This is a genomic window from Bacteroides faecalis (genome assembly GCF_003865075.1).
Taxonomy (GTDB): domain Bacteria; phylum Bacteroidota; class Bacteroidia; order Bacteroidales; family Bacteroidaceae; genus Bacteroides; species Bacteroides faecalis.
The window spans coordinates 1-230,686 of sequence record NZ_BHWB01000006.1 but is presented as its reverse complement, the minus strand read 5'-3'; the positions used below and the strand labels follow the sequence as shown (position 1 = coordinate 230,686).

Here is a 230,686-nt window from a genome sequence, read left to right as displayed (position 1 = left end):
TAATTTTAGTGTGGGTATTGTTTAAGATTTGTTCAAGCAGATAATCACCTAATTCTTCATATTGTTTCCATCCGCTTTTACGGGCGTACTGATACATAAACCATGTAATTCCCATTCGCCCATCCTGTAATCCAATGGATTCTACTTGGTAATGATTTAAATATAATGTATTAGCAACTTGGCATAGTAGATCTGTTTTCATCATTTTTTTATTGATTGTTTCTTATAGTGGATGACTTCTCTGAAAAATTGTATCAATGGTACGACATATGTATCGAATGCAAAATCCATACGACTCATCAACACATTTTGCTGTAATTGTTTTAAACGCTCATTATCATATAACTGATCCGCTAAATCTTCATATGATTTGAAAAAGATTCCTATGTCTCGTTTTTTTACATGTGACTGCATTGCCACAATGTGCTTGGAGTTATCCTTTTGTATCATAGGAAGTCCTGTTGCTGCTAATGTATTCATACGTGCTGGCATGTTTAAATCGTCCCATGAAGCTTTTCGTAATGAGCCATGATTTGTGCTGTCAAAACAATGTAACCACCCGGCATCATACTGGGAAAATTCTTTTACCCATTCTTTGGGTGAGCAGCGCGTATGTAGATGGAAATGATCGGGGGTAGCGTTGAATGCTCCTTCTATGAAACCTTTTTTATGTTCCAGGTAATTCTCTACATATAGATGTACATGTACTTTACGACTTGCCAATATAGCTAGATCTTTAAATCCAACCCCCACTAATCGTCCTGGAGCTACAGTATGAATTTCTCCGTCAGTTTCAGATAATCGGGGCGAAAAATCATCTGTAAAATAATCGGCTTTGGGTAAATCACCGTCCATTACAAATGATAAACCTCTGGGAGACACAAACTGTTCGTACCATTCTTTTATTTCTGGATTAAGATAAATATTTCCATCTGCCAAATGATATAGAGAAAGTAGTTTGTCCCATGTACCGTAACGTTGGGCAACCATTGGGCCTTCTTTAAAATGCCATACTAATGGGATTTCAGGGAATTTTTGGGCTACAAGATAAGTCCATTCTATGGCTTGATAATTCAACAAACCATAAATAATATCGGGCTTAATTTGTCTGATTTCTTCTTCCCAGTACTCTCGTGATATATCGGTTATATGTCCGAAAGGTAAAGGACCTACTGTGAAGAAATTTGCATTTGGTTTAGGAATCCATAATCCATATAATTTATGCCCAGCTTGTTCTAATGCATAAATACGTTCAGGATTATATGCTAATTCACCCACAATCAATATTTTTAGAGCATCTTCTTTCACGGGATAGATAGCTCTGAACGATTGGTATATTTCTTCTTCATTCACAAAGTTAATGGCAGATACCCGCATTTTTAGAGGTTCTTTCACTTGATAATAACTGCGATAAATATTCAAGCCGCCGTTGTGTTTATCATCTATTTGTTTATGTCGCTGGGTAAGATGGATTGTCCACGAACAGGTTTCTTGGTCTATATGTAAAAAACTTCCATATCCGGTTAGTTTATGCCAGAACATCTGAAACAAATCTTTCGTTACCCATTGGCTTCGTTCTATCCATCTGTCTACCGTTTTTTTATGGGCAACTTGTACCAATTGTAATCCTAATCCGGCGAACAATCCCGCTATTGTATGATTTTTATTATACTGATACGAATCTATAATTTGTGACGAAGCATTTGTATAGAGCAATATCTGATCTTCTGATTGTTTGAAGCGTTCTTTTATTATTTGCAAATGTTCTTCATAATAATAATCGTCAGAAGGTAAATAGGCTATGTAGTTGTTTTTAGCTTTATCTAATGCCTGATTCAAAGCATACCCCAATCCTTGATTGGGGGTATATTTTATATAGGACACTCGTTCATCTTGTAGATAATCTTGAATAAAATCTTCAGTAAGATCAGTACAGCCATCATTCACAATAATCAATTCCCAATTTGCGTATGTTTGAGCAAACAGGCTGTTGATGGCTCTACGAATATACATACATTGATTGTATGTAGGCATGATAACGGTAAATGAGATTTCTTTCTTTTCCATAATATTCTATATTTAATTCGGCAAGGAATTCTATACTTATTTGTGGAATGCTTACATTTATTCCATTCCAAAATTATATCGAACTCAGTTTTTTAAGACTATTCCTGTATAAATCAAATAGATGAACTCAATCGAGAATCTTATTCTCATGTAATCCATATTCAAGTGAGAGTAACTAAGGTTTGCCTGATTTTGTTTGGTTCACCATATTGAACCTTGATTCTAATGTGTATTTTTTTAATGCATTCCAAAAGTTTATGTTTAACTTTTGGAGTGCATGTCAAATATCCTGAGACAGTTATTTATAATTCATTTCATAAATATAGATTATCTTGCAGCATAAGATTACAAGGATTAAATCAATAATATTTCTTTTATTGCTTTATATGGCAAAGATTCTGTTTTCCTATTTCAAATTCATAACATGATGGAGAAGGACAAATCCATTTATATCTGCAAGTGTTACAAGCGCCCTGTTCTCTAAGTCGTAACCATGACTTACCATATTTTATTTCCTTACTAGCTAACTCCCTTAGATCCGCATTCATTATATTTCCCCAAGTTGGAAGATATGGATTCCCTTTTATGTCTCCATTAGGGAAAATGATGATTTTTCCAAAATCATAAGAATTAAATATTTGATGTTGGAAAATATCGTCTTTCGATATACAACTTTCCAATAAACTTTCTGGAGTATTAAATACAAACTTTTCAAAAAACTGAATATTATTGTTATAAATAGGAATTAATTCATAACTGAAAATGTGAAGTTCATTGATTATTGCATTTGCAATTTCATAGTCATCCTCGTTAAAAACTAAAAAGATGTATGTAAATGTTGATGATAGTTTGTTAGAACTTTTGATAATATTTTTTAGTATTTCTTTTTGGATTGGAAATGTTATGACAATCTTAAAATCGAAAATTTGAAAATTTGTATTCCATGCAAATTTTAGATAATCAACACAAATTGTGGCCCTTGGTAGATTGGGTATTAAAGAAAATACATTATGTAATGAAAAATATGACATGATATCAGTGCCTAAAAAAGTTAGGTGGCATTTCGATGGTAGTATTGACAATATTTTATTTAGGATTTCTATTGAAAGTTCAGATATAAGCTCATCGCTAACCAAAAGTTGTGTCTGATTAAAAATCTTCTTGTATAAATAAACATTTGAAGATGGAGATATGTCAGTAACTATCTTCACCTCATTTAAATAAGAAAAAGCGTTATGAGCATCTACTTCTTTATCTTTTTGAAAATTGCATATAGGTGGAATTATAACTGGCATTTCTGTTAATAATTCTTTGTCTATTAAATCCCCCAAAACAGTTCTCTCACTTTTTCAATGAAGTAATATACACTTTGGTCTTCCATGATTTCTTTAGAAAGTTTTATACGTCTCATATTAGATGGATCATCTAATTTCAGAATAAACTTTAATAGTGGTTGGGTGGTTGGAAATTCGACAGAATCGTATGTAATAGAATTATATAGTAGTACATTAGTGTTGTCATGAAAAATAAACACAAATGATTCTAGGTAAAATATATTATTTGTAGTCATGAGAGTTTTATTTTTAAAATATTATTATAGATAGATGGAGTATGCTCTAATATACCGAGTAATTTACCAAAGGTATAGTAGAAATCTTTTAGATCCATATAAGCATTACATTTAGGATGGTTACTATCAATTTGATCGATAAAGAAAAAACATTTTCCACAAAACATTTTCCCATGGCATCGATTACATTGGTGATTAAGAATCTCAAATATTTGGTTATACTTTTCTGCAATTAGTTCTGGATTGATATTGACACATTTATCAGTGACTTCTCCTAATGCATATTTATGAGATACTTTTTCACAAGGAAGAATTTTTCCATCACATGATATATATATTTTTTTGTGAAAGGAGGGCAAGTTCCTGTTTGCATAAGTATTTTCTTTTGTAGATGTTTCAACAAAAAAAAGTAATAATCTTTGTAAATAACGCCAGAATAGTAATAAAGAAATGAAAATATGTTACGGATAATAGGAGAATTCTCAAAATAAACTTCATTGTTGCTTATATTTATTTCTTTAGACATGTTTTTATACATTCGATTAAATTTATCCATTTTACTTTTATCTATTTCTGAAGATGTTAGTTCTCCTATAGAAGGCTTTTTATTAAATTGTTGTTTAAAAAAAGAGTAGATTTCATTAACCGAATTCTTATTGTGCAAAACAGAATTAAATGAAACATTTCTTTCGAAATATTCTGGATACTTTTTTCTTAGTTTATTGATGTTATTAAGTACAATATTATAACTAGATAAATTATTTTTTAATACTCTATACCCATTGTTAAATTCATTTCCATCCAAACTTATCAATAAATTGAAATCATGTTTTACTAAGAAATCCATATATTTATCTAATAATATGGCATTGGTTGTCATGGAATATTTGAAGATAATATTAGATTTTGCTGCTTTACTATCCACATAATAAATAATATCTTCTATTAATTTTATGTTTAAAAGTGCCTCTCCACCATAAAAACCAATATTTTGTCTTTTGTTAAATGAAACATAGTTTTTAGAATTCCATATGTTAAATAAATAATCTATAATATTTTTAGCTTTGGCAAAAGTGAGTGTATTATTAGGAGAATATTCTAAGTTGTCATAACATTCACCATATGCACAGTAAGCGCATTTCATATTGCATTTTGTTGTAACTTCAAATACAAGTTGAGATGAATTAACAAGATTCTGTATTATGTCATTTGGTGTATATCTCTTGAATTCTGTCTCTATTGGTTCGTTCTCTTGGAATATATATTTCTTCATATATACATATTTTCTTTGATAATATTCAATATTTTCAATTGAAACTAATGGGAATTCTTTTGCCAAAGTTTTAATATCGATTGGATTCCCTGAGTTTTTAGTTCTGATTATAGAGTATAGAATTGGATGTATATATACTAGAACTTTACTATTATTATTATAATAATAAATATTATTGTAATTTGTAAAAAATAATGGTTCCATTATCGTTCTTTTTTTATAATTATAATCGGATTATCTTCTTCTCTTATTTTTTTTCCACTTTTGGAAGTAATCATATTTATTTGCTCCTTATCCAAATCACCAGGCCAGATATATGATCCCTCCCCACAAATACCATCGATATCTTTTTGAATATTATCTAAAACAAATGTGGATTTATTCGTTTTATTGTATACAATAGTTTTATGTTCCATGTTATATGTGATATTGAGTTTTAGATACTTCTTATATTCATGAATTGTTATTATTTTCATGTACATTCCCCTTTTATAATCAGCAGGCAATGTGTTTTTGATCTCTTTAAAATCTTTATACTTACCAAAATCAACAATATAACGCGGATAATCAATGCGTCCTTTTTTTAATGCGTATATAGTATCTCGGATACCATCATAATAACTCATTGTATCATTATAAGTCCAAAACGCATCAAATGGTACTCCAGAGATATGTTTTATTTCTTTTAATTCTGATAAACTAATAGATGTATGTTTATAAAGAGTATCCCCTTTTTCCACTCCTATTATTATATAACTATACTCGCAGCTTTCTGGAGTTCTACTGAGTAAGCCTCTCCTATTTGTAATAAGCAATTGATCTTTATCAATTAAGAAGAAGTTATTTCTAAACGTGGGCACTGGAATAGATCTTAAATAATGGTTATTTATATCATACACATGGATATAGTTTGTATAATTATCAAGCGCATAAAATTCCTTACGATCCTCATTAAAAAGCTCGTCTTTTACTGATATAAATTCGCCCGGTCCTTGTCCTGTCTTTCCCAATTTTACAACAAAATCTCCTTTTTTATTGAAAAGAAATCCTCCCATGAAAATAAAGTTATCAGTAATATGGTAATTGGGAATTTTATCTACCAGATATTTATTATTAGTTTCAAGGGGAATATATTCAACATTGGAAAATAATTCACTTGCATTAATAACTTTCTTGTTATTATTATCCCATGCTTCAGCAATATCTATAACAGGGATTTCAGGGCTTAAGTCGTTTCGACTATTAGAATGACATGATATAAATAAGCATGTAAACAATATAATTATATAGTGTGTTTTCATTTCGCTATATTGAAAGTTTGTTTAATAATAGCTCACTAAGTAGTATCAGACTACTTAGTGAGTTTTCATTTACTAGCCTCTACTTCCTGTGTCCTCAGATACATATTTATCTAAATCATAGTCCCAATGCATGAGCCAGCACATACCAGGACGATCACCAGTTATACTACCATACCAATCCCCTGGAGTGTCTAAAAGATAAACAGAATTGGCTGCAAGATTGTCTTCTGTTGAAGACGGTCCCAAGCATCCGCAACCACAGCTACCTTGTCCGTTACCATAATACACACCTCCTTGCAGGAGGAGCATCTCATTTTTACTTAAGCTCATTTTTTCTAAGCGGCTTAAGTGGATTTTACTTAATTTTTTCATTACTTAATTTTTTAATTAGCTTACACGCTTAAGGCCTTTCAGCATTCACCCTTACTATATTTTTATTTATTATAGTATCTATATTTATTGTATTCCTATTTCAAACAAAGACAGTTTCTAAATAGTTAACATTATAAATTTCCTCTATATATGCTTCCAATATTTTTACTTTTATAATAATTTGAGTAACTAAAGTTAATCATTAAAGTGACACACTTAGTCTGGGTTAAGAGCCTATTTAATTTTATTCAATTGTGCATACAAAATACGATAATTGTGAAAGCGTTAACTGAATATTATTGGTAAAGACATAAGAAAATGACTTTTTACATATTATTGGCATATAGTCGGCTGCGAAAGTCAAACTTCTCGATAAAGATTCAACATTTTTTCTCGGAAAATCATCAGATCATATTTCTTCAGGAATCTTTTTCGAGCGTTCTCTGCCAAAATTTCCGCATAGCCGGGTTGTTTAATCAGTTGTATCATTTTGGCTGATAATGCTTCAGCATCAATTACTTGTTGTTTACCATCGTTCATTACAGGTATTTTCAATCCTGAAATGTCATTTTCTACAATCTCCGATAAGCCTCCTGTATCTGATACAATAATAGGTAACTGGTTCATCATCATCTCAATAGCAACAAATCCGAACTCTTCATGGAGGGAACTCACAATCCCCATATCTGCTATATGATAAAGTTCATATAATACATCTTTCTCTAGCCTTCCGGTAAAAGTTATTTGTGACCAGATATCTTTTGCTTCTTTCAACCATCGGTTGAAGTTTCCATCGCCTGCAATCAGTAATCTGGCATTTTTATATGTTTCTAATACTTTCCTGAATGCCTGAATGAGGTAAGCGATACCTTTCACCTCATCCAGACGTCCTGCAAAAATTAAGAGAGGAACTCCTTCCTGAATGTAATATTTATGCCTAAGGATTCGTTTTTGCTCTTCGTTTACAGGTATATAACAATCTTTTAGTGCGTTGTTTATTAATACGATTTTCTTTGCATCTATCCGGCAGATACTTGTAAATGATTCCATAGAATGGCGGGCGATGCAAACAAATTTGTCACATTTAGTAATCATTTTGGTATCTTCTTTTATGTCTTTAACGATATTCTGTTCGCTATAATTGCGTTTTTTAGGCCTTTTTTTCAGAATTTGTTGAAGCTTAAGATTATCTCCCAACAGAGTAAAGCTCCAATTAGAATAATGTGCAACTAATATGACTTTACATTTGAACATCTTTCTCAGGTTGCTGACCAGTGTCGGATTATTCATAAAATTCAGATGGAAAATATATTCTACCCCTTTCTCTACTGGAATGAATTCTTTCAGCAAATAAGCAATATTTCGTGTATAATACTCACGACCGCGGGAATTACAGGAGTTCGTACTCGGAATAGATATTAATTGATATCCTTCTTTTTCTGTAACTGTAACTTCCTCTCCTGCTGCATGAATATAAATGAGCCCAAATTCAATCTCTTCCTTTTTTAGACAATCAATCAATTGTGCAATATACGTTCCAATTCCATATATAGCAGCACGCGAATTATTGTTGAATATATAAATCTTCTTTTTCGTCATACACTTTCCTCCTGCATCATTTTAAGTCCTATTCCTGCATGTCCTTCTTTGATTCCTAAGTTTCTATTTACAATAAAATTAAGGGGATCGTTTACATGAATTTGAGCAATGAAATTATCAAGGAAATCCATTTCACAGGATGTTTCCTTTTTGTTGATAATATCCTGTAGGATACCGATAAGGCGTAAGCATTCTGTGTCATCGGGTATATTGGTTTGTAAAGAGTGTACTAAATCAATGATATAATCTTTGAAAATGGAAGAATACTCTCTGCCTGCGCAGCGGCTAATTACATAAATAGCAATTCCTTTCAGTCCATTTTCTATTGAAAAGTCTTTCACTCTCCTGACATCTCTTTCTAAAATTCGATAGTCCAATTCTCTCAGAACCTCATCCGGATCCGCTTTTACAAAGTTATTTCTTATTAAATACTCCATTCCCCAGGCAATACCTGCCAAGCCATTTCCGAAGTTTGGTGAGCAATCGATATGTATTTCTGCATAAATCTCGTCAATGAGCTCTCCTGCAAACTTTTCATATCTTTTGCAACCTGTATACTTGGAATAATTCATGAAAAACAGGATAATTCCCATTTTTCCTTCAAACAGCCCGATTTTGTCCATAAAGCTACTGTGTAGCATCAAATATCTGGCGATACGTTGTAGCATTTCTTGTTTATTATTCATAAGTTCTCAGTTAATATTTTTTTTATCGGTAATAAAATACGTTCCAACAAAGACATATCATCAGTGATGATATCTGCCTGACCCTCCATTTCCGAAATAAAAGGCAGTTCTTTACCATAAGTAGTAGTAAGCCCATCCGGCAGATCGATTTCAACTACATAATGATTTTTAGTCTCCACCTTGATCGCGATAAGAGAGATATTTCGTACCTTTCCTTTTACTAGACCGAATTCGTTATCCGGGTAATTGCTAAATCTTATATTCACCTTTTGCCCAACTTTTACCTTCCCTGAACGTTCGGCAGGAAGTAAGGCTTTTCCAATCAAATGATTGTTAGATGAAGGAATCACATTAAATGCGATATCACCTGAAATGATATTTTGGTTCTCAATCCAATAATTAGTGAATGTAACTTTTCCGGGTATGGGCGCAATCAATGCATAGCTTATTTCCCATGCTTGTATTTCTGTTAATAGCTGAATGGTTAACGACTTCAGTTGAGTAGTCAGTGTACTTTCTTTATCGATGTACTGATATTCTGTATCGAGCAAATTTTCTTTCATTTCAGCCAGTTGAATATGCAGGTTCTCAAGCGTAGAATGCATATTCTCCATAGAAAGCTGTCCTCCAATATATTGATTGTAAGTCGTTTCCAAAGCTTTGCCCGAGACTGCTCCCTTTATGTGTAAAGTCGAATCTCTTTGATATTGTTTATATGCGATTACCAGTTGTTGGCTCACCAGTTCTTCCTGATACAACATATCTTGGTAGCGTTTTTCATTTCTGCTAATCCGATCTTTCATCATATCTATCTTGTCCTGATAGTACCCTAGTTTTCTGAACTGAATATATTGGGATAATGCCAGATAATAGGATGAATAAAGTGCTTGACAGAGTCCCAGATTCATATCTTTTAGTGGCAATGAAACGATTGAATCGGGGTATGACATATATTTATGCAAGAATTTCTTCAGATAAAGAATGTCTGCTGTTTTAGCCGGATTCTCTATGACTGCAAGATAATCTCCTGTCTGTACAAGTTGATTGTCCTGTACAAATAACTCTTGTAGCTTACCTGATGACTTTGCTACGATATTTGCAGCAGGCTTGCTTCCGGTGAGCGTAATGGCAGATGTGATGGTATCCGGGTATTTGAATATGCTACTGCCGATTAATAAAATAACGACGATGATAGCAACAGTGGTAATACCCCAGCGTAGTATCCATGGGGGGATACCACTCAGAACTTCTTGGAATTCTTCACTTCTGAGTTCTATTATATCTTCTTCTTTTTTTTCTTGCTCTTTCATCATATTATACTCCCAACTCTAACTGGTTTCTCACTAAGGTATAATAAGCTCCTTTCTTCTCAGTCAGTTCTTTATGTGTTCCTTCTTCGATTACTTTACCTTCATCCAGTACAATAATATTATCTGCATTCTGCACAGTACTAAGCCTGTGTGCTACAATCACTACCGTTCGTCCTTTATAGAATTCCTTTAAATTATCTAATATGATTCGTTCATTATTGGCATCCAGTGCATTGGTCGCTTCGTCAAAGAATATAAACATCGGATTTTTATAAATAGTCCGCGCAATCAATAGACGCTGTTTTTGTCCTTGACTGACACCGTTTCCTTCCATACCTATTTTACTATTGTATTTTAAAGGAAGTGATTCAATAAACTCTTTGATATTGGCTGTTTCTACGGCATACAATAGTTTCTTTTGGTCAACAGTTTCTTCACTCAGTGCAATGTTGTTTGCAATGGTATCGGAGAAAAGGAATCCTTCTTGCATCACAGCACCTGTATTCTGCCTCCACAAGTGGGGATTGATGTCTGTAAGCGAGTAGTTGCCTACTTTTATTTTACCTTTTACCGGTTCGTAAAAGCCTAATAATAACTTTATGATAGTTGTTTTTCCACTACCACTGGCTCCTACAATCGCTGTTACTTTATTTTGGGGAATAGTTAGGTTCAGGTTTTCCAGTACATATTCTCTTTCTGCACCATCATAGCTGAAGTTTACATTTTCCAGTTTGAGTGTTTTATCTTCCGGAAGTGTGTTTATTTTGCTTTCCACGACAGCAACCTCGTCTTCCTTATTATTAATCTCGTTCAGTCGCTCCAAGCTGATTTTAGCATCTTGTAGAGATTGGCTGAAACCAATCACCTGACCGATCGGACCGGATAGCTGACCAATGATATAACTGATAGACATCATCATACCCAATGTGATTTCTCCGTCTACAACAGCTTTAGCTGCCAAAAATGAAATGAGTAATGAGGTTGTCCGGCTGAAAAAGAGAGAACCGACTTGCTGAATCTGTCCCAAAGCAGTTCCTTGGATACTGATTTTAAACAGCTTCACTTGGATAGATTCCCATTTCCAGCGTTGTTGCTTCTCACAATTATTCAGTTTAATTTCCTGCATACCGGTGATAAGTTGTACCATATTGCTTTGATTGGCGGAAGCTTGCGCGAATCGGGCATTATCTAATTTACGGCGATAACGCATAAAGGATAAAATCCAGGTCACATATAACGCATTTCCTACCAAAAAGACAACTAATATGGTCAGGTTATAATAGGCCATTATAAAGGCAAAAATAAAAAAGTTGAAGAATGAGAATATAGTGGTTAAGGTCGTTCCTGTCATGAATGACTGAATACGCCCGTGATCTCCAATGCGTTGCAGAATATCTCCTATATTCTTCGCGTCGAAAAAACGAATGGGTAACCTCATCAGTTTGGCAAGAAAATCAGAGATTAGAGTAATACTTATTCGGGTGTTCATGTGCAGACTGATCCAGCTTTGGATGAAACCGACCCCCATCTGAGTGACTGATAAAACCAACTGGGCAATAAGTATCAGAGTGATAAAGTTAAGATTACGGTTTCCGATACCTTGATCAACCATTGCTTGTGTAAGAAAAGGGAGAATAAGTGAGAAAACACTTCCCAATAGCATTCCGACTACAAGTTGGCAAAGCTGTGACCTGTAAGGAAATAAATAACGAAGATAAAAGGATAAATTCCTTTTCTGTTGCTCCTGATCATCGATTTGCTCGTAGAAATCGGGGGTTGGAGATAATACCAAAGCTGTGCCGGAATCTTTTCCTTCTTTTCGAGTGCTTATCCAGCATTTTTCGAATCCGGTAGTGTTCATATCATATTTTCCTTTACCAGGATCGGAAATTTTGAAAATATCTCCTGATTTTCTCTTTTTAATAGCATACAGCACCACAAAATGACTCTGGTTCCAGTGGAGGATACAAGGTAAAGGTACATCCTCGATAAGTTGTTCCAAGCTAATTCGTACTCCTTGCGTTCTAAAACCAATGCTTTCAGCAGCATCGCTAATACCCAACATGGAAACTCCTTGCCGGGTAATAAAGCTCCTTTCCCTCAAATTCTGTAGGGAATAACTACGACCATAGTATTTGGCAATCATGCGTAAACAAGATGGACCACAGTCCATAGAGTCGAGTTGCTGATAATGAGGAAAAGGTTTAATCATCACTTTTTCTGTTATTGGCTATTTTAAAATAGTTTAACGCTAAATGTTTTTATCATTATACCCAAGCATTGAAGAAATAATGAATAGAATATGCTTCTTCCAATTTGTTTTCTAGCTCCTCGGATTCATATCCCTGCCGTATTAGTGAAATTTCATTAGCAGTGTAAGGAGACACATATTTGGAAGGAATTAGGTGGATAGTGTCTTTATCAGTATATTCTTCATATAGTTTTATTATTTGAAGAGGACCAGTGGTATGAAAGATTTCTAATACTCTATTTCTTCGTGACAAATCATTCGGATCTGGTTTCTTATATTGAAAAACAGTATCTACAATTTTCTTCATAAAAGGATGTCCTGGTACACATGCCATCATAGCATTATTAAAGAAGAGTTCACGCCCAAACCGTTTGCCATGTTCTTTAGGTTCCATTGAGAAACAACAGGTTTTATCTTTAAGTAAGTCGTTATGAGAAGCTAGACATTCTGTGTCAAAATCAACGTACATTCCCCCTATCTTATCTAGAATAAGATAACGTATAGCGTCCCATCGCTGTATATTATATTGAAAACTATAATATACATCCCAATAGTTGGGATAATACTGTTTAATAAAAGATTTGATTCGATTATTGTCCCAGAATTCATAACTCCAGTCAGGATGATATTCTTTCCAAGTCTCACTTAATATTTTAAGATCTTCAGGTAAGGGCTTTTCTTCTCCTGACCATAACTGGTGGATTATTTTCGGAATGTTGTTCATAGTATTAAGTTTTTCATATTAACAAAGTGTTTTGTAAAATAAAGTGTATCCTATTGCTTATATAGAATGATCCATAAATTGAATCATCTAAATGTTCAAGGACTCTTGTGCTTTTCTGAAATGCAAGGTAGGAAGTTTGGGTTATCGAAGCAAATAAAACGGCTGACCATTTCGGACCAATATCTTTTTTGTTAAAAATATTCCATTTCATCGGGGATTTTCTTGTTGATAATTCCTATTAATATTTGGCTAATTTCAAATTCGATGAGTATTTGTTATGATCGTCATTGACATATTTGGCTTTGAATTTCATTTATTGAGGTGAAAAAATGTCTAGGAAGACAAATCGACTGAATAGTTTAGGTCAAAGATGAGTCTAATTTCTTATGGTGGGAAGGGAGGGGAGGAGGCTTGAAAAAATAATAGTCGGCTTACATTGTAAATATTTTACGCTGTAAGCCGACTTTTTATATAAGTCTTAGATTTCTTCTATTATACGTTCTTTACTTTAATCAGATACTCAGCAATCTGTACCGCATTCAGTGCAGCACCTTTCTTAATCTGATCACCTACAATCCAGAAAGTCAATCCGTTTTCGTTAGTCAGGTCTTTGCGGATACGTCCTACATAAACAGGATCTTTACCGGCAAGAAACAAAGGCATCGGATATTCTTTTTCAGCCGGATTATCTTGGAGAACCAAACCATCACCTTTGGCGAATGCTTCGCGAGCTTCTTCTACAGAGATTGGACGTTCAGTTTCTACCCAGATACTTTCAGAGTGAGCACGTAATGCAGGAACGCGAACGCAAGTTGCACTGACTTTGATGTCAGAATGCATAATCTTACGTGTCTCGTTGAACATCTTCATCTCTTCTTTGGTATAACCGTTTTCAGTAAACACATCAATCTGAGGAATCAGGTTGAATGCCAACTGATAAGCAAACTTTTCTACAGTAACAGGTTCGTTAGTCAATACCTGACGATATTGTTCGTACAGTTCGTCCATGGCAGCAGCACCTGCACCGCTGGCAGCCTGGTAAGTAGAAACATGTACCGTTTTTATATGAGAAAGCTGTTCGATGGCTTTCAGTGCAACTACCATCTGGATAGTTGTACAGTTCGGGTTGGCAATGACGCTACGTGGACGCTTCAATGCGTCAGCGGCATTCACTTCAGGTACTACCAAAGGTACATCAGCGTCCATACGGAAAGCACTAGAGTTATCAATCATCACAGCACCATATTGGGTGATGGTCTTTTCGAACTCTTTAGATGTTCCTGCACCAGCGGAAGTGAAAGCAATGTCTACACCTTTAAAGTCATCGTTGTGTTGTAAGAGTTTAACCTCGATCTGTTTACCGCGGAAAGTATAAGTTGTTCCGGCACTACGTTTAGAACCGAACAAAACTAACTCGTCCATCGGGAAGTTTCTTTCATCGAGCACGCGCAGGAACTCCTGTCCTACGGCTCCGCTTACGCCAACAATAGCTACTTTCATCTTTTTCTTTTGTTAAATGTGAATAAATTGATTATCTACCTATTCTACCGAATAGTAAAGAATTGGCTGCAAAATTATAACATTTTGCCATATAATCCGCATTTTATTCGAAGAATTATTATGTATTCTCTTTCTGTACGAATTGGAGGTGTGCGAACTTTTTTGTTCCTTTGCAGTGAAATCCTAAAACCATGGACGTATGAATCTGTTTGATTTTGATTTAACTATACCAATCACTGACCCGACCTGGGTGTTTTTTCTTGTATTAATAATCATCCTTTTTGCGCCAATGATTCTGGGACGTCTGCATATTCCTCATATTATCGGAATGATCTTGGCTGGTGTCCTGATTGGAGAACATGGTTTTCATATCCTGGATCGTGATAGTAGTTTTGAACTATTTGGAAAAGTGGGACTCTATTATATCATGTTTCTTGCCGGATTGGAAATGGATATGGAGGATTTCAAGAAAAACCGGACGAAAGGTATTGTTTTCGGTTTGTTTACTTTTGTTATCCCGATGGCGCTTGGTGTATGGAGTAGCATGAGTTTTCTCGGTTATGGTTTTACTACGGCTGTTTTATTGGCTAGTATGTATGCTTCCCATACGTTGATTGCTTATCCTATTATTAGTAGATACGGACTTTCCCGACTTCGCTGTGTCAATATAACAATTGGTGGTACTGCTGTAACCGTTACCCTTGCATTGATAATTCTTGCTGTGATTGGTGGAATGTATAAAGGTACGATTGACAGCATGTTCTGGGTCCTGTTGGTAGTGAAAGTTGCCTTCCTGGGTTTCCTGATTATATTTTTCTTCCCACGTATCGGTCGCTGGTTTTTCCGAAAATATGATGACAGTGTGATGCAGTTTGTGTTTGTGCTGGCAATGGTCTTTCTGGGAGGTGGTCTGATGGAGTTTGTGGGAATGGAAGGGATTCTCGGAGCTTTCTTGGCCGGTCTTGTCCTGAACCGCTTGATTCCACATGTCTCGCCACTGATGAACCGGCTAGAGTTTGTAGGAAACGCCTTGTTTATTCCTTATTTCCTGATTGGAGTGGGAATGATTATCGATATCCGAAGCCTTTTTATGGGTGGGGAAGCATTGAAAGTAGCTTTAGTTATGACAATAGTCGCTACCTTTAGTAAATGGTTGGCTGCATGGCTTACTCAGAAGATTTATCATATGCAACCTAACGAACGGAGCATGATGTTCGGATTAAGTAACGCACAGGCAGCGGCTACTTTGGCGGCAGTGCTGATTGGACATGAAATCATTATGGAGAACGGGCAACGTTTGCTGAATGATGATGTGCTGAACGGTACGGTTGTTATGATACTTTTTACGTGCATCATCAGTTCTCTGGTGACCGAACGTGCCGCCCGTCGTTTTGCCATTAACGAAAGTGTTCAGGAAGAAGAAGGCGAAAAGAAATTGCAGGAACAGATTCTTATTCCAGTTGCCAATCCTGAAACGATTGAGGACTTGATAAACTTGGCTTTAGTCATAAAAGACGCCAAACAAAAAAATGGATTGATAGCGTTGAATGTGATTAATGACAATAACAGTTCCGAGAATAAAGAATTGCAAGGAAAACGTAATCTTGAGAAAGCGGCTATGATTGCTGCAGCAGCAGACGTGCCGGTGACGATGGTGAGCCGCTATGATTTAAATATTGCTTCGGGAATTATACATACTATAAAAGAATATGAAGCTACGGATGTTGTTATCGGTCTGCACCGGAAAGCTAATATAGTCGATTCCTTCTTTGGAAATCTGGCGGAAAATCTGTTGAAAGGTACGCATCGGGAAGTGATGATTGCAAAGTTCTTGATGCCGGTGAATACACTTCGCCGTATCAATATTGCAGTACCGCCGAAAGCGGAGTATGAAACCGGATTTCAGAAATGGGTGGAACATTTCTGCCGGATGGGAAGTATGCTGGGATGTCGGGTACATTTCTTCGCCAATGAACATACTTTAATGCGTTTGCAGCAATTGGTGAAAAAGAGACATAGCAGTACACCGACTGAATTTTCGATATTGGAAGAATGGGATGACCTGCTGTTATTGACAGGGCAGGTGAATTATGATCATTTGCTGGTTGTGATTAGCGCTCGTCGCGGTTCCATTTCTTATGATCCTTCTTTTGAGCGTCTGCCGGGACAACTTGGGAAATATTTTGCCAATAATAGTTTGATTATCTTGTATCCGGATCAGTTTGGAGAACCGCAGGAGATTGTTTCGTTCTCCGATCCGCGCGGATATAATGAATCACAACATTATGATAAGGTAGGCAAATGGTTTTATAAATGGTTAAAGAAAAGTTGATGGAAGAGAATTGGCAACAACGGACAGAGCTCCTGTTGGGAGAGGATAAAATGAAACGCATCCGGGAGTCGCACGTGTTAGTCGTAGGTTTGGGTGGTGTAGGGGCTTATGCTGCTGAAATGCTTTGTCGTGCGGGAATGGGACGGATAACGATTGTGGATGCTGATACCGTACAGCCAACTAATATGAATCGCCAGTTGCCCGCCATGCACTCTACATTGGGCATGTCGAAAGCGGAGGTGCTTGCAACAAGGTATAAAGATATTAATCCGGAAATAGAGTTGGTAGTAATGCCTGTATATCTGAAAGATGAAAATATTCCGGAACTGTTGGATTCTACCAAGTTTGATTTTATTGTTGATGCGATCGATACCATTAGTCCGAAATGTTTTCTAATTTTTGAGGCAATGAAACGTCATATTAAAATTGTTTCGAGCATGGGTGCAGGGGCAAAAAGCGATATTACACAAGTTCGTTTTGCCGATCTTTGGGAGACTTATCATTGTGGATTGAGTAAAGCCGTTCGGAAAAGATTGCAGAAAATGGGAATGAAACGGAAATTACCAGTGGTATTCAGTACGGAACAGGCGGACCCGAAGGCTGTATTGCTGACGGATGACGAACGGAATAAAAAGTCCACTTGCGGGACGGTGAGTTATATGCCGGCGGTGTTTGGGTGCTATCTGGCGGAATATGTTATTAAACGATTATAGAAGGTTATTATGATAAGATTAGAAGGAATAACCAAAAGTTTTGGTTCGTTACAAGTATTAAAAGGAATCGACCTTGAGATTAATAAAGGGGAGATTGTCAGTATTGTAGGACCTAGTGGAGCCGGTAAGACGACTTTATTGCAAATTATGGGAACGCTGGATGAGCCGGATGCGGGGACTGTTGAATTTGATGGTACGGTTGTGAGCTGGATGAAAGAGAAGGAACTTTCTGCTTTCCGTAATAAGAATATCGGTTTTGTATTTCAGTTCCATCAGTTATTGCCGGAGTTTACGGCTTTGGAGAATGTGATGATTCCGGCTTTCATAGCAGGTGTTTCGTCCAAAGAGGCCAATGAACGTGCTTTGGAAATATTAGAGTTCATGGGGCTGACTGAGCGTGCTTCTCATAAACCGAATGAATTGTCCGGTGGAGAGAAACAACGGGTGGCTGTGGCAAGGGCTTTGATTAATCATCCTGCGGTGATTTTGGCCGATGAACCTTCGGGAAGTCTGGATACTCACAATAAAGAAGAATTACACCAGTTGTTCTTCGACTTGAGGGAACGTTTAGGACAAACCTTTGTGATTGTCACTCATGATGACAACCTGTCGAAGATAACCGACAGAACGGTCAATATGGTGGACGGTATGATTAAAAAAGTTTAATAAAAGGACCAAACTTCTAAAAAGCAATACCAAATGGCGAGAGGATGATGGCTGTTTTATCTTTTAGCTATATCTTTATATCGCTTCTCTACGGAAGTCTGTGAAGATGATAGTAGAGTGTTTGTTTTGTTTGTGTGTGATGCATTCTTATCTGGTGTGATGGGAATGCATCTTTTTTTTATTAATTCAGACAAATATAAGGGGAAATTCGCTCAAAATCTGCCGGAGTGAACTCTTCATATAAAGTCAGTTCTTTCAGACTTTTTAAAGATCCTTTCTTTTTCTATGTTCATTGATGACTTTGGCTTGATAGTAATTGATGTATGGATGGCGCATCATCTGTTCTGTACTCGCTTTATTGATGTTGATTCGGTGTATAAGGGCTGTATCGATGGAGAACCACGGGCGGAGCCTGTCTACTTTCAGATGAATATCCTGCAATTGCTCTATCCGGTAGAAAAAACCTAAACGATTGCGATAGTTTACAATCATCCGGGCAATACCGCTTCCAATTCCCGGAATTTTCTTGAGTTCGGTGGTGTCTGCCTGATTAAGATCGATAATTGTACCTGACTGGTATTTGAATAATGTGTCTCTTTGTACCTTTTGTATCGTGAGTAGTTGAGTCGTATCTTTGGGAATCACCTTTTCAGTAATCTGGATATAAGGAAGAAGTGTTTGATACTGTTCTTCTGTCAGTCCATATATTTTCCGAAAATCTTCGGGATGACGGAACTTGCCTTGCCTTTCCCGATAATGTAAAATGTTCTTAGCCATCCACGAAGGTAGACCGAGAGTTAAAAAAGTGATAGAGTCTGCGGTATTGGGATCAAATACCGAGAGTTTAATTTCTCTTTTGGGATAGGGAAGAGTGGGCTTTTTAGTGTACTTACTACTGCGCTTTACTTCTTTGAGCGAAGCCATAAATTTATCATATTCCTTTTCAAATTTTTCTTCTTCCGGATTGTTCTCTTCAGCGGGAAAAAATAACTGAAAGAGTTGGGGGACAGAAAATGTTCCAATAACAAGAACGACAAGGACGATAATGCCTTGTCGTTCTGTTTTAGTAAAATAAAATAAGTCTTTCCACATTATTATAGTTTGATCAATCCCAATTCATTGATGAATATCAGTGATATGGCGATCGGAGCAATATATTTAAGTATAAAGATAATCAATTTATAGATTGGGACTTTAAGGGTACCATCGTTTGTAATCTCCGACCAGACGATTTTCTTGTCCAGATACCAACCGGTAAAGAGAGAGATGAAGAAACCACCGAGAGGTAACATGATCTTAGCTGTAACAAAGTCGAAGAGGTTGAACATATTTAATCCGAAGATGGTAAATCCTTTCATGACTCCGAGCGATAACGAACAGATAACTCCGAGACAGATACATCCTCCGGTCACAAATCTGGCTGCTTTTCCGCGACTAAATTTGAATTCCTCATGCAGATAGGCAGTTGCTACTTCATGCAAAGAGATTGTAGAGGTCAGTGCTGCCATGGCAAGTAATACATAGAACATGACAGAGAATATATAAGCTAGTACCGGTACTCCGCTAAATGCCTGCTGGAATACATTAGGAAGTGTAATAAAGATGAGGCTCGGACCTGAGTCGGGTTGTATACCAACAGAAAAAGCGGCAGGGAAAATAATGAATCCGGCTAATATGGCTATAAATGTATCAATGATTCCGACGCTGAAAGCTGTTTTCGTAAGGTTTGTTTCTTTACTGAAATAGGAAGCATAAGTACAAAGACAACCCATTCCCAGGCTGAGGGAGAAGAAAGCCTGTCCCATGGCTCCTAGAAATACATTTCCATTTACCTTACTAAAATCGGGTTTCAACAGGAATTCTATACCTGCACCTGCTCCCGGAAGAGTTACTGAACAGATCACTAATATTAAGATAATGATGAATAGGGTAGGCATCATAATTTTAGATGATTTCTCAATCCCTTTTTCCACGCCTTTTACAATGATAAAATGAGTTGCCAATAAAAAGAGAACCAACCATAAAACAGGTCTCCATGGATTACTGGAAAACTGCTCGAACGAAGAGATAAATTCACTCGACGTTTTTCCGGAGAATCCGTTGGTTACGGCTTCGAAGATATATTCAAGCGTCCATCCGGCTACTACAGAATAATAACTAAGAATCAGAAACCCTGCCAGAACTCCCATACGACCCACCCAACGCCAACGGGTTCCGGGTGCTAATTTTTGATAGGCTCGGGCTGTATTGGCTCTTGAACGTCTTCCGATAAGGAACTCGGCAATCATGATGGGAAGTCCCAGAAGCAGGATACATCCCAGATAGATCAGAATAAAAGCAGCTCCCCCATGATTTCCTGTTTCGTAAGGGAATCGCCAGATATTACCTAATCCTACTGCTGATCCGGCGGAGGCGAGTATAACACCTAATTTACTGCCGAAGCTCGCTCTATCATTTTTCGTCATAAATCTTGTTTTATCTTACAAATCGTTATAAAATACACATCATAAAATGCAAATATAGAAAATGATGCTTATATTTGCACGAAATCTGTAATTTTATTTAGATATGCTATCTTATATTAAGAAATATCCAATTTCTCTTTTTATTATTCTGGCAGTAATTTATCTGTCTTTCTTTAAACCTCCTCAGACGGATTTGAGCGAGATTCCTAATCTTGATAAGCTAGTGCATCTTTGTATGTACTTCGGTATGTCCGGGATGTTGTGGCTAGAGTTTCTGCGTGCACATCGTAGGGATAATACTCCATTGTGGCACGCATGGGTGGGCGCATTCCTGTGTCCTATACTTTTTAGTGGTTGTGTAGAATTGCTTCAGGAATATTGTACCGATTATAGGGGAGGGGATTGGTTGGATTTTGCAGCTAATACCACTGGAGCTGTGTTGGCCAGTTTGATTGCGTATTTTATAATCAGACCGAGGATGATGAAAAAATAAAATGGTGGATTATAAATAATCCACCACTGTACTAAGTTTAATTCCATTAGATCCTTTGATTAGGATGGTATATCCATTAGGTTCCTTATTTTTTATTTCTTCTATTACTTCTCCTGCATTTGCATAAGTTTTAAAAGAGTGTTGTGCAGCTGCAAACTGATCTCCTACAAGCCATACTTTTTCAAAATTACATTCTTTGATGTAATCCACCATCCTTTGGTGTTCTGCCGGACCTTCAGCACCCAATTCACGCATATCTCCCAATATAAGCATTTTATGAGAGACAGTCATGTTCCGGAAATTTTCCAAAGCAGCCATCATACTGGTTGGATTGGCATTGTAGGCATCTATAATAAGGATGTTATTTCCCGTTTTCTTTAGTTGCGACCGATTGTTTTGAGGTGTATATTCGGTTAAGGCTTTGTCAATCTTCTCAGGATTTACCCCAAAAAAATGACCGATGGTAATAGCAGCTAACGCATTGGCGAAGTTATATTCGCCGATAAGTTGGGTTTCTACTTCGTGCCGTACACCTTCTTTCCCGGCTTTCCATTCAAAAGCAAGATACGGAGAATTTCCGGTCACATGTCCATTCACATATAAATCTTCCTGACTGCCGTAAGATATTTGCTTTAATCCGTAAGCAATCTTCATTAAATAAGGATTATCATGATGAATGAAAATAGTAGAATCTTCTTTTTCACGTAAGAAATCATATAATTCGCCTTTGGTTTTAATGACTCCTTCGAAAGAACCGAATCCTTCCAGATGGGCTTTCCCGACATTGGTGATGATACCATAATCCGGTTCCGCAATATCAACTAACTCCTTGACATCTCCGGGATGGCTCGCCCCCATTTCAATGACAGCGAGGTCATGTTCGGCTTTCAGACGAAGCAATGTAAGGGGGACGCCGATGTGGTTGTTCAGATTACCTAGCGTATAAAGTATCTTGTATGATTGAGACAGTACCGCAGAAATTAATTCTTTGGTAGTGGTCTTGCCGTTGGTCCCGGTAATTCCGATTACCCGCGTGCCTAATTGGCGGCGGTGGTAATTGGCGAGTTGTTGCAGCATTTGTAAACAGTCATCTACAAGTATATATCGTTGATCATCTTTCACGACATATTCGGCTTCGTCGATAACGGCAAATGCACATCCGGTTTCCAACGCTTTTCCGGCAAAAGCGTTTCCGTTGAATGATTCACCTTTCAAGGCGATAAACAATGACCCTTTCGGACAGTTTCGGCTGTCGGTGGTCACTGATTGACAATCCAGAAAAATCTGGTAAAGAGCAGAAAGTTTCATAACCTGATCCTTTTTAAAACGGTGCAAAGATAGACTATTCTTTCGGATTTATTTCTCAATTTTAATGTGAATACTTGCTTTTTTTCTATACATTTGCAACGATCTAATTGGAATACAATCGATGATGAATCCTACTTCTCCTATTTATATAAATGTAAATGGACATTTGCTAGACCTGGCTACCCCGCAAGTGATGGGGATTTTGAATGTGACTCCCGATTCTTTTTATTCCGGGAGCCGGATGCAAACAGAAGAAGAAATAGCGACCAGAGCTCGTCAGATCATTGATGAAGGTGCTTCTATTATTGATATTGGAGCCTATTCTTCGCGTCCCAAAGCCGAACATATTTCGGCAGAAGAAGAAATGAGACGGCTTCGCACCGGGTTGGAAATTATTAACCGAATTTATCCGGATGCAATAATCTCTGTAGATACTTTCCGTGCTGATGTTGCAGAACAATGTGTGAAAGAATTTGGCGTGGCTATTGTAAATGATATATCTGCCGGTGAGTTGGACGAGCGAATGTTTGAGACAGTAGCCCGTCTGGGAGTTCCTTATGTGATGATGCATATGCAGGGTACTCCGCAAAATATGCAGAAGGAGCCTCATTATGAGAATCTGATTAAAGATGTTTTTATGTATTTTGCCCGTAAAGTTCAGCAACTACGGGATTTGGGTATGAAAGATATCATACTTGATCCGGGATTCGGTTTCGGAAAAACATTGGAGCATAATTATGAATTGATGGCACATCTCGAAGAATTCCGTATTTTTGAGTTACCTTTGTTGGTCGGAATTTCCCGGAAGTCGATGATATACAAATTATTGGGGGGGACTCCTCAGGATTCATTGAATGGTACTACCGTATTGGATACGGTTGCATTGATGAAAGGAGCAAACATTTTGCGGGTGCATGATGTTCGTGAAGCAGTAGAGACTGTCCGGATTGTGGGAAAGTTGAAGAATTGGTAATTTATAATACTTGTAGTTATAGTGTTAGAGTTTAGTATAAAAGATTTTATTGATATTTTTCTGGTTGCTCTCTTGTTGTATTATACATACAAATTGATGAAAGCGTCCGGTTCTATTAAGATTTTTACCGGTATTCTGGTTTTTATCTTGATTTGGTTGGTAGTGACTCAGGTCTTGGAGATGAAACTACTGGGCTCTATTTTCGATACGTTAATGAACGTGGGGGTAATCGCTCTGATTGTTCTCTTTCAAGATGAAATACGTCGATTCTTATTAACTTTAGGTTCTCATCGGCATGTCAGTGCCTTAGCTCGTTTTTTCAGTGGTTCTAAAAAGGAGTCGTTACAACATGATGATATTATGCCTGTGGTGATGGCTTGTCTCAGTATGGGAAAACAAAAAGAGGGCGCATTGATTGTGATTGAACATAATACTCCTTTAGATGAGGTTATTCGTACGGGTGAAATTATTGATGCAGCAGTTAATCAACGTTTGATTGAAAATATATTCTTCAAGAATAGCCCTTTGCATGATGGGGCAATGGTGATAAGTAAAAAACGCATTAAAGCAGCCGGATGTATTCTTCCGGTATCCCATGATTTGAATATTCCTAAAGAATTAGGGTTACGCCATCGTGCGGCTATGGGGATTTCTCAGCAATCGGATGCACATGCTATTATTGTTTCTGAAGAAACAGGGGCTATTTCCGTTGCTTATCGGGGACAGTTCTATCTCCGTTTGAATGCAGAGGAATTGGAGAGTCTGCTAACAAAAGAAAGTTGAAGTTACTTTTACCTGAATAGATCCAGTGAATGTGAAAAGGTTCTTTATTGATATAGTGAAATATCTTCTGATAGTAGTATTTGTTTATTTCTATATAGGGAACACTGCCTTTATTCACACGCATATTGTTCATGCTTATCTCATCGCTCACTCGCATCCCTTTTTTATCCGGAATGCATCATTCACACAGTCAAATCGAATTTGAAACGTTGTCCTTATTCAATGCTCTGTGCATGGATATGTCGACAGCTTTATCGATAGTTCCCTTTATCCAATTCTTTTTAGGATTTATTTATTCACAAAGCAAGGTAAGGACTGCCGCCCGGCCGTCTTTCTTTGTTTCATCTCCGTTCTCCTCCTCTGAATAACTGATAGAATTGACTATCATTTCACTCAAAACTACTTTGGAAATGACAGAAATACAATCGGGAAAATTAATTTGATCCGGTATTTGCTCTTACTGTAAACGGACCGGCAATCCTAGGTAAGTTTTACTTTAACTAAGGATACTTTTATTGATAACCCTTTATGTTCTTTCTATTAGTATCCTTTGTTTGTGAATAGCTCACAGCAGTGAGCCTATTAGCTTACAATTGTAAATAAATAGGCTTATTATAGTGAATAAATAAGCTAACAATAGTAGACGTTTGTATATGATTAGTTATTAGTATTTTATGTACCTATGGTTTTACTAATAGGAAGCTAGCTTTGGTATCAGATATGCTAATCGTTTCCTCGATTTGTCTTGAGTGAGGGCAAACGGTTGCTCTCACTCTGCCCTAACAGTTGCTCTCACTGCTGAAATGCCGATCAATAGGCGGATACAAGCATAGAGTGGGGACGTGAGAGCAAAACTGCTGCAAATCTTTTATTGTATAGCATGTTACGGTTGATTCAAAACGGTGCAGAAATAAGCTTTTTAACTAAATTGAAAGAGAACAAACCAATTTAGATTATACATAATAACGACAAAAATGAAATATATAAGTATATTGTGCTTGATCTGTATGATGATGTACAGGCACAATATATTGAGACGCTTTTCAATTATAATGCTGCATTGGTAGAATTGGAACGAAGTAGTGGTATCTGGAATATGCAGTGATAAGATGATAAATATCATTGCTGTCCCATTAAAATCTAAAATAGCTCTTTGAAATATTTGAAATTTAGTTAGTTACAGCGTTTTTTCGATTAAACGGATTTCAATTTGCATTTTTGCATCTCTGAAAGGAGATTTGCAAATGCATAAAGAAAAATACGTTTTCTCTCAACTAGTGTCATTCTTAGATAGGAATAAGTTCAACTACATTGTGCGCAAGTATGATGGCGACAAATATGTGAAGCACTTCACCTGCTGGAATCAGCTACTTGCTTTGATGTTTGGTCAACTTTCTAATCGTGAAAGTTTGCGAGATTTGATAGTTGCTCTTGAAGCTCATCATTCCAAATGTTATCATTTAGGGATGGGTAAAAACGTATCAAAGTCATCGTTGGCAAGAGCAAATCAAGATAGAGACTATCATATCTTTGAAGAATACGCTTACTACCTGGTTAGCGAAGCACGGCAAAAGCGTGTTAATCATATTTTCAAACTTGGCGGTAACGTTTATGCTTTTGATTCGACAACTATCGATCTGTGTCTTTCAGTCTTTTGGTGGGCTAAATTCCGCAAGAAGAAAGGAGGTATCAAAGTGCATACATTATATGATGTAGAAACACAGATCCCTGCGTTTTTTCATATCACGGAAGCATCCGTACATGATTCTAAAGCTATGATTGAAATACCTTATGAACCAGGTTCTTATTACATCTTTGACCGCGGATACAACAACTTCAAGATGCTGAATAGGATTCATCTGATTGAAGCCAACTTCGTTGTCAGAGCAAAAAAGAACCTTCAATGCAAATTCATCAAATGGAAACGCAGACTGCCTAAGAATGTGCTTTCAGATGCGAGTGTTCTTCTGACTGGATTCTATCCTAAACAATACTATCCAAAGCCTATTAGACTTGTTAAATATTGGGATGAGGAACAAGAAAGAGAGTTCATATTCATAACCAATGCCATGCATATATCTGCGCTTCAAGTGGCTGAACTTTATAAAAACCGCTGGCAGGTAGAGCTGTTTTTCAAATGGCTCAAGCAACATCTTAGAATCAAAAGATTTTGGGGTACTACAGAGAATGCAGTTCGAATACAGATATATGCTGCAATATGCACTTACTGTTTGGTGGCAATCATTCAACACGATATGCAACTGGATAGAAGTACATATGAAGTGCTACAAATATTGAGCATCTCATTGACTGATAAAACTCATCTGAAAGACCTTTTTGACAAAACTAAATTTCAAAATGACAAAGAACGATTCGGACCAAATGGGCCAAGTTTATTTAATTTTTAATTTGTCCCAATTTTAATGGGACACTAGTGGATAAATATATAGAGTCAATTGCTAAATTCTATTTTTAGCGAATGACTCTATATTATTTACGGGCATTCTTGAGAAGTATTATAGTATGTGATATTCATTCCAAAAACATTGTCTCCACAATTCACCGCACAATGGTCCGTTTAATTTGGAATTGACATATACGCTATCGGACAATCAGATTAGAGAAATCAATCCCAGCTTGAACGGCACATTCGTTTAGAGAAGGAATTAATTCGAAGCCCTGACCAAGTTTCCGCTTCACCGTACCCTCAAGTTTTATATCTTTAATTGCCCCTGTACGTGTATCAGTGATTTTCCAAAGAGCGGTGTATCTCATAATAATATTTCCCAACGAACTTCCATACACACCTCCTGACTCATAGGCAGCATTAGTCATAACCACAAAGGACTATTATATGCCGAACCTCCCGATTGTCTTTCTCCGGATACCTGAATCGAAAAAGCACTCAAATCAAACCATACATCGGGATGATAGTCATTCGTTATTTGTTGAATATTCAAAGTGTTATCAGGGTTACGATATTCATCGCTTCCAATATAAACTTTCCCTTTTCTGGTATCTCCCTTCTTATAGGCAGTTTGTAGAGTAGAAGTTACCAGGTATTGAGACTGGATGAGTGTATCCACTTTAGCAACACTGGAAGAAGAACCGGATAACTTCAAATCTCTATCCAAATGAACGAAATCAGCCGATTTTTTCTTTTGCAGAATATTCATATCAGGAAGGATGTAATCGTAAGAGGAACTAGTTATATAGAGGGTCTGTCCTTCCGGGAGTAGGTAACTCTTTGGTACAATAGAATCTAAAGTTGCCATATCGACAGCTCTACATATAATCGTGTTTTTACTGGAATGACAAGCACAACATAAAAACAGTAATAGCGTTATAGAGGTTGGTTTCATAATTCTATTTTTTAGCAGTTTATTGGTTGAGGTTTAATGGCTTCTTATTAAATTAAAGTAAGGAAAGGTTGGGTTATCCTTTCAAAATAAGTTGCATACAAGTAATGCCTATAATTATTTTCACAAGTGCTACTATAAAACCTAATTTCATAGTGACAGCCTGCGTTATAGGAATAATTTATAACCGTAACATCTGGGGCTACTGACCCGGACTGAACCAGTTCCAACTCTGAATAAGATTTTTGTTTGTATATTTTGTAACTATCTACTTTCATGTAGTTTTTCTTGTCCGCTAATATAGATCCAGAACTTTCTGTTTTTAGAATTATGCTGGAATAATTACACTGCATGGAATATGATAAATAATTCCTTTGACAATCTCCTAATGGACCGAGAGCTCCGGAGTCTTCCTTTACAACTAAATAGTAAGTTTTCTTACATCTAGAACAACTATAAAAGGTCGGTTCTCCACAGGAAAAAGTACAAGTAAAAGTATAGTTTGTCGAGTTATTTGATAAAAAAAGACTACCACTCGGACGAATACTTTGGGAAGTATCATAACCAGATTCCAACTTATATGAAAATATAAGATTTTGATGAGTATTGTATTCATCATTCCATGTAACCATGGTTCCAGGAGTCGATGAATATTTATTCAGATGTGTGACTGTAACTACAGGCAAACACTCCCCATTTCCATTACAAGAGTATCCGGCAGACAACTCTTTCAAGTCTTTTTTAGATTCCTTTTCTGATGTTAATTCATCATACTCATTAGTGCAACTAAACAGAAGCAAACTAAAAGTAAATAACCTACAGTAAGATGAGATTTTTTTCATAATAGTTCAATTTAATATTAGAAATATAAATAATATCTAGTATATGGTATTAATCATTTATAATAGCAAATGAATATAGCTTAAATTCTTCCATTTGTAATTTTACAAAAAATAATTGATATATCCTCTTTTTTTTAAGAAAAAAAAGGCTTATTCTATAATCTGAGCGAAAGTAAGGAGGTTGTGTCAAAACGTTGGCACAACCTTTTTCTAAAATTTATAGTCCTGTTATCTTTTCTTTTGGCTATGCCGCTTTTTTCTCATTCATTTGGTAACAAGTTACTATATTCCCGTTGTATCGAGTTATAAATAGCCCAATAAATATAGATTTAGCAAGTGTAATGAACTCCTTTCCTGCCTTTCTCAGTTTTGCACACATCTTTTTGATATTAAAAGCTATGGCAAAGAAGGCAAAGTCCATTGTCACCTTGTCTTCTCCCATATGCCGGAACCTTCTGTATGCCATGTTGTATTTCATTTGTCCAAAAACGGCTTCCGGTTCTATACACCGCCTGCCCCTATGCCTGATTCCTTCTTCTGAGAGCAACCTTTCCCGTGCCTGCCTTTTGTATTGGTTTAACCGGTGGTTGACTTCTATAATACGGTTCCCCCGGCTTTAAAGCAACTGCCACGCAAAGGACAGCCTTCGCATCTTTGTGCTTTATACCGGGCACTTTCGGAGATGTATCCGCTCGCTGTTTTGTCACGTCTGGTTCCTATACGGTTCATGTGCTGCCCCATAGGACAAACGTAGTAATCCTCCCCCGCATTGTAATGGAGACTCTCCGCATGGAATGGGTTGGGGGTATAACGGGGACGCTGTTCTTTATGGAAGTAGTTGTACTTGACAAAGGCTTCTATCCCATTATCTTGCATGAACCGGTAATTTTCTTCCGAGCCGTAACCGGAGTCTGCCACACCGATACCCGGTAAGCGGTTATAGCGGTGCTGGAAGGAGTGGAAGAAAGGGATCAGGGTCAGCGTATCGGTGGGGTTGGGAAACAGCCGGAAGTCTATGATGAACTGGTTTTCAGTACCTGTTTGTAAATTATACCCGGGCTTGGTCTGCCCGTTCTTCATGGCGTCTTCTTTCATACGCATGAATGTAGCATCAGGATCGGTCTTAGAATAGGAATTACGTTCTCCAAGGACTTCAAGGTGATTGTCGTATTCCATCAGCTTGTCACGGTACTCCTCAAGTTCCCGGACCTGTTTCTTCTTTTCCCGGATGACTTTCTTTTGTTCCTTGTCCTTTGTTACAGGCTGGTGTTCCAGCACCTCTTTAAGTTCATTCACTATATCTGAGAGCATGGCAGGAGTGAACTCTACGGATGTGTCTTTGGAGGAGTTCTCTTGGGCTATGGCTTCATCTACCTGCTCCAGGAGAATGCGGATCTTATCCATCAGCTTTGTACGGTTCTTTTCGACTGTCTTGCGCCAGACAAAAGTATATTTGTTGGCCATGGACTCAATCTTGGTACCGTCGATATACTCTACGTCAAGGCTGATAAAACCTTTGTCGGCAAGGACAAGAACCAACTGCGTAAATACGGTATTTATTTCTTCTTTTACACGGTTTCGAAAACGGTTGATGGTAATAAAATCCGGATGTTCATTACCGGAAAGCCAGATATAATGGATGTCACGTAGGAGAAGCTTCTCTATCTTGCGGCACGAATAGATATTGTTCATGTAGGCGTAGATAATTACCTTGAGCATCATTTTAGGATGATAAGGACAACGACCGGTTGCTTTATAAAGCTTCTTGAAATTGTCAAGATTGAGATTATCAACAACTGTATTAACGATGCGAACCGGATCGTTCGATGCTATGTTCTCATCAATTCTTCCGGGAAAAAGAACTGTTTGGTTGGGAATGTAAGGACGAAAATGTAACTTTGCCATAACGAAAAACTTTATGCCTAAAGTTACAAAAATTTTGGGTAATAACAAAGCCCGGGCTTGCGAAAGTCTGGGCTTTGCGCATAAAAAAAGGTTGTGCCAGCATTTTGACACAACCTCTAGGTTTGTTTAATACCTCCTTAGGCAATACCTTGTATCTTGTAGTCAATTCGCTATGTTTTATTTTATAAGTGGTACATCATAATTAATTAATACTATAGTTGATGTTACGAAGATTTATAGTTCTTCGAACTAAATTGTGTAGAGAAGAAATATATTTATAGAGTAGTTTCAGATTAACTATAGCATGAGGATTTATAAGAATCTACATGGACCGGATTTGAGGTGGTAGTGTATACTTTATAATGTTTCGCTGGTTTTATCAGTTCTGGTATTTCACTAATAAAATGGATAAAAACTGATTGCCAAACATTGTTTGAATGACTAATCCAACATCAAGCTCATAATTGGGTGTAACGGTTGAAGAATCTTATTTGTTAATTCACTTATGTTCATTTGAATGGATGTGCCGGGCAAAGGTTCATTGCTATATTCGCATTTCCCTTTATGTATGAGATAGTAACCATTGTTCATAGATAATTGCTCGTCTGTTAGTTCAATTTGCATTTCTTCTTTTGGAAAAGCTGAAGCATATAATTGTAGGATCTTTTTTGGATTGATTATCCTTGCCATACCGAATGATTGCTGAGGCTGTTCATTATTGGGAGGCAGTAACCTGATTATCTGACTATGTACGCAATGTTGTTGCAAATAATATAATAGGCTGTTTTCTATATCCTTTGTTTCGGCAAAAAGTTCATTAATAATCAGACTCTCATCCGCATTATAGGCAATAGCTAGTCCATTGATTACGTTCTCCTGTTTGGCAATAACTAGAATTCCATCGCTAATGCCCAAATCGGTCATAATCACTCGAAAATCATCAGAGATATGCTGTATACAGCAAGACTGTTCAGACAGTTTTCTATTTAGGTATTGATATACTTCTTCCTGATAGTCAGATATGAAGTTTATTTCTATTTCAGAAGAAGGGATAATTGAAGGCAATGTGATTTCTTCTACCGAATGTTGGAAAACAGGAGCATATCCCATTTGTGAATAATAACTGAATAACCAAGGCTCGGCAGGTATTAGTGTACTGAAAGAAATGCCATTTTGAAACATTCGGTCGAAAGCTAGTTTGAGAAGTTCTCGCATTGTGCCTTTCCCACGAAAATCCGGATGGGTGCAAGCACCTGAAATATAAGAGGTTTGCACAATATGTCCACAAAAAGTCATCGGGTAAGGAAGCATTTGCAGAGCCGAGATTACCTCTGTATCTTTTTGAATGGCAACATTTACTTCATCGGTATAACGTAGTTGAAAGTACATATCAATAAATGCTGTACTATCATTGAAACATCGTTTCCATAATGCTTTTACTTTTTCTCTCATAATGCTCAGTTTTACTGTTTAAACAAACAAAGATAAATATTCGTTTTCATGTTGCCTAAATAATTTGTGATCAATAAGTAATTATGTAACGTTTATATTTTTATTACTGATATTAAATTGTTATATTTGTGATACTTGAAACATTCATTGTGAAACAACTTGCTAAAATAAATATATTATGAAAATGAAATTATTTTGCCTGATTTTAATTCTATGTGGTTGTTTGCCCGTTTCTGCACAACAGCATAGAAGATTTATGCCGAAGGTTGATGAGAACGGAGTTTACTTCGTAGCCGAGAAAATGCCAGAATTTCCGGGTGGACAAGAAGCGCTGATGAAATATTTGAGTATGAATGTACGGTATCCTACTGAAGCTCAAAAGAACAGAATCGGTGGTCGTGTTATTGTCCAGTTCGTAATAACGGAAGATGGGAGTATAACTCAGGAGAAGATAGTAAGAGGGGTAGAAGCGTCATTAGATACCGAAGCGCTTCGTGTAGTGAGGCAAATGCCTAAATGGTCACCGGGAATGGAAAAAGGAGAACCGGTGAAAGTACGTTATAATATTCCTATCTTCTTTCGTATGCCAGATGAGTGGGTTGCTCCTAAACCAAAACTAGAATTGGTATTTCCTGTGGGACAGGAAGTGAAAAATACAGCGTTGGAGGGAGTGTGGCAGTCATGTTCGCTGAAAATGGTAGATGATAAATATCATGTAAGACTGGAGCCCGTATTGAAAATATTGTCCTCTGATGGTACATTCATGAATATCTTTACAGGTGATAATAAAGTGGGTGCAATGATTTCAGCTCAAGGAACTTATAGCAAGGAATCGGATGATACTTATGTGGAATTGTTAGAGAAGTCAGCGATAGACCTTTTTAAAGAAGGCTCAAAAAATGCAATTACTTTTAATTTTCTGAATGATAATCTGGTGAAATTCACGTTTGTAATTCCCAGAAGGGATGCGTTGTGGGAGGAGTACTGGTTCAGGGTTTCTCTTCCTGAAATAAAGCTGATGGCAGAATAGTTTAAATATAAATCGGGAAAAATAAAATGCACATGCTGAGTCGTCTCACATGTGCATTTTGTATTATAAAGTATTTACCACTTCACCATATCCATTGGATGTTCTTTCAGGCAAGCCATGTATTTTTCAAGAATAGCAACTGGCTGATAAGAAAGCTTTGCTTTGCGTAATCCTTCAATTCCTAAATCTTCTTCCCGATTTATATAAGTATATTGTTCGGGAATATGATTGGCAAATTCATAATTGATCATTGCATAAGCACCATCAATATTTGTATCAGCTTTTTCTACATGTACTCCGAATGTTTCGTGATTGATCGGCATACCAAAGGTGAAGGCAACTATTTTTCCATCCACATGTAGAATGCCACCAGTCAGGCCTAAGGCTTCAAAATTATGGAGTGCATAGATAAGCGCCCGACGTTCGTTGCCGGTTCCTTCCTGTTGGTCACAATTATTCATTTTACACCATTCGGCTTCCAAATCGAGACATTCTTGAATACGGTCTGGAGTGATTGGCGTATATTCATAGTTGGGATAAGTATTGCGGAATCGGTTGATGTGATTTCTTTTAGCCTGGAACTTCTTGCCTTTCAGTGTGGCAAGATCACTTCTCAAATAGATATAATCGGCATAGTCCCGATCTTCCGTAAAGATGAACTGTCCGGGTAGGATTTCCTCAAGATCAGCTCGCATACAACTGCAAACTCCCAACATGCAGTACTGTTGTTTTTCCTTCTGTGCATCCTCTATTAATTTCCGAAGAACAGCTTTCAAATCTCCTGTTCCTACAGGCATCATATAAGCCAGTTGCCCTTCGACCCAGAATTTAAAAACCAGAAAGTTATTCACTACTGCAAATTGGGTGTCATATAAGAATCTCCAACTACAAAGATTGGAGAAAGAGAGATCGCAGTTCCGGCGATTGCTGTTCATCGTGAATGCGGTAATTGTGTTTTTATCAGCTAGCGTGATGTCTTTAAATGCAATCATGAGGTCATTTTTTGAGTTTAACTTTAATATAACGGAAAATGGAACGATTTTGTTTTACAAGATTCCTAATAAATGAAGAATCGTTGGTGTTAATAAAGCTGTAAATATTCCATTTAATGTGAGTCCTAAACTCGCATAAGCTCCATATTTGCTACTGATATCCATAGCCGTGGAAGTTCCGACGGCATGAGCGGCTGTTCCCATTGATAGCCCTTGAGCAATCGGGCTGCCAACATGCATAATTTTCATTGTTTTGAAACCGCATATGGCTCCTAGCAATCCCACTGCTACTACGACGGCAGCAGTTAATGAAGGAATACCACCAATTGTTTTGGTAACTTCCATTGCAATAGGAGTGGTTACGGATTTGGGAGCTAAGGAAAGAATAACCTCTTGAGAAGCTCCCATTAATTGGGCAATTGATACAACAGAAATTACTCCCACAATACAACCTGACAGTTGGGAGAGGAGAATGGGTAATAATTGCTTTTTTATCATTTCTAATTGAAGATATAAAGGAACACCTAAAGCTACAACGGCAGGGCGTAACCAAAACTCAATGAGATGTCCCCCTTTGTTGTATGTATCATAAGATACATTCGTCATCTTTAGAAAGATGATAAGAATCGCAATAGTAAGTAATATAGGGTTTAATAGTAATATTCCTGTTTTCTTCTGAAGTATTTTGGCTAAGAAGAATATTCCGAAGGTAATAGCCAACAGGAAAAACTCATTTTCTAAAAAGCTCATTGATTTTTATGTGTTAAGTGGTTTTTTGATTTCCTAACAATCTGATGAACCCATCCTGTGACGGAAAGAACAAGAATCGTGCTAACGATAGTGGCTACCACTATCGGCCAAAACTCTGCTGCAATCACATCAAAATACAACATTAATGCAACTCCGGGGGGAACGAAGAAGAATCCTAAGTTTGCGACTAGGAAGTCGGATAATCCCTGTACCCATTGCAACTTAATCCAACCTAATTTTAAAAAGAGGGTGAGCAGCAGCATACCTATGATGCTGGAAGGGAGTTTAATGCCCGTAAAATAAACGATTAACTCACCCAAAGCCAAACAGCCAAATAAAATGGCGCACTGACGTATCATACTAATTACCTATTGATTATTGAAAACGGTGCAAAGGTAGGAAAAATAGAAGTACAGTGTTAAATATTATAATAATTTAGACTTGGGGGTGAAAATAAGGCTGAATTGTAATGTGGATGTTGCAAAATTGAGTACTTTTGCGGCGCTAAAGGCAAACAACTCGAAAGTTCAAAACATATTTAGATTATATAGATGCTTAATTTAATCAACCAAATTGTGGCGCGTGCGAAAGCCAACCGCCAACGTATCGTACTTCCGGAAGGAACAGAAGAACGTACACTAAAAGCTGCCAATCAGATTTTGACAGATGAAGTTGCTGATCTTATTTTATTGGGCAAGCCAGACGAAATCAATGAGTTGGCTGTAAAATGGGGATTGGGAAATATCAATAAAGCTACCATTATTGATCCGGAGACTTCTCCAAAACATGAAGAATATGCACAATTGCTGTGCGAACTTCGCAAGAAGAAAGGGATGACTATCGAAGAGGCTCGTAAATTGACGAGTGATCCTTTGTTTTATGGATGTTTGATGATTAAAAATGGTGATGCAGATGGTCAATTAGCAGGTGCACGTAACACAACTGGTAATGTATTGCGTCCGGCTTTGCAGATTATTAAGACAGCTCCGGGCATTACTTGTGTTTCGGGTGCTATGTTGCTCCTGACTCATGCTCCTGAATGTGGAAAGAACGGTATTTTGGTAATGGGGGACGTTGCTGTGACTCCAGTTCCTGATGCAAATCAATTGGCTCAGATTGCTATCTGTACGGCTGAGACTGCTAAAGCGGTGGCTGGTATAGAAATTCCTAAAGTAGCTTTGTTAAGCTTCTCTACTAAGGGGTCTGCGAAACATGAAGTGGTAGATAAAGTGATAGAAGCAACCAGGCTTGCTAAGGAAATGGCTCCTACATTAGAATTGGATGGTGAGATGCAGGCAGATGCTGCTTTAGTGCCGGAAGTTGCTGCAAGCAAAGCTTCCGGATCACCGGTTGCCGGAGAGGCAAATGTGTTAATAGTGCCTAGTTTGGAAGTCGGTAATATTTCGTATAAGTTGGTTCAACGTTTGGGACATGCTGATGCTATCGGACCAATTCTTCAGGGTATTGCTCGTCCGGTGAACGATTTGTCTCGTGGTTGCTCCATCGAGGATGTATATCGTATGATTGCAATTACAGCTAATCAGGCTATTGCTGCAAAAGCTAACAAATAATCTTAATCATAAATCAACGAAAAAATGAAAATTCTGGTATTGAACTGTGGTAGTTCATCTATTAAATACAAGTTATTTGATATGACCACTAAAGAAGTAATCGCTCAGGGTGGTATCGAAAAAATAGGTTTGAAAGGATCTTTCCTGAAATTGACTTTACCGAATGGTGAAAAGAAAATTCTGGAGAAGGACATTCCGGAACATACTATAGGCGTAGAGTTTATCCTAAATACGTTGATTAATCCTGAATATGGTGCTATCAAATCTTTAGATGAAATCAATGCAGTAGGTCACCGTATGGTACATGGAGGTGAACGTTTTAGTGAGTCTGTGTTATTGACAAAAGAAGTGCTGGATGCATTCGCTGCTTGTAATGATTTGGCTCCATTACATAATCCTGCCAATCTGAAGGGTGTGAATGCTGTGGCTGCTATCCTGCCGAATATACCGCAAATTGGTGTATTCGATACAGCTTTCCACCAGACAATGCCTGACTATGCTTATATGTATGCGATTCCTTATGAACTATATGAGAAATATGGTGTACGCCGTTATGGTTTCCACGGAACTTCTCACCGTTACGTTTCTCAACGGGTATGTGAATTCTTGGGAGTTAAACCGGATGGACTGAAAATCATTACTTGCCACATTGGTAATGGTGGTTCTATCGCTGCAATAAAAGACGGAAAATGTATAGACACTACGATGGGATTAACTCCGTTGGAAGGTTTGATGATGGGTACTCGTAGCGGTGATATTGATGCGGGTGCTGTTACTTTCATTATGGATAAGGAAGGACTGAATACAACTGGTATTTCAAACTTGTTGAACAAGAAAAGCGGTGTATTAGGGATATCCGGAGTGTCAAGTGATATGCGTGAATTGGATGCTGCTTGTAAAGCAGGAAATCAGAGAGCCCTTTTGGCAGAGAAGATGTACTATTACCGTATTAAGAAATATATTGGTGCTTATGCTGCTGCATTAGGTGGTGTAGATATCGTATTGTTTACAGGCGGTGTGGGTGAAAATCAGTGCTCATGTCGTGAAACTGTTTGTGAGAACTTGCAATTTATGGGTATTGAAATAGATAAGGCTGTGAACTCTAAGATCCGTGGTGAAGAAGCTGTTATTTCTACTTCCGGTTCTAAAGTAAAGGTCGTAGTTATCCCGACAGACGAAGAATTGTTGATAGCGTCAGATACAGTTGCTATTCTGAATAGATAACTGATAAATACTGTTTGTCATAAAGAAAGGGATGGACTCATTGTGAGCTCATCCCCTTTTCTCATCACTTAACTCAATAATCACATGAAATTGTAATTCATGTATTTGTTTTATCCTTGCATCGTTTATCTCAGTCATAAAATGTTTTCTCGATGAAAGGAGCATGAATGAGGTTGAGGTAAAAGAAACTTAGACTAATTTTTTTGATATTCAGGCGGATGTAGTTGGGGTAATGATCCGAAAGTACATTCGTTGTCTTTTCACGAAGTACATCCGAATAGGTACAATCATTCGCCAGATTCTTGTTCAACATAATATAATCATATCTGCATCCCTTATTTTCGGGGAACTCAGTGGTGCTGACCGGAATACTTTGTTTGAAGTGACCATTGCTGTACAATGTAAAGGCATCCTTGAATCCATTGTCCAGTAAGAAATCCGTTACTTCATAGCTGAAAGTAACAGTTGGAGAGAATTTCAGTCTTTCCGTTTCAAACTTCGGACCATAGGCCTTTGCATCATAAGCATTATAAGAGTTAAAGTCTCCTGCTACCAAAACTTTCGCGTCTGCTGGTAGCTGCTTGATCTTTTTATCCACTATGTTTGTGATTTCTGTAATACGATCTTTTAGCTCAAATGGTGAGAGATGGATAACGAATATGTCTATACCCTGACATTTGGCATGGATAAATCCATGATAGGTATATATGTTGGGATCGCTGCCTCTAAGAACCTTTTCAACATCAGTAATAGGATATCTGGATGTTAATCCTGTTGGGTATCCTGTCTCTTTAGTGATATAAGCATACTCGTGTCCATATTGTTTGGCAAACTCCAATAGACTCGCTTCAGTGAAATTGTTCAATTCCTGAAAGAGCATGATGTCCGGATCATAAGTCTGTATCCATTCGAGGAAACGTTGCTTTTTATTCACTTTATTATCAAATCCGTTTAATACATTGTAAGAAAGAACACTTATAGACTCTGTAGATTTCAATGTTATTTCCAGTTTCGTTTCATATTTACCGTCGTATGAAAAACGTTCTTTACATGGTTCGTATTTGGGAGAAACTACTGAGATATAACCATCTACACTTCCTTTATAGTATGGAAGCCATTTTCCGTTCACGTCAGAAAGACCTTCTCCCATAGTGATCACCCGGTTCTTTTCCAGACCGGACATTACAACGAAAGCATCTTTGACAGGTTTTCCTTCCGTATCTTTCAGATAAACGGATAGCTTTCCTAAGGTTGCATTATCATTGCCATCGTCACTATCAGAGCATGAATAGCATATAATGCACAGTAAAATAACGAATAATTTATTTATATTTTTCATAATTGACTGAATTAAAATTCTTATTAAAAATGGTGGCTATAATAAATACTAATACCTATTTTAAACTTCTTATTTTGAATTCACCTATTGCTTGCTTATTTTGGCAGTGTATCCTCCACCCGGATACATCTTAATTTTTATTTTCTTGTTATTCGGTAAAATCTTCGTTTCTTTTTTATAATCTTCCGCGTTACGATCCGCATTTACTCCGTCACGGAAAACTTCCATTTGATACTTGCCATCCGACAGGAATGATAAGTCTATTTCCAGTTCGCGTGTTTTCCAATCATTCATAGCTCCTATATACCAGGTGTCTTTGCTACGGCGTGCCATGGTAATGTATTGGGCGATTTTACTGTCTAAAGTGACGGTTTCATCCCAAATAGTAGGAATGGAGGTGATGAAGTCGGTACATTCTTGTTCATCCATGTAGTTAATAGGAGTATCACATAGCATGTTGAAAGGAGACTCAAAGATCACATATTCAGCTAATTGACGGCAGCGTGTCCCCTGACTCATAGGCTCGCTATAATTAGGAGCGTAACCTTTCTTTGTAGCGTTACGCATAGCTCCTTGTGTGTAGTCTACAGGACCAGCCAGCATACGGATGAATGGGAAGGTCAAATCATAAGTTACTTGGTCATAACCTTGTGGTTTCCATTTAAGTTGTTCCAGTCCATTGACTCCTTCGAAGTTGATAACGTTCGGATAAGTACGTTGTAATCCGAAAGGTTTGCAGGTTCCGTGATAGTCAAGTAGCATTTTGTGGTTAGCACAAACTTCGGCAGCTTCCCACATGAAATCAACCATCTTCTGATCATCACGATCCATAAAATCTACCTTAAAGCCTTTGATACCCATATCGGCATAGTGTTTCACTACTTTCTCCATATCACGATGGAAAGCCCAGTAACCGGCCCACAGGATCAAATCAACATTCTTGGATTTTGCGTATGCACTTAGTTCCTCCAGATTGATTTGGGGGATAATTTGAAGCATATCTGCTTGTTTATTGATGGCCCATCCTTCATCCAGAATAACATATTCGATATTGTTTTTGGCTGCGAAATCAATGTAGAATTTATAGGTGTCATTATTGACTCCAGCGCGGAAATCCACTCCTTTGAGATTCCAGTTGTTCCACCAATCCCAAGCTACTTTGCCCGGTTTGATCCATGAGAGGTCTGTCATCGTGGAAGGTCTTCCTAATAAGAATACCAGGTCGTTATCCAAAAGTTCCTTATCATTTTCAGCAATAGCGAATATTCTCCAAGGGAAAGAACGTTTGCCATCTGTTTTGGCAATATAATCTTCTCGTTCCTTCACCATTTTCTGTAACATATTATGTCCACCTTGTTCGGTTACTTTCGGAACTGTGGCATATACTCCATTCATTGTAAAAGTATTGGCTTCACTGCGTAGGAACATACCCGGATAGTCATATAAATCACTTTCAGTGATACATACTTTTTTGTTATTGACAGGTAACTCAACCAGGAAAGGGAGAATAACCAACCGTTTGTCGTTCAATGATGAAAGTGACTGATAATCGTAGGTGTTCTCAAACGAGTTCAGAAACTGGCTGTCGATATTATCGTCTTTACCACGGTTACTATAAGCAGCATATCCTTTACTTTGATCGGGGAACTTGTATTCTGCTTTCTCGTTAATTACGGTGAGTGGAGTTTTGCCAAAATCTGTTTTAAATTGGTAAGCGACTCCTTGATCGTAACAACGGAATACGACAGAGTATTTGCCTTTGAATTGAACAGTCAGTTCATTATAATTCTCCTCAACTTCACTTTTTTTGTAAATAGGTGATACAATTTTCTGACCGGAAACAGACCGTTGGCTGACTTTCGTCACTTTGGGTTGTATACCTATCTCACCGATTTCCCGAATATTTATGCCAATAGGAGAGGACTTTAATAGGGTAGTTCCGTTTTGCAAAATACTAATAGTTAATTCGTCCCCGGCCGTAACCTGAAGTTCGATTTGTTGGTTAGGTGACTCTAATTGCATCACTTTCTGGCTCCATCCCATAATGGAATGGAGCGCTAAAAAGAAAAGGATTGTTGTTTTTTTATTCATAAAATAAGGGTGTATAGTTCAATGGCTATTTACTTAATTGTCCGTATGCTCTCAGCTCTTGAACAGAAACATTTGCACCACGGTTACTTTCAGTGATCACCATCTTAATGTATTTTCCTGTCACTACTATCGGGCAATAGAATGAAACATATCCCAAACGTTTCTCTGTTCCAAAATCGAATGTAGTAGCTTTTGTCCAGTTTGTTCCATCTTCGCTGATCTCAAAATATCCGCCTTTTAAGTCTGTATTATATGTATCACCGCGTCTCAATATCTCAAATTCGGAAATCGCATAGTTTGTATTCAGCTTAAAGACAAATGTTTGTGGAAGTCCCATAGTACCTACTCCGGAATTATTGTATTTAACATGCCATCTGGTATTATCATTGTTATCAATCATATTTTCCGGTTTTTCAGATCCTTGATAACTTGTATATGATTCTACTGACCATTGTGTATAAGGAATTTGTTCCATACGGTTTAGCACAGTGACTACACAAGTACTTTGTTCTTCTTTGATTTCAAACTTAGAAGGATTACTCAAACGAATAGGAATTGCAAACCAACCGTAGCCTAATTTCTCTTTATCGAGAATCAGTTTCAGAGTCTGAGTATTTTTTCCTGCAACCAATTTCTGTTCCCCAACCAATTCAAAACTTCCGCTGATAGGCTGAGTATATTCCAGTTCATTCTTTTTGTTCCATTCATCCAATAATGTCTGATCGATGGATGCAGTGAAGTCAATATCCCACTGATTAGAAAATGGGGCTTCTATCGGTAACGCTATTTCTATTTTTCCAGAAGCGGTGGTTGGAATAACCTCTTGCAAGGTATTAGCACAAGTAAAGCCAAAAGTGGCAGGTTTCACTACCGGGGAAACGATAACAGAACCTTTGTTTGAGTTAATTTGTACTTCTCCTTTGCTACTCAGTGATAAAGGCAGGATATAGTTATCCCGATTCGGATTCTCGCTTAACAGTGAAGTTTTGAATACTACTTGCATATTCCCTTTCTGTTGTGAAGCTCCCATCGTTTGTTTACTGTTTACTATCTGATAATATTCAGCAGGTAGTAACTTGGCAGAAGTATTATTTTCCTGATTATACAGTTCTATCAGACTTTCATCTACTTCTAATTCAATATTGGCTTCTTTTTCAATCAGACCGCTTTTGAAAATAGGCATAGTGTACGTGTGGTTTTCTCCTGTATTATACAGATCCAAGGTGGTTTCTCCATCATTAATGAAATAAACCAATGGTTCGGATAAGTTATTATCGCGATTGCTGATATCACATCCGGCGAGTAGCAACAATCCACTTATCATCCATCCGACGTTATATATTCGTTTCATAGTTTTTGAATTTGATTTGTTGTTTACCATAAATAGTTCTGAGTGATTTTCTTGTTTCTATCCAATGCTTCCTGAGAGATAGGGAACAAATAATGTTTTTTGTTGAATATTCTTTTTTCGGCTATTGTACGTTGCCAGAATGCACCTCCAGGCTTATGATCAGTAGTCATTACGTTCATACCGTATACCGGACCTCTTTCTGTTTCTTCGGCGATTCTCCAAGTACGCGTATCAAAGAAACGATATCCTTCGAATGCAAGCTCTACCTGACGTTCATGGCGTATTAACTCACGCATCTTATCTTGGTCTTTTACCTCTTCTGGATATACTTCCTCCAGATTCGGTACACCTGCTCTTTCACGGATTAGATTGATATATTTCAGAATATCCGCATTGCCGGGATCACATTCGTTCAATGCTTCTGCATAGTTTAGATAGATTTCACCTAAACGGCAGATTGGCCAAGAGAAACGTCCATATTCTTTGTTTGCATGATTAAGAGAATGGTCGCTCATCTTACTGATTAGATAACCGGTTTTTGAATAGTTGTGTGATGATCCCGGACCACTATTTCCTCCATAATAGAACTCTACGTCGATAGTCTTAGAACCGGCTTTCCATTTTTCACCGCTCCAACATACACTTACATAGAATCTAGGTTCACGATTCATATACATCGTATTTGTATTGCTGTATGTTATACCGTCCGCAGGGTTTTTCACATTCTGGAATTTTCCTTCTGTATAGTTTGCCTCCGGGTCAAAAACCGGATTTGCACCATTGTCGGTATATCCAATGATTGGATAACGTCCATTGTCCATTGCATAGGCATCTACCATTTTTTGTGTAGCTGCTACTCCACCATACGAAAGATCTCCAATACCTCGTGGGGTAGTAACGTATCTCCATTCTTTAGCGTTGAGCGCACGTCCGAAGATAACTTCGTTATTCCAAAGTGACAGATAAATACCCGCATAGGATTTGTATGGATCTAAATTTCCGTTCGTGTATTCTTTGTATAGATCATAGATACCCAGATCGATAACGGCTTTATTCGCTTCGGCAGCCCATTCCCATTTCTTTGCATTATATGCTTGTGGAAACAAATGTTTTCCTTCTGTGGAGACGATGTTTTTGTAAAATGAGTCGTCACTATTATATAGTTTTCTGGCTGAGTAAAGTAACATACGGGCTTTGAGTGCCAATGCAGCTCCTATGGTCGGTTTACCATACCAGTTGGTTTCCTGTTTCTCAGGTAATATCTCGGCTACTTCATCAAATTCCTTGCAGATGTAATCCATACATTCCTCCCAAGTAGAACGTTCTTTGCCTAAGTCCAAATCTGCCGAAGTAATATCTGCTACTTCATCACCAAGTAGAATGACCGGGCCATACATACGCATCATCATGGCATAGTAGTAAGCACGTAGAAAACGTGCCTCAGTTTTCCATTGCAACTTCTCTTCAAAATTGATTTCAGGACATTTATCTACGTTCTGCATAAAGAAGTTTGCTTCACGGATTCCCTGATAATATGACTTCCAGAATGCCTGATAAGGGGGGCTGTCCGGAGACCATGAGCCATTGTTCATATAACAATAACCTCTTTGAAGATAAGTGATACAAGCTTCGTCTGATGCTCCCAACCACGGTGTGTTCTTAGCGGTATGTGATTCATCAATCATATAACTGTATACATTGAATAAGTACTGCTGGGTAGTCGCACGTTTCTGGAAAATCATTTCGATAGTCAGAGCATCGTCAGGCTGTCTGTCCAGATATGAATCACATGAATTCAGCATCAGGGCAAAAGCAGAAATTCCTATATATTTTATAATGTTCTTCATTTTTATATCTAATTTATAGTGTTAAAAGTTTACGTTAATACCGAAGTTAAAGACTCGGTTTGCCGGATAATTAGAACCTTGTCCTTGCAGTACTTCCGGATCCCAAAGTTTAAACTTGCTGAAAGTCAGTAGATTTACTCCGGACAGGTAGAGACGCAGACCACTAATGTGCATAGGCTCAATCCATTTAGTAGGGAAGTTATATCCAATTTCAGCTGTTTTCAAACGGAGATAGCTCATATCTTTTTGCCAAAATGAGGAACTACGAAAGTTATTCTCATTAGAACCAAGAGATAAACGAGGATATTTTGCATCTGTGTCCGGATTACTTTCCGACCAGTGATTGTAGTAAATATCTTCATATACACCACTTTCTACCATGTTGCGGCCTTTGAATGCTTGGATGGCCGAACCACTTTGCATTAAACTTACATGACCTGCTCCCTGGAAGAATACAGAGATGTCGAAACCTTTCCATGCAGCTGACAAACCGAAGCCATAAACGATTTCCGGTACGCCGGCCCAACCAAGCGCTTTCTCGTCATTTTTGTCAATCTGACCGTCACCATTGATATCGATGTATTTGATATCACCCGGTTTCACATCTCCGAAAGTCTGTTTAGGCCAAGAGTCAATATCTTCCTGAGACTCGAATAATCCGGCTGCTACTAGTCCGTATTGTGGCCATAATGTTTGTCCTCTGCGGTTTAAGTACGGATATTTCCAATCCGGTTCGTCGTTGTCTACTATTTCATTGTGAGCGTAAGTGAAATTGGCTTTTCCAGACAAGCGTACTTGACCTACTCGTTGATTGTATTCCAGAGAAGTATCAAAACCTTTGTTTTTCATTTTACCTACATTTACATATGGTTTGGTTGTGATACCCATATATAAAGGTAATGAATTACGTTCCAAGAAAATGCCTTCACGTCTTTCTGTGAAGTAGTCGGCTTGAATTTTTAAAGCATTGAAAAAAGATACTTCTACACCTACATTCATTTTCTTAGCACGTTCCCATCCTACATTCGGATTGGCCCAGTCTCCTACACGTATTCCTTTTTCAGTATGTGAGTTTAAACCGAAGTCATAGCTTCCACTATCTACTACTGTTGCATTATAGATGAAACGTCTGCCACCACCAATCTGGTCATTTCCGACTTCACCGTATGAACCTTTAATTTTAAACATATCAATAGTACTTGCCAAAGGTTCCCAGAACTTTTCATTAGAAACCAACCATCCGGCAGCTACTGACGGGAAGAAACCAAATCGATTACCCGGGCTGAAGTTTTCAGAACCGTTGTAACCAAAGTTTCCTTCAATAAAGTAGCGGTTATCATAAGCATAGGTTATACGTCCTGCGATACCTTGATGGCGATAGGGGAGTGCATCTTCTGCATTATCTACACCGGTTTTATTTTTTTGTTTCTGGTTATACAGGAATAAAGCTCCAAGTGTGTGTACTCCAAATGTACGGTTGTAATTTACAGATGCTTCGATATAAGTCGTTGTATAGCCGGTATTACCTTTTGAATAATTCAGATTTTCTTGTCCAATATTACCTTGAGTATACAGTATTTCACCCTCTTCGTCGCGTCCGTTGGCCATAAACGTCGGCACTTGTTTCGAACGTTTAATCCAATTATAGTTCTGTGCGTCAAAAGAAAGTTTGACGTTGGCTGTTAATCCCGGAGTGATTAGTTCGGAGAAATCCTGTGTCAATCCAATCAGTGATTGGGCGTTGTTCCAGAATCTTTCGTAATATCCGGATTGAGTCAAAAGGTTATAAGGGTTGTTTCCTTCAGAAGTAGTAGGACCGGAGAATTTTCCGTCTGAGTAACGTAATGGGAAAGCGTTCGGTGCAGTGATATATGCATAATTCCAGATGGTTGAAGCATCAGCACCCGGTCCGTTTAGTTTCTCAAATACGGAGGACAGATTTACATTCAAAGTGGTAGTCCGATGTAGTTTTACATCTACGTTAGAACGGAAATTATATCGTTTGAAGTAAGTCGATGTATTGTATTCGTTCATCGAGTCGCTTTTGAACATACCTCCTTCATTATAGAATGCTCCGGAAATATAGTATTTAGCAATGTTACCACCACCACTAACGCCCAGGTTCACTCGTTCACTGAATGCGTAATTGTTATAGAGTTCGTCCATCCAGTCTACATTCGGATACAGATCCGGGTCCTCTCCTGTACGGTATTTTTCAACAGCTTCTTCATTGTAGTAGTTCTTTCCGTCGTTGGCTGAACGATAGGCTTCGTTGTACATTTCTACAAATTGCATAGCATTTACCATTTTAGGGCGTTTGGTCGGGCCTAACATTCCGGCTTCTGCGCGGAAAGAGATTCTAGGTTTTCCTTCTTCACCTGTACGTGTTGTGATCAGGATTACACCGTTGGCACCACGAACACCGTAGATAGCCGTTGCAGCAGCATCCTTCAACACTGAGAAAGTTTGAATATCTTCAGGATTTACAAGGTCCATATCCCGTTCGATACCGTCTACCAATACCAATGGTTTCTTGTTGGCTCCGAATGTACTGATACCCCGAATCCAGAATTCTGTACTTGCACCCGGTTCGTTATTCTTCTGTAGTGTAATAAGCCCTGAAAGCTGACCGCCTAGATTATTACTTAATTTAGATACAGGCATTTTCAGAGCGTCTACTTTTACACTGGAAATGGAACCGACTACACTTTCTTTTTTCTGTGTTCCGTATCCTACTACCACTACTTCATCCAACTGCTGAGTATCTTGTTGAAGTTTGCATAAAATAGGCTGATTACCTTTTATTGTGATTTCTTCGGTTTTGTAGCCAATGTACGAAATAACTAATATTCCTACTCCACCTTTCGCCTTTAACTCAAATCCTCCGTCTATATTAGTAACTGTTCCGTCCGGAGTTTCTTTCAACCAGACTTGAGCACCAATGATTGGTTCGTTTGTTTCTGCGTCCAACACTGTACCTTTTACTATTTTTAGTGTCGTGTTTGCCTGCGTGATAGACTGTGGAGTCGTTTTTACTAAGATAATGTCATTCGATTTAATAACATAAGTTAGCCCTGTGCCGTCCAATGCTTCATTAAGGATTTCTTCGATAGCCCCTTTTGTTTCGTTGACATGTACGGAAATATTATCGATAAGCCCTTTCACATATGAAAAACGATAACTGCTGGAACCTTCTATCTGTTGAATCAGATCTTTTAGGCTCTTAACTTGTTTTGTACCAGTTAAATGTATCTCCTGTGGTGATGTCTTATCTGCACTTACCGGGATGGAAAAGCAGAAAAGGAGTGCTAGAAACGACCATAGTATGGGCCGTCTCGGGAAAAGAAATAGTTTCATAAGTAAAAATGTGTGTTAAATTATTTTTTTAGATATATGGTATCGTTAATGGTTTGAAAATGTGTTCCGGTTGCCAAGGTTATGACATCTAGCGAGTGCTTTAATGAATTGGTCCGGTCAATACATCCGGAGAATACAATATTCTGACTTGCTTCATTGATAACTACATTGGCATTATAAATACGATTGAGAATTTCAATTACTTCTTTTAAGCTTATGTCTTTGAATGTATATCGTCCATTTCGCCACTCTGTATCCTCAAGATTGGTCTTTTGTACAACCATTTCTTTATTAGCAGTATTGTAAACTAGTCGTTGTTCAGGTTTCAGAGAAATACTTTTTTTATCTGCACAAAAAACGATTGCTCCTTTAACTAAAGTGGCTTCTACTGTTGAATTGTCCTGATAGGCACGAACATTGAATTCTGTACCTTTTACTACAATTTGTGTACCTTTTGAACGTACTGCAAATTCATTGCCATTCATTTGTTTCTTCACTTTGAAAAAGGCTTCTCCATCTAAATTCACAACACGTTTTTCGGAAAGAAAATCACTGGAATACGATAATTTTGAGTTAGAGTTGATGATCACAACAGAACTATCTGGTAACATCACTTCAGATATAGATCCTTTCGGAACAGTGATTTCACTTAGGGTGGAAGAAGAATCTGAAGATGTCAGATGCATTACGGCCATTGTACTGACGATTCCCAAAGCGAAAACAGCTGCGTATTTCCACATTTTACTGAGAAGAGAGATTCTATGAATCTCAGTCGTTGACTTTTCTGGATGAGACTCACTTTGACTGATATTATGCTTGATTCTCTCGTAAATGGCTTTATATTCAATCATGTTTTCCGGTAAAGAATCAACAGATACTTGTGTCGTTGCAAATAGGTACATTTGTTGATTCGTATGGCTTTTTTTTCTCCATTCCTCAATTAACACCTGCTCTTCTTTACTGAGAGTAGTGTCTTTAATGATTTTGGATAAAATGTCAAATGCCTGATTATTTTTCATAATTTTCTATTTGTATTATTTTGTAAGGCTAACATAACGCTTTTGTATCGTTTTATATAGTATGGACGAAAGAAAATGAAAAATCCCCTATCGGAAAAGCATATTTTTTTTAAAATGATAATATATTTTTTTTTTGAGGTGAAAAACTATATATTTGCACGAAGTACACAACGACAAATTTGATGGAAATAGACAACCAGATCTTAATTCAATTATATGATAAAATACGCCAAGATGATTCGAAAGCTTTCGAATCGCTCTATCATCTAATGTATAAACGACTGTATAGTGTGGCTAACATGATTCTGGAATATCGGGAATTGAATGAGGAAGTGTTGGAGGAGGTATTTACTTCATTATGGGTTAATCGCCATAAGTCGGTCGTTGAGAATGTTTTTACTTATCTGTATGTCTTGACAAAAAATAAAGCCATTGATACTAAGCGGAAAGAAGATCGTTGGGCATATCTTACATTGGAAGATGTACATGACGATTTACTTTGTACTTCTGCTACTCCTGAAGCGGCTATTGTTTCAAAGGAAGAATTACATATCATACATTCTATTATTAAAGGTCTGCCCGAGAAAAGAAGAAATGTACTAATGCTTACTAAATATCATGGTTTAAAAATAAAAGAAGTAGCTGATATCTTAGGTATTTCAGTGAAGACTGTAGATAATCATTTGGCAGCTGCTATTCGGGATATTCAGGAAGCCCTTAAAGAGAAAGGAATAGATAAAACTAGTCAAATGAGGATTATGGGTTGGCTGCTTTGACTCTATAAATTTTTATTTTATTGCAATTATAATGTATATCCTACATTAATTTTATTAATATACCATTAATCGGGAAATAGTGAGAAAATCGTTTACGGCAATTTTGTTTGCTTTGCTTTGTTGCGCTTTTACAGTAAAAGGGCAGGAATTGAAATATTATAATGCCGATAATTTCCCACTTATCGGAAAAATGTCTGATGCTATTGATGGATGTTACGCACTTTTGCCACTTTCTTGTAAGGATGTGAGTGAGAAGTGGGTTTGGATATTGGGGCAGGATACACCCATTAAAAAAGAAAGGTTATAAGAATCTGCATTATTTGAAAGCAGATGGTTTGACAGGAAAAGATGGAGAAAGTACTGTCGATGGTGAGCATTTTACAGACTTAGGTTTTTATCGGTTTGCCGAAGGGATATCTCCTATGGTAAAGAAACTAATGAAACGTGCTGAAAGATAGTGCGTATAATTTTGATAAACAGATTTCTGAGAATAAGGTAATCATCTGCAAGCTGCCGCTATAAAACTCTGAAAAGGTTTATGGGGAGCCGTAAGGCAATGGCAGGCAGCCACAGATGATACTTGTGATAAGTCAGAATTTATCGTTTAATAGTTGAAATATATTGCTCATATAATGTTTGGTAACAACTAACCAAATCCTTAACGTCCGGATATTGGGATTCGTACATGAATGGACCTTTATAGTTGACTTCATTAAGTGCAGAAAGTATATCTACCCAATTATTTTCTCCTTTGCCTGAACAGGGAAAATAATGACACTCTTTCTTCCCATCACCATCCGAGACATGTACAGACTTTAATCGTTTCCCTAAAGCGCGAATCAGTTTTTCCGGGTTCTTGATGTGGTTCATATCAACTGCGGCATAAATGTTTTTAGGAAGGCGATTCATAATTGTCATCATTTCGTCTACTGTTCTGCATAGTGGACGTTCCCGGTTTTTGTCTTTTAAAAGTTCATATCCTAACATATTCTCGATTACCATTTTAGCTCCGATCTTTTTGACTTCCTTATTTAATTCGATTGCAGATTGGATCATTTGATTCATTCTGACATCTCTTTCGTTCAGTCCAAGGTAAAAGCTAGGGTGAAAAAGAATAATTTTAGGCTTTAATATCCGGCAATATTGTAAGACAGATTTATGGTATTCAACAACACTTTTTCGTTCATTCTCATCTGCTTTAGACAAATCCACATCATTTCCGAAAGGCATGTGGATGGACCATATTTGAATGCCTGCTTCATCGGCGATTGCTTTGGCTGCTTTGACACGACGGATGATTTCTTCTTCGCTACATTTCCCCTTTTCTACTATAGCATTGAGTGATGTTTCAATACAAGTAATACCGGCCGCTTTTGCATATTTCATTTTTTCAGTCGTGATACCGTTAATTCCTACGGAGTAACCAACTTTTAAAGGTTGAGGAGCTTGTTTTGATTTGGACTGAGTACTTTCGGATATTAAAAGTAAACAGAATAATAGCAATGTTTGCAAATAAATCTTTTGTTTCATGGTTATATTGGTTTGTTTATACAGCATGGACGAAAGTAAAAGAAAAGTCTACTATCCATAATTATTGTTTTATTAAAAAGTAACAAGTCTATCATCTGTTAGTTTCACCTTTAGACAACTATAAAAGTCGTCTAAAGGTAATTTTAGAAGGATTATTCTTCTGGTGAAGAATTTGAATGGTAGATTTAATAAAATCAGCGTCTTCGCATGTATATATATTCACAAACTGTTGTGGATTACGATCTATGAGAGGAAACCAGGTACTTTGTATTTGTACGACAAGCCGATGTCCCTTTTGGAATGTATGGGCAATATCCGGCATTGTGAAACGTACTTTAGTTGGCTGTCCCGGAACAAAGGCTTCCGGGTGTTCAAAGCTGTTTCTGTATCTTCCACGCATGACATCTCCGCGTACCAACATTTGATAACCGTTCATCAAATAACGGTATCCGCTTCCTTTTCCATCCTTTTGATCGTTGTATGCAAAATCTTCAGGAAATTCGTCGATGACTTTGACGACAAAGTCTGCATCTGTTGTAGTTACAGTCACTTCCAGTTCTACTTCCACTTCTCCACCAACTGTCAGAGGCTGTTCTAATGTTTCGGTTTTGAAACAGAGTACGTCGGGACGACGTTCGGCAAAACGTTGGTCATCAGTCATATACTCTTTAGCCCGGGCGTATGTTGTTTTGTCCGTATAAGGGACGGGCTTCGCAGGATCGGAAACATATTCCGAATAAGAAATCGTTTTATTGGGAGTATTGGTACTAAGTGTTCCTTTTTCATCTAAATAATAAGATACTGCCTGTGCTTTTTTGTTTGGCCAGGATTCAAATTCTTTCCATTGATTTTCTCCGGAGAAGAATATATTAACTTTACGTGAATCGGTTATTGGAGTCCCTTTCCCATTCAAATAATATTGTAAAAAAGGATATTCTATCTGCTCCTGATAATAAGGTACATTTTTTGAACCGAAGCGGACATTACCTAGATAACTACCGTCGTTCCCTCCCCAGGCACCATGATACCATGGACCTACAATTAAATGCAAGTCAGTATCCGGGCTTTGTTTATGAATGGCTTTGTATAATTCCCAGGCACCGTAGCAATCTTCAGCATCAAACAATCCTCCTACAACTAATATAGCCGGTCGAATATTGTAACAGGAACGACGTGTGTCTCTTTGTTGCCACCAACTGTCATAATTAGGGTGAGCCATTAAGTCATTCCAATAAGCAATACTATCACCTAATAGACGAGTGAGGTTTTTCAATGCGCCTGCTTTCAAGAAGAAAGAATATTCATCTGTTTGATAATAAGGTTTTGCCGGAGTACTTTCTTCCGTTGGTACGGGGCGAGGGCGATTCATAGAAGCAGCAAATCGAAAACCGTCACAAAGCATGAAAGCACCATTGTGATGGTAGTCATCTCCTAAAAACCAGTCTGTGACCGGCGCTTGTGGGACAGCAGCTTTGATAGCAGGATGTGTGCTCAATGCTCCCATTATTGAATAGAAACCAGAATAGGATGAACCGATGATTCCGACATTTCCGTTATTCTTTTTTGTATGGTGCAGAAGCCATTCAGTGGTGTCATATACATCACTCGCTTCATCAATATCTTTTTTCTTTTTCTTATTGGCAATAAAAGGACGTACATTTACAAATTCTCCTTCACTTTTCCAGCGTCCACGTACATCTTGAATAACAAAGATATATTTTTCCCGCGCATAATTTTGCCAGGTCCCCCAGAGACGACTATTCATTTTCTCCCCATAAGGAGAAGCTTTGTACGGAGTGCGGGTGATCAGGATAGGAGATAGCTTTTCTTGATGAACAGGTTCGTAAATTGCAGTATATAGATGTATACCATCCCGCATCGGTATCATTTCCTCTCTTTTGGTGTAGTTTTCTTTTATCCATGCTTCATTTATCTCCTGTGCCGACAAACAATCCCCAATAAGAAGGAAATAAAGAAGTGGAACAAAGCAGAAAACTTTGCTCCACTTATTAATATAATAGGTCATTGTGTTTTTCAGATAGAAAGTTAAAAGTTATACGATCATCAGCTCTATACCCATCTCTTCAATGGATTGAGCCATAGATTTAGATATACCGGAGTCTGTTATAATAACGTCTATCCGGTCCAGATTACAGATCTTACCGAAACCTCTACGTCCGAATTTGGAGGAATCTGCAAGAATGATTGTACGGAGAGAAGCTTCGATCATTTTTTTATTAAGAATTGCTTCTTCTATGTTTGAATTGGTGATACCATATTCCAAATCAATGCCGTCTACTCCCAGGAAAAGTTTAGAACAAGTGATTTGCTCAAAGAATTGTGAAGTATAATCACCTATAACGGAGAATGAGTTTTTTCGAACAGTTCCTCCTAGCTGTATAACTTCGATATTATTGACGGCGTTTAATAATAATGCCGTTTTAAGAGAAGCTGTCACTACTGTCAAATGGCTGGTCGGTATAATTTGCTCAGCGAACATATGTACTGTAGATCCCGAAGCGATAATAATAGAATCATTTTCTTCGACTAATTTAGCTGCTTCAATTGCGATTCTTTTCTTTTCGTCTTTCCGTAGTTTCTCTTTTTCCTGAACATCTATGTCAGAAGTCAGCGGGTTAATAGGACTTGCACTTCCGTGAGTGCGGTACAATAGCTTCTTCTCTTCCAGATATTTTAGATCCTTACGGATAGTAACTGGGGTAACATCCAGCTCTTTAGCGATGTCAATCACTTTGATGAATCCATTCTTGGCTAAACTTTCAAGAATATACTTGTGTCTTTCTGCTATACTTGTCATACTCTCATATTTTTTCTTACAAAGATAAATTAAATATTGATATGTGGCAAATGAAAGTCGGAAAAGTTTCATAATATAATGAAAATAGTTGTTTTAGTTGAGGGAATATCTCGTAAAAGAAAAATAATTTGCATATTTTATTGCATTGTATTTCTTTTTATGTATATTTGCGGCAGTGTATAATGATAAAGAAAAGAAAACGAAAAATAAAGAGCAGGAAATTGCTACTTTTCTTTAGGTGTACTGATGGAGGTGATTGTTGCTTTGATAAAGAAGCATAAGGCGGATGAACATGTCATGCTGACTGTTCATCTCGGAGCCCATGGCAGAATATGATTGCTTATGTGGAACCTGCTATCACTCCGGAAAATCAGAAGATATGTGAAATGCTTCGTGCGCGTGGATTGCATTGTATGATTAGTGTGGCTTCGACGCATGATAAACTGAAGACGAAAGAAGAACGCGCAGCGGAATATAAAGAAGAGATTAATAAACGACCGGATATTATAGAATCTGATATACCAGCTGAGGTATGGAAGGTTTTACAATTGGGTAAGTAAATTTTAATACTGTGAAGATGTCAAGAGTAGAAGAAGCTTTGAAGGCTGCGAATGAGACACGTGCCCTTCGTATAGGTAATGGAATATTAGAGGAAGTTGCCGAATTATTTAAAGAACAGTTTCCGGGAAAGAAAGCGGTTGTAATAGCTGATGAAACAACCTATCGTATTGCCGGTAAGAGGGTGGAAGAAGAATTGAAACAAGCAAAAATAGAAACTCTTCCTTCCTTTATCTTTACGGATTCTGATTTATATGCAGAGTATTCATATATAGATCGGTTGGTGGATTCATTGAAACAACATGCTGCTATTCCAGTAGCTGTAGGTTCCGGTACAATTAATGACTTGACTAAGTTATCATCTCATCTTACGGGAAGAAGATATATGTGTGTGGCAACAGCTGCATCTATGGATGGATATACCGCTTTTGGTGCATCTATAACAGCAGATGGTGCGAAGCAGACCTTTAGCTGTCCTGCACCACAGGCGGTTTTGGCGGATACATCGATTATAAGTAAAGCACCCGGGCCTATGACAGCTTCCGGATATGCGGACTTGTTTGCAAAGGTTACTGCCGGTGCAGACTGGATTTTGGCAGATGCGTTGGGAGTGGAAGCTATTGATGAAAAGGCATGGTCTATCGTTCAGGATGGTTTGCATGATGCCTTGTCATCTCCTAAAAAGGCTGCTGAAGGAGAAGAGAAAGCGATTTCTCAACTGATTGAAGGATTGATGTTAGGAGGGTTTGCCATGCAATGGTCGAAATCGAGCCGTCCGGCTTCGGGAGCTGAACATCAATTCAGTCATCTTTGGAATATGGAACACCATCTGAATAATGGTGAGCATATTTCTCATGGCTTTCAGGTGAGTATAGGTATGTTAGCTATTACAGCATTTTATGAACAAGTATTGCAGACTCCATTCGAACAGTTGGATGTAGAGGCTTGCTGCGCAGCTTGGCCGGAACCTGAAGTAGCAGATAAAATAGCCCTTGATATGTTTGTGGGTACTGATTTCCCGAATATCGGTTTGCAGGAAACAAAAGCAAAATATGTGAATCGCGAACAGTTGAAAGTTCAACTTCAACAATTGAAAGAAAACTGGCCGAAGATAAAAGAGCGTTTGTCCGAGCAACTCATTTCTTATAGTGAGGTTAAACAGAGACTTCAACTGGTAGGAGCTCCGACGGAGCCGGAAGAGATTGGTATAACAAGAAAGCGTTTGCGTGAGGCATTTATTCGTGCACAATTTATTCGTCGCAGGTTTACAGTTCTTGACCTTGCTGTACGTACAGGATATATGGAAGCCTGGCTGGAAGGACTATTTAGTAAGGGTAAAATCTGGGAAATAACAGACTAAATACGAAAAAGATGGAACTACAAGGAATGGCGCCTGAAGTGGCAAAGAAATTTAAGTATTGGCAGACACGGACCATTATTGCGAGTATGATAGGATATGCATTATTCTATTTTGTTCGCAAGAATCTAAGTATTGCCATGCCTGCTATGCAGGAAGATTTAGGTATTACAAAAGGAGATCTGGGACTATTTCTAACATTGCATGGCCTGTTGTATGGTGTGTCTAAGTTTGCAAATGGTTTTATAGGTGACCGAGTGAATGCCCGTTATTTTATGGTGACTGGTCTGGTACTTTCCGCTGCCTGTAATATCCTGTTCGGATTTAGTTCAGCAGTGATAATGTTTGGAATCGTGTGGATGTTGAATGGTTGGTTTCAGGGAATGGGCTTCCCTCCTTGTGCCCGCTTGCTGACTCATTGGATTCCTCCTACACAATTGGCTACCAAAATGTCCGTATGGAACACTTCGCACTCTATCGGTGCAGGGCTGGTGGTAATTGTCTGTGGCTATATTGTTAGCATGGGATGGCGTTGGTGTTTCTGGATTCCTTCTATTATAGCTTTGGTAGGTGCTGTCGGATTATGGTTTGCTTTGCGCGATACTCCACGTTCGGTAGGTTTGCCGGAGCTAAATCAGAAAACGTCGGGTGATGAAAAAGAAGATACTTCTGCCGAGTTTAAGCAATTTGTACGGAAGAAAGTTTTTGGCAATCCTGCTATTTGGGTATTGGCCATTGCTAACTTCTTTGTATATACAGTGCGCTATGCAGTACTTGATTGGGGACCGACATTGTTGGGCGAATGGAAAGGAATTTCTATTCAGCATGCCGGATGGATGGTTGCAGCTTTTGAAATCTCAGGAATTGTAGGAATGCTTGTAGCCGGATGGGCTACCGACCGTTTCTTCGGTGGGCGTGGTCCACGTGTATGTGTTATTTGCATGGCGTTGGCTACAGTCTTCATTGGTTTGTTTTGGGGAGTACCTCATCCTCCGATGTGGTTAGCTACCCTGTTGCTGGGAGCAGCCGGATTCTGTATTTACGGTCCACAGGCGTTGGTAGGTATTGCTGCGGCTAATATTGCAACGAAAAAAGCGGCGGCAACAGCTGTCGGATTTACCGGATTGTTCGGATATGCCAGTACGCTGGTTTCCGGCTGGGGATTAGGGCTTCTGGCACAACATTACGGTTGGGATTATGCAATCGGAGGATTAATTCTGATTGCCATTATGGGAACTTTGATATTTTTAGCTGCATGGTCAGCAAAAGCAAATGGGTATGATAACGATTGAAAATAAGGTAGAAGAGTCATTGAGTATGGAAATGGCGACACGTTTAAGACAGATAAAACATATTGCGCTGGATATGGATGGTACAATCTATAATGGAAGTACGTTGTTTCCTTTTACTATCACCTTTTTGAATAAGATGAGGGAATTGGGAATTGGTTATTCGTTCCTGACTAATAATCCTTCGCGCAGTACTGCTGATTATTTGTACCACCTGAAAGAAATGGGAATTGAGGCGACAGCAGATGAGTTTTATACTTCTGCGCAAGCGACTATTGATTATATACACACGCATCATCCGGAATATAAGAAGCTCTTTTTGCTGGGTACTCCAAGTATGATCCGGGAGTTTGAAGAAGCGGGTTTTATTTCTACATCAGATGATGCTGAAGATGAACCGGATGCAGTAGTAGCTAGTTTCGATATGTCATTGGTGTATCCAAGATTGTGTCGTGCGGCTTGGTGGGTTAGTCGGAAAAAGTTTTATATTGCAACCAATCCCGACCGGGTTTGTCCTACGGATAAACCGGTGGTACTGGTAGATTGCGGTTCCATTTGTTCTGCATTGGAATATGCTACGGGCCGTAAACCGGATGTGATTGTAGGCAAGCCTGATCCACGTATGTTACATGGAATTATGGAACGTCATGGATTGCGTGCCGAACAGATCGCTATGGTAGGTGACCGTATTTATACGGATATTTTGATGGCTCAGAATGCCCAGGCTCTTGGTGTATTGGTATTGTCGGGAGAGACAACTTACGATACGGCCATATCTGTTCAGCCCGGTCCGGATTTAATCCTACGGGATTTGGCTGAACTTCAGGAATTAATTATATTTGCTCAAAATATAAGTTAGTGAATGCGAAAGTTAATTATTTGTGTCCTGCTATTTTTACTTGGTAGTGGTGAAGGTAGCATGTTGCGGGCGACAAAGTCGTCCGCAACAGTTTTTTTGAAAGCCTTGCAGATGAATATCTGGAAGGGAGGTTCTGGAGTGGAAGGTGCGGTCGATATGATTGCGGACGAAATCATTCATTCGGGTGCAGACGTTGTATTTCTCAATGAGTTGAGTGATTACAAAGGTGAGAATTTTATTCTTCATATGATAAAAGAGTTGAAGCAGCGTGGACATACGTTTTATGGAACAGAGACATCATTGTCTGTAGGGATATTAACTCGTTATCCGATTGAAGAACAACGAATTGTCTGTCCTCCCGGAAAGGGGAGCAATGGAGCGGTTGTGCGTGTGCTGTTATCAGTTGCCGGAAGAAAAGTAGCTGCTTATGCTACACATTTAGATTATCGTCATTATGCTTGTTATATGCCTCGTGGTTATAACGGGAGTACATGGAAAAAGATGGATGCTCCGGTGACCGATGAAGCAACTGTTTTGGAAATGAACCGAAAAGCTTATCGTGAAGAAACAATTGCTGATTTTCTGCAAAAGGTACAGCCGGATATCGAACAAGGTTATGCTGTGTTGCTGGGGGGAGACTTTAACGAACCTTCTCATCTGGATTGGCAAAACGATACGAAAGACTTATGGGACCATAATGGTGCAGTTGTGAATTGGGATTGTTCCAAGTTACTTTATGAAGGAGGATTTAAAGATGCCTATCGGGTGGTTCATCCTAACCCTGTTACTCATCCGGGTTTTACATTTCCAGCCGGTAATAAGGCCGTCTCAGTGGATAAACTGACATGGGCTCCTGAGGCCGACGAACGTGACAGGATTGATTTTATTTATTATTATCCTACCACTTTTATGACTCCTGAAAAAGCTTGGGTAGTTGGACCTGAATATTCTGTAATAAAGAGTGAGATCAAGAAAGAGAAAACTCGTGACCGTTTTCTTCGTCCGAAGGGTGGGTGGCCTACCGATCATAAGGCGGTAATGGTTTCTTTTAAAATGAAATCTGCACCAGAAAATTGTAGGGGAAAACAGATGGATAAATCTGATAAAACAGATGATATGTCTTTTAATACAAAATACTTTAATAAGTTGTCTGCTCCACTTTCTGATGACTTGATATATAGTAAGGCTGTATATTTGAAAAGGAACCGAGTCGTTCAGTGTATAGATATAGCTAGAGATGGGGATATTTACTATGTGCAAATTGCCGGATCAGATGAGCATCAGTTGAATGTGTTGAAGGGAGCTCCTAATGCAACGAGACCCAAAGATTGTATGGTGCTAGAATATTTTGGACATGGAACTAATATGGCAATTGAAGAAACTAATGGAGAAGCTTATGTTTGGATGGGGAGCCATGGAAATAAAGGAAATGATGGAGCTTACGGAGGTTCTCAGACCATTTCTCGTGTGAAATACGAACCGGGGAAGAAAGTGACATTAGCGGGTGGTGATGTTTTTCATTTGAAAGGAACCAGGAATATACACCCTGCCGTAAATCCGGAAAAAGATTTGCTTGGCGTACAATATTCTAAAAATATATCCGGAGTGAATAATCGTTTCTTTAAAGTATATCGATTAAGTGAAGCTATGAAATTACCATTGTCGGAGGTTAAGCTGGAAACTCTGAAATATGGAGGCGATCATTCCGGCAACATACTTGAAACTTTGGTAGAACTGACTATTAAGGCAAAAGAGTTATCTCAACTTCAGCCTTTATATGAGTTTTCTGTACCTGATGGAGAACTTTATTTTCAAGGATATGATATCGATGATAAATTCGTTTATTATTATGAGGGAATAGGGAATGATAATAAGATAGATACTCCTTCAAGAGCTTGCGTGAGAGTGTATGATAAAAAAGGGAATTTATTGGGACGTAAGAAAGTAGCTGCTATTTCAAATATTATTAGATTAAAGGAGTTAGGACTTGCTGACAGGGGGTATATGGAAGCAGAAGGTATTAAGATTAAAGGGGATACAATGTATTTAGGTTTTGCTTCTCGGAAGATGAATGGTAAGGCGGATGAACGTTTGATTAATGTACTGAAATACACGAATGACTAGCTTGGGTGTTTGGGGGAGTATATAGTAATTGGTTAATTATTAAATGCAAATAACACGGATGATGCGGAGTTCATATTGGAACTCATCATCCGTGTTATTTGCATTTAAAAGATATATTATTGTGCATTTAATATAATGATAGCTTGATAATGAAATATTGATATTTTCGTTTTGTTTATATTTATCTTTTGAATCCTTTCTTATATGGCTTTGGCCAGATCTATAATAGCCCTTTAAATACGGTTTTTTCTTTTGCCTGTATTGATATAATACTATATTTATTATTTTTTATAGAAATGCTGTTATTTCGATTTATTTCTATTCGTAGATTAATTATGTTTCTATTATTAATTATTTCCTTTTTTATTTGTTTGTTTTGCGTTTTATATTTATATTTCTGATTATCCGTTTATGCACCTGTTATATTCGCAATTACTAGTCTGTCAAAGAGTTTGTCTCCAAAATACCGTCTGTTTAATTTGTAAATAAACTCGTTGAGATACAACTGTAAGTATTTCCTTTTGATTTTATGGTAGTTGCCCAGCAATGTCCGTTTTGCATTACTGATTGCGATATGCACCCATTTGAGTGTTTCCTTGGTGGTTTTGGCGTCTGATTTCTCGGTGACGTGCAATTCCACCAGATCGGAGATGTCAACGTAAGAAGTGCTTTTGTCCGAAAATACGATGGCATCATCCTCCATGCAGTCCCTGACCACGCCGTTGATTCCTTCACTTTGATGGCTATCCAGTACCCTGGCCTTGAAATAACGCACATGCTTCTCCTTTTTGCCCGTTTCGATATCTTCCAACGGGGTGCTTTCGGCCATCACCGCAACGTTCTGCTTTCCCTCGGCTCCCCGGCCACGTGTACCCTTGCCTCGCTCGATTTCCTTACTGGCCACCGAAAAGTAACCCTCATCCAGTTCTATCATCCCTTCCAGTGTATACCTTGCATCCCGGTTGCCCATCGCCCTGCGGAGTTTGTGTACCATCGCCCATACCGGTTCGTAACGCTTCAATCCTAATTGCTTCTGGAGTTCGTTGGTGGAGAATCCCTTTTTTGTGCAACTCATCAGGAACATCGTTTTGTACCACACCAGAAACGGCAGCTTGGAGCTCTCCATGATCGTACCGCTGCGCAACGAGGTGCGGAAACGGCAACCTTTGCATTCATAACTCCATTTACCCTGTAACCAATAATGGGAAGTGCCCCCGCATCGCTTGCAGACAACCCCTTCCTTATCACGCTGCTCCTTGAAATGCAAACGACAATCTTCCTCCGAACCGAAATGAGCCGTAAAACTGAATATGTTCATAATCCCTGCTTTTTGAGCGCTAATATACTAAAAATATTAGGTGTGTTTGCGGAGAATCAGATTTATATTTGTCGCAATGTAGCCTTGAAACGAAAATAGTTGCTGCTCGGTAACTTATTATATGATTATTAATTGTTATATCAAATATTGATAGCTATGAAAAATTTATGTTGTATTGCGCTTAAGATGGCGCTTCTTTTGGGATGTTTTTCTCCCTTTTTGATAGCATGCGACGATAATGATTCTGAAGGACCAAGTAAGTTGGAACCTATTGCTTTTAGTGAAAAGTATTTTGATAAGTTATCTACCCCCTTAACGGATGAATTAGTGTACAGTAAGGCTGTATATTTGAAACGTAATTCTGTGATACAAAGTATAGATGTTGCTAACGACGGAACAATTTATTATGTGCAGATTGCCGGAACAGACCAACATCAGTTGAATGTATTAAGAGGAGTACCCAATGAAACTAAACCGACAGATTGTATGGTGCTGGAGTATTTTGGTCATGGAACCAATATGGCTATTGAGGAGACAAATGGTGAGACTTATATTTGGATGGGAAGTCATGGGAATAAAGGCAGTGATGGTGAATATGGAGGTTCCCAAACCATTTGTCGTGTAAAATATGAAGCGGGTAAGGTTGTTCAATTAGCGGGTGGCGATATCTTTCATTTGAATGGAACTCGCAATATTCATCCGGCGGTAAATGCCGAGAAAGATTTATTGGGCATACAATATTCGAAAACAGTTTCAGGAGTAAATTCGCGTTTCTTTGTAGTATATCGGTTGAGCGAAGCAATGAAGCTATCATTGACTGATGTTAAACTGGATGCTTTAAAATACGGAGGAGAGACTTCGAGTGATATTGTTGAGACTTCGGTAGAATTGACGGTTAAAGCAAAAGAATTGTCCCAACTCAAGCCTTTATATAAATTTGCGGTCTCCGATGGACATGGAGGGGCAGTTGGTGAACTTTCTTTCCAAGGATATGATATAGACGAACAGTTCGTTTATTATTATGAAGGAATCGGTAATGATAATAAGGTCGATACTTCCTCGAAAGCTTATGTAAGCGTATTAGATAAAAACGGACGATTATCTGCTCGCAAGGAAGTGAATGCGATTAAAGATGTAGAGAAACTGGAAGAATTAGGATTGGCCGACAGAGGCTATATGGAGGCAGAAGGAATCAAAATCAAAGGAAATGCGATGTATCTTGGATTTGCTTCCAGACGGATGAATGGTAATTCAGACGAACGTTTAGCCAATGTCTTGAAATATACAAATAATTGATTGAAATTTCTTTTCAGTCCACAAAAGCCATCATTTAATATTAAACACTATGAAACATTTTTCTTTAATGCTACTCTTGTGGGGAGTGCTATTTACTGCATGTAATGACGATGTGACTCCTGAACTCACTGTAATTAAAGAGTACACTCTCACAGTAGTTGATAAAGCGGACATACCGGTAACTAAAGCTACTGTTAATGTCTATATGAGCCATAAACCGGATTTTCTGGTAATGAATAAAACGACGGATATTTTTGGTAAAGTACATTTCCTGAATTTGAAACCGGGAAATTATATGGTAACTGCAATGATAGGCGAGAACAAAGTGGCGCAATCAATTATACTGGTAAATACTGATAATTCGTTAAACCTCTCAACTTTGAAAGCTAATAATTACGTAGTGAAGACCTCTGATTATAAAATAATTGTTCAGAGCGATAGAGGTGCAGCGATTACGGAGCGAAAAGTGGATTTAGTGACTAAAGATGGAGGGATTATTTATAAATCAGGACTGACCGATACCAATGGAGAACTTGTTTTTGCAAAGGTTCCATTGGATAAATATTTGGTAAAGGTTTATGATGAAACAAATGATAATTATCTATTGACAGAAGAAATAGAAGTCGTAGAAGATATTGCTAAAAATGAATCTAACGTAGAGATTGTTAAGTTGGTACATAATTCGGATATTGTTATCACAGGTATGATGGTAGATCCGAAAGGAACGAATGACCCGGTTATAGGTAGCGTTTCCGGTGGTGGCTTTACTCATCCGGGAGGGTATCAGTATATACAACTATTGGCTTTGAAAGATATAGATTTTGGTGAAACTCCTTATTGTGTAGTTACGGGTAATAATGCAACCAGTCCGACCGATAAAACATATCCGGCTGCATTGAAGGGATGGGTACAGTCGAAGGGGCAAAATAATAAGACGACTTATCAGATGAATCTTACTGAAGGTAGCGTGAAGATGGGCGAATTCTTTTATGTTGGAGGTCTTTCTTATATGATAGCCGGTTATTATAACGACTGGGGTAGTCCGATGGTTGGGAAATCCAGATGGTGGGCTTTTGATTACCGTAATAAGAGAGGTTCGGAAGATAATGGTGCTTCTAAAGGTGGTTCGGGAATCTTTAATACGCTGAATAGTGATAAAAAAACAAATGTGCCCGATGGAATTGCTGTTTTTAAAGGGACACAGATCGACGAAAATGCGATTCCGCAAGATGTTGTTTTCTACGGTGGCGATTCTCCTATTCGTGAGGAAGACCGTTATCAGATTGCCGATAATGACCATTATCGCCGGGTATCTACTAAGGGCACTGAACAGTTCTTCTTCGGAGCCGGTACTAATAGTTGGTTTGCTAAGCAAGGTTACCACGATGATGGATGCTATATCATGATGGGAGGGGAAGTGACTCCGACCGAATGGTTGAAACCACGTACCGGAGTAGCTTATAAACTGAATGTACAAAATGGTCCGGAAAGTGTAAGCCTGGCAGATATAGAATCGAGAGAAGGGGTAACGGTGTTTGTTAATAAGTAAATCTGAAAATATGAAAAATATAAATCGGAATAGGGCTTGCCGTATAGTGGCAATCTCGTTAGTGTGCTGTCTGACAACATCTTCATGGGCAGATGAAGTGAAAACAGAAAATCTATCTGCTCGTAACGAATCCCAGGTGGTGTTGCAAAAACAAACCGTAAAAGGATGTGTCCGTGATCAGAATGGAGAACCGCTGGTGGGTGTAACTGTAAAAATACAGGGAACCTCTTTGGGAACCATTACCGATATTGATGGTAATTATAGTCTGCCTGTACCTAATGATCAGGTTAAAATAGAATTCTCCTATGTAGGATACAATACGGTACTGATGACTCCGGGAATTCGTAAAAAACTGGATGTGATATTAAAGGAAGATGTAAAGGCATTGGATGAAGTGGTAGTAGTAGGTTATGGCACCATGAAGAAACGCGATTTGGTGGGAGCCGTAGATCATATCAATTCAGATGCATTAGAAGGACGTGCGGCTCCTTCACTGACTCGTAGCTTGCAAGGACAAATACCTAACTTAAACATTTCGATGCGGGATGGTAAACCCGATCGTGGAGCCACTTACAATGTGCGTGGTACGACATCCATTGGAGCAGGAGGCAGTGCATTGGTATTAATTGACGGAGTTGAAGGGGATCCGAATAGTGTGAATCCTCAGGATATCGAAAGTGTATCAGTGTTGAAGGATGCGTCTTCGGCTGCTGTTTACGGTGCTCGTGGTACGTTTGGAGTGGTTCTGATTACTACAAAAAATGCAAAAAAGGGAGGTGTAAAAGTCGATTATAGCGGTAGTGTATCTTTTAGCCAACGTACTGTGAAACCTAAGCTGATAACAAACGGTTTACAGTGGACCGATGATTTTGTAGAGTCTTTTGTGAATAATAAAGGTACAATGCCTACTTCCATCAATAATATATTCCCTTATTCACCGGAATGGCACGAAGAGTTGCGTCGGCATAATGCCAATCCTGATCTGCCGGAAGTGCAGATTAATGAGAATACGGGCAAGTATGAGTACTATGGAAATACGGATTGGGATAAGTTACTTTATAAGGATGTGGTTTCGGGTACTGACCATTCTATGAGTATTACCGGTGGAAATGATATTGCCAGCTTTTATGTTTCGGGAAGATATTTCTTACAAGATGGTATTTATCGTCAAAACTCCGATGATTACAATCGTGCAAACTTTCGTGCCAAAGGTACGATTCAGATTAAGCCTTGGCTGAGTATTGACAATAACTTCGATATGATGCACAAGACTTATCATTATCCATTGATTTCGTATGATCAGACACTTACCGTTCAACGTAATATGGAACAACAAGGCTATCCGATGGCGGTACTCTATAATCCGGATGGAAGTCTGACATATAGTTCTGTATATTCCGGTGTTGGCGACTTTTATAGTAATAGCTCTTATCAGGATCAGACTACTTTGCAATATAAGAATACTTTTGGCGTGAACCTGACTCCGATTAAAGACATACTGAAATTTCGTGGTGATTTTACTTATGTCAATACCGCTTATAAGCGCAATCGTGTGATGAATTACGTGCCTTATAGCACCGGACCGGATGAATTTGCGGAAAAGGGAAAGAGTATTATGATGGATAATAAAGACGAGACCCGCTACATGGCTGCCAATATAAATGGTACATGGACACCGAAACTGGGAGATGACCATTCGTTCTCGATGATGGGAGGGTGGAATCTGGAGACTTCCAATAAGGATACTTTCTATTCTGAGAGAGATGGATTCTTATTTTCGGACAAACCTAATTATGATTTGATGGATGGTATTAACTATAAATTGGAACAGGGAGATAAGAACTGGGCATATGTTGGTTTTTTCTATCGGTTGAATTATGGATATAAGGGACGTTATTTGGTGGAAACGAGTGGGCGTTATGATGGCTCATCCAAGTTTCCGAGTAACCAGATGTGGGGATTCTTCCCTTCCGGTTCTTTGGCATGGCGTATTTCTGAAGAGAACTTCATGCAATCTACTCGCTCTTGGTTGGATAACTTTAAATTAAGATTCTCTGTCGGTACTCTGGGAAATGGGAATGTAGATCCATATATGTATTTGCCGACGATGGGAATTAGTAAGTCAAGTGTCATCATTGGTGACGGACAAGTGAATTATACTTCCTATCCCGGATTGATTCCAAGCAGTCTGACATGGGAAAAGGTAACTACGTATGATGTAGGATTGGATATGGATTTGTTTAAAAATCGTTTGACTTTAGGTTTCGATTGGTATCGTCGTAATACTACCGATATGTATACAGTAGGTCCTACTTTGCCGGATGTACTTGGAACAACCCAACCTAAAGGTAACTATGCCGATCTTAAAACAAAGGGATGGGAACTAACTATCTCTTGGCGAGACAACTTCAAATTGGCTGGCAGTGATTTCCATTATGGAGTAAAATTCATGTTATGGGACAGTCAAAGCTGGATAACTAAATATAACAATACTACCGGTAAGTTGAGTGATTATTATGAAGGATACCGCATAGGCGATATTTGGGGATATAATATTGATGGACTGTTTAGTAGTTATGATGAAATAGCCAATCATGCCGATCAGGATTATATAAAAATTTCGGATACCCGAATCTGGCAACCGGGAGATTTGAAGTTTGTCGATTTGAACGGAGATGGAAAAATTGACAAGGGAGCCGAAACACTGGCAGATCATGGTGACTTGACCATTGTCGGCAATGAAGAAGAACGCTATCATTATGGAATCAATCTGAATGCAAGTTGGAGAGGAATCGGTATTTCTGCTTTCTTCCAGGGAGTCGGAAAAAGAGACTGGTATCCGGGACAAGAATCCGGTTACTTTTATGGAAAGTACAACCGTCCTTATGGATATTCTTTGAAAATGCATGAGAATCGCTGGACGCAGGAAAATCCGAATCCTAATGCGTATTGGCCGCGTATGGTTGCCTATTCGTCAGAAAATGGTGGTCGTCCGATGGGGACTCCTAACAATCGTTATATGCAGGATGCTTCTTACTTGCGTTTAAAGGCTTTAACTATCGATTATTCATTGCCACAGGCTTGGGTAAGCAAATTAGGGTTGTCGGGTTTGAAGATCTATTTTACAGGCGAAAACTTGTTTACCTTCTCTAATATTTGCGAGAATTTCGACCCGGAAGTCATCAAAGGGGGAGATGTGGATTTGAAAGATCGTAAGGGAGAAGAGCAGGGATATAGCTATCCGATGCTGAAAACTTATACAGTAGGATTGAATGTATCATTCTAAACAAAGGAGAAAGATTATGAAAAAGATATATTTATATGCGGTAGCATTGGGAATGTTGGTTACATCGTGTGAAGATTTTCTGACCGAGTATCCGGGAAATAAAATAACGCCTGATGATTTCTTTAAGAATGAACGGGAAATCAATCTGTATGCAAACTCATTCTATCAGAGAGATATGCCCGGAACGGAGATTGCTTCGGGAGATAAAATATCGGATATAACAGCAGTTGTTTCAGTAGATAAGTATCTGACAGCAGGTTTTAGTCCGGCTGATCAAGGAGGCTGGGGTTGGAGCGATTTGCGTAATATTAATTATTTTATTGATAGAGTAAAGAAATCACCGGTCGATGAGGCTGTGAGAAATAAGTATTTGGGATTGGCAAAGTTTTGGCGTGCAAAGTTCTATTTCGAGAAAGTGAAAACTTTTGGCGGAGTACCTTATTATGATTATTGTCTGGCAGAAAATGATCCGGCATTGTACAAAGGTCGGGACTCTCGTGAATTCGTGATGGATAAAGTGTTGGAGGACTTGTATGAAGCTGTGAAATATAGTTCGGATACCAAGGATGAGACTTGTACGACAGTGACCCGCTATGTTGCATTGGCGATGAAAGCAAGGGTTTGTTTATATGAAGGTACTTTCCGGAAATATCATACGGAGATGAATTTACCCGATGCGGATAAGTGGTTGAAAGAAGCGGCTACGGCGGCTGAAGCTATAATGACTTCCCAAAAATATAAATTAGTGAATACCGGAAATCCGGAAACAGATTACCGCGCTTTGTTTACGGCAGAAAACCGTTCCGGAGTTCGGAAGATAATTGATGAAGTGATTTGGGCACAGGTATATGATACCGAATACCGTCGCTGGCACGATTTGACTTGGGCATATAACTCTGCAACAGCAGGTTCGCGATGGTCGCTCATTCGTCAGTTTGTCAATACTTACTTAATGTTGGACGGTAGTCGTTTTACGGATAAAGCAGGGTATAATGAAATGACCTTTCCGAATGAAGTGAAGAATCGTGATTATCGATTGAAACAAACGGTTAGAACTCCGGGATATAAGCGCTCAACAGGTGCGGTAGCACTACCGGATTTTGCGATTACATTGAATGGATATCATATGTATAAATGGAGTTTGGATAATCCTTTCTATGACGGACAGGCTGAAGCAACCAATGCGGTTCCAATTTTCCGTTATGCCGAGATTCTGCTAATCTATGCCGAAGCAAAAGCTGAATTGGGAGAGTTTACTTCCATTATCTGGGATAAAACGATTAAATTACTTCGTGAGCGTGCAGGAGTGATTGGCAAAGAACCGGAAATGGCGGATACTTATTTGCAAACAACTTTCTATCCGGGCATTTCGGATAAGTATTTATTGGAGATTCGGCGGGAACGCGCCATTGAGCTGATTGCAGAAAATCATCGGTTTGATGACTTGATGCGTTGGAAACGTGGAGACTTGCTGGCAGAGGATGCAATGCAATGGACCGGTATTTATGTGCCGGAATTGGGTAAAGGATATGATATGGATGGTGACGGAAAGGCAGACGTGTGCTTTTATACTGGAAGCAAACCGAGTATTCCGGGAGTTACTTTTGTTAAACTGTCTGATACCTTTACATTGACTGATATTGCTAATAATAAAGGTAACCTGATTTGGGCGAAAGGAGTACAAAGATCATGGGAAGACAAAAAATATCTGCATCCGATACCTCGGAATGTAAGAGTGGTTAATCCGGCTTTGGAACAGAATCCGAATTGGGGAGATTAACGAAAATATTTGTGCTTATTATAGTTAATGGTTGAGCCGGATTAACGCTCATTTCTTCTGTGAGAGAATAGATGAAGTGTTCCGGCTTCTATTTTATTTCAGTGAATGCTTAAAGGTATAAAAATGCCAAATATAAAACTCGGATAACAGAAGGCACTATCGAAGTGAAACTTTGTTCCCGTAGTTATTTCCAAGTTATAGTTTAGTTATTTGTTGAGTGGTGATGTTTCCCCCGAATCATGATACGATGTGATTTGGGGGATTTTGATTGTATAACTTTCTTCTATTCCGTTTTTTTTATTTTAATTTGCAATCTGAATCTAAAATAAGGCAAATCGTTATGCGTTATTCCGTTATTGTTCCTGTTTATAATCGTCCCGACGAAGTGAATGAATTACTTGAAAGTCTTACCAAACAGCATTTTAAGGATTTTGAAGTGTTGATTGTAGAAGACGGATCTTCCATTCCTTGTAAAGAGGTAGTAGAGTGTTACGCAGACCGGCTGAAGATTAGATACTTCTTTAAATCTAATTCCGGACCGGGGCAGACGCGCAACTATGGTGCAGAGCGTAGCGAAGGCGATTATTTTATTATATTAGACTCGGACGTTATTTTACCCGAAGGGTATTTTGAAGCAGTGGAGAAAGAACTCCAGACTTCTCCTGCCGATGCATTTGGCGGTCCCGATCGGGCACACGATTCATTTACGGATATTCAAAAAGCGATTAATTATTCGATGACCTCTTTCTTCACGACGGGCGGTATTCGTGGTGGAAAAAAGAAAATGGATAAGTTTTATCCCCGTAGTTTCAATATGGGTGTCCGTCGTGAAGTGTACAAAACTTTGGGTGGCTTTTCTAAGATGCGTTTTGGCGAAGATATTGACTTTAGTATTCGAATCTTTCAAGGAGGATATATTTGTCGTCTCTTTCCCGATGCCTGGGTATATCATAAACGCCGTACTGATCTAAAGAAATTTTTTAAGCAGGTTTACAACTCAGGAATTGCCCGCATTAATCTTTATAAAAAATATCCGGATTCACTGAAACTAGTGCATTTGTTGCCGGCTGTGTTTACATTAGGAGTGGCTCTATTATTGCTTGGTACTCCTTTTTGTCTGTTTAGTTTTACCCCAATTTTGTTTTATGCATTATTAGTATGCATCGATTCTACCATTCAAAACAAGAGTTTAACAATCGGTTTGTATTCTATAGCTGCTGCCTTTATTCAGTTAATAGGTTATGGTACCGGATTTTGGTTTGCATGGTGGCAGCGTTGTGTTCGGGGAAAGGATGAAGTTGAGGCTTTCCGCAAGAACTTCTACAAGTAATTTCAACTCTCTCCTAGAGATTTTTTTTCATAATTTTCCGTCACCATCACATAAATGAAGATAATGTATTAAGTATAAATGTATAAGCATGTGATGGATAGGTGTGATGGCAGTGTGATGGAAAAATAACCGTCACACTTTGTGTCTCCTGGTTTTGCTTGTCTGAAGTAGATATAAAAAACAAGCATTAGTTATATCGTTCTTATTTCAGTCGAGTTTTTCTATCTAAATATAGTACGCTGATAGTTTCATGCTGTGAAACCATTAGTTTCAAGTATTTGAAACTTTTGGTTTCACTATATGAAACAAGTAGTTTCACTCTATTGAAACTATTAGTTCCATGGGTTGAAACTAAAAGTTTCACTGTATGAAACCAATACTTTAAGCGGTTTATTTGTCTCATGTGCCTAAAGAAGAGAGACACCTCACGTGCCCCTCTTCCGTTAATGAGAAATTCTATCTTATAATACTATTGGATATTATTTATGATGAACGCCAATCGGTTGTTTATAATGGGGGGCATAATTCAGATTATAATATCTCCATCTTTCGAACTGTTGTTGCAACCTTTGGGTATAATCTTCCCAACTTCTGTTTTCTAAAAGAGTCCATCCAATCTCGGCTACTGCATTGGCGCGAGGATAAGTCATATACTCTACCATTTCCGGAGTACGGAGATATTCACTCCAGACATTGGCTTGTATACCTTTTATATGTGAAGCCTCTTCAGGAGTCAATTCATTGGGAATAGGATCGTAGCTATATGTCCATTCTAAAGAAGCTACCCGGCCGTTACCTAGAGGGGCTATATCCATATTTGTCTGATAATGATCCAGATATACATGCGTATTGGGAGTCATTATCACAGGATGACCTGATTTGGCTGCTGTGATACCAGCTGCAACGCCACGCCATGACATCAGAGTAGCATTGGGTGCTATTCCACCTTCCAGGATTTCGTCCCAGCCAATCAGTTTCTTTCCGTTATCATTGAGGAATTTTTCCACTCTTCTGATCACATAACTTTGCAGTTCATGTTCATCCTTCAAATTTTCCGCTTTCATCTTAGCCTGACATTTCGGGCATGCCTTCCAACGGGTTTTAGGACACTCATCTCCTCCGATATGTACATACTCACAAGGGAACAGTTCGAATACTTCTTTTAATATATCCTCAATAAACGGATATATCTTTTCGTTTCCGGCACAAAGAACATCATCATAAATGCCCCATCGGGTTCCTACTTCGTACGGTCCTCCTGTACAACCCAACTCTGGATATGTAGCCAGTGCAGCAAGCATATGACCCGGAAGATCGATCTCAGGAATAACAGTTACATACCTTTCTTTAGCGTATTGGACGATTTCTTTTATTTCCTTTTGAGTATAGAAACCTCCATAAGGTGTGTTGTCGAATAGGAGGGGGCCCTGAGCTGTATAACGGTTCTTTATCGTTTCTTTTCTCATCGAACCGATTTCCGTTAGTTTAGGATATTTTTTTATTTCGATTCTCCACCCTTGATCGTCAGTCAGATGCCAATGGAAGCGGTTCATTTTCTGCATGGAAAGCAAGTCAATATACTTTTTGATAAACTCTACCGGATACAGATGACGACCAACATCCAAATGAAGTCCGCGATATTCAAATCTGGGTACGTCCTTAATCTCTACGGCCGGAACATCCCAGGTACTGCAATCTTCCCGTTGTGAAGAGTAGATTTGGCTGGGGAGAAGTTGTAATAAGGTTTGGACGGCATAGAAAAATCCGGATGGCTCATTCGCTTCGATCTGAATATTCCTCTTGGTAGCGCGAAGTGAATAACCTTCTTTGCCAAGACTGGGGTCATTGGTCAGACTGAAGATGATGGCATTATTGTCATCTTTGGTTGTTTTGATAACGGGGAGTGTTAAGTTGGCAACTGTTCCTAATCGGTCAGTGAGGAAATGAAGAGGTTCTTTGGCTTTGGGGGTTCTTACGATAATACGTGTTTGTTTGTCGATGGTGAACCATTCTTCATTTTTGATGGGGGTAATTGAGTTGGGTTGGGGGATAATACATAATCTATTTGTAGGAATAGTACCTTCCAGATAAAGAGTACCGGGTATCCGGAAAGTGTATGTTAGTTGTTTCCCGTCCGTAAGTCGTGTATTCTGTACTTTTGCAGAAATCAAATATTCATATTGGTCGATTGGATTTCCTGTAAAGTAGATGATTGTTTCTTTCTTTCCGTCCAGAGACAGGGTGTTTTGTTCGGTTTGTAATCCGTCTGTCTTTTCGATGGAAAGCTTATATGGAAGACTACTTTTATTTGTGATGCTGACCATCAATTTATGATTGTTGCTGATCAGTCTGGAGTGTATTTCCAAAGAATTATCGATGAGTTTTTTTATCCATTGGGGAGCACCATAAAGCGTGTCGCAAGCATACTCAACGAAGCATTGGTCAATAATGGCGTTGCGGGTGTAGCCATCGCTGCGTTCACGAGCGAATACGAATGTAGTAATTGGATGATTTTTATAAGGGACAATTGATTTGTATTTCGATAAAGTATAGTTGCTCAGGGGGATTATTCCTTTATCGTTTGCTTGCTCAACCAATGTACGCTCGTTGGCAGTATAAATAGCATTGAAACCTGACTGAAGTGCATCTTCTATCTGTTGCTTGTCTTTTATTTTAGTATGAAAGTCACACCTCATTAAAGTGAAATCCATCAATTCCGGGATGAGAAGCGGATTATCTTTGGTTTGCGCATTGGCATAGGGAGTGATCAATAAGCAATACATTATAAATAATAGTATGCTTTTCCTGCTTGTACTTTTCATAATATTAAACTTTAAACGATTGTCTTTATTTTACTTTCTTTCTATTTGAGCTGCGAATATATTTAAAAAGAAAACAATATGAAATATTATTTTCTTTTATTTTCCTTTTTGTGGTAATATTAAGCTTGTTAAACGAAAGGAAATAAAAAGTTATGTACCAAATCTTTTTTTATAGTACATATTTCTATAATAAAGGTTACCTTTGTAGAGCTAATTTTATAAGAATGGAAGTTAAACACAAACTATCCATCAATCAATGGGCACTGGAGGACCGCCCACGCGAGAAAATGATGGAAAAGGGAGCAGCTGCCTTAAGTGATGCGGAGCTACTTGCCATATTGATAGGCTCCGGAAATACTGATGAAAGTGCTGTCGAACTGATGCGCCGAATGTTGCTTTCTTGTGATAACAATCTGAATTCGCTAGCAAAATGGGAAGTGAAGGATTATTCCCGTTTTAAAGGGATGGGACCGGCAAAGAGTGTAACCTTAATGGCAGCTCTTGAACTCGGCAAACGGAGGAAGTTGCAAAATATCAAAGAACGGACTCGAATAACCCGCTCGAAAGACATTTATGCTATTTTTCAACCTATCATGTGTGACCTGGAACAAGAAGAGTTTTGGGTCTTATTATTGAATCAGGCTATCAAAGTGATAGATAAGGTGCGTATCAGCACAGGGGGGATCGATGGAACTTATACCGATGTGCGCACTATTCTTCGGGAAGCAATCTTGCAAAGAGCTACACAAATAGCAGTTGTACATAATCATCCTTCGGGCAATTCCCGTCCGAGCCAAGCGGATAAAACTTTGACGGAATACATCCGTAAGGCTGCTGATACAATGAACATTCATTTGATAGACCACGTTATTGTTTGTGAAGATAAGTTCTATAGTTTTGCTGACGAAGGACTGCTCTGAATAAATTTATTCTTATATTTGCAATGTATTAAAAAGAAAGCCCTATGGAAAAATTTGAAATAGAAGAAAAGATCGTGGCAATGCTGAAGACTGTATATGACCCGGAGATCCCGGTAAATGTATACGATCTCGGTCTTATTTATAAGATCGATGTAACCGACGAGAAAGATGCTATAATCGATATGACTCTGACTGCTCCCAATTGTCCGGCTGCTGATTTTATAATGGAAGACATCCGTCAGAAGGTGGAATCAGTGGAAGGAGTACGTTCTGCAACCATTAATCTGGTGTTTGAACCGGAATGGGATAAAGACATGATGAGTGAAGAAGCCAAGTTGGAACTTGGATTCCTCTAAATAAGTATTATCTTTGAGAAATAATCCCTTTTGCTGATTGTAATAAGGAAGCGGTAGCTTCTATATGTTTAGTAACTAGTAATTTGTAAAATAGATGAAGAACGTTTATTTCCTTTCCGATGCTCATCTTGGTTCGCGGGCAATAGCTCATGGGCGCACTCAGGAACGGCGTCTGGTGAATTTTCTCGATAGTATAAAGCATAAAGCTTCTGCTGTCTATTTGTTAGGAGATATGTTCGATTTCTGGTATGAGTTCAAGTTGGTTGTTCCCAAAGGATATACCCGTTTTCTTGGAAAAATATCCGAGCTTACAGACATGGGTGTGGAAGTGCACTACTTTATTGGTAATCATGATATCTGGTGTGGCGACTATTTAACCAAAGAATGTGGAGTCATCATTCATCGTGAACCACTAACTACCGAAATTCATGGGAAAGAGTTTTATCTGGCTCATGGCGATGGTCTGGGTGACCCGGATAAGAAGTTTAAAATCCTTCGCAGGATGTTCCACAGCCAAACGTTGCAAACATTATTCTCCGCTATTCATCCCCGATGGAGTGTTGAGCTGGGACTGAATTGGGCAAAGCATAGTCGTGAGAAACGAACCGATGGGAAAGAACCTGAATATATGGGAGAGAATAAGGAATTCCTGGTGCTCTATACGAAAGAATATCTGAAAAATCATCCCAATATCAATTTCTTTATTTACGGGCACCGGCATATTGAATTGGATTTAATGTTAAGTGTGACTTCCCGTGTGTTGATTCTGGGAGATTGGATCAATTATTTTTCTTATGCAGTGTTCGATGGTGAGAATCTCTTCTTGGAGGAATATATAGAAGGGGAAACACAGGTTTGATTTTTACTGATTAATATAGGATGTGCCAATTGTTTGACGGGTAATAACCGCGTAACAATTGGCACATTTTTCTATCATCTAACGGGACTTGCCTGTAAATTATTTCTTGGATACCGTCACTTTGGCTTTCACTTTATTAAAGTATAATTTGATGGTGTAAGTACCATCTTCTGTTACTTTGAAATTTCCATCGTTACCAGTCTCAAAATCTCCATCTACAGTATCGGTGGCAAACTGATTAGCCCAACCTTTATCATTATCGGCACGAATCTTCCATTCATTGTCAGCTTTCAAATCTAAAGTGGCAGTTAAGTAATAAACTCTGTTGCCTGAAGTATCCGATTCGTAAGCTAAAGTCATAGGTGTATCACTCGTTGTTCCCCAGTTATTGTGTGTGCCGCAAACGCCCCATGTATCTACTGAAGCTTTTGCTGACAATTCCAACGTCTCTTTATTGAAAGAGAATTTGTAAGAGAACTTATTATAACATGAAATGTTTCCCGTACCGGTAGCCAGCGTGATGGCAGCAGGATTCTTTATATCCACTTTGTCATATCCCCAACTGGTATCCCATGAAGCTTCCGGAGAAATTTTCCACCCGTCTGCTGCTTCGTTTCCGAAGACGATCCAACCTTCATATTTGCCATCGTCATTGGGAGAATATAACAGTTGGCATTGTTTAAATGAGTTGTCCGGATCTCCCCATCCACAATATTTGCCGGGGAGATATACTTTCGGATATTCGGACTCACCAATGAATGGCGTGATTTGTGCGGATTCTACATTTGAATAGAAAGAATCTGTAGCTTCCGAGATGGAGGAAGAAATACGGAATTCAAATTCATACGGTTGTACCGCTACTTCCATTCCATACGATTGAAGTAGTTTAGCTATTTTATCATTCAAGTTTTTCGTCGTTATGGCATAAGGACCTTTGTCCGGGGAAGAGTACAAGGTAGTAGCACTTCCAAAGTTCTTGCCTTTTAGATCCATTTGTAAAGCGTTGATGATTTTAGCTTGGTATCCGGTTTGAGGTTTTGTCCAGTTAAACTCTATTGCGGTGGATTGAACTTTGTTTACATCCAGTGTATAAGTACCGGCTACACCGGACAGTACAGCCGGAGTTACTTCACTTTCGTTGTAATATACTTTATTCAAATCACTGTCGCAGGCACTGAATGCGAACAGTGCGCAACAGATGGCTGATATATTTCTTAATATTTTCATAGATGTAAGTCGTTTTTGTGATTAATAACCTTCATTTTGTTCCAGTTTTCCGTTTACACTCATGTCCGAAACAGGGATAGGGAACAGGTTGTATTTGTCCTTGACACCTACACCGCTGATTACACCGCCTTTGGCCGGCCAGGTGTAAGAAGAGGAGGTATATTGTCCGAAACGGATTAAGTCAATCCTACGGACACCTTCCCAATAAAGCTCACGTCCTCTTTCATTCAATATATTCTGGTAGCTGTCGGCTTTTAACCAGTTTGCATCAATAGGGGTATGTTTCGTGTCGCCATAAGCACGATCACGTAGTTCGTTCACATATCCCACTGCAATGTCTATATTACCGCCTTCACCTCCACGCGCAACGGATTCGGCGTACATCAGATAAACATCAGCCAAACGGAAGAGTGGGAAATCGGTATCCACCCACAGCACATCCTGTCCCGGATTTCCTTCACTGGTCAGGTTGGTAAACTTGATGGCTCCCCAGCCTTCGGTATCAAAGTTACCTATTACGCCTGTTGTTATCTGGTAGTTACACTTACCGTTGTAGTCATCGAAGATACCCCGTTTGTCTACTATTTCACCGGGCTTGCGGTCTGCGTTATTTTTAAACTCGAACAACTCAACCAAGTTCTGTGTACTACGGAAAACACTCCAGCCTTCACGTACTCCACCACCTGCTTCTTTGCGTGAGCCGACAATAAGAGCTGTCATTCCCCAGGATTGCGTTTTCTTGCCGTCGAATATAACCGGATAAATGATTTCTTTCAGCGTTTCAGGATTTTCTCCGTTGTCGGCTTTGAACAAATCGGCATAGTTCTTTGCCAGAGAATAATGCGGGATGATACGTTGGCAAGCGGCAATACAATCAGTGTATCTGGGTTGTCCGGTATAAACTTCGGCATTGAGGTACATACGTGCTAGTAAAGCGTCTGTTACGGTTTGGTCGGCACGTCCGTACTCTGTGCGGGTGGCAGGTAAGTCCGTTCTGATGGCATTCAGTTCACTTTCAATCCAGTTGAATAGTTCCGAACGTGATAGTTGCGACGGATTAAGTGAATAGTTCTTCTCTGTGATAAACGGAGGTCTGCCGAAAGCGTCCATCAGTACGTAATATGCCAGTGCACGGTTGAAACGTGCTTGTGCAGCGTAGCTTTTTCGGTCTATCTCTGCGGGGGCATGGTCAATGTTCTTTAGGAATTCGTTGGATAGTGCGACAATGAACATACAACGTTGGTACACACCTTCTATCACTTCATTTTTGCTGTTACTCCATGTCAGTCCGTTGATTTCACTTACCCAGTCTTCATTAGAAGCATTTTTGCATTCGTCGGTAGTTTGCTCCTGCATGGTCCACCAGCAGCGCATTAGTACCGTTTTACCTCCATCGAGATCCGCAATGTCGGAGTCACTTCCGTTCTGTCCCGAAAGTGCCCAAACAGAATATATTTTATTTAATCCTTTGGTGTAACTTGCCGCATCGGTATAAGCTCTTTCCCCTGTTACTACAGTGGAGTCTAATGGCTGTACATCCAAATCACCTATGCAACCGGTGAAACAGATGAGGCAAGATACTACGATAGCTACTATATAATATTTCTTTTTCATGATATTCAGGTTTTTAGAAGTTAAGATTGATACCTACATTGAATACACGAGGACGAGGCCACATATTGCCATCTATGGCTGAGACTTCCGGGTCCAAACCACTATATTTGGTAATTGTAAACACATTCTGTACCGAAGCACTGATACGTCCCGACAGGCGGTTGGTGAACAGCTTTTTGAATGAATACCCCAATGTGATGTTGTCCATCTTGAGGAAGGAAGCGTTTTCGAGGAATAAATCACTGGCTCCCTGTTCCGTACTGTTGATCTTGGTGAATCCGGTTTTATAGATTCCTTCGTAATAGTTTACTAAGAAACCTTTGCCGCCATAATTGTTGGTGGTACTGTTGCCTGCGGCAAGAGCATTAAAGACATAGTTACCGAAGTTGGCACGCAGATTGAAACCAAGATCCCAGTTGCGGTAGGTAAACTCTGAACTCAATCCCATGAATACTTTTGCCATCGGGCTTTTTCCTGTCAGATAACGGTCTGCTTCTGTAATATTCCCATCACCGTTACGGTCTACAAAGGCATTCTGAATAGGTTTCCCGTTTTTGTCATATACCTGCTGGAAGAGGTAGAAAGTATTAGGTTTCTGGTTGATCTGATGCTTTTGATTGGTTCCGGCGTTGATACCTTGATATTCCGGATTGTAGTTGGCGGTAAGTTTGATGATCTTGCTGTCATTCCAGGTTACGTTATAGCCCAGATTCCATGAGAAATCTTTGCTTTGTATAGCCATTGCGTTGATATTGAACTCAACCCCTTTATTTTTCATTTCACCTACATTAGCTGTAATCTGGTTGGTGAAGTTGGTTCCTGCCGGTGCACTGACCGTATTCAGCAAATCTTTGGTATGCTTCTGGTAATATTCGAGGCTACCGTTGATGCGGTTGTTCAGGAAACCGAAATCAATGGCGAAGTTGTAAGTGGCTGTCTGTTCCCATTTCAAGTCGGGGCTGTAGCCGTTGGGTTTCAGTAGTGTCGTACCTAAATAAGTATTATTGGGGTTAGTACTGAACGAATAGGTAGTCAGGTATTGGTAGTCACCAATTTCTTGCTGGCCGGTGACACCATAGCCTATACGGAGTTTTAATTTAGATAACACGTCCTTTGTGGCTTCCATAAAAGCTTCGTCACTTACCGTCCATGCTAATGCTGCCGAAGGGAATAATCCCCAACGGTTGTTTTGGGAAAAACGGGAAGAACCATCTCGACGCAAAGTTGCAGTAAGCAAATAGCGACCCATAAAGTTGTAGTTCAGACGGCCGAAGAAGGATATCAGGTAATTTTCGTAAGGGATACGACGGTGGTCCTTACGGATGTATCTACCTTCCCCCTGATCATATACATAACCTTCTTTGTCTCCTTCACTTCCATCAGTTGGGTTAGAATAGGTGATGTCATGGTTAGCATAATAGAAATGTTGCCAAGAGTAACCTGCCATTACGTCGATATGGCTTTTGATGGATGTGATATCTTTGGTATAGTTCATATAGAAGTCCAAAAGATGGTTGCGACGTAGATTATTCCAAGTGTTGCCTCCTCCCAAGCTGGGGAAATTGGTGTCTTGAACACTCTGGATGGAACCGGGCAGCACAAAATTACGTCCAGTCGTTTGGGCGATGTCATAGCCTAGGTTCAAGTTGGCATGCAAGTCTTCCAACCCATGAATCTTATAATCTAGTTGGATATTTCCTAAGCTGCGGTTGGTCTTTCCATTGTTATCTTTGTCATATAATAAAGACAGCGGGTTGTAAGTTGCTACTGATTGAACAGCTCCCGGGACTTCCGACCAGTTCCAATAACCGTGATAATTTCCACTTTCTGTGTACATCGGCTTTGTAGGATCGAAGAAGGCAGCAGCACCTACCGCTCCCGAATCGGCAAAACGGTTTTTGTTGATCGTACCTTTTACGTTGATGTCCACGCTCAAATGTTCCTTAAAGAATTTAGGGTTGAGGTTGATTGCAGCTGTATACCGTTCGTAGGTAGAGGTTTTGAGTGTACCGCGTTCGTTATTGTAGCCAAGGCTGACACGATAAGGTAAAATACCTGTTTTACCGGAGATGGCAATATTCTGGTCAGTACTCAAACCTGTCTGATAAATGGCATCTTGCCAATTGGTAGATTGATTGGGATATTTGTTTAATATATCATTTATAGTATTCTCTTGCGAAGTTCCTTCGTACTGATTGACTAACACTTCACGAAACTGATCAGCATTGAGTGTCGGTACACGTTGATAGGCGTCTTTCACTGTGAAACTGCCGGAGTAGGAAATCTTCACTCTATCTTGTGAACCTTTCTTGGTAGTAATGATGATGACACCATTGGATGCACGTGAACCGTAGATAGCGGTGGCCGAAGCATCTTTTAGAACGGTGAAAGTCTCAATATCATTGGGATTGATAGTAGCCAATGCGTTAGGAGTACCCGGAGCGGCGTCATTAGAAGTGGGAACACCATCAATCACGATCAACGGATCGTTGGAGGCATTCAGTGAAGCTCCACCCCGGATGCGGAGTGTAGAACCTGCTCCCGGACTACCATCGCCCGGAGCAACGAACAGTCCCGGAACTTTGCCCTGAATCAATTCTTGTGGTGAAGTAACAGCGCCACGATTCATGTCTTCTGCTTTAATAGCGACTACAGAACCACTTAAATCACTCTTCTTTACTGAACCGTAACCAATGACGACGACATCATTTAAAACCTGGCTATCGTCTTCGAGGATAACTGTTACAGAAGGAGCAGCTTTTACTTCTATAGGTTTATAACCGACAAATGAGATAGAAAGTATGGCATCTTTGGCAGCATTCAGTGTAAAGTTACCGTCGAAGTCGGTAATCGTACCTGTTGTAGCACCTTTGATGATGATATTTGCACCAATCACCGGTTCTCCTGTAGTATCTTTCACATGCCCCTTGACAGTGACTTGCTGTGCATAGACACCTAGTGATAAGAATAACCCTACTAATATGGGGAGAACCATTTGGTAAATTCTGAAATTAAATTGCTTCATGTATTCTTATATTTAAAGTTTGCAGTATAATAATATGTGCATATCCTTAAAAACATCTTGTTATAAATACCTATTGAAAACGTATCTTGTTGAAGAGCTCAATTTATACTAAGTATATTATCATAATTAATTTATAGCATTTGTCATTCTGAGCGTAGTGAAGAATCTTTTCTCAGTTTACATACAAAGAGGAGGTGCTTTGCTATGCTCTGCATGACAGGTAGTATAAGATAATTAGATGTTAGTATTCAGTTTTTTTAATCCTTTGCTCTCTGAATTATCTTTTACCTCTTTAATACTGATTGCATATCCTCCACCATTAGCTGCACGCAAGTTCAGTTTGCTCTTACTTGTCAGGATTCCTTTTTTGATGGTGTATGCTTGTGGGTTTTCTTTCCAGTCAGCGTCTTTGGCATCTGCATAAACTGTGGCGATGTACTGTTTACCCGGAGTCAGGAAGTCGAATACTAGTTCAGAAGTATGACCGTTTTCACCAGCTGTACAACCGACATACCAATTGTCAGTACCTTTTGCTTTACGAGCGATAGTGATGTATTCTCCCGGTTCAGCTTCCAGATATTTGCTTTCATCCCAGTCCATGGCAACATCTTTGATAAATTGGAAAGCGTCCATAAAGCGTTCATAGTTTTCGGGAATATCGGCGGCCATTTGCAAAGGGCTGTACATCGTGACGTACAAAGCCAACTGGCGAGCGAGTGTTGAACGTACCTGGGAATTATTGTCCGGGTTCATTTTGTTACAATGAGTCTCGAAAATACCGGGAGTGTAATCCATCGGACCACCAACCAATCGTGTAAAAGGTAGGATCGTAGTATGATACACTTTATTACCTCCGAATGATTCATATTCGGTTCCACGTGCCGATTCGTTGCCGATCAGGTTGGGATAAGTGCGGCAGATACCTGTGGGACGAGTTGCTTCGTGTGCATTGACCATGATTTTGTAGTCGGCAGCTTTGGTTACTGCATACAGGTAGTGATTGTTCATCCACTGTCCGTAATGGTGTTCTCCACGAGGGATCATGTTACCGACATAACCGCTTTTTACAGAGTTGTATCCATTGTCTACCATAAACTGGTAAGCTTGATCCATGTGACGTTCGTAGTTGCGGACAGATGCGGAAGTTTCGTGGTGCATCATCATCTTGATACCTTTACTTGCGGCATAACGGTGAATTTCCTGTACGTCGAAGTCAGGGTAAGGAGTAACGAAGTCGAAAACATAATCTTTGCTGTTGCCAAACCAGTCTTCCCATCCTTCATTCCATCCTTCTACCAATACTGCATCGAATCCATGAGTTGCTGCAAAGTCGATGTAACGTTTTACATTGGCTGTATTGGCTGAGTGTTTGCCATTTGGCTTAGTTTTTGAATAATCTGTTTCACCCAATTTCACACTGGTCAGTTCGTCAGTATAAGCCCATGAACCTTTTCCGGTGATCATGTCCCACCATACACCGATGTATTTAACCGGTTTTACCCAAGATGTATCTTCAATTTTGCAAGGTTCGTTCAGGTTTAATGTGATTCGGGAAGCGAGGATATTGCGTGCATCATTGCTGACGATAACAGTACGCCAGGGAGTGTTGCAGGGAGTCTGCATATAACCTTTATCTCCTTTTGCATCGGGTGTCAGCCATGATTCGAATATCATGTTCTTATCATCCAAATTCAGATTCATACAAGAGTAATCGATCAGGGCTGCTTCATGAAGATTGATATATAAACCATCGTCTGTTTTCATCATCAATGCGGTTTGTACACCTGTTGGTGAGAATGGTGTTTGCGATGTGTTGGGAGTAATGGCTTGTTTCATCAAACCTCTGATTTCAGATAGGCGGGAGATCGTATAATCATACTCTTGTGTATCATAGTCGCCCGGTATCCAATAAGCGATATGGTCACCTGCCATTGTGAATTGAGAATGTTCCTCTTTTATCACGAAGTAGTTCAGTGACTTCTGCTGCGGAAATTCATAACGGAAACCTAATCCGTCATTGAACAAGCGGAAACGTAGAAGCATGGAACGGTCATTGGCTGGTTGATACAGGGTTACTGCCAGCTCATTGTAGTGATTGCGTATTTCTTTTTCTTCCCCCCAAACCGGTTGCCAGGTTTCATCGAAAGTAGAACTTTGGGTATCTTTCAATTCAAATCCGTTATAAAGGTTTGTCTTTGAATCGAGTGTATTCATATCTCTGCGGTCTACCCAGTCGAAGTCTGTTTTAGTCGCATTCTCTTTTTTCAGTTCCAAACCTAATTTACTTGGTTTGATAACTGCCTTTTCATTGTAATTCAATTCGTACGTTGGTGCACCTTCTTTATCTAATTGGAAGGTCATTACCAGATTTCCATCCGGTGAGGTCAGTTTCTGTTGTGCATTCGCAATAAACGAAATGCAGAGTAAGGCAATAGTTAATAAATTCTTCTTCATTTTATTTATGGTATTAAATTATAATTCAACTCTTAATGATCGTTTTCTAAGGTCTTGTAGGGTGTTTTTAGCCCGCTTGTTAAGTATTAATAGTCTACTTCTCAGCTATTAATAGTCTATAGATCAGTTATTAATAACTGACAACTCAAACTATTAATAGTCTACATCTTGATTATTTGTATCCTTAAAAATAGCTTGTGGCCGTCTCAAAAGATCGCTTGGTGCACTTATAAAAATTGAAGGTTGGTAAATTAGGAAACTTCGCTTTTCTGGTGCTTTGTGTTAGGTATACCGCAAATGTAGATAGTATATTTTCTGTTAGAATTGACTAGAGAGAAAATATAAGTATATATAAGATTCAATTATTTGATATATAATGTATTATAATTTATAACTCTCTAGTAAATATAAGTCCTTGTGAACTTTCTCAGAACGAAAACACCCATATCCCCCGACTTTGAAGAGTAAGTTTTTCTCCTAGTTTTACGGTTTCATCAGTCAGTATACTGTAAGCGGAAGAAGCGGGCAATATTTCCTTGTAATTTGCTAGGTCTATTGTTTGTTCCCGATTGTTTCCATTCATGAATACAACTACCGATTCGTTTCCATATTTACGTTCATATACATAGATTCCTTTATTGGGAGTAAAATGTTTTAGTTTGCCTTTAGCAATCACTTCATTACCTTTTCTCCATTGAAGCAATTTCTGTAAAAAGGAGAAAGCTTCGTTCTGTTGCGGTGTACGGTCAGTCGCATTAAAACAGTTGGTTGTGTCACCTTCCCAACCACCGGGGAAATCACGACGGAGGAGTCCGTCACCATCTGCTTTATCCCCAGCCATCAGGATTTCAGTTCCGTAATATATCTGAGGGATACCACGTGTTGTCAGTAAGAAAGTCAATGCTTGTTTGTATCGATCCAAATTCTTGGTAGCTTCGTCTGAACGATAGAAACGCGATGTATCGTGATTATCAAGGAAAGTAAGCAGATTCATTGGATCGGCATATACGATGTCTTGCGCCAAATAGTCATAAAGGCGGCAAAGACCTCCGTTCCAGTCTGTTGTTTCTTCATCAAAAGCACTATTCATCTGGTCCATCAATGGAAAATCCATGACGGTACGTAAGTTTGAATTTTTAGGAGCAGAAACTTTACTGTCTTTCTGCCAATAAGAAACAAGTACATTACTGCCTATCCAGGTTTCTCCAACAATATTGAAATCCGGATATTCATTAGTAACCGCTTTGCACCAGTTGGACATCATATCAAAATCAGCATAAGGATGTGTATCTTGACGGATACCGTTGATGCCTGCATACTCGATCCACCAGATACTACTTTGTATTAAATAGGTAGCTACATGACGGTTGCGTTGGTTGAAGTCCGGCATACACTGGGTGAACCACCCATCTACGACTGTTTTCTTTGCATCTTCCGAGGCATAGGGATCTGATGGAGTAGCCGTTTTGAAAGTTGTCTGCACATAGTTTCCTTTGAAGTTGAACCAATCTTTGGATGGCATATCTTTGAAAAGATAGTTTTCATCTCCACAATGATTGAAGATCATATCCATTACGACTTTTAAACCTTTATCATGAGCTTTTGTCACAAGATTGCGAAACTCTTCGTTACTTCCGAAACGGTGGTCTATCTGATAATAGTCAGTAATCGCATAACCATGATACGAACCTTCTTTCATGTCATTTTCCTGAACCGGATTGAGCCATATACTTGTTGCTCCTAATTCTTCAATGTAGTCCAAGTGATTCTCTATTCCCTTCAGATCACCACCATGGCGGGCATAAGGATCATTACGATCAACTCTTGCTTCCAACATTCCGGGAATGATATCGTTGGAAGAATCACCGTTTGCAAAACGGTCCGGCATGATGAGGTAAAGTACATCTCCGGAGTTGAAACCTTCTACTTCAGAAGCTTTTGATTTTCTTTCTTTTAGTTCATAAGGAATCTCAGTGCTTTTCTTCCCTTCTCTCAGAGTAATAGAAAAGTTTTGTGGAGCAGCTTCTGAGAGGTCCAGATATAAAAGTAGATAATTGGGACTTTCCAGTTTTACTACTTCTTGTAGAGTGATGTCTTTGGAAGAGATACTGACTTCTGCAGATGATATATCATCACCGTATAATAAGACTTGTAGTTCGGGGTTTTTCATCCCCGCCCACCAAAAAGTAGGAGCTACTTTCTTAACGATCGTTGTAGCAAATGTCTGATGACAACTAAATAGCACAAGCAAGATTGCAAATAAAAAATTCCGTTTCATGGTAGCATAGATTTTAAATGTTCGCTCGGAAAACCGATATCGCAAATGTAAAGGGATGAAGAGTGCTAAGTTGGGATTAGAATATAAATATAAGTCTCTGAATTGTTTATTGTATTGATAATTATGATATTATCTATTTGTTGAGAACTGGAAAATATAAGTGATAATGAAAATAGTTATTCATATATATTTCATTATCATTACTATATTCATTATATTTGTGACATCTTAAAAAGTTCTTTATGAGAAATGTGACCTGTTATATTCTCTTTTTCTTGTTAGTTTATCCGCTTTTGTCTTTTGCAGAACATACGGATAAGAAGGCAATACTTAAAAGGCTGGATGATGTTATAAGCAGAAAAGAAATATTTCAAATTCTGAAAGAAAGGGAAATAGATAGCTTAAAGGTACAATTAGCTCATGCTACCGATTCTTCTGATAAGTATCGGTTATGTGATGCTCTGTTTGATGCCTATGTTCATTATCAGGCCGATTCTGCACTCCATTATGTCCATGAAAGAATGGATATCCTACCTCAATTGAACCGCCCTGAACTGGAAGATGAAATTAGTATTGACCGGGCAACAGTCATGGGAGTGATGGGTATGTATATGGAAGCTATAGAGCAGTTGAAAAAGATTAATCCTAAGATATTGAATAAAGAAACCTTGTTATCTTATTATCAAACCTATCGTGCTTGCTATGGGTGGCTTGCTGACTATACTACTAATAAAGAAGAGAAAAAGAAATATCTGTTGGAAACGGAATTATACCGAGATTCTATTATCAGTGTGATGTCTCCGGAAACGAACAGAATCATTGTTGCTGCAGAAAAGTGTATTGTTAACGGAAGGGCTGATACAGCTTTGATTATGTTGAACGATGCGCTGAAAGAGGTCGTTGATGAACGTCAGAAAATCTTTATTTATTATACGATGTCCGAAGCGTATCATATGAAAAAGGATACGGAAAAAGAAATTTACTATCTGATACTGACCGCTATTGCTGATTTGGAATCTTCTGTTAGAGAATATGCCTCATTGCAAAAGCTGGCTTATTTAATGTATGAACAAGGAGATATTGATCGCGCTTACAAATATTTGAGTTGTTCGATGGAAGATGCTGTTGCGTGTAATGCTCGCCTGAGGTTTATTGAAGTGACAGAGTTTTTTCCGATCATAGACAAAGCCTACAAATTGAAGGAGGAAAAAGAACGCGCAGTTTCCCGTACTATGTTGATTAGTGTGAGTCTACTTTCTTTATTTCTTCTTATTGCCATTTTCTTCTTGTATCGTTGGATGAGAAAACTGTCTGCTATGCGTCGTGACCTAAGTTTGGCAAACGAACAAATGTTAGTGGTGAATAAAGAACTGGAACAGACTGGTAAAATCAAGGAAGTATATATTGCCCGTTATCTGGATAGATGTGTGAACTATCTGGATAAGCTGGAAGCTTACCGCCGTTCGTTAGCAAAATTGGCAATGGCATCCCGTGTAGAAGATTTGTTTAAAGCGATTAAGTCCGAGCAGTTTATACGGGATGAACGGAATGAATTTTATAATGAATTCGATAAGGCATTTCTGAAGTTGTTCCCAAACTTTATTTCTTCCTTTAATAATTTATTGGTAGAAGAAGGAAGGGTATATCCCAAATCGGATGAATTATTGACCACCGAACTCCGTATTTTTGCTCTTATCCGTCTGGGAGTAGTAGATAGCAATCGAATTGCGCATTTCTTGGGGTATTCTTTAGCAACTATCTACAATTATCGTAGCAGAATGCGTAATAAAGCTGTCGGAGACAAAGAACGATTCGAACAAAATGTTATGAACTTATAAAAATGAGGTTGTGTCAAAACGTTGGCACAACCTTTTTCTAAAATTTATAGTCCTGTTATCTTTTCTTTTGGCTATGCCGCTTTTTTCTCATTCATTTGGTAACAAGTTACTATATTCCCGTTGTATCGAGTTATAAATAGCCCAATAAATATAGATTTAGCAAGTGTAATGAACTCCTTTCCTGCCTTTCTCAGTTTTGCACACATCTTTTTGATATTAAAAGCTATGGCAAAGAAGGCAAAGTCCATTGTCACCTTGTCTTCTCCCATATGCCGGAACCTTCTGTATGCCATGTTGTATTTCATTTGTCCAAAAACGGCTTCCGGTTCTATACACCGCCTGCCCCTATGCCTGATTCCTTCTTCTGAGAGCAACCTTTCCCGTGCCTGCCTTTTGTATTGGTTTAACCGGTGGTTGACTTCTATAATACGGTTCCCCCGGGCTTTAAAGCAACTGCCACGCAAAGGACAGCCTTCGCATCTTTGTGCTTTATACCGGGCACTTTCGGAGATGTATCCGCTCGCTGTTTTGTCACGTCTGGTTCCTATACGGTTCATGTGCTGCCCCATAGGACAAACGTAGTAATCCTCCCCCGCATTGTAATGGAGACTCTCCGCATGGAATGGGTTGGGGGTATAACGGGGACGCTGTTCTTTATGGAAGTAGTTGTACTTGACAAAGGCTTCTATCCCATTATCTTGCATGAACCGGTAATTTTCTTCCGAGCCGTAACCGGAGTCTGCCACACCGATACCCGGTAAGCGGTTATAGCGGTGCTGGAAGGAGTGGAAGAAAGGGATCAGGGTCAGCGTATCGGTGGGGTTGGGAAACAGCCGGAAGTCTATGATGAACTGGTTTTCAGTACCTGTTTGTAAATTATACCCGGGCTTGGTCTGCCCGTTCTTCATGGCGTCTTCTTTCATACGCATGAATGTAGCATCAGGATCGGTCTTAGAATAGGAATTACGTTCTCCAAGGACTTCAAGGTGATTGTCGTATTCCATCAGCTTGTCACGGTACTCCTCAAGTTCCCGGACCTGTTTCTTCTTTTCCCGGATGACTTTCTTTTGTTCCTTGTCCTTTGTTACAGGCTGGTGTTCCAGCACCTCTTTAAGTTCATTCACTATATCTGAGAGCATGGCAGGAGTGAACTCTACGGATGTGTCTTTGGAGGAGTTCTCTTGGGCTATGGCTTCATCTACCTGCTCCAGGAGAATGCGGATCTTATCCATCAGCTTTGTACGGTTCTTTTCGACTGTCTTGCGCCAGACAAAAGTATATTTGTTGGCCATGGACTCAATCTTGGTACCGTCGATATACTCTACGTCAAGGCTGATAAAACCTTTGTCGGCAAGGACAAGAACCAACTGCGTAAATACGGTATTTATTTCTTCTTTTACACGGTTTCGAAAACGGTTGATGGTAATAAAATCCGGATGTTCATTACCGGAAAGCCAGATATAATGGATGTCACGTAGGAGAAGCTTCTCTATTTTGCGGCACGAATAGATATTGTTCATGTAGGCGTAGATAATTACCTTGAGCATCATTTTAGGATGATAAGGACAACGACCGGTTGCTTTATAAAGCTTCTTGAAATTGTCAAGATTGAGATTATCAACAACTGTATTAACGATGCGAACCGGATCGTTCGATGCTATGTTCTCATCAATTCTTCCGGGAAAAAGAACTGTTTGGTTGGGAATGTAAGGACGAAAATGTAACTTTGCCATAACGAAAAACTTTATGCCTAAAGTTACAAAAATTTTGGGTAATAACAAAGCCCGGGCTTGCGAAAGTCTAGGCTTTGCGCATAAAAAAAGGTTGTGCCAGCATTTTGACACAACCTCATTCATGATTGATATAATTTCTATTATTTATATCCTGCCGCTTTGGCTATTCTTTGAGGTATTTCTGTATTGTCAATCTTGTTACCGAACAAATGAGAACCGGCACCAATAGCAAATACTGGAACATACCCGGCAGAATGTCCGCCGCTTGCCCAATTTATCATAGCAATATCATTTATTATTTCCTTTGCACAGGCAGCTATTGGTTCGCTTTTTGAATACATACTTTCTGCAAATACTACTTTATTCTTAACGAATGACTCTTCGAACTCATCACGTAATTCTCTTTCTTGTTTCCACGAAATGGGTACTTCTTTCCAGAATCCCATTTCTTGACCAAGAAATTCTTTCATTTCTTCCCAAGTTACCCTATTGTTTTTTGACTTTCTCAGTTCGCTGATACGTTTTGAAAGTCCATCCGTAGACTTTTTCTGGTACTGAAGAGCTTTCAGATTCAGTTCATATCTTCCTCTTCCTAAGGCGATTCCGCCTGTCTCGTGGTCTGCAGTAATAACAATAAGGGTTTCTTTCGGATGTTTTTTGTAGAATTCGTAGGCTACTTTTACAGCTGCATCCATGTCTTTTACTTCATTGAATACTGTTGCCGCATCATTACCGTGCGCCGCCCAGTCAATCTTCCCTCCTTCTACCATAAGGAAGAATCCTTTGTCTTTTCCTTTCATCAAAAAGTCAATTGCACTTTCTGTTATTTGTGCTAATGTCAGGTCATTTTCCTCCCGATCAATAGCGTAAGGTAAACACCCCGGATCTTTACCCTCTTCTTGTATCAGAATCATTTTTTGAGCTTTATCCGCTTTAGCTTTGTAGTCATTATAACCGCGTGCTAAGGTATATCCCGCTTCTTCGAAAATAGGGAAGATGCTAGGTGCATCTTTCTTATCATGAGTTTTTGTAGGTTTCAAGAAGCCACCTCCTGCATAAAAATCGAAGTTTGCTTTAGGGAGATCTAAGGCTATCTCATAATACATATTCCTATTAGGCTGGTGTGCGTAAAATGCTGCCGGAGTTGCATGGTCAACGCTAACGGAAGTAGCCACACCTACTTTCTTTCCAGCTTTTTTTGCTTTCTCGGCTACAGTTTCCATAGGTTTTTTATCTTCTCCTACAGAAATAGCACTGTTATAAGTCTTTTTACCAGTGGATAGAGCTGTACCCGCAGCAGCAGAATCTGTCACCGAATTGGTTGCAGAAAAGGTAGTAGCCATAGTTGCTACTGGAAATTGGGTGAATAACAATGGCTCAACGCCGATTCGTCCATTTTGTAATTCGGCATAATACATTTCGGTACCATTTACTTGATTGACTCCCATTCCATCTCCGATGAAATAGAATACGTATTTAGCCTGTCCGTTAGCTACAACGGAAATGAGGACAAAAAATAACGTATAGATTAGCTTTTTCATTTTGAATATTTAATATTGAGTTAGTGATTGTGCAAAAATAGTGAAAAAAGAAAAATAGGATATGAGTATTCTGTAAATAAAATCACTACTTTTAGGTATTTTATATGCTTATTTTTGTTTTTTTTGCTGTTTTTTTTGCTGTTTTTTTGCTTTTTATGTCAGAATAAGTATCTTTATGCACTTTTTATTGAATAAAACTTTAGATAATGCTCTATGTGTAAGAAAAATATAAACTTAAAGAGTTGAGTTTATTATTAAGGAGAAATAGAATGAAAATAAGTCCATTAATTTAGAAGAGAGTTGTACATGTTGAGAGTTGTAAATTTATTGTGTGTGGTTATGTTTGTGACTGCTTCTATGTTTGCGCAAGGCAATAGTGCAAAAAAGAAAGAAGATAAACAAGCACAAGAGCGCATATTAATGGGGGTCGTTAAAGAAGCCTCTGGTGAACCTTTGCCGGGAGCGACGGTTTATGTAAAAGGAGCTATGCAAATTGGTGCTGCAACCGATCTGTATGGGAATTTTGTTCTGAAAAATATTCCTGCAGGTAAGCAAACTATTCTTGTTTCTTGTATTGGAATGGAAGGGAAGGAAATTACTTATACCGGACAAAAATCTGTACTTGTAATTCTCCAAGAGAAAGTTACAGAAGTTCAAGATGTAGTTGTGACGGGAATATACGTACGTAAGAAGAACAGTTTTACCGGTTCGGCTACTACTTATTCCAAAGATGATTTGAAGAAGATTGGAACAAAGAATCTGATTCAGAGCTTAAAAACGCTTGAACCGGCTTTAAATGTTATTGAAAATACTAGTTGGGGCTCGGATCCGAACCGTATGCCGGACATGGAAATACGTGGGAAAACCAGTATTGTGGGAGAATTGTCTTCCGACTATGATAATACTGCCAATCAACCTTTATTTATCTTAGACGGAGTAGAAGTGGATATTGATGATATAATGAAACTTCCGATTGACCGTATTGCCAGTGTTACAGTGTTGAAAGATGCTGCTTCTACTGCTATATATGGTTCGAAATCAGCTAATGGAGTTATCGTTGTAGAAACCGTACGACCTGAACCGGGACGTCTTCGTGTTTCATATTCGGGAAACTTTACTTATCAAACACCCGACTTGACAGATTATAATCTTATGAATGCTTCCGAAAAACTAGAATTCGAGCGATTGGCGGGACGCTATACTGCAAAGACAATTTATGATAGCCAAGATGAGTTGGATGCACAGTATTATAGTCGTTTGAAGGAAGTTAGACGCGGGGTGGATACCTATTGGTTGTCTGAACCTTTACGGGCCGTTTTGAATCATTCTCATAATTTATATATTGATGGCGGTGATGAGGCTATGGTATATGGTGTGGGAGTCTCTTATAGTAATGAGGATGGTGTAATGAAAGGCTCGGATAGGGAAACGATGAGTGGTAATCTTAAATTAAGTTATCGGGCTAAATCATTGATTTTCACAAATGATTTTAATATTGATGTAACTAATTGGGATCGTGAACCTGTAGATTTCTCCTATTTTGCACAAGCGAATCCTTATTATCGTAAATATAATGATGACGGAACGGTTCCTGAGTTATTGGAATCTATGGATATTGCCAAAAATACCATTTATAACCCCCTTTACCTATATAATATTGTCAATACCAATAAGACTGGCGAAATGACATTGAGAAATAATTTCAGTGTTGTATGGCGTTTTTGGGATGCTTTTCAATTACGTAGTAGGATAGGAGTAAATAAAAGCATTGCTAAAAATGAGATGTTCAAGTCACCTAATCACCCGGATTTTCTGAGCGAAACCCGTAAAGGAACTTATAGTCGTGAAGATAATGATAACTTCTCCTACAATGGTGATTTTACATTGACATATGGTAAAGTATTTAAGGATGTACATTTAGTAAACCTCGTCGGTGGTTGGACCTTCAGTCAGAAACAAACACAGGAAAATGGATTTATGGTATCTGGATTTACTAGTGATTTACATCAGAATCCGCAGTTCTCGGCTGGTTTTAATCAAGGAGATAAACCAACATATCGTAATACAATCAGTCGTTCGACCAGTTTTTATATGAATGGTAATTATTCATTCCGCAACCGATATATGCTGGATGCCAATCTGCGTTGGGATGGTTCCTCAGTATTTGGAGCACAGAAAATGTTTACAGGTACATGGGCCATTGGTTTGGGATGGAATATTAACAACGAACGTTGGTTTCGCGCCGAATGGGTTGATTTGTTGAAACTTCGTTTCTCTATCGGTAATCCGGGTAATCAGAATTTTGATGCTTATCTTTCTTCGGGTACTTATATCTATAATTCGGATTATACCAACCATTTTGGAACAAGTGCTATTATTGAAAAGTTTGCCAATAAGAATCTGGCTTGGCAGAAAACAATCGACAAGAACTTTGGTCTTGACTTTGAATTCTTTGATAGCCGCCTACGTTTATCAGGTGATTATTATCATAAAGTGACAGATCCGTTGCTGGTTTCTGTTGCAATGCCTCCTTCTGTTGGTCTTAGTAGCATTTATACCAATTTTGGCGGTCAGGTATCCAAAGGATTTAATGGAAGTATCATGTTCAACGCCATAAAACGTAGTGATATGCGTTTGAATTTGAACTTAAATTTCCGTCATGGTACAACCGAATATCGTAATATAGGTGATAAACTCGATTTTATGAATGAAAAGGGAAGTGGTAACTCATATCGTCGTTATTATGATGGTGGTAGTCCTGATGATATTTGGGCAGTCCGTTCGGCAGGAATTGACCCGGCTACCGGACGAGAGATATTTATAAAGAAAGATGGTACATATACTTTCCAATATGATGCGAATGATGAAGTAGTCGTAGGATCTACCGCCAGTAAGTTGGAGGGAGTATTCGGAGTATCCATGTATTACAAACAATTCTCTGCCAGTATCAATTTGCGCTATGTGCTGGGAAGAAAGGTATTTGCTTCTGCTTTATATAATAAGGTAGAAAATATTACGGAAGACGGCATGTTTTATAATCTGGATAAGCGTGCATTGTATGACCGCTGGAAAGAACCGGGGGATGTAGCTCGGTTTAAAGCTATTGACAACTTTGAAAGTACACCTATGTCATCCCGTTTTGTGGTGAATGATAATGTGATTAGCGGTGAATCAATTAGTCTGGGATACGAAACTGCTGCGAAATGGTTACGTAGTATTAGAGCATCAGGTGCTTCTATTCGATTGTATATGAACGATATATTCCGGCTAGCTTCTTTCAAGGAAGAGCGAGGTCTTGAGTATCCTTTTTCCAGAAGTGTGTCATTGTCAGTAGATATTAGATTCTAAAAAAGAACAGGATTATGAAACAATATACAATTATATTTTCTCTTTTTCTTCTTTTACTTGCTACTTCGTCCTGTAAAGAATGGTTGAGGACTGATTCGGAAGACCGGATTATGGAAGATGCTTTGTTTAGTAATGAAGAAGGTTTTAATACAGCACTGAATGGTGTGTATATCGGATTATTGAATACCAATCTTTACGGTCAGAAATTAACAACAAGTACTTTTGATATTCTGGCTCAGTATTATGATACCTCTAAACCGCTGAATACTCATGTCTATCGCAATTTGACAAATTTTGATTATCAGACAACGAAAGATGCAGTGAAAGATATTTGGACTCAGGCATATGCAATGATAGGAAATCTGAATACAATCTTGGAACATTGTGAGACAAACCGGGTTGTGTTGTCCGATAAAGGTTATCATTTAATAAAAGGAGAAGCTTTGGCATTGAGAGCAATGCTTCATTTTGAAGTCTTCCGTATTTTCGGGCCTGTTTATAAATATGAACCGGGTAAAGAATGTATACCTTATAGTAATGATACAGAAAAAGAGGTGAAACCGTTGCTTGCTGCTACAACGATTGCCGAATATATCTTGAATGACCTGAAAGATGCATTGGATTTGTTGACAGGATTTGATCCGGTCATAACAGAAGGAAATGTGATAACTGACAATGATAAAGGAGATAACAGGTATCGTTATAGAGGGCAGCGATTGAATTACTTTGCAGTAAAAGCATTGATGGCACGCGTATATCTTTATATCGATGATACCGAGAATGCAGGTATATATGCGAATCAGGTGATTGATGAAGCTGCAAAATTCTTTCCTTTTGCAACCCGCGAGCAAGTAAATGGGCAAGCTGCTTCGGGAGCTGTGAGCCAAAGTTCTGAAAACCGTATATTTTCACCCGAAATTTTATTTGGATTGTATAACTCTAAGCGACTGACAGACACATTTGATAAGTTATTCTCTAACAAGCTAGAACCGAAAAATGTCTTGAAGATGACTGATGCGGGAGCTGCTCAATTATATGATGAAGAAGGTGATCTTCGTACTTGCCAGTGGCAATCGATGCGTGATATCGAAGCGAATGACGGTCGCTTTTTTGTGAAATACGGTGAAGTAACGGATTTAGGTTATGAATATGCCAACCTTATGCCGATAGTGAGAATCTCAGAAATGTATTTAATTGCAGCGGAGTGTGACCGGAAGGTAAATCGTCTGGATGAACTACGTGCTGCAAGAAAGATTTCTCAGTTGCATTCAACAGCAGGATTGGATGCTTATATTGAAGATGAATATGTACGTGAGTTTATAGGAGAAGGGCAGTTGTTCTGGTATTACAAACGTAAGGGAGTTACTACACTTCGCCGATTATACAATCCTAGTTTGGATGATATGGAAATTAAGATATCGAATTATCAGTTTGATTTGCCGGATGAGGAGCAAAAACGCCGGCAATAAAAAATAGTAAATTATGAGAACTATATATATTACTTGTCTAGTCTTGTTGGGCATTTTGCAAACAGGATGTCGTGAGAATATTGAAGAGTATTCAGGTATTGCAGGTATTTACTTTGCTATGTCTACTAAATATGGAGGTTTGGACGATAGTGAAGAAGATTATACCAGCGTTTCCGATATTCCTTTTGCTGTAGATGAGCGTGAGGATACCATCTTATTGGTTCGTGCCAAAATCATTGGTGAAGTAGCTGGGCACGATCGTGCAGTATCTATTAGAATCGTACCGCAGGAAGATTCGGAAACTGAAGCTAAAGAAGGGAGTGATTTTGAACCGTTATTTGATACTTATTATGTGAAAGCCAATGAGGTATATGCCAATATCCCTATTCACTTTTATAAGAAAAGTGATTTAAAAGATAAGGAACGTATACTGAAACTGGAGTTATTGCCAAATAAAGATTTTAATACGCCAATGGCAGAATGGTTACGACCGGGAAGTTCTGATAAAGAAGGAATCGATGTGTTGCATCACACAATTACTATTAGTGATAAGTGGATTAAGTTGCCGGGATTTAATGAGTATTATTTCGGAACTTATTCGGAGAAGAAAAATCGGTTGATGTGCGAGTTATTTAATCTGACTCTGAAGGATTTTGAGAAAACGATGTCTACTGTAAAATGCAGGACATTGGCAGTTAAACTAGATCAGTATCTGAAAGAACAAGAAGCTAAAGGTGAGACTGTATATGAGGATTATCTGGATGGAGAAGGTAAACCTGTGAAAATGACTGTCGGGAAAGGGATAGATTATTAAAAGTGCAATTATGAAAAAGATATATATAACGACTTTATTGATATGCTCGATGTTTTCTTCCTGTTTCAACGATAAAGGAAACTATAGCTATTCGGTTATTAATGATATCGAAATAGGAGAAGAAGGTTTTAGTGAACCTTATACTGTCCGAACGGATGTAGATAAACTGAATATTGAACCTGTAATTATCAGTACTACAGATCCGAACCTCAACGAAAATTATACATATGAATGGGTGGCTGTCAGTACTTTGAAATCCCCTAGTACACGTTATACACTAAGTACTGACCGGATATTGAATTATGATGTAAAACTTCCGGCAGATGAATATGATTTATTCTTTAAGGTTACGGATACGAATACAGGGCTTGTGTTTAGCAATGATGTATCTCTAACGGTTAATGGTTCTTATACCAGAGGTTGGATGATTGTTGGAAATGACGATGCGGGAAAACTGGTGTTGGATATGATGTCAATTAGTAGAGATACGTTACATCTGAAAAATATATTGAAAGCTGGTATTACTCATCTCGATCCAACATTTGTATGGGTAGACAATAGTCTTGATTCTTATGATGAATATATTTATGTATGTACGAAGCACCATACCTATAGATACGATCGTGAAGGATTGGACACAGCGGAAGAATTGCAAATCTTTGATCCGGATTCCAAAGGATATAGGAATAACATTGTAACATCTGACATTCAGCGTGTAAAGGAGAAACGTTCAATGTTTCTGTGTGATGGATATGCCTATGTAAATACTACTTTGAATGAAGGGGAATTTGGAAGTCCTAATAATTATTATCTAACAGATGCGGGGTATGAATATTTCTCAATAGGGGGTAAGATTGCCTGCAATCGTACCGGTGAAATAACTTCAGCGGCAGCCATTGATCAATATGTTTTATATAATACGTCAGGTAAAAAATTCTGTTATTTACGACCATTGGCTAAAAATATGTATGATCTTTTGGATAAGGATTCTGAGGAGCCTTACAGTTGGGATACAACTAAAGATTTTGCTCCCAATGGATTGGAATATGTAACAACTATCAATTCGTTGTTTAGTAGCGGGCAGTCAGCCACTATACTTAGAAATTTAAGTAATGGAAAATATTATATTTACACCTATGCGATTACTCGTCAGGGAGGTGTTGTGACAAAAGGAGGACGCTATGAGGTTTCCACAGCTGCAACCGGATTTGGAGAGTCGACTCTGTTTTCTATGACCACCCGTCAAGGATATTTAATTTATGCAGTTGATAATACTCTTTACGGATATGATTTTCGTAGAAACAATCATCCGGTAGTACTAGCCACTTTTCCAGATGAAGAAATAACGGCTATCAATAATGATATTATCTCCGAACAGCAGATGGAAGACAATTTTTATATTGCGACATATAAAAAGGGAGCGGAAGAAGGACGAGGTGGTTCTGTACGGAAATATTCGGTTGCGGATACTCCTGAACAAATTAATATTACTGAAGAATTAGTGTGGAAAGGATTTCCACGTGTCGTCAGTCTCTGCTACAAGCAATTTTAAAGAGTTTATATTTAACTAACTAAAAATAAATAGGACAAAAAAGTATGAAGTACAAAACGCTAATTTTGTGGGTTGCATTAGCAACCTTATGTTCAGGTGTACACGCAGAAAGTGACATCTTTAAAAAGTGGAGAAAGAAGAAAAACAAAAACAAAACGGAACAGACCGACTCAATAAAGCCAAAGGATAAATTTGATAAGGCTATTGATAAAGCTACTCCATATGAAGGAACAATTAAAACATGGATAACTCCTAAAAATGAACTTTTGTTTGAAATTCATAAAGATAACCTGGATAAGCTTTACTTACTCGCTAATCGTGTGTCTTCTATTAGTGAGAGTTCAAACTTTACAGCCGGAGAGATGATCGGAGATCCATTTATGTTCCGTTTATCTGCTGATACTGCTAATGTGTATATGCATACAGTACAGTCATTTGAACGGGTGAAACCTGGAGATCCTATTGAATCTTCTTTTAAGAAAAACTTCTCTGATCCTATCATGAAGACGTTCAAGATAAAAGCTTCACGTAAGGATACTTTGTTGATCGATATGACCTCTTTCTTTGTGTCGAATGAGAAGTGTATTACTCCTCTTCAACAAAGTGTACGTACGCGTGCCACAAAACCGGCCTCTTTTGACTCTTCGGCTTCTATGCTGCTGGGAGTAAAAGGGTTTGAGAAGAATGTGGAGATTACCAGCCGATTGAATTACACTTCAGAATCTGGAGCGTATACGGTAAATATGCGTCGTTCTATTGTGGAGTTGCCGAAAGAACCGATGAAAATGCGGTTACAGGATAATCGTGTAGGATTTTTCAGTACGTTCTATTACTATTATACTTCTGACAAAGATAAGATTCCAACAAAAGAATTTGTGCATCGATGGAGAGTGGAACCTAAAGAGGAAGATCTGGAGAAATATTTTAATGGAGAATTAGTAGAACCTAAGAAACAGATTGTGTTTTATGTTGATTCTGCTTTCCCTGCAAAATGGAGAAAGGCTGTTAAAGATGGTATTGAAGATTGGAATAAAGCGTTTGAGACTGCCGGATTTAAAAATGTAGTTGTGGCAAAGGATTATCCTACCGATGATCCGACATTCGATCCGGATGATATTCGCTATAACTGTGTACGTTATATGACAAACAATGTTGCCAATGCTGCAGGACCGAGTTATATTGATCCTCGTTCCGGAGAAATTTTGGTTGGAGAGGTAATGTGGTACCATAATGTGATTTCTTTAGTTCATAATTGGCGATTTGCTCAGACTGGTGCAGTTGATCCGCGTGTTCGCAAATTGGTGTTTGATGATGATGTGATGAGTGAATCTCTGCGTTATGTGGCTTCTCATGAAATAGGACATACTTTAGGATTGGAACATAATATGGGAGCTAGCTATGCTTTTCCTGTAGATTCGTTACGTAGTTCTTCGTTTACACAAAAATATGGTACTACGCCTAGTATCATGGACTATGCACGTAATAACTATGTGGCACAGCCGGGCGACCTTGAAAAAGGGGTACGTATGGTTCCGCCATTGATTGGTGTATATGATAAATATGCTATTAATTGGGGATATCGTGTGTTTAAGGATACACCGACACCGGAGTCAGAATATAAATATCTGAATGCGATGATCGAGGAGAAGAAGGATGATCCGATGTATCAATTTGGTGCACAACAACTTTTCTTAACTGAAGATCCGACAGATCAGACTGAAGATTTAGGTAATGATCATATTAAGGCTAGTAACTATGGTATTAAGAATCTGCAGTATATTATTGCTAATGTCGAAGAATGGTTGAAGAAAGAGAATACTACTTATAATGATATCCATGAAATGTATATGGCATGTGTAAGTCAGTATATGCGTTACTTGACTCATGTGATGCCATATCTTGGTGGAGTGGAATTTACTGATTTGGTGCAAGACGGAAGCCAGAAATATGATACCCGTTATATTACAAAAGATAAACAGAAGAAAGCGATGGTCTGGTTGGTGGATCAGGCATTAAATTGCCGTAAGTGGTTGTTACCGGAAAGTATTATGCGTATAAACGGGATGGAGTCTAGTGCATTTGATAATTTCCAATATTCCATTGTTGGTAAGATTCTTAGCCCGGCTACTATGGGAATGATTTATGAAGGTGAACGCTCTGGACAAGAGAATATTTATACATTGGATAGCTATTTCAACGATGTTTACCAAGTGATCTTTGCTAATACAATCAATGGGAAATCATTGACCCAGGAAGATATGAATTTGCAAAGTGCAGCTGTAGCTGCTTTGATGAAGTATTCTAATTTAGATCCTTCTATGAATAAAGGATTAGGTGGGGGAGCACCGGGTGGATTAGCTGATCCGGAAGCAGCTTGGAAAGAGATGGTAGCCAAAGTAACAAAGCAGTCCAATCAATTCTGCAATGTCACTTCATGTAAACATGAACATTTGGATGCGGAAACTTCGTATGCGCGTCATAATATGACTCCTGCTAAGTTGTCAGCTGGCGTAGGACGTCCTGTTATTACTAGTACACTGAAGAAGGTTCAGAATCTGTATAAGTCAAGACTTGGATCAGGTGATGCCCGTACACGTGCATTTTATGATTATCAGGTGACAATTATAAACATGTTATATAAGAAATAATTGATTGAGTTTAATTAAATATTAGAGTAGAGTTATGAAAAAATTAATGAATTATTGGATGATTGCTGCAATGGCAGTAACATTAACAATGGGAGTAAGTAGTTGTTCTAGTGATGACGATGAAGGAGAAAAAGACCCTGTTACTTATGAATTGAAGATTGTTAATCAGGCGGATGCTAAGTTGGACGTTGATCCGGAAGCTTTGTCTGAGCAGGTTATCAAGATTCAGACGAATGCTGCACTGAAAGATCTGAGCTTGGAAAAGGTAAATGAGCAATCATGGTGTACTGCCAGTGTGAAAAGTACAACCGAGATTACTGTGAAAGCAGGAGCTAATCCAAATACAACAGACCGTGAAGCTAATTTTAAGTTAGTAGCTGGTGCATCTTCTGTTACATTCTCTATTACTCAGGCAGGAAAGAACTCTACAGGATGTACTTTATCAATAGAATCGAGTGATATTGATGAGCAATATGGTATGTATATGTATATGGGTGATAATTCAGGGAAAACTATTTCTGTGAAAATAAATACAACTGCTAGCCGTTGGAAAGTGGTGACCGCTGATATGATGGGAGAAGGTGATGGCTCAGATTGGATTCTAATCAAGAATCCACGTGGTAAGAATGGAGAAACGATGGAATTCTCCTTAGCACCTAATGTGGCTGGTGATGTTCAATCCGGAACTATTACTATTTCTGCTGGTGATGCGGAAGAAATTGTTATCTATATTAATCAGATGGGTATGGCTCCGGCAACTTCTTATAAACTTTTCACAGATGATAAGAAGGCCCAGGAATTTGCTAATGGAACAGCTTTAAGTTTTGAAGCTACCTATGCTGCTGAAGCAAAAGAACGCATTAAAACACTTTATGTAGAAACGGATGGAGGTTATATTACACTTATATGTGAAACAGGCACCGATAATGAAGTTGAGGATGAAGATTCATGGTTAGGTGCAGGTGGTGACTTAGACCAGCTACTTATTAATGTGAAGAACGATAATACTACAGGTGTAGAACGCACATTGGATCTAGTGATTCTCGATTCAGATTGGAATGCAGAACTATTCCGTATTCCTGTGACTCAAAAAGCAAAATAAATATTGTAAATTGCTTTTAAATAGAAAAACGGTTATCTTGACTCAAGATAACCGTTTTTCTATTTAGAGATGAATTTGACGTGCTTTTATTTATATGAACAAGAAAATCATAGGTATTAATATTCCTATAATCAACTCAATGCCCCCACGTCCAATAATGCCATTTTTACCTTTGTTCATAAACAATCCGGTAAGAGCAATGATAAGTAGTGATACGGCAAAAATATCAGAGAACCAGGTCCACCAGCGAGCCGGATTATAATGTAGACGGCTAAAATAGCTAAGTATCGGTCGTTTTTTTACTGATTCATAAATAGCTTTTCCTGTATTCATATCTATTACTAAAGAAGAACCACCTTTTAAGAAAACCTTTAATTGTTGTTCACCAGAGTAGTAATGTTTCATATAAGCATTTTCTTCGTTGATCATTTTAAGGAAATCAAGTGTCTGTTCCTTACTGACCTTTTCAGTCTGTGGAAAATTACCCTGAATTTGTAGCTCAGTTTTGGTAATTTTGTAGTCAGCGTTGAACGTTCGCTTATGATTTAATGCAATACCTGATACGGCATATACAATGATTACACCAGTAAATAAAAACGAAAGGTCCCGGTGGATAATCCGGAACCATTTACGTATTGTTGTTGGCAAGCTATTTTTCGATTTCATACTCAGAAGCAATAATATGGTACTGGCTATAGTAGTTCTTATTTTCTTTCTTTGTACGTTCTGCAATTTCAGCTCTGATTTGTTCAATTTGTTTCTTAAGCATAGCTACTGCTTCCGGATTACCTCCATCAGGAGCTTTTAGGCTTTCATCCAAACGTTGCTCCCAATTTGACAGGAAAGCCTCGTCTACGCGTTCTTCCGCTATAGTAGCTTTCACGCAAACATTATTGTTTAGCACTCCTTTGTCGAACGAGACCAGTTCTGTGTTAGCTTCTACATTTACAAATCGGGTAGTATCACTACCTAACAAAGTGATATGATTACTTCCATGCCCGCATACATCTACACAAAAACCCTCTAACATAAAAGTGTCTCCGATAAGAGCGTCTTGTATGGTTAATATGCTATCAACAGAGTAAATTTCTTGAGTAGCTTCTTTGGGAGAAGAAGGTTTACAGGCAATAATAGAGATCAAGCATAATAGCAAGACAGTGACATTTAAGATTTTCATAAGTCTGTTTTTTGTATTAGAAAATTAAAAGAGCAAAAAGCCTTGACTAAAAAGCAGACTTTTTGCTCTTTTAATATATGTATATTAAGCCTTAACGCGACCTACATAAGAGCCGTCACGTGTGTCGATTTCAATTGTTTCGCCTTCATTAATAAATAAAGGAACACGTACAGTTGCACCAGATTCTACAGTTGCAGGTTTCAGCGTGTTAGTTGCTGTATCTCCTTTTATACCCGGTTCGGTATAAGTGACCTTCATCTGAACCTTGATTGGCATATCTGCGTAAAGTACAGTCTCAGTTGAAGCATCGGAAACAACTTCCAATACTGCGCCTTCAAGCAAGAAATCAACTCCATTGATCAAATCATGGGCAATAGGATGTTGGTCGTATGTTTCTTGATTCATGAAGATATAGTCTTCTCCTTCTTTATATAAAAATTGGTAGGGACGACGTTCTACACGTACGTCTTCCAGTTTTTCACCGATGTTGAAACGACGTTCGAGAACGTATCCGCTAACTACGTCTTTCAGTTTTGTACGCATGAAAGTGTTACCTTTGCCTGGTTTTACATGCAGAAATTCGATACAGAAATAGAGCTTTCCGTCCATACGGATACAAGTTCCGTTTTTGATGTCTTGAGCATTAATCATACTGCTGTTTTCTTTATTTATATTATTGTTATTTAATTGTCGCTATCCTAATTCGAGTGCAAAAGTAATCTAAATCAGTAAAAAACACAAAAACTTTTGAGCAAAAATGAGTTATCTCTTGGTTAATTTAAAAAAAGTGTCTACTTTTGCAACCCGATTACGTAGAATAATAACATAAAAACAAGATACAGTAATGAAGAGAACATTTCAACCCTCTAACAGAAAGAGAAAAAACAAACACGGTTTCCGTGAGAGAATGGAATCGGCTAATGGTCGTAGAGTTTTAGCTGCTCGTCGTGCGAAAGGCAGAAAGAAACTGACTGTTTCTGACGAGTACAATGGCCAGAAGAAATAAAAATTGTCAGCCATTAAGGAAGCAAGAAAGGCAGAGTTTTAATTAACTCTGCCTTTCTTGTTTCCTTTTTATAAGTCTTGTAACTCTTTATGAAAAGCGAGTTTAAGGAAGAATATGAATGAAAACTCAGGCTTTTCCCTGCTTAATTTTCTATGTTAAAAAGCATTATTCCGTTTTAAATATCTTTCTTTTTACCTTCCTTTGCGCAGAAATATAGAACGAAACAAAGTGATCTGATGATCTTATTAAGACATTGGAAAACGATATAAAGAAATATAGGGTTGTTGAAATCTATAGGAGTGGGGATTATAGTTGCAACAATTGTGGCGGTGATAATGTCCTTGCGTTTCAAGGAAGGATATTTTCATCGCTTTCTTTTTAAAAATTCAACTTATTTGTCGTATCTTTGGCGCAGATTAACAGCAATGCGTATGACAATTAAAGAATTCTTTTCTTTTAAAACAAATAAATACTTCTGGCTGAATATCATTGGCATGGTTGTGGTAGTGATATTGCTATTATTTGGTGTGATGAAGTGGCTCGATACTTACACCCGCCATGGTGAGGCTGTTGTTGTTCCGGACGTGAAAGGAATGACTGTAGAGGAGGCAACAAAGATGTTCCGTAATAATGGGTTGGTATGCGTTGTTTCGGACTCTACTTATGTGAAAAACAAACCTGCAGGTATCATTCTTGAGCTAAATCCGGGAGTCGGACAAAAAGTAAAAGAAGGACGTATAATCTATTTAACTATTAATACTCTTAATATTCCACTACGTGTAGTTCCTAATGTGGCAGATAATAGTTCTCTTCGCCAAGCTCAGGCTAAAGTATTAGCTTCTGGTTTTAAGTTGAATGAACCGGAAATGATGAGTGGTGAAAAAGATTGGGTTTATGGCGTAAAATATAAGGGCCGTTTGTTGTCTGCAGGAGAAGAAATACCTTTAGGGGCTTCTTTGACGTTAATGGTAGGAAACGGAGCGGAGGATATATTGGAAGATGACTCATTGGAGAGTGATGTAACAGAACCTGTTACATCAGAATCGTCATCTACTCAGGATGATAGCTGGTTTTGAATGTAAACAACTGAAATAAGCTCGCATGATAGAGGAAGAACTTCCGGATGACTTGGAGAATGACTTGGATGATATAGAACCGGTCGGTGATGAGGCCCAACTCTATGAGCATTTTCGTGTGGTCGTAGATAAGGGGCAGGCGATGGTAAGAGTAGATAAATATCTATTCGAACGTATTGTCAACGCTTCGCGTAACCGTATTCAGAAGGCTGCCGAAGGTGGGTTTGTCATGGCTAATGGTAAACCGGTAAAGAGTAGCTATAAAGTGAAGCCCCTTGATATCATCACTGTGATGATGGATCGTCCGCGCTACGAGAATGAGATTATTCCAGAAGATATCCCCCTTAATATTGTTTATGAAGATCCATATGTCATGGTGGTAAATAAGCCTGCCGGTTTGGTTGTACACCCCGGACATGGAAATTACCATGGTACTTTGGTGAATGCATTGGCATGGCACTTGAAAGATGTGCCTGATTATGATGCCAATGATCCGCATGTTGGACTGGTTCACCGAATTGACAAAGATACTTCCGGTTTACTGGTAATTGCCAAAACGCCGGATGCCAAAACAAATTTGGGCCTTCAATTCTATAATAAAACGACTAAACGCAAGTATCGCGCTTTGGTATGGGGAAATGTAGAAAAAGATGAAGGAACGATTGTCGGTAATATTGCCCGTAACCCGAAAGACCGGATGCAAATGGCTGTAATGTCCGATCCGGCTATGGGTAAACATGCGGTAACTCATTATCGTGTGTTGGAGCGGTTGGGATATGTAACTTTAGTAGAATGTGTGCTTGAGACAGGGCGTACACATCAGATTCGTGTCCATATGAAGCATATAGGGCATGTCTTATTTAATGACGAACGCTATGGCGGTCACGAGATATTAAAAGGTACTCACTTTAGTAAGTACAAACAATTTGTAAATAATTGCTTTGACACTTGTCCTCGACAAGCTTTGCATGCAATGACGTTGGGCTTTGTTCATCCTGTTACAGGTAAAGAGGTGTTTTTTACTTCTGAACTTCCGGATGACATGACTCAACTTATCGATAAGTGGAGAAGCTATATAAGTAATAGAGATATAGAATGAAACGCACAATTGCTATCGTAGCCGGAGGAGATACCTCCGAATTTCATGTATCCCTGCGTAGTGCACAGGGAGTTTATTCCTTTATTGATAAGGAAAAGTATACACTGTATATCGTTGAAATGCAAGGACTCCGTTGGGAAGTCCAGTTGCCGGATGGTACGAAAGTACCTGTAGACCGCAATGATTTCAGTTTTATGTTAGGGATGGAAAAGATAAAATTTGATTTTGCCTATATAACTATTCATGGAACTCCGGGAGAGGATGGTCGTCTTCAGGGATATTTTGATATGCTGCACATTCCATATTCCTGTTGTGGAGTATTGGCTGCTGCTATCACTTATGATAAGTTTACATGTGGTCAGTATCTGAAAGCATTTGGTGTACGTATTGCCGAATCATTGCTTTTACGTATGGGACAATCCATTTCCGATGAAGATGTATTGGACAAGATCGGCTTACCTTGTTTTATTAAACCGAGTTTGGGAGGATCAAGTTTTGGAGTAACAAAGGTGAAGACAAAAGAGCAAATACAACCTGCCATAGCTAAAGCTTTTGAAGAGGCTCAGGAAGTTTTAGTGGAAGCTTTTATGGACGGAACGGAATTGACATGCGGTTGTTATAAGACAAAAGACAAAACTGTAGTCTTCCCGCCCACAGAGGTTGTAACTCATAACGAATTTTTTGATTATGATGCGAAATACAATGGCCAAGTGGATGAAATAACTCCAGCACGCATTTCGGATGAATTGACGAATCGGGTGCAGTTGCTGACCTCGGCTATTTATGATATATTAGGTTGTTCCGGTATTATTCGTGTGGATTATATTGTAACTGCCGGAGAAAAAATTAATCTTCTGGAAGTAAATACGACTCCGGGAATGACTACTACCAGTTTTATGCCCCAGCAAGTACGTGCTGCCGGTCTGGAAATAAAGGATGTGATGACTGATATTATCGAAAATAAATTTTAATTCCTTGCTATGGATATAACAGAGTTTAATGAGATTCGTCCTTACTATGATGAGGAACTTCCTCAAATTCTGGAGGAACTGATTGCTGATCAAGCTTTTCAGAAAGCAGCTTGTAGCGCAATTCCGAATGTTCCTTTTGAACTTCTGGCACAAAAAATACGTGCATGCAAGACCAAACTGGACTTCCAGAAAACATTTTGTTATGGTATTCTGTGGAAGATAGCTCAGGAACATACTGATGGTTTGACTTTAGATCATACGGCATTGCCGAATAAAGAAAAAGCTTACACTTATATGTCCAATCATCGGGATATAATTTTGGATTCCGGTTTTCTCTCTATTTTGTTGGTCGATGAAGGAATGGATACGGTTGAAATAGCTATCGGAGATAACTTGCTCATTTATCCTTGGATTAAAAAGTTAGTGAGGGTCAATAAATCATTTATTGTACAACGTGCATTAACAATGCGTCAAATGTTGGAATCTTCAGCTCGTATGTCTCGTTATATGCACTATACTATTGCTGAGAAAAACCAGTCTATTTGGATAGCTCAACGTGAAGGGCGTGCCAAAGATTCAAATGACCGCACACAAGATAGTGTGTTGAAAATGTTGGCAATGGGAGGAGATGGTGATTTGGTAGAACGTCTGATGGAAATGAATATTGCACCTCTTGCTATTTCCTACGAATACGATCCTTGTGACTTCCTTAAAGCTCAGGAATTTCAACTGAAGAGAGATGTAGAAGGATATAAGAAAACGACACAAGATGATCTGATTAATATGGAAACAGGACTTTTCGGATATAAAGGAAGAGTACATTTCCAGATGGCTCCTTGTATTAACGACAAGTTGGAACAGTTGGATCGCTCATTGCCGAAGCCGGATTTGTTTGCTAGAATTTCTACTTGTATTGATCAGCGGATTCATTCTAATTATCGGATGTATCCAGGCAATTATATAGCTTATGACTGGTTGAAGGGTAAGGCGGAGTTTGAGCAAAATTATACACTGGAAGAAAAGCAGCGTTTTATTGATTATGTTGAGCAGCAATTGGGAAAAATAAAGATTCCTAATAAAGATGTGGACTTTTTGCGTGGAAAGTTGTTATTAATGTATGCTAATCCTTTAATAAACTATTTAGCTGCACGCCAATGAAAAGAAACAAACTACATACTATTTGGTTGATTGGACTGCTTTTGCTAGTAGCTGCTTGTGGAGATGACGAATATTATTATCCTTCTGTGAAGTTAGAATTTGTCACAGTGAAATCAGGGACGGATGGTAAATTGCAAACACTTCTTCCAGATAAAGGGGATGAAATGCTTGTATCAAAAGACCGTACCAACTCTACTATTTCTCCTAATAATTCGAAGCGTGTATTGGCTAATTATGAAGTGCTTTCTTCCAATGGAGTTGCTTCTGCCACCATATATTCTTTGCAATCTCTGATAACCATGACACCTAAGTTTAAAGGTGAACCGGGTTATGGAGAACTTACAAAAACGGACCCGGTAGATGTAGTGAGTATTTGGATGGGACGAGACTATCTGAATATAATTCTGAGTTTGAAAGCAAAGGGAGATGTGCAACATGTTTTTGATCTTTTAGGGGAAGTACAAGAACAGTCGGAGAATGGTGAGAAGGTCGTTTTATTATCTTTATATCATGATGCACAGGGAGATGCACAATATTATAATCGGAGAGCTTATATTTCAGTTCCTCTAACCAAATTAGTTGGAGAACCAGATCAAATAGTTCGTGTAAAGTTTAAATATTATACCGCGGATAAGGATGGTAATATAATCGAATCGGATAAATATTGTAATCCTGACTTTGAAGGATTTGAATATATTCCGAGTGCAAATTGAGTAATGAAATATTTATGTTAAAAGCGAATCAATTAGTTGTGGGAATCTTGTTATTTCTTTCTTCTCTTTTCTCCTGTCAGCAACAGAAAGAAGATTTCAAATCAATGAATGTGGATGAATTTGACGCATACATTCAGGATGAAAATGTGCAGCGTTTAGATGTCCGTACCTTGGCAGAGTATTCTGAAGGGCATATTGCTAAAACTATCAATATTAATGTCCTTGATGATTCTTTTGCCACCATGGCTGATTCGTTACTTCAAAAAGATAAGCCGGTAGCATTATATTGCCGTAGTGGCAAGCGGAGTAAAAAGGCAGCAAAGATACTTAGTAAAAAAGGATATAAAGTTTTTGATTTGCATAAAGGATTCAATGCTTGGCGGGATGCGGGAAAAAATATAGAACAATAAAAAAACAGAAGATTGTGAAATAGTGAATATTGAACTTGTATAAGTTCGATGTAATGAATAAGTAAACGGTGAACAATAAAGGTCTGAAACATTCATTCTCCACCGTTTGACATCTATTGATTGTATTTATTTCAATCCTTCTAATAGTCTCTTTAGAACAACAGTTGCTGAAATTTCCCGATTGGCAGCTTCTGGAATAACAATAGATTGAGGACTCTCAATCACATCATCTGTCACAATCATATTTCTGCGAACAGGAAGGCAATGCATGAAGTAAGCATTGTTGGTAACTGCCATTTGTCGGTTGCTAACTGTCCATTCACGATCTTTACTTAAAATCTGGCCATAATTATCTCCTGTATATGCAGCCCAGTTCTTTGCATATATAAAGTCAGCTCCTTCGAAAGCTTTCATTTGGTCGTATTCTACTTTTGCATTTCCTACAAATGCAGGATCGAGTTCATATCCTTCCGGGTGAGTAATCACAAAATCATAGTCAGTGGCATTCATCCATTCTGCGAAAGAATTGGGAACAGCTTGTGGTAGTGGACGTGGATGTGGTGCCCAAGTCATAACTACTTTGGGTCGTGCTGTCCTTTTGTATTCCTCGATAGTAATCAAATCAGCGAAACTCTGAAGTGGATGGCGAGTGGCAGCTTCCATCGAGAATACCGGACGACCGGAATATTTGATGAACTGGTTGAGAATCGTTTCTTCATAATCAAAGTCACGATTTTCAAAACGTGCGAAAGATCTTACTCCAATCAGATCACAGTAGCAACCCATTACAGGAATAGCCTCTAAAAGATGTTCAGGCTTGTCACCATCCATGATTACACCGCGTTCTGTTTCCAGTCTCCACGCACCTTGGTTGATATCCAACACCATAACATTCATTCCTAGATTGAGTGCGGCTTTCTGCGTGCTGAGCCGGGTACGTAAACTAGAATTGAAGAAGATCATCATCAATGTTTTATTGCGACCCAATTCTACATATTTGAAACGGTCTTTTTTTATTTCGAATGCTTCTGCAACGGCAGATTTTAAATCACCGATGTCCTGTACACAAGTAAATTTCTTCATGTTTCTCTATAATTAATCGTTATTGTTCAATTGTTCTCTTATAGTATATACCCATTTATAGGGTGTTTTACCATCTGGTTTGTCCCTCTCCTTCAATGATCCATTTATAAGAGGTGATTTCTTCTAACCCCATCGGACCGCGAGCATGTAATTTTTGGGTACTGATACCGATCTCAGCTCCTAAACCGAACTGTCCACCATCTGTGAAAGCCGTAGATACATTACTATATACACAAGCAGCATCTACTATTCGGGTAAATAAGGTTGCTCGTTCTTTGTTTTCCGTCACGATGCATTCGCTATGTTTAGAACTATATTCTTGGATATGTCCTAATGCATTTTCAAAACTATCAACGGTCTTTATGGCTAATTTGTAATCCAAAAATTCGGTGCCAAAGCTTTCGGTGGTTGCAGATTGTAAAAGTTCAGCCGGATAATGATTTGTCAGTGCTTGATAGGCCTGTGTGTCTGCATAGATAATTACTTGACTGTCTTTTAACTTCTCACATAAAAGTGGCAGGTCTGCAAGTCTGTTTTTATGTATAATAAGACAGTCCAACGCATTACATACACTAACGCGGCGAGTTTTTGCATTATGGATGATAGCTGCTCCTTTGCTTGTATCTCCAAATTCATCAAAATAGGTATGGCAAATGCCTGCACCAGTTTCGATGACAGGAATACTTGCATTGGTACGGACAAAATTGATTAAGCTACTGCTACCTCTGGGTATAATCAGATCCACATACCCCACTGCATGTAACAGTTCATTTGTTGCTTCCCTGTCAGCAGGAAGCAATTCTACGATATGGGGATTGATATTGAACTTCTTCAATACTTCGTGGATGACGCTGATAATAGCCCGGTTAGAATAATTAGCATCACTTCCTCCTTTTAATATACAAGCATTTCCACTTTTCAAACAAAGAGAGAAAACGTCGAAACTAACATTTGGACGAGCTTCATAAATAATTCCTATTACTCCAAAAGGGACGCTCACTTTGGATAGTTTCATTCCATTAGGGCGAATCGTTTCTTTCAGTATCTTTCCTAAAGGAGAAGGAAGAGTCGCCACATTACGTGTGTCGGTTGCAATGCTTTTCAAACGTTCTTCTGTCAGCTTCAGTCGATCATATTTGGGATCTTTCACGTCCATACGTGCCAGATCCTTTTCATTTTCAGCCAGAATCACCGATGTTTCACTTATTGCTGCATCCGCTACTGCATTTAATATCTGGTTGATTGTCTCATCACTCAGCAAGGCCAATTCCCGACTAGCTGCTTGCACAGCAGCAAAGGTCTTATTTAAATTTGTAGTCATTTGCTCTCTTTTTGCGTTAAATAGAAAGATAAATAATGCAAATATAGTGAATCGTGTGAATAAAACTTGCTGAAATTTGAAATAAATGCATCGCTTTATTCTTTTGTCCAGATTCTAAGATTCAGATTCAACTCGTCTACAATCTGCACGAGTTCGCTGACAGTCTGGAATTCCGATTCCAGATTCTCGCGGGTTAATGGGCTCCATAGACTGGTTTCGAAATGATTCTTGGAGTCTGGAATAGCGATATATACATTGGAATTGCGGAAACTAACAGTTATTCCATCACCTAATCGACGATTCATTGTCACTAAACGCTCCATCATAGAAGTAGACAATATATAACGTGCTTCAATCTCGTCGGTAGAGTAAGTGTCGAAACAGTGTTCAAATTCGTTGTTCTCTAGTTTTACCCGCTTCTCACTACCGAAGCGGAACTTGAACCATGAATTCCGGTAAAGTATCGTTTGTCCGGAAAAGTCTTTATGAAAGTCGGCGATAAATAAAAAGCCTTTGAAAATATCAGTCCAATACTCTTTTGTTCCATTTTTGGATGTTTGTACATGTCTTTCTTCTGCGTGTATTTCAGAAAAACATATATCTGTTTTGTCTACCCGTCCTGAGATGAAGTCTTCAGCTGAATAACGATCCGGTGTAGGAAAGAGCTTACAGGAACGAAATGTATCTTCTGATATTCCCATTTCCGGTTCATAGCTTGCACCGGGAAGCACACTCTCAAGAATAAGTGGAATGATATCTTTTTTATAGTATTCGGTAAGTTCTTTCGATTGGGCATTAGCTATTACTCCTCCGATAATTAAAGCAATAACCGCGATTATCCAAAACATATTCCCCAATGAGGGAAGGAATAAGAGTCCGATGGCTAGGATAATTCCGACTGTTATACCTCCATTTCGGATTCCTTTTGATTTTAGTGTTTTGCGTTTGGTTTCAAAAGTAACGATGTGTGGTTCTAGCTTGCTATAGACTGTATTGAATGAAATTGCCATAGTTGTGGATTAAATTAAGATTGAAATGTGTTTCCGATGGTGGGATTTACCCGCTCTTCTGCTGGTATGGAAAAAAGATTTCTGGGTGTGAATCCGAACATACCGGCAATCATATTAGACGGAAAAGTCATCACTGTGTTATTAAAGTCTGTTACGTGGGCATTGTAGGTTCTTCTTGCAGCCGACAGTTGTTCTTCTACTTCGTTCAGTGTACGTTGCAGATGCATAAAGTTGTCGGAAGCTTTCAACTCCGGATAGCTTTCGGCTACGGCTATGAACCGGCGGCTTGCTTGTGTAAATACTTCGTCGAAGTTTGCTTTGTCGTCATTGTTCAGCTGTTCATATCCTTTAGAACGTAGCTCGGCTATGCGTGCGAAAATAGTCTCTTCGTGTTTAGCATACTGCTTCACTGTGGCAACGATATTGGGGATTAAATCAAATCTTTTTTTTAGCATTACATCAATGCTTCCGAAAGCATTTTCAATACTATTCCGTTTTCTGACTAATGTGTTATAAACACCAATTATAAATAGTAGACAGATGGCAACAATGATTCCTATGATAACCATAAATAGTGTATTCTTTATGAATTCGACAATTAGATTAATTATTTGATGCAGAAGTGTGGTTCCTCTACTCTTCGGCAAAGATAAAATAATAGAATGATAAAACAGATGCTTGTAAGGGATTAATCTGTTTCTTACTGCGATATAATCTTTCCTTGCCTATCGACCACGCCCTCACTTTATGATTTTATCTTCCTCTTTCATGCTACATCTATATAAAAATTGTATCCGTTGGTTGAATTTATAATATTACAATAGCTCGTTAAACTTTCCATTAACTCTTATGTAGCAATTACTGCAAATTCAATATCCTCTTCCCATATTCTTCGGCTTATTTCCGAGTCCGGTTTTCCATATCCATATTTTCACTATATTATTAGTAATGGGCAGAAGTATTAATAGATTAGTTCTTCTTCTCCTATAACAAACTTTATTTTCTTTAATAGTAAAGTTGTTTTTTATTAATTACAATCTATAAACAGAACTTCCATTTATATAAATGCAAGTTCTGTTTATACAAATGCAAGTTCTGTTTATACAAACGAAACTTTCATTTATAGTTTATTCCTAATAAAGAATAATTTCTCTATCAGAGGAAAAGAAGTTAGGTATTAAAGAACAGAAAGTTTGTTATTAATGAAATGGATGTTTACTATTAAGGAGTTTAAAAGTTATCTGTCATCCATAAAACGAAGAGGATAAATAGCAGGAACCGGCAAAGGTGATAGGTGATAGAGGAGGTGATAGGTTGATTCCCAACCTATCACCTCTTGAAAGTACGATGAATAAGGGAATACAGAAGATTGGTGATAGGTTGATAGAGAAAATGATGTTTTTTTGTTAGGAAGCGATTCAAAACGATGCGGAAATGTATAAAAAGGTGACCGAGCAAAGTTTTTCTTGCTTTTACTGATATCAGGAAACTGCTCCCATCCGCGTTTCCTGAAAAAGGTGTCTTTCTGATAGGATTGTTTGACCTTCTAGGTTACACCTCCGAAAAATAAGAGATAACTTACAAAGTAGTGGAAAGAAAGAATGGTTAGTGAACTTTTTAGTATATTTGCTGCATAAAAATAGAATCTAAATGATAGATATGGAGAAACTATCTTATAAATTGAAGCAATATTGTAGGCCTGCTTCTCATTTTGGCTGGTGGGTTTCGTGGGGAGGTATTTTGATGGGTTGTACTATTTTGGCGGCAGGTTTTGTGTTTTTTATCAATCCTTATAACATTGTGCCGGGAGGGGTGTATGGAGCTAGTATCGTTCTTCACAATTTATTTCCCTCCATTCAGGTGGGAACATTCGGCTATATGTTCGATGTGCCGCTTTTAATTCTCTCGGTCATACTGTTGGGAGCTAAGTTAGGTTCCCGAACATTGGTTGCTGCATTGATTACCCCCTTACTGATGAATGGAATGTCTCGTTGGGCTTATCCCACACAAGAGGCACTCCAACAACTTGATCCGACGAAACTTCTTGGTGGTGCTATGGATATGACAAGTCATCTGATGCTGACTTGTATTATTGGTGCGGCGATTATCGGTATCGGTAGTGGTCTTGTTGTACGCAATCAGGCAACTACAGGGGGAAGCGATATTATTGCGATGATATTACAGAAATATTTTCATATTCGTTTCTCAAATGCCATCCTATTCGTTGATGCTGTAGTTGTTTGTTTTGGTCTCCTGGTTATCGGGTTTGGTGTGGGTAATGCAGATGATGCGAGTCAGCCTTCATGGTATTTATCTCTCTATTCACTAATTTCCATTTTTGTTATTTCGAGAGTGGTGGCTTATGTCATTAATGGGGCAAAAGAGGATAAACTGTTGTTTGTTATTAGTGATAAAGAAATGACCGAATTACATCGTTTCATTCTCAAAGATCTGGATCGTACAGCTACTTGTATTAAAAGTAGTGGGCTTTACACTGGGGCAGAAAAAGAAATGCTTTTTTTGGTCGTTAGCCATAAAGAAGTAACCAGTGTGAAGCATAAAATCAAAGAAGCCGATCCGCGTGCTTTTGTTGTAGTGACCGATGCTTACGATACGTTTGGGGAAGGTTGGAAGCAACTTCCTTCAAAGGATGAGCTACAACCGGAATAGCATGACCGGATGATATGGAATGGTTCGATAAGTCCTGTACTGTTTTTTGTGTTTTTGTCCGAGATTAAAATATTCATTTTACAAATGTGGAAGTTTACTGATTGGAATGAAATAAATGAAAAGTGTGAGTCTGAAAAAATATTGATGCTTTTGAAATAGATGGATCTCTGGCAACTCAATATCCGTTTGTGAAGGAACAATGCCGAAGAAGTACGTTTAGATGGTATTACCCAAAAGGTGAACGAACTGATGGAAAGTAAAAACATGAGTTTGATAAATAATATAAATGAAGATCTTAACAGATTATTAGATATCTAGTACTATTAATCTTGATTATGATGAATTATTCTATATATAAGTAGTCATAATGTACTACTGCTTTTTTCCCATGTTTTCCAATAGTTTCCCGTGCTTGCGTGGAATCGCAATTTGCTTTCCCAACCCCCATTTGGTTTCCTTGATCATCAATGATACGCACAATGTCGTCTTTTTCAAATTCTCCTTCAATACGTGTAATTCCTACTGGAAGAATACTAACAGCTTTCTCTGAGTTCAGTACTCTTGTCGCACAGTCATTAATATGGATTTCTCCTTTTGCGAATCCTTCACTATGTGCGATCCACTTTTTGACACTGGATACCGGTTCGCTGGAGGGAATAAAGCGTGTACAAAGCGTCTCGTCAGGATGTTGGAGCAGGTCTACTAGAATATTGTCACGCTTTCCATTAGCAATGATCACTGTAATTCCTTCATCAGCTACTTTCCGGGCAATGTTCGTTTTAGTTAGCATACCCCCTCTTCCAAAACTGGATTTAGAGGTCTGGATATAGTTGGATAGATCTTTGCCATGACCTATCTCGCGGATTACCGATGATTGGGGATCTGCCGGAGAACCATTATAAATTCCGTCAATATTACTGAGAATGATAAGTGCTTGCGTGTTCATCATAGAAGCAATCAGCCCTGATAATTCATCATTATCGGTGAACATAAGCTCGCTTACCGAGATGGTATCATTCTCATTGACAATAGGGATCACACCATTTTCGAGCATCACTGTCATACAGTTTTTTTGATTCAGGTAATGGCGGCGAGTACCAAAACTTTCTTTGGTGGTCAATACCTGACCGACAGGAATACCATGTTCCCGAAAGAGTTCGTAGTAACGGTTGATTAGTTTGGCCTGACCTACGGCTGAGAATAACTGTCGTTGATCTACACTATCGAGCTTCTTTTGAGGGTGTATTTCACTTCGTCCTGAGGCTACTGCTCCCGAAGAAATGAGAATAATCTCTACCCCGGCATTATGCAATTCTGCAATCTGATCGACGAGAGCCGACATACGGGTAACATCTAATGTTCCATCCCGACGTGCCAATACATTACTACCTACTTTTACTGCAATTCGTGCAAATTCTTGTTTCATCCTAACTAACGATTTGAAAGCACAAATATAGAACTTTTTGCCGATATGTTACAAAAACAGGCCGAAAAGAATTATCTTTGTCATCCAAAAGACAAAAGAATCACAATGAAACATTTCAATCCTCAAGTAGAACAAATGACCTCCTTTATTGTAATGGATGTATTGGAGAGAGCAAATGAATTACAAAAACAAGGTATTGATATTATTCACCTTGAAGTAGGAGAACCTGATTTTGATGTACCATCTTGTGTCGCTGAATCTGCGAAGACTGCTTATGATCAACATCTCACTCACTATACTCATTCTTTAGGGGATCCTGTACTACGTCAGGAAATAGCAGCTTTTTATCGACGGGAATATGGGGTGATAGTCGATCCTGATTGTATCGTTGTAACTTCTGGTTCTTCGCCGTCTATTCTTTTGGCGTTAATGTTACTTTGTGATACAGATAGTGAAGTCATACTTTCTAATCCGGGATACGCTTGTTATCGTAATTTTGTTTTAGCAGCTCAGGCGAATCCAGTATTGGTTCCGTTGTCAGAAGAAAAAGGATTTCAATATGATATAGAGGCTATTCGTAAATGTGTGAATTCACGTACTGCGGCAATATTTATAAATTCTCCAATGAATCCGACAGGGATGTTGCTGAATGAAAGTTTTATGAGAGAAATTGCATCATTGGGAGTGCCTGTAATTTCTGATGAGATCTATCATGGATTGGTATATGAAGGACGTGCACATAGTATTCTTGAATATACCGATCAGGCCTTTGTCTTGAATGGATTCTCAAAACGATTTGCAATGACAGGATTACGGTTAGGTTATTTGATAGCACCAAAATCCTGTATGCGTGCTTTACAGAAATTGCAGCAAAATTTATTTATATGTGCATCCAGCGTCGCTCAACAAGCTGGAATAGCAGCATTAAGACAGGCAGAACCGGATGTCGAACGGATGAAAGGGATTTATGACGAGCGTCGCCGATACATGATTTCCCGTCTTCGTGAAATAGGCTTTGAAATAAAGGTTGAGCCTCAGGGCGCTTTTTATATTTTTGCCGATGCACGTAAATTCACAACAGACTCATATCGTTTTGCTTTCGATGTTCTTGAGTCTGCACACGTAGGCATTACTCCCGGTGTTGATTTTGGTACGGGAGGTGAAGGATATGTACGTTTCTCCTATGCGAATTCATTGGAGAATATCAAAGAAGGTTTGGATCGAATTAGTCGGTACCTTGCTCGTCACGATTCTTTATAAGCTCTGTGGCTGCTTCATATTCGTCTTCAGTAACAAGGACTGAAACAGCAGGAGCTATATAAGGAGCCAATGTTCCCATAATACCATCTTTAACAACGCAACGAATATCATTGCTTTCCAATAGACCTTTGATAATTTCTGCTTCCCAAGGAGAACCTGAGAATACTTCTACTGCCTTGCTATAATCTTCTTCTTTCATAATTGTGAGTATTAAGAGTTGCTTTCTTACAAATATAACAAAAAAGATGAATAAATGGATTTATTTTTACTTATTTATTCTAATGAAATTCGTTGAACCTCGATAGGACAGTTCAGGAAGGTGGTAGCCGATTCGATAAATTTCTCTTCTGCTTCTGTTGTATAAAACTGGCAGTTGCCGTTTTGGGTACACTTTGCATCCATCTCCGGGTGTCTTTTTAAATAATCCTTGAGACTTCTGGCTACATATTCTCCTTGAGGAATTATATGAATCTGTTCTGGTACATACTTCCGTATTTTGGGAAATAAGATTGGATAATGGGTACAGCCTAGAATTATAGTATCGATCTGGGAATCTTTTTGCAATAGTTGATCTATGTATTTTTGGATAAAATAGTCTGCTCCTACATCTTGCGCTTCATTGTTTTCAACCAGTGGTACCCACATAGGGCAAGCTAGTCCGTTTACATGGATATCCGGAAATAGTTTGTGTATTTCTAATGGATAAGATTCGGATTTAATAGTACCTGCTGTCGCCAGTATACCGATATGTCGGCTTTGAGTAATATTGCCTATACATTCTGCTGTAGGTCGGATTACCCCAAGAACACGTCGTTCTGTATCAATATTCGGAAGATCGTTTATTTGTATACTTCGAAGGGCTTTAGCAGAGGCCGTATTACAAGCTAATATAACCAAATGACATCCCATCTCAAATAGTTTATTAACGGCCTGTAAAGTAAATTCATATACAATCTCAAAAGAACGGCTGCCATAGGGAGCACGTGCATTATCTCCTAAGTAAATATAATCATATTCAGGTAGAACCTCTCTTATTTTGTTAAGGATAGTAAGACCGCCGTATCCGGAGTCGAATACTCCGATTGGACCTGGTGTATGAGATAGATGTTCTTTCATGACAAACTGGAATTTATATACGCAAATGTACATGAAAAAAGGGAAAGAGAAAGAAGTATATACTTCTTTTCCCTTTCCCTTTTGGTATTTTTTAGCTTATTGCTTATTTAATGCCCAATTGTGCTTTTACCTTTGGAGTAAGATTAATGCTTTGTGCTTCATTAATGTAAGGTATAGCAGTTCTGGCAAGATCGAAAATGTAGATCACACCTTCAGAAGCACCAACAGCTTTAATGGCATCATCTAACTTCTTATAGATTGGAGCCATCTTGTCACTTTGTGCTTTCTCCATATCTTGCATTGCTTTTTGACGGAATTGATCTATTTTCTGACTCATGTCTTGTAGTTCATTTTGTCTTCTTTCAGCAATGTTGGCAGGAAGAGAATCTTTAGCCATTGCTTGTTGGAATTCCTGATATTTTTTGCTGAATTCTTCGCTAGATCTTTGTAATTCGTCAGAGAGTTGTTTTTCTAATGTTTGGAGCTCAGTCTGAGCTTGAGTAAATTCAGGCATCACAGTAATAATCTCTTGAGCATTAACATGACCGAATTTCAAATTTTGTGCAAATACACCCATTGGAAGTGCAAGCAACATTACAAGTGCAATTTTTTTTAGCATAGTTCTATTATTTATTTGAATGATTTTTTAGTTATTTCCGATACAAATGTATGAAATTAATTTGAATATCCTAATTTTCTCAATACTTCATCGCTTATATCTATTTGTGGGTTTGCAAAAATGATACCGGTTGCAGAAGCTCTGTCCATAACAAGGTCATATCCATGTAATTGTGAAAGCTCTTTCACAACATCATAAATGTCATCTTCAATAGGGGCAATTAACTCCTCTCTCATTTTTACAAGTTCACCTTCCGGACCGAAATAAGTACGTCTCAATTCAGCTGCAGCTTTTTCTTTCGCTACGATTTCATCTTCTTTTTTAGTCTTTTGATCGGCAGAGAGAGTCGCTGCTTTTGCCTGATAATCCTGAAACATTTTTTGCGTTTCTTTGGCTATGGCTTCTACCTCTGCCTGATATTTTTTCGTAGCTTCTTGCAATTGCTCATTAGCGCTTTGATAGGCCGGAATATTCTTGAGAATATATTCCGTATCAATCAGTGCAAACTTTTGTGCACTGGCTGCCATACTGATGGCAAACAGTAGCATGATAGATAGAATAGACTTTCTCATAACGTTTAGTTTTTAATGATATAATTAGAACTCTTGTCCTAAAATAAAGTGGAATTGGCTTCCACCATATTCTCTGGAACCATTAATCTTGTCGAAACCATAACCCCAGTCGATACCCATCATACCAACCATTGGCAGGAAGATACGTACGCCAAAACCGGCAGAACGTTTCAAGTCGAACGGATTGAACTTCTTGACATCGTGCCATGCATTACCAGCTTCTAAGAACCCTAACACATAAATGTTGGTACTTGTTTCAAGCATAAGCGGATATCTTAATTCAAGACCTAAACGTGCATAGGCATAACCTTCTTCTCCCCATGGAGTCAATGAACTATTTTCGTAACCACGCAAAGCAATACTTTCTGTTGCATAGCTTGAATAACCAGTCATACCGTCACCACCTACGTCGAATGTTCCGAATGGAGATTTTTTGTATTTATTGTAGTGACCTACCAAACCAAATTCAGTACGTGTCATCAATACCAGAGGTTTTTTGAATTTCTGGTAATCCATTAATGAAGTATAGGTTTTAGCTTTAAACTTCCATTTATGATATTCCACCCACTTATAGAGTTTATCTGCATTTTCCTGAGAACTTACCGAACCGTTTGCATTATAATAGCTCTTATAATCTTTTCTGTCAAATAAAGAATACGGAGGTGTTAATTGAACAGATAATGAGAAATCCGAACCGCTACGTGGGAAAATCGGACTATCATAAGAGCTACGGGCTAATGTTAAGTTGAGGCTAAGGTCATTACATTTACCATTCTGTACGATGAAATATCTCCAATCCTTCAATGTATAGCGTTGGTAAGCTAACTCTGCAGAAAGGGTGAAAAAGTCATCCGGCCAGTTCAAACGTTTACCCCAACCGGCAGAAAGTCCCCACATCTTAATGGATTTATCTGGGTCATAGTAATTCTCATAGCTGTTGTAGTTATTGTAATTGTAACCGTAACCACCGTAAGACATGTAATTGTAATAGTTGTTAAAATAACTAGAATTGTAATAACGATCACTAATATCAGTCTGTATGGAGAAGAAAGCTGATAAAGAGAATGAATTCGGACGTTTGCCACCAAACCATGGATCAAAGAACGAAACACTATAAGATTGATAGTATTTAGCATTCGTTTGTCCACTGATAGTCAATGTCTGACCATCACCTTGAGGCAAGATACCGCGATAATTCTCTCCCGGGTGCAGTAAGTTGGCAACTGAGAAGTTTGTAAACTTCAAACTCAATTTACCGATAATACCTGTTTGGCCCCAACCGGCAGAGAATTCTACCTGGTCATTGGCTTTAGAAGTCAATGGTAAACCTATGTCTACTGTTCCATTTACCGGATCCGGCTGAATATCCGGTTGTAGATTTTCCGGGTCAAAATGTCCCATTTGCTGGATTTCACGCAAAGAACGCATTAAGTCTTCTTTGCTGAATAACTGTCCCGGACGGACACGAAGTTCACGACGAACTACATTCTCATATAAACGGTCGTTACCACTAATCTTTACTTTATTGATGGTTGCTTGGCGACCTTCATAAATTCTCATTTCAAGGTCGATAGAGTCACCTACGATGTTTACCTCAACCGGGTCAAGGCTATAAAACAGGTAGCCATTATTATAATACAGATTACCGATAGCATCTTCATCGGAAGATACACGCTCGTTCAATAATTTCTGGTTATATACATCACCCTTCTTCATGCGGAGCAATTCGCTTAAAACTTCTGATGCATAAAGAGTGTTACCAACCCATGTAACGTTGCGAAGGTAATATTTTTGACCTTCGTCTATTTCCATGTAGACATTAATGGTCTTGTTGTCAAATTGAGAAATGCTGTCTTTCGTAATTACAGCATCACGATATCCCAATTCGTTATATTTGTCTATGATTAACTGCTTATCAGCTTCATAGTTTTCCGGTACAAATTTCTTGGTACGGAACAGGTTGAGAAGTTTACCTTTTTCATTCGTTTTCTTCATAACCCGTTTTAGTTTGGATGTCTTAATAGCGTTGTTACCAACAATTTGAATTTCGTGTACTTTCACTTTTTCTTTCTTGTCGATATTTACGTCCACAATCACTTGATTTTCATTGGCTGGATCATCCTTTTGGTTGATGATTACTTCAGCGTTTTTAAATCCTTTGTCGTCAAAGTAACGTTTAATCAATATTTTGACACGGTCTACAGTATTCGGAGTAATCTGCATACCTTTTGCCATGCCCACCCTGGCTTCCAGATCGGAGCGTTCGGACTTCTTCACTCCGTTATAGCGTATATCAGAAATACGGGGGCGTTGTGTCAAATTGATTTTTAACCAAATTTTGTTACCCTCAATCTTTTCGGCGGTGATCTGAACGTCCGAGAATAAACCATGTTTCCAATAGTTTTTGATGGCACCTGTAATTTCATCACCAGGAACAGAGATTACTTGCCCGACTGAAAGACCGGACAAACCAATCAATACATAATCTTCATAATTCTTCACGCCTTCGACTTTAATGTCTGCTATTTCATACTTTTTAGGAGTTCCGGAGTATAAGATAACCGGCTTAGAGTCTTCTTCTGTGTTGGCATTCTGCGCAAAACCTGTTGCTGCAAAGCAGAACAGGCAGATAAACGTTACGAATATAAAGGAAATACGATAATGCATTTATTTTATAATTTGATGTTTCAATTTATGTTAGCTGATTTGTTCACTTGTCTTGCCGAAACGGCGTTCTCTTTGTTGGTACTCATAAATAGCTTTTCTGAATTCTTCCTTATTAAAATCAGGCCAAAAAGTATCACAAAAATAAAGTTCCGAGTAAGCACATTGCCATAATAGGTAATTGCTCAACCGGATCTCTCCACCTGTTCGGATCAGTAGATCCGGATCAGGCATAAAACTAGTTGTCAGATAAGAACGAATATACTCATCTGTTATTTGTTTGGGAGTAATCTCGCCGCTTTTTACTTGTATTGCAATTTGCCGGACTGCCTCAGTGATTTCCCAGCGGGAAGAATAACTAAGAGCAAGAACCAGACACATTCCTGTATTTTTACTTGTATGCTCTATGCAGGCAGATAAACTATCCTGTACCTCTGTTGGTAATTTCTCGAAGTCGCCAATGACGCGGAAACAAATGTTATTTTTCATTAGTGTTTCCTCTTCGATTGAATTCAATAATAGATTCATCAAAGCTGCGATTTCGTTTTGCGGCCGATTCCAGTTTTCGGTAGAGAAAGTGTATAAAGTCAGATACTTAACTCCTAAACGAGCAGCTTCCTCGGTGATGTTCTGTACGGTTTCTGCACCTGCCTGGTGACCAAAAGTACGTTCTTTCCCCTGTTGCTTAGCCCATCGTCCGTTACCATCCATAATGATAGCTACATGTTTGGGTATCCGAGTTTTGTCTATTTGCTCTATATAGGACATGGCAAACGTCTAAATTATTGTTTAGGAGATTTGGCAAGATCGAACCAAAGTTGGTTTAAACGACCGCGCCATACTTCTGAATCATGATTGTATGGACCTCTGTCTACTAGAGTATTGCTTCCTGCAACTTTTATGTTCTCGGAAAATGTTATACCGCTTTCACTGCCGAAGAGAATATATATATATTCATTCTTGGTGTCTTGTACAGTTGCATAATTCTTTCTACCTCTGAATTCCGGATCATCAATCGTAGGTCGGAGAATAACGCCACTTGCACTCCAGTTGTAATTCGGGAAAGAAAACTTAGTAGCTTTTTTCCATGCAAGTCCGGATTTAGAAACGTAGAATGACTTAAATCCATCTCCAAAAATATAGAACTGATCGTTATAGTAAATAATAGATGGATTTTCTATTTCCGGGCAACTACTGGTAGTATTATTGGGAGCAAAAGATACCCAAATGTCTCCCATATATCCCCATGGAACGATTGTTTTTGTATTGCTGTCTCCTACTGTAGGTTGATTCTCATACTTTCCAATAAGCATAATTCCTTCAAGGTTTGTTGCTGTAGAATAAGTAGTATAAGATATATTACCAATTGGGAAATCTTTAGGAACTTCTTGGAGTTGTTCTTCATCTGTAATTTTTGCCTTCTTTATTTCATCTGTTGAATTGAAGAATTTTTTACCGTTGATCGCTTCAATAAATGTAATTTTATTGCTTAACGGAGCAAGGAGCAGGTTCACAGAACTATTGCTAAAAAGTTCAGATGCAGTCCATGTTGTTCCATTAGTAGATTCATAAACAATTCCATCATTGGTGCTTGAAGTAGCATACAACTTTCCATCGTAGGATAATATGGATGTTGGAAGGGTGTTATTGAAAATATCACCTTCTACTAAGGCTGAAGTCCATGAAGATTTGCTTCCGATTTGTCTCCAAAATACATTTAATTTATTATTAAGTATTGTATAGTTGAGAATATCATCACCTAGAATAACTGCTTTTTGCTCTCCGGTGATAGTATTGTCAATTCCTCCCATGTAGTTCCAACTCAAAGAGTCGGGATCATATTTATGTACCCGTACATTAATAGTATAAGTCTTAGTTTGTTGATAATCTGGAGCATAGACTTTCAAAGTAACAGGCTTCCTTAAATCCATTGAATCCATAACTTGATTACCGTCCATAATAATGATTGAATCCTGATCATCTTTGTTCTTCATCGTTATGATTCCCGATGCAGTGGTCAAAGTCTTGATAAGTATTCTATCGATAATAGTGTCAGCATGTACTGGTAGTGAGTCTTCATTATAGATTTCACCTTTTTGTTGGTCTATTGTGAATTTATAGTTGATACCATAAATAGTGTCAAGTTCAAACGCATGTATAGTCGCATCCGGGCTATATTCTACATCGTTATCGTCGCCAAAGCATGACGTTATAACGAATGACACCATGAAAAGACTCGCAATGATTGATAAAAACTTTATTCTCATTTTGAAAGATTGTGTTTATTTACAAGTTGCAAAAATAGAAACATTTTTCCCGATAAAGAACATTCTAGGCAAGTTTTATATAAAATTATAGATAATAAAACTGATTTTATCGACCTAAAACTCCTTGAATAGGACTATTTTAGCTTATTCTCGTGGATATGATGTAAAATCGTCCTGCCGAAGTGCGTTTCTACTGAATAACTAAAATTATTGCTTATTTCAGGTGCTTTAACACCGGAATGTAGCATGGTAGGACACTGTTCTACAAAAACTTCATCCCAAAGATTGGAGTTGATAAAGGCTTGCAATAGCTGCCTTCCCCCTTCTATTAGTACTGATTGTATCTTACGTTGGAACAGAATACTCATTATTTGTGGTAGGATGTCCTGTGTAAAATCAATTTTGATATACGTAAGATTGTGTTGGCTTGGATGCTCCTTTTCTGTAAAAATGAGAGTTGCTACGTTTCCATCTAATATATGGAGAGAAGTGGGTAGAGACAACGTGCGGTCTAAAACGATTCGCACCGGATCTTTTCCATACCAATTACGGACAGTTAAGGAAGGATTATCTAATATTGCTGTTCGTCTGCCCACCATTATAGCATCATTTTCTGCTCTTTTTTTGTGTACCAACATAGTCGAAAGGGGGGAGGAAAGGACGGCAGGAATTCCGTCTGTTCGTTCTCTGTCGATAAAGTGATCGGCAGATTCAGCCCATTTGAGTGTAATATAAGGGCGATGAAGCGTATTAAGTGTAATAAAACGACGAATCAGTTGTTTACATTCTTGCTCTAGTACTCCCACGATGACTTCTCGTCCCGCTTCGCGTAACTTTTTAATTCCACGTCCGGATACTTCCGAAAATGGGTCTTGGCAACCGATAACAATACGTGGTATTTGTTTTTCGATAATCAAATCTGCACATGGGGGCGTTTTCCCATAATGTGAACAGGGTTCCAGGCTAACGTAAATAGTCGACCGCTTTAATAGGGAGGTATCTTTTACGGAACGTATAGCATTGACTTCGGCATGGCCTTCTCCGCAACGGATATGATATCCTTCACCGATAATACGTCCGTCGCACACAATGACGGCACCTACCATTGGGTTTGGTGCTACATTACACAAACCATTTTTCGCTAATTGAATGCAGCGTTTTATATATTTTTCTTCTTCCATTGATGGTCTTCGATTTATTATTCTTAATTTTGCACTCCCAAAATGTAAACATGAACCATATCACTGCATACATCCGTCTATCATTAAAGGATATTTATCCACCGGAAGAGGTAAAAACTCTTACGATGCTAATTTGTTGTGATATATTAGGGTTCGATGCGCTTGATATTTACATGGGCAAAGATATAACTTTATCCGAATGCAAACAGCGTAAATTAGAAAACATTATATTCCGTTTGCAGAAAAATGAACCGATACAATACATTCGTGGAATTGCTGAGTTTTATGGAAGGCAGTTTCGGGTAGCTCCTGGAGTATTAGTGCCTCGACCGGAAACGGGTGAACTTGTTGATTTGATTATAAAGGAGAATCAGGAAGCTAAAAGTATATTGGATATAGGAACCGGAAGTGGTTGCATCTCAATCTCTCTTTCAAAAGAGTTGCCGGATGCTATGGTTACGGCATGGGATATATCCGAAGAAGCATTAGAAATTGCACGTTGGAATAATGAACGTTTGTCCGGGCGGGTGGTATTTGAAAGGCAAGATGTGCTGTCTGATATTGTGTCAGAAACACAACGGTATGATGTGATAGTAAGTAACCCTCCATATGTGACGGAAAAAGAAAAGGCTGATATGGATCCGAATGTACTTGAATGGGAACCAGGCTTGGCTTTGTTTGTGCCAGATGATGATCCGTTACTCTTTTATCGCCATATTGTAGTGCTGGGACAAAAGCTATTAAACCAGGGAGGAAAACTCTATTTCGAAATCAATCAGGCTTATGGAGCGGAAATGGTTCGCTTACTGGAAATGAACCATTATCATAATATACATGTTATAAAGGATATTTTTGAAAATGATAGAATAGTTACAGCCAATCGATGAGTGCACAAATAACTGAAGAGGAAGCTTTAAATAAGGTTGCTTCCTATTGTTCTTCTGCCGAACATTGTCGGGCAGAGATAAATGATAAATTACAACGATGGGGAATTGCTTATGAAGCTATCGCCCGCATCCTTCATCAGCTAGAAACTGAAAAATATATTGATGATGAACGGTATTGTCGTGCTTTTGTCAAAGATAAATTTCGGTTTGCAAAGTGGGGTAAAGTGAAAATAGCCCAGGGACTTTATATGAAGAAGATTCCTTCAGATACAGCTTGGCGTTATTTGAATGAGATTGATGAAGAAGAATATCTTTTGACATTAAAGGGATTATTAGCATCCAAACGTAAGAGTATTCATGCACAGGATGAATACGAACTGAACCAAAAACTCATTCGCTTTGCCATAAGTCGTGGATTTGAGATAAAAGATATCAAACGTTGCATAGAAGTATCGGAAGAGGATGTATACGAAGAATGAAAAAATAAACGAATTTCTTCTTTTTAATTTCATTCTATTTCCGTAATTTTGCAGCGAATAATTAATAGTTAGTTTAGTTATGAAAAACTTAGAGAGACTGTTCGCGGAGAAACTACTGAAGATTAAAGCAATTAAACTTCAACCAGCCAACCCTTTTACATGGGCTTCCGGATGGAAATCCCCCTTTTACTGCGATAACCGTAAAACTCTGTCTTATCCTTCTCTACGTAATTTTGTGAAGGTTGAAATTACGCGTTTGGTATTAGAACGATTTGGACAAGTAGATGCGATTGCAGGTGTGGCTACAGGTGCTATTCCTCAGGGAACCTTGGTGGCCGATGCGTTGAATCTTCCGTTTGTATATGTTCGTTCTACTCCTAAAGATCATGGATTGGAGAATCTAATTGAAGGAGAACTTCGTCCAGGTATGAAAGTTGTAGTTGTAGAGGATTTGATTTCTACCGGAGGTAGTAGTCTGAAAGCTGTAGAGGCTATTCGTCGTGACGGTTGTGAAGTAATTGGTATGATTGCTGCTTTTACTTATGGATTTCCGGTTGCGGAACAGGCATTTAAAGAAGCAAGAGTTCCTTTGGTGACATTGAGTAATTATGAAGCAGTGCTCGATGTAGCACTTCGCACAGGCTATATTGAAGAAGAAGATATTGCAACGCTGAATGAGTGGCGTAAAGATCCGGCCCATTGGGATGCAGGAAAATAAAGTATCTTTTTGATAAAAATATGTATAATGTGGGAAAGAACCATCTGGGTAGTTTTTTATTCGGATAGTTCTTTCTTTGTTTTTTATAAATCAGGTATATATGACTAATTTTGAGAGTAGTGTAAAGGTCATTCCTTATAGTAAGGAACGTGTGTATGAGAAACTTTCCGATCTCAGTAATCTAGAGAAGATTAAAGACCGTTTGCCGGAAGATAAGGTGAAAGACATGAGTTTTGATACGCTTAGTTTCAGTGTGGCTCCGGTAGGACAATTGATTTTGAAGATTGTGGAGCGTAAACCATGTGACTACATTAAGTTGGAAACCACTAATTCTCCGCTTCCTTTCAGCCTTGTGATTCAGTTGATGTCTATAGGTGAAGGGGAGTGTAATATTAAAATAACCATTAGTATGGAAATTAATCCTTTTATGAAAGCGATGGTACAGAAACCTCTTCAGGAAGGATTGGAAAAGATGGTTGAAATGTTGTCACTCATTAATTATTGATAAAGAAACACCTTCTTATATATATGGCACAAAAACTTTGGGAAAAATCCGTTCAGGTGAATAAGGATATTGAACGGTTTACGGTAGGACGTGATCGTGAGATGGACCTCTATCTTGCTAAACATGATGTGTTGGGCTCGATGGCGCATATAACGATGCTTGAGAGCATCGGGCTGCTAACAAAGGAAGAATTGACTCAGTTGCTTGCTGAACTAAAAAATATTTATGCTTCTGCAGAAAAAGGTGATTTTGTGATTGAAGAAGGAGTAGAAGATGTACATTCGCAAGTTGAATTGATGTTAACGCGGCGTTTGGGGGATGTTGGGAAGAAGATTCATAGTGGTCGTTCTCGCAATGACCAGGTTTTGCTTGATTTGAAACTCTTTACACGTACTCAGATTAAAGAAATTGCAGAATCTGTAGAGCAACTTTTCCATGTGTTGATTCGTCAAAGTGAACGCTATAAGAATGTACTGATGCCGGGATATACACATTTGCAGATTGCAATGCCATCTTCATTTGGCTTGTGGTTTGGTGCATATGCTGAGAGTTTGGTAGATGATATGCTTTTCTTACAAGCTGCATTTAAGATGTGTAATCGCAATCCATTAGGCTCTGCTGCCGGATACGGTTCTTCGTTTCCATTGAATCGTACGATGACAACTCAATTACTTGGTTTTGATTCATTGAATTATAATGTAGTATATGCACAGATGGGGCGTGGTAAAATGGAACGTAATGTGGCATTTGCTTTAGCCTCTATTGCTGGAACTATTTCCAAGCTTGCTTTTGATGCCTGTATGTTCAATAGCCAAAACTTCGGTTTTGTGAAATTGCCGGATGAATGTACGACTGGTTCTAGTATAATGCCTCATAAAAAGAATCCGGATGTATTTGAGTTGACTCGTGCCAAATGTAATAAGTTGCAATCATTACCTCAGCAGATAATGATGATCGCCAATAATTTACCTTCCGGTTATTTTCGTGATTTGCAGATTATCAAGGAAGTCTTTTTACCTGCTTTCCAAGAACTGAAAGATTGTTTGCAAATGACGACCTATATTATGGAAGAAATTAAGGTCAATGAGCATATATTGGATGATGATAAATATCTTCTGATTTTTAGCGTTGAAGAAGTAAACCGATTGGCTCGGGAAGGAGTGCCTTTTCGTGATGCATATAAAAAAGTAGGTTTAGATATTGAAGCTGGTAAGTTTACTCATAGTAAAGAGGTTCATCATACACATGAAGGTAGTATTGGTAATCTTTGCAATGCTGAAATTTCAGCTTTGATGCAACAAGTGGTCGAAGATTTTAATTTTTTTGGTATGGAAACAGCCGAAAAAGCTCTTCTTGGTCGATAAAATGAGAAATTGGAGGATTGTTTTTAAACTTTCCTCCAAAAAGATTTGGCAGAAAGAACTAATCTCCTTATCTTTGCACCCGTTGAAAAAACGCGGAAATAGCTCAGTTGGTAGAGCATAACCTTGCCAAGGTTAGGGTCGCGAGTTCGAGTCTCGTTTTCCGCTCTCTTCTTTGAAAGGATGCTCGAATGGTGGAATGGTAGACACGAAGGACTTAAAATCCTTTGGCCATTGCGGCTGTGCGGGTTCAAGTCCCGCTTCGAGTACGAGTATTCTTGATTAAAAGCTCTGTAAATCTTTGATTTATGGAGTTTTTTGTTTATGTACCTGTCAGGATCTATCCTGTTTCTGGTCTTTGTTTAAGCTGGATTCTAGTCTGATTAATGAAACTTATGTAAACCAAGATGTAAACCAGAAGTGCGTATGAAAGTGGTAGATACTATGTTGCGTTACAGGGGGAAGATTTAGAACAATGGAGGACAACTATTGATTATTGTGTGTAACGGGATATCTTGAAATCTCTGTAAATCCTCAATCTTAGGGATTTGAATAAGAATAGAACAAAATGTAATTGTTCGAATTGAGAACCGATTATGAAAGTTATCAATGGGTAAGAGTGGAGGTATTTTATTCCTGACAAAGATAAAAAGAATGAATAATTACAATTATTTGATTAGTAGTAAAATTTGTAGCAGTTGGTGTGTTATGTAGTAATGAGTTGTGATTACATAGAGACGGTTTGTGCAAAATCTAATGTTATGTAGATTATTATTAAAAAAAGGACATAAAAAGTAGAGAATAGACCTTGTTAGACATAAGTGTAATGTGTAACTTTACAAAGTTTTTGTGTGTTAAACGATTTATAATTAAAGTATGAAGATTATGAAAAAAAGTTTATTCTATTTGTTTATGCTTATTTGTTCAGTCAGTCTTTTCACTGCTTGTAGTGATGACGATGATGAAGGTAATGGTAGTGGAAATCAATTAACCTCTCAAGTAATAGGAGGCTATAAAGGTACATTAAATATTTATTTGGCTGCTGGTAATGAAGAAATGCATATTGGGGTTGATATTCCTAAAAATATCACTATTGCAGAAGCTAGCAAAACATCTGTAAATATGGAATTGAAAGATTTCAGTTTTATGAATATGGATTTAGGTACTATATCTTTGCAGAACTGTGAATTAACGAAGGATGGAGATAATTATAAGTTTGCTGGTAAACAAAAATTGACTGTACAAAAATATTCTTTGGTTGCTGATATTGATGCCGAAGGTATTATATCGGGTAATGTCGTTACTGTAAATTTAGACATTGCTGCAAAATTATCTGATTTAACTCAAAATGTAAGAGTTGTTTATAGTGGAACTAAACTGACAGGTTCTGAGAGTAGTGAGGCAAAAATTACTAACTTTATTTTCGATAGTGATGTTGTAACAGAGCAACCTGTGATTGATGAGGAAAAAGGTATAATTACTTTTACCGTAAGAGGTAATGCGACAGTGGATCAATTAAAGTTAATTCCTGAAATTACAGTATCCAATAAGGCTACGGTGACTCCAGCTTCTGGTGTTGAACAGAATTTTGGTCAAGAAGTAAAATATACAGTGATGGCGGAAAATGGTAATACCAGAGTATATAAGGTCATAGTCAAGCATATCATTAATAAGTTTGATTTTGAAAGTTGGGAAGAACAAAAAGGAGAGGGTGACGTTTCATTAGGATTTTATTCTCCCGTAGGAGGATATTGGGATACATCTAATACAGGTGTGTATTTGATAAAAGCTATGTTGGGAGAAACGTATCCTGAGCTTGTAGATACTCCTTTTGCAGTAGAAAAAGTAACTGATGCTCATTTAGGTACTGGAGCGGCTAAAGTTTCGACTATAGATTCAAAAGGAGCTTATGGTATGATCCCTAAAATTACTGCAGGAACACTATTCTTAGGTTATTTTAATACTGAGTATGCAATGACTAGTGCTTTGATGTGTACACGTTTTGGATTGGTTTGGAATGAGAAGCCGTTAAAGGTTACTGGATTCTATAAATATTTACCGGGTGATGTGTATTATCGTTGTGATGATCCTGAAGGAGCAAAAGATATAGTTGTCGAAGATAAAAGCATGAAAGATGCTTGTATGATTAGTGCAGTACTTTATGAGATCTCAGATGAGAGTGAAGGACAGTATTTAGATGGGACTAATATTTATACTTCTTCGGACAGAGTTGTTGCCCTTGCTCAGTTCTCTACTGACGAAAAGGTAGATGATTATGCTCCGTTTACTTTAACATTAGATTATGTCAAGGAATATAATTCTGCTAAGAAATATCGTTTTGCAGTAATTGCATCTTCGTCTGCTAATGGAGATAAGTTCAGTGGTGCACCGGGTAGTGCTCTTTATCTTGATGATATTGAGATTATAAATGAATAATTTGTATTCTCTTAAATGAAATAAAAGTAAGGTTTCCTCAAGTAGGATATCCCTTACTTTTTATATGATTCTGTTTGATTAGGAAGAAATAATAGAAATGTAACTGTTATTTAGTCATCTCCTAAAATGCATATTTCGGCAAAGAAACGACTCTTTCAATGAGTCCTTTGCTGAAATATGCTTTTAAAGTATAGGTAGAATGCTTGTAAATGAAATACTTACTGGATGCAATTGCAAAAAACAAACAACTAATTTCTAAACAATTGAAATATATCAAGGAATAAGTACCCAGTAATGATAATTACTATTAAAATAAAAATCTTTCCTCTTTCTCTTTTTTTATTAAGAATAGAACACAAAATGCAGAAAATAGACCTTGTAAAGAATGGATTTAATATGTTACTTTGTAGCGATTTTTTGTGTTAGATTTGTAACTAAAGTATGAAGATTATGAAAAAGAGTTTGTTTTGTTTGTTTATGTTTATTTGTTCAGTAGGTCTTTTCACTAGTTGTAGTGATGATGATCCGAATTATTCCGCAGCTATCGAGGGAGAGATTGTAGGAAACTATAAAGGAACATTGGAAGTTAAGCTTTTTGGTGAGTCGATTGGAAATCCTATAATCCAGAAAATAACTGTATCGAAGGCAAGTAATACTTCTATTGACCTGTCTTTGAAGAACTTTAGTTTTATGGGTATAATAACTATTCCTGAAATTAAACTTAGTAACTGTAAACTGACAAAAAACGGGGATACTTATAGTTTTGTAGGAACTCAGGAATTAGAAACTGGAGAGCTTTCATGTGTTATCAATGCTACAGGTACGATAAAGAATGGTAATATTGATATTGATATGGATATCAAGGCTGTCCTTGATGGTCAGAATCAAGATGTTGATGTTACTTATAAAGGAGCTCGTTTGAGTGGGACTGAAAGTAGCGAAGCCAAGATTACAAGTTTCATTATTGAAAATGATTTTGTTATTGGATCATCTGTAATTGATGATGCTAATGGTACAATAACTTTCAAGGTTAGTACTAATGCTACTGATGAGGATTTAAGTGAATTGATACCAGAGATTATGGTTTCTAATAAAGCTACAGTGAACCCTGAAAGTGGAGTTGCTCAAGATTTTTCGGCAGGTAAGAAAGTTACATATACTGTGTTGGCAGAAGATGGAACAGTAAAGACATATGTTGCTTCAGTAGATGGTAATATTTTAAAATATTCATTTGATGAATGGAGCGATGTTGCGCAAGGAGGAACACATCCTTATTATGATCCACTTCCAGCTAATGAGTTAGCTAACCCTAATAAGGGCGTTGCCCTTCTGTACTCTGTAAGTGGATATAAAGGAGATTATCCGGTATTGCAAGAAGAAGCGGGATTTGCAGGTAAAGCTGTTAAATTGATTACTCGTTATACTAAGAAACAAGGAGGATTTATTAATTCTCCAACTATAACTGCTGGCTCACTATTTACAGGAGAAATGGTAATTAGCATATCTTCAATGAGTAAACCACTAGAAGCTACTCATTTCGGTATTCCTTATAATAAGAAACCTTTATTCTTCAAAGGATATTATAAATATACTCCAGGGGAGATATTCCGCGAAGGTGCAAAGGATGGTAGTAAAGATAATATTATAGAAGGTCAAATTGATGAATGTTCTATTGTTGCAGTACTTTATCAGATAGAGAAAGATGATGAATATTTGGATGGCACTAATATTAATAGTTCTCCAAAGCGAGTAGCTGTTGCTTATTTGGAAGATGGATCTGCGAAGAGTGAATTTACTCCTTTTAATTTGAAATTCAACTTCTTACCAGATAAATCATATGATCCAAATGCTAAATATAAGATTGCTATTGTTTGTTCAGCAAGTAAAGAGGGCGATAGCTTTAAAGGTGCTCCAGATAGTACTTTGATTCTTGATGAGTTGGAAATAATTGGGGAATAATTGAATTATTTGCCATAATAAAGAAGAAAATTCGAGGAAATCAGAAGAGGGTTTGTCTGACTTTAAAATCGGTCATACCCTCTTTTTTATGGACTTTTTCTCAACGTTTCAACTTACTAAATTGCTTAGATTTACTTTTGACTAGGGAAGGCGAAAATCTGAAAAGTTAGTTGTATTGTTATCGGTAAATAAACAGGTGCTTCTTATTCTTAGTCTTGTTATTTGAAGAGATAAATGTTTGGTTGAGTTAATTAATTAAATGGTTTTGTCAGAAGATGAATATTTTATACGAGATAACTATCAGTTATAGTGAGCAATTAATTTAAAGGCTGCCTGAAAGTCATCTATCATGTAGACTTTTCAAGCAGTCTTTGAATAACCCGAATTTTCCGGTTTTACTTAGAATGCATATCCGAAACCTACATTCAGATAAATAGGATACATTGCAAATGTGATAGTGTCAAAGTTCTTTTTAAAGATATCATTCAATCCCCAAGTCAAATCAGCATATACATTCAGATGCTTGAAAGCTTTCCATTCACCACCCAGTTGCAGACCCCATTGGAATTTACGCAGATTTTCAGAAAAGTCATAAGTAGCTATACTTTCACCTGTAAAGTCTACCCTAGAACCTGTTTGATCAGGAGTGCGGAGGTGTCCTTCGTATACATGTCCAGAGAAATCGCCTTCAATAAGATAAGAAACATAAGGACCAGCCGATACTTTCCAGCGATTGCTTATTCTATAATTGGCAACCACCGGAATAGTCAGATATGAGTTCTTAACTTTTGTTTTTACTCCTCCGGTCCATAGGCCTTGTAGCTCTCCGCCATTAGTATTAATAATCTTCATACCGTAGTTTTTTACGGTAGCCTCAGTAGTCATATTTTTATTCTCAAGACGAATACCGGCCGTCATTCCCCATTTTTTTGCTTCGTCGAACCATTTAGTTGCATTCCCTTCGATGGAGATAGCGATGCCAGGAGCATAGCTGTCTATTTTACGGATCTCATTAGGCAAAGGAAGGGGAGAAGTGCCGCCTATGTTGAAGCCAGCTTTGATCTCGTATTCCCATCCGTGCAGATACATCCAGACAAGACTTCTTGTTCTTTCTTCTTGTGCCTGTATTGCAAGTGTACCGGCAAACAGCAGTATAGTTATAATACTGATTAATCTATGTTTTTTCATTGTACTATTTTTTATTCTTCACAAATAAGTTCTACTTCATCGATATATAATGTGCTTCCAACAGCTCCTTCGAAATAAGCGCCGTCTACGCTGGAAGAGAATACAATACCTAATTTGTATTTACCTTGTTGTAACTTTATGTCGTCAATTGTTTTTCCATTAACAGGTTTAAATGGCAAATTAAATTCTTTCCAATCATTAGTTTCGACAGCACTTTCTGAATCAATACGTGCCAATAATACTACTTTATTTGAAGTAAATACATTATCTCCATCCAGCATATCTGAATTATTGTCAATTTCGTACATGACAGCGTAAATGTCAAATTTATCTTTCTTATCGGCTTGAACCTCCCCTTTTGCAGTATAAACATCTCCTGCTTTGAATTTATAAAATCCTTTAAGTGATATTGGACGTTTATCAAATTGAAAACCGAACTTTGTGGCTTTTCTAGGATCTTTCAAGGCATTTCCTACATCGAACGAACCAATGAAAAGATTACCTGCTGCAATATACATTTTTACTATCGCACCGAAACTACCAGTATTCCGCGTTTCTAATTTTACTCCTTTACCCTGATAGCCGTTTATTGATTGTACTGTCGGATAGTCTTCATTAGTTTTGGCCATACTTGTCAATTCGTATCCTTTGTTACCGCTTGCCCATTGCACTACTTTTGATGCATTCTGAGAAGTTCCCGGTTGGAATTCATAGAAAACATCATAAGGATTGGATGACAATAATCTTTCAAAATGGAAAGAAGTTGGTAGTTCCGTAGGCACTACATTCACAGTATAAACTGCTTTCCATTGCCCATCTTCTGATGTAACGGTAAACTGGCGGGAATGTGGTTCCTCTGAGAAATCGTAACTTGATTCTGTATCCCCTGTGATTTGGCTATTTACTTTGATAGTAGCTCCTTCAGGTATCGTGAATTTTAATTCCTGTTTAGACAGATCAACATTTTTGTGCACATATACATTGATTGTCTTGGAATTGGTATCAATGTTTGCTAATTGTACATTACTGCCTGAACAGGCATCGATAGCGGCTTCAGAGTTGAGCGCTTCATCTTGTATACAAGAGGATACACTGCTTGCAAATAAGAAGCAATAAACTGCCAAAGTTTTAAATTTCATTTGATTTGATCTTTTTTAGTTACTAATTCAGTCCTTTATGGTAAAACTAGGATGCAAAGTTAAGTTTCTTTTTTGAAATGAAACGTTTTATTGCTTATAATAAAACATTTTATAACGACTCACGATCTAAATCCTTATGTTGATTCTTGTTACTTATGAGGTAATTTAGAGGCAAATATTTGCTTAAGACCATAGTGCTTTCATTATATGAGTTGGCTATGATATTTTATTGTCATTTATCACTTTTTGATGCTAAATTATTGATATCCAAAGGTGAATAGATGATAATACCTATGTGACAATAAGGTGATAATAGAATTTTTAGTTTTCTATTGTCACCATATTCTTTTATGATTGTGCTATTAGGTGGCTAATTATCAGTATATAACAATATTATTAAATATAATTCTCTTATTTCCTGAAAACTTGGTTTTTATCAATTAGTGAAGTTAAAAAGTGCTTTTTCGTTCAATAAAATACCTAATATAGTATGTTTTTGTATATATTGCGATGATTTATGGCTAATATGTTTTCTTTTTATAGATGTGGAATCCTTGATTAATGGAATAAAGACTAATAGATTTAATATGAAAATGTAACTTAATTAATCTTTTTGATTAGTTGTATCTTTCAGTTTCACGTACGTGAGCATTCGCTCTACGTGCAGTAACTATTAGGATCATGAATGTGGCCCTATGGGATCACGTGCGTAAAACGATTGGTTATTGTTGCAACAATAATCTTACTATGTAAACGGTTTAAATATTATAATTGAAGCCGATTTAAACAGATTGGGAGTATGACTATTTATTTTTCATCCGTTATAACCTTATTGATATGAATTAATATAAAGAATTTTAATTAGGGATGCATATACATTGGGGGATATATAGAAGAAAGCCGGTCACGATCTCACATCGTAACCGGCTCTTATTTTCTATCTACTTCTTAAAACTTACGAAATTCTACTGCTGATAATACGCATAGCAGCTGTATAGCATTCACATGGGACCATAATTTGAATGCAGTTCAAACCTTTATCTTTCATTGAAGCTTTAATGTAGGCTGCATTCAGGAGTCTTTTTACACTAGCTACTTCCCATGGACTGCCAGTGAAAACATTTACTTGGGAAATCTTTCTACTCGTAATCATCTCTTTTTTGTGTTTTGGTTTTAACTGTCGCAAATATAAAAGAGGAAATTGACTAAAAAGAAAAATAATACTTCATATAAGAGCACTTTTGAGTCAAATATGAATAATGACCAATAATTGCTATAATTGAGACAATTGTTGTATTGGTAAAAAAGAATCCTCCTTAATCGATTTATAAAGTCGTATTAAGGAGGATTTATCGATGAATAGGTTATTTTTTATCTATTTCTCATCATTCTTGCGGATTTCTACCCTGCGAATCTTACCACTGATTGTCTTCGGGAGTTCATCTACAAATTCGATAACACGGGGATATTTATAAGGAGCAGTTGTTTTCTTTACATGATTTTGCAATTCTTTGACCAACTCTTCACCTGCACGCGCCTTGTAGTCTTTAGATAAGACAATAGTTGCTTTTACTACTTGTCCCCGAATTTCATCAGGTACTCCGGTGATAGCGCATTCTACTACAGCAGGGTGAGTCATCAGAGCACTTTCAACTTCGAATGGACCAATACGATAGCCTGAGCTTTTGATAACATCGTCTGCACGACCTACGAACCAAAGGTAACCGTCCTCATCTTTCCAGGCAACGTCTCCCGTATAATAGATGCCATCGTGCCATGCTTCGTGAGTACGTTCAGCATCCCGATAATACTCTTTGAAAAGTCCTAAAGGTTTTCCATTGTTAGTACGGATCACAATCTGTCCCTGTTCACCAGCTTCAACAGAACGGCCTTCGTGGTCGATCAAGTCTACGTCGTATTGTGGATTAGGCAATCCCATACTTCCCGGTTTCGGTTCCATCCAAGGCATGGTGGCAACAGTCAATGTAGTTTCCGTTTGCCCAAAGCCTTCCATAAGTTTGATACCTGTCAATTTCTTGAAAGTCTCAAATACAGCTGGATTTAAAGCTTCGCCTGCAATAGTACAATATTTGAGAGAAGACAAGTCATATTTTGTCAGATCTTCGTGAATTAAAAAGCGGAAAATAGTGGGAGGTGCACAAAGAGAAGTCACATGATAGTCATGTATTTTCTGTAAGATATCTCCCGGAGTGAATTTCTCGTGGTCGTAAACGAAGATATTAGCTCCTGCAATCCATTGTCCATAGAGTTTTCCCCATACAGCTTTTCCCCATCCTGTGTCGGCAATAGTAAGATGAAGACTATTTTCATCCAAGTTGTGCCAAAAGCTACCGGTAACGATGTGTCCTAACGGATAAGTAAAATCGTGTGCTACCATTTTGGGCTCACCGGTGGTACCGGATGTAAAATACATCAATGAAATATCATCATTTGTATTTGCATGTTTAGGACGAGTAAAGGGAGCGGCATTTTCTATACCTTTATGAAAGTCTTGAAATCCTTCCGGAACTTCTGGACCGACACTAATCAGCTGTTCTACACTTGGACAAGTAGGTAGAGCATCTTTGATATGTTGCAGGATGACACTTTCTCCAGCAGCTACAATCATTTTGATATCAGCGGCATTACAGCGATATACGATGTCTTTTTTCGTCAGCAAATGTGTTGCCGGAATAACAGTCGCACCTAGTTTGTGAAGTGCAATGATACTGAACCAGAATTCAAAGCGACGTTTCAGAATTAACATAACCATGTCTCCACGACCAATATCTAAACTTTGAAAGTAAGATGCTGTCATGTCCGTATAACGTTTCATGTCGGCAAACGAATATTGGTGGCATTCACCTTGGTCGTTTGTCCAAAGTAAAGCATTCTTGTCGGGTTGTTCGGCAGCCCAAGCATCTACTACGTCATAACCGAAGTTGAAATTTTCCGGGACGTTTATTTTCAGATTCTTGATAAAATCTTCTTGTGATATAAAAGTGGTCTGTGATAAAAATCTTTCTACCATAACTTTTTGAATTAAGAATTATGAATTATGAATGAAGAATTTTTCCATGCGGATCGTTTATATAGCGTAGCATAATTCTTCATTCTTCATTCTTCGTTCTTCATTTTAAATATTACATAATTACTGCGAGAAAACGTACCGTTTTGCCGTCGAGCGCTTTCATGCCGTGTGGAAGTTTTGAATTAAAATAAATACTGTCACCTTGATTTAGGATGATTTCCTTGCCTTCAATGCTGATAAGCATACGGCCTTCGATTACAAGATTAAATTCTTGTCCGCTGTGGCTATTGTAATGAATAGGAGTATCATCTCCTTTTGGTTCAACTGTTACGATAAACGGGTCGGCGGCACGATTCATAAAACCGGAAGCCAGTGACTGATACTTATAGGCTTTGGTACGTTCGATACTTATTCCTTTGCCTGCACGAGTTACGAAGTAACTGCTCATTTTGGGCTCTTCGCCGAACATCAGTGCATCGAGTGCAATATTGTAGGTACGAGCAATTTTTTGTAGCATACTTACGGAAATATCATAATCTCCTGTTTCTGCCAATCGGTATTCTTCGGCAGAAATGTCACAGTCGCGGGCTATGTCTTCAGACGTAAGTTCCAATACATCGCGTAATCCGCGCAGACGTTCTGCTATCTGTTTAATTTGGTCATTCATATAATTGAGTGATTAGTGATTTTATTTATGTTTGGTTATTTGGATGCCAGCATTGCTTTGATAATTGCAGAAGTGAAACCACTATGTTCCAGTTCATTGATTCCTTTAATCGTGATTCCTCCTGGAGTGGTCACTTTATCTATTTCTATACTTGGGTGAGTATCGTTATTTAGGATCAATGCAGCAGCACCTTTTACGGATTGGGCTACCATTTCCATTGCATCTTTGGGACGAAGTCCCATTTCAATGCCTGCTTGCATAGCAGCTTGAATGTATTTTAATACATATGCAATTCCACAAGAAGCCAATGAAGTGGCAGCAGCCATCTTGTCTTCAGGAATAAGCATTGCCTTTCCCATTTCGTTGAATAGTTGAAGAATGAACTGATTTTGTTCATCGCTTGTATTGCGTGTTGCGATCAGTGTCATACTTTCCAGTTCGCTGATGGCTGTATTCGGGACAACGCGGAACATTGGCATTTCCGGTGATACGACATAGTGGGACAATTCTTCAAAACTAATCCCGGCAGCAACGGATACGAGTATTTGCTTACTTTTTACTTTTAGCTCGCGCACCACTGAATTGATAAGCCAGGGTTTTATAGCCAAAATAATAATATCTGCTCCAGTTATAGCTTCTACATTGTTATGTGTAGTGGCGATTGCCGGGAATTCTTTTTTCAATTCTTCCAGTTTGCCGGCACTGGGGTTGGAAACGATAATGTTTGAATCGTCTATTAAACTTCCCTTTGCCAGACCACGGGCAATAGAACCTCCCATGTTTCCTGCACCGATAATAGCTATTTTCATATGCACTTGTATTTTTATGATTTGTTACTGACAAAGGTAACGGTAAATAGTGAAAAAACAAAAAGCACCCTGTTAAGAAATAATTTTCTAGTTTAGGCTGCTTTTATTGTTTGCTATTTATTAATCAAATGTAAAGATCAGAGTATTTTTTTGAAGCGGACAAGAAATTCGTCTGCTTCCTCCATACTAAGACAAAGAGGGGGAAGTAAGCGAAGTACATTTGTTCCACTAACTCCGGTAAATACGTGCTCATCATAGATGAGTCGGCTACGTAATTCTTTGATCGGTTCATCAAACTCAAGTCCGATCATCAATCCGCGTCCACGTACTTCTTTGATTTGAGGAAATTTCTTCAGTTCTTCCAGCAAATAGTTACCGACTTTAGCTGCATTATCTATCAGGTTTTCTTTTTCTACAATGTCCATTACGGCCAAGGCAGCAGCACATGCAAGGTGGTTACCACCGAATGTCGTTCCTAGTTGTCCGTAGATAGGTGTAAACATTGGGCTGATTAATACTCCTGCCATTGGGAACCCGTTTCCTATCCCTTTGGCTACTGTGATAATGTCTGGCTGAATACCTGTATATTGGTGCGCAAAGAATTTTCCGCTTCTTCCGTAACCGCTTTGGATCTCATCCAAAATTAAAATAGTACCAGTCTCAGTACAAGCTTTGCGGAGTTCCTGCATAAACTCGGTAGTTGGTATTTTGATTCCTCCGACTCCCTGTATTCCTTCAATAATAACGGCACATACATCTCCTTTTGCTAATTCTTGTTTCATCGCCTCGATGTCATTCAACGGGAGATAAGTTACGTGGCCATTGTTATTGATTGGAGCAATGATAGAAGGATTGTTTGTTGCTTCTACCGCCAATGAAGTACGTCCGTGGAATGCTTTGCTAAATGACACGATCTTAGTACGTCCGTTGTGGAAGGAGGCAAGTTTCAGAGCATTCTCGTTTGCTTCGGCACCACTGTTGATCAGGAAGAGACTATAATCTTTGTAACCGGAAAGTTTGCCAAGTCGTTCGGCTACTTGCTGCTGAAGCTTATTGATCACTGAGTTTGAGTAGAAACCAAGTGTTGCAACTTGATTACTTATCATCTCTACATAGTGTGGATGAGCGTGTCCGACAGAGATTACGGCATGGCCTCCGTAAAGGTCCAAATATTCTGTTCCGTTCTCATCCCAGACTTTGCAGCCTTTTCCTTTAACAATATTGATATTGTATAAAGGATATACATCGAATAATTTCATATTTCTTTTGTTTTAAAAAGCGGACGGCTTCAAACGTAATCCTACGGTTTCTTCCAGGTTAAACATCAGGTTCATATTATGAACAGCCTGGCCGCTTGCACCTTTTAATAAATTGTCGATACATGAGATAACTAACAGTTTATCACCGTGTTTTTCCAGATGTATCAGACACTTGTTTGTATTTACCACTTGTTTCAGGTCAATGTTTTTATCGACAATGTGTACAAATGAATCTTTCTCGTAGTACTCTTGGTACATCCGGACGATCTCTTCGAGAGATACTTTCGTTTTAATTACAAGTGTCGCAAATATACCACGTGGAAAGTCACCCCGGTAAGGGATAAAATCAATTTCCGAATCAAAGCTGGTTTGCAATTGTTTCAAAGATTGCTTGATTTCCGGTATATGTTGATGATCGAAAGCCTTGTAAACACTGATATTATTGTTTCTCCAACTGAAATGACTGGTAGCACCCGGTTTTACACCGGCACCTGTACTTCCGGTGATGGCGTTTACCATTATATCGTCTGTCAGCATCAGGTTTTTGGCAAGCGGAAGAAGTCCTAACTGAATACAAGTCGCAAAGCAACCCGGATTAGCTACATGCTTTGCTGTGCAAGTGGCACGCCGATTCAGTTCCGGCAGACCGTAAATAAAATCATGATCATCGCTTTTGATACGGTAGTCCATAGAAAGGTCGATGATTTTCAAATCTTCCGGTATATTATGGCTTTCTATAAATTTCTTTGTATCTCCGTGAGCCGTACAGAAGAAAAGGACGTCAATTTCGTCCAATGGTAATTGGTCGGTAAACCTCAAGTCTGTTTCTCCGTAAAGTCCTTCGTGTACATCGGTAATTCTGTTGCCGGCATTACTACTGCTGTTAACAAATACGATTTCGGTTTCCGGATGATTGAGTAACAGACGAATTAATTCGCCTGCTGTATATCCTGCGCCCCCAATGATTCCTGCTCTAATCATATTTCTTCGTCTTTATGGTTATTGTAGTATACACGTAGCGGAGTAGACGTTACCTTAATAAAGCCTTTGGCGTCTTCGGCAGTCCAACCTTTCTGCATCTCACCATACTCTCCGAATTTCGTTTTCACAAGGTCGTCTTTCGATTCTACACCTACGGTAGAGAAGGATAATGGACGAAGTTCGAGAATAGCTGTTCCGTTCACGTTACGTTGGCTTTCCTGTAACATCGCTTCAATGTCACGCATCACCGGTTCCAGATATTGACTTTCGTGTAGAAACATTCCGTACCAGTTGGCTACCTGGTCTTTCCAATATTGTTGCCATTTGCTCAATGTATATTTTTCAAGGAAACGGTGTGCTCCGATAATTAACATTGGAGCGGCTGCTTCGAAGCCTACACGACCTTTGATACCAATGATTGTATCACCTACGTGCATATCACGTCCGATACCGTAAGCAGCACCAATTTCTTCTACCTTTTGGATGGCTTTGATCGGATCATCGAATTTCTCATCATTGACTGCTTTCAGTTCACCTTTCTCAAAAGTAAGGCGAAGTTGCTCGCTACCTTCTTTTTCTACATGTTTTAGATAAGCACTTTCCGGTAATCCTTGTGCCGAGTCGAGAATTTCACCTCCACAGATAGAAGTCCCCCATAAACCTACGTTATAAGAATACTTCAGTTTGGTGAAATCTGCACTGAAACCGTTTTTGTTCAGATAATCTATTTCTTCCTGACGACTCAGGGCCATGTCACGGGTTAATGTGATGATCTCTACATTAGGAGCCAATACAAGAAAAGTCATATCGAAGCGAATCTGGTCGTTACCTGCTCCGGTAGAACCATGTGCTACGGCATCCGCACCAATTTCGTTGGCATAGCGGGCAATAGCAAGACCTTGGAAGATACGTTCCGAGCTGACAGAGATAGGATAAGTACCGTTACGCAGCACATTTCCGAAAACCATGTATTTCAGACTTTTTTCGTAGTATTCCTGAGTAACGTCCAATGTGACGTATTTTACTGCTCCCAGTTTATAGGCATTCTCTTCGTTAGTTTTCAGTTGTTCTTCACTGAAACCGCCTGTGTTGGCACAAGCAGCATAAACTTCGTAACCTTTTTCTTTAGCGAGGTACATAACGGTGAACGATGTGTCCAGACCGCCGCTGAATGCCACCACTACTTTTTTCTTTTTCTCTTCCATAGTGCTGTATCTATTAAATGTTATTTCTTTCTTGTTCTTTTTTTATGTTTTTCGGATCTGTGGGATCGTACAACATGGCTGTACAAATACAAAATTTCCGATTTTTGGCTACCAATATATCATGATTGATACATCCTTCACATCCTTTCCAGAAGGATTCGTCATCTGTTAATTCATTGAAGGTGACAGGAACGTAGCCTAGCTCTGTATTCATCTTCATTACCGCTGCTCCGGAGGTCAGACTAAAGATTTTAGCCTTCGGCCATCGGAGACGTGCCAATTGAAATGAAGCTTGTTTGATGCGTTTGGCCAATCCTAATCCACGGAAATCAGGATGGACAATCAGACCGGATGTGGCTACATATTGTTTGTTGCCCCATGATTCAATGTAGGTGAAACCTGCGAATGTATCACCACATAATGCGATAATTGCTTTGCCCTCCTTCATTTTTGTTGCAACATATTCGTGTGTGCGCTCTGCGATACCGGTTCCACGAACTGCTGCAGCTTTCCTGATTGTATCCAAAATAGTGTCAACGTATACCTCATGTGAGGCGTCGGCTACCATAACATCTATTTGTTGAGTATCCATTTCTTTATTTAATATATAAATATGTATAGTTATTCGATATTCGGAATGATGAGTGACAAAAGCTGGCGCACTTTACTTGCTGAAACTCCTTCGCGCAATACCAACATAATGGTGTCGTCACCGGCAATGGTTCCCATAATCTCGTTGAATTCATGGTTGTCGATGTCATAAGCCATGCTGCTTGCATAACCGGGACGGGTACGTATCACAGCTATGTTGCCGGAAAAATCCAGAGAGATAAATCCATTGTTACGCAGCATTTCACTGGCGCTTTGGTCAGTGGAGCGCTTATACATGATGTTGTTCGGCAATACATAAACGTATTTGCCGTTCATGCTGGCAGCTTTTGCTACTTTCAGTTGTTTTAAGTCACGGGAGAGGGTGGCCTGAGTCAGCTCGAAGCCCTCACGGTTCAGCTCTTGCAACAGTTCTTCCTGAGAACCCAGTTCTTTGCTTGAGATAATCATTTTGATGGCGTCTAACCGATTTGCTTTCTTCTTCATTGTATAATTATTCTAAGAATGGTGCAAAAGTATGCAATATTTTGGAGAAAAGATGCATAAAACTAAAGTTTTTTTGCATAAAAGTGAGAGAAAAATGAATAAATGCTCAAATATCTTTGTTTTAAAGAGAATTTTATCTCGATACCTAACCGATTTTTTTTGTGTACTAATGGAAGTTGTTCGACACCCGGGTATTGAGCAATCTCCGTTAGTAGTAAAAAAAGGATTGGTTAGTAGTAGAATAAAGCAAGCTATTCGTGTCAAAAAGTGTACGCTTTCTATCAAAAAACATAAGGGACAAAAGCGGGACATCGCCTATCTTTGTAACATCAGGTAAATGAATACCTTAATATTGAGACAAAATACCATGAAACAAAACTTTTTTGCAGTCGATTTGGGGGCGACAAGTGGTCGTACCATCTTAGGAACTTTTACAGAATACGGATTAAATCTGAAAGAAATCAATCGTTTCTCCAACCATTTGATTGAAGTGGGTGGACATTTTTATTGGGATATTTATGCATTATATCGTCATATTATTGATGGATTGAAGGTGGTAGTACATAGTGGAGAATCTATCGCTTCTATCGGAATAGATACATGGGGCGTAGATTTTGTTTGCGTCGGAAAGGATGGAAACCTGCTTCGGCAGCCTTATGCTTATCGTGATCCACATACGGTAGGTGCACCGGAAGCTCTTTTTACCCGTATCCCTCGTAGTGAGGTGTATGCAAAAACGGGTATACAAATAATGAATTTTAATTCAATTTTCCAATTGGATACGTTAAGACGTAATCAGGATAGTGCATTAGAAGCTGCGGATAAAGTTCTATTTATGCCGGATGCGTTGAGTTATATGCTGACCGGGGAGATGGTGACGGAATATACGATTGCTTCAACAGCGCAATTGGTGAATGCGCATACCCGTCGTCTGGAGCCGGAACTATTGGAAGCGGTAGGATTGAAGGAAGAAAACTTCGGGCGTTTTGTTTTTCCCGGTGAAAAAGTAGGTGTATTGACGAAGGAAGTACAAAAAATAACCGGACTGGGTGCAATTCCTGTAATTGCAGTAGCCGGGCATGATACAGGCTCTGCGGTAGCTGCTGTTCCGGCACTCGACCGTAACTTCGCTTATTTGAGTAGTGGTACTTGGTCGTTGATGGGAGTTGAAACGGATGCTCCTGTGATTAATGCTGAAACAGAGGCTTTAAACTTTACGAATGAAGGAGGAGTGGAAGGAACGATCCGTCTGCTTAAAAATATTTGTGGAATGTGGCTGCTTGAACGTTGCCGCTTGAATTGGGGAGAAACAAGTTATCCTGAATTGATTAGTGAGGCAGAAGCTAGCAGACCATTTCGTAGTCTGATCAATCCGGATGATGATTGTTTTGCAAATCCTGCCAATATGGAACAGGCTATTATGGAATATTGCCGTACTACCGGGCAACCCGTCCCTGAGCAACGTGGACAAATGGTACGTTGCATTTTTGAAAGTCTTGCTTTACGCTATAGACAGGTGTTGGAAAACTTGCGTACATTGTCTCCACATCCGATTGCAACATTACACGTCATTGGAGGGGGAAGTCGGAATGATTTGCTAAATCAGTTTACGGCAAATGCGATTGATATACCGGTAGTGGCCGGTCCGTCCGAAGCTACTGCAATTGGTAATGTGATGATTCAGGCGATGGCTGCAGGAGAAGCAACGGATGTGGCGGGGATGCGTCAATTGATCCATCGTTCTATTCCGTTGAATACTTATCAACCAAAAGATACAGAAGCGTGGGATGCGGCTTATATTCAATTTAAAAATTGTATTCGCCCCAATTAAATAAACGACAGAATATATTAACTATTAAAGAATAAGAATATCATGAAAAAAGAAGAACTGATTCAGAAAGCGTATGAAATTGCTGTAGAACGTTATGCAGCTATAGGTGTAGATGTAAATAAAGCATTGGAAGATTTGCAGAAGATTTCATTGTCATTGCACTGCTGGCAGGCTGACGATGTAACCGGATTTGAATCAGCCGGAGAATTGACCGGAGGTATTCAGGCAACCGGTAACTATCCGGGAAAAGCTCGCAATATTGAAGAACTCAGACAAGATGTTTTAAAAGCAGCTTCTTATATTCCGGGTACTCATCGACTGAATTTACATGAAATTTATGGAGACTTCGGCGGACAGTTTGTGGATCGTGATCAGGTGACGCCGGAGCATTTTGAGAGTTGGATACAGTGGGCGGCGGAACATAATATGAAGTTGGATTTCAACTCTACTTCTTTCTCTCATCCGAAGTCAGGTAATCTGTCTTTGTCAAATCCCGACAAGAGTATTCGTGACTTTTGGATTGAACATACTAAACGTTGTCGTGCTATCGCTGAGGAAATGGGTAAGCGTCAGGGAGATCCTTGTATCATGAATTTGTGGATACATGACGGTAGCAAAGATATTACGGTAAACCGTATGAAATATCGTGCTTTGTTGAAGGATTCTCTGGATCAGATCTTTGCTACAGAATATAAGAATATGAGAGACTGCATCGAATCTAAAGTGTTCGGTATCGGTTTGGAAAGTTATACAGTAGGTTCGAATGACTTCTACATTGGCTATGGTGCAACTCGTAATAAGATTGTGACATTGGATACTGGTCACTTCCACCCGACGGAGAGTGTAGCGGATAAGATTTCTTCTTTGCTGTTGTTTATTCCGGAAATTATGTTGCACGTGAGCCGTCCGGTTCGTTGGGATAGCGACCATGTAACTATCATGAACGATGATACTTTAGATCTGTGCAAAGAAATCGTACGTTGTGATGCTCTCAATAAAGTTCATATTGGACTTGATTATTTCGATGCAAGTATTAACCGTATCGGTGCTTATGTTGTAGGTAGTCGTGCAACTCAAAAATGCTTGATACAAGCATTGCTTGAACCGTTGGCAAAACTCCGCGAATATGAAGCAAATGACCAGTTGTTCGAACGTCTGGCTCTGCTCGAAGAATCTAAATCGTTGCCTTGGAATGCAGTATGGGATATGTTCTGCTTGAAGAATAATGTTCCGGTGGGCGAAGATTTCATTGCTGAGATTCAAAAATATGAAGCTGACGTAACCTCTAAACGATAAGTGATGGATATTTTAATTGGTTTGATAATTATAGCTATCGGCAGCTTTTGCCAGTCCAGTTCCTATGTACCTATTAAAAAGGTGAAGGAGTGGAACTGGGAAAGTTTCTGGTTGGTTCAAGGTGTGTTTGCCTGGTTAGTATTTCCGTTCCTCGGATCATTGCTGGGCATTCCGCAAGGAAGTAGTTTACTTGATTTGTGGAGCGCGGGAGGTGCCGGAATGAGTATTGTCTATGGTATATTGTGGGGAGTGGGGGGATTGACTTTCGGGCTTTCTATGAGATATCTGGGTGTTGCGTTGGGACAAAGTATCGCTTTGGGTACTTGTGCCGGATTTGGAACGCTCTTTCCTGCTATTTTTGCCGGAACGAATTTATTCGAGGGTAATGGACTGATATTGCTTTTGGGAGTTTGTATCACGTTGGCAGGTATCGCTATTATTGGTTATGCAGGTGGTCTGCGTTCACAGAATATGAGTGAAGAAGAGAAACGTGCTGCTGTTAAGGACTTTGCTTTGACAAAAGGATTGTTGGTAGCATTGTTGGCCGGTGTAATGAGTGCATGTTTTGCTTTAGGATTAGATGCCGGAATACCTATTAAGGAAGCTGCTTTGGCAGGTGGAGTGGATGGGCTTTATGCGGGACTTCCTGTTATCTTCTTAGTCACTTTGGGGGGATTTCTGACTAATGCAGCTTACTGTTTGCAGCAGAATATTACCAATAAATCCATGGGGGATTATGCAAAAGGAAAGGTGTGGGGAAATAATCTGGTGTTCTGTGCCTTGGCGGGAGTTCTGTGGTATATGCAGTTCTTCGGATTGGAAATGGGTAAGAGTTTCCTGACAGGAAGTCCTGTGTTATTAGCTTTTTCATGGTGTATCCTGATGGCATTGAACGTAACCTTTAGTAACGTTTGGGGAATAATCTTGAAAGAGTGGAAGGGAGTGTCTACTAAAACAATTGTTGTCTTAGTCTGTGGATTAATAGTGTTGATCTTCTCACTAATCTTTCCGAATTTGTTTTAAAATTTCAGGTGCGGATTGTACGGATGATGCAGATTTTCAAATAGTGATTGAATCTGTGAAATTCTGTGTAATCCGCATCCAATCAAAAATAAAGATGTAATGAAATCAATTTTAGAGAATCGTCCGGCATTAGCTAAAGAAGTAAATAAGGTAGCTGAGGTGGCCGGATACTTGTGGCAAAAAGGATGGGCTGAACGTAATGGTGGTAATATCACTATTAATATAACTGAGTTTGTAGATGATGAAATTCGTGAGATGGAGCCGATTAGTGATGTAAAAGCTATTGGGGTGACATTACCTTATCTCAAAGGGGGGTATTTTTATTGCAAGGGAACGAATAAACGTATGCGTGACCTGGCTCGTCGACCGATGGAGAACGGTTCGGTGATCCGAATCCTGGATGACTGTGCCAGTTATGTTATCATTGCGGATGAACCGATTGCCCCAACTTCGGAATTACCTTCTCATTTGAGTGTGCACAATGATTTATTGAGTAAAAACTCTCCTTATAAAGCGTCAGTACATACTCATCCGATTGAGTTGATTGCAATGACGCATTGCCGGAAATTTCTGGAGAAAGATGTAGCTACTAATTTATTGTGGAGTATGATTCCCGAAACAAAGGCATTCTGTCCTCGTGGTTTGGGTATCATTCCTTATAAATTACCCAGTTCGGTGGAATTGGCGGAAGCTACTATTAAAGAACTGCAGGATTATGATGTAGTGATGTGGGAAAAACATGGTGTGTTTGCTGTAGATTGTGATGTAATGCAAGCTTTTGACCAGATTGATGTGTTGAATAAATCGGCGTTGATTTATATTGCTGCCAAAAATATGGGCTTCGAACCGGATGGAATGAGTCAGGAGCAGATGAAGGAGATGAGTGTTGCCTTCAAATTGCCTAAATAATAGTTTTAAGAAATAGACTCTCTTTAAAAAATACAACAAACTATGAATCGGATTATTTTAAATGAAACTTCTTATTTCGGTGCCGGATGTAGAAGTGTGATTGCTGTTGAAGCTGCCCGGCGTGGCTTTAAAAAAGCATTTTTTGTGACTGATAAAGACCTAATTAAGTTTGGTGTTGCTGCTGAAATTATAAAGGTGTTTGATGATAATCATATTCCTTATGAACTCTATAGTGATGTAAAAGCTAATCCTACTATTGCCAATGTTCAGAATGGAGTGAAAGCTTACAAGACTTCCGGTGCTGACTTTATCGTTGCATTGGGAGGAGGTTCTTCCATAGATACGGCAAAAGGTATTGGTATTGTAGTTAATAATCCGGATTTTGCAGACGTAAAGTCGCTGGAAGGGGTAGCTGATACTAAAAATAAAGCGGTACCTACTTTTGCATTACCTACAACGGCGGGGACTGCTGCCGAAGTGACTATCAATTATGTGATTATTGATGAAGATGCTCGTAAAAAGATGGTTTGTGTAGATCCGAACGATATCCCTGCTGTGGCTATTGTAGATCCCGAATTGATGTATTCTATGCCAAAAGGTTTGACGGCTGCAACAGGAATGGATGCTTTGACTCATGCCATTGAGAGTTATATCACTCCGGGTGCTTGGGCAATGAGTGATATGTTTGAACTGAAAGCTATTGAAATGATTGCTCAGAATCTGAAAGCAGCTGTAGATAATGGTAAGGATGTGGCTGCCCGTGAAGCAATGTCTCAGGCTCAATATATTGCCGGTATGGGATTCTCTAATGTAGGCTTGGGAATCGTACACTCAATGGCTCATCCGTTGGGTGCTTTTTATGATACTCCGCATGGTGTGGCTAACGCTTTGCTATTGCCTTATGTGATGGAGTATAATGCTGAGTCTCCGGCTGCTCCGAAGTATATCAATATTGCGAAGGCAATGGGAGTTAATACGGATGGAATGACAGAAGCTGAAGGGGTGAAAGCTGCTGTTGAAGCAGTGAAAGCATTGTCTCTTAGCATTGGTATTCCGCAGAAATTGCATGAGATCAATGTGAAAGAAGAAGATATTCCGGCATTGGCGGTTGCTGCTTTCAATGATGTTTGTACAGGTGGTAATCCACGTTCTACATCTGTGGAAGAGATCGAAGTGTTGTATCGGAAGGCTTTCTGATATGGATCGAATTTATTAGTAAGTTCAGCGTGCTTACTTCTTTTATACTAACTATTTAATAATATACTTTCCGGTAGAGTCAAATATACGCTGGTTTGGCTTTACCGGAGGAGATAAAGCATAAGAATGAAGAACACAATTTTAACTTTTCTGTTGGTGCTGTTATTTGTAGGTTGTAAAGTGCAAAATGGTGGTCCTTTGGAAATCTCCGGACTTACTGTTGAAATGCAGAAAAATCCTGAGGGCGTTTCTACGTTTCATCCCCGTTTTTCGTGGCTGTTGGCAAGTGATAAACAAGATGTGATGCAGACAGCTTATCAGATTGAAGTTGCAACCTCGGAGAAAGATTTGAAAGATAGTACTAATTTGGTTTGGAATACCGGACATGTAGTTTCTGATCAATCGTCAATGGTGGAATATGCAGGAGCACCTCTTGAGTCCAATAAGAAATATTACTGGCGTGTCACAGTGTGGTCAAATACCGGTAACAAGGCTGAAAGTAGCATTCAAAGTTGGTCGATGGCTTTGTTGAACGATTCGGATTGGAAAGCTCAATGGATCGGATTGAATGATAGTATAAATCTGAAGCTGGATGGCGACAGGTCGATTTTGCCGGCTCGCTATTTGCGAAAAGAATTTGATTTGCAATCTAAGCCGAAACGTGCAGTGCTTTATGTTTCGGGGATAGGCTCTTCTGTATGTTATATGAATGGTGAAAGGATTGGAAACGATGTATTCGGTCCGCTTCCTACATGGTATGATGCTTCTGTTCCTTATTTGACTTATGATGTTACTTCTATGATCAAGAATGGAACTAATACGGTAGGAGTAGCTTTGGGTAACGGTCGTTATCTTTCTATGCGTGCACATTCAATGCATGGTTTTGGTTTACCTCGTCTCATTGCACAATTGAATGTGGAATATGATAATGGTGAAACAGTATCTATTATCAGTGATGAATCTTGGAAAGCGACTAGTAAAGGTCCTATCACCGAAAATAATGAATTTGATGGTGAGAAATATGATGCTCGTCTCGAATTGGGTAAGTGGACAGAAAATGGATATGATGATTCCGCATGGACGAAAGTAGATTTGATGGAGTCACCAAAAGGTAAGTTGGTTGCTCAGATTTCTCCGAGTTTGAAAGTAATGGAGGAAATAAAACCGGTATCAATCAAATCAGTAGGAGAGGGAAGATACATTGTCGATATGGGACAAAATATGGTCGGATTGCAGCAAGTAAAATTAACCGGTAAAAAAGATAAACCGATTACTATGCGTTTTGCTGAGGTACTGAAAGATAATGAAACCGAATTGTATCTGGATAATCTGCGTAGTGCACTTGTGACGGATGTCTATACTCCGGCAAGTGATGGTGAGTTTGTTTGGGAACCCACGTTTGTTTATCATGGTTTCCGGTTTATAGAGATATCCGGTTTGGATTACGAGCCTTCAGTTTCCGATTTTGTGGGTAAGATTGTTTATGATGAAATGGCGACAACCGGTACTTTTGAGACTTCTGAGGAATTGATTAATAAACTTCATAAGAATGCTTATTGGGGAATCCGCGGAAACTATCGGGGGATGCCGACTGATTGTCCACAACGTGACGAACGCCTTGGATGGTTGGGCGACCGCACTACCGGAGCCTATGGGGAAAGTTTTGTTTTGGGTAATGCTTTGATGTATAAGAAATGGCTGATTGATATTGAAGAGTCCATGAGTGAAAATGGAAGTATCTCTGATGTATCTCCCCGTTATTGGACTATCTACAATGATGATGTGACTTGGCCTGCTGCATATTTCTATGTAGCCGATATGCTTTATCAACAGTATGGGGATGATTATTCGATCAAACATCGTTATCCGTCTATGAAACGATGGGTTCAATATATGGTTGATAACCACATGAAAGATTATATTTTGATGAAAGATACTTATGGTGACTGGTGTATGCCTCCCGAATCACCGGATTTGATCCACTCGGAAGATCCTGCACGTAAGACGAATGGAGAGGTGTTGAGTACAACTGTTTTCTATAGTATCTTGCAGTTGATGGAGAAGTTTGCACAGATGAATAATGCGCCGGAGGATGCCAAAGAGTATGCAGATCTAGCTCTGAAAATAAAAGAGGCATATAACAACAAATTCTTTAACCGGGAAACTGCGCAGTATGACAATAATACAGTGACAGCCAACTTATTGTCTCTCAGACTTGGCTTGGTTCCTGAGGGATATGAAGAAAAGGTGTTTACTAATGTTGTTGAGAAGACGGAGAATGATTGCAAAGGACATGTAAGCGTTGGAGTATTGGGAATCCAACATTTGATGCGCGGACTTACCGAATATGGTGGATTGGAACTTGCATATAAGATTGTGACTAATGATACTTATCCTTCCTGGGGATATATGATTAAGAATGGTGCTACTACAATCTGGGAATTGTGGAATGGTGATACTGCTAATCCGGCTATGAACTCAAGAAATCATGTAATGCTTTTAGGGGATCTGTTGATTTGGTTTTATGAGGATTTGGCGGGTATAAAGAATGATCCGTCTTCAGTTGGATTTAAAAAGATTTTGATGGAGCCTGTATTCCCTGAGAAATTAACGTATGTAACAGCTTCTCATGTTTCACCTTATGGTAAAATAGAAAGCTTTTGGAAACGTAATGGTGATAAACTGGAATGGAATATTACGATTCCGGTCAATACAACTGCTACCATTAAATTGCCTTTGAAGTTTAATGTTAAAGTGCCTCACGATCCGACGGGTATTCATTCCGTTAAGGAACGTGACGGTAAACTGGTTGTGGAGTTGGGTTCTGGAAAATATACGTTTGCCTCTGAACAATAAATAAGATGTTCTTTCAGATATAATTATCGGAAGGAATATTGAATGTGAATAATCTTTTGGATTTGTTTTTTTAACATTCGGATATGTCGAAGCAGACTTTCCGAATGTTTTTTTATTGTTTGGTGTGTTTTTTCTGAAAATAATTTCTACTTTTGTGTCTATTCAATTGCATGAAAACACACTTGTATGACTGAAGATAATGGTTTAGGACTGGAATTCAAATATTTGATAGTGAATGATATGGATCGCAAATTCGGTTTGTGGGTAAATACTGTTGGCTATCAATCAATTCCTCCTGGCTCCCCTTATCCTCTGAAAGACCATCCTTCCGGTTACTTTTTTAATACAGAAAAAGGACGGGTGTTGCGGGAGTATCAACTGGTCTATATAACCAAAGGTCGTGGTTTGTTTACTTCCGACTCAACTTCTGAAAAGCAAGTTTGTAAAGGTAGGCTGATTGTTCTATTTCCGGGACAATGGCATACGTATCGTCCGCTTTGGCAGACAGGATGGACGGAGTATTACATCGGTTTTGAAGGGTCTGTCATAGATACAATTGTCAATGATGCTTTCTTATCAAAAGAACAACAGATATTGGAAATAGGAATTAATGAAGAATTGGTGTCTTTGTTCGTTCGTGCTCTCGAAGTAGCTGAGGCAGATAAAATCTCAGCACAACAGTATCTTTCCGGTATTGTGCTTCATATGATGGGATTAGTTCTTTCTGTTTCTAAAAACAAAGTCTATGAAATGGGCGATGTCGATCAGAAGATAGAACAGGCTAAGATAATAATGAATGAGAATGTTTCCGGGAATGTGGATCCTGAGGAGCTGGCGATGAGGCTGAATATTAGTTATTCATGGTTCCGGCGAGTGTTTAAAGAATATACTGGTTATGCACCTGCTAAATATTTTCAGGAGTTGAAGCTACGTAAGGCTAAACAGCTATTGGTAGGAACCTCCCAGTCGGTAAAAGAGATTTCTTTCTTTCTAGGTTTTCAGTCTACTGAATATTTCTTTTCTTTTTTCAAAAAGCGTACGGGGCTGACTCCATTGGAATACCGTTCTTTTGGTCGGGAAGAATAAAAGTGTTAATATCTGTGGAACAGGCCAAGAGTTCTCTTTTGGCACATCAAAAAGACACTTGCAGAGGTTTTAGTCCAGATAACGCTGGAAGTCTACTGCTGCTTGTTCATATTTCGTATAGTAGCTAAATTCATGGAAAATCTTTCTCATTGGGGCTCTTATTTAGTTCTGATAATAGTTTGTTTAACAAAAGCGATTCATATGTTTAAAACTATATGGGAATGGTGATATCTTGTTGGCAATAAGACAATTAACCTGTTAATAACTTATGAGTGTTTCGGTTGATAACTAAGAAAAGGCCTGTGAATAAGATTTCTAGATGTATATCTTCAGGAATAGAATGCCTGATAATTATAAGCAAAAAAGGAAGGAGCGGCATAAAAAAAGAATCACTTGAAAAGTGATTCTTTTAAAAGTTGCGGAGATCCGACTCGAACGAATGACCTTTGGGTTATGAGCCCAACGAGCTACCAACTGCTCCACTCCGCGATGTTTAACGGGTGCAAAGGTACGGCTTTCTTTGGGATAAACAAATTATTTGCAGAATATTTTTCAATAAAGTAATGCTTAAATTTATATATGGCTGATAATGAGTCAAGTAATGCCTGAACTTTTTTAGCACCTATTAATATACAAATGTTAATATTTTGTCCGTTTTCTTGTATGGTCTAAAGAAAAGAGTTACTTTTGCTCAAAATATTCAGCAATGTGCAATTTGTAACCTATGACCGTATCCAAGACAAAAGCCAAGTTAGTAGATGTAGCCCGTCAGCTTTTTGCAAAGATGGGTGTTGAGAATACTACAATGAATGATATCGCTCTTGCTTCTAAAAAAGGTAGACGAACACTCTATACCTATTTCAAAAGTAAGGATGAGATTTATTTGGCTGTTGTGGAATCAGAATTGGATATATTGTCGGATATGATGAAGCGGGTGGCTGAGAAAGATATTTCTCCGGATGAGAAGATGTTGGAAATGATCTATACCCGGTTGGATGCAGTGAAAGAAGTTGTTTATCGAAACGGTACATTACGTGCAAACTTCTTTCGTGATATATGGCGGGTAGAGAAAGTCAGGAAAAGATTCGATGCAAAAGAAATACAGCTTTTCAAAGCAGTACTGTTGGAAGGACAGGCAAAAGGAGTATTTCAAATTGATGATGTCGAGATGACGGCCGAATTGGTACATTATTGCGTAAAGGGAGTTGAAGTACCTTATATTCGTGGGCAAATCGGTGCCCATTTGGATGACGAAACTAGAAATAGATATGTGTCTAACATAGTGTTTGGCGCACTGCATAGAACAAAAATTTAATTAAATAACTTTTAGTATGGGATTATTAGATGGAAAAACAGCTATTGTAACTGGTGCTGCTCGTGGTATTGGTAAAGCTATCGCATTGAAGTTTGCTGCTGAAGGAGCAAACATCGCATTTACTGACCTTGTAATTGATGAAAATGCAGATAAAACAGTTAAGGAACTTGAAGCATTTGGTGTGAAAGCCAAAGGTTATGCTTCCAATGCTGCTAATTTCGAAGATACTGCAAAGGTTGTAGAAGAGATTCATAAAGACTTCGGTCGTATTGATATTTTGGTAAATAATGCAGGTATTACTCGTGACGGCTTGATGATGCGTATGAGTGAACAACAATGGGATATGGTGATCAATGTAAACTTGAAGTCAGCGTTCAACTTTATCCATGCTTGTACACCGGTTATGATGCGTCAAAAAGCAGGTAGCATTATCAACATGGCATCTGTTGTTGGTGTTCATGGTAATGCAGGGCAGGCAAACTATGCTGCTTCTAAAGCTGGTATGATCGCATTGGCGAAGTCTATCGCACAGGAACTTGGTTCTCGTGGTATACGTGCTAACGCTATTGCTCCGGGATTCATCCTGACAGATATGACTGCTTCTCTTTCTGAAGAAGTAAGAGCTGAATGGGCAAAGAAGATTCCTTTGCGTCGTGGTGGTACTCCTGAAGATGTGGCAAACATCGCTACCTTCTTGGCATCAGATATGTCATCTTACGTATCGGGTCAGGTGATTCAGGTAGATGGTGGTATGAATATGTAATCAGGCAGAATGACTGTTGTATACGAAGACAACCATATCATTGTAGTCAATAAGACCGCTTCCGAGATTGTCCAGGGAGACAAAACGGGAGATACCCCTCTTTCGGAAACTGTAAAGCAATACTTGAAAGAGAAGTATCAGAAACCCGGAAATGTCTTTCTCGGTGTACCCCACCGACTGGACCGCCCTGTAAGCGGTCTTATTATTTTTGCAAAGACTGGTAAGGCGCTTACCCGGCTGAATGAAATGTTCCGGACAAGTGAAGTGAAAAAGACTTATTGGGCAGTAGTAAAGAATCCTCCGAAAGAACCGGAAGGTGAGTTGATTCATTTCCTGGTGCGTAATGAAAAACAAAATAAGAGTTATGCTTATGATAAAGAGGTGCCGAATAGTAAAAAAGCGATTCTACATTACCGGTTGATCGGACATTCGGAAAACTATTATTTGCTGGAAGTTGATTTAAAGACGGGACGGCATCATCAGATTCGTTGCCAGTTGGCAAAAATGGGATGTCCTATCAAGGGAGATTTGAAATATGGATCTCCACGGTCTAACCCAGATGGAAGTATTTGCTTACATGCTCGAAAAGTGAAATTTATACATCCTGTTTCCAAGGTACAGATAGAACTCGAAGCTCCTCTTCCCGAAGGAAATTTATGGAAAGGATTTGAACTGCTTTAATCAGTACAAATCCTTTTTCTTTTGCCAAAAGAGTTAAATTCTTTGCCATATCTTTAGTAAATTCTAGCGACAGCTTATTTATTCGGGAATAGCGATTATATTTGCATCATGAAAACTTTAATTAATCAAGTAGATCATACCATGAAACAAATTTTGTACCTATTGTTGGGATGTCTGATCCCTTTCCAATTTCTAACAGCTAAAGTTTATCGTTCACCGGAAAAAGCTCCGGTAGATTATGTTAATCCGTATATTGGAAATATCAGTCACTTGCTGGTGCCGACTTATCCTACTGTTCATTTACCTAACAGTATGTTGAGGGTATATCCTGAACGTGAGAACTTCACAGGAAATACGATTAACGGTTTGCCGCTTATTGTAACCAGTCACCGGGGAAGTTCCGCATTTAATCTGAGCCCCTATCAGGGAGAATTGTCTGAAGTTAAAAGTACCATACGTTACGGATACGATAATGAAGTCATCAAACCTTATTATTACAGTGTAGATCTGGATGATAACGGGATATACGTTCAGTATGCTCCTTCACATCAGTCGGGTATTTATCAGATTGACTTTTCTCAAACAAATAAGCCTGCCTATCTTATTTTCAATACAGGCGATGGAGAATTAAAAACGGATGGCAAGTCGATTAGTGGTTATCAGAAATTAGGTAACCGGACACAAGTCTATATATATGTTGAAACAGATAAAGTTCCGCTTAAAATAGGTACTCACAAAGGAGCGTCTATCGATACTAACGATAAGACAACTAAGGGAAATAATGCTTTCTATATAATGGAATATCCGAAAGGAACTTCTTCTATAAATCTTCGTTATGGAGTCTCTTTTATTTCTGCCGAGCAAGCCGAAAAGAATCTTCATCGTGAAATCAAAGACTACAATCTACAATCTGTAGCCGATACCGGACGTAAGATATGGAATGAAACTCTGGGAAAGATTCAGGTGAACGGAGGTACGGATAATGAGAAAGCTGTGTTTTACACGTCATTGTATCGTACCTACGAACGTATGATCTGCATTTCCGAAGACGGCAAATATTTCAGTGCTTATGATGGAAAAATACACGATGACGAAGGCACTCCTTTCTATGTAGATGATTGGATTTGGGATACTTATCGTGCAACTCATCCGTTGCGTCTGATCATTGAGGCCGAGAAAGAAAGTGATATGGTCAATTCATTTATCCGGATGGCTTATCAGTTGCAACCTAACTGGATGCCTACTTTTCCTGAAATTAATGGAGATAGCCGTCGTATGAACTGTAACCATGGTGTCGCTACCGTACTTGATGCTTATAACAAAGGTATGCGTTCATTCGATTTGGAGAAAGCTTATAAAGTTTGTAAGGCTGCTATTACAGAGAAAACACTCTCGCCCTGGTCGTCCAAGCCGGCCGGAGTGTTGGATCAGTTCTATAAAGATCATGGTTATTTTCCTGCGCTTGCAGTAGGCGAGAAGGAGACAGTTCCCGAAGTTCATTCTTGGGAAAAACGCCAACCGATTGCAGTTACTTTGGGAACCGTCTATGACGAATGGTGTCTGGGAAATATTGCTAAACTATTGGGTGACAAGAAAGATGCAGATCATTTCCTGAAAAGAAGTTTGAATTACCAGACTGTTTTCAACAAGGAAACCGGTTTCTTCCATCCGAAAGATTCATTTGGCAATTTCATTCAACCATTTGATTATCGTTTTTCAAGCGGGATGGGCGGACGTGAATCGTATGATGAGAACAATGCTTGGGTATATCGTTGGGATGTTCCTCATAATGTGAATGATCTGGTAAATTTGATGGGTGGCAAGGCTCGTTTTGTGGAAGAATTGGAACGGATGTATAACACTTCTTTAGGAAAAGCGCGTTACGATTTCTATTCTCAATTTCCCGATCATACGGGTAATGTAGGTCAGTTCTCGATGGGAAATGAACCTTCCATGCACATCCCTTATCTGTATAATTACGCAGGAGAACCTTGGCGTACGCAGAAACGTATCCGTAACTTGCTGACACAGTGGTTCCGTAATGACTTGATGGGTATTCCCGGAGATGAAGATGGGGGTGGATTGACTTCATTCGTTGTGTTCTCAATGATGGGATTCTATCCGGTAACTCCCGGTTTACCTATGTATGTTATCGGAAGTCCGGTGTTTGAAGAACAAACCATTCAATTGAGTAATGGGAAAACATTTAAAGTGGTTTGCAAGAACTACGCACCGGAAAACAAGTATATTCAATCGGCCAAATTAAATGGAAAAACATGGAATAAGTCATGGTTTAGCCATGAAGATCTGATGAAGGGCGGGGTATTGGAATTTGTTATGGGTAGACGTCCGAATAAGGCATGGGCTGCCGGAGATGATGCGTTGCCGCCTTCTTTTGAAATGTAATGAACGACCTAATAGAAAATGAATTTATAACAAAATACAAATGAACACATTTAAGCTATTAATGGCAGCTTCTTGTTTGCTGGTAATGTCGGCCAACGGAATTGCCCAAAAAGATTATTCAAAGAGCGAAGGATTGTTACAGTATGTCGATCCTACTATTGGCTCCGGTTATCATGGACACGTATTTGTGGGTACGAGTGTACCTTACGGAATGGTGCAACTCGGTCCGAGCAATATCCATAAAGGTTGGGACTGGTGTTCAGCTTATCACCATTCCGATAGTATTGTCATTGGTTTTTCACATACTCATTTGAGTGGTACAGGATGTACCGACTTAGGGGATGTCTTGATTATGCCTTTGAATGAAATCCGTACACCCAGAGGGAATCAAGATGATATACGGGATGGATATGCTTCCAAGTATTCTCATGCAAATGAAGTTGCACGCCCTGAGTATTATTCTCTTGTTTTAGATAGATATAATATTAAAGCGGAATTAACGGCAACTGACCGGGTAGGTTTTCATCGTTACACTTATCCCGAAGGGAAACCGGCTTCTATTCTGATCGACCTGCGTGAAGGTAATGGTACTAATGCATATGAAAGCTATATCCGTAAGGTGGATGACTATACGGTAGAAGGTTATCGTTATGTAAGAGGTTGGAGCCCGAGCCGGAAAGTCTATTTTGTCTTGAAGAGTGATAAAAAGATAGAGAACTTTACTGCTTATGATGACAATACTCCGAAGCCTTGGGATCAGTTGAAAGTGGAGTCTGTGAAAAGCGTACTGACCTTTGGTAATGTAAAGGAAGTAAAGATTAAAGTTGCCATATCTTCGGTAAGTTGCGACAATGCGGCAATGAATCTGCAAGAGGAACTTTCTCATTGGGACTTTGACAAGGTTGTGAAAACGAGTGCTGACCGTTGGAACGAGCAGTTACAGAAAATGATTGTCGAATCGGATGATGAAGCTGCCAAACGTGTATTCTATACAGCACATTATCATACGATGATCGCTCCTACACTTTTTTGCGATGTTAATGGTCAGTATCGGGGAATGAATGATATGATTTACACAGATCCGAAGAAAGCAAACTATACTACTCTTTCTCTGTGGGATACTTATCGTGCTCTGAATCCGCTGATGACTATTACTCAAGCCGAACGAGTAGATGATGTGATCAACTCAATGCTTTCTATTTACCGCCAACAGGATAAACTTCCTATCTGGCCTTTGATGAGTGGAGAAACGAATCAGATGCCCGGTTACAGTTCTGTTCCGGTGATTGCCGATGCTTACTTGAAAGGATTTACAGGATTCAATGCCGAAGATGCTCTTCAGGCTATGAAAGCGACAGCTACTTATGAAAAACAGAATGGAATTCCTTTTGTAGTGGCGCGTGAATATATCCCTGCTGATAAAGTTCATGAAGCTACTTCCATCGCCATGGAATATGCTGTGGATGATTGGGGAATTGCTGCAATGGCTAAAAAGATGGGAAAGACTGCCGATTATGAAACATTCGCGAAACGTGCTCTTTATTATAAGCACTATTTTGATTCTTCCATTAACCATATCCGTCCGAAGATGGAAGACGGTTCATGGCGGACTCCTTACGATCCGGCACGTTCTATTCATGGAGTCGGGGATTTCTGTGAGGGTAATGGGTGGCAATATACCTTCTTTGTGCCTCAAGATCCGTATGGGCTGATTGCTCTGTTTGGTGGTGACAAACAGTTCACAGATAAACTCGATAATTTCTTTAAAAATACTGATAGTATGGGTGAAGGTGCTTCCAGTGATATTACCGGATTGATCGGACAGTATGCACATGGCAATGAACCGAGTCACCATATTGCTTATTTGTATACGTATGCCGGTGAGCAATGGAAGGCCGCAGAGAAAGTTCGTTTCATTATGAATGACTTTTATACAGATAAACCGGACGGTATCATCGGTAATGAAGATTGCGGTCAGATGTCTGCATGGTATCTTCTTTCGGCTATGGGATTCTATCAGGTAAATCCGTCAGATGGCGTGTTTGCTTTCGGAAGTCCTCGTTTTAAGAAAATGGAAGTGAAAGTACGTGGTGGAAAGGTATTTACTGTAGAGGCTCCGAATAACAGTAAGGAGAATATTTACATTCAAAAAGTTTATTTGAATGGCAAGCCATACGATAAGAGTTATATCACATATGATGATATTATCAATGGAAGTACCCTGAAATTCGTGATGGGTAAAAAGCCAAATAAGAACTTTGGTAAGGTTCCGGCAAGCCGGCCTATCGTTTTGAACTAATGTAAGTTCGATAGATAGTTGGTAATTCAATAAATGTTGAATTGATAATAACAAAGGCTTTTTAAAATACTTGAGTTAATAAAATTGCCGTTACTACATATTGTAATAACGGCGATTTTTGTTTTAGGAGGTTGAATATTCTCGCCTAAATATTATAATTAATCTTATTATTGTACGAATCTTTCGATTGTAGACTACACTTTTAGGAATATCTTGTGCTTATAGAGGAAATAGAGAAAATACCAACATACTCCGATATAGAAAATACTGCTAACGAAACTGTTCAGATAATCGGGAACAATTGCAATGAATCCTTTACTGAAAAATTCGGAAGCTTTTGTAAATCCAATGATCCGTTGTGCCAGATAAATAGTGATAGAATTCATTCCGATAACCGTGAAGAAGAAAGACCATTTCTTGAAGTTCAATACATCAATCACATAATAGAATAGGGCTATATGTATAAACCCAAGACCTCCTACGAAACATACAAATGAACTAGACCACAGTTTCTTGTTGATAGGCATTAACTCACCCCACAACTGTCCAACGATTACCAATGCAATGCCGATCAACAGCAAGTACAACGCTTTTTTTGCAGGAGTAACTTTGTCTGTTTCCCATTTTATGAATCGTCCTGCTTGCATTCCCAATAGAGCGGTTGCAATAGCTGGAATAGTGCTTAGGATTCCTTCAGGGTCCTGATATTTGCCCGCCCAAGTTCCGAACAACAGTATACGGTCTATCCATCCCGCAAAGTTCCCTTGTGGACTGAAATTGCTCGCTCCGGCAGGAGCATCGGGAGCTGGGACGAAAGCAATTAAGAGATAATATCCCACTAATATAGTTGCTATCCAAATAAGGCGTGCCCGTTGCTTAAAGTCCGTGTAGATCAATGCTCCGAACATCCATGCCAAACCGATACGTCCAAGTACGCTCATATATCTCATATGAGGGAAATCGAAGTTGAGCCCGTTATTATAAAGTATTCCTAGTAGAAAAAGGATAATTCCACGACGGAATATATCTTTCTGGATTTGGAATTTAGTTTCGTTCTTAGCCAGTTTATTAGCTAATGAGAAGGGAAAAGAGATCCCGGCAATGAAAAGAAACAGTGGGAAGATGATATCATGATGTTGAAATCCATCCCATTCAGCATGTTGCATTTGAATAGCGAGCCAGTCTGTCACAGGATTACTCCATATCTGCGATAGGGCACCCAAAAGTCCGGCACCTCCCATAATGAAAAACATATCAAATCCTCTCAGTGCATCTAACGAATGAAGTCTGTTCGATTTTTTTTGTTCCATGGATAAATGTGTGTTTTTAATGTAAATTAGAACTAAGTATAAAATTTACGATAAAAATAGTAATTTATTTCTTTTAGTGCATATTTATCTGCATGAAAAATGAACTTTTTTCGTATAAAGTTTGTAATATGAACGATTTTGCTATGTGTATAATGCAAAATGTTTGTTTATGGAACTCTTTTCTTTTGATTTGTTTTTCGGTTCGTTTCTTTTTAGGCATCTGTAAGCATGCTGATAACGATTCGAATGTTCTAGCTTTTATTTCTCTTCTACCAACCATTTTTCGATATTTCGTGTTGTAGGACTGAAATTCACACCAATTTTGAAAACCTTTTTGTTGTTGAGTTCAAAAGGTAAGATATAATGTTTATCGTTGATTTGCTGTAAAGCTTCCTCAGCTGTACCGTTCTCATACCAATCGCATTAGACACAGCTTTGCTCACTTTATAATTTCTTTGAACAAAAGTATGTGGTAAAGGACATTAACCCCCTATTATAGTGTATGCTGGATATTTTTTATTTCGTTATTTCATAAACATAAATAGAATATGGTTCATCAACACTTAATGCATACAGTTTATTATTGATAACAGTAAATTTACGGAATGGTCTATTAAAACAAATTCTTCTAAGTAAATCTCCTTCCCAACTCCATATTTGCAACTCCGGAATTATTTTGCCTCCTTCATTATACAACTGATTATTTGTAACATGTTCATAATATAATGAATACACTTTATCATTAGTAGCAAAGACCTTTCCCCTATACGGTTGAATACTACCGTCGTTAATTTTGTCAAATACATTTTTTTTATCTTCAATACCTTCCAAACATATCTCTTGAAGTAATTCCCCATAAATATTATATTGTCGAATTAAATTACGATATTGGTAAAAGTCTAAAATCACTCCTTTCTCTTGTAATCCTGCAGTGAATTTATAATTAAAAATTGCTAATTCTGTTCCATTCAAATAACCGTCTGTTATATACTCTCCAAAATCTGTATATTCTCCATCCTTATATAATAAATGTTCTTTTCCTTCTCCCGTAGTTAAGCCACTCATTATATAAATACCGTTATCTAAATGTACCAATTGGTTTATTGCATCGGGGATAATTATAGGTTTATTTAGTAAAATTAGAATAGAACTATCTTTTACCATTATTTCTCTCTCGACATTAGAGTCTAATAAATAAAAGCTAGAATCTGACAATGCAAAATAATCACCTCTAGGATTAATCAATTCATTAGGCCCTCCTCCTTTATAGCCTGATGAAAACTCATATTTCAAACTGTCCAATGACCAAAAAGAGATTGTGGGGTTAGTCATTGGCTCTATTAAAAGTATGTGGTTATTAAAACTATGAATATCCGTTGGATAAAGGATTTTTGATGAATCAATACAAAATTCATCAAATGTTCTATGCTCTAATTGCACACTATTTATATCAACCCTTCGAACATCTTTCTTCACAGTACATGATATAAATAATAAAAGTGTAAATATATATGTGTATATCTTCATTTTTTTTATATTTATAAGGGCTAATCAAGATTCTAAAAAGTTACTTTTTATCTTAAACACAGAATGTGTAAAGAATTGATTGTATGAAGTTTATCTTTTTAATTAGCCCTCTTTTATTTACGGTTTACATTTACCTCGATCTGAATAACTGACACATCTTGTATCTGCACAAGAACCACAATCTTTTACTGTACAATTGGCGTCATTATTTCCCTTTCCTGTAAAGCTAGAATAGCAAGTTATTTTACCTGAATCTACTTCGTCATTATTTGCTAACGCTTCAACATTGTTAATAATAGCCAAAGTCTTAGTTATAATAGATTGAGATTTGTAAAAATTATAACTTATCAATGATATCAAAAATATACATGATATAATATAAATATATTTTTTCATATTTCTACGTTTGTTTTTTTATTTAACATTCTAACTCTGTATTTATTCTTTCAACAGAACAGCAAAACACATTTGCTACTAAATAATATACTTCCTATCTTTGCTACATCTCCTTTTTATATAGTTGAAAAGCTGACAAGTGTTAATTTAGTGAAATTTACAATTCATCATCCTTTTCTTTTTAATAAAATTATTATCATGTTTTCAACCAAGAAATTAATCTGTTATTGGTTATTTATTAATATTTTCTATAAAATTAATTAATTTGAGTCTAAAAGTACAAAACAAGAAACAAAGCACCAATAAAAAAGGTGGACCATTTCGGACCAAATATTTATTCTTCAAAAAACATCCATTTCATCGATATATTTAAAAACAATTTTTTGATAAATACTAGTCAAAGATGTTAGTGGTCATTGCTAGATATAATATTTTTATCTTTTGAAGTTTCAATTTTCTGATTATAAGAGTACAAAAAGTCTATATCTTATATAAATTAGTAATTGAATTTTATTAGAAATAGGTGCTATGATACTGATTCTCATAATCATTGATTAGGGTACTGGCTTTAGAAAGTTATAAAAAAAGAATATATTACCAAATAAGTATTAGAATATTAAGTGATTGTTTTTGTTTGAAAAAGATTTTTTATCAAAAATAGAATTGGCCTTATTATGTTGAATGTTATATCACCCTTAGAGCTATAGTATTACTAAGGAATAGTGAAAAATAATTAAGAGATTGTTTAAGGGTAATTGTAGTAAAAGATAAAACAGATTTCCAAATCAGTTTGCCTGGAGAATGCTTTATTTGAAATGACCAAACTTGTAAGTATGGTCATGTACTTAGGAATAAAAAAGGTGACCGGGGAATTCATCCGTATACGAAGGTTTTCGTATACAGATTAATTCCCCGGTCACCAAAGATAAAGTTACTAAATCTACTTGCTGTTCTTTTTTACGATTTAGTAAACTTCCAGTTCATAAATTCTGGCAGCGTTCAGTCCGTTATCTTGTGTAGATTGTGTAATCAGCAATCTGACATAGCGGAATGAAGCCGGTTTGAATTGGCGTATCACTGTGTTCTTGTGATTGTCAATTAATGCATCGATTGTCTGCCATTCTTCATTCGGATTGTTTCTACCTTGCAGGAAGCAATCACTAGTGATGAATGAACTACCTTCATTTCCGGCATTTACCAGTTTCCAGCCACTAATTTCCTGTTCCTTTCCGAAATCGAAGTCGATGAAGTTGGGAGCTTTGTTTATATCGCACCATTTCGTTTCCAAATCTCCGTCAATAGCGAATTGAGCCTGTTCTTCTTTATTAACTTCACCCGAGCATTTGATGAGTTTAGCCTCTTTCAATAGGTTAACCTTAGCTGATGTATTAGAGGTTCCGGTTGTTTGCAGGGCTGTGCGGAACAATTCGGATGCAGGAGTTACAGAAGGATATTCTTCATTGACCAAAGTCATTGCAAATACTACAATATTAGGATTGTCGGGCAAAGTGATTGCAGTAGCACCTTTAGGAATATCCATGCCAAATTTAAACATATAAGTAAATTCATATGCTTCGTCTTTCTGTGATGAATGACGGTGTGTGCCTACATAAGCAATTTCTGCATCTTTCAAGAATCCTTCCGTATGTCCTAAGTGTCCCCATTGACCGATGAAACCGGTATAAGAAGGTACAGTTATTTCTTGTGCTGCATTACCTATGTTGAAAGTTGCAGTAGCGTCAGTACTTGTAGAAGCTGCTAAGAAGTAAATACGATTATAAGTATTTCCTGCGGGCAGTTGGATTACGTTACCTTTGCAAGTTACACCGTTAGCTACTTCTTTTTCTCCCAAACGGAAAGAAATACCATTAGCAGTCAGGATAGAGTCGGGAAGGAGTTCGGCTGCATAGCTGTAACCGGATTCGAAGTTACCCTCATGACGGAATTCATTCCAACTGAAACATTTACGATCATAGTCTAATGGTAAATATTCATATTTCATAGCCGGAACAACAGCGTCTTTTTTCTTCAGTCTTACTTTGAATGTTTGGATGTTGTATGGTTTGATAGATACATTCAATTGATTCTTGTTGAAGTCGGCAGTTCCAATTGTTTTCTCCGTTCCGTCTGCTAATACAGCATTTTCTATTTCACCGGCAAAGGTAATAGTAGCCTTTTGAGTTTCTTTACCACCTGTTTCGTATACGCGTACTACATATTCATCAGAAACTTCTGCCTTTTTCAATGCCTTGATTACTACCTGATCATTGTCTGAACGTACAAAAGCAAATTCTTTGCCCAATTTTCCGGCATGTTTCGGACTGTTGAATGCTTTGATCGGCTGGTTCAAGATTTCAGCTTTGATAGCAGTTGCAGGTTTGTTAAGGGCTCCGTTGTGACCTACAATGCTGTAAGTAAATGTGTGGAATCCAAAATCCTGTTGATCTTGATAAGCATAATTTCCTTTTGTTTCAGGAGTATGAAGAAGAGTCAAACGGATGGTGTGATTGTTCGGTTTATCCCAGCCATATTTGCTGTCGTTCATTACAGACACACCGTAGCTGTTGTCCTTGTCAGTCAGGTCAGCCCATTGTTGAGCGTATACTTCGTAAGCGATTTCAGTGTTATTTCCACGCTCAATGCTACCAATTCCTAAATCGTAGGTTGCTTTTTCATTCTCGATGTTTAAAGGAAATTCAGCTTTGAGCAATGCGTTTGGTGAGTTCCAGTTGATTTCATTATAGAAGTCGATTCGGTCGGCACGGTCACCTTCATAGAGGCGAATGTATTGCTTGAAGAGTGATTTCCCGTGTTTTTTTTCTATGCAAAGAGCTTTACGGAGCGTGCCATTTTCTACCAATGTCACTTTCACATCGTCTGTGATAGAAATCGGATCATGGTCTGTAGTCTCTTTCAATACTTCCCATGCAGGCCATGAGTATGATTTGTTTTCTGTGAAGAGTGCCAGACGGATTGCTTTTCCATCTTTAACCATTTCTTTGTTAGCACGCTTATCAATCAGAGAAGTAATGTCTCCGTTTTTGTCTAATGTAAGTTTATAGACTGAGTTCTCCAATGTATTGGATGCAGATGGCGTGATTGTTTTACCGGCTCCTCCTGTACGTACATCATATACGGAATATCCGTTGGCGGGAATATTAGCTGCTACCAACAGATGAGCTTTTCCATTTTGGTAGCCAATCAGTTGTGAAGAAACCTTTTTGCCTTGTGCATTATAGACAGTAAAACCGTTCGGAGCTTTCGGCATTTCAAGGATGATTTCTGCCAGGTCGGATACGGGGAAAGCATTTGCATTATAAAGAATAACTGCTGTACCCTTTGCACGTGTATCCATTTGTTTGGCAATGGCATTTACTGAAGAAGTAAGTGCTCCTGCAAACTCTTTTAATGAGATCAACTCATCGTTCCATGAGAATTCGTATGCACGGGGAATACTGGTTCCTGTCAAGTCATCGTGGAATTGGTGGAAGATGAATCGTTTCCATGATTCTGATAATGCCTGTCCGGGATAGTCTGCTACACCCAGCCATTCAGCGGCAACAGCAGCTCTTTCGGCTGCATCACCTAACTGTTCGTTTTGGCGATTGTATAGTTTCATGGCAGCTTGTGAAGTGTAACAGCCTGTACCGTGAACGTCCATCAACAGTTCTCCGTCAAATACCGGAAGTTCAGAATGTTTGTCATAAGGCAGGTAGTCTTTATAAAGCTGGTCACTGGTAGCACTGATAATCTCTATCGGTCCGTTTCCATGCACTCCTTTTTCCAAAGCACGTACACTTTCCAGCGTAGGTGAACCTCCTGTGTCTCCCGCACCATAATAACGGTATACGGTGTTGAGAGGTGTACGTTTTACCAGATCTTTCAACTCTTTACTTTCTGAGAGATCTTCGTCTTTCCAACGGTGATTGTAGTCGTAACCATGTGCCAACATCACTTGATTTCCATCTATTCCTTTCCAAAGTCCGATGGTGAAAGGGTGTTTGCTTTTTCCGTAGAAAGGATGATTACGCCAATCAAGTTTTTGTGAAGAAAATCCGATCAATCCACAATGCGAAGCAATGGTAGGAAGTGTCCATCCGAAGCCGAAGCAGTCCGGCAGAAAGATGTCTGTTCCTTCTTTACCAAATTCTTGGCGATAGTAAGTTTGTCCGAGCATAATATTACGGATAGCCGATTCGACGGAAGGAACTAGTGCGTCACTGGCTTCCCAGCTACTTCCGGCAATATGCCAACGTCCTTCATTGATGAATTTCTTCATCTCTTCATATTGCTCCGGATAATATTCTTTCATCCAGGCGTATTTCACACCTCCTTCAAAATTGAATATGTAATCCGGATACTTTTTCAGCAGAAATAAGTTTCGGCTGATAGTGTTCCATACATACTCGTTGATTGTTGTCTGAATATCCCAGTTCCATTGAGTATCCAGATGAGCGTCAGCAACAAGGTAAGCTTTTGCTTTTTCGCCCTTTGCACTGTTTTGCGCAAAACTGCCTCCGCTCATAACCATAGCAAGAGCCAGAAAAGCTACTTTTTTATTCATCATGTTTTTAGTGGTATTATTATGTTTGAATGTTAATAATAGCAACAAAGGTAACAGAATTAATTTGGTATGATAGTCTGAATCGTAGTTTTTTACAAAGGTGGCATGAAAAGTTACTTTTCTGGCAGAAAAGGATATTACTTGGGTTTCTATTGACGACCTTTCGATAAGAAGGTAAGGAGATTGGAAGTTAAGGTAATATCGTGTTGTATTACCTATGTCTATGGATACTCCTTACACAATGAAATAATAATTGAAATTATCTTGCACCTTACACCTTAATGCTACTAATAAACTGATTATCAGAAAGAAGATAGTGTGCAAGATATATGTTGCAGATGTGTGCAAGATAAAACATCTTGCACACATCTGTTTATTTAATGAACATGTTGTTTCAAATCAAGAACTAGATAAAAATGTTGTTCCAGCTGCTTGAACAAAGTGTTTCAACCGTACAAAACACTTTGTTTCTCTAATGAAAACACTTTGTTTCAAGCTTTGGAACACTTTGTTTCTCTAAGGAGAACACTTTGTTTCAAAGCTTGGAATACTTTGTTTGCATAGGATGAAGCTTTCATTTTATACGTGGTTACGATTAGTTCATCAGGTGATTCTTTTTTATTGTCTTTTCTACCGTTTTTAGGGTGATAGGTGATAGATGGGGTGATAGGTTAGTTTATAACCTATCACCCTCTGAAACTACTATGAATAAATGGATACAGAAGGTTGGTGATAGGTTGATAGAGAAAATGATGTTTTTTGTTAGGAGGACCTGAGTTTGAATATTAAGATATAAAAAATAAGCCCTTGCTTTCGTTCATTGAGATAACGGGATGCAAGGGCTTTATAATTGATTATTATTGGATACTGTTCAGCAAATCCACTTTCCCTTCATTGACAAGTTTCAGTATCAATTCTCCAAACAGCGTATTTTGCCAGGCAAACCACTTACGTGTAAACTTCTTCGGATCATTTTTGTGGAAAGATTCATGCATAAAACCGGTGTCAGCGTCCGTATCCATCAACATTTTAATGCAAGTTTTGATCTCTGCATCGTTTTGGCTGGTGAATGCCTTCATCATAATACTCATCGGCCAAATCATGTCATATCCGATGTGGGGACCTCCGATACCTTCACCGGCAGTTCCTTTGAAGAAGTAAGGATTGTCCTCACTCCAGACAAACTTGCGGGTATTCTGATAAATCTTATCGTTCACTTTCACATCTCCCAAATAAGGCAGAGCGATAAGGCTGGGTACATTAGCGTCATCCATCAATAACTGATTGCCGAATCCATCAACTTCAAAAGCATAGATTTTGCCATATTTCGGATGCTTGTATACTGCGTACTTCATCAAAGCTTTTTCTACTTCATCTGCCAATGTAGTACATTCTTTGGCTAAAGCAGGTTGATGATTGACTGTCTCCAGAATCTCGGCTGCTTTGCGTAAAGAAGTTACGGCGAAAAAGTTGGAAGGAACGAGGAATTGGAAAGTAGTGGCATCATCAGAAGGACGGAAAGCTGAAGCTATCAGTCCGACCGGTTTCACCGGATTTCCCCAGCCGTCGTTAGTCATAGTATCAAGTGCACGTTCTGTTTTACGTTGGAATTTATACGGACCTTTCGGATTTTCTTTGCGTTGTTGTTCTTTGAATGTTTTCAGAACGTTTGCGATAGCCTGCAGCCATTCATCTGTGAAGACGCTTGCATCACCGGTAGTCTTCCAGTAATGATAAGCCAAACGGATTGGATAACAAAGTGAGTCAATCTCCCATTTACGCTCGTGAAGTTCCGGTTTCATATCTGTCAGGTCACTCATCCAATCACCTCCTTCGGCTCCCATGTTGAAAGCATTGGCATACGGATCGATATTGATACATTTAAATTGGCGGTTGATTACTCCTGCCAGCATTTTCTTTAGCTTCGGGTCTTTGTTGGCGAGTTGTACGTAGGGCCAAACTTGTGCACCTGAATCACGTAACCACATGGCATGGATATCACCGGTATAAACGAAAGTATCGTCTGCTCCGTCATAATGTACGGTAGTATCCAACGTATTGGGAAAACAGTTTTCAAACATCCAGGCTAGCTTGGCGTTAGTTAGCAATTTCTTGATATGGGCAATCTGCTCTTCTACTGCTTGTGATACAAACAAACGTTTGGATGCTTCCGGGCGTTTGGTCTGAAAATCAGTCACTCGGATATTGTCTTGCTTGGTGACAAATTCATAGGTGTTCATGGCCTGTACGCCGGCAGCTCCGGAAAGTGCCATGCAGAGGCAAAGTGTTTTAGTTATGTTCATTCTATTTTTTCTTTAAATAATTAGTAATCTGATTCTCCCATAAGGGAGGGAAAGGTTACATTTTATTCGTATATCTTTGTGTCAGACGATTAGGGGTAAATCAATCCATTTACTTTTGATGACGTTTGTCAAACTCCAATTCTACTTTTACCGGAAAGTGATCCGAAGGAGTACGTGCCTGATAAGCCTTGATCGTAATCTCCTCCGGGCAGTCTTTTGCGTCTGCCTTATTCCCACTACCTTTACTACGGTAAGTATCAGTCAGCACACCATATCTTTTGACATGGAAAACCGGTGAAACGAACACATGGTCGATACGGCTTTCGGTAAAGTTGTTCGGATTGAAACTGTTGAACGTTCCATTCGTTGCATAACGGAAATCGCATTTCTCATAGGAATCGCAAAGTACGCCCTTTTCAACAAAAGCATTGTAGGATTGGTGGGTCTGATCCACATTGAAATCCCCTGTAAGGATTGCCGGAAGATTGGCTCCCAGTTCCTGCATCTTCTTCTGAACGAGGAAAGCACTTTCAACACGTGCTTTCTTGCCGACATGGTCCATATGCAGATTGAAGAACAGGAACTCGAATCCGGTATCTTTGCACTTAAAGTGTCCCCAGCTACAAACGCGGGGCAACACAGCATCCCAACCTTTACTAGGCACATCCGGTGTCTCCGACAACCAGAAGTCTCCTTTTTCTATCACATCAAATTTGTCGGTGCGGTAGAAAATAGCGGAGTGCTCGCCTTTTTCTTTTCCGTCATCACGTCCTACTCCAATATAATCATAGCCGGGAAGAGCTGCTTTCATGTCTTGTAACTGATGAAGGAAGCATTCCTGTGTGCCAAAGATATCGAAATCATGGTATTGTACCATTTTAGCGACTACAGGATAGCGTTGTCCCCAACCATTTCCATTAGCAGAATCAGACTTGTTGGCATTTCTCAGATTATAAGAAGCAACAGTAAAACGGGTCGGCTGATAGCTTTGGCAATTGCAAAAGACTATAGCGACTAAGACGATTAGTAAAAGTTTTTTTAATTTCATGTTTTTAGTTTATCAAAGTAGATAGATCAATTGTCAGGTGTCAAAATTACAACTTTTTATTCAAATGAGAGAGAATAAGGAGCATCTTTTTCATTTGTTCCACGTTGTTTGTTAGGAACAGGACTCATTTGATATTGTATATTTGCACCTTTCATCAGCTGATCGTGTGTCAGATAGTTGTGGTTATACATCTTTCCGTTTACTTTCATATCTTTGACATAGAAGTTATCCATACTATTGTTGTTGGCGTTGATTGTAACAGTCTTTCCGTTTTCCAGATGTAGTTTTACTGACTTGAAAAGTGGAGTTCCCAACACATATTGGTCTGTTCCCGGACAAACGGGGTAGAAACCAAGTGCAGAGAATACATACCAGGCAGAAGTTTGTCCGTTATCTTCGTCACCACAATAACCGTCAGGACCGGCTGTGTAAAGCTTGTTCATGATTTCACGAGTTCTTTGTTGAGCTTTCCAAGGTTCACCGGAATAGTTATAAAGATAAACCATGTGCTGGATAGGCTGGTTACCATGAGCATATTGTCCCATATTCATAACCTGCATCTCGCGCATTTCGTGAATTACACCACGACTCTTCATTCCTAAATTACTTGGAATTACGAATACAGAATCCATCATAATGTTGAACTCTTTCTTGCCTCCCATCAAATTGATTAATCCTTGTGGATCATGGAAAACACAGAAACTCCAATGCCAACTGTTGCCTTCGCAGAACTCGCCGCTCCAGTCTACTGCATTGAATTTAGGATTGAATACGCCTTTGTCATCCTTACCTACCATGAGTTTGCGTTCCGGATTGTATACGTTCTGGTAGTTTAAAGCACGTTGCTTGTAAATGTCAATTTCACTTGCCGGTTTACCTAGCTTTTTACCTAATGTATAGATCGTCCAGTCATTATAAGCATACTCCAATGTACGGGCAACATTCTGACCTACTCCGATATTGGTTGGTACATATCCATATTTATTGTACGCCTCATAAGCTACACGTCCGGAAGCTGTTTTCGGAAGATGTGCATTGGCGTCATGTTTCAATGCTTCCCAAAGAGCCTCAATATCATATCCACGCAAGCCTTTGATATAAGCATCGGCTACTACAGAAGCTGAGTTGTTGCCAACCATACAGTCTCTATGCCCCGGACTTGCCCATTCAGGCAGGAATCCGCTTTCTTTGTAGGCATTTACCAATCCTTCTTGCATCTTCTGATTCATAGACGGATACATCAGGTTCAGGAATGGGAATAAACAACGGAAAGTATCCCAGAATCCTGTATCTGTGAACATATATCCCGGCAATACCTTACCATTGTAAGGGCTGTAATGTACTATTTGTCCTTTGGCATCTATTTCATAGAAACTACGTGGGAAAAGCATTGAACGATACAAGCAAGAGTAGAAAGTACGCAGATTGTCGATGTTGTCATCTGTTACTTCTATTTTGCTCATTTCACGATTCCAGATGTTTCTTCCTTCGGCAACCAGTTGGTCAAAACTGTTATTTCCCAGTTCTTTGAGATTTAATTCTGCCTGTTCGGGGCTGATGAAAGAGGAAGCAATGCGGGCATGAACTGTTTCTCCCTTTTTAGTTGCGAATCCAATAATAGCTCCGGCGTGATTACACTGTACTTCTTTTTCGTTAGTAAGAATCTCGTTATCTTTAACGGCAGAAGTGAATGTGAACGGTTTGTCGAATTCAATTACAAAGTAATTCTTGAAATTTTCGGGCACACCCCCACTGTTTCTGGTTGTATAACCAATAATCTTGTTCTTTTCGGGCATAACCTTTACATAAGAACCTTTATCGAACGCATCGATAACAACGTATGAGTCCTTTGTTTCCGGAAAGGTGAAACGGAACATAACGGCACGTTCAGTTGGCACTAATTCAGTAGTAATATCATGATCGGCAAGATATACCTTATAATAATAAGGTTTAGCTATTTCCGCTTTGTGAGAAAACCAGCTGGCGCGTTTGTCTTGGTCGAATACTGCCTCTCCTACAATCGGCATAATGGAAAACTGACCGTAGTCATTCATCCATGGACTTGGCTGGTGGGTCTGTTTGAATCCCCGGATTTTGTCCGCATTGTAAGTATAAGCCCAACCGTCTCCCATCTTACCGGTTTGCGGTGTCCAGAAGTTCATTCCCCATGGTAGCGCCGTGGCGGGATATGTATTTCCCGTAGAAAGTTCGAACTTAGATTGTGTACCTACCAAGGTACTTGCATAGTCTACCGGATTTTTGATGGCAGAAACTTGCAGACTACAGAATACAGCACTTCCCCAAATTAGCAGGTGCTTAAATGATAAATGTGTCATCATGAATCAATAAAATTATATATTTAAATAGTTTCTACGACGAAAATAGGGAGAATACAGAAGGTGGCATTAAGAATAGAGAATGCAAATCACATATTGGCGCTATTATTAACTATTATGGCGCTGTTTTTTACTTATATCCTGCCAAAAATAGTGATTTGAAAGATTTTTTCTATACCTTTGTCATAGAGCAATTCTATGAATGAAACACTATGAAGAAACACTCCATTTTACTTCTGTTTTTTATTGTAAGTCTGTCGTTGAATACAGCTTATGCCTATAATCTGAAGCAGATTGCAGATAAGGAATATATGTCCAACAGTGCTATAACTTCCTTATGTCAGGATGAACGCGGACTAATGTGGATCGGAACTTGTGACGGTTTGAATATATATGATGGACAAGAAATCGAAGAATTTAAGCCCCATGACAAGGGTGAATATTTATCTGGCAATCTGATTGACAAAATCGTTTGTACTGGCGAGGATATTTATTGGATTCAGACTTATTATGGACTGAATAGGCTGGATCGCAAGACAAATAAAATTACCCGATATAATGAATTTCGGAAACTGTTTTTTATGAATAAAGATAATAACGGTACTTTATTTATTATTCAGGATAGCAACAGTATTTACTATTACCATAAAAGGGAGGGTGTCTTTAAGAAAATCAATATTACGGGAATTCCCGTTTCAGACATTATCACTTTCTTTTTTGATATATACAATCGTATGTGGGTCGTAATGAGAGGGTATAACCGTTGTTACGATGTACAATTAGAGAGTTCAACAGGCGATATAACTTTAATTCCCCAGAAAAGCGGTTTAGATTATCAAACATCATTGCTTTATTGTTTCAACGATGAAGAGTCTCTTTTCTATGTTGATAAAGAGTATAACTTCTATGTTTATCATATCCCGGCTAAAAAGAATGAATGGATTACAAATTTAGGCAAGGAAATACAGACGCGCGGCAAAATCTCTTCCATTATTAAGTATCATAATAACTATTTTGTGGGTTTTATAATGGATGGTGTTCTGATGTTGGAGAAGCAGAAGGATAGTAATGAATATCAGATTCAGCAATTACCTATTAATAGTGGGGTCTTCTGTTTGGCGAAAGACCGTTTTCAAGATGTGGTATGGATTGGTACAGACGGTCAGGGAGTCTACCTTTATTCTAATCCTTTTTATTCAATTAAGTCAATTGTCTTAAATAATTATACGGCAAAGATCGGACGTCCGGTGCGTGCATTGTATCTGGATGCAGAGAAAACTTTCTGGGTGGGTACTAAAGGAAATGGTATTCTTAAGATTTATGATTACGAAGTGAATAAAAATATTTCCGATTGCCGGACGGAAACGGTGACTACTGCGAATAGTGCATTAGGTAGTAATGCTGTATACTGTTTTGCGGAAAGTTATCGGAATGTCTTATGGATAGGTGATGAGGAAGGACTGAACTATTATTCTTATCGAGAAAAACGCATGAAGAAAGTACCAATTTTAATTGGTAATGAGAATATTAAGTATATACATGATATCTATGAAACCACTGAATCGGAACTTTGGATGGCAAGTGTCGGAATGGGAGTAATCAGAGCACGCATTGCAGGAACACCGGATAATCCGGTTCTTGAAGATGTACAGCGTTATGTAATCAATGAAGGAGAATTTAGCTCGAACCACTTCTTCACTATTTATTCGGAGAGTGATCGCAACTTATTGTTTGGTAATAAAGGATATGGAGTGTTTAGTTTCAATGAAATAACCAATGGCTTGGAACCGTTTTCAACTCATAAATATTCAAATATGACATTAAACAATATTCTTGCTATCAGTAAAGACAGTAGTAATAATTATTTGTTTGGTACAAGTTCCGGATTAATAAAATATACTTCAGAAACTTCATACCGGCTTTTTAATGTCAAAAATGGCTTCTTGAATAATACCGTTCATACTATACTGAAAAATGCACCTGATGATTTCTGGATGAGTACTAATCTGGGATTGATTAATTTTGATTCAAAACGAGATGTGTTCCGTTCATATGGCTTCGGAGACGGACTAAAGGTTGTTGAATTCAGCGACGGAGCTGCTTTTAGGGATCCGCAAACGGGAACTCTGTTTTTTGGTGGAATCAACGGTTTTGTGACGATTCAGGCGGATGGACTCCCTGAACAACTTTATATGCCTCCAATCTATTTTGATAAACTTTCTATTTTTGGAGAGCAATATAACTTAGGTGAGTTTATCACTAAGAAGAAAGAAGACGAAGTCCTGAATTTGAAATACGATCAGAACTTCTTTGCCGTATCTTTTACTTCCGTCGATTATTTAAATGGAAATAATTGTGTTTATTTCTATAAATTGAAAGGACTAAGTGATCAATGGATTAATAAAGGTAAAGAAAGTGCAGTCTCTTTTATGAACATGGCCCCCGGTGAATATACCTTATTAGTAAAATACTATAATAGTGTATTCGACAAGGAAAGTGAAGTCTACTCTTTAGTGATTCGCATTGCCGATCCTTGGTATGCCTCTTGGTGGGCTTATCTAATCTATGCGATATGTCTGCTTTCTATTACTGCATTATTGATACGCTCTTTCATCCTCCGTACTCAACAAAGGAAACGGGAGCTGCTGAATGAAATAGAAAAGCGTCATCAGAAAAATGTTTTTGAATCAAAACTACGTTTCTTTACGAATATAGCTCATGAATTCTGTACTCCGCTAACATTAATTTATGGTCCCTGCGGACGGATTCTTTCTTCTAAAGGACTTAGTAAGTTTGTAGTAGATTATGTGACAATGATTCAGACAAATGCTGAACGACTGAATAACCTTATACATGAACTTATCGAATTCCGCCGTATTGAGACAGGTAACCGGGAAGTACGTATTGAATCATTGAATGTTTCTTCCATCATGAAAGGCATAGCTAAGACTTTCGTTGAAATGGCTAAATCAAGAAATATCTCTTTTTTAAGTAAGATCCCGGAACAAGTAACTTGGAATTCCGATAAAGGTTTTCTAAATACTATAATTATTAACCTGATTTCCAATGCTTTTAAATATACTCCGGACGGAAAGGGAATCAAATTAGAGTTGGATATAACAGAAAACAATCATCTACTTTTTCGCGTTGCCAATGAAGGGAGTTATATTAAAGAGGAAGATTATCAATATATCTTTAACCGTTACGCTATACTGGATAGCTTTGAGAATCAAGATGATAAGAATTTCTCCAGGAATGGTCTCGGACTTGCTATTTCTTATAATATGGCTAAACTCTTGGATGGTACTCTGAAAGCAGAGAACACTCCGGATGGATGGGTCTTGTTTACCTTAACTTTGCCGCAATTGGATTTGACAACAGAAGTGAATACTTCCGAGCGGATAGCTTCTGAATATATTCCTAAGATAGATACACAGCCAAGACTAAAGTTACCTGTTTATGAGTTTGATAAGATGCGCCCTACCTTGTTGGTAATTGACGATGAAGTGGAAATGCTATGGTTTATTGGTGAAATCTTTTCTAGTGATTTTAATGTATTGACTCTGCAAGATGCTTCACAATTAGACCAAGTTATGAATGAAGTATATCCGAATGTGATAATTTGTGATATTATGATGCAGGAAGTCAGTGGAGTTGAACTTATTAAAAGAATAAAATCAACGAAAGAAACTTCGCATATACCTATTATTGTAGTCTCCGGACGACATGAAATGGAACAACAGATGGAAGCTCTTTCTGCCGGAGCAGAAATGTATATCACGAAACCTTTTAATGCAGAATATTTACGTATCTCTGTAGGGCAAGTGATGGAACGTAAAGAGGTATTGAAGAATTATTTTAGTTCTCCAATCAGTTCTTTTGAAAAGTCCGATGGAAAATTAACTCATAAGGATTCTAAGAAGTTCCTTCAATCTGTACTAAAGATTATAAATGATAATATTACGAACAAAGAACTTTCGTCACGTTTTATTGCAGATAAGTTAGCTATTAGCTCTCGTAGCCTATATCGTAAGATGGAAGAAATAGGTGAAGATAGTCCGACGAACCTAATCAGGGAATGTCGTTTGCATATAGCAAAAGACTTATTACTGACGACTAAAAAGACGATTGATGAAGTTGTATTTGAATCGGGTTTCTCAAACAAGGTAACCTTTTTTAAATTATTTCGTGATAAATATGAATGTACTCCAAGAGAATTCCGGGAAAAACATTTGGGGGAAGTAGAACGTAATTGATGTTCTTTTGAATGATTATTTATCTGTAAATAGTAGGCATTCATTGTTTAATCTTTCATTATTTTGCATTTCATAGCCGTAACAATATAATGTAATTGTGCCAAAATAGTAAATATACGTGCCTATTGTTCTAAAATATGTTCCCTTTGTACTGAAAGGTAGACTAATATCTTAATTTTATCGATGAATTAATAGAATGAAAAACATGTTTAAATTTTATCTTAAAACGATGAATCAATACTACAATCCTTTGTCTGCATTTCTTTAATCAATAGAGTTGTTATCTTTTTATTTCGTTCGAATTAAATTTAATGTATTATGAAATTTACAAAGTATTTTATTTTCGTCTCACTGCTTTGTCTTTGTGCATGTAGCGATGATGACGATAACCAAAACAATGGAACACCTGCTGATATGGTTGAGCTGAAAGTCGATGCCAATGAAATGAATATTGTGCAGGGCGAGACCCGACTAGTTAATATTGTGTCTGGCAATGGAGAATATACTGTGACTTCTGCGAATGAAGAAGTCGTTACAGCTGAAATCGACGGTAATAAGATAAAACTGACAGCTGTGCCTGGAGAAAATAATGCTCAGGGTGTAGTATATCTAAAAGATAAGTACTATCAGCGTGTTAAGATCCAAGTAAATACAGCTGCAGAGTTTGATTTAAAACTCAAAGAGACCTCGTATACACTCTATTCGGATGTAGAAGGCGAAGATGAAGCTATGGTCGAAATATGTACAGGAAACGGAGGATATTCATTAGAAGTAGAGGATGAGAATCAATGTGTTGAAATTTGGGGTAAAGATCAGCTTGAAGATACTGAAAAGTTTATTGTAAAAGGTATCGGACAAGGCAGTGCGGAGATTAAGATTATTGATAGAAAGGGTAAAGAGGCTTTGGTTACTTTAGAGGTAATTGCTCCGAAACCGATTCTGACAGACACAGATGGAGATGTTATATTAATTAAGGCGAATCAAGGAAGCCAACAGATGAAAATTACAAGTGGTAATGGGGAGTATAAGATTCTGGACGCAGGAGATACAAAAATTATCCGTTTGGAAATTTATGGTAATACGGTTACAGTATACGGAAAAAAGGCTGGAGAAACGTCATTCACTTTGACTGATGCTAAAAAACAGGTATCACAATCTATCCGTGTAAAGATTGCGCCGGATAAACGCTATGCCATGAACTTAGGTAGAGATTATGCCGTCTGGACTCACTTTGCTGAGATGTCTGGTGCTGGAGCAGATGCATTGAAAGCAAAAAACAATAACTTCAAATTAAAAAAGATGACTTGGGAATTAATCTGCCGCATTGATAATACTTATTGGTTACAGACACTCATGGGGAAGGAAGGGTATTTTATTCTTCGTGGTGGTGATGATGGTGATCAAGGAGTAGAAGGAGGGAACCAATGGAGAGTGATTGATTTGGTTGGAACGGGAGACAAGTTGAAGTTGAGGACTAGACATGATGTAATTAAACTTGGAGAATGGATGCACCTCGCATTAGTAGTAGATTGTGATGTGGAACAGAATGATCCACAAAACAAGTACAAACTTTATATTAATGGCAACAAAGTGGATTGGGGTGAAATAAAAGAGAATAGTATAAATTTCTCTGAAATAGACCTTTGTGCAGGTGGCGATGATGGTAAAATCTCCATAGGAAAGGCTTTTGATAATGTACGGTTCTTTGGTGGTGCTATGCTTGAAGCACGAATTTGGTCGGTTTGTCGTACGGAAGATCAGCTTAAAGCTAATGCTTGGAATTTTGTGGAAGAAAATCCGGAGGGGCTGTTAGGACGTTGGGATTTTTCGGCCGGTGCACCCGTTGCTTTTATTGAAGATGGAACTAACTCCGATCATGAGTTATTGATGCATGTATGTAAATATGATAGTTTTAATAATATAGAATTCCCCATGGATAAGTTCGAAGAAGTTCCTGTAGTAGTGCCTTTTAAGTAAACTTTAAATTAAAGAAGTATGAAAACAATATATAAACTATTTATTTTAAGCCTTTTCGTCTTATTTGTTTTCCCGTCTTGTAGTGATGATAAAAAGGAAGATGTTGAGATAAGTGATCCGGTGAATGGTAGTATATCTCCGGTAGGTTCATTTACCGTAGAGCCTACCAGCAATGAGAATGAACTTCTTGTGAAATGGGTGAATCCTACTAATCACGATTTGGATTTGGTAGAGATTTCTTATAAAGAAATAACCATGGATGTTTCGGCTCATGCTTTTACTCCGGGACATGTTTTATTGCCGGCACAGAGTGAGAAAAAGAATGAGTACTTATTGAAAGTACCCTATTTTGCTACTTATGAAGTTGCTGTAGTAGCTATTAATAAAGCGGGTAAACGTTCGGCAGCTAAAAGCCGTACAGTAGCTCCTTACCATGAAAAGGAGGAGGAACCGGAATTAAAATTACCTGCTATGTTAGATCGTGCACATTCTTATATGACTTCCGTCATTGCATTGTATTTTGGTAAAAGTCCAAGAAGTTGCTGGAGAGGTGATTACCCTTACAATGGTGGTGCTTATTGGGAGGGTGATGCTTTGGTGTGGGGGCAAGGTGCAGGTCTTTCTGCATTCGTTGCTATGCGTGGAGCTACCAAGGGAAGTGAGATTGAGAATGAGTATAAGTCAATGGACGAAAAGATGTTTACGGGAATACAATATTTCTGTCAGATGGATCATAATATTCTGGCTTATTCTGTTTATCCGGATACCGGAAATGACCGTTTCTATGATGATAATGTTTGGATTGGTCTCGATATGATTGATTGGTACACAGAAACCAATGAAATGCGATACCTGACTCAGGCTAAAGTGGTATGGAACTATCTGAAAGACCATGGGTGGGACGAGACTTGCGGGGGAGGTATTCATTGGAAAGAATTAAACGAACCTAGCACAAGTAAACATTCCTGTTCCACCGGACCGGCAGCAGTATTAGGATGCAAGATGTATCTGGCAACTCATGAGCAGGAATATTTAGATTGGGCTATCAAATATTATGATTATATGATTAATATCTTGCAGGATAAGTCTGATCATCTCTTCTTCGATAATGTACGTCCGAATACGGAAAATCCAAATTTACCCGGTGATATTGAGAAGAATAAATATTCCTATAATTCTGGACAACCTTTGCAGGCAGCTTGTCTATTGTATAAGATTACCGGTGAGCAGAAATATCTGGATGAAGCTTATGCCATAGCTAAAAGTTGTCATAAAAAGTGGTTTATGCCTTATCGTTCGAAAGAGTTAAATCTTACTTTTAATATTCTTTCTCCTGGACATGCTTGGTTCAATACAATTATGTGTCGTGGATTCTTCGAACTTTATTCTATTGATAATGATCGTAAATATATTGATGATATAGAGAAATCATTGCTTCATGCTTGGAGTAGTAGTTGTCATCAAAGTAATAATCTTTTAAATGATGACGATTTGCGGGGAGGGACTTCAAAGACTAGCTGGGAAATATTGATGCAAGGAGCATTGGTTGAATTGTATGCTCGGTTGGCTGTATTGGAAAGAGAGAATCGATAATTCTTGAATAAAAAAAGCCATCCCCGGAATAGACTGAAGTAGGGATGGTTTTTTTGTAGTGTGCTTACTATTCTTCGGCAAACTTTGTTCCTGTGAGTTTTGGGTGAGGTTATTCCTTGACAGGCTCAGCTGTTGTGCTGTCTTTGGCAACAGTGTCTGTGACTACTGTGTCATTAACAACAACAATTGCTTTCACTTCTGTCGGGGCTGTCACAGCTTTTTCAGAGTTACTCTGAGCCTTCACAAGGAATGAACCACCACAAACAAACATAAACATCGCTACTACTAATACTAATTTCTTCATAATCGTTTGCTTTAAAGATTATTAGACATATGTTTTCAATTCTCTTCTATAAGTGTTAAGGAATCGGTTGTTTCGTTTTACGCTTACGTTCAAATATGTTTCAAAGTACGTGCCAAAAAGAAGAGAGAGAGGGTAATGGGTTGATATATAGTAATATGAATAAGATGAAGAAGTGACTAGTTGTGAAAAGGTCTGAGGAATGTGTGGAAAATGTAGACAGGGAGTGTGGAATTATTCCACACTCCCTGTCTACATATATGTATTTTGATAAAGCTAATTTATGTCATCCGGCCAAGGGCAAGGTTTACCTGTAGCTTTGAAGGTAGGACGTTGTCCGCCAACTTTTCTCAGATAACTCCCTAATTCTTTGGAGAGACGTTTTACAATATCCGGATGCAGAGAGCTGAGGTCATTATTCTCGCTTATGTCATTAGGGATATTGAATAGTTCCTTTTTCCCGGTAGCGTAATAATAAATCAGTTTCCAGTCCCCGTTGCGAACTGCACAATTAAAGTTGATTCCTGGTCCGTCATTTCCCCAGTTATTAGGCATATTCCAGAAAAGGCTGCGTCCTTTAGAAGGATTACCCGTTTGTTTTAATAAAGGGATGAAACTGATTCCGTCTATAGGTTGTACAGTTTGATATTTTTTTATACCGGCCATTTCAAGTATTGTTGGATAAAAATCTTCTATTAAAAGATAATCATTACATCGGCTGCTAGGAGCTACTACACCGGGCCAGCTGACAATCATTGGCTCACGAATGCCTCCCTCATAAGTCGAGCCTTTACCACTGTTTAAAGGATAATTCTGGGTATGTAATTTACCGTCACGCCAGGCAGATTCAGAGGCAAGACCACCATTGTCACTCATAAAAATGATAATAGTATTATCCGCTTCCCCATTCTCTATCAGCCAATCCATTAAGTCTCCCAGACTTTTATCCATTCCTTCAATTAAGGTGGCATAAGCTGCTTCATGGTCGGTCATTCCTTTTTTCTTATATTTTTCATAGAAACGCATATCTTTATCCAGTGGGACATGGATGGCATAATGTGACATATAAAGATAAAACGGTTGATGGTATTTCTTTGCTTTGTCTAAGGCTTTAATGGCTTCCAGAGTCAGTGCTTCGGTAACAAAGGTATCTGTTCCCCAATATTTTTCGAGCCCGGGAACCGACATGAGTGAGACAGGTTTTCCGTCTTTGGTATGACCGTAATTTTCCTCTCCGAGATAGCTGGCGAGTCCTCCTGCTGCGTGGCCGGAAATATTCACCTCAAATCCCCAATGATGCGGATCTTCTCCCGGAGTGTCAATAGCACCGAAATGTGCTTTACCGCAATGAATTGTATGGTAACCGTTGTTTTTTAGTAATTGCACAAAAGAGGTCCCGACAAAGGTGTTATTAGTGCCGGGTACTTGGCTGACACCATTATTATTCCAATCAGGTACTTCCAATAGGCTGTCTTTGCGGTCTGTCATTCGGTCTTTTTGAAGTGTCCAATTAGTAACCCGGTGACGTGCGGCATTCGTTCCGGTGATAAGACTACACCTTGAAGGAGAACTAATACTGCTCGCATATGCTTGTGTGAACATCATTCCTTGTTGGGCAAGACGTTCCATATTAGGTGTCTCGTATAATTTATTATAATTAGTCTTTTCAGTCCAGAAAGGAAGTGATGTATCTTGCCAACCCATATCATCTACCATGAAAAGGATAATATTGGGGCGTTTATTCGTACGTTCTATTTGCAAATCTTTTTGTGCTTGCAAATTAGTGGATAGTAATGGTATAAATGCAAGAGGAAATAGTGTTTTTTTGTTCATTGGGGGGATTTTTAAGGTTATGAGAAATATCTTTTGCTATGGGTCGATATTGTAAAGCTTTAATTTATTATATAATGTTTTTCGATCTATGTTTAGTAATTGGGCAGCCTTACTCTTGTTGTTTCCTGTTTGTCGTAATGCTTCCAATATATGTTCTTTTTCAGATTCTTCATTTCTTAAAGCCATACTTGTGGTATTAGCCACAGTAGTCTCTAATAGTTCTGTTCCCAGTTCGGCAGGGGTGATAAAACTGCCCTGAGCTAATAAAGTAGCACGTTTTACAATGTTCTTCATTTGGCGCAGGTTACCAGGCCAATGGTAATCCATTAGCAATCTGGATGCTCTGGAATCAAAACCAATTAAATGTTTATCCAATTCTTTGTTAGCTTGATCAAGGAAAAAGTTGGCAAACAGTAAGATATCTTCATTACGATCTTTCAGATCCGGCATTCGTAAGGTAAACTCATTGATTCGGTGATAAAGGTCTTCTCTAAAGGTACCTTTCTCGATAGCTTGTTCCAGATTCTCGTTGGTTGCGGATACAAGGCGAATATCTACCGTTATTTCCTGAGTTGAACCGACAGGACGTATTTTTCGTTCCTGTAAAGCCCGGAGAAGTTGTATTTGTACCTCATAACTGAGATTTCCTATTTCATCCAAAAAGATCGTACCTCCATTTGCAGCGACAAAAGCACCGGCTTTATCATTCAAAGCTCCGGTAAAAGAACCCTTCACATGACCAAAGAATTCGGAAGCTGCCAGTTCTTTAGGAATAGAACCACAATCTACTGCGATAAATGGTTTATCATTTCGTTTGCTAAGTTGGTGGATGCGGTGAGCTACATATTCTTTTCCGGTTCCACTCGAACCGTTGATAAGTACAGACATATTAGTGGGAGCTACTAAACCAACATAATTATATAGCTGTTTGGCAGCTTCACTTTCTCCTTCCAGGTATGTCCGGTGCGATTCTGTAGCTTCTTTAGCAGCAACTTTTTTAGGCGAAGATTTACTAGCAATGGGAGTGGCAGGAGTTTGTTCTTCTTGCAATGCTTCCGATATTTTCTTCAGTAGCTCTTCCGGATTTACTGGTTTTGCGACATAATCTCGTGCCCCCAATTTCATTGCTTGTACAGCTGATTGGATGTCTGCATAGCCTGTCATAATGATAAGAGGAATATTTTTATCCTGCCCGTTCATCCATTTCAAGAGATCGATACCATCTTGGTCAGGTAGACGTAAATCTGATAAAATCAGGTCTGTTTCCTGGCTTTCGATATGCTTGCGCGCACGGGCAATATTGCTTACCGAAGATACTTCAAATCCTTTTTTGCCTAACCAGGTTTTCAGCATCATCCCAAAAGTGATATCATCTTCGACGATTAATATAGATTTCATCATATCAGGTTTTTCCTCTTTTATTAAGGTACAAAGGTAAGAGGATTTAAGTGAAAGTCGTATATTTGCAAACTTAAATTAAATAAAAGTGTTATGAAAAAGATTGTATTGATACTATTAACCATATCGTTTTTCGGGCTCATGGCTTGTAAAACAGGTAACAAAAAAGGAGATAATATGGATAAGGAAACATTCGTAAAGATTGAAACAACTTTGGGCGATATCAAAGTTAAGTTGTATAATGAGACACCGAAACATCGGGATAACTTTATCAAGTTGGCAAAAGAAGGAGTGTATGACGGAACATTATTCCATCGTGTGATTAAGGAGTTTATGATACAGGCCGGTGATCCGGAATCAAAAAATGCTCCGAAAGGAAAAATGTTGGGTACTGGTGATGTCGGTTATACCATCCCGGCAGAATTTGTGTATCCGAAATATTTTCATAAGAGAGGTGCTTTATCTGCTGCCCGTCAAGGAGATAATGTGAATCCGAAGAAAGAGTCATCCGGTTGTCAGTTTTATATAGTAACAGGTAAAGTTTACAACGACTCTGCCCTGATAAATATGGAACGGGGGATGAATGAAAATAAGGTCACTCTTATTTTTAATAACCTGGCTCAGAAACACATGAAAGATATCTATAAGATGCGGAAAGACAATGATGAAAAAGGTCTTCTTGAGTTACAGGACAAATTGATTGCCCAAGCAGAGGAAGAGGCTGCCAAACAACCAGAATTCCGTTTTACTCCCGAGCAGGTAGAAGCCTATACTACAGTAGGAGGAACTCCGCACTTGGATGGTGAATATACTGTGTTTGGCGAAGTAGTAGAAGGAATGGATATCGTAGACAAGATTCAGCAGGTGAAAACGGATCGTAGTGACCGTCCTGAAGAAGATGTGAAGATTGTAAAAGTAGAAGTAGAATAAATGAAAATAAACAGGCATATTCTTGACAATGGGTTACGTCTGGTACACTCGCAGGACGAAAGTACGCAGATGGTGGCCCTTAATATATTATATAATGTGGGATCTCGCGACGAACATCCCGAACATACCGGCTTTGCCCATCTGTTTGAACATCTGATGTTTGGTGGCTCGATGAATATCCCCGATTATGATATGCCGCTTCAATTGGCGGGTGGTGAGAATAATGCCTGGACAAACAATGACATTACCAATTACTATCTCACTGTACCCCGGCAAAATGTGGAAACCGGTTTTTGGCTGGAATCCGATCGTATGCTGAGTCTCGATTTCAGTGAACGGAGTCTGGAAGTACAGCGGGGGGTGGTAATGGAAGAGTTCAAGCAACGTTGTTTGAATCAACCTTATGGAGATGTGGGACATCTTTTGCGTCCCTTGGCTTATCGGACACATCCTTATCAATGGCCGACCATCGGAAAAGATTTATCGCATATTGCTAATGCGACTTTGGAAGAAGTAAAAGATTTCTTTTTCCGTTTTTATGCTCCGAATAATGCAATACTGGCCGTTACAGGAAATATTTCTTTTGAAGAGGCGGTGACGTTCACAGAAAGGTGGTTTGGACCTATTCCTCGTAGGGAAGTACCGGTAAGAAATCTACCACAGGAATTGGTACAAACAGAAGAACGCCGATTGACGGTGGAACGCAATGTGCCGCTTGATTCTCTATTTATGGCGTATCACATGTGTGATCATCATTCTCCTGATTATTACGCATTCGATATTTTATCAGATATATTAAGTAATGGACGTTCTAGCCGACTCAATCAGCGTCTTGTACAAAAGAAACAACTATTCTCTAGTATTGATGCATATATTGCCGGTAGTGTAGATGCAGGTTTGTTCCATATTTGTGGAAAACCGTCAGCCGGTGTGTCTTTGGAACAAGCTGAAGCTGCTGTACGGGAAGAATTAGAACTTTTACAGCAGGAAACTGTGGATGCACAGGAATTGGAAAAAGTAAAAAATAAGTTTGAATCGACCCAGATATTCGGAAATATCAATTATTTGAATGTAGCGACTAATCTAGCCTGGTTCGAACTGCTTGGACAGGCGGAAGATTTGGAATCTGAGGTGGATTGTTATCGTAGAGTAACTGCAAAGCAGTTGCAGGATGTAGCCCGGTCAGCTTTTCGAAAAGAGAATGGGGTTATATTGTATTATAAAAAACAAGGCGTTTAAAAACAATGTTCTATAAGATATACAAAGAACACTATAAAGCATTAATCTATCTGGGTTTGCCGATTGTGATCGGGCAAATTGGGGTTATAGTATTAGGTTTTGCCGATACTTTAATGATCGGACATCATAGTACGATAGAACTGGGAGCAGCTTCTTTTGTTAATAATGTGTTCAATCTGGTTATTATTTTTAGCACAGGATTTTCGTACGGATTAACACCTATTGTAGGAGGGTTGTATGGTACCCATCAGTTTGCTCCTGCCGGTCAAGCATTACGTTGTAGTTTATTGGCTAATTTATTGATAGCTGTTTTGCTTACAATATGTATGTGTGTCCTTTATCTCAATCTGGAGAATCTAGGACAGCCGGAAGAACTGATTCCCTTAATAAGACCTTATTATCTTGTTTTGCTTGCTTCATTGATTTTTGTTATGCTTTTCAATGGATTCAAGCAATTTACCGATGGTATAACTGATACACAAACGGCCATGTGGATATTGTTGGGTGGAAATGTATTGAATATCATCGGGAATTATATTCTGATTTATGGCAAACTTGGTTTCTCTGAGTTGGGATTATTGGGGGCAGGTATTAGTACTTTGTTTTCCCGCATTATGATGGTCGTTATTTTTGTTTTAGTCTTTTTACGAAGTCACCGTTTTCTTCGTTATAAAATAGGTTTTTACCGTTTGGGATGGTCGCGTGCGATATTTGGTCGTCTGAATGGTTTAGGTTGGCCCATTGCCTTGCAAATGGGAATGGAGACAGCCTCTTTCAGTTTGAGTGCGATAATGATCGGTTGGTTGGGCACTATAGCTTTAGCCTCTCATCAGGTTATGTTAGCAATTTCCCAGTTTACTTTCATGATGTACTATGGAATGGGGGCTGCTGTGGCTGTTCGTGTTAGTAACTTCAAAGGGCAAAATGATATTCTTAATGTACGTCGTTCAGCCTATGCCGGTTTCCATGTGATGATGGTTTTAGGGCTTGTACTTTCGTTAATAGTCTTTTTATGCCGTAATCACTTGGGTAGTTGGTTTACAGATAGTCCGGAAGTTGCAGCTATGGTGACATCTCTGATTATTCCATTCCTGGTATACCAATTCGGTGACGGTTTGCAAATATCATTTGCCAATGCTTTGCGGGGGATTTCTGATGTGAAACCGATGATGTTCATCGCCTTTGTCGCTTACTTTCTGATTTCTCTTCCTGTCGGCTATTTTGTGGCTTTATTATGGACTGGGGAATTGTAGGTGTCTGGATGGCGTTTCCTTTTGGGCTGACTAGTGCAGGGCTTATGTTGTGGTTACGTTTTCGTCAGAAGACGAGAACTCTGGCAGCAAATTCATCCTATTTATAATCTATGTCTTCTTTTCGTTTTACTAAACTGAAAATCACCATTGGATATACTCTATTGTTGGCGATTCTTCTTTTCTCATTGATATTTGTACATCATGAGATGGAAAAGTTGTCGGCTGCCGATAACCAGCAAAATCTGCGGACAGATAGTTTGATGTCGCTTCTTCATGAGAAGGACCAGAATACGCTTCAAATGTTACGGGTATTGAGTGAGGCAAATGACAATTTGCTGTCTACTTCAGAAATTGAAGAAATTATTTCGGAACAGCAGGATTCGGTGATAACCGTACAGCGTGTGCAGCACCGGGTGATTACAAAACGTGACTCTTTATTGACCACTCCGAAGAAGAAAGGTTTTTTTAAGCGTTTGGCCGAAGCATTTGTACCTTCTAAACAAGATAGTGCCGTATTAGTGAATACTTCTTTGGAAGTTGCAACAGATACAATCTTGGAACCGGCTGCTTCAACAACCGATTCCCTTCAACAGAAAATTCGTATGGCGAATGAAGAGAAACGTTTGCAACAGAAAAAGAGTATTCGGCGTACCAGTACGAAATATCAACGGGTGAATAATCAACTGACGGCAAGAATGGACAGCCTTATCAAAGGTTATGAGGAGGAAATGTCTATTCGTGCCCAACAGGATGCAGAATTACAGCAAGCTGTGAGAATGCGTTCAGCACGTATCATTGCGGGAATTGCCATTGGTGCAGTGTTACTGTCCGGCTTTTTTCTGGTGCTGATCGGTCGGGATATCACTCGCAGTAATCGTTATCGACAACAACTGGAGGAAGCTAATAAACGAGCGGAAGACCTGCTTGTCGCGCGTGAAAAGCTAATGCTTGCCATAACTCACGACTTCAAAGCGCCATTAGGTTCCATTATGGGCTATACTGAATTACTTTCCCATTTAACCGAAGATGAAAGGCAACGTTTCTATTTGGAAAACATGAAAAGTTCATCAGAGCATTTGTTGAAGTTAGTTAGCGATCTGCTGGACTTTCATCGACTTGATTTGAACAAAGCGGAAGTCAATCGTATTGTTTTCAATCCGGCCCAAATGTTTGAAGAAGTACGTGTTAGTTTTGAACCGTTAACAGCTGCAAAGGGGTTGGCTTTGAAATGTAATATAGCTCCTGAATTATCGGATAGATATATCAGTGATCCTTTACGTATGCGTCAGATCGTGAATAATCTTTTGTCGAATGCAGTGAAATTTACTCAAAAAGGAGGAATCACACTGGATGTTTTCTATTGTTCATCCAGATTGACAATTGCTATTACAGATACAGGAAAAGGAATGGCTCTCGGAGATCGTGAACGAATATTTCAGGAGTTCACGCGACTTCCCGGTGCACAGGGAGAAGAAGGTTTTGGACTTGGTCTGTCTATCGTGAAAAAACTGGTTACTCTTCTTGAAGGTGAGATTGATGTAAAGAGTACATTGGGGGAAGGAAGCTGTTTCACAGTAATCTTGCCACTCTATCCTGTGGGCAGATCAGTGATGGAAAATAAATCTTCGGAGGTAGTAGAAGAGAAATCTGTAAATCTCGAGACTGCTAATCCTGAAAAGGCTTTGCGGATTCTTCTTATCGATGATGATAAAATACAATTAAGTCTGACTGCTGCCATGTTGGCACAGTCGCAGATTGAAACGGTTTGTTGTGAGCAATTAGAAGAACTGATAGAACAGCTTCGCTCTTCTGAATTTGATGTATTATTAACCGATATACAAATGCCCGCTATTAATGGATTTGACTTGGTGAAATTATTGCGTGCATCCAATATTCCTCAAGCACGAACGATTCCGATTATAGCTGTTACTGCACGAAGCGAAATGGATGAGGAGGCTTTGCAAGAACATGGATTTGCCGGTTGTTTACACAAACCTTTTACTATCAAAGAATTGCTTTCTGTAGTATATGGTGGACAGGTAGCATTGGATAAAGAGAAACTTCTAACTGATGAAGTAAAAACTCAATCCCTAAAAGCGACCTCTTGTAATTCGTCTGAAACATCTTCGTTGAATTTTTCAGCCTTGACTGCCTTTTCCGAAGATGATCCGGAAGCAGCCCAAAATATTATAAAGAGTTTCATTGAAGAAACGATAAAGAATACAGCCCGGATGCAACGCTCTTTGGATAATAAACAAGTAGATGGAATAGCAGCTATGGCTCATAAACTCCTTCCTCTTTTTACTTTAATTGGTGCTGTTGAAATAGTTCCAAAGTTGAGCTGGTTAGAAGGACGTCGTAGTGAAGAGTTTACTCAAGAAATACAGATAACGACAGAAGAAGTGTTGAACTTAATTCAGACAGTAATCCATTCGGCGCAAAACTACAGGAAACGTGATTCTAGTTGATAAAAAAGTTTTGCCTTGTCGCCAAACCTTTTTTCAAATTTAATTGTTTACTTTGTATCATCTTTATACACTGACACATCCTGCATGAAACGAAAATGGATAAGATGGGTGAGCTGGATACTGCTTACTCCCGTATTACTCTTTGCGATACTGATGGTATTGCTCTATATTCCTCCCGTACAGAATCTTTTACGTCGGGAGGTTACAGCATATGCTTCAAAAGCAACCGGAATGGATATTCAAATTCAGCGGATTGATTTACGTTTTCCACTTAATTTATTAGTGCGCGGGGTAGAAGTTATTCAGCAACCGGATACCTTATTGTCATTGGAAAGCCTGAATGTACATGTACAGGCAATGCCTCTTTTTAAAGGAAAAGTAGAAGTGGACGATATAACCTTGAAGAATGTAGTGGTTAATTCTGCTAATTTAATTAAAGGTATGAAAATTCAAGGCGTTTTAGGACAATTTCTATTGGAAAGTCATGGGGTTGATCTGCCTAATCAAATAGCTGTTGTCAACCGGGCAGAGCTTTCTGACACCCATGTGCAATTGGTAATGAATGATACTATAACGACGCCTAAAGATACTACTGCCACATCACCGGTAAATTGGAAAATAGACCTTCATCAACTGAAATTAAATAATATATCGTTCAGTATGGAACTTCCTACTGACTCGATGAAGATGGCTGCTCATATTGGAGAAGCTACGATCAATGAAGGTCATGCAGACTTGAAGAATCAGTCTTATGATTTGAAACAGTTTCTTCTATCGGGTGCTTCCGCCAGTTATGATACAGGAAATGCTGAGCCGGCGAAAGGTTTCGATGCTTCTCACATTGCAGTTCGTGATATTCAGATTGGATTGGATTCTTTGCTTTATCAGGGGCGAGACATGAATGCAATCATTCGTGAAGTTACGATGAATGAACGCTCAGGTTTAAGTATTACTTCACTAACCGGGCATTTATTTTCTAATGATTCTATTATTCGTGTTCCCAATCTGATTTTAAAGACACCTCATTCAGAGATGAATTTGACGGCACAAACTTATTGGGAACTTATCAATATTCCAACTACCGGACGATTAACTGCCCGTTTCAATGCTTTTATCGGTAAAGAAGATGTGCTGTTGTTTGCAGGAGGATTGCCAGATAGCTTTAAAAAAGCTTATCCTTTCCGCCCTCTCGTTATTCGTGCAGGTACGGAAGGAAATTTGAAGCAAATGCAAATTTCCGGTTTTACGGTTGATCTACCTGGAGCTTTTTCTGCTAAAGGTGGAGGATTCATGGAAAATTTGGCGGATAGTCTGACTCGTTCAGGAACAATAGGTTTGGAAATGAGGACAGGTAATCTGAACTTTCTGACTGCTTTGACGGGTACTGCTCCCAACGGTACGTTAGTGATTCCCGATAGCATGAATTTATCGACTAAAGTAGAAATAAAAGGACCACAATACAAGGCCAAATTAAAGTTGAAGAATAAAGGAGGTACGATCGATGCGAATGCGGCTTTGAATACATTAAGCGAAGTATATACGGCAGATCTGAAAGTAACGGATTTACAATTGCATCATTTTTTGCCAAAGGATTCTTTGTATGAACTTTCATTTTCCGCAAAAGCAAGTGGACGAGGATTGGATATCATGTCTTATCGTTCTCGAGCAAATTTAGATCTTACTGTCGATCATTTTCGGTATGCTCAATATCATATTTCCGACATTCGTTTGACAGGAGACATTAAAAGTGCTTTAGCTACTGCCCATCTGATAAGTGACAACACTTTGTTGAAGATGACGGCTGATGCTGAATATCATTTGGCGCATAAATATCCCGATGGAAAAGTAACAATGGACGTTACTCAATTAGATTTGCATGAGTTAGGAATTGCTCCGAAACCGCTGAAACGTCCGCTCGCATTTAATTTTACCGCGGAAGCTCGTAAAGATCGGGTGTATACTCATCTGATAGCAGGTGATATGAAACTTAATTTAAGTGCACGCGCCGGAGTTTATCCGCTGATTCGTCAATCTACTCATTTTGTCGATATACTAATGAAACAGATTGATGAGAAGTCGTTGAATCATGCAGAGTTGCGCGAAGCTTTGCCATCGGCTATATTTTCTTTTTCTGCCGGGCAGGAGAATCCATTGGCATATTTCCTGGCAACACGAAATATTTCATATCATGACGCTTCTTTGAAATTCGGTTCGGCACCTGATTGGGGAATTAACGGCAAGGCTGCTGTTCATGCTTTGAAAGTCGATACTTTGCAATTGGATACTATCTTTTTTACCGTAGCACAAGACACAACCATGATGAAGTTTCATGGAGGTGTTATTAACGGGCCAAAAAATCCGCAATTCTCTTTCTCTTCTTTATTGATGGGAGAGATACATGATAAAGATGCCGAATTAATGGTTGAGTATAAAAATGTGCAAGGAGAAACCGGCGTTTTATTAGGAGTTAATGCCCGTCCTTTAGGCGGTGGAAATGGCAAAGGAGATGGTATTGCCTTTACATTAATTCCCCAAGAGCCCGTTATAGCATTCCGTAAGTTCCATTTTAATGAAAACCATAACTGGATTTATTTACATAAAAACATGCGTGTATATGCTAATGTAGATATGCTGGATAATGAAGGAATGGGGTTTCGGGTTCATTCTGTACAGGGAGATACCGTATCCTTACAGAATCTCGATATCGAGGCTCGAAAGATACGTTTGGAAGAGATTAGTAGTGTATTACCATATTTCCCGGAAATCACCGGATTGTTCACCGCCGAAGCCCATTATATACAAACGGAGAAGGATCTAGAGCTTTCTGCCGAGGTCGCTATTGATGAACTTACTTATGAGCGGCAACGGATCGGTGATATAACTTTGGGTGCGACTTGGTTACCAGGTGAAAAGGGTAAACAGTACATAAATGCTTATCTGACTCATGAACAAGTAGAAGTAATGGTGGCAGATGGGAAATTAATACCTACCCGCACCGGTAAAGACAGTCTTGAAATAAATACTACATTAGAGCATTTCCCGTTACGTGTTGCAAACGTCTTTATCCCGGATCAGATGGCAACACTGGCAGGAGATATGGATGGGGACATACATATAACAGGAAGTACACAACAGCCTTTGATAAATGGAGAGCTGATATTGGACAGTGTGACTGTTCTTTCCCGTCAATATGGTGTTAATTTCTTGTTTGATAATCGTCCTGTAGAGTTGAAGAATAATCGTTTGGTATTTGATAAGTTTGCCATTTATACTACTGGAAAGAATCCGTTTACCATTAATGGTTATGTGGATTTTCGTGATATGAGCCGTCCGATGGCAAATTTAGATATGCTGGCACAGAATTATACACTGTTGAATGCAAAACGTACTCGCGAAAGTCTGGTTTATGGAAAGGTGTTAGCAGATATCAAAGCAACAGTGAAAGGTCCATTGGATGGTTTGAATATGCGCGGAAATATAGACTTATTGGGTAGTACTGATGTATCGTATGTACTGACAGATTCTCCATTGACAGTACAGGACCGCTTGGGAAGTTTGGTGACCTTTACTTCATTTAGTGATACCACTACAGTAGTTCAACAGGAGGTGCCAACCGTATCTTTAGGAGGTTTGGATATGATCATGATGGTACATATCGATCCATCTGTCCGTCTGAAAGTCGATCTGGATGCAAGCAGTGATGACCGTATCGAACTTGAAGGTGGAGGTGACCTTTCTTTGAAATATACGCCACAAGGTGATATGACGCTGACCGGGCGATACACACTGACTGGTGGTTTGATGAAATATGCTTTACCTGTGATTGCAGCTAAAGAATTTGCAATAGATAATGGTAGTTATGTAGAATGGACCGGAAATCTAATGGATCCACTATTGAATTTTAAAGCAACTGATCGTATTCGGGCTTCTGTGTCCGAGGGCGAAAATGGTGGAACGCGAATGGTAAATTTCGACGTATCTATTATTGTCAAGAATCGGTTGGATAACCTTTCCTTTGCTTTCGACGTATCTGCTCCCGAAGATGCAACGATACAAAATGAACTGACTGCCATGGGAGCAGAAGAACGGGGTAAACAGGCACTCTACATTATGGTTGCCAAGACATATCTCGGCACTGGACCAATTGGTGGCGGTGGAGGAGGACTGGGTAGTTTGAACATGGGATCTGCCTTAAACTCGGTACTTAGTAGTCAGATTAATGCATTGATGGGTAATTTGAAGAATGCAAGTGTGTCTGTAGGTATTGAAGATCACAATGCTACGGATACAGGAGGAAAGCGGACGGATTATAGCTTCCGTTATTCTCAACGTTTCTTCAATAATCGTTTTCAAATTGTTATTGGCGGTAAAGTGTCTACAGGTGAAAGTGCTACCAATGATGCAGAGTCTTTTATTGATAATATTTCTCTTGAGTATCGTCTTGACCGTACGGGAACCCGTTATGTCCGTTTGTTCTATGATAAGAATTACGAAAGTGTACTTGAAGGAGAAATAACTGAAACCGGAGTCGGTTTGATTCTACGCAAGAAATTAGACAAACTGGGTGAATTGTTTATCTTTAAGAAAAAGAAGTAAGAATGAAACATAACTATATTGCAATATGGATTTGTAGCCTGATGGGCATTTGTTTCCTGATGGGATGTTCGCTGACGAAAAATCTCCCGGAAGGTGAAATACTGTATACAGGGCAAAAGACAGTTGTGTTGAACGAATCGAAAACACCCGTAGGTGACGCGGCTATTACCGAGGTATCGGCTGCTCTTGATAAAGCTCCTAGTACCAAAATATTAGGTTTTTTCCCATTTCCTTTTAAAGTATGGATGTACAACGATTTTGTGAAGTATAAAAAGGGCTTTGGTCGATGGATGTTTAACCGTTTTGCTGCTAATCCTCCCGTATTTATCTCTGCCGTCAATCCCGAAGTGCGTATGAAGGCAGCTACTAATTTGCTTCATGATTACGGGTATTTCAATGGGACGGTATCTTATAAAACTGTAGTCGATAAAAAAGACAGTCTGAAAGCAGATATTCTGTATACAGTAGATATGAAGAACCCTTATTTTATTGATACGGTTTATTATCAGCGTTTCACTCCTCAGACTGTGCAGATCATGGAGAAGGGGCGACGTGCATCCTATCTGACACCGGGTGAGCAATTTAATGTAGTAGACTTGGATGATGAACGTACCCGCATCAGTAGTTTGTTGCGTAATCGCGGCTATTTTTATTTCCGTCCCGATTATATGACTTATCAGGCAGATACCACTCTTGTTCCGGGAGGAAACGTTAGTCTTCGGTTGATTCCAATCCCCGGATTACCGGCTGCTGCTCAACGTCCTTATTATGTGGGAAATGGTTCAGTCTATCTGTTCGGAAAGAACGGAGAAGAGCCTAATGACAGTTTACATTATGGAAACCTGAATATACATTTTTATGATAAATTGCGTGTGCGTCCTAATATGCTTTATCGTTGGTTGAACTATCAGGCTTTTGTACGAAATGAACGAATGCGGGCCGCTAATAGTACCCGTCTTTACAGTCAGTATCGTCAGGAGCAGATTCAACAGAAAATAAGTCAGTTAGGGATATTTAGTTATTTTGATTTACAGTATGCGCCTCGGGATACAACAGCTGCTTGTGATACATTGGATGTAACGATGCAAGCTACCTTTGCCAAACCTCTGGATGCGGAACTTGAATTGAATGTAGTAACCAAGAGCAATGACCAGACAGGGCCGGGTGCTTCTTTTGGTGTTACCCGTAACAATGTATTCGGAGGAGGAGAAAGCTGGAATGTAAAACTAAAAGGTTCTTATGAATGGCAGACCGGAGGAGGTGAGAAAAGTTCTCTAATGAATAGCTGGGAGATAGGAGTTTCTACGTCATTAACTTTCCCAAGAGTACTTTTCCCACATTTAGGTAAACGTGAATTCGACTTTCCGGCGTCCACTACCTTTCGTTTGTATATTGATCAGTTGAATCGTGCCAGATATTATAAACTGTTATCGTTCGGGGGAAATGCTACTTATGACTTCCAACCGTCACGAACGAGCCGACATAGTATTACCCCTTTCAAACTGACATTTAATGTTCTGCAACATCAATCTGATGAATTTCGTCAGATTGCTACTGCTAATCCTGCATTGTATGTTAGTTTACAGAATCAGTTTATCCCTGCAATGGAGTATACGTATACCTATGACAATTCTCCGTTGCGTTGGGTGAAGAATCCTATCTGGTGGCAGTCTACCGTCACCTCTGCCGGAAACCTGACTTCTGTAATTTACCGTGCCTTGGGCAAGCCTTTTGATGAACATGGTAAGAGTTTGTTGGGCGCTCCTTTTGCACAGTTTGTGAAGCTGAATTCCGAGATACGCCATCTTTGGAATATGGATAAAAATAATAAAATAGCCAGTCGTCTGGCTTTGGGGGCAATCTTTACCTATGGTAATTCCTTGGTAGCTCCATATAGCGAGCAATTTTATGTAGGAGGAGCCAATAGTATTCGTGCGTTTACGGTACGTAGCATCGGACCGGGTGGATATCATCCGGCAGAAAGCCAATACTCCTATTTGGATCAAACAGGTACATTCCGTTTCGAAGCTAATATCGAATATCGTTTTCGTATCTTTAGGAGTCTTTGGGGAGCTACTTTCCTGGATGCGGGAAATGTATGGTTACTTCGTAAAGACGAAGATCGTGCAGATTCTCAACTTCGCCTGAAAACTTTCCCTAAGCAAATTGCATTAGGTACAGGAGTCGGCATTCGTTATGATATGGATATTCTTGTGTTCCGTCTCGATTTCGGTATCCCTCTGCATCTTCCTTATGATACTGATAGAAAGGGGTATTACAATGTCACAGGAGCTTTCATGAAGAACCTGGGAATACATTTTGCCATCGGTTACCCATTTTAATGTTCTTTCTTTGTTTCAAGACAAAGAAAGAACCAAAGAAAATTCAAGGCTGCGTTTTTCCGGTTACTCCGGTATTCCCTCGAGCTAAAGGGCAGAAACTCGCTATGCTCAAACAGTCTGCCCTTCTTAACGCCCGATGAAAAACCTGCGCTTGACCTCGGAAAAACGAGGCCGGAGAACCTTTCGGCATGTTCGTTGTATAGATGCTTTTGGCATGTTTTTACATTCTGTATAATATATCATTTATCTTCTTTTCCATTTTGTATATCTTTTTATCTTGTATATCTCTTTATTTTGCATAGATTCCCAATTTATATCAGTTCGTGCTCCCCTACCTTTCGCATACTCTTCTTCTCCTTCCCCTTTTTTATTTGTATAGCCTTATACGCCGCATGGTCTCCGACCTACTTTTTTCTCCGTTAAGCGAGGGACCGTAACGAAGCGTTAAAAAGGGCAGACTGTTTGAGCGTAGCGAGTTTCTGCCCTTTAGCATAGTGAAGGGAGTGAGTAGGAGAAAAAAGTAAGTCTTGAATTTTTCTTTGGTTCTTTCTTTTGTTTCAAGACAAAAGAAAGAACATTTTTTGTACATTTGCAGCAGAAACTGATGCCGATGACATCACTAACTTTTTAATATTACACAAATTATGAAACCAACTTTATTCTTATTGGCAGCCGGTATGGGTAGCCGTTATGGTGGCTTGAAGCAATTGGACGGGCTAGGTCCTAATGGCGAGACTATTATGGATTATTCTATTTATGACGCCATCAACGCCGGATTTGGCAAACTTGTATTTGTGATCCGCAAAGATTTTGAAAAGGACTTCCGTGATAAAATTATTTCCAAATACGAAGGCCATATTCCATGTGAACTGGTGTTCCAGTCTATTAATGATCTTCCTGAAGGCTTTACTTGTCCGGCAGATCGCACAAAGCCTTGGGGCACAAATCATGCTGTAATGATGGGTGCTGATGTGATTAAAGAGCCGTTTGCTGTGATTAACTGTGATGACTTCTACGGACGCGATTCTTTCCAGGTAATGGGTAAATTCCTTTCAGCCCTTCCGGAGGGTTCAAAGAATGTTTATTCAATGGTAGGTTTTCGTGTGGGAAATACATTGAGTGAAAGCGGTACTGTATCTCGTGGAATTTGCAGTACAGATTCTAACCACTTGCTGACTTCCGTAGTAGAACGTACTAAGATTCAACGTATTGACGGTAAAGTGAAGTATATTGATGATAATGGTGAGTGGGTTGCTACTCCTGATACGACTCCGGTAAGTATGAATTTCTGGGGCTTTACTCCTGATTATTTCCCATATAGTGAAGAATTTTTCAAGTCTTTCTTGAGTGATCCGAAAAATATGGAGAACTTGAAGAGTGAATTCTTCATTCCATTAATGGTGGATAAATTGATTAATGATGGAACTGCAACTGTAGAAGTATTGGATACTACTAGCAAATGGTTTGGTGTAACTTATCCGGAAGACCGTCAGAGTGTAGTTGATAAAATCCAGGCATTGGTAGATGCTGGAGAATATCCTGCTAAATTGTTTTAATAGCTTGTAACTAGCTGAAAATCCAGCCGATAAGCTAATGGAACTCTTGCTAATTTAGATATATAGCGTAGATAGTGCGAATACTAAGCATTTCTACGCTATTTTTATTTCTTTTTCTCCCTAATCTTATTACCTTTGTATACTAATGCTAATTCGAATCACTATAGTTGAACGGAAAAATAACTATAGTGTTCTTATCGTTCAACTATAGTGTTCTGGAAAGTATAATATAGTTAAATGAATTAGAATTAGTAAATTGACTACTTCCGGATAGGGAAGTAATTATTTAGAGATACCTATAAAAAACGTTAGTAAGTATGAGCATGCATTATGATCTTTATGAAACGCCGGATATTCAAAAGACAGGAGAGGAACAACCTCTTCATCCTCGGGTCGTTTTTAAGGGAACTATCGATCAAGATGAATTTCTGGATCGTGTTCATTTGTTTACAGGAATGAGTCGTAGTATGTTGTCGGGTGCTCTGCAATCTTTTCAAAATGAGTTGAGGGATTTACTTGCTGAAGGGTGGATTGTAGAGATGGGAGATATGGGTTACTTCTCAGTATCCTTGCAAGGACCTCCTGTGATGAAAAAGAGCGATGTGCGGGCACAGTCCATTCAATTGAAGAATATTAATTTTCGTGTAAGTAGCCAATTTAAAAAACAAGTGCGTGGACAGATGAGGCTCGAACGTGGAAAATCATTCACTCGTCCCGGAAAAAAGGTCAAACGTAATGAGGAAGAGTGTTTGGAAATAGTTAATACTTATCTGAAGAAAAATCCCTGTCTGACCCGTGCTGACTATTGTCAGCTAACGGGGTGTGACAAAAGATCCGCTCTTAAGGAGTTGAATACCTTTATTGAACGCGGAGTACTGATGCGCTATGGCAGCGGGAAGCAAATAGTCTATGCGAAAGTGATGGAGTAAACTGTTATAATCGTGCACTTCTATCTACGATTTTAATCAGATTGTATAGTTCCTCTACTTCGTCAAGATAAATTTTGTAATCTCTGAACATATCATTGAGTGAATGACAAGTGATGATACCATGCTCCACATCATGGTCTATAATCTGTTTGATGGCAATACCTTCCGTCCGGTGGACGATGATGAAATACCAGTCGTTGATGTGAAGTCTGTATCTCCATAAATCCCGTTGTATTTCTCTTGCTAATACGATGTCTCCATCGCAGATGGATTCTTTGGTACCGTTATCCATGCTATCTCCTTCTGCTTCAAAAAGCATATACTTACCGTGGTAAGTCCGGTCTACAATGACCGGCAAATTGGGAAGGCTTTCCATATACCCCTCATCGTTGTATCCGTTTAAATATCCACACTGGGCGCGGACATGTACTAAAGGCACGTTCATGAATCCTGTTGTATCCAGGCGATGGGCATTGGGAGAGACAAAAAGATTGGGATTTTTATTTCCTTCTTCAGTTGAAATAGTAGAGTTAGTGCTCTCTGGCTCTTTCTTTGCATACATATCTCCTGTTCCGGAAAATAACCAGTCATAACTGTATTGCGGAAACTTATCGATTATTTTTTGGCAAGTAGCCCTTGAAGGACTTCTTTTTTCATTGACTAAACGAGTGATAGTCACATTACTACTCATGCCGATAGCGGTACTGAAGGAATTTTTGTTGTATCCTTCGGTTTCCATAATGTATTTTACTCTTTCCCAGCCTTCCATACTTACATTTGTTTAATGAGGTTATATGATTAGTTAGCGTGTTTGCATACGCCAAATACTTCTTTTAATGCAAAGAAACAAATAATATTTGATAGATACAAACACATGCGTCGTTTTATTCAATAATTTACTAACATTTAATTAGTTTTTTGTCAAAAGGAGATTCAATTATGTAAATGAAGTATAGAATACTCTTAGGAAAGTTATTATTGTAGTAACTTTATGATTCCAACAACTTTTGGATACTGAAAATGATTTTATAAGTTACAGGTTAATGTAAAAGAGAGGGTATATGACGATGAATAAACCCTTTTTTTATTTACCAACAACTTTCTTTTTCATCTATTAGGTGCTTTTTCCGCAGGGATGCGTTATCTTTGCAGTCCAAAATCTTATTAATCAGAGACAGAAGTGATTTCAGTAGAAGGATTATCAGTAGAATTTAATGCAACGCCGTTATTCGAAGACGTTAGCTATGTTATTAATAAAAAAGATCGTATTGCGTTAGTCGGTAAAAATGGTGCAGGTAAATCGACTATGCTGAAAATTTTAGCAGGTTTGCAAATGCCGGCACATGGAACGATAGCTGTTCCAAAAGAAGTAACAATAGGGTATTTGCCACAAGTTATGATTCTCTCTGATAACCGTACGGTAATGGGAGAAGCAGAACAAGCTTTTGAGAATATATTTAAACTTCAGGCACAACTGGAACAGATGAATCAGGAATTAGCCGAGAGGACTGACTATGACTCAGAAGAATATCATCGGTTAATAGACCGTTTTACTCATGAGAATGACCGTTTCCTGATGATGGGAGGCACAAATTATCAGGCAGAGATAGAACGGACTCTGCTTGGACTAGGATTCAGTAGGGGAGACTTCCAACGTCCGACTTCTGAATTTTCCGGTGGGTGGAGAATGCGTATAGAATTGGCAAAACTACTTTTGCGCCGTCCCGATGTACTTCTGCTTGATGAGCCTACTAACCATCTTGATATCGAAAGTATCCAATGGCTGGAGAACTTTCTTGCAACTCGTGCCAATGCTGTTGTATTGGTCAGCCATGACCGCGCTTTTCTGAATAATGTAACTACTCGTACCATTGAAATCACCTGTGGACAGATTTATGACTACAAAGTGAAATATGATGAGTTTGTTGTGTTGAGGAAGGAACGTCGTGAACAGCAACTTCGTGCTTATGAGAACCAACAAAAGCAGATCGGAGATACGGAAGCTTTTATTGAACGCTTTCGATATAAAGCTACAAAAGCGGTGCAAGTGCAGAGCCGTATCAAACAGTTGGAGAAGATAGATCGTATTGAGGTTGATGAAGAAGATAACTCCTCATTGCGTTTGAAATTTCCTCCTGCTAGCCGTAGTGGAAGTTATCCTGTAATATGTGAAGATGTTCGAAAAGCTTATGGAGAACATGTTGTTTTCCAAAATGTAAATCTTCGAATCAATCGTGGAGAGAAAATAGCGTTCGTCGGTAAGAATGGTGAAGGTAAATCTACGTTGGTGAAGTGCATTATGAATGAAATTGGTTTTGATGGTAAATTGACAATTGGTCATAATGTACAAATCGGTTACTTTGCGCAGAATCAAGCACAAATGTTGGATGAAAATCTGAATGTCTTTGATACGATTGATAATGTTGCTACAGGCGACATCCGTCTAAAAATACGTGATATCTTAGGTGCCTTCATGTTTGGCGGTGAAGCTTCCGATAAAAAGGTGAAAGTGCTTTCCGGAGGTGAACGTACTCGTTTGGCTATGATTAAATTGCTGCTTGAACCTGTAAATCTTCTGATTCTGGATGAACCGACCAACCATCTTGATATGCGTTCGAAAGACGTATTGAAAGAGGCCATTCGCGATTTTGACGGAACAGTGATTGTTGTCAGCCACGACCGTGATTTCTTGGATGGGCTTGTAACTAAGGTTTATGAATTTGGTGGTGGTGTAGTACGTGAACATTTGGGAGGTATCTACGAATTTCTTCAGAAGAAAAAGATTGATAGCCTGAATGAACTTCAAAAAGGGGCATCTCTTTCTTCTTCACCTACGACATCTTCCAAAGAAACGGAATTGGAAACAACTCAGCCTTCTGAGAACAAACTATCCTACGAAGCTCAAAAGGAACTTAATAAGAAAATTAAAAAGCTTGAACGTCAAGTCGCTGAATGTGAATCGTCTATTGAAGAGTCGGAAGCTGCGATTGCCATCCTGGAAGAAAAAATGGCAACTCCTGAGGGTGCTTCTGATATGCAACTCTACGAACGACATCAAAAAATGAAACGACAATTGGACGATATTGTCGAGGAATGGGAACGTGTCTCGATGGAATTGGAAGGAGTAAAAGGCTAATATGACGATAAGTTGATAGACAAAAATGATAATTGAATATAAATAAATTATTCACAATGAAAATAACCAAGTATTTACCAATTCTTGCAGTATGCCTTATGACAACTGGATGTAATAGTAAGAAAGGCGCGGTGCTTGCATCTGGCATCGACCTTGCGAATCTGGATACTACGGCTTTGCCGGGTACTAGTTTTTATCAATATGCCTGTGGAGGCTGGATACAAGCTCATCCGCTAACAGACGAGTATTCACGTTTTGGATCTTTTGATATGTTGAACGAGAATAATCGGGAACAGTTGAAAGGATTGATTGCTGAACTTGCCGCAAAGAAAGATAATGTTCCGGGCAGTGCAGCTCAGAAAGTGGGTGACCTTTATAACATTGCAATGGATAGCGTGAAACTAAATCAGGATGGTTTTACTCCTATCAAAGAAGAACTGATTGAAATCGATGGTCTTAAAGGTAAAGAAGATATATATGTATATCTTGCTGAAATTCAGAAGAAAGGTATCCGTCCTTATTTCATGCTTTATGTAGGTGCGGACGAAATGAATAGTTCCATGAATATTGTTCAGACTTATCAGGGAGGTTTAGGAATGGGACAACGTGACTATTACCTGGAAAATGACGAACAGACCAAAAAGATTCGTGATAAATATCAGGAACATGTTGCTAAGATGTTCCAATTGGCAGGTTATGATGAGGCTACTGCAAAGAAAGCTGTGACTGCTGTAATGAATATTGAAACACGCCTTGCACAGGCTTCCCGCTCTCAGGTTGAATTGCGTGATCCCCATGCCAACTACAATAAGATGGAAATCGAAAAGTTAAAAAAGGATTTTCCGACTTTCAATTGGGATGTTTATTTTACAAATTCCGGATTGAAAGATATTAAAGAAGTAAATGTTTGTCAGCCTGACGCGATAAAAGAAGTAACGGCTATTATCGATACCGTACCTCTTGAAGATCAGAAACTATATCTGAAATGGAATCTGATAGACGCTGCCGCCGGTTATTTGAGTGATGATTTTGTAGCTCAGAACTTTGAATTCTATGGTAAAACAATGTCTGGTAAACAAGAAATACAGCCTCGTTGGAAACGTGCGGTAAGTACGGTAGATGGTTCTCTTGGTGAGGTTGTTGGACAAATGTACGTAGAGAAATATTTTCCTGCTGCTGCCAAAGAGCGTATGGTGATGCTGGTTAAGAACTTGCAGACTTCTTTGGGTGAACGCATCAAAGAATTGGAATGGATGAGCGAACCAACCAAAGAGAAAGCATTGGATAAATTGGCAGCTTTCCATGTAAAGATCGGTTATCCTGACAAATGGAAGGATTACTCTGCGCTGGAGATAAAAGATGATTCTTATTGGGCGAACATCGAACGTGCCAATCTGTGGGATTTCAACGAAATGATTTCTAAAGCCGGAAAGCCCGTAGATAAGGATGAATGGTTGATGACTCCTCAGACTGTCAATGCTTATTATAATCCAACTACCAATGAAATCTGTTTTCCGGCTGCTATCCTGCAACCTCCTTTCTTTGATATGGATGCTGACGATGCTGCTAATTATGGAGCTATCGGAGTAGTCATTGGTCATGAAATGACTCATGGCTTTGACGATCAGGGACGTCAATATGACAAAGAAGGAAATCTGAAAGACTGGTGGACGGAAGAAGATGCTAAAAAGTTTGATGAACGTGCGCAAGTAATGGTAAATTTCTTTGATAGCATCGAGGTCGCTCCAGGTGTACATGCAAACGGTAGTTTGACTCTGGGTGAGAATATTGCTGATCATGGAGGTTTGCAAGTCTCTTTCCAAGCCTTCAAAAAGGCTATGAAACAAACTCCGCTGGAAGTTGTGGATGGATTTACTCCCGAGCAACGTTTCTTCCTGGCTTATGCTAATGTGTGGGCGGGAAATATCCGTCCTGAAGAAATCCTTCGTTTAACGAAACTTGATCCTCACTCATTGGGAAAATGGCGTGTAGACGGAGCACTGCCTCATATTGGTAAATGGTATGAAGCATTCAATATCACAGAACAGGATTCTATGTTTGTACCGGAAGATAAACGGGTAACTATTTGGTAATATTTTATTAATTAGATAGCAAACGTAAAGAAGCGTTGGCTTTTCCTCGGGAAGAGCTAACGCTTTTTTTTATTAATTCCTACCTTATTTATTACGTACGATAAACAATATTTCGTAACTTTGCGCGTCAAATACTTAATAAGCAATTCAATGTCAGAGTCTAAAAGAATAAAAACCGCATTGGTATCTGTATACCACAAGGAAGGTTTGGATGAAATTATTACCAAACTTCATGAAGAGGGAGTAGAGTTTCTGTCTACAGGTGGAACTCGCCAGTTTATTGAATCATTGGGATATCCTTGCAAAGCAGTGGAAGATTTGACCACATATCCTTCTATTTTGGGTGGTCGCGTAAAGACATTGCATCCGAAGATTTTCGGAGGTATTCTTTGCCGTCGTGGTTTGGAGCAAGATATACAACAGATCGAAAAATATGAGATTCCTGAAATAGATTTGGTCATTGTTGATTTATACCCGTTCGAAGCTACAGTAGCTTCCGGTGCATCTGAAGCAGATATTATTGAAAAAATCGATATAGGCGGAATCTCTTTGATTCGTGCCGCAGCTAAGAACTACAACGACGTAATAATCGTAGCTTCTCAAGCTCAATACAAACCACTGCTGGATATGTTGATGGAACATGGTGCTACTTCTACACTTGAAGAACGCCGCTGGATGGCAAAAGAAGCTTTTGCTGTTTCTTCTCACTACGATTCAGCTATTTTTAACTATTTTGACGCAGGTGAAGGTTCTGCTTTTCGTTGCTCAGTAAACAATCAAAAGCAACTTCGTTACGGCGAAAACCCACATCAGAAAGGTTATTTCTACGGAAATTTGGAAGCTATGTTCGATCAGATTCATGGAAAAGAAATTTCATATAATAATCTGCTTGATATCAATGCCGCCGTTGATCTGATTGAAGAGTTCGATGATCTTACTTTCGCTATTCTGAAGCATAATAATGCTTGTGGTCTGGCTTCTCGTCCGACTGTTTTGGAAGCTTGGGAAGATGCATTGGCCGGTGATCCGGTTTCTGCTTTCGGAGGAGTTCTGATTACGAATGGCGTGATAGATAAGGCCGCTGCAGAAGAGATCAACAAGATTTTCTTTGAAGTAATCATTGCACCGGATTACGATGTGGATGCGCTCGAGATCCTGGGACAAAAAAAGAACCGTATTATCTTGGTTCGTAAAGAAGGTAAATTGCCGAAGAAACAGTTCCGCGCTTTGTTGAACGGTGTACTGGTTCAGGATAAAGATACAAATATTGAAACAGTAGCTGATCTGAAGACTGTAACAGATAAAGCACCTACTCCGGAAGAAGTAGAAGATATGCTGTTTGCCAATAGGATTGTGAAGAATAGTAAGTCAAACGCCATTGTATTGGCAAAAAACAAGCAATTGTTGGCAAGTGGTGTTGGTCAGACATCACGTGTAGACGCCTTGAAACAAGCAATCGAAAAAGCTAAATCATTTGGTTTCGACCTGAATGGTGCGGTGATGGCTTCCGACGCCTTCTTCCCCTTCCCCGACTGTGTGGAAATAGCGGATAAAGAAGGTGTTACAGCAGTTATTCAACCGGGTGGCTCTGTAAAAGACGACCTGTCTTTCGCCTATTGCAATGAACATGGAATGGCAATGGTGACTACCGGTATCCGTCATTTTAAACATTAATTATTAATGAAGAATGAAGAACTAATAATGAAGAATTGCCGTACGGTAGTATCCTCATTCTTAATTCTTCATTCTTAATTCTTCATTTAAAAAGTATGGGATTATTCTCTTTTACACAAGAAATAGCGATGGACTTGGGAACAGCCAATACCATCATCATCACAAACGGTAAGATTGTGGTGGATGAGCCTTCGGTTGTAGCCTTGGATCGTCGTACGGATAAGATGATTGCCGTGGGAGAAAAGGCAAAGTTGATGCATGAAAAGACCCACGAAAACATTCGTACCATTCGTCCATTGAGAGATGGAGTGATTGCCGATTTCTATGCCTGCGAGCAAATGATGCGCGGTCTGATTAAACAAGTAAATACTCGTAATCACTTGTTCTCACCTTCTTTACGTATGGTGATCGGTGTGCCGTCGGGAAGTACGGAAGTTGAACTCCGTGCTGTACGTGACTCTGCCGAACATGCTGGTGGACGTGATGTTTATTTGATATTCGAACCAATGGCAGCAGCAATCGGTATTGGTATTGATGTGGAAGCTCCGGAAGGGAACATGATTGTCGATATAGGTGGTGGTTCTACGGAAATTGCCGTTATCTCTCTGGGAGGTATCGTTTCCAATAACTCTATCCGTATTGCTGGTGATGATTTGACTGCTGACATTCAGGAATATATGAGTCGTCAGCACAATGTGAAAGTCAGCGAACGTATGGCCGAGCGTATCAAGATCAATGTAGGTGCTGCCTTAACAGAACTGGGTGAGGATTCTCCAGAAGATTATATCGTTCATGGTCCGAACCGTATTACTGCACTTCCGATGGAAGTTCCTGTATGCTATCAGGAAGTAGCTCACTGTTTGGAAAAATCAATTTCCAAGATTGAGACAGCTATCTTGAGTGCATTAGAAAATACACCGCCCGAATTGTACGCTGATATCGTACACAATGGTATTTATCTTGCTGGTGGTGGTGCATTGCTTCGTGGTCTGGACAAACGTCTGACGGATAAGATAAATATACCTTTCCATATTGCCGAAGATCCCTTGCACGCAGTAGCTAAAGGTACAGGTGTGGCATTAAAGAATGTAGACCGTTTCTCATTCTTAATGAGATAGGCAGGAGATGCGGAATTTAATCAACTTCCTTTTGAAATACAATTACTGGTTCCTCTTCATCGTATTAGAGGTAGCCAGTTTTGTTTTGTTATTTCGGTTCAATCATTATCAGCAGAGTGCTTTCTTTACCTCTGCAAATGTGGTTGTGGGGGCTGTTTATGAAGTTTCCGGAGGAATTTCCTCTTATTTTCACCTGAAATCGGTCAATGAAGATTTGTTAGACCGGAATACGTTGCTCGAACAACAAATCAACAACTTGGAGAAGGCATTGAAAGAAAGGCAACTCGATTCTATCACTATCAATAGTATCAAAGAAATACCTCAAACAGATTATCAACTGTTTAAGGCGCACGTTATCAAGAATAGTCTGAATCTGGCAGATAATTATATTACTCTTGATAAAGGTTCTTTGGCTGGGATTCGTTCAGAGATGGGCGTAGTGGATGGAAATGGAATTGTAGGAATTGTATATGAAACTTCTCCGTCTTACTCGGTAGTGATTTCGGTATTAAATAGTAAATCCAATATCAGTTGTAAGATTATTGGCAGTGATTATTTTGGTTATTTGAAATGGGAACATGGGGATTCGCAATATGCTTATCTGAAAGATCTGCCTCGCCATGCTGAATTTAATTTGGGGGATACTGTAGTGACAAGCGGTTTTTCGACAGTCTTTCCTGAAGGTATCATGGTAGGAACGATAGATGATATGTCCGACTCTAATGATGGCTTATCTTATTTGTTGAAAATCAAACTGGCTACAGATTTCGGTAAATTAAGTGATGTACGGGTTATTGAACGGAAGGGACAACGGGAACAACAGGAACTTGAAAATAAGGCTGCTAAACAATGATAATTACTTTTGTACATAGAATAGGATGGTTTATCGGATTGGTGCTGCTTCAGGTATTAATCCTGAATAATGTCCATATTGTCGGATATGCTACTCCCTTTCTCTATATTTACTTTATTCTGAAGTTTAGCTCCGGTACTTCCCGGAACGAACTGATGCTGTGGGCTTTCTTTTTGGGGCTTACTATCGATATTTTTGCCGATACTCCTGGTATGAATGCAGCAGCAACTGTTTTTCTGGCTTTTCTTCGCCCTTCGTTGTTGCGCCTTTTTACCCCGCGTGATACCTTAGATAGTATCATTCCTTCTTTTAAGACAATGGGGATATCTCCCTTTTTGAAATATACGACTGCAAGTGTCTTTGTACATAGTCTGGCATTACTCACCATTGAGTTCTTCTCGTTTTCCAGCATACTGCTGTTGTTATTACGGGTGGTTTTATGCGCCCTTCTGACTGTAACCTGCATTATAGCTGTTGAAGGCATTAGGAGATAGAAATGGCAAAAGATTATATTTTAGAGAAACGAAAGTTTGTGATGGGGGGAGTTGCCGTCTCAATCGTATTAATTTATTTGATACGTCTTTTCGTATTGCAGATCACTACTGATGACTATAAAAAGAATGCTGATAGCAATGCTTTTTTGAATAAAATTCAATATCCTTCACGCGGAGCGATTTATGATCGTAATGGTAAGCTATTGGTATTTAACCAACCGGCATACGATATTACTATTATTCCAAAAGAAGTAGAGAATCTGGATACACTTGATTTATGCCAGTCATTGGGAATCACTAGAGAACAGTTCCTGAAAATCATGGCAGATATGAAAGATCGTCGTCGAAATCCTGGATATTCGAGGTATACCAATCAAGTATTTATGTCCCAGCTTTCGGCGGAAGAATGCGGTGTCTTTCAAGAAAAGTTGTTTAAGTTTCGTGGCTTTTATGTACAGCGTCGTACCATTCGCCAATATTCGTATAATGCAGCTGCACATGCTTTGGGAGATATTGGGGAAATCTCTGCGAAATTGCTTGAGGCAGATGAAGAAGGTTACTATATTCGTGGTGACTATGTAGGTACGTCCGGAGTTGAGAAATCGTATGAAAAATACTTGCGTGGCGAAAAGGGAATTGAGGTTCTGCTTCGGGATGCTCATGGGCGTATACAGGGACATTATATGGATGGACAGTTTGACCGTCCTTCTGTTCCTGGAAAGAATCTGACTTTGAGTTTGGATATTGATCTGCAAATGTTAGGTGAGCGGTTATTAAAAAATAAGATTGGTAGTATTGTTGCTATTGAACCGGCAACAGGAGAAATTCTTTGTATGGTAACTTCTCCTAATTATGATCCTCATTTGATGATTGGTCGCCAACGTGGAAAGAATCATTTGATGTTGCAACGTGATAAGATGAAACCTCTTTTGAATCGTGCAATTTCAGGAACATATCCTCCGGGTTCTACTTTTAAAACGGCACAGGCATTGACATTTCTACAAGAAGAAATTGTAACTAAAGATAGCCCTGCTTTTCCTTGTTCTGATGGTTTTCATTATGGACGATTGAAAGTTAGTTGTCATACACATGCTTCTCCATTGCCGTTGATTCCATCTATTGCAACATCATGTAATGCTTATTTTTGTTGGGGATTATTTCGTATGTTTGGTGATCGTAAGTATGGCTCACCTCAACAAGCTATTACTGTTTGGAAGGATCATATGGTATCTCAAGGATTTGGCTATAAATTAGGTGTTGATTTACCGGGAGAGAAACGAGGATTAATTCCGAATGCTCAATTCTATGACAAAGCTTATCGGGGTCATTGGAACGGACTTACAGTGATCAGTATCTCTATCGGTCAAGGGGAAGTTTTGGCTACTCCTCTTCAAGTTGCTAATTTGGGGGCTACTATTGCTAACCGAGGACATTTTATTACTCCGCATATTGTAAAGGAGATACAAGACAATCAATTAGATAGTGCTTATCGTGTTCCGCTTTATCCTACCATTGAGAAACGCCATTATGAATCTGTGGTGGAAGGGATGCGAGCCGCAGTTACTGGAGGAACCTGTCGTGAGTTATCATTGATGATCCCTGATTTGGAAGCTTGTGGAAAAACCGGAACTGCTCAGAATAAAGGGCACGACCATTCTGCTTTTCTGGGTTTTGCACCAATGAATAATCCCAAAATTGCAATTCTTGTTTATGTAGAAAATGGTGGATGGGGGGCGAAATATGGTGTGCCTATTGGTGGATTGATGATGGAGCAATATATAAAGGGAAAGCTTTCTCCTAAAAATGAAATAGTGGCAGAAGAATTCAGTAACAAAGTTATATTATATGGTAACGAGGAACGATAGTTTGTGGAAAACACTGGATTGGACAACGGTTTGTATTTATCTAATTCTGATTGTTGCTGGGTGGTTTAGTATCTGCGGGGCTAGCTATGATTATGGCGATCGCGATTTCTTGGACTTTTCGACTCGTGCCGGCAAGCAGTTTGTTTGGATTGTCTGTTCGTTTGGACTCGGCTTTGTGCTGTTGATGTTGGAAGATCGGATGTATGATATGTTTGCCTACATTATATATATAGGACTCATTTTGTTACTTATCGTCACCATTTTTATAGCACCGGATGCAAAAGGTTCCCGTTCTTGGTTAGTAATGGGACCTGTCAGTCTGCAACCGGCGGAGTTTGCCAAGTTTGCTACAGCGTTAGCACTTGCCAAGTATATGAATTCCTATTCGTTCAATATAAAGAAGGAGAAATGCGCCTTGGTGCTGGGACTAATTATACTTCTTCCGATGTTGTTAATTATTGGACAAAAGGAAACTGGTTCGGCATTGGTATATTTGGCTTTTTTCTTGGTTCTGTATCGTGAAGGAATGCCCGGAGTTGTGTTATTTGCCGGAGTATGTGCGGTTGTATATTTCGTAGTCGGAATCCGTTTTGATGAAATATGTATAGCAGATACACCCACTCCTTTAGGAGAATTCATAGTATTACTACTGGTTTTGTTTTTTGCTGGTGGAATGGTTTGGGTATATCGTAAAAAGTGGGAACCAACACGAAATATAATCGGGGGAAGTATGCTTATTTTGCTTATTGCCTATTTTTTATCAGAATATTGGGTACATTTTAGCTTGGTATGGGTACAATGGGGATTATGTATCTTTATAATAGGTTATTTATTTTATCTGGCACTAAGTGAACGGCAACGCTCTTATTTTCTAATAGCCCTTTTTGCGATAGGCTCTATCGGTTTTTTATATTCCAGTAATTATGTGTTCGACAATGTATTGGAACCTCATCAGCAAGTCCGTATCAAAGTCGTATTAGGATTGGAAGAGGATCTAACAGGTGCAGGTTATAATGTAAACCAATCTAAGATTGCTATTGGCTCCGGTGGTTTGACGGGAAAAGGTTTTCTGAATGGAACGCAGACCAAATTGAAGTATGTTCCGGAACAAGATACTGATTTTATTTTCTGTACAGTAGGAGAGGAGCAAGGTTTTGTGGGGTCAGCAGCTGTCTTGGTAGCTTTTCTTGTGTTGATTCTCCGACTGATCGCTTTGGCAGAACGGCAACCTTCTACCTTTGGACGTGTGTACGGATATTCAGTAGTCAGTATTTTCCTTTTCCACCTGTTTATAAATGTTGGAATGGTGTTGGGATTAACCCCGGTCATTGGTATTCCTTTACCGTTTTTTAGTTATGGAGGTTCCTCTTTGTGGGGCTTTACGATATTACTATTTATATTTCTGAGGATTGATGCAGGACGAGGTAGAAGACTTTAATCATGTTTCTTCTCAATGCGGATACCAATATCATTGAGACCCTTTAGTTTCTCGTCTTTCATTCCGCTTACAATTCTGAATGTATAATTTCCGGGATATAATGGACGAACAGATTTAAAGAATACAGCCGATTGGTAAATACTTCCCCAACCATTTCCTAGCCATTTCCCTGTGGAATCTGCCAAGTTAATTGTGATTGTATCCGTAAGAAATACAGTGGAATCCTGTAAATTCTGGCTAATGAATAAATAAAGATTGTAATAGGGATAATTACTCTTGTTACGAACCTCTGTAAACAATCTGAATGTAGGTGGAATAGAATCAGTAATAGGAATCTGAAAAGAGAGTGTATCACTCTTTGCCCATCCCTCATCGGGAAGGGATTGGTAAGAATGATACACTGTATTCTCATTGCACGCTGCTGTCAGGCAAACGCTGAATAAACAAAATATACTATTCCTGAACAGGCTTCTCATTATTTTGTGGCTTCTCTTGATTTCTGTTTCTTTCCGGTTTTGGAGAGCGTTCCTGATTAGACTGATGGTCTTGTACTTGAAGGCGTTTTTGCCCACGTTCCTGATTAGGTTGGCGTTCGGAATTCGGATTTTGTTGTCTTTCAGGATTCGTTCCCCTCTCAGGACGTCTGTTTTCATTATTCCGTCCTTGATTCTGTCCTCTATTCCGGTTGTTATTCTTGGAACGATTTTCTCTGTCCCCCCTATTCATATTCTCATTTTCAACAACCTGCGGACGTTTCTCGTTGTTATCCCGTGGAGCTTGTTGCAGACGATTCCCATATTCAATTTCCTGTTGTGGGCGATTCCCATTTTCAACTTGTTGCTGTGGGCGGTTATTGTTTCCTTTTTTCTTCTTTTTATTCCGGTTACCGTTATTGTTTCCGTCTTTGTTCTTGCTGCGGTCAAAGCGAGTTAAACTTTCCTGTTCTAGCAAGTCTATTGGCTTTTTCGGTTCTTGTTTGTTTTCAGCTTCCAACAAACTATCTGGTTTCATGCCTTTCTTGTTCATTGCGATCACTTCAAAAGCACGTTTCCCGCTGATAGTAACTAGATTAGCTGGGAAATTTTTGTCGGTTGAATAAGAAATTTGATTATTCAGAATATCTGCTTTGAAGAAATAGAAAGTACCATCCTTAGTTTCCAGTTCGATTTCTTTGGAAGGAAGCCGTTTTTGGGCTTCTACATAACAATCTACCTCGTAATTCAGGCAACATTTCAGTTTGGCACACTGTCCGGCAAGTTTTTGAGGATTCAGAGAGATATCCTGATAACGAGCAGCACTAGTTGAAACTGAAACAAAGCTTGTCATCCATGTCGCGCAGCAAAGTTCACGACCACAAGGACCGATTCCCCCGATACGTCCAGCTTCCTGGCGAGCACCAATTTGCTTCATTTCAATGCGGACGCGGAATGCTTCAGCAAGTACTTTAATCAGTTGGCGAAAATCTACACGTTCGTCAGCAATATAGTAGAAGATAGCTTTATTACCGTCTCCCTGATATTCCACGTCACCAATCTTCATATTCAGATTCAGGCTCAAGGCAATCTGCCGTGCACGAATCATTGTGGCGTGTTCTTTAGCCTTAGCTTCATTGAATTTCTCCATATCCACCGGTTTTGCTTTTCGGTAGATTCTTTTGATTTCGGTATCTGCTTTGAAATTAGCCTTCTTCATTTGCAGAGGAACCAATCTTCCAGTCAGTGTTACCACACCAATATCGTGTCCCGGTGCAGCTTCCACAGCGACTACATCCCCTTTTTCAAGTTTAATCTTATTACTGTTGCGGTAATACCCTTTCCGGGTATTTTTGAATTGTACCTCAACCATATCACATTCCTCTGCGTTGCCCGGTATGTCCGCCAGCCAATCATAGGTGTTCAATTTATTATCTTGTCGGGAACATCCTTTGCAGCAAAGACCGCCGCTCCCATTATGAAGTTTATATTCCATAGTTTTATATATTAATTTATTGCTTCAACAGTACAATCATTTTCAGTGAGAAATCGAAAAATACCATCTTAGCATTTACATTCTGTTCAATATGTAGTTGCGCTTCGCTTAGTTCGTCCATGATTCCCATAACATTGCGTTCATTGACGAAGGGAGCAAAGCGGGATGCGAAATTTTGTTCGTTGATCGTCATATAAGTCAGATCGCGTTGATGCAGGTTGTAGATAAAGTTTTCCCGAATCATGCGCTGACAATATTCCAAAAAGTTCTTTTGGCGTTCACGTCCCATGGCAGCTACCTGTTCGCTCCACATTTTCATCTCTCTGATTTTTCGTTGGTAGGACAATCGCATCAGGCTGACGAATAAATCGAAGAACAATTGGTTTTCTTCATTCAGATGAATCGTTTCAAGTGCTTTAATAAAGTTTCCGTTTGCCATATGGGCAATGGAAAGACTATCGGCAGGTTGAATACCATACTTGGTTTGAAGTACTCGGTCAATCTTGTTTTCATCTATCCTCCGTACATTCATCCGTTGCGTACGGCTTAAAATAGTAGGAAGAATCATCTCCGGTGCTTCCGATACAAGCAGAAAGATGGTCTTTTCCGGTGGCTCTTCGAGTAGTTTCAGTAGCTTGTTGGCACATACCGGGTGCATCTTTTCCGGTAACCAGACAATTGTTATCTTGAATCCTCCTTCGCTAGACTTCAAACTGAGTTTCTTCATAATCTCATCGCTCTCTTTCGCATATATCAATGCCTGAGAGTTTTCTGCATCCATTTCGCCTAGCCAATGGTTCAGGTTGAAATAAGGATTATTCAGAACAAAGGGGCGCCAATCCGCAATATAATCATCGCATACTTCCCGTTTTCCTTTCGCACTCTTGACGATAGGAAAGACAAAATGTACATCCGGATGAACGAGTTTATTAAATTTTACGCAGGACGGACATGTACCACAAGCATCAGTTTCTCCACGGTTGGTACAACTAATATAGCGTGCATAGGCAATAGCTAGTGGCATTTTCCCGACTCCTTCCGGTCCACAAATGAGTTGGGCATGTGGAATCCGTCCTTCATTCACTTCCAGAATAAGTCGTTGCTTAATTTCTTCTTGTCCGATTACGTCTCTAAAAAACATATCAATAAATGGCTTTTGCTACTTCTTTAATACTGTCTACTGCTCCAATCGAGTAGAAATGAATACTTGGAACTCCATGAGCCATCAACTCCTTGCATTGTGCTACACACCATTCAATGCCCACTTGTTCAGCTTCCGCATCGTTTTTGCATTTCAAAGTTTCTTTTACCAACTCTTCCGGCAAGTCTACTTTGAATGTTTTTGGCACCATACTCAGTTGAGACAGCTTTTTGAAAGGTTTAATCCCCGGAATAATAGGAACATTGATACCTGCGGCTTTCGCTTGTTCTACAAACTTGAAGTATTTCTTGTTATCATAAAACAGTTGTGTCACAGCATATTCAGCTCCAGCTTCCACTTTCTTTTTCAGCCAATAGAGGTCGGATTCTATATTGGGTGCCTCTTCATGCTTCTCTGGGTAACAAGCTACTCCAAAAGAGAAAGGAGAATTGGTAACTTTCATCTCTGACCCATCAACAAAAATACCTTTATTGAAATTATTAATTTGTTGTTGTAATTCGATTGCATGATGGTATCCGTCACCCTCAGGGGTAAATACCGATTCATGTTTTGCCTTGTCGCCACGCAGGACAAGCAGATCTGTAATGTTCAGAAACTGTAAGTCTAGCAATACATATTCAGTCTCTTCACGAGTGAAACCACTGCATAAAAGATGAGGAACTACCGTAATATTATATTTATTCTGAATGGCAGCCGCTACAGCAACTGTTCCCGGACGTCTTCTTAAACGGGTTCGTTGGAAAAGCCCGTTGCCTAAATCTTTGTATACGTATTCACTGCGGTGAGTGGTGATATTGATATATTTCGGATCAAATTCTCGAAGAATATCGATTGTTTGATACAGTTTTTCGATTCCGGTTCCTTTCAGTGGAGGAAGAATTTCGAAAGAAAAAGCTGTTTTTTCGTTGCTATGTATTAAGTCAATTACTCTCATTCTTTTTTATAAATGTTCGTTGTTTATTTATATTAAACATGCATATTGGGACAAAAATACGAAAAAAGAAAGATTTCTCTCCTGTTTTTTTCTAAAATAGTTTGGTATCAATGCTATTAAATTGGTGAAAGGTTGCTTGTTTGTTGATGAATGGATAAAAATATGTGAGATATTCTGATTTATATGATAATTTGGTTGTATATTTATAGCATATTTTCCTAACACAAGTAATCATTGATAATGATAAGTTAATGAGGTAATCGATGAAATTATACTATGATTATTTTAACGCACCGGGCATTTTGTTCCAATGTGTTTATACAATTCTGCCATTAGTTGATGGATCCTTGTGGAATTCTAAAAAGTCGGATGAATAAATACTAAAGTAAAATAATAAATAATTTGCTATATGGACAGATCGTTTTTTTCTGAAATAATTTGTACTTGTTTACTGCTTTTCTTTGCTTCTGTTGCGGAAGCTCAAAATAAGATGGAAAAAGAAAACAATGTAGTAACAGTCGATCCCTCTTCATGGTGTGCAATAGACGGACAGGGTAATAAGATGGATCCTGGAACTACAATTTATCCGGATAAAACTGAACGAAATAATAAGTTTGTGGGTATTTTCTATTTTATTTGGCATGGTTGCCATGGATATGATAAACCTGCCAATTATAATGATGTCCAAATACCTGCTGCTACAGATGTGAAAAGCCCTTATGATCTGTCGAAAATATTAGCAAAGGACTCGGTAAACCCTCAATGGGGACCTGCTCATGCCATGCATCACTGGGGAGAGCCTTATCTTGGATACTATGTATCAAATGATGAGTGGGTGATACGTAAACATGCTCAAATGTTATCGGATGCAGGCGTGGATGTGGTTGTTTTTGATGTAACCAATGCATATACATATATTCCTGTTGTGAAAAAAATTCTGGATATTTATACTCAAATGCGGCATGAAGGAAATTTGACTCCTCAGTTTGCTTTTATCTTGAATTCTTCATCGTCCAATACATTTAATATTCTGTATTCGGAGATATATGCGAAGAAATTATATCAAGATTTGTGGTTTCGATGGTTGGATAAACCTTTGATTTTGGTAGACCCGAGTGCAGTTCCTGTTGCTTGCAAAGATATGTTTACCATACGCCATTCTTGGTATTTATGGAATAATAAGGGAGTGGATACTTGGTTTGGAGATGGAGTAGACAAATGGCCATGGGCAGGATTGTATCCTCAACAAGCTGGTATCCATGAAGGAAAGAATGAATTTGTATCGGTGGCTGCTGCTACTCATCCTATATCAAATATCGGGCGTAGTTTTGATGTAAAGACTAATACTGAACCTAAGGTCTTTTCTTCAGGTAAAGGTACTTATTTTCAAAGCCAGTTTAATCGGGCGATGGAATTGGATCCTTCATTTTTGTTTTTTACAGGGTGGAATGAGTGGACTGCCCAACGCCAGATTGCGTCGCAAAATAATGAAGTTTCGATGCCTGACCGGAATGTTCAAAAAGGAGATACCTATTTTGTAGATCAATACAATCATGAATTTAGTAGAGATATTGAACCTGTCAAGGGGGATTTCGGGGATAACTATTATTATTTGCTTGTAGATTATATCCGGAAGTTTAAAGGAGTTCATAGACAGCCCGTAACAGAAAAAAAACACAAGATTAAGATTGACGGGAATATGATGGATTGGCAAAAAGTAAATACTGTATATGCTGACGATCAGGGAGATACAAAACATCGTAATCATTTTGGTTGGGGACGTCTGGGGACACTTGTCAATACAACGGGGAGAAATGATATCATTCTATCAAAAGTAGCAACTGACGGTACAAACTTATTCTTTTATGTGAAAACAGCTGAACCCATCACACCTTACAATGATTTGAACTGGATGCAATTATTTATTCAGGTACGAGGAAATAATGCTCCTTCGTGGGAAGGCTTCCAATTTGTGGTGAACAGAACAGATGTGGGTACTGATAAAACAATATTAGAGAAATGTAAAGGTGGATGGGATTGGGATAAAGTGAAGTCGGTTTCTTATCGCATTAAGAATAATGAAATGGAATTATCTATTCCAATAAGAAGTCTTTCAATCGTAGATACTACTAACTTTTCTATTGATTTTAAATGGATAGATAATGCAGCTGCCGATGGAGACATTCAGACTTGTATGAGTGATGGTGATTCGGCTCCTAACGGACGTTTCCGATATCGTTTTGTTTATAGTAAAAGATAATTGAACTTATAACTAAAAATATTAAAGTATTCCAGATAAATACCAGTATTTAATTACTTGAATATAAACTTAACCTGAGTTTACATAAGGTTTCTATGAGATTTTGATATATGGAAACTTTTGGATGTGTGAACTCAGGTTAAATTAGAACCTACTTATCAAGGAAAGACTTCTTCATTCTGGCAATATCTGTTAAATAATCCTGTAAGTCCTGCTCATGTTCTTCTTCTTCTGCAAGAATATGTTTTGCAATGTCACAGGTTGTAAAATCTTTGCCATTAGTGAAGTTGGCAATTTCCTGATAGCGTAGAATTGCACAACGTTCAGAAGCTACATTGTCTTTTAGTAAACTAACCGAATCGAACTCATTAGGAGCGTCATATTTACATCTAGCCAATTCAAACCATTTTTTAGGGTCCAGTACGGGGACACCTTCTAATTCGATAATTCGGTTGGCAAGCAGTTGAGCATGATGGCGTTCTTCTTCTGCGTGTTCTTCGAATTCACCCTGCACATCGGCACGCATTGCTCCTTCTACTACCAGTGCACCTACCCAATATTGATAGTATGCTAACCATTCTTCAGCTAATGCTGCATTTAATTGTGAAATCAAACTTTCAACGTCTAATTTTCCCTGTAAGATTTTTACACTTTCTCTAGCCATAATTTAATGTTTAAGTTATATGTTTAAGTCGTTTTGGTAACAGCATAAAATATGCTTTTGTTTGCGATTTGTGGAAGATTTAACAGAAATAATCTGAGATGTGATTGAGGTTAACTGTATACTCTAATCTTTTACATAAAAAAATGGAATGATAGGAATGTTGATCGAGGAAATTGTTTACTTTTGTATTGTGTTTCATTAAGAAATATATTTTGTAGACTAGGAGATATCTAGTTATTATCTGCCACTATAAATCTGGTAAATTTGTGCATACGCAGATAGTAAATGAGAAATCTTCATGTTCAGTTCGATTATAACTTAGGTTATATATCCTCTGGGCGTGGAGCTATTGCTCATTGTCCGTATGCGGGTTTTACCAGAACCTTTAGTGGAATAATAGTAATAGTTCCTGCGCCCTTTCCTAGGGGAGCGCGGAACGGCAATTAAAATTTTAAATGATGGAAAATCGCGTTTATTCTTGCCGTATGAAGGTTGATTTGGAGAGGTCAAGTGATAAGATTATGTTTTTGAAAGAGAATTGGGTCTCTTTGTTTGACGACATAGAATGTGGCTCAATGGGGACTAAAGACGATGTTTGTGCACGTTGTTTGCTTAGTACTGCACTGAAATTGATTCAGAATGAACGAAAGCGTTCTATATTTGATACGCTAAAAGTGAAATGGAACTGCTTGTTTCATAAGAAGCGCTAAACAAATATACGGAATCAATTATTTATTCTAATTCTGCAATTAAAACTTGAATTCAGCGTACTCAACGTTTTTTTTGCTCGTTTTATTGTCACTTGTCACTTTTATGAGATAATATATTGATAATTAATGTAGTCTTTGTGATAATAAAGTGGTGACAATAAGAAATTCGTACGTTTTATTGTCACCTTACCTAGTCTTATTATCACCTTTCTTCATCATCATTATATTTTACTTTTATTTTGAATCATTTATTAATAATCAATGATTAATGCAAACAGTCAAAATAATCTTCTAATCTCTCTTTCTATGTTCATAAGGCGTTTTCTATTGTTTTTTTCGTTCAAGCACGAGTGGTAAAAGTGCTAAATATTAGAAAATAATGTTTTTAGTGTTGAACATATTCATAATATTGGATGAGATCTCCTATACATTGTATCTTTGTCATATATATATTGATTGTTTCAAACGCTGAAACTAATAGTTTCCCTTAGAGAAACTGTTTTATCCTTTATAGAAAAGTATGGATCCTTCTTACTAAAAGTAAAATATATTTTAATGATTTATTTGATTTTACTGATTTCAGTAATGTGACGGCAAGTTTTTTCGTCACACTTCCATCACATATTGCAATCACACTATTAATTGCAGATATTCAGTATTCTATATATTCATACGTGGCGGGTGATGAATATATAAATTTTAATTCTATATGTGTACTGAAGCTGAATTCACGTTTCACCTTATTTTATACCTGATGCTTTTTATAAATGCATCCGTTTTCTCACTCCTTGTAATGTGGTTTCTATTCTAGTTCTTAGTTCTCTTCTCCCTTTTTTGGATAATTCGTTTTTCGTTCATTCAATTTTATCCCCTCAACTCTCTCTCTCTCTCGAATCTCTCTCGCTTTAAATATAATAATGAGTCCCCCTATTCCCCTCCTTCCTTCCCCTCTCCAAATTATGTTATACAACATCCCTCTCCCTCAGCCATTTATCCCCAATCTTAAAAAAACTTGCATAAAAAGTACTCTAAAATTAGGATCATATCTTAAAATCCCCTACTTTTGCACCCGCTTTCCAAGAGAAGAAAGCCTTAGTTACTTGACAAACTGCAAAAGCGTAAATCAGGTTAAGACAAAGAACAAAAAAACTTCCAAAAAGTTTTGGAAGCAATAGCATAAAGTTCTTATCTTTGCACTCCGATTCGCAAAGAAACCGGTTTATCCCCAGTTCCTTCATCTTGTCCCTTCTTTCCCTTTCGATAAGAGAGCCTTAGAAAGAGCCAAGAGAAAAGCTGAAAAAAAACTTTTCCAAACATTTGGTAGTTTCAAATAAACCCCTTACCTTTGCACCCGCTTTTGAAACCAAAGCAATTAAGTTCTTTGACATATTGATAAACAATACAAGTAGTACAAGAAAAAAAATAGAACCGTCAATACCTTTTAAATAGGTATTAGATTGAAGTCAATAAAACGTACGGCATCCGGCAGAGATCACAGATATCCTTTTTGGATATTCAAAAATACTTTTACAATGAAGAGTTTGATCCTGGCTCAGGATGAACGCTAGCTACAGGCTTAACACATGCAAGTCGAGGGGCAGCATATTTCTAGCAATAGAAACGATGGCGACCGGCGCACGGGTGAGTAACACGTATCCAACCTACCTTTTACTCGGAGATAGCCTTTCGAAAGAAAGATTAATATCCGATAGTATAAAAAAATCCCATGATTTTGTTATTAAAGAATTTCGGTAAAAGATGGGGATGCGTTCCATTAGATTGTAGGCGGGGTAACGGCCCACCTAGTCATCGATGGATAGGGGTTCTGAGAGGAAGGTCCCCCACATTGGAACTGAGACACGGTCCAAACTCCTACGGGAGGCAGCAGTGAGGAATATTGGTCAATGGGCGTAAGCCTGAACCAGCCAAGTAGCGTGAAGGATGACTGCCCTATGGGTTGTAAACTTCTTTTATATGGGAATAAAATGCTCCACGTGTGGAATATTGCATGTACCATATGAATAAGGATCGGCTAACTCCGTGCCAGCAGCCGCGGTAATACGGAGGATCCGAGCGTTATCCGGATTTATTGGGTTTAAAGGGAGCGTAGGTGGACAGTTAAGTCAGTTGTGAAAGTTTGCGGCTCAACCGTAAAATTGCAGTTGATACTGGCAGTCTTGAGTACAGTAGAGGTGGGCGGAATTCGTGGTGTAGCGGTGAAATGCTTAGATATCACGAAGAACTCCGATTGCGAAGGCAGCTCACTAGACTGGTCACTGACACTGAGGCTCGAAAGTGTGGGTATCAAACAGGATTAGATACCCTGGTAGTCCACACAGTAAACGATGAATACTCGCTGTTTGCAATATACCGCAAGCGGCCAAGCGAAAGCATTAAGTATTCCACCTGGGGAGTACGCCGGCAACGGTGAAACTCAAAGGAATTGACGGGGGCCCGCACAAGCGGAGGAACATGTGGTTTAATTCGATGATACGCGAGGAACCTTACCCGGGCTTAAATTGCAACTGAATATAGTGGAAACACTATAGCCGCAAGGCAGTTGTGAAGGTGCTGCATGGTTGTCGTCAGCTCGTGCCGTGAGGTGTCGGCTTAAGTGCCATAACGAGCGCAACCCTTATCTTTAGTTACTAACAGTTGACGCTGAGGACTCTAGAGAGACTGCCGTCGTAAGATGTGAGGAAGGTGGGGATGACGTCAAATCAGCACGGCCCTTACGTCCGGGGCTACACACGTGTTACAATGGGAGGTACAGAAGGCCGCTACCTGGTGACAGGATGCCAATCCCCAAAACCTCTCTCAGTTCGGATCGAAGTCTGCAACCCGACTTCGTGAAGCTGGATTCGCTAGTAATCGCGCATCAGCCATGGCGCGGTGAATACGTTCCCGGGCCTTGTACACACCGCCCGTCAAGCCATGAAAGCCGGGGGTACCTGAAGTACGTAACCGCAAGGAGCGTCCTAGGGTAAAACTGGTAATTGGGGCTAAGTCGTAACAAGGTAGCCGTACCGGAAGGTGCGGCTGGAACACCTCCTTTCTGGAGCGATGTCGTTACCGTTGCATGGCCGTAGATAGCTTCTCACTCCTATTCTATAAATAGAAATGATTATCATTCTACCTCAACCATCCAACATATAGACTATCAAGGTTCTATTTAATGTACTACTAGTACTTGTTTATTTATAACATATAGATCAAATCTATAGAAGTATAGATAGAGATAAACAAGAGAAAACAGAAGCCGAGTCTAACGATGGTAGACAAGGTTGAATTATCGAGCAAGAGATAGCATAAGCGATGCTTGCATCGATTATGCCGAAAGCAGCCGATAATGCGTAGAACACAGTCCTATAGCTCAGTTGGTTAGAGCGCTACACTGATAATGTAGAGGTCGGCAGTTCAACTCTGCCTGGGACTACTTCGAAGAAGCAAAAAGGAACACGAATGGTATGAATAAAAACAATACCTCCCTCCTTATTCTTCATAATCTTCGGGGGATTAGCTCAGCTGGCTAGAGCATCTGCCTTGCACGCAGAGGGTCAACGGTTCGAATCCGTTATTCTCCACCATCTCGCAAGAGAAACGATCTTTGACATGATGAAACAAAAAGTAAAATTTAGTAAAGAGCTAAAAGTATATATCAAGCCGCACACTCTTCATTGGATCAATTGGTATCTTCGTAGCAATACAACGATTCCCATGCCAACCATGAAGAAGTCAGTTTGAAAGAAAGTAAGCAAGGGCGCATGGCGGATGCCTTGGCTCTCGGAGGCGATGAAGGACGTGATAAGCTGCGATAAGCTCTGGGTAGGTGCAAATAACCCTTGATCCAGAGATTTCCGAATGGGACAACCCGTCATTCTGAAGGAATGACATCCATCCTCGATGGAAGCTAACGCAGGGAACTGAAACATCTTAGTACCTGCAGGAAAAGAAAATAATAATGATTCCCCTAGTAGTGGCGAGCGAACGGGGACTAGCCCAAACCATAGTTGTTACGGCAATTATGGGGTTGTAGGACCACGATGTCGCATGACATCTGGTGAGAAGAACGATCTGGAAAGTTCGGCCATAGACGGTGATAGCCCGGTATTCTAAACCAGACGAAGCGTAGTGGTATCCTGAGTAGCGCGGGACACGAGAAATCTTGCGTGAATCCACCGGGACCATCCGGTAAGGCTAAATACTCCCGAGAGACCGATAGCGAACCAGTACTGTGAAGGAAAGGTGAAAAGCACTTCGAATAGAAGAGTGAAATAGTCCCTGAAACCATGCGCCTACAAGCGGTCGGAGCTGTTAAAACAGTGACGGCGTGCCTTTTGCATAATGAACCTACGAGTTACTTTTTCCGGCAAGGTTAAGTGTCTAGAGACATGCAGCCGAAGCGAAAGCGAGTCTTAATAGGGCGTCCAGTCGGAAGGAGTAGACGCGAAACCAAGTGATCTACCCTTGGGCAGGTTGAAGGTTAGGTAACACTAACTGGAGGACCGAACCGATAAGCGTTGAAAAGCTTCCGGATGACCTGAGGGTGGGGGTGAAAGGCTAATCAAACTTGGAGATAGCTCGTACTCCCCGAAATGCATTTAGGTGCAGCCTTGTGAGTTACTAATGTGAGGTAGAGCGACTGATAAGATGCGAGGGCTTCACCGCCTATCAAGTCTTGACAAACTCCGAATGCGCATTAGTCCAATCACAGGAGTGAGGGCATGGGTGCTAAGGTCCATGTCCCAAAGGAGAAGAATCCAGACCATCAGCTAAGGTCCCCAAATAAACACTAAGTTGAACTAACGAAGTCAGATTGCTAAGACAGCTAGGATGTTGGCTTGGAAGCAGCCATTCATTTAAAGAGTGCGTAACAGCTCACTAGTCGAGGAGTTTGGCGTGGATAATAATCGGGCATTAAGTGTTTTACCGAAGCTATGGGATCAGCAATGATCGGTAGGGGAGCATTCCACTCCGCGTCGAAGGCGTAGCGTCAGCTATACTGGAGCGTGTGGAAAAGCAAATGTAGGTATAAGTAACGATAAAGGGGGTGAGAAACCCCCTCGCCGCAAGACTAAGGTTTCCTGATCAACGCTAATCGGATCAGGGTTAGTCGGGTCCTAAGGCTCAGCCGAACGGCGAAGCCGATGGCAGAACAGGTTAATATTCCTGTACTACCTTAAAGAGTGATTGTGGAGACGGAGCAGTGACAATACCGCGGACTGACGGAATAGTCCGTTAAAGGGTGTAGATGCTGATCATCCCAGGCAAATCCAGGATGAGAGTCGAACCTGATAGTATACCGAATTCTTCGGAATGAAGTAATAGCGTATGTAATCAAACTCCCAAGAAAATCCGCTAAACTTAATCTTTGAGGTACCCGTACCGTAAACGGACACACGTAGTCGGGTTGAATATACTAAGGCGCTTGAGTGAATCACGGTTAAGGAACTAGGCAAATTAACCCTGTAACTTCGGGATAAAGGGTCCCAGCTTTTCGGCTGGGCGCAGAGAATAGGTCCAGGCAACTGTTTAACAAAAACACAGGGCTGTGCAAAATCGAAAGATTCGGTATACAGCCTGACACCTGCCCGGTGCTGGAAGGTTAAGAGGAGATGTCATCGCAAGAGAAGCATTGAATTGAAGCCCCAGTAAACGGCGGCCGTAACTATAACGGTCCTAAGGTAGCGAAATTCCTTGTCGGGTAAGTTCCGACCTGCACGAATGGTGTAATGATCTGGACACTGTCTCAACCGTGAGCTCAGTGAAATTGTAGTATCGGTGAAGATGCCGATTACCCGCGATGGGACGAAAAGACCCCGTGAACCTTTACTATAGCTTAACATTGAATTTGGGTAATTAATGTGTAGGATAGGCCGGAGACTTTGAAGTTCAGACGCCAGTTTGAATGGAGTCGCTGTTGAAATACGGCCCTTTGATTATTTGAGTTCTAACTCGTAATTTCGAGGACACTGTTTGGTGGGTAGTTTGACTGGG

General features: G+C 38.8%; 164 protein-coding genes, 5 tRNA genes, 2 rRNA genes and 4 pseudogenes (1 of these 175 cut by a window edge). 90 read left to right on the top strand and 85 right to left on the bottom strand.

The genetic code is table 11. The features are described 5' to 3' along the window. From EJF25_RS12590 to EJF25_RS12535, 12 genes are all read right to left on the bottom strand, one after another. Positions 1-205: the 5' portion of a glycoside hydrolase family protein gene (locus tag EJF25_RS12590; RefSeq protein WP_125041431.1), read on the bottom strand. Its footprint begins 683 nt before the window's first position; only the first 205 of its 888 coding nucleotides appear in the window; its start codon is at positions 203-205; the stop codon falls past the left edge of the window. Continuing rightward, entirely contained in the window at positions 202-2,067 is a 1,866-nt protein-coding gene (locus EJF25_RS12585; RefSeq protein ID WP_125041430.1) for a glycosyltransferase, read from the bottom strand. Before EJF25_RS12585 ends, EJF25_RS12590 begins: the two co-directional genes overlap by 4 nt. 374 nt (positions 2,068-2,441) lie before the next feature. Continuing rightward, positions 2,442-3,398, bottom strand: a complete 957-nt coding sequence (locus EJF25_RS12580; protein WP_125041429.1) for a hypothetical protein — start codon at positions 3,396-3,398, stop codon at positions 2,442-2,444. Between the two features lie 513 nt (positions 3,399-3,911). Beyond that, a complete protein-coding gene (locus EJF25_RS12575) occupies positions 3,912-5,114 on the bottom strand; it encodes a radical SAM peptide maturase (RefSeq protein WP_125041428.1) in 1,203 nt (400 codons plus the stop codon). After that, positions 5,114-6,211, bottom strand: coding sequence for a DUF4934 domain-containing protein (locus tag EJF25_RS12570; RefSeq protein ID WP_125041427.1), 1,098 nt, complete (start codon positions 6,209-6,211; stop codon positions 5,114-5,116). Before EJF25_RS12570 ends, EJF25_RS12575 begins: the two co-directional genes overlap by 1 nt. A 72-nt stretch (positions 6,212-6,283) precedes the next feature. Beyond that, the gene (locus EJF25_RS12565) at positions 6,284-6,583 is read right to left on the bottom strand and encodes a TIGR04149 family rSAM-modified RiPP (protein WP_125041426.1); all 300 of its coding nucleotides are present in this window, start codon (positions 6,581-6,583) and stop codon (positions 6,284-6,286) included. Between the two features lie 360 nt (positions 6,584-6,943). Then, entirely contained in the window at positions 6,944-8,182 is a 1,239-nt protein-coding gene (locus EJF25_RS12560; RefSeq protein ID WP_125041425.1) for a TIGR04157 family glycosyltransferase, read from the bottom strand. Then, complete coding sequence (locus EJF25_RS12555) at positions 8,179-8,868, bottom strand: lanthionine synthetase LanC family protein (RefSeq protein ID WP_125041424.1); 690 nt, start codon at positions 8,866-8,868, stop codon at positions 8,179-8,181. Before EJF25_RS12555 ends, EJF25_RS12560 begins: the two co-directional genes overlap by 4 nt. Then, entirely contained in the window at positions 8,865-10,181 is a 1,317-nt protein-coding gene (locus EJF25_RS12550; RefSeq protein WP_235016798.1) for an HlyD family secretion protein, read from the bottom strand. The genes EJF25_RS12555 and EJF25_RS12550 overlap by 4 nt, the downstream gene beginning before the upstream one ends. Before the next feature lies 1 nt (position 10,182). After that, positions 10,183-12,390 carry a peptidase domain-containing ABC transporter gene (locus tag EJF25_RS12545; protein WP_125041423.1) on the bottom strand — a complete coding sequence of 736 codons (2,208 nt, stop codon included), beginning with the start codon at positions 12,388-12,390 and terminating at the stop codon, positions 10,183-10,185. A 55-nt stretch (positions 12,391-12,445) separates the two neighbouring features. Continuing rightward, on the bottom strand, positions 12,446-13,153 hold the full coding sequence (locus tag EJF25_RS12540; RefSeq protein ID WP_125041422.1) for a glycosyltransferase family 32 protein: 708 nt from the start codon (positions 13,151-13,153) through the stop codon (positions 12,446-12,448). Between the two features lie 492 nt (positions 13,154-13,645). Further along, entirely contained in the window at positions 13,646-14,653 is a 1,008-nt protein-coding gene (locus tag EJF25_RS12535) for an aspartate-semialdehyde dehydrogenase (protein WP_125041421.1), read from the bottom strand. 199 nt (positions 14,654-14,852) lie between these two features. Between EJF25_RS12535 and EJF25_RS12530 the strand changes: the two genes are divergently transcribed. Genes EJF25_RS12530 through EJF25_RS12520 form a run of 3 tightly spaced genes read left to right on the top strand, consistent with a single transcriptional unit; the run spans position 14,853 to position 18,364 of the window. Beyond that, positions 14,853-16,985 carry a cation:proton antiporter domain-containing protein gene (locus EJF25_RS12530; protein ID WP_125041420.1) on the top strand — a complete coding sequence of 711 codons (2,133 nt, stop codon included), beginning with the start codon at positions 14,853-14,855 and terminating at the stop codon, positions 16,983-16,985. Then, positions 16,967-17,698, top strand: a complete 732-nt coding sequence (locus EJF25_RS12525; protein ID WP_125041419.1) for a tRNA threonylcarbamoyladenosine dehydratase — start codon at positions 16,967-16,969, stop codon at positions 17,696-17,698. Before EJF25_RS12530 ends, EJF25_RS12525 begins: the two co-directional genes overlap by 19 nt. A 9-nt stretch (positions 17,699-17,707) precedes the next feature. Next, positions 17,708-18,364, top strand: coding sequence for an ABC transporter ATP-binding protein (locus EJF25_RS12520; RefSeq protein WP_125041418.1), 657 nt, complete (start codon positions 17,708-17,710; stop codon positions 18,362-18,364). A 181-nt stretch (positions 18,365-18,545) separates the two neighbouring features. Here the strand turns inward: EJF25_RS12520 and EJF25_RS12515 are convergent. Next, positions 18,546-19,456 (bottom strand): annotated as a pseudogene (locus tag EJF25_RS12515) (ComEA family DNA-binding protein). Between the two features lie 2 nt (positions 19,457-19,458). Then, a complete protein-coding gene (locus tag EJF25_RS12510) occupies positions 19,459-20,829 on the bottom strand; it encodes a sodium-dependent transporter (protein WP_125041417.1) in 1,371 nt (456 codons plus the stop codon). Between the two features lie 103 nt (positions 20,830-20,932). Between EJF25_RS12510 and EJF25_RS12505 the strand changes: the two genes are divergently transcribed. After that, positions 20,933-21,322 (top strand): VanZ family protein, encoded by a 390-nt coding sequence (locus tag EJF25_RS12505; protein ID WP_125041416.1) that lies wholly within the window; start codon positions 20,933-20,935, stop codon positions 21,320-21,322. A 9-nt stretch (positions 21,323-21,331) separates the two neighbouring features. Here EJF25_RS12505 and EJF25_RS12500 read toward each other — a convergent pair whose 3' ends face one another. Next, positions 21,332-22,630 carry a UDP-N-acetylmuramoyl-tripeptide--D-alanyl-D-alanine ligase gene (locus tag EJF25_RS12500; RefSeq protein WP_125041415.1) on the bottom strand — a complete coding sequence of 433 codons (1,299 nt, stop codon included), beginning with the start codon at positions 22,628-22,630 and terminating at the stop codon, positions 21,332-21,334. Between the two features lie 121 nt (positions 22,631-22,751). Between EJF25_RS12500 and folP the strand changes: the two genes are divergently transcribed. The 4 genes from folP to EJF25_RS12485 all read left to right on the top strand — a co-directional run bounded on the left by folP (position 22,752) and on the right by EJF25_RS12485 (position 26,794). After that, on the top strand, positions 22,752-23,603 hold the full coding sequence (gene folP / locus EJF25_RS12495; RefSeq protein ID WP_200832906.1) for a dihydropteroate synthase: 852 nt from the start codon (positions 22,752-22,754) through the stop codon (positions 23,601-23,603). A gap of 18 nt (positions 23,604-23,621) precedes the next feature. After that, the gene (cdaA, locus tag EJF25_RS12490; RefSeq protein WP_125041414.1) at positions 23,622-24,386 is read left to right on the top strand and encodes a diadenylate cyclase CdaA; all 765 of its coding nucleotides are present in this window, start codon (positions 23,622-23,624) and stop codon (positions 24,384-24,386) included. Between the two features lie 25 nt (positions 24,387-24,411). Then, positions 24,412-24,591 carry a DUF8478 family putative metalloprotein gene (locus EJF25_RS26820; RefSeq protein WP_502697245.1) on the top strand — a complete coding sequence of 60 codons (180 nt, stop codon included), beginning with the start codon at positions 24,412-24,414 and terminating at the stop codon, positions 24,589-24,591. 1,039 nt (positions 24,592-25,630) lie between these two features. Beyond that, on the top strand, positions 25,631-26,794 hold the full coding sequence (locus tag EJF25_RS12485; RefSeq protein WP_125041247.1) for an IS4 family transposase: 1,164 nt from the start codon (positions 25,631-25,633) through the stop codon (positions 26,792-26,794). Positions 26,795-26,987: 193 nt separating this feature from the next. On the opposite strand, the gene EJF25_RS12480 is transcribed toward EJF25_RS12485, so the two are convergent. The 5 genes and pseudogenes from EJF25_RS12480 to EJF25_RS12460 all read right to left on the bottom strand — a co-directional run bounded on the left by EJF25_RS12480 (position 26,988) and on the right by EJF25_RS12460 (position 31,944). Further along, a complete protein-coding gene (locus EJF25_RS12480; RefSeq protein ID WP_125041413.1) occupies positions 26,988-27,221 on the bottom strand; it encodes a hypothetical protein in 234 nt (77 codons plus the stop codon). Further along, on the bottom strand, positions 27,218-27,661 hold the full coding sequence (locus EJF25_RS12475) for a hypothetical protein (protein WP_125041412.1): 444 nt from the start codon (positions 27,659-27,661) through the stop codon (positions 27,218-27,220). The genes EJF25_RS12480 and EJF25_RS12475 overlap by 4 nt, the downstream gene beginning before the upstream one ends. A gap of 134 nt (positions 27,662-27,795) precedes the next feature. Then, the gene (locus tag EJF25_RS12470) at positions 27,796-28,587 is read right to left on the bottom strand and encodes a hypothetical protein (RefSeq protein WP_125041411.1); all 792 of its coding nucleotides are present in this window, start codon (positions 28,585-28,587) and stop codon (positions 27,796-27,798) included. A gap of 244 nt (positions 28,588-28,831) precedes the next feature. Beyond that, positions 28,832-30,492 (bottom strand): annotated as a pseudogene (locus EJF25_RS12465) (IS1182 family transposase). Positions 30,493-30,933: 441 nt separating this feature from the next. Further along, positions 30,934-31,944, bottom strand: coding sequence for a GNAT family N-acetyltransferase (locus EJF25_RS12460; RefSeq protein WP_125041410.1), 1,011 nt, complete (start codon positions 31,942-31,944; stop codon positions 30,934-30,936). A gap of 178 nt (positions 31,945-32,122) precedes the next feature. Between EJF25_RS12460 and EJF25_RS12455 the strand changes: the two genes are divergently transcribed. Continuing rightward, positions 32,123-32,974: a TonB family protein gene (locus tag EJF25_RS12455; RefSeq protein ID WP_125041409.1), complete on the top strand. Its 852-nt coding sequence runs from the start codon at positions 32,123-32,125 to the stop codon at positions 32,972-32,974. Between the two features lie 74 nt (positions 32,975-33,048). Here the strand turns inward: EJF25_RS12455 and EJF25_RS12450 are convergent, their stop codons facing one another. The 3 genes from EJF25_RS12450 to EJF25_RS12440 are packed head-to-tail and all read right to left on the bottom strand — an operon-like array spanning position 33,049 to position 35,075. Further along, positions 33,049-33,966 (bottom strand): DUF2156 domain-containing protein, encoded by a 918-nt coding sequence (locus EJF25_RS12450; RefSeq protein ID WP_125041408.1) that lies wholly within the window; start codon positions 33,964-33,966, stop codon positions 33,049-33,051. Between the two features lie 54 nt (positions 33,967-34,020). Beyond that, entirely contained in the window at positions 34,021-34,716 is a 696-nt protein-coding gene (locus EJF25_RS12445; RefSeq protein ID WP_125041407.1) for an LrgB family protein, read from the bottom strand. Continuing rightward, positions 34,713-35,075 carry a CidA/LrgA family protein gene (locus tag EJF25_RS12440; RefSeq protein WP_125041406.1) on the bottom strand — a complete coding sequence of 121 codons (363 nt, stop codon included), beginning with the start codon at positions 35,073-35,075 and terminating at the stop codon, positions 34,713-34,715. Before EJF25_RS12440 ends, EJF25_RS12445 begins: the two co-directional genes overlap by 4 nt. A gap of 192 nt (positions 35,076-35,267) precedes the next feature. On the opposite strand from EJF25_RS12440, the gene pta reads away from it, so the two are divergent. Together pta and EJF25_RS12430 are read left to right on the top strand one after the other, a co-directional pair. Beyond that, positions 35,268-36,287, top strand: a complete 1,020-nt coding sequence (gene pta, locus EJF25_RS12435) for a phosphate acetyltransferase (RefSeq protein ID WP_125041405.1) — start codon at positions 35,268-35,270, stop codon at positions 36,285-36,287. A gap of 24 nt (positions 36,288-36,311) precedes the next feature. Beyond that, positions 36,312-37,511 (top strand): acetate kinase, encoded by a 1,200-nt coding sequence (locus EJF25_RS12430; protein WP_125041404.1) that lies wholly within the window; start codon positions 36,312-36,314, stop codon positions 37,509-37,511. 130 nt (positions 37,512-37,641) lie between these two features. Here the strand turns inward: EJF25_RS12430 and EJF25_RS12425 are convergent, their stop codons facing one another. The 6 genes from EJF25_RS12425 to EJF25_RS12400 all read right to left on the bottom strand — a co-directional run bounded on the left by EJF25_RS12425 (position 37,642) and on the right by EJF25_RS12400 (position 48,515). Then, complete coding sequence (locus tag EJF25_RS12425) at positions 37,642-38,850, bottom strand: endonuclease/exonuclease/phosphatase family protein (protein ID WP_125041403.1); 1,209 nt, start codon at positions 38,848-38,850, stop codon at positions 37,642-37,644. Positions 38,851-38,934: 84 nt separating this feature from the next. After that, the gene (locus EJF25_RS12420) at positions 38,935-40,941 is read right to left on the bottom strand and encodes a retaining alpha-galactosidase (RefSeq protein ID WP_125041402.1); all 2,007 of its coding nucleotides are present in this window, start codon (positions 40,939-40,941) and stop codon (positions 38,935-38,937) included. 25 nt (positions 40,942-40,966) lie between these two features. Further along, entirely contained in the window at positions 40,967-42,292 is a 1,326-nt protein-coding gene (locus EJF25_RS12415) for a BT_3987 domain-containing protein (RefSeq protein ID WP_160119410.1), read from the bottom strand. 23 nt (positions 42,293-42,315) lie between these two features. Then, the gene (locus EJF25_RS12410; RefSeq protein ID WP_125041400.1) at positions 42,316-44,139 is read right to left on the bottom strand and encodes a RagB/SusD family nutrient uptake outer membrane protein; all 1,824 of its coding nucleotides are present in this window, start codon (positions 44,137-44,139) and stop codon (positions 42,316-42,318) included. Between the two features lie 21 nt (positions 44,140-44,160). Next, positions 44,161-47,496, bottom strand: a complete 3,336-nt coding sequence (locus tag EJF25_RS12405; protein ID WP_200832905.1) for a SusC/RagA family TonB-linked outer membrane protein — start codon at positions 47,494-47,496, stop codon at positions 44,161-44,163. Between the two features lie 20 nt (positions 47,497-47,516). After that, complete coding sequence (locus EJF25_RS12400) at positions 47,517-48,515, bottom strand: FecR family protein (RefSeq protein WP_125041399.1); 999 nt, start codon at positions 48,513-48,515, stop codon at positions 47,517-47,519. 182 nt (positions 48,516-48,697) lie between these two features. Here EJF25_RS12400 and EJF25_RS12395 point away from each other — a divergent pair, with 182 nt between their 5' ends. The 3 genes from EJF25_RS12395 to EJF25_RS12390 all read left to right on the top strand — a co-directional run bounded on the left by EJF25_RS12395 (position 48,698) and on the right by EJF25_RS12390 (position 49,749). Next, positions 48,698-49,291, top strand: a complete 594-nt coding sequence (locus EJF25_RS12395) for an RNA polymerase sigma factor (protein WP_125041398.1) — start codon at positions 48,698-48,700, stop codon at positions 49,289-49,291. Positions 49,292-49,370: 79 nt separating this feature from the next. Next, entirely contained in the window at positions 49,371-49,598 is a 228-nt protein-coding gene (locus tag EJF25_RS25680; protein ID WP_235016797.1) for a hypothetical protein, read from the top strand. Between the two features lie 13 nt (positions 49,599-49,611). Then, positions 49,612-49,749, top strand: coding sequence for a hypothetical protein (locus tag EJF25_RS12390; protein WP_235016796.1), 138 nt, complete (start codon positions 49,612-49,614; stop codon positions 49,747-49,749). Positions 49,750-49,888: 139 nt separating this feature from the next. Here the strand turns inward: EJF25_RS12390 and EJF25_RS12385 are convergent, their stop codons facing one another. The 3 genes from EJF25_RS12385 to EJF25_RS12375 form a co-directional block, all read right to left on the bottom strand. Next, entirely contained in the window at positions 49,889-50,821 is a 933-nt protein-coding gene (locus tag EJF25_RS12385; protein WP_125041396.1) for a sugar phosphate isomerase/epimerase family protein, read from the bottom strand. A 118-nt stretch (positions 50,822-50,939) separates the two neighbouring features. Further along, positions 50,940-52,847, bottom strand: a complete 1,908-nt coding sequence (locus tag EJF25_RS12380; protein WP_125041395.1) for a CocE/NonD family hydrolase — start codon at positions 52,845-52,847, stop codon at positions 50,940-50,942. A gap of 27 nt (positions 52,848-52,874) precedes the next feature. Beyond that, positions 52,875-53,639 (bottom strand): DeoR/GlpR family DNA-binding transcription regulator, encoded by a 765-nt coding sequence (locus EJF25_RS12375; protein ID WP_125041394.1) that lies wholly within the window; start codon positions 53,637-53,639, stop codon positions 52,875-52,877. Positions 53,640-53,971: 332 nt separating this feature from the next. On the opposite strand from EJF25_RS12375, the gene EJF25_RS12370 reads away from it, so the two are divergent. From EJF25_RS12370 to EJF25_RS26595, 5 genes are read left to right on the top strand one after another with little or no spacing between them, the layout of a single operon-like run. Continuing rightward, entirely contained in the window at positions 53,972-54,199 is a 228-nt protein-coding gene (locus EJF25_RS12370; RefSeq protein ID WP_235016795.1) for a hypothetical protein, read from the top strand. Positions 54,200-54,216: 17 nt separating this feature from the next. Continuing rightward, a complete protein-coding gene (locus EJF25_RS12365; RefSeq protein ID WP_125041393.1) occupies positions 54,217-55,557 on the top strand; it encodes a sn-glycerol-1-phosphate dehydrogenase in 1,341 nt (446 codons plus the stop codon). A gap of 11 nt (positions 55,558-55,568) precedes the next feature. After that, positions 55,569-56,846: an MFS transporter gene (locus EJF25_RS12360; RefSeq protein ID WP_125041392.1), complete on the top strand. Its 1,278-nt coding sequence runs from the start codon at positions 55,569-55,571 to the stop codon at positions 56,844-56,846. Continuing rightward, positions 56,833-57,702, top strand: a complete 870-nt coding sequence (locus EJF25_RS12355; RefSeq protein ID WP_235016794.1) for an HAD-IIA family hydrolase — start codon at positions 56,833-56,835, stop codon at positions 57,700-57,702. Before EJF25_RS12360 ends, EJF25_RS12355 begins: the two co-directional genes overlap by 14 nt. Before the next feature lie 3 nt (positions 57,703-57,705). Next, positions 57,706-59,826 (top strand): endonuclease/exonuclease/phosphatase family protein, encoded by a 2,121-nt coding sequence (locus EJF25_RS26595; RefSeq protein ID WP_125041391.1) that lies wholly within the window; start codon positions 57,706-57,708, stop codon positions 59,824-59,826. Between the two features lie 409 nt (positions 59,827-60,235). Here EJF25_RS26595 and EJF25_RS12345 read toward each other — a convergent pair whose 3' ends face one another. Then, positions 60,236-61,144, bottom strand: a complete 909-nt coding sequence (locus tag EJF25_RS12345) for an IS1595-like element ISBbi1 family transposase (protein WP_005807145.1) — start codon at positions 61,142-61,144, stop codon at positions 60,236-60,238. 156 nt (positions 61,145-61,300) lie between these two features. Between EJF25_RS12345 and EJF25_RS12340 the strand changes: the two genes are divergently transcribed. From EJF25_RS12340 to EJF25_RS12320, 5 genes are all read left to right on the top strand, one after another. Then, complete coding sequence (locus tag EJF25_RS12340) at positions 61,301-62,440, top strand: phage baseplate protein (protein WP_235016793.1); 1,140 nt, start codon at positions 61,301-61,303, stop codon at positions 62,438-62,440. 49 nt (positions 62,441-62,489) lie between these two features. After that, entirely contained in the window at positions 62,490-63,989 is a 1,500-nt protein-coding gene (locus EJF25_RS12335) for a carboxypeptidase-like regulatory domain-containing protein (protein WP_125041390.1), read from the top strand. Positions 63,990-63,999: 10 nt separating this feature from the next. Continuing rightward, entirely contained in the window at positions 64,000-67,275 is a 3,276-nt protein-coding gene (locus EJF25_RS12330) for a SusC/RagA family TonB-linked outer membrane protein (protein WP_125041389.1), read from the top strand. A 16-nt stretch (positions 67,276-67,291) separates the two neighbouring features. After that, entirely contained in the window at positions 67,292-69,055 is a 1,764-nt protein-coding gene (locus tag EJF25_RS12325; RefSeq protein WP_125041388.1) for a RagB/SusD family nutrient uptake outer membrane protein, read from the top strand. Between the two features lie 340 nt (positions 69,056-69,395). Further along, the gene (locus tag EJF25_RS12320; RefSeq protein WP_125041387.1) at positions 69,396-70,385 is read left to right on the top strand and encodes a glycosyltransferase family 2 protein; all 990 of its coding nucleotides are present in this window, start codon (positions 69,396-69,398) and stop codon (positions 70,383-70,385) included. A gap of 479 nt (positions 70,386-70,864) precedes the next feature. Here EJF25_RS12320 and EJF25_RS12315 read toward each other — a convergent pair whose 3' ends face one another. Next, on the bottom strand, positions 70,865-73,207 hold the full coding sequence (locus EJF25_RS12315) for a beta-N-acetylhexosaminidase (protein ID WP_125041386.1): 2,343 nt from the start codon (positions 73,205-73,207) through the stop codon (positions 70,865-70,867). 224 nt (positions 73,208-73,431) lie between these two features. On the opposite strand from EJF25_RS12315, the gene radC reads away from it, so the two are divergent. From radC to EJF25_RS12300, 3 genes are all read left to right on the top strand, one after another. Then, complete coding sequence (gene radC / locus EJF25_RS12310) at positions 73,432-74,127, top strand: RadC family protein (RefSeq protein WP_125041385.1); 696 nt, start codon at positions 73,432-73,434, stop codon at positions 74,125-74,127. A gap of 44 nt (positions 74,128-74,171) precedes the next feature. Continuing rightward, the gene (locus EJF25_RS12305) at positions 74,172-74,483 is read left to right on the top strand and encodes a metal-sulfur cluster assembly factor (RefSeq protein ID WP_125041384.1); all 312 of its coding nucleotides are present in this window, start codon (positions 74,172-74,174) and stop codon (positions 74,481-74,483) included. 94 nt (positions 74,484-74,577) lie between these two features. Then, on the top strand, positions 74,578-75,342 hold the full coding sequence (locus EJF25_RS12300; RefSeq protein ID WP_125041383.1) for a UDP-2,3-diacylglucosamine diphosphatase: 765 nt from the start codon (positions 74,578-74,580) through the stop codon (positions 75,340-75,342). A 99-nt stretch (positions 75,343-75,441) separates the two neighbouring features. Here EJF25_RS12300 and EJF25_RS12295 read toward each other — a convergent pair whose 3' ends face one another. From EJF25_RS12295 to EJF25_RS12275, 5 genes are all read right to left on the bottom strand, one after another. Then, positions 75,442-76,569, bottom strand: coding sequence for a SusE domain-containing protein (locus EJF25_RS12295; protein WP_125041382.1), 1,128 nt, complete (start codon positions 76,567-76,569; stop codon positions 75,442-75,444). 21 nt (positions 76,570-76,590) lie between these two features. Continuing rightward, positions 76,591-78,183, bottom strand: coding sequence for a RagB/SusD family nutrient uptake outer membrane protein (locus tag EJF25_RS12290; protein WP_125041381.1), 1,593 nt, complete (start codon positions 78,181-78,183; stop codon positions 76,591-76,593). Between the two features lie 13 nt (positions 78,184-78,196). Continuing rightward, positions 78,197-81,208, bottom strand: coding sequence for a SusC/RagA family TonB-linked outer membrane protein (locus EJF25_RS12285; RefSeq protein WP_125041380.1), 3,012 nt, complete (start codon positions 81,206-81,208; stop codon positions 78,197-78,199). 234 nt (positions 81,209-81,442) lie between these two features. Continuing rightward, positions 81,443-83,662, bottom strand: coding sequence for a glycoside hydrolase family 97 protein (locus EJF25_RS12280; RefSeq protein WP_125041379.1), 2,220 nt, complete (start codon positions 83,660-83,662; stop codon positions 81,443-81,445). A 427-nt stretch (positions 83,663-84,089) separates the two neighbouring features. Further along, positions 84,090-85,940: a glycoside hydrolase family 13 protein gene (locus EJF25_RS12275; protein WP_125041378.1), complete on the bottom strand. Its 1,851-nt coding sequence runs from the start codon at positions 85,938-85,940 to the stop codon at positions 84,090-84,092. A 242-nt stretch (positions 85,941-86,182) separates the two neighbouring features. Between EJF25_RS12275 and susR the strand changes: the two genes are divergently transcribed. Beyond that, positions 86,183-87,778, top strand: a complete 1,596-nt coding sequence (gene susR / locus EJF25_RS12270; protein ID WP_125041377.1) for a SusR family glycan utilization regulator — start codon at positions 86,183-86,185, stop codon at positions 87,776-87,778. Positions 87,779-87,849: 71 nt separating this feature from the next. Here susR and EJF25_RS12265 read toward each other — a convergent pair whose 3' ends face one another. Both EJF25_RS12265 and EJF25_RS12255 read right to left on the bottom strand, forming a co-directional pair. Then, complete coding sequence (locus EJF25_RS12265) at positions 87,850-89,511, bottom strand: IS1182 family transposase (protein ID WP_125040504.1); 1,662 nt, start codon at positions 89,509-89,511, stop codon at positions 87,850-87,852. A gap of 140 nt (positions 89,512-89,651) precedes the next feature. Continuing rightward, positions 89,652-91,052: an alkaline phosphatase gene (locus tag EJF25_RS12255; protein WP_125041375.1), complete on the bottom strand. Its 1,401-nt coding sequence runs from the start codon at positions 91,050-91,052 to the stop codon at positions 89,652-89,654. Between the two features lie 306 nt (positions 91,053-91,358). On the opposite strand from EJF25_RS12255, the gene EJF25_RS12250 reads away from it, so the two are divergent. From EJF25_RS12250 to EJF25_RS12225, 6 genes are read left to right on the top strand one after another with little or no spacing between them, the layout of a single operon-like run. Next, the gene (locus EJF25_RS12250; RefSeq protein WP_235016792.1) at positions 91,359-94,400 is read left to right on the top strand and encodes a SusC/RagA family TonB-linked outer membrane protein; all 3,042 of its coding nucleotides are present in this window, start codon (positions 91,359-91,361) and stop codon (positions 94,398-94,400) included. Positions 94,401-94,414: 14 nt separating this feature from the next. Continuing rightward, entirely contained in the window at positions 94,415-95,869 is a 1,455-nt protein-coding gene (locus EJF25_RS12245; RefSeq protein ID WP_125041374.1) for a RagB/SusD family nutrient uptake outer membrane protein, read from the top strand. A 13-nt stretch (positions 95,870-95,882) separates the two neighbouring features. Next, positions 95,883-96,683 (top strand): DUF4843 domain-containing protein, encoded by an 801-nt coding sequence (locus EJF25_RS12240; protein WP_125041373.1) that lies wholly within the window; start codon positions 95,883-95,885, stop codon positions 96,681-96,683. A gap of 10 nt (positions 96,684-96,693) precedes the next feature. Further along, positions 96,694-98,235 carry a PKD-like family lipoprotein gene (locus tag EJF25_RS12235; protein ID WP_125041372.1) on the top strand — a complete coding sequence of 514 codons (1,542 nt, stop codon included), beginning with the start codon at positions 96,694-96,696 and terminating at the stop codon, positions 98,233-98,235. Positions 98,236-98,279: 44 nt separating this feature from the next. Then, the gene (locus EJF25_RS12230) at positions 98,280-100,883 is read left to right on the top strand and encodes a zinc-dependent metalloprotease (RefSeq protein WP_125041371.1); all 2,604 of its coding nucleotides are present in this window, start codon (positions 98,280-98,282) and stop codon (positions 100,881-100,883) included. A 34-nt stretch (positions 100,884-100,917) separates the two neighbouring features. Then, positions 100,918-101,985, top strand: coding sequence for a BACON domain-containing protein (locus EJF25_RS12225; protein WP_125041370.1), 1,068 nt, complete (start codon positions 100,918-100,920; stop codon positions 101,983-101,985). Between the two features lie 90 nt (positions 101,986-102,075). Here the strand turns inward: EJF25_RS12225 and EJF25_RS12220 are convergent, their stop codons facing one another. The 3 genes from EJF25_RS12220 to efp all read right to left on the bottom strand — a co-directional run bounded on the left by EJF25_RS12220 (position 102,076) and on the right by efp (position 103,813). Continuing rightward, the gene (locus tag EJF25_RS12220; RefSeq protein ID WP_125041369.1) at positions 102,076-102,651 is read right to left on the bottom strand and encodes a PepSY-associated TM helix domain-containing protein; all 576 of its coding nucleotides are present in this window, start codon (positions 102,649-102,651) and stop codon (positions 102,076-102,078) included. Beyond that, positions 102,635-103,162, bottom strand: coding sequence for a hypothetical protein (locus EJF25_RS12215; protein WP_125041368.1), 528 nt, complete (start codon positions 103,160-103,162; stop codon positions 102,635-102,637). Before EJF25_RS12215 ends, EJF25_RS12220 begins: the two co-directional genes overlap by 17 nt. A gap of 84 nt (positions 103,163-103,246) precedes the next feature. Further along, positions 103,247-103,813, bottom strand: coding sequence for an elongation factor P (gene efp, locus EJF25_RS12210; RefSeq protein WP_025073941.1), 567 nt, complete (start codon positions 103,811-103,813; stop codon positions 103,247-103,249). A 193-nt stretch (positions 103,814-104,006) separates the two neighbouring features. On the opposite strand from efp, the gene rpmH reads away from it, so the two are divergent. The 7 genes from rpmH to EJF25_RS12175 all read left to right on the top strand — a co-directional run bounded on the left by rpmH (position 104,007) and on the right by EJF25_RS12175 (position 109,595). Further along, positions 104,007-104,168 carry a 50S ribosomal protein L34 gene (gene rpmH, locus EJF25_RS12205; RefSeq protein WP_025073940.1) on the top strand — a complete coding sequence of 54 codons (162 nt, stop codon included), beginning with the start codon at positions 104,007-104,009 and terminating at the stop codon, positions 104,166-104,168. 431 nt (positions 104,169-104,599) lie between these two features. Further along, positions 104,600-105,244, top strand: a complete 645-nt coding sequence (locus tag EJF25_RS12200) for a PASTA domain-containing protein (RefSeq protein WP_125041367.1) — start codon at positions 104,600-104,602, stop codon at positions 105,242-105,244. A 25-nt stretch (positions 105,245-105,269) separates the two neighbouring features. After that, complete coding sequence (locus EJF25_RS12195; protein WP_125041366.1) at positions 105,270-106,343, top strand: RluA family pseudouridine synthase; 1,074 nt, start codon at positions 105,270-105,272, stop codon at positions 106,341-106,343. Continuing rightward, positions 106,340-107,314 (top strand): D-alanine--D-alanine ligase, encoded by a 975-nt coding sequence (locus EJF25_RS12190; RefSeq protein WP_125041365.1) that lies wholly within the window; start codon positions 106,340-106,342, stop codon positions 107,312-107,314. Before EJF25_RS12195 ends, EJF25_RS12190 begins: the two co-directional genes overlap by 4 nt. 9 nt (positions 107,315-107,323) lie before the next feature. Beyond that, a complete protein-coding gene (locus EJF25_RS12185; RefSeq protein ID WP_125041364.1) occupies positions 107,324-108,472 on the top strand; it encodes an acyltransferase in 1,149 nt (382 codons plus the stop codon). Next, a complete protein-coding gene (locus tag EJF25_RS12180) occupies positions 108,469-109,185 on the top strand; it encodes a NigD1/NigD2 family lipoprotein (RefSeq protein ID WP_125041363.1) in 717 nt (238 codons plus the stop codon). Before EJF25_RS12185 ends, EJF25_RS12180 begins: the two co-directional genes overlap by 4 nt. Positions 109,186-109,199: 14 nt before the next feature. Beyond that, positions 109,200-109,595 carry a rhodanese-like domain-containing protein gene (locus tag EJF25_RS12175; protein WP_125041362.1) on the top strand — a complete coding sequence of 132 codons (396 nt, stop codon included), beginning with the start codon at positions 109,200-109,202 and terminating at the stop codon, positions 109,593-109,595. A 126-nt stretch (positions 109,596-109,721) separates the two neighbouring features. Here the strand turns inward: EJF25_RS12175 and EJF25_RS12170 are convergent, their stop codons facing one another. From EJF25_RS12170 to EJF25_RS12155, 4 genes are all read right to left on the bottom strand, one after another. Then, positions 109,722-110,678: a Rossmann-fold NAD(P)-binding domain-containing protein gene (locus EJF25_RS12170; RefSeq protein ID WP_125041361.1), complete on the bottom strand. Its 957-nt coding sequence runs from the start codon at positions 110,676-110,678 to the stop codon at positions 109,722-109,724. A 67-nt stretch (positions 110,679-110,745) separates the two neighbouring features. After that, positions 110,746-111,999: a glutamate-5-semialdehyde dehydrogenase gene (locus EJF25_RS12165; RefSeq protein ID WP_125041360.1), complete on the bottom strand. Its 1,254-nt coding sequence runs from the start codon at positions 111,997-111,999 to the stop codon at positions 110,746-110,748. Positions 112,000-112,094: 95 nt separating this feature from the next. Then, entirely contained in the window at positions 112,095-113,009 is a 915-nt protein-coding gene (locus tag EJF25_RS12160) for a DUF3137 domain-containing protein (RefSeq protein ID WP_125041359.1), read from the bottom strand. Positions 113,010-113,023: 14 nt separating this feature from the next. Next, positions 113,024-113,578, bottom strand: coding sequence for a LemA family protein (locus EJF25_RS12155; RefSeq protein WP_125041358.1), 555 nt, complete (start codon positions 113,576-113,578; stop codon positions 113,024-113,026). A 1,174-nt stretch (positions 113,579-114,752) separates the two neighbouring features. Between EJF25_RS12155 and EJF25_RS12150 the strand changes: the two genes are divergently transcribed. After that, complete coding sequence (locus tag EJF25_RS12150; protein WP_235016807.1) at positions 114,753-115,679, top strand: YitT family protein; 927 nt, start codon at positions 114,753-114,755, stop codon at positions 115,677-115,679. A gap of 343 nt (positions 115,680-116,022) precedes the next feature. Here the strand turns inward: EJF25_RS12150 and proB are convergent, their stop codons facing one another. Then, a complete protein-coding gene (proB, locus tag EJF25_RS12145; protein ID WP_125041356.1) occupies positions 116,023-117,105 on the bottom strand; it encodes a glutamate 5-kinase in 1,083 nt (360 codons plus the stop codon). Between the two features lie 105 nt (positions 117,106-117,210). Here proB and EJF25_RS12140 point away from each other — a divergent pair, with 105 nt between their 5' ends. Next, positions 117,211-118,365, top strand: coding sequence for a pyridoxal phosphate-dependent aminotransferase (locus EJF25_RS12140; RefSeq protein WP_125041355.1), 1,155 nt, complete (start codon positions 117,211-117,213; stop codon positions 118,363-118,365). On the opposite strand, the gene EJF25_RS12135 is transcribed toward EJF25_RS12140, so the two are convergent. The 8 genes from EJF25_RS12135 to ribD all read right to left on the bottom strand — a co-directional run bounded on the left by EJF25_RS12135 (position 118,331) and on the right by ribD (position 126,784). Beyond that, a complete protein-coding gene (locus EJF25_RS12135; protein ID WP_025073929.1) occupies positions 118,331-118,564 on the bottom strand; it encodes a DUF2007-related protein in 234 nt (77 codons plus the stop codon). The two genes, EJF25_RS12140 and EJF25_RS12135, sit on opposite strands and share 35 nt — an antisense overlap. 74 nt (positions 118,565-118,638) lie before the next feature. Next, on the bottom strand, positions 118,639-119,481 hold the full coding sequence (gene murI / locus EJF25_RS12130) for a glutamate racemase (RefSeq protein WP_125041354.1): 843 nt from the start codon (positions 119,479-119,481) through the stop codon (positions 118,639-118,641). Between the two features lie 103 nt (positions 119,482-119,584). Then, the gene (locus EJF25_RS12125; RefSeq protein WP_125041353.1) at positions 119,585-120,100 is read right to left on the bottom strand and encodes an OmpH/Skp family outer membrane protein; all 516 of its coding nucleotides are present in this window, start codon (positions 120,098-120,100) and stop codon (positions 119,585-119,587) included. Between the two features lie 56 nt (positions 120,101-120,156). Beyond that, positions 120,157-120,672 carry an OmpH/Skp family outer membrane protein gene (locus tag EJF25_RS12120; RefSeq protein ID WP_125041352.1) on the bottom strand — a complete coding sequence of 172 codons (516 nt, stop codon included), beginning with the start codon at positions 120,670-120,672 and terminating at the stop codon, positions 120,157-120,159. Positions 120,673-120,696: 24 nt separating this feature from the next. After that, the gene (locus EJF25_RS12115; RefSeq protein ID WP_125041351.1) at positions 120,697-123,339 is read right to left on the bottom strand and encodes a BamA/OMP85 family outer membrane protein; all 2,643 of its coding nucleotides are present in this window, start codon (positions 123,337-123,339) and stop codon (positions 120,697-120,699) included. A 30-nt stretch (positions 123,340-123,369) separates the two neighbouring features. Then, positions 123,370-124,104 (bottom strand): isoprenyl transferase, encoded by a 735-nt coding sequence (locus EJF25_RS12110; protein ID WP_125041349.1) that lies wholly within the window; start codon positions 124,102-124,104, stop codon positions 123,370-123,372. A 14-nt stretch (positions 124,105-124,118) separates the two neighbouring features. Further along, a complete protein-coding gene (bamI, locus tag EJF25_RS12105; RefSeq protein ID WP_125041347.1) occupies positions 124,119-125,603 on the bottom strand; it encodes a BamI family beta-barrel-assembly machinery protein in 1,485 nt (494 codons plus the stop codon). A gap of 134 nt (positions 125,604-125,737) precedes the next feature. Beyond that, on the bottom strand, positions 125,738-126,784 hold the full coding sequence (gene ribD / locus EJF25_RS12100; RefSeq protein WP_200832904.1) for a bifunctional diaminohydroxyphosphoribosylaminopyrimidine deaminase/5-amino-6-(5-phosphoribosylamino)uracil reductase RibD: 1,047 nt from the start codon (positions 126,782-126,784) through the stop codon (positions 125,738-125,740). A gap of 50 nt (positions 126,785-126,834) precedes the next feature. On the opposite strand from ribD, the gene prmC reads away from it, so the two are divergent. From prmC to EJF25_RS12055, 9 genes are all read left to right on the top strand, one after another. Continuing rightward, on the top strand, positions 126,835-127,671 hold the full coding sequence (prmC, locus tag EJF25_RS12095) for a peptide chain release factor N(5)-glutamine methyltransferase (RefSeq protein ID WP_125041345.1): 837 nt from the start codon (positions 126,835-126,837) through the stop codon (positions 127,669-127,671). Continuing rightward, positions 127,668-128,150 carry a regulatory protein RecX gene (locus EJF25_RS12090; protein WP_125041343.1) on the top strand — a complete coding sequence of 161 codons (483 nt, stop codon included), beginning with the start codon at positions 127,668-127,670 and terminating at the stop codon, positions 128,148-128,150. The genes prmC and EJF25_RS12090 overlap by 4 nt, the downstream gene beginning before the upstream one ends. Positions 128,151-128,229: 79 nt before the next feature. After that, positions 128,230-128,868, top strand: coding sequence for an orotate phosphoribosyltransferase (gene pyrE / locus EJF25_RS12085; RefSeq protein WP_125041341.1), 639 nt, complete (start codon positions 128,230-128,232; stop codon positions 128,866-128,868). Between the two features lie 100 nt (positions 128,869-128,968). Further along, positions 128,969-129,373, top strand: coding sequence for an SRPBCC family protein (locus tag EJF25_RS12080; protein ID WP_125041339.1), 405 nt, complete (start codon positions 128,969-128,971; stop codon positions 129,371-129,373). A 23-nt stretch (positions 129,374-129,396) separates the two neighbouring features. Next, on the top strand, positions 129,397-130,737 hold the full coding sequence (gene argH, locus EJF25_RS12075; protein ID WP_125041337.1) for an argininosuccinate lyase: 1,341 nt from the start codon (positions 129,397-129,399) through the stop codon (positions 130,735-130,737). A 92-nt stretch (positions 130,738-130,829) separates the two neighbouring features. Beyond that, a tRNA-Gly gene (locus tag EJF25_RS12070) sits at positions 130,830-130,902 on the top strand. A 17-nt stretch (positions 130,903-130,919) separates the two neighbouring features. After that, positions 130,920-131,003, top strand: a tRNA-Leu gene (locus EJF25_RS12065). 616 nt (positions 131,004-131,619) lie between these two features. Further along, positions 131,620-133,170: a PCMD domain-containing protein gene (locus tag EJF25_RS12060; protein ID WP_160119409.1), complete on the top strand. Its 1,551-nt coding sequence runs from the start codon at positions 131,620-131,622 to the stop codon at positions 133,168-133,170. 450 nt (positions 133,171-133,620) lie between these two features. Further along, on the top strand, positions 133,621-135,129 hold the full coding sequence (locus tag EJF25_RS12055; protein WP_235016791.1) for a PCMD domain-containing protein: 1,509 nt from the start codon (positions 133,621-133,623) through the stop codon (positions 135,127-135,129). Between the two features lie 399 nt (positions 135,130-135,528). On the opposite strand, the gene EJF25_RS12050 is transcribed toward EJF25_RS12055, so the two are convergent. From EJF25_RS12050 to argR, 11 genes are all read right to left on the bottom strand, one after another. Next, a complete protein-coding gene (locus EJF25_RS12050; protein WP_125041332.1) occupies positions 135,529-136,317 on the bottom strand; it encodes a porin family protein in 789 nt (262 codons plus the stop codon). An 11-nt stretch (positions 136,318-136,328) separates the two neighbouring features. Continuing rightward, positions 136,329-137,456 carry a PCMD domain-containing protein gene (locus tag EJF25_RS12045; protein ID WP_125041329.1) on the bottom strand — a complete coding sequence of 376 codons (1,128 nt, stop codon included), beginning with the start codon at positions 137,454-137,456 and terminating at the stop codon, positions 136,329-136,331. A 955-nt stretch (positions 137,457-138,411) separates the two neighbouring features. Next, a complete protein-coding gene (locus tag EJF25_RS12040) occupies positions 138,412-138,609 on the bottom strand; it encodes a DUF2007-related protein (RefSeq protein ID WP_125041327.1) in 198 nt (65 codons plus the stop codon). 222 nt (positions 138,610-138,831) lie between these two features. Next, complete coding sequence (locus EJF25_RS12035) at positions 138,832-140,487, bottom strand: AMP-binding protein (RefSeq protein WP_125041325.1); 1,656 nt, start codon at positions 140,485-140,487, stop codon at positions 138,832-138,834. A 112-nt stretch (positions 140,488-140,599) separates the two neighbouring features. Next, positions 140,600-141,154: a helix-turn-helix domain-containing protein gene (locus EJF25_RS12030; protein WP_125041324.1), complete on the bottom strand. Its 555-nt coding sequence runs from the start codon at positions 141,152-141,154 to the stop codon at positions 140,600-140,602. Positions 141,155-141,189: 35 nt separating this feature from the next. Beyond that, entirely contained in the window at positions 141,190-141,963 is a 774-nt protein-coding gene (gene proC / locus EJF25_RS12025; protein ID WP_125041322.1) for a pyrroline-5-carboxylate reductase, read from the bottom strand. Between the two features lie 137 nt (positions 141,964-142,100). Continuing rightward, positions 142,101-143,222 carry an aspartate aminotransferase family protein gene (locus EJF25_RS12020; protein ID WP_125041321.1) on the bottom strand — a complete coding sequence of 374 codons (1,122 nt, stop codon included), beginning with the start codon at positions 143,220-143,222 and terminating at the stop codon, positions 142,101-142,103. Positions 143,223-143,234: 12 nt separating this feature from the next. Next, entirely contained in the window at positions 143,235-144,203 is a 969-nt protein-coding gene (argC, locus tag EJF25_RS12015) for an N-acetyl-gamma-glutamyl-phosphate reductase (protein WP_125041320.1), read from the bottom strand. Beyond that, the gene (locus tag EJF25_RS12010; protein WP_125041318.1) at positions 144,200-145,408 is read right to left on the bottom strand and encodes an argininosuccinate synthase; all 1,209 of its coding nucleotides are present in this window, start codon (positions 145,406-145,408) and stop codon (positions 144,200-144,202) included. Before EJF25_RS12010 ends, argC begins: the two co-directional genes overlap by 4 nt. A gap of 13 nt (positions 145,409-145,421) precedes the next feature. Further along, positions 145,422-146,000 carry a GNAT family N-acetyltransferase gene (locus tag EJF25_RS12005; protein ID WP_125041317.1) on the bottom strand — a complete coding sequence of 193 codons (579 nt, stop codon included), beginning with the start codon at positions 145,998-146,000 and terminating at the stop codon, positions 145,422-145,424. A gap of 29 nt (positions 146,001-146,029) precedes the next feature. Beyond that, entirely contained in the window at positions 146,030-146,503 is a 474-nt protein-coding gene (argR, locus tag EJF25_RS12000; RefSeq protein ID WP_125041316.1) for an arginine repressor, read from the bottom strand. Positions 146,504-146,870: 367 nt separating this feature from the next. Here argR and rhaB point away from each other — a divergent pair, with 367 nt between their 5' ends. The 7 genes from rhaB to EJF25_RS11960 all read left to right on the top strand — a co-directional run bounded on the left by rhaB (position 146,871) and on the right by EJF25_RS11960 (position 156,701). Further along, the gene (gene rhaB, locus EJF25_RS11990; RefSeq protein WP_125041313.1) at positions 146,871-148,334 is read left to right on the top strand and encodes a rhamnulokinase; all 1,464 of its coding nucleotides are present in this window, start codon (positions 146,871-146,873) and stop codon (positions 148,332-148,334) included. 42 nt (positions 148,335-148,376) lie between these two features. Then, positions 148,377-149,630, top strand: coding sequence for an L-rhamnose isomerase (locus tag EJF25_RS11985; protein ID WP_125041311.1), 1,254 nt, complete (start codon positions 148,377-148,379; stop codon positions 149,628-149,630). Positions 149,631-149,633: 3 nt separating this feature from the next. Then, a complete protein-coding gene (rhaT, locus tag EJF25_RS11980; RefSeq protein ID WP_125041309.1) occupies positions 149,634-150,653 on the top strand; it encodes an L-rhamnose/proton symporter RhaT in 1,020 nt (339 codons plus the stop codon). A gap of 99 nt (positions 150,654-150,752) precedes the next feature. Continuing rightward, positions 150,753-151,562 carry a rhamnulose-1-phosphate aldolase gene (rhaD, locus tag EJF25_RS11975; protein WP_125041308.1) on the top strand — a complete coding sequence of 270 codons (810 nt, stop codon included), beginning with the start codon at positions 150,753-150,755 and terminating at the stop codon, positions 151,560-151,562. Between the two features lie 42 nt (positions 151,563-151,604). Next, on the top strand, positions 151,605-152,759 hold the full coding sequence (gene fucO, locus EJF25_RS11970; protein WP_125041306.1) for a lactaldehyde reductase: 1,155 nt from the start codon (positions 151,605-151,607) through the stop codon (positions 152,757-152,759). A gap of 126 nt (positions 152,760-152,885) precedes the next feature. Beyond that, entirely contained in the window at positions 152,886-155,615 is a 2,730-nt protein-coding gene (locus tag EJF25_RS11965; RefSeq protein WP_125041304.1) for a family 78 glycoside hydrolase catalytic domain, read from the top strand. Between the two features lie 186 nt (positions 155,616-155,801). Then, complete coding sequence (locus EJF25_RS11960) at positions 155,802-156,701, top strand: AraC family transcriptional regulator (protein ID WP_125041302.1); 900 nt, start codon at positions 155,802-155,804, stop codon at positions 156,699-156,701. A 416-nt stretch (positions 156,702-157,117) separates the two neighbouring features. Here the strand turns inward: EJF25_RS11960 and EJF25_RS11955 are convergent. After that, positions 157,118-157,190, bottom strand: a tRNA-Met gene (locus EJF25_RS11955). A 235-nt stretch (positions 157,191-157,425) separates the two neighbouring features. Between EJF25_RS11955 and EJF25_RS11950 the strand changes: the two genes are divergently transcribed. The 5 genes from EJF25_RS11950 (at position 157,426) to EJF25_RS11930 (ending at position 164,165) form a co-directional block, all read left to right on the top strand. Next, positions 157,426-158,016: a TetR/AcrR family transcriptional regulator gene (locus tag EJF25_RS11950; protein WP_125041300.1), complete on the top strand. Its 591-nt coding sequence runs from the start codon at positions 157,426-157,428 to the stop codon at positions 158,014-158,016. Between the two features lie 16 nt (positions 158,017-158,032). Beyond that, positions 158,033-158,779 (top strand): 3-oxoacyl-[acyl-carrier-protein] reductase, encoded by a 747-nt coding sequence (gene fabG / locus EJF25_RS11945; RefSeq protein ID WP_125041298.1) that lies wholly within the window; start codon positions 158,033-158,035, stop codon positions 158,777-158,779. A 9-nt stretch (positions 158,780-158,788) separates the two neighbouring features. Then, positions 158,789-159,460, top strand: a complete 672-nt coding sequence (locus tag EJF25_RS11940) for an RluA family pseudouridine synthase (RefSeq protein WP_125041296.1) — start codon at positions 158,789-158,791, stop codon at positions 159,458-159,460. A gap of 141 nt (positions 159,461-159,601) precedes the next feature. Further along, positions 159,602-161,866 carry a GH92 family glycosyl hydrolase gene (locus EJF25_RS11935; protein ID WP_125041295.1) on the top strand — a complete coding sequence of 755 codons (2,265 nt, stop codon included), beginning with the start codon at positions 159,602-159,604 and terminating at the stop codon, positions 161,864-161,866. A 40-nt stretch (positions 161,867-161,906) separates the two neighbouring features. Then, positions 161,907-164,165, top strand: a complete 2,259-nt coding sequence (locus EJF25_RS11930; RefSeq protein WP_125041293.1) for a GH92 family glycosyl hydrolase — start codon at positions 161,907-161,909, stop codon at positions 164,163-164,165. Positions 164,166-164,359: 194 nt separating this feature from the next. Here the strand turns inward: EJF25_RS11930 and EJF25_RS11925 are convergent, their stop codons facing one another. The 7 genes and pseudogenes from EJF25_RS11925 to EJF25_RS11895 form a co-directional block, all read right to left on the bottom strand. After that, positions 164,360-165,475, bottom strand: coding sequence for an acyltransferase family protein (locus EJF25_RS11925; RefSeq protein ID WP_125041292.1), 1,116 nt, complete (start codon positions 165,473-165,475; stop codon positions 164,360-164,362). Positions 165,476-165,733: 258 nt separating this feature from the next. Next, positions 165,734-165,883, bottom strand: a pseudogene (locus tag EJF25_RS11920) (PD-(D/E)XK nuclease domain-containing protein); the annotation flags it as partial. 108 nt (positions 165,884-165,991) lie between these two features. Continuing rightward, positions 165,992-166,951 (bottom strand): BF3164 family lipoprotein, encoded by a 960-nt coding sequence (locus EJF25_RS11915; RefSeq protein ID WP_160119408.1) that lies wholly within the window; start codon positions 166,949-166,951, stop codon positions 165,992-165,994. A 1,411-nt stretch (positions 166,952-168,362) separates the two neighbouring features. After that, entirely contained in the window at positions 168,363-171,962 is a 3,600-nt protein-coding gene (locus tag EJF25_RS11910; RefSeq protein WP_125041463.1) for a beta-sandwich domain-containing protein, read from the bottom strand. A gap of 857 nt (positions 171,963-172,819) precedes the next feature. After that, entirely contained in the window at positions 172,820-174,202 is a 1,383-nt protein-coding gene (locus EJF25_RS11905) for a glycoside hydrolase family 125 protein (RefSeq protein WP_370685719.1), read from the bottom strand. 172 nt (positions 174,203-174,374) lie between these two features. Beyond that, positions 174,375-175,313: an endonuclease/exonuclease/phosphatase family protein gene (locus EJF25_RS11900; protein ID WP_125041287.1), complete on the bottom strand. Its 939-nt coding sequence runs from the start codon at positions 175,311-175,313 to the stop codon at positions 174,375-174,377. Between the two features lie 56 nt (positions 175,314-175,369). Continuing rightward, positions 175,370-177,652, bottom strand: coding sequence for a GH92 family glycosyl hydrolase (locus tag EJF25_RS11895; RefSeq protein ID WP_125041285.1), 2,283 nt, complete (start codon positions 177,650-177,652; stop codon positions 175,370-175,372). A 209-nt stretch (positions 177,653-177,861) separates the two neighbouring features. On the opposite strand from EJF25_RS11895, the gene EJF25_RS11890 reads away from it, so the two are divergent. The 3 genes from EJF25_RS11890 to EJF25_RS11880 all read left to right on the top strand — a co-directional run bounded on the left by EJF25_RS11890 (position 177,862) and on the right by EJF25_RS11880 (position 185,475). Next, positions 177,862-181,905, top strand: coding sequence for a hybrid sensor histidine kinase/response regulator transcription factor (locus tag EJF25_RS11890; RefSeq protein ID WP_125041284.1), 4,044 nt, complete (start codon positions 177,862-177,864; stop codon positions 181,903-181,905). A gap of 318 nt (positions 181,906-182,223) precedes the next feature. Beyond that, on the top strand, positions 182,224-183,882 hold the full coding sequence (locus tag EJF25_RS11885; protein ID WP_125041283.1) for a LamG-like jellyroll fold domain-containing protein: 1,659 nt from the start codon (positions 182,224-182,226) through the stop codon (positions 183,880-183,882). An 18-nt stretch (positions 183,883-183,900) separates the two neighbouring features. Further along, complete coding sequence (locus tag EJF25_RS11880; RefSeq protein WP_125041282.1) at positions 183,901-185,475, top strand: glycoside hydrolase family 76 protein; 1,575 nt, start codon at positions 183,901-183,903, stop codon at positions 185,473-185,475. 109 nt (positions 185,476-185,584) lie between these two features. On the opposite strand, the gene EJF25_RS11875 is transcribed toward EJF25_RS11880, so the two are convergent. The 3 genes from EJF25_RS11875 to EJF25_RS11865 form a co-directional block, all read right to left on the bottom strand. After that, positions 185,585-185,779 carry a hypothetical protein gene (locus EJF25_RS11875; RefSeq protein ID WP_025075364.1) on the bottom strand — a complete coding sequence of 65 codons (195 nt, stop codon included), beginning with the start codon at positions 185,777-185,779 and terminating at the stop codon, positions 185,585-185,587. Positions 185,780-186,052: 273 nt separating this feature from the next. Next, complete coding sequence (locus EJF25_RS11870; protein ID WP_125041280.1) at positions 186,053-187,609, bottom strand: sulfatase; 1,557 nt, start codon at positions 187,607-187,609, stop codon at positions 186,053-186,055. Between the two features lie 36 nt (positions 187,610-187,645). After that, positions 187,646-189,010 carry a sigma-54-dependent transcriptional regulator gene (locus tag EJF25_RS11865; RefSeq protein ID WP_125041278.1) on the bottom strand — a complete coding sequence of 455 codons (1,365 nt, stop codon included), beginning with the start codon at positions 189,008-189,010 and terminating at the stop codon, positions 187,646-187,648. A gap of 90 nt (positions 189,011-189,100) precedes the next feature. On the opposite strand from EJF25_RS11865, the gene EJF25_RS11860 reads away from it, so the two are divergent. From EJF25_RS11860 to EJF25_RS11825, 8 genes and pseudogenes are all read left to right on the top strand, one after another. After that, positions 189,101-189,937 carry a peptidylprolyl isomerase gene (locus EJF25_RS11860; RefSeq protein ID WP_125041277.1) on the top strand — a complete coding sequence of 279 codons (837 nt, stop codon included), beginning with the start codon at positions 189,101-189,103 and terminating at the stop codon, positions 189,935-189,937. Beyond that, the gene (locus EJF25_RS11855; RefSeq protein WP_125041276.1) at positions 189,938-191,176 is read left to right on the top strand and encodes a M16 family metallopeptidase; all 1,239 of its coding nucleotides are present in this window, start codon (positions 189,938-189,940) and stop codon (positions 191,174-191,176) included. Positions 191,177-191,181: 5 nt separating this feature from the next. Continuing rightward, positions 191,182-192,536, top strand: a pseudogene (locus tag EJF25_RS11850) (MATE family efflux transporter). A 3-nt stretch (positions 192,537-192,539) separates the two neighbouring features. Beyond that, on the top strand, positions 192,540-194,897 hold the full coding sequence (locus EJF25_RS11845; protein ID WP_125041275.1) for an ATP-binding response regulator: 2,358 nt from the start codon (positions 192,540-192,542) through the stop codon (positions 194,895-194,897). Between the two features lie 84 nt (positions 194,898-194,981). Further along, a complete protein-coding gene (locus EJF25_RS11840) occupies positions 194,982-199,493 on the top strand; it encodes a translocation/assembly module TamB domain-containing protein (protein WP_200832903.1) in 4,512 nt (1,503 codons plus the stop codon). A 41-nt stretch (positions 199,494-199,534) separates the two neighbouring features. Beyond that, positions 199,535-201,835, top strand: a complete 2,301-nt coding sequence (gene tamL, locus EJF25_RS11835; protein ID WP_235016806.1) for a translocation and assembly module lipoprotein TamL — start codon at positions 199,535-199,537, stop codon at positions 201,833-201,835. A 644-nt stretch (positions 201,836-202,479) separates the two neighbouring features. Then, positions 202,480-203,391, top strand: a complete 912-nt coding sequence (locus tag EJF25_RS11830) for a nucleotidyltransferase family protein (RefSeq protein ID WP_125041273.1) — start codon at positions 202,480-202,482, stop codon at positions 203,389-203,391. A 317-nt stretch (positions 203,392-203,708) separates the two neighbouring features. Next, complete coding sequence (locus EJF25_RS11825) at positions 203,709-204,320, top strand: HU family DNA-binding protein (protein ID WP_125041272.1); 612 nt, start codon at positions 203,709-203,711, stop codon at positions 204,318-204,320. Positions 204,321-204,324: 4 nt separating this feature from the next. Here the strand turns inward: EJF25_RS11825 and EJF25_RS11820 are convergent, their stop codons facing one another. Then, the gene (locus EJF25_RS11820; protein WP_125041271.1) at positions 204,325-205,089 is read right to left on the bottom strand and encodes a LexA family transcriptional regulator; all 765 of its coding nucleotides are present in this window, start codon (positions 205,087-205,089) and stop codon (positions 204,325-204,327) included. Between the two features lie 411 nt (positions 205,090-205,500). Here EJF25_RS11820 and EJF25_RS11815 point away from each other — a divergent pair, with 411 nt between their 5' ends. The 8 genes from EJF25_RS11815 (at position 205,501) to rodA (ending at position 216,991) form a co-directional block, all read left to right on the top strand. After that, positions 205,501-207,456, top strand: a complete 1,956-nt coding sequence (locus EJF25_RS11815) for an ABC-F family ATP-binding cassette domain-containing protein (RefSeq protein ID WP_125041270.1) — start codon at positions 205,501-205,503, stop codon at positions 207,454-207,456. A 56-nt stretch (positions 207,457-207,512) separates the two neighbouring features. Continuing rightward, positions 207,513-209,549: a M13 family metallopeptidase gene (locus EJF25_RS11810; RefSeq protein WP_125041269.1), complete on the top strand. Its 2,037-nt coding sequence runs from the start codon at positions 207,513-207,515 to the stop codon at positions 209,547-209,549. Between the two features lie 150 nt (positions 209,550-209,699). Next, complete coding sequence (purH, locus tag EJF25_RS11805; RefSeq protein WP_125041268.1) at positions 209,700-211,223, top strand: bifunctional phosphoribosylaminoimidazolecarboxamide formyltransferase/IMP cyclohydrolase; 1,524 nt, start codon at positions 209,700-209,702, stop codon at positions 211,221-211,223. Positions 211,224-211,318: 95 nt separating this feature from the next. After that, the gene (locus tag EJF25_RS11800) at positions 211,319-212,341 is read left to right on the top strand and encodes a rod shape-determining protein (protein WP_025075355.1); all 1,023 of its coding nucleotides are present in this window, start codon (positions 211,319-211,321) and stop codon (positions 212,339-212,341) included. A gap of 7 nt (positions 212,342-212,348) precedes the next feature. After that, positions 212,349-213,194 carry a rod shape-determining protein MreC gene (mreC, locus tag EJF25_RS11795; protein ID WP_125041267.1) on the top strand — a complete coding sequence of 282 codons (846 nt, stop codon included), beginning with the start codon at positions 212,349-212,351 and terminating at the stop codon, positions 213,192-213,194. After that, a complete protein-coding gene (mreD, locus tag EJF25_RS11790; RefSeq protein WP_125041266.1) occupies positions 213,191-213,688 on the top strand; it encodes a rod shape-determining protein MreD in 498 nt (165 codons plus the stop codon). The genes mreC and mreD overlap by 4 nt, the downstream gene beginning before the upstream one ends. A 2-nt stretch (positions 213,689-213,690) precedes the next feature. Continuing rightward, positions 213,691-215,553 (top strand): peptidoglycan D,D-transpeptidase FtsI family protein, encoded by a 1,863-nt coding sequence (locus tag EJF25_RS11785; RefSeq protein ID WP_125041265.1) that lies wholly within the window; start codon positions 213,691-213,693, stop codon positions 215,551-215,553. Next, positions 215,534-216,991, top strand: a complete 1,458-nt coding sequence (gene rodA, locus EJF25_RS11780; protein WP_125041264.1) for a rod shape-determining protein RodA — start codon at positions 215,534-215,536, stop codon at positions 216,989-216,991. Before EJF25_RS11785 ends, rodA begins: the two co-directional genes overlap by 20 nt. Here the strand turns inward: rodA and gldH are convergent. From gldH to metF, 4 genes are read right to left on the bottom strand one after another with little or no spacing between them, the layout of a single operon-like run. After that, positions 216,988-217,467 carry a gliding motility lipoprotein GldH gene (gldH, locus tag EJF25_RS11775; protein WP_125041263.1) on the bottom strand — a complete coding sequence of 160 codons (480 nt, stop codon included), beginning with the start codon at positions 217,465-217,467 and terminating at the stop codon, positions 216,988-216,990. The two genes, rodA and gldH, sit on opposite strands and share 4 nt — an antisense overlap. After that, entirely contained in the window at positions 217,445-218,959 is a 1,515-nt protein-coding gene (locus EJF25_RS11770) for a PSP1 domain-containing protein (RefSeq protein ID WP_125041262.1), read from the bottom strand. Before EJF25_RS11770 ends, gldH begins: the two co-directional genes overlap by 23 nt. A gap of 16 nt (positions 218,960-218,975) precedes the next feature. Further along, on the bottom strand, positions 218,976-220,100 hold the full coding sequence (locus tag EJF25_RS11765; RefSeq protein ID WP_125041261.1) for a DNA polymerase III subunit: 1,125 nt from the start codon (positions 220,098-220,100) through the stop codon (positions 218,976-218,978). A gap of 1 nt (position 220,101) precedes the next feature. Next, complete coding sequence (metF, locus tag EJF25_RS11760; RefSeq protein ID WP_125041260.1) at positions 220,102-221,055, bottom strand: methylenetetrahydrofolate reductase [NAD(P)H]; 954 nt, start codon at positions 221,053-221,055, stop codon at positions 220,102-220,104. Between the two features lie 490 nt (positions 221,056-221,545). Between metF and EJF25_RS11755 the strand changes: the two genes are divergently transcribed. Further along, entirely contained in the window at positions 221,546-223,315 is a 1,770-nt protein-coding gene (locus EJF25_RS11755) for a glycoside hydrolase family 71/99 protein (RefSeq protein ID WP_235016790.1), read from the top strand. A 151-nt stretch (positions 223,316-223,466) separates the two neighbouring features. On the opposite strand, the gene EJF25_RS11750 is transcribed toward EJF25_RS11755, so the two are convergent. Continuing rightward, a complete protein-coding gene (locus EJF25_RS11750) occupies positions 223,467-223,979 on the bottom strand; it encodes a ferritin-like domain-containing protein (RefSeq protein ID WP_125041258.1) in 513 nt (170 codons plus the stop codon). 455 nt (positions 223,980-224,434) lie between these two features. On the opposite strand from EJF25_RS11750, the gene EJF25_RS11745 reads away from it, so the two are divergent. The 6 genes from EJF25_RS11745 to EJF25_RS11720 all read left to right on the top strand — a co-directional run. After that, entirely contained in the window at positions 224,435-224,689 is a 255-nt protein-coding gene (locus EJF25_RS11745; protein ID WP_125041257.1) for a hypothetical protein, read from the top strand. Between the two features lie 1,529 nt (positions 224,690-226,218). Beyond that, positions 226,219-227,744 (top strand): 16S ribosomal RNA (locus EJF25_RS11735). Positions 227,745-228,051: 307 nt separating this feature from the next. Continuing rightward, positions 228,052-228,125, top strand: a tRNA-Ile gene (locus EJF25_RS11730). Positions 228,126-228,199: 74 nt separating this feature from the next. Next, positions 228,200-228,276: transfer RNA gene (locus EJF25_RS11725), tRNA-Ala, on the top strand. Between the two features lie 25 nt (positions 228,277-228,301). After that, positions 228,302-228,433 (top strand): hypothetical protein, encoded by a 132-nt coding sequence (locus EJF25_RS26160; RefSeq protein WP_262707190.1) that lies wholly within the window; start codon positions 228,302-228,304, stop codon positions 228,431-228,433. Further along, a 23S ribosomal RNA gene (locus tag EJF25_RS11720) occupies positions 228,434-230,686 on the top strand; the annotation flags it as partial.

Coding starts and splice junctions, on each gene's coding strand:
- EJF25_RS12585 (WP_125041430.1), bottom strand. CDS start 2,067: ATGGAAAAGAAAGAAATCTCATTTACCGTTATCATGCCTACATACAAT.
- EJF25_RS12575 (WP_125041428.1), bottom strand. CDS start 5,114: ATGGAACCATTATTTTTTACAAATTACAATAATATTTATTATTATAAT.
- EJF25_RS12570 (WP_125041427.1), bottom strand. CDS start 6,211: ATGAAAACACACTATATAATTATATTGTTTACATGCTTATTTATATCA.
- EJF25_RS12565 (WP_125041426.1), bottom strand. CDS start 6,583: ATGAAAAAATTAAGTAAAATCCACTTAAGCCGCTTAGAAAAAATGAGC.
- EJF25_RS12560 (WP_125041425.1), bottom strand. CDS start 8,182: ATGACGAAAAAGAAGATTTATATATTCAACAATAATTCGCGTGCTGCT.
- EJF25_RS12555 (WP_125041424.1), bottom strand. CDS start 8,868: ATGAATAATAAACAAGAAATGCTACAACGTATCGCCAGATATTTGATG.
- EJF25_RS12550 (WP_235016798.1), bottom strand. CDS start 10,181: ATGATGAAAGAGCAAGAAAAAAAAGAAGAAGATATAATAGAACTCAGA.
- EJF25_RS12545 (WP_125041423.1), bottom strand. CDS start 12,390: ATGATTAAACCTTTTCCTCATTATCAGCAACTCGACTCTATGGACTGT.
- EJF25_RS12540 (WP_125041422.1), bottom strand. CDS start 13,153: ATGAACAACATTCCGAAAATAATCCACCAGTTATGGTCAGGAGAAGAA.
- EJF25_RS12535 (WP_125041421.1), bottom strand. CDS start 14,653: ATGAAAGTAGCTATTGTTGGCGTAAGCGGAGCCGTAGGACAGGAGTTC.
- EJF25_RS12530 (WP_125041420.1), top strand. CDS start 14,853: ATGAATCTGTTTGATTTTGATTTAACTATACCAATCACTGACCCGACC.
- EJF25_RS12525 (WP_125041419.1), top strand. CDS start 16,967: ATGGTTAAAGAAAAGTTGATGGAAGAGAATTGGCAACAACGGACAGAG.
- EJF25_RS12520 (WP_125041418.1), top strand. CDS start 17,708: ATGATAAGATTAGAAGGAATAACCAAAAGTTTTGGTTCGTTACAAGTA.
- EJF25_RS12510 (WP_125041417.1), bottom strand. CDS start 20,829: ATGACGAAAAATGATAGAGCGAGCTTCGGCAGTAAATTAGGTGTTATA.
- EJF25_RS12505 (WP_125041416.1), top strand. CDS start 20,933: ATGCTATCTTATATTAAGAAATATCCAATTTCTCTTTTTATTATTCTG.
- EJF25_RS12500 (WP_125041415.1), bottom strand. CDS start 22,630: ATGAAACTTTCTGCTCTTTACCAGATTTTTCTGGATTGTCAATCAGTG.
- folP (WP_200832906.1), top strand. CDS start 22,752: ATGATGAATCCTACTTCTCCTATTTATATAAATGTAAATGGACATTTG.
- EJF25_RS12485 (WP_125041247.1), top strand. CDS start 25,631: ATGCATAAAGAAAAATACGTTTTCTCTCAACTAGTGTCATTCTTAGAT.
- EJF25_RS12480 (WP_125041413.1), bottom strand. CDS start 27,221: ATGACTAATGCTGCCTATGAGTCAGGAGGTGTGTATGGAAGTTCGTTG.
- EJF25_RS12475 (WP_125041412.1), bottom strand. CDS start 27,661: ATGGCAACTTTAGATTCTATTGTACCAAAGAGTTACCTACTCCCGGAA.
- EJF25_RS12470 (WP_125041411.1), bottom strand. CDS start 28,587: ATGAAAAAAATCTCATCTTACTGTAGGTTATTTACTTTTAGTTTGCTT.
- EJF25_RS12460 (WP_125041410.1), bottom strand. CDS start 31,944: ATGAGAGAAAAAGTAAAAGCATTATGGAAACGATGTTTCAATGATAGT.
- EJF25_RS12455 (WP_125041409.1), top strand. CDS start 32,123: ATGAAAATGAAATTATTTTGCCTGATTTTAATTCTATGTGGTTGTTTG.
- EJF25_RS12450 (WP_125041408.1), bottom strand. CDS start 33,966: ATGATTGCATTTAAAGACATCACGCTAGCTGATAAAAACACAATTACC.
- EJF25_RS12445 (WP_125041407.1), bottom strand. CDS start 34,716: ATGAGCTTTTTAGAAAATGAGTTTTTCCTGTTGGCTATTACCTTCGGA.
- EJF25_RS12440 (WP_125041406.1), bottom strand. CDS start 35,075: ATGATACGTCAGTGCGCCATTTTATTTGGCTGTTTGGCTTTGGGTGAG.
- pta (WP_125041405.1), top strand. CDS start 35,268: ATGCTTAATTTAATCAACCAAATTGTGGCGCGTGCGAAAGCCAACCGC.
- EJF25_RS12430 (WP_125041404.1), top strand. CDS start 36,312: ATGAAAATTCTGGTATTGAACTGTGGTAGTTCATCTATTAAATACAAG.
- EJF25_RS12425 (WP_125041403.1), bottom strand. CDS start 38,850: ATGAAAAATATAAATAAATTATTCGTTATTTTACTGTGCATTATATGC.
- EJF25_RS12420 (WP_125041402.1), bottom strand. CDS start 40,941: ATGAATAAAAAAACAACAATCCTTTTCTTTTTAGCGCTCCATTCCATT.
- EJF25_RS12415 (WP_160119410.1), bottom strand. CDS start 42,292: ATGAAACGAATATATAACGTCGGATGGATGATAAGTGGATTGTTGCTA.
- EJF25_RS12410 (WP_125041400.1), bottom strand. CDS start 44,139: ATGAAGAACATTATAAAATATATAGGAATTTCTGCTTTTGCCCTGATG.
- EJF25_RS12405 (WP_200832905.1), bottom strand. CDS start 47,496: ATGAAACTATTTCTTTTCCCGAGACGGCCCATACTATGGTCGTTTCTA.
- EJF25_RS12400 (WP_125041399.1), bottom strand. CDS start 48,515: ATGAAAAATAATCAGGCATTTGACATTTTATCCAAAATCATTAAAGAC.
- EJF25_RS12395 (WP_125041398.1), top strand. CDS start 48,698: ATGGAAATAGACAACCAGATCTTAATTCAATTATATGATAAAATACGC.
- EJF25_RS12385 (WP_125041396.1), bottom strand. CDS start 50,821: ATGAAACAAAAGATTTATTTGCAAACATTGCTATTATTCTGTTTACTT.
- EJF25_RS12380 (WP_125041395.1), bottom strand. CDS start 52,847: ATGACCTATTATATTAATAAGTGGAGCAAAGTTTTCTGCTTTGTTCCA.
- EJF25_RS12375 (WP_125041394.1), bottom strand. CDS start 53,639: ATGACAAGTATAGCAGAAAGACACAAGTATATTCTTGAAAGTTTAGCC.
- EJF25_RS12370 (WP_235016795.1), top strand. CDS start 53,972: ATGATTGCTTATGTGGAACCTGCTATCACTCCGGAAAATCAGAAGATA.
- EJF25_RS12365 (WP_125041393.1), top strand. CDS start 54,217: ATGTCAAGAGTAGAAGAAGCTTTGAAGGCTGCGAATGAGACACGTGCC.
- EJF25_RS12360 (WP_125041392.1), top strand. CDS start 55,569: ATGGAACTACAAGGAATGGCGCCTGAAGTGGCAAAGAAATTTAAGTAT.
- EJF25_RS12355 (WP_235016794.1), top strand. CDS start 56,833: ATGATAACGATTGAAAATAAGGTAGAAGAGTCATTGAGTATGGAAATG.
- EJF25_RS26595 (WP_125041391.1), top strand. CDS start 57,706: ATGCGAAAGTTAATTATTTGTGTCCTGCTATTTTTACTTGGTAGTGGT.
- EJF25_RS12345 (WP_005807145.1), bottom strand. CDS start 61,144: ATGAACATATTCAGTTTTACGGCTCATTTCGGTTCGGAGGAAGATTGT.
- EJF25_RS12340 (WP_235016793.1), top strand. CDS start 61,301: ATGAAAAATTTATGTTGTATTGCGCTTAAGATGGCGCTTCTTTTGGGA.
- EJF25_RS12335 (WP_125041390.1), top strand. CDS start 62,490: ATGAAACATTTTTCTTTAATGCTACTCTTGTGGGGAGTGCTATTTACT.
- EJF25_RS12330 (WP_125041389.1), top strand. CDS start 64,000: ATGAAAAATATAAATCGGAATAGGGCTTGCCGTATAGTGGCAATCTCG.
- EJF25_RS12325 (WP_125041388.1), top strand. CDS start 67,292: ATGAAAAAGATATATTTATATGCGGTAGCATTGGGAATGTTGGTTACA.
- EJF25_RS12320 (WP_125041387.1), top strand. CDS start 69,396: ATGCGTTATTCCGTTATTGTTCCTGTTTATAATCGTCCCGACGAAGTG.
- EJF25_RS12315 (WP_125041386.1), bottom strand. CDS start 73,207: ATGAAAAGTACAAGCAGGAAAAGCATACTATTATTTATAATGTATTGC.
- radC (WP_125041385.1), top strand. CDS start 73,432: ATGGAAGTTAAACACAAACTATCCATCAATCAATGGGCACTGGAGGAC.
- EJF25_RS12305 (WP_125041384.1), top strand. CDS start 74,172: ATGGAAAAATTTGAAATAGAAGAAAAGATCGTGGCAATGCTGAAGACT.
- EJF25_RS12300 (WP_125041383.1), top strand. CDS start 74,578: ATGAAGAACGTTTATTTCCTTTCCGATGCTCATCTTGGTTCGCGGGCA.
- EJF25_RS12295 (WP_125041382.1), bottom strand. CDS start 76,569: ATGAAAATATTAAGAAATATATCAGCCATCTGTTGCGCACTGTTCGCA.
- EJF25_RS12290 (WP_125041381.1), bottom strand. CDS start 78,183: ATGAAAAAGAAATATTATATAGTAGCTATCGTAGTATCTTGCCTCATC.
- EJF25_RS12285 (WP_125041380.1), bottom strand. CDS start 81,208: ATGAAGCAATTTAATTTCAGAATTTACCAAATGGTTCTCCCCATATTA.
- EJF25_RS12280 (WP_125041379.1), bottom strand. CDS start 83,662: ATGAAGAAGAATTTATTAACTATTGCCTTACTCTGCATTTCGTTTATT.
- EJF25_RS12275 (WP_125041378.1), bottom strand. CDS start 85,940: ATGAAACGGAATTTTTTATTTGCAATCTTGCTTGTGCTATTTAGTTGT.
- susR (WP_125041377.1), top strand. CDS start 86,183: ATGAGAAATGTGACCTGTTATATTCTCTTTTTCTTGTTAGTTTATCCG.
- EJF25_RS12265 (WP_125040504.1), bottom strand. CDS start 89,511: ATGGCAAAGTTACATTTTCGTCCTTACATTCCCAACCAAACAGTTCTT.
- EJF25_RS12255 (WP_125041375.1), bottom strand. CDS start 91,052: ATGAAAAAGCTAATCTATACGTTATTTTTTGTCCTCATTTCCGTTGTA.
- EJF25_RS12250 (WP_235016792.1), top strand. CDS start 91,359: ATGTTGAGAGTTGTAAATTTATTGTGTGTGGTTATGTTTGTGACTGCT.
- EJF25_RS12245 (WP_125041374.1), top strand. CDS start 94,415: ATGAAACAATATACAATTATATTTTCTCTTTTTCTTCTTTTACTTGCT.
- EJF25_RS12240 (WP_125041373.1), top strand. CDS start 95,883: ATGAGAACTATATATATTACTTGTCTAGTCTTGTTGGGCATTTTGCAA.
- EJF25_RS12235 (WP_125041372.1), top strand. CDS start 96,694: ATGAAAAAGATATATATAACGACTTTATTGATATGCTCGATGTTTTCT.
- EJF25_RS12230 (WP_125041371.1), top strand. CDS start 98,280: ATGAAGTACAAAACGCTAATTTTGTGGGTTGCATTAGCAACCTTATGT.
- EJF25_RS12225 (WP_125041370.1), top strand. CDS start 100,918: ATGAAAAAATTAATGAATTATTGGATGATTGCTGCAATGGCAGTAACA.
- EJF25_RS12220 (WP_125041369.1), bottom strand. CDS start 102,651: ATGAAATCGAAAAATAGCTTGCCAACAACAATACGTAAATGGTTCCGG.
- EJF25_RS12215 (WP_125041368.1), bottom strand. CDS start 103,162: ATGAAAATCTTAAATGTCACTGTCTTGCTATTATGCTTGATCTCTATT.
- efp (WP_025073941.1), bottom strand. CDS start 103,813: ATGATTAATGCTCAAGACATCAAAAACGGAACTTGTATCCGTATGGAC.
- rpmH (WP_025073940.1), top strand. CDS start 104,007: ATGAAGAGAACATTTCAACCCTCTAACAGAAAGAGAAAAAACAAACAC.
- EJF25_RS12200 (WP_125041367.1), top strand. CDS start 104,600: ATGACAATTAAAGAATTCTTTTCTTTTAAAACAAATAAATACTTCTGG.
- EJF25_RS12195 (WP_125041366.1), top strand. CDS start 105,270: ATGATAGAGGAAGAACTTCCGGATGACTTGGAGAATGACTTGGATGAT.
- EJF25_RS12190 (WP_125041365.1), top strand. CDS start 106,340: ATGAAACGCACAATTGCTATCGTAGCCGGAGGAGATACCTCCGAATTT.
- EJF25_RS12185 (WP_125041364.1), top strand. CDS start 107,324: ATGGATATAACAGAGTTTAATGAGATTCGTCCTTACTATGATGAGGAA.
- EJF25_RS12180 (WP_125041363.1), top strand. CDS start 108,469: ATGAAAAGAAACAAACTACATACTATTTGGTTGATTGGACTGCTTTTG.
- EJF25_RS12175 (WP_125041362.1), top strand. CDS start 109,200: ATGTTAAAAGCGAATCAATTAGTTGTGGGAATCTTGTTATTTCTTTCT.
- EJF25_RS12170 (WP_125041361.1), bottom strand. CDS start 110,678: ATGAAGAAATTTACTTGTGTACAGGACATCGGTGATTTAAAATCTGCC.
- EJF25_RS12165 (WP_125041360.1), bottom strand. CDS start 111,999: ATGACTACAAATTTAAATAAGACCTTTGCTGCTGTGCAAGCAGCTAGT.
- EJF25_RS12160 (WP_125041359.1), bottom strand. CDS start 113,009: ATGGCAATTTCATTCAATACAGTCTATAGCAAGCTAGAACCACACATC.
- EJF25_RS12155 (WP_125041358.1), bottom strand. CDS start 113,578: ATGGTTATCATAGGAATCATTGTTGCCATCTGTCTACTATTTATAATT.
- EJF25_RS12150 (WP_235016807.1), top strand. CDS start 114,753: ATGGGTTGTACTATTTTGGCGGCAGGTTTTGTGTTTTTTATCAATCCT.
- proB (WP_125041356.1), bottom strand. CDS start 117,105: ATGAAACAAGAATTTGCACGAATTGCAGTAAAAGTAGGTAGTAATGTA.
- EJF25_RS12140 (WP_125041355.1), top strand. CDS start 117,211: ATGAAACATTTCAATCCTCAAGTAGAACAAATGACCTCCTTTATTGTA.
- EJF25_RS12135 (WP_025073929.1), bottom strand. CDS start 118,564: ATGAAAGAAGAAGATTATAGCAAGGCAGTAGAAGTATTCTCAGGTTCT.
- murI (WP_125041354.1), bottom strand. CDS start 119,481: ATGAAAGAACATCTATCTCATACACCAGGTCCAATCGGAGTATTCGAC.
- EJF25_RS12125 (WP_125041353.1), bottom strand. CDS start 120,100: ATGCTAAAAAAAATTGCACTTGTAATGTTGCTTGCACTTCCAATGGGT.
- EJF25_RS12120 (WP_125041352.1), bottom strand. CDS start 120,672: ATGAGAAAGTCTATTCTATCTATCATGCTACTGTTTGCCATCAGTATG.
- EJF25_RS12115 (WP_125041351.1), bottom strand. CDS start 123,339: ATGCATTATCGTATTTCCTTTATATTCGTAACGTTTATCTGCCTGTTC.
- EJF25_RS12110 (WP_125041349.1), bottom strand. CDS start 124,104: ATGTCCTATATAGAGCAAATAGACAAAACTCGGATACCCAAACATGTA.
- bamI (WP_125041347.1), bottom strand. CDS start 125,603: ATGAGAATAAAGTTTTTATCAATCATTGCGAGTCTTTTCATGGTGTCA.
- ribD (WP_200832904.1), bottom strand. CDS start 126,784: ATGGAAGAAGAAAAATATATAAAACGCTGCATTCAATTAGCGAAAAAT.
- prmC (WP_125041345.1), top strand. CDS start 126,835: ATGAACCATATCACTGCATACATCCGTCTATCATTAAAGGATATTTAT.
- EJF25_RS12090 (WP_125041343.1), top strand. CDS start 127,668: ATGAGTGCACAAATAACTGAAGAGGAAGCTTTAAATAAGGTTGCTTCC.
- pyrE (WP_125041341.1), top strand. CDS start 128,230: ATGAAAAACTTAGAGAGACTGTTCGCGGAGAAACTACTGAAGATTAAA.
- EJF25_RS12080 (WP_125041339.1), top strand. CDS start 128,969: ATGACTAATTTTGAGAGTAGTGTAAAGGTCATTCCTTATAGTAAGGAA.
- argH (WP_125041337.1), top strand. CDS start 129,397: ATGGCACAAAAACTTTGGGAAAAATCCGTTCAGGTGAATAAGGATATT.
- EJF25_RS12060 (WP_160119409.1), top strand. CDS start 131,620: ATGAAAAAAAGTTTATTCTATTTGTTTATGCTTATTTGTTCAGTCAGT.
- EJF25_RS12055 (WP_235016791.1), top strand. CDS start 133,621: ATGAAAAAGAGTTTGTTTTGTTTGTTTATGTTTATTTGTTCAGTAGGT.
- EJF25_RS12050 (WP_125041332.1), bottom strand. CDS start 136,317: ATGAAAAAACATAGATTAATCAGTATTATAACTATACTGCTGTTTGCC.
- EJF25_RS12045 (WP_125041329.1), bottom strand. CDS start 137,456: ATGAAATTTAAAACTTTGGCAGTTTATTGCTTCTTATTTGCAAGCAGT.
- EJF25_RS12040 (WP_125041327.1), bottom strand. CDS start 138,609: ATGATTACGAGTAGAAAGATTTCCCAAGTAAATGTTTTCACTGGCAGT.
- EJF25_RS12035 (WP_125041325.1), bottom strand. CDS start 140,487: ATGGTAGAAAGATTTTTATCACAGACCACTTTTATATCACAAGAAGAT.
- EJF25_RS12030 (WP_125041324.1), bottom strand. CDS start 141,154: ATGAATGACCAAATTAAACAGATAGCAGAACGTCTGCGCGGATTACGC.
- proC (WP_125041322.1), bottom strand. CDS start 141,963: ATGAAAATAGCTATTATCGGTGCAGGAAACATGGGAGGTTCTATTGCC.
- EJF25_RS12020 (WP_125041321.1), bottom strand. CDS start 143,222: ATGAAATTATTCGATGTATATCCTTTATACAATATCAATATTGTTAAA.
- argC (WP_125041320.1), bottom strand. CDS start 144,203: ATGATTAGAGCAGGAATCATTGGGGGCGCAGGATATACAGCAGGCGAA.
- EJF25_RS12010 (WP_125041318.1), bottom strand. CDS start 145,408: ATGGAAGAGAAAAAGAAAAAAGTAGTGGTGGCATTCAGCGGCGGTCTG.
- EJF25_RS12005 (WP_125041317.1), bottom strand. CDS start 146,000: ATGGATACTCAACAAATAGATGTTATGGTAGCCGACGCCTCACATGAG.
- argR (WP_125041316.1), bottom strand. CDS start 146,503: ATGAAGAAGAAAGCAAATCGGTTAGACGCCATCAAAATGATTATCTCA.
- rhaB (WP_125041313.1), top strand. CDS start 146,871: ATGAAACAAAACTTTTTTGCAGTCGATTTGGGGGCGACAAGTGGTCGT.
- EJF25_RS11985 (WP_125041311.1), top strand. CDS start 148,377: ATGAAAAAAGAAGAACTGATTCAGAAAGCGTATGAAATTGCTGTAGAA.
- rhaT (WP_125041309.1), top strand. CDS start 149,634: ATGGATATTTTAATTGGTTTGATAATTATAGCTATCGGCAGCTTTTGC.
- rhaD (WP_125041308.1), top strand. CDS start 150,753: ATGAAATCAATTTTAGAGAATCGTCCGGCATTAGCTAAAGAAGTAAAT.
- fucO (WP_125041306.1), top strand. CDS start 151,605: ATGAATCGGATTATTTTAAATGAAACTTCTTATTTCGGTGCCGGATGT.
- EJF25_RS11965 (WP_125041304.1), top strand. CDS start 152,886: ATGAAGAACACAATTTTAACTTTTCTGTTGGTGCTGTTATTTGTAGGT.
- EJF25_RS11960 (WP_125041302.1), top strand. CDS start 155,802: ATGACTGAAGATAATGGTTTAGGACTGGAATTCAAATATTTGATAGTG.
- EJF25_RS11950 (WP_125041300.1), top strand. CDS start 157,426: ATGACCGTATCCAAGACAAAAGCCAAGTTAGTAGATGTAGCCCGTCAG.
- fabG (WP_125041298.1), top strand. CDS start 158,033: ATGGGATTATTAGATGGAAAAACAGCTATTGTAACTGGTGCTGCTCGT.
- EJF25_RS11940 (WP_125041296.1), top strand. CDS start 158,789: ATGACTGTTGTATACGAAGACAACCATATCATTGTAGTCAATAAGACC.
- EJF25_RS11935 (WP_125041295.1), top strand. CDS start 159,602: ATGAAACAAATTTTGTACCTATTGTTGGGATGTCTGATCCCTTTCCAA.
- EJF25_RS11930 (WP_125041293.1), top strand. CDS start 161,907: ATGAACACATTTAAGCTATTAATGGCAGCTTCTTGTTTGCTGGTAATG.
- EJF25_RS11925 (WP_125041292.1), bottom strand. CDS start 165,475: ATGGAACAAAAAAAATCGAACAGACTTCATTCGTTAGATGCACTGAGA.
- EJF25_RS11910 (WP_125041463.1), bottom strand. CDS start 171,962: ATGAATAAAAAAGTAGCTTTTCTGGCTCTTGCTATGGTTATGAGCGGA.
- EJF25_RS11905 (WP_370685719.1), bottom strand. CDS start 174,202: ATGAACACCTATGAATTTGTCACCAAGCAAGACAATATCCGAGTGACT.
- EJF25_RS11900 (WP_125041287.1), bottom strand. CDS start 175,313: ATGAAATTAAAAAAACTTTTACTAATCGTCTTAGTCGCTATAGTCTTT.
- EJF25_RS11895 (WP_125041285.1), bottom strand. CDS start 177,652: ATGATGACACATTTATCATTTAAGCACCTGCTAATTTGGGGAAGTGCT.
- EJF25_RS11890 (WP_125041284.1), top strand. CDS start 177,862: ATGAAGAAACACTCCATTTTACTTCTGTTTTTTATTGTAAGTCTGTCG.
- EJF25_RS11885 (WP_125041283.1), top strand. CDS start 182,224: ATGAAATTTACAAAGTATTTTATTTTCGTCTCACTGCTTTGTCTTTGT.
- EJF25_RS11880 (WP_125041282.1), top strand. CDS start 183,901: ATGAAAACAATATATAAACTATTTATTTTAAGCCTTTTCGTCTTATTT.
- EJF25_RS11875 (WP_025075364.1), bottom strand. CDS start 185,779: ATGAAGAAATTAGTATTAGTAGTAGCGATGTTTATGTTTGTTTGTGGT.
- EJF25_RS11870 (WP_125041280.1), bottom strand. CDS start 187,609: ATGAACAAAAAAACACTATTTCCTCTTGCATTTATACCATTACTATCC.
- EJF25_RS11865 (WP_125041278.1), bottom strand. CDS start 189,010: ATGATGAAATCTATATTAATCGTCGAAGATGATATCACTTTTGGGATG.
- EJF25_RS11860 (WP_125041277.1), top strand. CDS start 189,101: ATGAAAAAGATTGTATTGATACTATTAACCATATCGTTTTTCGGGCTC.
- EJF25_RS11855 (WP_125041276.1), top strand. CDS start 189,938: ATGAAAATAAACAGGCATATTCTTGACAATGGGTTACGTCTGGTACAC.
- EJF25_RS11845 (WP_125041275.1), top strand. CDS start 192,540: ATGTCTTCTTTTCGTTTTACTAAACTGAAAATCACCATTGGATATACT.
- EJF25_RS11840 (WP_200832903.1), top strand. CDS start 194,982: ATGAAACGAAAATGGATAAGATGGGTGAGCTGGATACTGCTTACTCCC.
- tamL (WP_235016806.1), top strand. CDS start 199,535: ATGGGCATTTGTTTCCTGATGGGATGTTCGCTGACGAAAAATCTCCCG.
- EJF25_RS11830 (WP_125041273.1), top strand. CDS start 202,480: ATGAAACCAACTTTATTCTTATTGGCAGCCGGTATGGGTAGCCGTTAT.
- EJF25_RS11825 (WP_125041272.1), top strand. CDS start 203,709: ATGAGCATGCATTATGATCTTTATGAAACGCCGGATATTCAAAAGACA.
- EJF25_RS11820 (WP_125041271.1), bottom strand. CDS start 205,089: ATGGAAGGCTGGGAAAGAGTAAAATACATTATGGAAACCGAAGGATAC.
- EJF25_RS11810 (WP_125041269.1), top strand. CDS start 207,513: ATGAAAATAACCAAGTATTTACCAATTCTTGCAGTATGCCTTATGACA.
- purH (WP_125041268.1), top strand. CDS start 209,700: ATGTCAGAGTCTAAAAGAATAAAAACCGCATTGGTATCTGTATACCAC.
- EJF25_RS11800 (WP_025075355.1), top strand. CDS start 211,319: ATGGGATTATTCTCTTTTACACAAGAAATAGCGATGGACTTGGGAACA.
- mreC (WP_125041267.1), top strand. CDS start 212,349: ATGCGGAATTTAATCAACTTCCTTTTGAAATACAATTACTGGTTCCTC.
- mreD (WP_125041266.1), top strand. CDS start 213,191: ATGATAATTACTTTTGTACATAGAATAGGATGGTTTATCGGATTGGTG.
- EJF25_RS11785 (WP_125041265.1), top strand. CDS start 213,691: ATGGCAAAAGATTATATTTTAGAGAAACGAAAGTTTGTGATGGGGGGA.
- rodA (WP_125041264.1), top strand. CDS start 215,534: ATGGTAACGAGGAACGATAGTTTGTGGAAAACACTGGATTGGACAACG.
- gldH (WP_125041263.1), bottom strand. CDS start 217,467: ATGAGAAGCCTGTTCAGGAATAGTATATTTTGTTTATTCAGCGTTTGC.
- EJF25_RS11770 (WP_125041262.1), bottom strand. CDS start 218,959: ATGGAATATAAACTTCATAATGGGAGCGGCGGTCTTTGCTGCAAAGGA.
- EJF25_RS11765 (WP_125041261.1), bottom strand. CDS start 220,100: ATGTTTTTTAGAGACGTAATCGGACAAGAAGAAATTAAGCAACGACTT.
- metF (WP_125041260.1), bottom strand. CDS start 221,055: ATGAGAGTAATTGACTTAATACATAGCAACGAAAAAACAGCTTTTTCT.
- EJF25_RS11755 (WP_235016790.1), top strand. CDS start 221,546: ATGGAAAAAGAAAACAATGTAGTAACAGTCGATCCCTCTTCATGGTGT.
- EJF25_RS11750 (WP_125041258.1), bottom strand. CDS start 223,979: ATGGCTAGAGAAAGTGTAAAAATCTTACAGGGAAAATTAGACGTTGAA.
- EJF25_RS11745 (WP_125041257.1), top strand. CDS start 224,435: ATGATGGAAAATCGCGTTTATTCTTGCCGTATGAAGGTTGATTTGGAG.
- EJF25_RS26160 (WP_262707190.1), top strand. CDS start 228,302: ATGATGAAACAAAAAGTAAAATTTAGTAAAGAGCTAAAAGTATATATC.